Origin of the sequence: Lactobacillus sp. UMNPBX1, from assembly GCF_002554085.1 — a bacterium.
Taxonomy (GTDB): Bacteria; Bacillota; Bacilli; order Lactobacillales; family Lactobacillaceae; genus Lactobacillus; species Lactobacillus crispatus.
Window position 1 is genome coordinate 1 of sequence record NZ_PCZI01000001.1, and the last position, 230,686, is coordinate 230,686.

At 37.4% G+C, this 230,686-nt stretch carries 214 protein-coding genes, 11 tRNA genes, 5 pseudogenes, 1 riboswitch and 1 other annotated feature (1 of these 232 cut by a window edge); of the genes and pseudogenes, 176 read left to right on the top strand and 54 right to left on the bottom strand.

What is annotated here, in order from left to right; genetic code table 11:
* The first annotated feature begins 66 nt into the window (after window positions 1-66).
* From CP352_RS00005 to CP352_RS00025, 5 genes are all read left to right on the top strand, one after another.
* Window positions 67-139: transfer RNA gene (locus tag CP352_RS00005), tRNA-Asn, on the top strand.
* Between the two features lie 294 nt (window positions 140-433).
* Window positions 434-1,441, top strand: coding sequence for a PTS sugar transporter subunit IIB (locus tag CP352_RS00010; protein WP_057726878.1), 1,008 nt, complete (start codon window positions 434-436; stop codon window positions 1,439-1,441).
* Between the two features lie 21 nt (window positions 1,442-1,462).
* Window positions 1,463-2,272, top strand: coding sequence for a PTS mannose/fructose/sorbose transporter subunit IIC (locus CP352_RS00015; RefSeq protein ID WP_005720853.1), 810 nt, complete (start codon window positions 1,463-1,465; stop codon window positions 2,270-2,272).
* Window positions 2,273-2,300: 28 nt separating this feature from the next.
* Window positions 2,301-3,221 carry a PTS system mannose/fructose/sorbose family transporter subunit IID gene (locus CP352_RS00020; protein ID WP_005720854.1) on the top strand — a complete coding sequence of 307 codons (921 nt, stop codon included), beginning with the start codon at window positions 2,301-2,303 and terminating at the stop codon, window positions 3,219-3,221.
* A gap of 3 nt (window positions 3,222-3,224) precedes the next feature.
* Window positions 3,225-3,593 carry a DUF956 family protein gene (locus tag CP352_RS00025; RefSeq protein WP_013085899.1) on the top strand — a complete coding sequence of 123 codons (369 nt, stop codon included), beginning with the start codon at window positions 3,225-3,227 and terminating at the stop codon, window positions 3,591-3,593.
* A gap of 42 nt (window positions 3,594-3,635) precedes the next feature.
* Here the strand turns inward: CP352_RS00025 and CP352_RS00030 are convergent, their stop codons facing one another.
* Window positions 3,636-4,517 carry a LysR family transcriptional regulator gene (locus CP352_RS00030; RefSeq protein ID WP_089146795.1) on the bottom strand — a complete coding sequence of 294 codons (882 nt, stop codon included), beginning with the start codon at window positions 4,515-4,517 and terminating at the stop codon, window positions 3,636-3,638.
* Window positions 4,518-4,625: 108 nt separating this feature from the next.
* Here CP352_RS00030 and CP352_RS00035 point away from each other — a divergent pair, with 108 nt between their 5' ends.
* Window positions 4,626-5,156, top strand: a complete 531-nt coding sequence (locus tag CP352_RS00035) for a DapH/DapD/GlmU-related protein (protein WP_161986999.1) — start codon at window positions 4,626-4,628, stop codon at window positions 5,154-5,156.
* Between the two features lie 18 nt (window positions 5,157-5,174).
* Here CP352_RS00035 and CP352_RS00040 read toward each other — a convergent pair whose 3' ends face one another.
* On the bottom strand, window positions 5,175-6,548 hold the full coding sequence (locus CP352_RS00040; protein WP_057726876.1) for an amino acid permease: 1,374 nt from the start codon (window positions 6,546-6,548) through the stop codon (window positions 5,175-5,177).
* A 312-nt stretch (window positions 6,549-6,860) separates the two neighbouring features.
* Here CP352_RS00040 and adhE point away from each other — a divergent pair, with 312 nt between their 5' ends.
* From adhE to CP352_RS00090, 10 genes are all read left to right on the top strand, one after another.
* The gene (gene adhE, locus CP352_RS00045) at window positions 6,861-9,485 is read left to right on the top strand and encodes a bifunctional acetaldehyde-CoA/alcohol dehydrogenase (protein ID WP_098034844.1); all 2,625 of its coding nucleotides are present in this window, start codon (window positions 6,861-6,863) and stop codon (window positions 9,483-9,485) included.
* A 196-nt stretch (window positions 9,486-9,681) separates the two neighbouring features.
* A complete protein-coding gene (gene glmS / locus CP352_RS00050; RefSeq protein ID WP_089143373.1) occupies window positions 9,682-11,493 on the top strand; it encodes a glutamine--fructose-6-phosphate transaminase (isomerizing) in 1,812 nt (603 codons plus the stop codon).
* 100 nt (window positions 11,494-11,593) lie between these two features.
* Entirely contained in the window at window positions 11,594-13,648 is a 2,055-nt protein-coding gene (locus CP352_RS00055) for a BglG family transcription antiterminator (protein WP_089143372.1), read from the top strand.
* A gap of 134 nt (window positions 13,649-13,782) precedes the next feature.
* Window positions 13,783-15,564: a PTS mannitol transporter subunit IICBA gene (locus tag CP352_RS00060; RefSeq protein ID WP_089143371.1), complete on the top strand. Its 1,782-nt coding sequence runs from the start codon at window positions 13,783-13,785 to the stop codon at window positions 15,562-15,564.
* A 15-nt stretch (window positions 15,565-15,579) separates the two neighbouring features.
* The gene (locus CP352_RS00065; RefSeq protein WP_013085907.1) at window positions 15,580-16,032 is read left to right on the top strand and encodes a PTS sugar transporter subunit IIA; all 453 of its coding nucleotides are present in this window, start codon (window positions 15,580-15,582) and stop codon (window positions 16,030-16,032) included.
* A 2-nt stretch (window positions 16,033-16,034) separates the two neighbouring features.
* Window positions 16,035-17,204 carry a mannitol-1-phosphate 5-dehydrogenase gene (locus tag CP352_RS00070; protein WP_089143370.1) on the top strand — a complete coding sequence of 390 codons (1,170 nt, stop codon included), beginning with the start codon at window positions 16,035-16,037 and terminating at the stop codon, window positions 17,202-17,204.
* 159 nt (window positions 17,205-17,363) lie between these two features.
* Window positions 17,364-18,095 carry a carboxymuconolactone decarboxylase family protein gene (locus tag CP352_RS00075; RefSeq protein WP_089143369.1) on the top strand — a complete coding sequence of 244 codons (732 nt, stop codon included), beginning with the start codon at window positions 17,364-17,366 and terminating at the stop codon, window positions 18,093-18,095.
* Between the two features lie 86 nt (window positions 18,096-18,181).
* Complete coding sequence (locus CP352_RS00080) at window positions 18,182-18,409, top strand: hypothetical protein (protein ID WP_005724381.1); 228 nt, start codon at window positions 18,182-18,184, stop codon at window positions 18,407-18,409.
* Between the two features lie 233 nt (window positions 18,410-18,642).
* Complete coding sequence (locus tag CP352_RS00085; RefSeq protein ID WP_098034845.1) at window positions 18,643-19,974, top strand: RNA-guided endonuclease TnpB family protein; 1,332 nt, start codon at window positions 18,643-18,645, stop codon at window positions 19,972-19,974.
* Window positions 19,975-20,223: 249 nt separating this feature from the next.
* Window positions 20,224-20,637, top strand: a complete 414-nt coding sequence (locus tag CP352_RS00090; protein WP_061204481.1) for a bis(5'-nucleosyl)-tetraphosphatase — start codon at window positions 20,224-20,226, stop codon at window positions 20,635-20,637.
* A 145-nt stretch (window positions 20,638-20,782) separates the two neighbouring features.
* Here the strand turns inward: CP352_RS00090 and CP352_RS00095 are convergent, their stop codons facing one another.
* Window positions 20,783-21,637, bottom strand: a complete 855-nt coding sequence (locus CP352_RS00095; protein ID WP_005720873.1) for an Rgg/GadR/MutR family transcriptional regulator — start codon at window positions 21,635-21,637, stop codon at window positions 20,783-20,785.
* 152 nt (window positions 21,638-21,789) lie between these two features.
* On the opposite strand from CP352_RS00095, the gene CP352_RS00100 reads away from it, so the two are divergent.
* Both CP352_RS00100 and CP352_RS00105 read left to right on the top strand, forming a co-directional pair.
* Entirely contained in the window at window positions 21,790-22,356 is a 567-nt protein-coding gene (locus tag CP352_RS00100; RefSeq protein WP_013085912.1) for a protein kinase, read from the top strand.
* Window positions 22,353-23,972 (top strand): ABC transporter ATP-binding protein, encoded by a 1,620-nt coding sequence (locus CP352_RS00105; protein ID WP_065989396.1) that lies wholly within the window; start codon window positions 22,353-22,355, stop codon window positions 23,970-23,972. Before CP352_RS00100 ends, CP352_RS00105 begins: the two co-directional genes overlap by 4 nt.
* 90 nt (window positions 23,973-24,062) lie before the next feature.
* Here CP352_RS00105 and CP352_RS00110 read toward each other — a convergent pair whose 3' ends face one another.
* On the bottom strand, window positions 24,063-25,721 hold the full coding sequence (locus CP352_RS00110; protein ID WP_065989398.1) for a phosphoenolpyruvate carboxykinase (ATP): 1,659 nt from the start codon (window positions 25,719-25,721) through the stop codon (window positions 24,063-24,065).
* 212 nt (window positions 25,722-25,933) lie between these two features.
* Between CP352_RS00110 and CP352_RS00115 the strand changes: the two genes are divergently transcribed.
* The 6 genes from CP352_RS00115 to CP352_RS00140 all read left to right on the top strand — a co-directional run bounded on the left by CP352_RS00115 (window position 25,934) and on the right by CP352_RS00140 (window position 32,781).
* Complete coding sequence (locus CP352_RS00115; RefSeq protein WP_013085914.1) at window positions 25,934-27,754, top strand: TerB N-terminal domain-containing protein; 1,821 nt, start codon at window positions 25,934-25,936, stop codon at window positions 27,752-27,754.
* A gap of 4 nt (window positions 27,755-27,758) precedes the next feature.
* The gene (locus tag CP352_RS00120) at window positions 27,759-29,087 is read left to right on the top strand and encodes an ATP-binding protein (RefSeq protein ID WP_068812680.1); all 1,329 of its coding nucleotides are present in this window, start codon (window positions 27,759-27,761) and stop codon (window positions 29,085-29,087) included.
* Between the two features lie 9 nt (window positions 29,088-29,096).
* Complete coding sequence (locus CP352_RS00125) at window positions 29,097-31,334, top strand: DEAD/DEAH box helicase (protein ID WP_089143393.1); 2,238 nt, start codon at window positions 29,097-29,099, stop codon at window positions 31,332-31,334.
* Between the two features lie 45 nt (window positions 31,335-31,379).
* The gene (locus CP352_RS00130; RefSeq protein ID WP_089143392.1) at window positions 31,380-31,751 is read left to right on the top strand and encodes a hypothetical protein; all 372 of its coding nucleotides are present in this window, start codon (window positions 31,380-31,382) and stop codon (window positions 31,749-31,751) included.
* Between the two features lie 124 nt (window positions 31,752-31,875).
* Window positions 31,876-32,634, top strand: coding sequence for an NADPH-dependent oxidoreductase (locus tag CP352_RS00135; RefSeq protein ID WP_089143391.1), 759 nt, complete (start codon window positions 31,876-31,878; stop codon window positions 32,632-32,634).
* A gap of 74 nt (window positions 32,635-32,708) precedes the next feature.
* A tRNA-Thr gene (locus CP352_RS00140) sits at window positions 32,709-32,781 on the top strand.
* 221 nt (window positions 32,782-33,002) lie between these two features.
* Here CP352_RS00140 and psiE read toward each other — a convergent pair.
* Window positions 33,003-33,410 carry a phosphate-starvation-inducible protein PsiE gene (gene psiE / locus CP352_RS00145; RefSeq protein ID WP_013085919.1) on the bottom strand — a complete coding sequence of 136 codons (408 nt, stop codon included), beginning with the start codon at window positions 33,408-33,410 and terminating at the stop codon, window positions 33,003-33,005.
* Window positions 33,411-33,550: 140 nt separating this feature from the next.
* On the opposite strand from psiE, the gene CP352_RS00150 reads away from it, so the two are divergent.
* Window positions 33,551-34,153: a sugar O-acetyltransferase gene (locus tag CP352_RS00150; protein ID WP_089143390.1), complete on the top strand. Its 603-nt coding sequence runs from the start codon at window positions 33,551-33,553 to the stop codon at window positions 34,151-34,153.
* Window positions 34,154-34,204: 51 nt separating this feature from the next.
* Here the strand turns inward: CP352_RS00150 and CP352_RS00155 are convergent, their stop codons facing one another.
* Window positions 34,205-34,600 (bottom strand): iron-sulfur cluster biosynthesis family protein, encoded by a 396-nt coding sequence (locus CP352_RS00155; protein WP_013085921.1) that lies wholly within the window; start codon window positions 34,598-34,600, stop codon window positions 34,205-34,207.
* A 96-nt stretch (window positions 34,601-34,696) separates the two neighbouring features.
* On the opposite strand from CP352_RS00155, the gene CP352_RS00160 reads away from it, so the two are divergent.
* A complete protein-coding gene (locus CP352_RS00160; RefSeq protein ID WP_005720889.1) occupies window positions 34,697-34,927 on the top strand; it encodes a hypothetical protein in 231 nt (76 codons plus the stop codon).
* Window positions 34,928-34,973: 46 nt separating this feature from the next.
* Here the strand turns inward: CP352_RS00160 and CP352_RS00165 are convergent, their stop codons facing one another.
* Window positions 34,974-35,174 (bottom strand): hypothetical protein, encoded by a 201-nt coding sequence (locus tag CP352_RS00165; protein WP_013085922.1) that lies wholly within the window; start codon window positions 35,172-35,174, stop codon window positions 34,974-34,976.
* 181 nt (window positions 35,175-35,355) lie between these two features.
* Between CP352_RS00165 and CP352_RS00170 the strand changes: the two genes are divergently transcribed.
* From CP352_RS00170 to CP352_RS00230, 12 genes are all read left to right on the top strand, one after another.
* A complete protein-coding gene (locus CP352_RS00170; RefSeq protein ID WP_233186891.1) occupies window positions 35,356-36,189 on the top strand; it encodes a metallophosphoesterase family protein in 834 nt (277 codons plus the stop codon).
* 447 nt (window positions 36,190-36,636) lie between these two features.
* Entirely contained in the window at window positions 36,637-37,263 is a 627-nt protein-coding gene (locus CP352_RS00180) for an IS607 family transposase (RefSeq protein ID WP_013085924.1), read from the top strand.
* Window positions 37,264-37,267: 4 nt separating this feature from the next.
* The gene (locus CP352_RS00185; protein ID WP_089143388.1) at window positions 37,268-38,587 is read left to right on the top strand and encodes an RNA-guided endonuclease TnpB family protein; all 1,320 of its coding nucleotides are present in this window, start codon (window positions 37,268-37,270) and stop codon (window positions 38,585-38,587) included.
* 193 nt (window positions 38,588-38,780) lie between these two features.
* Window positions 38,781-40,118, top strand: a complete 1,338-nt coding sequence (locus CP352_RS00190; protein ID WP_089143387.1) for a PTS sugar transporter subunit IIC — start codon at window positions 38,781-38,783, stop codon at window positions 40,116-40,118.
* A 367-nt stretch (window positions 40,119-40,485) separates the two neighbouring features.
* The gene (locus CP352_RS00195) at window positions 40,486-41,157 is read left to right on the top strand and encodes an SLAP domain-containing protein (protein ID WP_065989411.1); all 672 of its coding nucleotides are present in this window, start codon (window positions 40,486-40,488) and stop codon (window positions 41,155-41,157) included.
* Between the two features lie 161 nt (window positions 41,158-41,318).
* A complete protein-coding gene (locus tag CP352_RS00200) occupies window positions 41,319-42,383 on the top strand; it encodes an SEC10/PgrA surface exclusion domain-containing protein (protein WP_089143386.1) in 1,065 nt (354 codons plus the stop codon).
* A 75-nt stretch (window positions 42,384-42,458) separates the two neighbouring features.
* Window positions 42,459-43,034, top strand: coding sequence for a histidine phosphatase family protein (locus CP352_RS00205; RefSeq protein WP_089143385.1), 576 nt, complete (start codon window positions 42,459-42,461; stop codon window positions 43,032-43,034).
* A gap of 6 nt (window positions 43,035-43,040) precedes the next feature.
* On the top strand, window positions 43,041-43,631 hold the full coding sequence (locus CP352_RS00210; RefSeq protein ID WP_081307105.1) for a histidine phosphatase family protein: 591 nt from the start codon (window positions 43,041-43,043) through the stop codon (window positions 43,629-43,631).
* Between the two features lie 68 nt (window positions 43,632-43,699).
* The gene (locus CP352_RS00215) at window positions 43,700-44,359 is read left to right on the top strand and encodes a putative quinol monooxygenase (protein WP_089143384.1); all 660 of its coding nucleotides are present in this window, start codon (window positions 43,700-43,702) and stop codon (window positions 44,357-44,359) included.
* 47 nt (window positions 44,360-44,406) lie between these two features.
* Window positions 44,407-45,093, top strand: coding sequence for a glycerophosphodiester phosphodiesterase family protein (locus CP352_RS00220; protein WP_089143383.1), 687 nt, complete (start codon window positions 44,407-44,409; stop codon window positions 45,091-45,093).
* A 252-nt stretch (window positions 45,094-45,345) separates the two neighbouring features.
* Window positions 45,346-45,417 (top strand) — tRNA-Gln (locus CP352_RS00225).
* Window positions 45,418-45,548: 131 nt separating this feature from the next.
* Window positions 45,549-46,721, top strand: coding sequence for an aminotransferase class I/II-fold pyridoxal phosphate-dependent enzyme (locus CP352_RS00230; RefSeq protein WP_089143502.1), 1,173 nt, complete (start codon window positions 45,549-45,551; stop codon window positions 46,719-46,721).
* Window positions 46,722-46,775: 54 nt separating this feature from the next.
* Here the strand turns inward: CP352_RS00230 and CP352_RS00235 are convergent, their stop codons facing one another.
* Together CP352_RS00235 and CP352_RS00240 are read right to left on the bottom strand one after the other, a co-directional pair.
* The gene (locus CP352_RS00235) at window positions 46,776-47,765 is read right to left on the bottom strand and encodes a Gfo/Idh/MocA family protein (RefSeq protein WP_089143503.1); all 990 of its coding nucleotides are present in this window, start codon (window positions 47,763-47,765) and stop codon (window positions 46,776-46,778) included.
* Complete coding sequence (locus CP352_RS00240) at window positions 47,752-48,435, bottom strand: ribose-5-phosphate isomerase A (RefSeq protein ID WP_089143504.1); 684 nt, start codon at window positions 48,433-48,435, stop codon at window positions 47,752-47,754. The genes CP352_RS00235 and CP352_RS00240 overlap by 14 nt, the downstream gene beginning before the upstream one ends.
* A gap of 152 nt (window positions 48,436-48,587) precedes the next feature.
* Between CP352_RS00240 and CP352_RS00245 the strand changes: the two genes are divergently transcribed.
* The 8 genes from CP352_RS00245 to CP352_RS00280 all read left to right on the top strand — a co-directional run bounded on the left by CP352_RS00245 (window position 48,588) and on the right by CP352_RS00280 (window position 54,652).
* Window positions 48,588-49,421 (top strand): MurR/RpiR family transcriptional regulator, encoded by an 834-nt coding sequence (locus tag CP352_RS00245; protein ID WP_098034846.1) that lies wholly within the window; start codon window positions 48,588-48,590, stop codon window positions 49,419-49,421.
* Window positions 49,422-49,748: 327 nt separating this feature from the next.
* A complete protein-coding gene (locus CP352_RS00250) occupies window positions 49,749-51,224 on the top strand; it encodes an SLAP domain-containing protein (protein WP_005727191.1) in 1,476 nt (491 codons plus the stop codon).
* 152 nt (window positions 51,225-51,376) lie between these two features.
* Window positions 51,377-51,697: an Rpn family recombination-promoting nuclease/putative transposase gene (locus CP352_RS00255; protein WP_005724328.1), complete on the top strand. Its 321-nt coding sequence runs from the start codon at window positions 51,377-51,379 to the stop codon at window positions 51,695-51,697.
* Window positions 51,694-51,942, top strand: coding sequence for a hypothetical protein (locus CP352_RS00260; protein ID WP_005720911.1), 249 nt, complete (start codon window positions 51,694-51,696; stop codon window positions 51,940-51,942). Before CP352_RS00255 ends, CP352_RS00260 begins: the two co-directional genes overlap by 4 nt.
* A gap of 207 nt (window positions 51,943-52,149) precedes the next feature.
* Window positions 52,150-53,517 (top strand): FAD-dependent oxidoreductase, encoded by a 1,368-nt coding sequence (locus tag CP352_RS00265; RefSeq protein WP_005720912.1) that lies wholly within the window; start codon window positions 52,150-52,152, stop codon window positions 53,515-53,517.
* A gap of 122 nt (window positions 53,518-53,639) precedes the next feature.
* Window positions 53,640-53,721 (top strand) — tRNA-Tyr (locus tag CP352_RS00270).
* Between the two features lie 34 nt (window positions 53,722-53,755).
* Window positions 53,756-53,827 (top strand) — tRNA-Gln (locus CP352_RS00275).
* Between the two features lie 453 nt (window positions 53,828-54,280).
* Window positions 54,281-54,652: a hypothetical protein gene (locus CP352_RS00280; RefSeq protein ID WP_089150532.1), complete on the top strand. Its 372-nt coding sequence runs from the start codon at window positions 54,281-54,283 to the stop codon at window positions 54,650-54,652.
* 1,113 nt (window positions 54,653-55,765) lie between these two features.
* Here the strand turns inward: CP352_RS00280 and CP352_RS00285 are convergent.
* The 6 genes from CP352_RS00285 to CP352_RS00310 all read right to left on the bottom strand — a co-directional run bounded on the left by CP352_RS00285 (window position 55,766) and on the right by CP352_RS00310 (window position 58,888).
* On the bottom strand, window positions 55,766-56,062 hold the full coding sequence (locus CP352_RS00285) for a hypothetical protein (RefSeq protein ID WP_089145233.1): 297 nt from the start codon (window positions 56,060-56,062) through the stop codon (window positions 55,766-55,768).
* 347 nt (window positions 56,063-56,409) lie between these two features.
* On the bottom strand, window positions 56,410-57,777 hold the full coding sequence (locus tag CP352_RS00290; RefSeq protein WP_089150533.1) for a VapE domain-containing protein: 1,368 nt from the start codon (window positions 57,775-57,777) through the stop codon (window positions 56,410-56,412).
* Between the two features lie 120 nt (window positions 57,778-57,897).
* Complete coding sequence (locus CP352_RS00295; protein ID WP_179210797.1) at window positions 57,898-58,206, bottom strand: DNA-binding protein; 309 nt, start codon at window positions 58,204-58,206, stop codon at window positions 57,898-57,900.
* Window positions 58,196-58,471 (bottom strand): hypothetical protein, encoded by a 276-nt coding sequence (locus tag CP352_RS00300; protein ID WP_089150534.1) that lies wholly within the window; start codon window positions 58,469-58,471, stop codon window positions 58,196-58,198. The genes CP352_RS00295 and CP352_RS00300 overlap by 11 nt, the downstream gene beginning before the upstream one ends.
* A 2-nt stretch (window positions 58,472-58,473) precedes the next feature.
* Entirely contained in the window at window positions 58,474-58,692 is a 219-nt protein-coding gene (locus CP352_RS00305) for a hypothetical protein (protein WP_089150535.1), read from the bottom strand.
* Window positions 58,685-58,888 (bottom strand): helix-turn-helix domain-containing protein, encoded by a 204-nt coding sequence (locus CP352_RS00310; protein WP_089150536.1) that lies wholly within the window; start codon window positions 58,886-58,888, stop codon window positions 58,685-58,687. Before CP352_RS00310 ends, CP352_RS00305 begins: the two co-directional genes overlap by 8 nt.
* A 124-nt stretch (window positions 58,889-59,012) precedes the next feature.
* On the opposite strand from CP352_RS00310, the gene CP352_RS00315 reads away from it, so the two are divergent.
* From CP352_RS00315 to CP352_RS00335, 5 genes are all read left to right on the top strand, one after another.
* Entirely contained in the window at window positions 59,013-59,570 is a 558-nt protein-coding gene (locus tag CP352_RS00315; RefSeq protein WP_089150537.1) for a helix-turn-helix domain-containing protein, read from the top strand.
* 323 nt (window positions 59,571-59,893) lie between these two features.
* Complete coding sequence (locus CP352_RS00320; protein WP_089150538.1) at window positions 59,894-61,045, top strand: tyrosine-type recombinase/integrase; 1,152 nt, start codon at window positions 59,894-59,896, stop codon at window positions 61,043-61,045.
* A gap of 356 nt (window positions 61,046-61,401) precedes the next feature.
* Window positions 61,402-62,985, top strand: coding sequence for a peptide ABC transporter substrate-binding protein (locus CP352_RS00325; protein WP_089143581.1), 1,584 nt, complete (start codon window positions 61,402-61,404; stop codon window positions 62,983-62,985).
* A 110-nt stretch (window positions 62,986-63,095) separates the two neighbouring features.
* Window positions 63,096-64,211, top strand: a complete 1,116-nt coding sequence (locus CP352_RS00330; protein ID WP_023488289.1) for a hypothetical protein — start codon at window positions 63,096-63,098, stop codon at window positions 64,209-64,211.
* A gap of 87 nt (window positions 64,212-64,298) precedes the next feature.
* The gene (locus tag CP352_RS00335) at window positions 64,299-65,000 is read left to right on the top strand and encodes a GntR family transcriptional regulator (RefSeq protein ID WP_005720917.1); all 702 of its coding nucleotides are present in this window, start codon (window positions 64,299-64,301) and stop codon (window positions 64,998-65,000) included.
* Window positions 65,001-65,047: 47 nt separating this feature from the next.
* Here CP352_RS00335 and tagD read toward each other — a convergent pair whose 3' ends face one another.
* Window positions 65,048-65,434 (bottom strand): glycerol-3-phosphate cytidylyltransferase, encoded by a 387-nt coding sequence (gene tagD, locus CP352_RS00340; protein WP_005720918.1) that lies wholly within the window; start codon window positions 65,432-65,434, stop codon window positions 65,048-65,050.
* Between the two features lie 126 nt (window positions 65,435-65,560).
* Here tagD and CP352_RS00345 point away from each other — a divergent pair, with 126 nt between their 5' ends.
* From CP352_RS00345 to CP352_RS00440, 19 genes are all read left to right on the top strand, one after another.
* On the top strand, window positions 65,561-66,292 hold the full coding sequence (locus CP352_RS00345; RefSeq protein WP_013085950.1) for a WecB/TagA/CpsF family glycosyltransferase: 732 nt from the start codon (window positions 65,561-65,563) through the stop codon (window positions 66,290-66,292).
* 10 nt (window positions 66,293-66,302) lie between these two features.
* Complete coding sequence (locus CP352_RS00350; RefSeq protein WP_089143573.1) at window positions 66,303-67,394, top strand: glycosyltransferase family 4 protein; 1,092 nt, start codon at window positions 66,303-66,305, stop codon at window positions 67,392-67,394.
* An 86-nt stretch (window positions 67,395-67,480) separates the two neighbouring features.
* A complete protein-coding gene (locus CP352_RS00355) occupies window positions 67,481-68,959 on the top strand; it encodes a nicotinate phosphoribosyltransferase (RefSeq protein WP_005722468.1) in 1,479 nt (492 codons plus the stop codon).
* Window positions 68,956-69,786, top strand: coding sequence for an ammonia-dependent NAD(+) synthetase (gene nadE / locus CP352_RS00360; RefSeq protein WP_005727201.1), 831 nt, complete (start codon window positions 68,956-68,958; stop codon window positions 69,784-69,786). Before CP352_RS00355 ends, nadE begins: the two co-directional genes overlap by 4 nt.
* A 186-nt stretch (window positions 69,787-69,972) precedes the next feature.
* On the top strand, window positions 69,973-72,642 hold the full coding sequence (locus CP352_RS00365) for a calcium-translocating P-type ATPase, PMCA-type (RefSeq protein WP_089143572.1): 2,670 nt from the start codon (window positions 69,973-69,975) through the stop codon (window positions 72,640-72,642).
* Window positions 72,643-72,731: 89 nt separating this feature from the next.
* Complete coding sequence (locus CP352_RS00370) at window positions 72,732-73,886, top strand: CDP-glycerol--glycerophosphate glycerophosphotransferase (RefSeq protein ID WP_005720925.1); 1,155 nt, start codon at window positions 72,732-72,734, stop codon at window positions 73,884-73,886.
* A 1-nt stretch (window position 73,887) separates the two neighbouring features.
* Complete coding sequence (locus CP352_RS00375) at window positions 73,888-75,318, top strand: oligosaccharide flippase family protein (protein WP_089143571.1); 1,431 nt, start codon at window positions 73,888-73,890, stop codon at window positions 75,316-75,318.
* A gap of 2 nt (window positions 75,319-75,320) precedes the next feature.
* A complete protein-coding gene (locus CP352_RS00380) occupies window positions 75,321-76,019 on the top strand; it encodes a glycosyltransferase family 32 protein (protein ID WP_089143570.1) in 699 nt (232 codons plus the stop codon).
* A 59-nt stretch (window positions 76,020-76,078) separates the two neighbouring features.
* Window positions 76,079-76,537: a SprT family protein gene (locus tag CP352_RS00385; protein ID WP_089143569.1), complete on the top strand. Its 459-nt coding sequence runs from the start codon at window positions 76,079-76,081 to the stop codon at window positions 76,535-76,537.
* Window positions 76,538-76,613: 76 nt separating this feature from the next.
* Window positions 76,614-76,698, top strand: a tRNA-Leu gene (locus CP352_RS00390).
* 85 nt (window positions 76,699-76,783) lie between these two features.
* Complete coding sequence (locus CP352_RS00395) at window positions 76,784-77,431, top strand: glycoside hydrolase family 73 protein (RefSeq protein ID WP_057726163.1); 648 nt, start codon at window positions 76,784-76,786, stop codon at window positions 77,429-77,431.
* Window positions 77,432-77,516: 85 nt separating this feature from the next.
* Window positions 77,517-79,763: a DNA helicase PcrA gene (gene pcrA / locus CP352_RS00400; protein ID WP_061204500.1), complete on the top strand. Its 2,247-nt coding sequence runs from the start codon at window positions 77,517-77,519 to the stop codon at window positions 79,761-79,763.
* Window positions 79,764-79,797: 34 nt separating this feature from the next.
* Entirely contained in the window at window positions 79,798-81,804 is a 2,007-nt protein-coding gene (gene ligA / locus CP352_RS00405; RefSeq protein ID WP_065989443.1) for an NAD-dependent DNA ligase LigA, read from the top strand.
* 12 nt (window positions 81,805-81,816) lie between these two features.
* Entirely contained in the window at window positions 81,817-82,965 is a 1,149-nt protein-coding gene (locus CP352_RS00410) for a CamS family sex pheromone protein (RefSeq protein WP_089143568.1), read from the top strand.
* Window positions 82,966-82,976: 11 nt separating this feature from the next.
* Entirely contained in the window at window positions 82,977-83,285 is a 309-nt protein-coding gene (gene gatC, locus CP352_RS00415) for an Asp-tRNA(Asn)/Glu-tRNA(Gln) amidotransferase subunit GatC (RefSeq protein ID WP_005720935.1), read from the top strand.
* Window positions 83,285-84,724: an Asp-tRNA(Asn)/Glu-tRNA(Gln) amidotransferase subunit GatA gene (gene gatA, locus CP352_RS00420; protein ID WP_005720936.1), complete on the top strand. Its 1,440-nt coding sequence runs from the start codon at window positions 83,285-83,287 to the stop codon at window positions 84,722-84,724. The genes gatC and gatA overlap by 1 nt, the downstream gene beginning before the upstream one ends.
* Window positions 84,725-84,728: 4 nt before the next feature.
* A complete protein-coding gene (gatB, locus tag CP352_RS00425; protein WP_089145647.1) occupies window positions 84,729-86,159 on the top strand; it encodes an Asp-tRNA(Asn)/Glu-tRNA(Gln) amidotransferase subunit GatB in 1,431 nt (476 codons plus the stop codon).
* Between the two features lie 24 nt (window positions 86,160-86,183).
* A complete protein-coding gene (locus CP352_RS00430) occupies window positions 86,184-87,104 on the top strand; it encodes a diacylglycerol kinase family lipid kinase (protein WP_005724311.1) in 921 nt (306 codons plus the stop codon).
* A 696-nt stretch (window positions 87,105-87,800) separates the two neighbouring features.
* Entirely contained in the window at window positions 87,801-88,466 is a 666-nt protein-coding gene (locus tag CP352_RS00440) for a TetR/AcrR family transcriptional regulator (RefSeq protein ID WP_089150539.1), read from the top strand.
* Between the two features lie 35 nt (window positions 88,467-88,501).
* On the opposite strand, the gene CP352_RS00445 is transcribed toward CP352_RS00440, so the two are convergent.
* Window positions 88,502-89,212 carry a Bax inhibitor-1/YccA family protein gene (locus CP352_RS00445; RefSeq protein WP_023488305.1) on the bottom strand — a complete coding sequence of 237 codons (711 nt, stop codon included), beginning with the start codon at window positions 89,210-89,212 and terminating at the stop codon, window positions 88,502-88,504.
* 161 nt (window positions 89,213-89,373) lie between these two features.
* On the opposite strand from CP352_RS00445, the gene CP352_RS00450 reads away from it, so the two are divergent.
* Window positions 89,374-89,721: a hypothetical protein gene (locus CP352_RS00450; protein ID WP_023488306.1), complete on the top strand. Its 348-nt coding sequence runs from the start codon at window positions 89,374-89,376 to the stop codon at window positions 89,719-89,721.
* Between the two features lie 113 nt (window positions 89,722-89,834).
* On the opposite strand, the gene CP352_RS00455 is transcribed toward CP352_RS00450, so the two are convergent.
* Together CP352_RS00455 and nhaC are read right to left on the bottom strand one after the other, a co-directional pair.
* Complete coding sequence (locus CP352_RS00455) at window positions 89,835-90,719, bottom strand: hypothetical protein (protein WP_233186892.1); 885 nt, start codon at window positions 90,717-90,719, stop codon at window positions 89,835-89,837.
* Between the two features lie 84 nt (window positions 90,720-90,803).
* Window positions 90,804-92,177, bottom strand: coding sequence for a Na+/H+ antiporter NhaC (gene nhaC, locus CP352_RS00460; RefSeq protein ID WP_005725243.1), 1,374 nt, complete (start codon window positions 92,175-92,177; stop codon window positions 90,804-90,806).
* Between the two features lie 400 nt (window positions 92,178-92,577).
* Here nhaC and CP352_RS00465 point away from each other — a divergent pair, with 400 nt between their 5' ends.
* The 8 genes from CP352_RS00465 to CP352_RS00500 all read left to right on the top strand — a co-directional run bounded on the left by CP352_RS00465 (window position 92,578) and on the right by CP352_RS00500 (window position 97,494).
* Window positions 92,578-93,612, top strand: a complete 1,035-nt coding sequence (locus CP352_RS00465) for a serine hydrolase (RefSeq protein WP_005725245.1) — start codon at window positions 92,578-92,580, stop codon at window positions 93,610-93,612.
* A gap of 83 nt (window positions 93,613-93,695) precedes the next feature.
* Entirely contained in the window at window positions 93,696-95,045 is a 1,350-nt protein-coding gene (gene rlmD / locus CP352_RS00470; protein ID WP_089150007.1) for a 23S rRNA (uracil(1939)-C(5))-methyltransferase RlmD, read from the top strand.
* A 2-nt stretch (window positions 95,046-95,047) separates the two neighbouring features.
* Entirely contained in the window at window positions 95,048-95,548 is a 501-nt protein-coding gene (locus tag CP352_RS00475; protein WP_005720949.1) for a GNAT family N-acetyltransferase, read from the top strand.
* A 90-nt stretch (window positions 95,549-95,638) separates the two neighbouring features.
* Window positions 95,639-95,725 (top strand) — tRNA-Ser (locus CP352_RS00480).
* Window positions 95,726-95,732: 7 nt separating this feature from the next.
* Window positions 95,733-95,806: transfer RNA gene (locus tag CP352_RS00485), tRNA-Asp, on the top strand.
* A 6-nt stretch (window positions 95,807-95,812) separates the two neighbouring features.
* Window positions 95,813-95,888 (top strand) — tRNA-His (locus CP352_RS00490).
* Between the two features lie 4 nt (window positions 95,889-95,892).
* Window positions 95,893-95,965 (top strand) — tRNA-Val (locus tag CP352_RS00495).
* Between the two features lie 62 nt (window positions 95,966-96,027).
* Window positions 96,028-97,494, top strand: a complete 1,467-nt coding sequence (locus CP352_RS00500; protein WP_087235687.1) for an MFS transporter — start codon at window positions 96,028-96,030, stop codon at window positions 97,492-97,494.
* A gap of 7 nt (window positions 97,495-97,501) precedes the next feature.
* On the opposite strand, the gene CP352_RS00505 is transcribed toward CP352_RS00500, so the two are convergent.
* Window positions 97,502-98,014, bottom strand: coding sequence for a TetR/AcrR family transcriptional regulator (locus CP352_RS00505; RefSeq protein WP_087235686.1), 513 nt, complete (start codon window positions 98,012-98,014; stop codon window positions 97,502-97,504).
* A gap of 109 nt (window positions 98,015-98,123) precedes the next feature.
* On the opposite strand from CP352_RS00505, the gene CP352_RS00510 reads away from it, so the two are divergent.
* From CP352_RS00510 to CP352_RS00520, 3 genes are all read left to right on the top strand, one after another.
* Complete coding sequence (locus tag CP352_RS00510) at window positions 98,124-99,896, top strand: oleate hydratase (RefSeq protein ID WP_089143564.1); 1,773 nt, start codon at window positions 98,124-98,126, stop codon at window positions 99,894-99,896.
* A gap of 189 nt (window positions 99,897-100,085) precedes the next feature.
* Window positions 100,086-100,562, top strand: a complete 477-nt coding sequence (locus CP352_RS00515; RefSeq protein WP_089143563.1) for a GNAT family N-acetyltransferase — start codon at window positions 100,086-100,088, stop codon at window positions 100,560-100,562.
* A gap of 89 nt (window positions 100,563-100,651) precedes the next feature.
* Complete coding sequence (locus tag CP352_RS00520) at window positions 100,652-101,125, top strand: DUF3955 domain-containing protein (protein ID WP_046433230.1); 474 nt, start codon at window positions 100,652-100,654, stop codon at window positions 101,123-101,125.
* 33 nt (window positions 101,126-101,158) lie between these two features.
* Here the strand turns inward: CP352_RS00520 and CP352_RS00525 are convergent, their stop codons facing one another.
* The 3 genes from CP352_RS00525 to CP352_RS00535 are packed head-to-tail and all read right to left on the bottom strand — an operon-like array spanning window position 101,159 to window position 103,683.
* A complete protein-coding gene (locus CP352_RS00525) occupies window positions 101,159-101,974 on the bottom strand; it encodes a PTS system mannose/fructose/sorbose family transporter subunit IID (protein ID WP_179210796.1) in 816 nt (271 codons plus the stop codon).
* Window positions 101,949-102,761, bottom strand: a complete 813-nt coding sequence (locus CP352_RS00530; protein ID WP_014565647.1) for a PTS sugar transporter subunit IIC — start codon at window positions 102,759-102,761, stop codon at window positions 101,949-101,951. The genes CP352_RS00525 and CP352_RS00530 overlap by 26 nt, the downstream gene beginning before the upstream one ends.
* Before the next feature lie 10 nt (window positions 102,762-102,771).
* Window positions 102,772-103,683, bottom strand: a complete 912-nt coding sequence (locus tag CP352_RS00535) for a PTS mannose/fructose/sorbose transporter subunit IIAB (protein WP_014565648.1) — start codon at window positions 103,681-103,683, stop codon at window positions 102,772-102,774.
* Between the two features lie 344 nt (window positions 103,684-104,027).
* On the opposite strand from CP352_RS00535, the gene CP352_RS00540 reads away from it, so the two are divergent.
* The 3 genes from CP352_RS00540 (at window position 104,028) to CP352_RS00555 (ending at window position 106,525) form a co-directional block, all read left to right on the top strand.
* Complete coding sequence (locus CP352_RS00540) at window positions 104,028-104,435, top strand: hypothetical protein (protein ID WP_014565649.1); 408 nt, start codon at window positions 104,028-104,030, stop codon at window positions 104,433-104,435.
* Window positions 104,432-105,901 (top strand): hypothetical protein, encoded by a 1,470-nt coding sequence (locus CP352_RS00545; protein WP_065991027.1) that lies wholly within the window; start codon window positions 104,432-104,434, stop codon window positions 105,899-105,901. Before CP352_RS00540 ends, CP352_RS00545 begins: the two co-directional genes overlap by 4 nt.
* A gap of 327 nt (window positions 105,902-106,228) precedes the next feature.
* Window positions 106,229-106,525, top strand: a complete 297-nt coding sequence (locus CP352_RS00555) for a hypothetical protein (RefSeq protein WP_089143561.1) — start codon at window positions 106,229-106,231, stop codon at window positions 106,523-106,525.
* Window positions 106,526-106,605: 80 nt separating this feature from the next.
* Here CP352_RS00555 and CP352_RS11505 read toward each other — a convergent pair.
* Window positions 106,606-106,960: pseudogene (locus tag CP352_RS11505) on the bottom strand (helix-turn-helix domain-containing protein).
* A gap of 165 nt (window positions 106,961-107,125) precedes the next feature.
* On the opposite strand from CP352_RS11505, the gene CP352_RS11510 reads away from it, so the two are divergent.
* The 7 genes and pseudogenes from CP352_RS11510 to CP352_RS00595 all read left to right on the top strand — a co-directional run bounded on the left by CP352_RS11510 (window position 107,126) and on the right by CP352_RS00595 (window position 111,520).
* Window positions 107,126-107,323 carry a helix-turn-helix domain-containing protein gene (locus tag CP352_RS11510; protein WP_009246557.1) on the top strand — a complete coding sequence of 66 codons (198 nt, stop codon included), beginning with the start codon at window positions 107,126-107,128 and terminating at the stop codon, window positions 107,321-107,323.
* Window positions 107,313-107,927, top strand: a complete 615-nt coding sequence (gene bcrR, locus CP352_RS00575; RefSeq protein WP_002576325.1) for a bacitracin resistance transcriptional activator BcrR — start codon at window positions 107,313-107,315, stop codon at window positions 107,925-107,927. Before CP352_RS11510 ends, bcrR begins: the two co-directional genes overlap by 11 nt.
* A gap of 180 nt (window positions 107,928-108,107) precedes the next feature.
* A complete protein-coding gene (gene bcrA / locus CP352_RS00580; RefSeq protein WP_002576324.1) occupies window positions 108,108-109,025 on the top strand; it encodes a bacitracin ABC transporter ATP-binding protein BcrA in 918 nt (305 codons plus the stop codon).
* Window positions 109,018-109,767, top strand: coding sequence for an ABC transporter permease (locus CP352_RS00585; protein ID WP_002576323.1), 750 nt, complete (start codon window positions 109,018-109,020; stop codon window positions 109,765-109,767). The genes bcrA and CP352_RS00585 overlap by 8 nt, the downstream gene beginning before the upstream one ends.
* A pseudogene (gene bcrD, locus CP352_RS11020) lies at window positions 109,767-110,201 on the top strand (bacitracin resistance undecaprenyl-diphosphatase BcrD); the annotation flags it as partial. The gene CP352_RS00585 and the pseudogene bcrD, both read left to right, overlap by 1 nt.
* Entirely contained in the window at window positions 110,175-110,516 is a 342-nt protein-coding gene (locus CP352_RS11515; protein ID WP_288145714.1) for an SLAP domain-containing protein, read from the top strand. The pseudogene bcrD and the gene CP352_RS11515, both read left to right, overlap by 27 nt.
* Before the next feature lie 167 nt (window positions 110,517-110,683).
* Window positions 110,684-111,520 (top strand): aldo/keto reductase, encoded by an 837-nt coding sequence (locus CP352_RS00595; RefSeq protein WP_046433865.1) that lies wholly within the window; start codon window positions 110,684-110,686, stop codon window positions 111,518-111,520.
* Window positions 111,521-111,586: 66 nt separating this feature from the next.
* On the opposite strand, the gene CP352_RS00600 is transcribed toward CP352_RS00595, so the two are convergent.
* A complete protein-coding gene (locus tag CP352_RS00600) occupies window positions 111,587-112,915 on the bottom strand; it encodes a solute carrier family 23 protein (RefSeq protein WP_089143558.1) in 1,329 nt (442 codons plus the stop codon).
* Between the two features lie 11 nt (window positions 112,916-112,926).
* Window positions 112,927-113,454 (bottom strand): bifunctional pyr operon transcriptional regulator/uracil phosphoribosyltransferase PyrR, encoded by a 528-nt coding sequence (gene pyrR / locus CP352_RS00605; protein WP_065990500.1) that lies wholly within the window; start codon window positions 113,452-113,454, stop codon window positions 112,927-112,929.
* A 285-nt stretch (window positions 113,455-113,739) separates the two neighbouring features.
* Here pyrR and CP352_RS00610 point away from each other — a divergent pair, with 285 nt between their 5' ends.
* Window positions 113,740-115,209 (top strand): MFS transporter, encoded by a 1,470-nt coding sequence (locus CP352_RS00610; RefSeq protein ID WP_005720843.1) that lies wholly within the window; start codon window positions 113,740-113,742, stop codon window positions 115,207-115,209.
* Window positions 115,210-115,244: 35 nt separating this feature from the next.
* On the opposite strand, the pseudogene CP352_RS00615 reads toward CP352_RS00610, so the two are convergent.
* The 3 genes and pseudogenes from CP352_RS00615 to CP352_RS11230 form a co-directional block, all read right to left on the bottom strand.
* A pseudogene (locus CP352_RS00615) lies at window positions 115,245-116,443 on the bottom strand (multidrug efflux MFS transporter).
* Window positions 116,436-117,572, bottom strand: a complete 1,137-nt coding sequence (locus CP352_RS00620) for a hypothetical protein (protein ID WP_223875837.1) — start codon at window positions 117,570-117,572, stop codon at window positions 116,436-116,438. Before CP352_RS00620 ends, CP352_RS00615 begins: the two are co-directional and overlap by 8 nt.
* Window positions 117,573-117,736: 164 nt before the next feature.
* Window positions 117,737-118,321 carry a hypothetical protein gene (locus tag CP352_RS11230; RefSeq protein ID WP_223845444.1) on the bottom strand — a complete coding sequence of 195 codons (585 nt, stop codon included), beginning with the start codon at window positions 118,319-118,321 and terminating at the stop codon, window positions 117,737-117,739.
* Between the two features lie 101 nt (window positions 118,322-118,422).
* Between CP352_RS11230 and CP352_RS00630 the strand changes: the two genes are divergently transcribed.
* The 4 genes from CP352_RS00630 to CP352_RS00645 all read left to right on the top strand — a co-directional run bounded on the left by CP352_RS00630 (window position 118,423) and on the right by CP352_RS00645 (window position 123,127).
* The gene (locus CP352_RS00630; protein ID WP_013085984.1) at window positions 118,423-119,505 is read left to right on the top strand and encodes a M42 family metallopeptidase; all 1,083 of its coding nucleotides are present in this window, start codon (window positions 118,423-118,425) and stop codon (window positions 119,503-119,505) included.
* Between the two features lie 93 nt (window positions 119,506-119,598).
* Complete coding sequence (locus tag CP352_RS00635) at window positions 119,599-121,221, top strand: ABC-F family ATP-binding cassette domain-containing protein (protein ID WP_057726750.1); 1,623 nt, start codon at window positions 119,599-119,601, stop codon at window positions 121,219-121,221.
* Between the two features lie 87 nt (window positions 121,222-121,308).
* Window positions 121,309-122,229 carry an aldo/keto reductase family oxidoreductase gene (locus CP352_RS00640; protein ID WP_005720836.1) on the top strand — a complete coding sequence of 307 codons (921 nt, stop codon included), beginning with the start codon at window positions 121,309-121,311 and terminating at the stop codon, window positions 122,227-122,229.
* 94 nt (window positions 122,230-122,323) lie between these two features.
* A complete protein-coding gene (locus CP352_RS00645) occupies window positions 122,324-123,127 on the top strand; it encodes a helix-turn-helix transcriptional regulator (RefSeq protein ID WP_061204514.1) in 804 nt (267 codons plus the stop codon).
* Here the strand turns inward: CP352_RS00645 and CP352_RS00650 are convergent.
* Together CP352_RS00650 and CP352_RS00655 are read right to left on the bottom strand one after the other, a co-directional pair.
* Window positions 123,124-124,443: an APC family permease gene (locus CP352_RS00650; protein ID WP_089143555.1), complete on the bottom strand. Its 1,320-nt coding sequence runs from the start codon at window positions 124,441-124,443 to the stop codon at window positions 123,124-123,126. The genes CP352_RS00645 and CP352_RS00650 overlap by 4 nt on opposite strands.
* 226 nt (window positions 124,444-124,669) lie before the next feature.
* Window positions 124,670-126,001: an APC family permease gene (locus CP352_RS00655; RefSeq protein WP_061204516.1), complete on the bottom strand. Its 1,332-nt coding sequence runs from the start codon at window positions 125,999-126,001 to the stop codon at window positions 124,670-124,672.
* Between the two features lie 160 nt (window positions 126,002-126,161).
* On the opposite strand from CP352_RS00655, the gene CP352_RS00660 reads away from it, so the two are divergent.
* Window positions 126,162-126,830: a type 1 glutamine amidotransferase gene (locus tag CP352_RS00660; protein ID WP_065990490.1), complete on the top strand. Its 669-nt coding sequence runs from the start codon at window positions 126,162-126,164 to the stop codon at window positions 126,828-126,830.
* A 41-nt stretch (window positions 126,831-126,871) separates the two neighbouring features.
* On the opposite strand, the gene CP352_RS00665 is transcribed toward CP352_RS00660, so the two are convergent.
* The gene (locus CP352_RS00665; RefSeq protein WP_005724289.1) at window positions 126,872-127,690 is read right to left on the bottom strand and encodes a transporter substrate-binding domain-containing protein; all 819 of its coding nucleotides are present in this window, start codon (window positions 127,688-127,690) and stop codon (window positions 126,872-126,874) included.
* Between the two features lie 177 nt (window positions 127,691-127,867).
* On the opposite strand from CP352_RS00665, the gene CP352_RS00670 reads away from it, so the two are divergent.
* From CP352_RS00670 to CP352_RS00690, 5 genes are all read left to right on the top strand, one after another.
* Window positions 127,868-128,320, top strand: a complete 453-nt coding sequence (locus CP352_RS00670) for a MarR family winged helix-turn-helix transcriptional regulator (protein WP_005720830.1) — start codon at window positions 127,868-127,870, stop codon at window positions 128,318-128,320.
* Window positions 128,307-130,040 carry an ABC transporter ATP-binding protein gene (locus tag CP352_RS00675; RefSeq protein WP_013085988.1) on the top strand — a complete coding sequence of 578 codons (1,734 nt, stop codon included), beginning with the start codon at window positions 128,307-128,309 and terminating at the stop codon, window positions 130,038-130,040. The genes CP352_RS00670 and CP352_RS00675 overlap by 14 nt, the downstream gene beginning before the upstream one ends.
* Complete coding sequence (locus CP352_RS00680) at window positions 130,041-131,810, top strand: ABC transporter ATP-binding protein (RefSeq protein ID WP_089143554.1); 1,770 nt, start codon at window positions 130,041-130,043, stop codon at window positions 131,808-131,810.
* A gap of 36 nt (window positions 131,811-131,846) precedes the next feature.
* A riboswitch (TPP riboswitch) is annotated at window positions 131,847-131,937 on the top strand.
* Window positions 131,938-131,990: 53 nt separating this feature from the next.
* Window positions 131,991-132,569 (top strand): ECF transporter S component, encoded by a 579-nt coding sequence (locus CP352_RS00685; RefSeq protein WP_057726755.1) that lies wholly within the window; start codon window positions 131,991-131,993, stop codon window positions 132,567-132,569.
* Window positions 132,570-132,675: 106 nt separating this feature from the next.
* Window positions 132,676-134,079 carry an MFS transporter gene (locus tag CP352_RS00690; protein ID WP_089143553.1) on the top strand — a complete coding sequence of 468 codons (1,404 nt, stop codon included), beginning with the start codon at window positions 132,676-132,678 and terminating at the stop codon, window positions 134,077-134,079.
* Window positions 134,080-134,143: 64 nt separating this feature from the next.
* On the opposite strand, the gene udk is transcribed toward CP352_RS00690, so the two are convergent.
* Entirely contained in the window at window positions 134,144-134,773 is a 630-nt protein-coding gene (gene udk / locus CP352_RS00695; RefSeq protein WP_013085991.1) for a uridine kinase, read from the bottom strand.
* A gap of 157 nt (window positions 134,774-134,930) precedes the next feature.
* Window positions 134,931-135,178 (top strand) — a binding site (T-box leader).
* A 233-nt stretch (window positions 135,179-135,411) separates the two neighbouring features.
* Here udk and CP352_RS00700 point away from each other — a divergent pair.
* The 5 genes from CP352_RS00700 (at window position 135,412) to CP352_RS00720 (ending at window position 139,290) form a co-directional block, all read left to right on the top strand.
* The gene (locus CP352_RS00700) at window positions 135,412-136,152 is read left to right on the top strand and encodes an amino acid ABC transporter ATP-binding protein (protein WP_089150540.1); all 741 of its coding nucleotides are present in this window, start codon (window positions 135,412-135,414) and stop codon (window positions 136,150-136,152) included.
* 11 nt (window positions 136,153-136,163) lie between these two features.
* Window positions 136,164-136,982, top strand: a complete 819-nt coding sequence (locus CP352_RS00705) for a transporter substrate-binding domain-containing protein (protein WP_013085992.1) — start codon at window positions 136,164-136,166, stop codon at window positions 136,980-136,982.
* Window positions 136,982-137,623 (top strand): amino acid ABC transporter permease, encoded by a 642-nt coding sequence (locus tag CP352_RS00710; RefSeq protein WP_005720819.1) that lies wholly within the window; start codon window positions 136,982-136,984, stop codon window positions 137,621-137,623. The genes CP352_RS00705 and CP352_RS00710 overlap by 1 nt, the downstream gene beginning before the upstream one ends.
* A 17-nt stretch (window positions 137,624-137,640) precedes the next feature.
* Window positions 137,641-138,294, top strand: coding sequence for an amino acid ABC transporter permease (locus CP352_RS00715; protein ID WP_005724282.1), 654 nt, complete (start codon window positions 137,641-137,643; stop codon window positions 138,292-138,294).
* A 75-nt stretch (window positions 138,295-138,369) separates the two neighbouring features.
* A complete protein-coding gene (locus CP352_RS00720; protein ID WP_089143552.1) occupies window positions 138,370-139,290 on the top strand; it encodes a DUF2974 domain-containing protein in 921 nt (306 codons plus the stop codon).
* Between the two features lie 61 nt (window positions 139,291-139,351).
* Here CP352_RS00720 and CP352_RS00725 read toward each other — a convergent pair whose 3' ends face one another.
* Window positions 139,352-139,849, bottom strand: coding sequence for a hypothetical protein (locus tag CP352_RS00725; protein WP_089143551.1), 498 nt, complete (start codon window positions 139,847-139,849; stop codon window positions 139,352-139,354).
* 149 nt (window positions 139,850-139,998) lie between these two features.
* Here CP352_RS00725 and CP352_RS00730 point away from each other — a divergent pair, with 149 nt between their 5' ends.
* Window positions 139,999-141,399, top strand: coding sequence for a hypothetical protein (locus CP352_RS00730; protein WP_060464296.1), 1,401 nt, complete (start codon window positions 139,999-140,001; stop codon window positions 141,397-141,399).
* A 63-nt stretch (window positions 141,400-141,462) separates the two neighbouring features.
* Here the strand turns inward: CP352_RS00730 and CP352_RS00735 are convergent, their stop codons facing one another.
* Window positions 141,463-142,767, bottom strand: a complete 1,305-nt coding sequence (locus CP352_RS00735; protein WP_005724281.1) for an extracellular solute-binding protein — start codon at window positions 142,765-142,767, stop codon at window positions 141,463-141,465.
* 163 nt (window positions 142,768-142,930) lie between these two features.
* Here CP352_RS00735 and CP352_RS00740 point away from each other — a divergent pair, with 163 nt between their 5' ends.
* The 6 genes from CP352_RS00740 to CP352_RS00765 all read left to right on the top strand — a co-directional run bounded on the left by CP352_RS00740 (window position 142,931) and on the right by CP352_RS00765 (window position 149,323).
* Window positions 142,931-143,734 (top strand): DUF4931 domain-containing protein, encoded by an 804-nt coding sequence (locus tag CP352_RS00740; protein ID WP_005728555.1) that lies wholly within the window; start codon window positions 142,931-142,933, stop codon window positions 143,732-143,734.
* An 89-nt stretch (window positions 143,735-143,823) separates the two neighbouring features.
* Window positions 143,824-144,750, top strand: a complete 927-nt coding sequence (rbsK, locus tag CP352_RS00745; RefSeq protein WP_065989024.1) for a ribokinase — start codon at window positions 143,824-143,826, stop codon at window positions 144,748-144,750.
* Window positions 144,750-145,442, top strand: coding sequence for a ribose-5-phosphate isomerase RpiA (rpiA, locus tag CP352_RS00750; protein WP_023487969.1), 693 nt, complete (start codon window positions 144,750-144,752; stop codon window positions 145,440-145,442). Before rbsK ends, rpiA begins: the two co-directional genes overlap by 1 nt.
* 138 nt (window positions 145,443-145,580) lie before the next feature.
* Window positions 145,581-147,590 (top strand): KUP/HAK/KT family potassium transporter, encoded by a 2,010-nt coding sequence (locus tag CP352_RS00755; RefSeq protein ID WP_023487970.1) that lies wholly within the window; start codon window positions 145,581-145,583, stop codon window positions 147,588-147,590.
* A gap of 81 nt (window positions 147,591-147,671) precedes the next feature.
* The gene (locus CP352_RS00760; protein WP_089143550.1) at window positions 147,672-148,598 is read left to right on the top strand and encodes a nucleoside hydrolase; all 927 of its coding nucleotides are present in this window, start codon (window positions 147,672-147,674) and stop codon (window positions 148,596-148,598) included.
* Complete coding sequence (locus CP352_RS00765; protein ID WP_089143549.1) at window positions 148,598-149,323, top strand: GntR family transcriptional regulator; 726 nt, start codon at window positions 148,598-148,600, stop codon at window positions 149,321-149,323. The genes CP352_RS00760 and CP352_RS00765 overlap by 1 nt, the downstream gene beginning before the upstream one ends.
* Window positions 149,324-149,416: 93 nt before the next feature.
* Here CP352_RS00765 and CP352_RS00770 read toward each other — a convergent pair whose 3' ends face one another.
* The 3 genes from CP352_RS00770 to CP352_RS00780 all read right to left on the bottom strand — a co-directional run bounded on the left by CP352_RS00770 (window position 149,417) and on the right by CP352_RS00780 (window position 151,495).
* Window positions 149,417-150,244, bottom strand: coding sequence for a Cof-type HAD-IIB family hydrolase (locus tag CP352_RS00770; protein ID WP_089143548.1), 828 nt, complete (start codon window positions 150,242-150,244; stop codon window positions 149,417-149,419).
* A gap of 121 nt (window positions 150,245-150,365) precedes the next feature.
* Window positions 150,366-150,725 (bottom strand): bacteriocin immunity protein, encoded by a 360-nt coding sequence (locus CP352_RS00775; RefSeq protein ID WP_089143547.1) that lies wholly within the window; start codon window positions 150,723-150,725, stop codon window positions 150,366-150,368.
* 5 nt (window positions 150,726-150,730) lie between these two features.
* On the bottom strand, window positions 150,731-151,495 hold the full coding sequence (locus CP352_RS00780; protein WP_023487972.1) for a DeoR/GlpR family DNA-binding transcription regulator: 765 nt from the start codon (window positions 151,493-151,495) through the stop codon (window positions 150,731-150,733).
* Between the two features lie 300 nt (window positions 151,496-151,795).
* Here CP352_RS00780 and CP352_RS00785 point away from each other — a divergent pair, with 300 nt between their 5' ends.
* On the top strand, window positions 151,796-154,195 hold the full coding sequence (locus CP352_RS00785; RefSeq protein ID WP_089143546.1) for a phosphoketolase family protein: 2,400 nt from the start codon (window positions 151,796-151,798) through the stop codon (window positions 154,193-154,195).
* Window positions 154,196-154,262: 67 nt separating this feature from the next.
* Window positions 154,263-155,111: a patatin family protein gene (locus tag CP352_RS00790; protein ID WP_089143545.1), complete on the top strand. Its 849-nt coding sequence runs from the start codon at window positions 154,263-154,265 to the stop codon at window positions 155,109-155,111.
* 55 nt (window positions 155,112-155,166) lie between these two features.
* Here the strand turns inward: CP352_RS00790 and CP352_RS00795 are convergent, their stop codons facing one another.
* Window positions 155,167-155,973 (bottom strand): Cof-type HAD-IIB family hydrolase, encoded by an 807-nt coding sequence (locus CP352_RS00795; RefSeq protein ID WP_057726555.1) that lies wholly within the window; start codon window positions 155,971-155,973, stop codon window positions 155,167-155,169.
* A 609-nt stretch (window positions 155,974-156,582) separates the two neighbouring features.
* Here CP352_RS00795 and CP352_RS00800 point away from each other — a divergent pair.
* The 9 genes from CP352_RS00800 to CP352_RS00840 all read left to right on the top strand — a co-directional run bounded on the left by CP352_RS00800 (window position 156,583) and on the right by CP352_RS00840 (window position 165,515).
* Entirely contained in the window at window positions 156,583-158,463 is a 1,881-nt protein-coding gene (locus CP352_RS00800; protein WP_005724271.1) for an alpha-glucoside-specific PTS transporter subunit IIBC, read from the top strand.
* Between the two features lie 61 nt (window positions 158,464-158,524).
* Window positions 158,525-159,334, top strand: coding sequence for a MurR/RpiR family transcriptional regulator (locus tag CP352_RS00805; protein ID WP_089143544.1), 810 nt, complete (start codon window positions 158,525-158,527; stop codon window positions 159,332-159,334).
* Window positions 159,321-159,818, top strand: a complete 498-nt coding sequence (locus CP352_RS00810) for a hypothetical protein (RefSeq protein ID WP_013086011.1) — start codon at window positions 159,321-159,323, stop codon at window positions 159,816-159,818. The genes CP352_RS00805 and CP352_RS00810 overlap by 14 nt, the downstream gene beginning before the upstream one ends.
* 20 nt (window positions 159,819-159,838) lie before the next feature.
* Window positions 159,839-160,324, top strand: a complete 486-nt coding sequence (locus tag CP352_RS00815; RefSeq protein ID WP_005718553.1) for a PTS glucose transporter subunit IIA — start codon at window positions 159,839-159,841, stop codon at window positions 160,322-160,324.
* Window positions 160,325-160,442: 118 nt separating this feature from the next.
* Window positions 160,443-160,709 carry a hypothetical protein gene (locus CP352_RS00820; protein WP_005718555.1) on the top strand — a complete coding sequence of 89 codons (267 nt, stop codon included), beginning with the start codon at window positions 160,443-160,445 and terminating at the stop codon, window positions 160,707-160,709.
* Between the two features lie 71 nt (window positions 160,710-160,780).
* On the top strand, window positions 160,781-161,437 hold the full coding sequence (locus CP352_RS00825) for a nitroreductase (RefSeq protein WP_013086012.1): 657 nt from the start codon (window positions 160,781-160,783) through the stop codon (window positions 161,435-161,437).
* 101 nt (window positions 161,438-161,538) lie between these two features.
* Window positions 161,539-162,897 (top strand): hemolysin family protein, encoded by a 1,359-nt coding sequence (locus CP352_RS00830; protein WP_089143543.1) that lies wholly within the window; start codon window positions 161,539-161,541, stop codon window positions 162,895-162,897.
* Between the two features lie 106 nt (window positions 162,898-163,003).
* Window positions 163,004-163,573, top strand: a complete 570-nt coding sequence (hpt, locus tag CP352_RS00835) for a hypoxanthine phosphoribosyltransferase (protein WP_089143542.1) — start codon at window positions 163,004-163,006, stop codon at window positions 163,571-163,573.
* Window positions 163,574-163,745: 172 nt separating this feature from the next.
* A complete protein-coding gene (locus CP352_RS00840; protein ID WP_089143541.1) occupies window positions 163,746-165,515 on the top strand; it encodes an FAD-dependent oxidoreductase in 1,770 nt (589 codons plus the stop codon).
* Between the two features lie 79 nt (window positions 165,516-165,594).
* Here CP352_RS00840 and CP352_RS00845 read toward each other — a convergent pair.
* Window positions 165,595-166,426: pseudogene (locus CP352_RS00845) on the bottom strand (transposase).
* 322 nt (window positions 166,427-166,748) lie between these two features.
* Between CP352_RS00845 and CP352_RS00850 the strand changes: the two are divergent.
* Window positions 166,749-168,629 (top strand): flavocytochrome c, encoded by a 1,881-nt coding sequence (locus tag CP352_RS00850; protein ID WP_089143540.1) that lies wholly within the window; start codon window positions 166,749-166,751, stop codon window positions 168,627-168,629.
* 51 nt (window positions 168,630-168,680) lie between these two features.
* On the opposite strand, the gene CP352_RS00855 is transcribed toward CP352_RS00850, so the two are convergent.
* Window positions 168,681-169,982, bottom strand: coding sequence for an APC family permease (locus CP352_RS00855; protein ID WP_089147224.1), 1,302 nt, complete (start codon window positions 169,980-169,982; stop codon window positions 168,681-168,683).
* A gap of 108 nt (window positions 169,983-170,090) precedes the next feature.
* Here CP352_RS00855 and CP352_RS00860 point away from each other — a divergent pair, with 108 nt between their 5' ends.
* The 4 genes from CP352_RS00860 to CP352_RS00875 all read left to right on the top strand — a co-directional run bounded on the left by CP352_RS00860 (window position 170,091) and on the right by CP352_RS00875 (window position 173,483).
* Window positions 170,091-170,798, top strand: a complete 708-nt coding sequence (locus CP352_RS00860; protein WP_005724267.1) for a GH25 family lysozyme — start codon at window positions 170,091-170,093, stop codon at window positions 170,796-170,798.
* 2 nt (window positions 170,799-170,800) lie between these two features.
* A complete protein-coding gene (locus CP352_RS00865) occupies window positions 170,801-172,036 on the top strand; it encodes a DEAD/DEAH box helicase (protein WP_005718576.1) in 1,236 nt (411 codons plus the stop codon).
* Window positions 172,033-173,361 (top strand): PTS sugar transporter subunit IIC, encoded by a 1,329-nt coding sequence (locus CP352_RS00870; RefSeq protein WP_065988994.1) that lies wholly within the window; start codon window positions 172,033-172,035, stop codon window positions 173,359-173,361. Before CP352_RS00865 ends, CP352_RS00870 begins: the two co-directional genes overlap by 4 nt.
* 49 nt (window positions 173,362-173,410) lie before the next feature.
* Window positions 173,411-173,483 (top strand) — tRNA-Arg (locus CP352_RS00875).
* Window positions 173,484-173,553: 70 nt separating this feature from the next.
* On the opposite strand, the gene CP352_RS00880 is transcribed toward CP352_RS00875, so the two are convergent.
* Window positions 173,554-173,742 carry a hypothetical protein gene (locus CP352_RS00880; RefSeq protein ID WP_005724266.1) on the bottom strand — a complete coding sequence of 63 codons (189 nt, stop codon included), beginning with the start codon at window positions 173,740-173,742 and terminating at the stop codon, window positions 173,554-173,556.
* Window positions 173,743-173,847: 105 nt separating this feature from the next.
* On the opposite strand from CP352_RS00880, the gene wecB reads away from it, so the two are divergent.
* Window positions 173,848-174,990, top strand: coding sequence for a non-hydrolyzing UDP-N-acetylglucosamine 2-epimerase (gene wecB, locus CP352_RS00885; protein WP_005724265.1), 1,143 nt, complete (start codon window positions 173,848-173,850; stop codon window positions 174,988-174,990).
* An 18-nt stretch (window positions 174,991-175,008) separates the two neighbouring features.
* Here the strand turns inward: wecB and CP352_RS00890 are convergent, their stop codons facing one another.
* Window positions 175,009-175,536, bottom strand: coding sequence for a GtrA family protein (locus CP352_RS00890; protein ID WP_005718582.1), 528 nt, complete (start codon window positions 175,534-175,536; stop codon window positions 175,009-175,011).
* Window positions 175,529-175,975, bottom strand: coding sequence for a flavodoxin domain-containing protein (locus CP352_RS00895; RefSeq protein ID WP_005718584.1), 447 nt, complete (start codon window positions 175,973-175,975; stop codon window positions 175,529-175,531). Before CP352_RS00895 ends, CP352_RS00890 begins: the two co-directional genes overlap by 8 nt.
* A gap of 212 nt (window positions 175,976-176,187) precedes the next feature.
* On the opposite strand from CP352_RS00895, the gene map reads away from it, so the two are divergent.
* The 6 genes from map to CP352_RS00925 all read left to right on the top strand — a co-directional run bounded on the left by map (window position 176,188) and on the right by CP352_RS00925 (window position 182,558).
* On the top strand, window positions 176,188-177,015 hold the full coding sequence (gene map, locus CP352_RS00900; RefSeq protein ID WP_005721525.1) for a type I methionyl aminopeptidase: 828 nt from the start codon (window positions 176,188-176,190) through the stop codon (window positions 177,013-177,015).
* Window positions 177,016-177,023: 8 nt separating this feature from the next.
* The gene (locus CP352_RS00905) at window positions 177,024-177,947 is read left to right on the top strand and encodes a YihY/virulence factor BrkB family protein (protein WP_089143539.1); all 924 of its coding nucleotides are present in this window, start codon (window positions 177,024-177,026) and stop codon (window positions 177,945-177,947) included.
* Between the two features lie 60 nt (window positions 177,948-178,007).
* Window positions 178,008-178,910 (top strand): UTP--glucose-1-phosphate uridylyltransferase GalU, encoded by a 903-nt coding sequence (galU, locus tag CP352_RS00910; protein WP_005718590.1) that lies wholly within the window; start codon window positions 178,008-178,010, stop codon window positions 178,908-178,910.
* A gap of 110 nt (window positions 178,911-179,020) precedes the next feature.
* Entirely contained in the window at window positions 179,021-180,184 is a 1,164-nt protein-coding gene (locus CP352_RS00915; protein ID WP_005724262.1) for a thiolase family protein, read from the top strand.
* Complete coding sequence (locus tag CP352_RS00920) at window positions 180,181-181,392, top strand: hydroxymethylglutaryl-CoA reductase (RefSeq protein WP_089143538.1); 1,212 nt, start codon at window positions 180,181-180,183, stop codon at window positions 181,390-181,392. Before CP352_RS00915 ends, CP352_RS00920 begins: the two co-directional genes overlap by 4 nt.
* Window positions 181,392-182,558, top strand: a complete 1,167-nt coding sequence (locus tag CP352_RS00925) for a hydroxymethylglutaryl-CoA synthase (protein WP_089143537.1) — start codon at window positions 181,392-181,394, stop codon at window positions 182,556-182,558. The genes CP352_RS00920 and CP352_RS00925 overlap by 1 nt, the downstream gene beginning before the upstream one ends.
* 27 nt (window positions 182,559-182,585) lie before the next feature.
* On the opposite strand, the gene CP352_RS11520 is transcribed toward CP352_RS00925, so the two are convergent.
* The gene (locus CP352_RS11520; protein WP_005722686.1) at window positions 182,586-182,870 is read right to left on the bottom strand and encodes a hypothetical protein; all 285 of its coding nucleotides are present in this window, start codon (window positions 182,868-182,870) and stop codon (window positions 182,586-182,588) included.
* 93 nt (window positions 182,871-182,963) lie between these two features.
* Between CP352_RS11520 and CP352_RS00935 the strand changes: the two genes are divergently transcribed.
* Window positions 182,964-183,884 (top strand): alpha/beta hydrolase, encoded by a 921-nt coding sequence (locus tag CP352_RS00935; RefSeq protein WP_179210795.1) that lies wholly within the window; start codon window positions 182,964-182,966, stop codon window positions 183,882-183,884.
* Window positions 183,885-184,323: 439 nt separating this feature from the next.
* Here CP352_RS00935 and rlmD (CP352_RS00940) read toward each other — a convergent pair whose 3' ends face one another.
* The gene (gene rlmD, locus CP352_RS00940) at window positions 184,324-185,712 is read right to left on the bottom strand and encodes a 23S rRNA (uracil(1939)-C(5))-methyltransferase RlmD (protein ID WP_089143536.1); all 1,389 of its coding nucleotides are present in this window, start codon (window positions 185,710-185,712) and stop codon (window positions 184,324-184,326) included.
* A 124-nt stretch (window positions 185,713-185,836) separates the two neighbouring features.
* On the opposite strand from rlmD (CP352_RS00940), the gene recX reads away from it, so the two are divergent.
* Entirely contained in the window at window positions 185,837-186,649 is an 813-nt protein-coding gene (recX, locus tag CP352_RS00945; protein ID WP_089143535.1) for a recombination regulator RecX, read from the top strand.
* Between the two features lie 8 nt (window positions 186,650-186,657).
* Entirely contained in the window at window positions 186,658-187,140 is a 483-nt protein-coding gene (locus CP352_RS00950) for a hypothetical protein (protein WP_065990303.1), read from the top strand.
* Here CP352_RS00950 and CP352_RS00955 read toward each other — a convergent pair whose 3' ends face one another.
* On the bottom strand, window positions 187,141-187,602 hold the full coding sequence (locus tag CP352_RS00955; RefSeq protein ID WP_005718600.1) for a hypothetical protein: 462 nt from the start codon (window positions 187,600-187,602) through the stop codon (window positions 187,141-187,143).
* A 102-nt stretch (window positions 187,603-187,704) separates the two neighbouring features.
* Here CP352_RS00955 and CP352_RS00960 point away from each other — a divergent pair, with 102 nt between their 5' ends.
* From CP352_RS00960 to CP352_RS00990, 7 genes and pseudogenes are all read left to right on the top strand, one after another.
* On the top strand, window positions 187,705-188,571 hold the full coding sequence (locus tag CP352_RS00960) for a hemolysin family protein (protein WP_005726242.1): 867 nt from the start codon (window positions 187,705-187,707) through the stop codon (window positions 188,569-188,571).
* Complete coding sequence (locus tag CP352_RS00965; RefSeq protein ID WP_089143534.1) at window positions 188,571-190,142, top strand: peptide chain release factor 3; 1,572 nt, start codon at window positions 188,571-188,573, stop codon at window positions 190,140-190,142. The genes CP352_RS00960 and CP352_RS00965 overlap by 1 nt, the downstream gene beginning before the upstream one ends.
* A 15-nt stretch (window positions 190,143-190,157) precedes the next feature.
* A complete protein-coding gene (locus CP352_RS00970; RefSeq protein ID WP_013086029.1) occupies window positions 190,158-190,967 on the top strand; it encodes a helix-turn-helix domain-containing protein in 810 nt (269 codons plus the stop codon).
* Between the two features lie 101 nt (window positions 190,968-191,068).
* On the top strand, window positions 191,069-192,637 hold the full coding sequence (locus tag CP352_RS00975; RefSeq protein WP_089143533.1) for an ABC transporter ATP-binding protein: 1,569 nt from the start codon (window positions 191,069-191,071) through the stop codon (window positions 192,635-192,637).
* A gap of 123 nt (window positions 192,638-192,760) precedes the next feature.
* The gene (locus CP352_RS00980) at window positions 192,761-193,504 is read left to right on the top strand and encodes a hypothetical protein (RefSeq protein ID WP_089143532.1); all 744 of its coding nucleotides are present in this window, start codon (window positions 192,761-192,763) and stop codon (window positions 193,502-193,504) included.
* A 366-nt stretch (window positions 193,505-193,870) separates the two neighbouring features.
* A complete protein-coding gene (locus CP352_RS00985; protein WP_013086033.1) occupies window positions 193,871-194,035 on the top strand; it encodes a transposase in 165 nt (54 codons plus the stop codon).
* A 51-nt stretch (window positions 194,036-194,086) separates the two neighbouring features.
* A pseudogene (locus CP352_RS00990) lies at window positions 194,087-194,604 on the top strand (IS5/IS1182 family transposase); the annotation flags it as partial.
* A gap of 263 nt (window positions 194,605-194,867) precedes the next feature.
* On the opposite strand, the gene CP352_RS00995 reads toward CP352_RS00990, so the two are convergent.
* Both CP352_RS00995 and CP352_RS01000 read right to left on the bottom strand, forming a co-directional pair.
* Window positions 194,868-195,149 (bottom strand): DUF1827 family protein, encoded by a 282-nt coding sequence (locus CP352_RS00995; protein WP_005728539.1) that lies wholly within the window; start codon window positions 195,147-195,149, stop codon window positions 194,868-194,870.
* 145 nt (window positions 195,150-195,294) lie between these two features.
* Window positions 195,295-197,487: an ATP-dependent Clp protease ATP-binding subunit gene (locus CP352_RS01000; protein WP_089150919.1), complete on the bottom strand. Its 2,193-nt coding sequence runs from the start codon at window positions 197,485-197,487 to the stop codon at window positions 195,295-195,297.
* 204 nt (window positions 197,488-197,691) lie between these two features.
* Here CP352_RS01000 and CP352_RS01005 point away from each other — a divergent pair, with 204 nt between their 5' ends.
* From CP352_RS01005 to CP352_RS01030, 6 genes are all read left to right on the top strand, one after another.
* Entirely contained in the window at window positions 197,692-197,874 is a 183-nt protein-coding gene (locus tag CP352_RS01005; protein ID WP_005721524.1) for a hypothetical protein, read from the top strand.
* 112 nt (window positions 197,875-197,986) lie between these two features.
* The gene (locus CP352_RS01010; RefSeq protein ID WP_005718606.1) at window positions 197,987-198,253 is read left to right on the top strand and encodes a phosphocarrier protein HPr; all 267 of its coding nucleotides are present in this window, start codon (window positions 197,987-197,989) and stop codon (window positions 198,251-198,253) included.
* A complete protein-coding gene (ptsP, locus tag CP352_RS01015) occupies window positions 198,253-199,986 on the top strand; it encodes a phosphoenolpyruvate--protein phosphotransferase (protein WP_005718607.1) in 1,734 nt (577 codons plus the stop codon). Before CP352_RS01010 ends, ptsP begins: the two co-directional genes overlap by 1 nt.
* 223 nt (window positions 199,987-200,209) lie before the next feature.
* A complete protein-coding gene (spxA, locus tag CP352_RS01020) occupies window positions 200,210-200,608 on the top strand; it encodes a transcriptional regulator SpxA (RefSeq protein WP_005718608.1) in 399 nt (132 codons plus the stop codon).
* 104 nt (window positions 200,609-200,712) lie between these two features.
* Window positions 200,713-201,459, top strand: coding sequence for an adaptor protein MecA (locus tag CP352_RS01025; protein WP_089143531.1), 747 nt, complete (start codon window positions 200,713-200,715; stop codon window positions 201,457-201,459).
* A 71-nt stretch (window positions 201,460-201,530) separates the two neighbouring features.
* The gene (locus tag CP352_RS01030) at window positions 201,531-202,379 is read left to right on the top strand and encodes a competence protein CoiA (protein WP_089143530.1); all 849 of its coding nucleotides are present in this window, start codon (window positions 201,531-201,533) and stop codon (window positions 202,377-202,379) included.
* Between the two features lie 7 nt (window positions 202,380-202,386).
* On the opposite strand, the gene CP352_RS01035 is transcribed toward CP352_RS01030, so the two are convergent.
* Together CP352_RS01035 and CP352_RS01040 are read right to left on the bottom strand one after the other, a co-directional pair.
* Window positions 202,387-203,004, bottom strand: coding sequence for a DsbA family protein (locus tag CP352_RS01035; protein ID WP_061204538.1), 618 nt, complete (start codon window positions 203,002-203,004; stop codon window positions 202,387-202,389).
* Window positions 203,005-203,090: 86 nt separating this feature from the next.
* Window positions 203,091-203,699: a CYTH domain-containing protein gene (locus tag CP352_RS01040; RefSeq protein ID WP_013086040.1), complete on the bottom strand. Its 609-nt coding sequence runs from the start codon at window positions 203,697-203,699 to the stop codon at window positions 203,091-203,093.
* 76 nt (window positions 203,700-203,775) lie between these two features.
* Between CP352_RS01040 and CP352_RS01045 the strand changes: the two genes are divergently transcribed.
* From CP352_RS01045 to CP352_RS01060, 4 genes are all read left to right on the top strand, one after another.
* Entirely contained in the window at window positions 203,776-204,408 is a 633-nt protein-coding gene (locus tag CP352_RS01045; protein WP_005718615.1) for a GTP pyrophosphokinase family protein, read from the top strand.
* Window positions 204,405-205,208, top strand: a complete 804-nt coding sequence (locus tag CP352_RS01050; protein ID WP_005718616.1) for an NAD kinase — start codon at window positions 204,405-204,407, stop codon at window positions 205,206-205,208. Before CP352_RS01045 ends, CP352_RS01050 begins: the two co-directional genes overlap by 4 nt.
* Window positions 205,201-206,106, top strand: coding sequence for an RluA family pseudouridine synthase (locus tag CP352_RS01055; RefSeq protein ID WP_089143529.1), 906 nt, complete (start codon window positions 205,201-205,203; stop codon window positions 206,104-206,106). Before CP352_RS01050 ends, CP352_RS01055 begins: the two co-directional genes overlap by 8 nt.
* A gap of 105 nt (window positions 206,107-206,211) precedes the next feature.
* Window positions 206,212-207,987 carry an oleate hydratase gene (locus CP352_RS01060; protein WP_089143528.1) on the top strand — a complete coding sequence of 592 codons (1,776 nt, stop codon included), beginning with the start codon at window positions 206,212-206,214 and terminating at the stop codon, window positions 207,985-207,987.
* A gap of 34 nt (window positions 207,988-208,021) precedes the next feature.
* On the opposite strand, the gene CP352_RS01065 is transcribed toward CP352_RS01060, so the two are convergent.
* Together CP352_RS01065 and CP352_RS01070 are read right to left on the bottom strand one after the other, a co-directional pair.
* Window positions 208,022-208,714 carry a TVP38/TMEM64 family protein gene (locus CP352_RS01065; protein ID WP_035443123.1) on the bottom strand — a complete coding sequence of 231 codons (693 nt, stop codon included), beginning with the start codon at window positions 208,712-208,714 and terminating at the stop codon, window positions 208,022-208,024.
* Between the two features lie 111 nt (window positions 208,715-208,825).
* A complete protein-coding gene (locus CP352_RS01070; RefSeq protein WP_089143527.1) occupies window positions 208,826-209,854 on the bottom strand; it encodes a lactonase family protein in 1,029 nt (342 codons plus the stop codon).
* Window positions 209,855-210,033: 179 nt separating this feature from the next.
* Here CP352_RS01070 and CP352_RS01075 point away from each other — a divergent pair, with 179 nt between their 5' ends.
* The 13 genes from CP352_RS01075 to CP352_RS01135 all read left to right on the top strand — a co-directional run bounded on the left by CP352_RS01075 (window position 210,034) and on the right by CP352_RS01135 (window position 224,287).
* Window positions 210,034-210,414 (top strand): PTS glucitol/sorbitol transporter subunit IIA, encoded by a 381-nt coding sequence (locus CP352_RS01075; RefSeq protein WP_005721518.1) that lies wholly within the window; start codon window positions 210,034-210,036, stop codon window positions 210,412-210,414.
* 16 nt (window positions 210,415-210,430) lie between these two features.
* A complete protein-coding gene (locus CP352_RS01080) occupies window positions 210,431-211,618 on the top strand; it encodes an AI-2E family transporter (RefSeq protein WP_005718622.1) in 1,188 nt (395 codons plus the stop codon).
* 62 nt (window positions 211,619-211,680) lie between these two features.
* Window positions 211,681-212,241, top strand: a complete 561-nt coding sequence (locus tag CP352_RS01085; RefSeq protein ID WP_005718623.1) for a tRNA (cytidine(34)-2'-O)-methyltransferase — start codon at window positions 211,681-211,683, stop codon at window positions 212,239-212,241.
* The gene (locus CP352_RS01090) at window positions 212,241-212,636 is read left to right on the top strand and encodes a DUF1149 family protein (protein WP_005718624.1); all 396 of its coding nucleotides are present in this window, start codon (window positions 212,241-212,243) and stop codon (window positions 212,634-212,636) included. The genes CP352_RS01085 and CP352_RS01090 overlap by 1 nt, the downstream gene beginning before the upstream one ends.
* Window positions 212,637-212,648: 12 nt before the next feature.
* Window positions 212,649-215,072, top strand: a complete 2,424-nt coding sequence (locus CP352_RS01095) for a DNA translocase FtsK (protein ID WP_005718625.1) — start codon at window positions 212,649-212,651, stop codon at window positions 215,070-215,072.
* The gene (locus CP352_RS01100; RefSeq protein WP_089143526.1) at window positions 215,059-216,273 is read left to right on the top strand and encodes a pitrilysin family protein; all 1,215 of its coding nucleotides are present in this window, start codon (window positions 215,059-215,061) and stop codon (window positions 216,271-216,273) included. The genes CP352_RS01095 and CP352_RS01100 overlap by 14 nt, the downstream gene beginning before the upstream one ends.
* Entirely contained in the window at window positions 216,270-217,514 is a 1,245-nt protein-coding gene (locus tag CP352_RS01105) for a pitrilysin family protein (RefSeq protein WP_013086046.1), read from the top strand. The genes CP352_RS01100 and CP352_RS01105 overlap by 4 nt, the downstream gene beginning before the upstream one ends.
* Before the next feature lie 13 nt (window positions 217,515-217,527).
* A complete protein-coding gene (gene ymfI, locus CP352_RS01110) occupies window positions 217,528-218,256 on the top strand; it encodes an elongation factor P 5-aminopentanone reductase (RefSeq protein ID WP_035443121.1) in 729 nt (242 codons plus the stop codon).
* Window positions 218,257-218,323: 67 nt separating this feature from the next.
* Window positions 218,324-219,403 (top strand): RodZ family helix-turn-helix domain-containing protein, encoded by a 1,080-nt coding sequence (locus CP352_RS01115; RefSeq protein ID WP_013086048.1) that lies wholly within the window; start codon window positions 218,324-218,326, stop codon window positions 219,401-219,403.
* A 17-nt stretch (window positions 219,404-219,420) separates the two neighbouring features.
* On the top strand, window positions 219,421-219,981 hold the full coding sequence (gene pgsA / locus CP352_RS01120) for a CDP-diacylglycerol--glycerol-3-phosphate 3-phosphatidyltransferase (protein ID WP_005718631.1): 561 nt from the start codon (window positions 219,421-219,423) through the stop codon (window positions 219,979-219,981).
* Window positions 219,982-220,171: 190 nt separating this feature from the next.
* Window positions 220,172-221,272 carry a recombinase RecA gene (gene recA / locus CP352_RS01125; protein ID WP_013086050.1) on the top strand — a complete coding sequence of 367 codons (1,101 nt, stop codon included), beginning with the start codon at window positions 220,172-220,174 and terminating at the stop codon, window positions 221,270-221,272.
* Window positions 221,273-221,387: 115 nt separating this feature from the next.
* On the top strand, window positions 221,388-223,025 hold the full coding sequence (gene rny / locus CP352_RS01130) for a ribonuclease Y (RefSeq protein WP_089143525.1): 1,638 nt from the start codon (window positions 221,388-221,390) through the stop codon (window positions 223,023-223,025).
* 104 nt (window positions 223,026-223,129) lie between these two features.
* Window positions 223,130-224,287: a glycosyltransferase family 4 protein gene (locus CP352_RS01135; RefSeq protein ID WP_005718634.1), complete on the top strand. Its 1,158-nt coding sequence runs from the start codon at window positions 223,130-223,132 to the stop codon at window positions 224,285-224,287.
* 34 nt (window positions 224,288-224,321) lie between these two features.
* Here CP352_RS01135 and CP352_RS01140 read toward each other — a convergent pair whose 3' ends face one another.
* Entirely contained in the window at window positions 224,322-224,984 is a 663-nt protein-coding gene (locus CP352_RS01140) for a YigZ family protein (protein WP_089143524.1), read from the bottom strand.
* Between the two features lie 45 nt (window positions 224,985-225,029).
* Here CP352_RS01140 and CP352_RS01145 point away from each other — a divergent pair, with 45 nt between their 5' ends.
* The 5 genes from CP352_RS01145 to prfB form a co-directional block, all read left to right on the top strand.
* Window positions 225,030-226,310: a DEAD/DEAH box helicase gene (locus CP352_RS01145; protein WP_089143523.1), complete on the top strand. Its 1,281-nt coding sequence runs from the start codon at window positions 225,030-225,032 to the stop codon at window positions 226,308-226,310.
* Entirely contained in the window at window positions 226,307-227,002 is a 696-nt protein-coding gene (locus CP352_RS01150) for a ComF family protein (protein ID WP_089143522.1), read from the top strand. The genes CP352_RS01145 and CP352_RS01150 overlap by 4 nt, the downstream gene beginning before the upstream one ends.
* A gap of 80 nt (window positions 227,003-227,082) precedes the next feature.
* On the top strand, window positions 227,083-227,628 hold the full coding sequence (gene hpf, locus CP352_RS01155; protein WP_005718638.1) for a ribosome hibernation-promoting factor, HPF/YfiA family: 546 nt from the start codon (window positions 227,083-227,085) through the stop codon (window positions 227,626-227,628).
* A 141-nt stretch (window positions 227,629-227,769) separates the two neighbouring features.
* Window positions 227,770-230,169, top strand: coding sequence for a preprotein translocase subunit SecA (gene secA, locus CP352_RS01160; RefSeq protein ID WP_061204544.1), 2,400 nt, complete (start codon window positions 227,770-227,772; stop codon window positions 230,167-230,169).
* 64 nt (window positions 230,170-230,233) lie between these two features.
* Window positions 230,234-230,686, top strand: a protein-coding gene (gene prfB, locus CP352_RS01165) for a peptide chain release factor 2 (protein WP_098034847.1) whose coding sequence is annotated in 2 segments (ribosomal slippage) — window positions 230,234-230,305 and window positions 230,307-230,686 — 1,116 coding nt in all; it runs 664 nt beyond the window's last position. Because the reading frame shifts where the segments join, the coding sequence is not laid out codon by codon here.

Below are 230,686 nucleotides of genomic sequence, written 5' to 3' on the forward strand. Positions count from 1 at the left end.
ACGCCGAAAGTAGTTGGTGGGCAACTGCCTGCGAGGAAAGGAAGCTGCCGTGCTCTTTTTTAATATTCCGGCTTAGCTCAGTTGGTAGAGCGCTTGACTGTTAATCAAGATGTCGTCAGTTCGAGTCTGACAGCCGGAGTAAAGGGAAGAAGGAAGCGAAGGCTTCCTTTTTTGTTATTTTATGAAAATGAAATTATCCAACCAGCATATATTTTAATAGGAAGCCAAATTTGTGAAAAACGACTCAAATCATGAAAACAGGCTTTCTTTTTTTATTAGACCAATTTCTTTATTTGCTTGTCAGGCAAGGCATTTGGGCTAGTTGAAACAAATTGTCACTTTATGAAATTATTTTCAAAAAACACTTTTTTAAAGTCTATATTTATCATATAATAAAAGCGGATTCATTTTTTGATCTAGAGGAGGAAATTACATGGTAGGAATTGTTTTAGCCAGCCATGGTGGCTTTGCTGATGGTATTGCACAATCTGCGCAAATGCTTTTCGGTGAACAAGATAATTTTGCACATGTTATCTTAAAGCCTGATGAAGGTCCAGATGACATTCGTGGCAAAATGGAAAAAGCAATTGCTTCATTTGATAACCAGGATGAAGTTTTGTTCTTGGTTGACTTATGGGGTGGTACTCCATTTAACCAAGCAAATGGACTTGCTGAAAAGCATGATAAATGGGCAATTGTTGCTGGTATGAATTTACCAATGGTTGTACAAGCATTAACTGAGAGAATGATGGATGCTAATGCAACTGCAAAGCACATCGCCACTGCGGTTGTTCAACCTGGTAGAGATGGAATTAAGACTAAGCCAGCTGACTTAATGCCTAAGACGGCTGCTGCAGCTCCAGCAGCTGACAAAGCTGCTGCTAAGGGCAGTAAGAAGAGCATTCCAGAAGGTACTGTTATTGGTGATGGTCATATCAAGTACGTTTTGGCAAGAATTGATTCACGTTTGCTTCACGGTCAAGTGGCAACTGGTTGGATTCCAGCTATGAAGCCTGATAGAGTAATTGTTGTTTCAGATAGTGTAGCTAAGGATGATTTACGTAAGAGTATGATTCGTGAAGCTGCACCAGCAGGTGTTAAGGCTCATACTGTTCCACTCAAGAAGATGGAAGAAATTGCTAAAGATCCAAGATTTGGAAACACTCATGCACTTCTTTTGTTTGAAAATCCAGAAGATGTATTGAGGGCTATCAAAGGCGGTATTGATCTTAAGAATATCAACGTTGGTTCAATGTCATATAAGGAAGGCGATGTTAACGCCAACAACGTATTATCAATGAATCAAAAAGACGTTGATACATTCCGTGAACTTGAAAAGATGGGCGTTAAGTTTGATGTAAGAAAAGTTCCTTCAGATGCTCCAAGTAATATGGATGCTATCTTGAAGAAGGCTCAAACTTTACTTGACGAAAAAAAGTAATAAATAATTAGGAGTAAATAAATGAACGCTATTCAAATGATTTTGGTTGTGTTTGTTGCCTTTCTTGCCGGTATGGAAGGTATCTTGGATGAATGGCAATTCCACCAACCATTAGTTGCTTGTACTTTGATCGGTTTAGTAACCGGTCACTTGGATTTAGGTGTTGCCTTAGGTGGTTCATTACAAATGATCGCTTTAGGTTGGGCTAACATTGGTGCCGCTGTTGCACCAGATGCTGCCTTAGCATCAGTAGCTTCAGCTATTATCTTGATCGAAGGTGGTCAGGGTATTAAGGGTATTGGTACTGCTACTGGTATCGCTATCCCATTAGCTGTTGCTGGTTTGTTCTTAACTATGATCGTACGTACTATTTCAACTGCTATCGTTCACATCATGGACGCAGAAGCTAAGAAGGGTAACTGGCGTATGATCAACTTATGGCAATGGATTGCCGTATGTTTACAAGGTTTGAGAATTGCTATCCCAGCTGCACTTCTTTTAGCAATCCCTTCAGGTACTGTTAGAAGTTGGCTTGCAATGATGCCACAATGGTTAAACGAAGGTATGACTATCGGTGGTGCGATGGTTGTAGCCGTAGGTTACGCTATGGTTATTAACATGATGGCAAGTAAGGAAGTATGGCCATTCTTCGCAATTGGTTTTGCCCTTGCTGCTATCAAAGACTTAACTTTGATCGCCCTTGGTGCTATTGGCCTTTCAATGGCTTTGATGTACTTAGCTCTTGAAGCTAAGGGTGGCAACGGTGGAAACAATAATTCTGGCGATGCCGGCACTGGCGATCCACTCGGCGATATCATTGATGACTATTAAAATGAACGCATAGAGGAGGATTTATATAATGGCTGATAAGAAAACTAAATTAACCAAGCGCGACCGTTTTAACGTTATGTGGCACTCACAATTCCTTCAGGGTTCATGGAACTATGAAAGAATGCAAAACGGTGGTTACGCTTATTCAATGATTCCAGCATTGAGAAAGTTATACCCAAACAAGAAAGATTTATCTGCTGCCTTACAAAGACACTTAGTATTCTTTAACACTCACCCATACTTAGCATCACCTGTTCTTGGTGTTACCTTGGCTTTGGAAGAAGATAAGGCTAACGGTGCAGAAGTTACTGATGACGCTATCCAAGGTGTTAAGGTTGGTATGATGGGACCTTTGGCCGGTGTTGGTGACCCTGTATTCTGGTACACTGTTCGTCCAATTGTTGGTGCATTAGGTGCATCAATGGCCATTGCAGGTAACGTAATGGGTCCTATCTTGTTCTTCGTTATCTGGAATATTATCAGAATCGCATTCTTATGGTACACACAAGAATTTGGTTACAAGGCTGGTTCAGCTATCACCAGTGATATGTCAGGTGGTATGCTTCAAAAGGTTACCCGTGGTGCTTCAATGATGGGTATGTTCGTCTTGGGTGCCTTAATTGAACGTTGGGTAAACATCAAGTTCACTCCAATTGTTTCTCAAACTCCTATTCAAAAGGGTGGTTACATCGAATGGGACAAGCTTCCATCAGGTGCTAAAGGTATCCAATCCGCTCTTCAACAATGGGATATGGGTAACGGTAAAGCTTTAAGCAGTACTAAAGTTACTACTTTACAAGACAACTTGAACCAATTAATTCCTGGTTTAGCTGGTTTGCTCTTAACTTTCTTCTGTATGTGGTTATTGAAGAAGAAAGTTTCACCAATCTGGATTATCATCGGTATCTTCGTTGTCGGTGTTCTCTTCCATGTATGGGGCATTCTTTAATAAATGGCTAAGTCAATTAATACAAAAGTCGATCTCACTGTTGATGCAACCTGGTTTAGAGGAATTGCATCATACGGCAAAATCATGATCGGCGATAGAGCTTTTGAATTTTATAACGAACGAAACGTTGAAGATTATGTTCAGATTCCTTGGAATGAAGTAACTTATGTGGTTGCAGATGTCCGCTTTGGTGGACGTTATATTCCGCGTTTTGAAATCAGAACTAAGTCAAATGGTAAATTTATTTTTGCGGCACGTGATCCTAAAAAGGTATTGCGAGCAATAAGAAAATATGTACCAGCTGATCATATGCGCAGGGCATTAAGCTTATGGCAACGATTGAAGCAACGTTTTAGTCGTAAAAAGAAATAAAGTAAAAAATAACCTAGATCAATTCGATCTAGGTTATTTTTGTTAATCGTCATCAATTGATGCTCGTAAACGATTTAGGAATAAATTAGCTACAGGTGATTTATTGGTTTCTCGCTTCCAAATTACTGTTACCGGCTGTTTTAACATTGGAGTAATTGGTCTAAAAGTTAGATTGGATTCATCTGATATATTGGCTAGCTTATCGAGTGTGAGCATAATAGCTGCTTTATTTTTAACTAAAAGTGTACCGTTGAAATTCAAGTTAACAGTACCGATGATATTAATTTGCTCTTTATAATTACCGAACCATGAATCAAAGTACTTTCGATTTTCGGCTTGTTGTGAATTTAAGACGTTTCGTCCAACTAAATCTTCAGCTGTAATAGCACTCTTTTTTGCTAGAGGATCATCCTTAGTCATTAAAACGCCCCATGTATCCTTCTCAGGGAGCTGCAGAGAAGCATAATTATCTAAAGGTAGATTACCAATGATTACGGCAAAATCAACTGCACCTGTATCTAAACGCCTTTCTGCAAATTCATAATCGCCACTTAGAATATGAATTTTAACTGTAGGATAATCCCGAATAATGTTGCTGACGATATTCATTAGACGTTGCATGGCAAAACTTTCGCCGGCAGCAATAGTTAGGTCACCACTGATGACAGCACTAGATTGTAGGTTACTCTTGGTTTTGGAAGCTAAAGTAAGAATTTCTTTTGCTTGTTCATATAAATACTGTCCTGCAGGGGTTAAGGTTAAGTGCCGCGGCTGGCGGTTGAATAACTTAACGCCTAATTCATCCTCTAAATCTGCTATCTGACGCGATAAAGCAGGTTGTGAGACTAATAGTTTTTGTGCAGCTCGCGTCATATTTAATTCTTGCGCTGTAGCAACAAAATAATTTAAAACACGTAATTCCATTTAAATCACCTATAAACAATTGTTATTATACTTCATACCTTATAAGCTTTGCACATTGATAAGCTTACCCTTTAAACTGAAGTAGAGCAAGAAAAAGGAGTGGTAATAATGGAAACAGAAGATCACGATTTACGTCGAAAACTAGCCCAACAGAATCAGCGATTATTGCAGAATTTAAATACACAACGGCATTGTAGCTGTGAAGTTAGACAATTGGTTAGTGAAATAATTGGTCAAAAAATAGCTGCTAGTATAGAGATTCGGTTACCATTTTATTCTGATTATGGGCACAACATCAAATTAGGCGAGCGCGTGTTTATTAATGCCAATGTGATGATGGTCGACTTAGGCGGGATTACAATTGAGAACGATGTGTTGATTGGGCCTGGAGCCTACCTGATTTCAGTTAATCACAAGCTGGATCCACAGCATAGAAAAGAACTGGAATTAAAGCCAGTTGTTATCAAACAAAACTCCTGGATTGGCGCTAAAGCAACAATATTGCCTGGCGTTACGGTAGGTAAAAACGCCGTTGTAGCGGCTAATGCCGTTGTAACCAAAGATGTGCCAGCTAATACGGTAGTTGCCGGAAATCCTGCTAAAATAATTAAAAAATTGCAAAATAAAAGGTCGAGCTAAAAAACTCGACTTTTTGCTTTAAACAGCTTTTTCATTACTCCAAATTTTGGAAATGATGTATAAAACAATAAAGATTGCAATTGCAGCGACCATTGGTACTCGGTAGCTTGGTAAAATCAATAGCAGGATAATCATTAAAACGAAGAATGACAAGATTACATAATCGATATAAGGGTAACCTGGCATTTGAAAATCGTTTAGCTGATTAGCTGGTGTTTTTCTCCTGTAAGCCATGTGAGTTAAAATCATCAAACTCCAGATGATTAAAAACATACTAGTTGAAGTTGATGAGATAAAATTAAAGGCCTGATCGCCAATAACCAAGGTGATTAGTGGTGCACATCCCATCAATAATGCGGATAAAATCAATGCATTTTGTGGAAGCTGCCTTCTTGATAAATGTCCAAAAGTTTTGTTCCATTTTCCTTTACCATCAAAAGTAACAGAGAAAAGTAATCGACCAGCACTATACAAAAAACTGTTAGTTGATGAGACGGCGGCTGAAATAACTACAAAGTTAATAATAGAACTAGCATTTTTAATGCCAGTAGCGCCTAAGGCCTCAACAAATGGACTAGCGTTAGTAGCAACTTTGGACCATGGAATTACTAACAAAATTCCTAAAATAGCCATGACATAGAACAAAATAATTCGAATTGGTAATTGATTGATTGCTCGCTTCAACGTTGTCTCTGGCTTTTGTGCTTCAGCCGCGGTTAAACCAATTAATTCAACTCCAATAAAGCTGAAGATTACCATTTGAAATCCTTGTAAGAATCCTTTACTGCCACGGGCGAAGAAGCCGCCATGATCGTCAAGGTTAGCAAAGCTAACAGGACCAAAGCTGGTTTTGCCACCAGTTACTAGTAAGTAAAGGATCAAGATGACGAAGGCAATAATCGTGACAATTTTGATAATGGCAAAACTGAATTCCAAGTTGCCAAAGACACGAGCTGAAATTAAATTGATTAACAGCAAGATCACAATGGTAATAATTCCTGGAATCCAAGGTTTCAGTGTTGGAAACCAATACTTGAAGTAAATTCCTAGGGCCGTGGTTTCGGCCATACCCAAGGTAATCCAACTTAACCAATACAAATAGCCTGTGATAAAGCCAATATTTTTACCCAAATATTGTTCAATAAAATCAATATATGTGTGCTTGTTCAAGTCGGACATAATTAGTTCTCCCAGTGCCCGCATTAGCAGGAAGAGGAAGATACCGACAATAATATATATCAGGATAACGCTAGGACCGGCGCGGTGAATACTGTCACCAACCCCCAGAAAAAGGCCGGTCCCAATTGTTCCACCTAAAGCAATTAACTGAATGTGTGCATTGCTTAGGGTTCGTTTATAACCAGAAGCGGTCTGTGTTTTTTTCTCACTCATATAAGCCCCCCAGTGTTCTCAATCTTTTCACATATAATTAATATTTTATCATTATCAATTAGTATGACCAGACTCTATAGTTAGATTTAAAAAAATATCAAAAATCTGTTTTTTTAAATAAGTTTGTTAATTCACAAACAAATAATTAAGGAATCGCTTTCATTTGCATTAGAGCAAAATTATGAGGGAATGTGAATCCTTGTTAATTCACTATTTTCATAAATTCATGCATTTACAAATAAAGTTATTGTGCTATAGTTGACATTGTAAATTAGTTCACAAGAATTAGTAGATCTTAGAGGTAATAATACAATGGCTAAGACACAACAAAAAGAGACTCTTACAGAGGACGAAAAGAAAAAGCAAATCTACGACATGGTCGATAACTTAGTAAAGAAATCACATGTCGCTTTAGATCAAATGGCTAACTTCACACAAGAACAAGTTGATAAGATCTGTGAAGCAGTTGCTACTGCAGGTGAACAAAATGCTTACCCACTAGCTAAAATGGCTGTTGAAGAAACTAAACGTGGTGTAGTTGAAGATAAAACTACCAAGAATATGTATGCTTCAGAAAATATCTGGAACAGTTTGCGTCACGAAAAGACCGTCGGCGTAATTGAAGAAGACAAGGAATTAGGTTTGACTAAGATTGCTGAACCTAAAGGTGTTATTGCAGGTGTTACTCCAGTAACTAACCCAACTTCAACTGTTATTTTCAAGGCAATGCTTGCGTTAAAGACGAGAAATACCATTATCTTTGGTTTCCACCCACAGGCTCAAAAATGTTGTGTAGAAACTGGTAAAATCATTCGTGCGGCTGCTGTTGCTGCAGGTGCTCCTGCGGATGCCGTTCAATGGATTGAAGAACCAAGCCTTGATGCAACGACCGATTTGATGAATAACCCAGGTGTTCAAACTATTTTGGCAACTGGTGGTCCAGGTATGGTTAAAGCTGCTTATTCATCAGGCAAGCCAGCTATTGGTGTTGGTCCTGGTAATGGTCCTTCTTACATTGAAAAGACTGCTAATATTGATCGTGCCGTTTATGACATCGTTTTGTCAAAGAACTTCGATAACGGGATGGTTTGTGCTTCTGAAAATTCAGTTGTCGTTGATGATGAAATTTATGACAAGGTCAAGGAAGAATTTAAGAAGTGGAACTGCTACTTCTTGAACAAGGAAGAAATTAAGAAATTTGAGGAACACTTTATCGATCCTCGTCGTGGCACTGTTGCTGGTCCTGTAGCTGGTAAATCAGCATATGACATTGCTAAGCTTTGTGGTGTTGATGTACCAAAGACAACTAAGGTAATCATTGCTGAATACAAGGGTGTTGGTAGAAACTTCCCACTATCAGCTGAAAAGCTTTCACCAGTCTTCACTTTGTACCGTGCTAAGAACCATGATGATGCATTTAAGATTTGTACTGACTTGTTAAACTATGGTGGTCGTGGTCATACCGCTGGTCTTCACTCAAATGATAAGAAGATTATTGATGAATTTGCCATGAAGATGGATGCTTGCCGTATCTTAGTTAACTCACCAGCTGCACTCGGTGGTATCGGTGATCTTTACAACAACATGTTGCCATCACTTACTTTGGGTACTGGTTCTTACGGTGCCAACACCTTCTCACACAACATTGGTGCTAAGGACTTGTTAAACATCAAAACAGTGGCTAGACGCCGTGATAACATGCAATGGGTAAAGGTCCCATCAAAGACTTACTTCGAACATAACGCTGCTAACTACCTTCGTCACATGCCAAACGTTAACCGTTTCTTCATCGTAACTGATGAAGGTGTAGCTGACCAAGGCTTTGCTGATGAAATTACTGATATCATTTCTAAGCGTTTAGGTCAAAAAGAATATGAAGTCTTTAAGGCTGTAACTCTTGATCCTAATACTGATGTGATCAAGGATGGTGTTCACAGAATGAACATCTTCAAGCCAGACGTTGTAATTGCTATCGGTGGTGGTTCAGTAATGGACGCTGCTAAAGCAATGCGCTTATTCTACGAAAACCCAGAAATGAGTTTTGAAGAGGCTTACCAAAAATTCTTAGACATTAGAAAAAGAGTAGTCCGTTTCCCAAAGATTAATGGTGTACAACTTGTATGTATCCCAACTACTTCAGGAACTGGCTCAGAAGTTTCCCCAATTGCTATTATTTCTGATGCTAAGACTGGTATTAAGCATACTTTATGTGATTATGCATTGACGCCGGACGTTTCAATCGTTGATGATCAATTTGTTCAAACTTTGCCCAAACGTTTAATTGCTTGGTCAGGTTTTGAAGCATTAGGTCACGCTATCGAAAGCTATGTTTCGACTATGGCTACAGACTTTACCCGCGGTTGGTCACTTGAAGCTATTAAGACAATCTTTGCTAACTTAAAGAAGTCTTATGACGGTGATCTTGACGCACGTAAGAGAATGCATGATGCTGCAACTTTGGCAGGGATGGCTTACTCAAATGCCTTCCTTGGTTTGGAACACTCAATTGCTCACACTGTTGGTTCAACCTTTGATATTCCAAGTGGTGTCAGCGATGCAATTGCATTGCCACAAGTTATTCGCTTTAATGCTAAGCGCCCAGAAAAGCTTGCTATGTGGCCTCATTACTCAGTTTACCGTGCTGATAAGGACTATGCTGAAATTGCTAGAGCAATCGGCTTAACTGGTTCAAGTGATGCTGAATTAATTGAAAAATTAGTTCAGAAGATTATTGATTTGGCTGAATCAGTTGGTATTAAGATGGCCTTCAAGGATTATGGTGTTGATAAGGCTGAGTTTGACAAGAAGGTGGACCAATTAGCTGTTGAAGCTTATGGCGACCAAAACACTGTTACTAACCCATCAGCTCCATTAATTAGTCAAATTGCTCAATTGATGAGAGACTGCTATGAAGGTAAGGATATCAAAAACAAGTAATAAAAGTTAAAATTGACTTAAGTAAAAATAGCTATCGGAGCAAATTCTGGTAGCCATTTTTTATGCTTAAAATTATCATACCAATTTTGAATATTTGTACTTGACCGATTTTTGTAAAAAGACTATTATACCTACTGTAACAGTAAAAACAAACTAGTCCATTAATAGAAAGTGAACTAGACCAAAGGAGAAAATTATGTGCGGAATTGTAGGAGTTGTAGGTAAGCCTGCAAAAGATATTATTTTAAATGGATTAACCAACTTGGAATATCGTGGTTACGATTCAGCTGGCATTTACTTAAATGATTTAAATGGTAACGAATACTTAACTAAGGCTGTTGGTCGTATTTCTAACTTGAAGGAAAAGTTGACTCCAGATGAACAAGGTTTAGTTGGTATTGGTCATACTCGTTGGGCAACCCACGGTAAGCCAACTGTAAATAACGCTCACCCTCATTTTGATGAAACCAAGCGTTTCTATCTAGTTCACAATGGTGTGATTGAAAACTACACAGAATTAAAGGAAAAGTACTTGCAAGGGGTTAAGTTCCACTCAGATACTGATACTGAAGTAGTTGTTCAATTGATCGGTAAAATTGCACGTGATAAGAACTTAGACGCCTTTTCAGCATTTAAGGAAGCTTTGAAGTTGGTTAAGGGTTCATATGCTTTCTTGCTTGTTGACAACACAGAACCAGACCACGTATTTATTGCTAAGAACAAGTCACCAATGATGCTGGGAATCGGTGATGGCTTTAACATCATTGCTTCAGATGCTATTTCTGTTCTTGACCAAACCAAGACTTTTGTTGACTTGCAAGATGGTGATGTTGGTGACATTACCAAGGATTCTTACACTATTGAAACTATTGATGGCAAAAAGGTAGACCGTGAACCTCACGTTTTGAACATCGACCCTAACGCAGCTTCAAAGGGTACTTACGAATTCTACATGTTAAAAGAAATCGATGAACAACCAGGCGTAATGCGTCACATGTCACAAAACTACCTTGACGAAAATGGTGAACCAAAGGTAGATCAAGATATTGTTGATGCTATTTCTAAGGCTGATCGCCTTTATATCTTTGCTGCAGGTACTAGTTATCATGCAGGTTTAGTTGGTAAAACTATTTTTGAACACTACACTGGTATTCCTACCGAAGTTGGTTACGCTTCAGAAGCTGGTTACCACTTCCCAATGATGAGCAAGCACCCATTCTTTATTTTCTTGACTCAGTCAGGTGAAACTGCTGACTCACGCGTGGTATTGAAGGAAGCTAACAAGCGTGGTATTCCAAGTTTGACTATGACTAACGTTGAAGGCTCAACTTTATCACGTGAAGCTAACTACACAATGCTTTTAGGTGCAGGTCCTGAAATTGCCGTTGCTTCAACTAAGGCTTACACTGCACAAGTTGCCTTACAAGCTATTTTAGCTAAGGCACTTGGTGAAAAACTTGGTAATCAAGATGCTAAGGATTGGGATTTACAACATGATTTAGCCATCGCTGCTGAAGGTATCCAACAAATTGTTGACGGTAAAGAAAAGCTTAAGGAATTAGCTGATCAATATCTTGTAAAATCAAGAAACGCATTCTACATTGGTCGTGGTATTGATCACGCTGTTGCACTTGAAGGTGCTTTGAAGTTGAAGGAAGTTTCATACATTCAAACTGAAGGCTTTGCTGCAGCTGAACTTAAGCACGGTACCATTTCCTTGATCGAAGATGGCACTCCAGTTATTGCCTTGATTAACGATCCAGTTACTGCAGATCTTACTCGTGGTAATATTCAAGAAGTTGCTTCACGTGGTGCTTCAGTAATTACTATTGTAGGCAAGGAATTCGCAAATAGTGATGACACGATCGTGTTGCCAGAAATTAATTACTACATGTCAGCACTTTTGACAGTAGTTCCAACTCAACTTCTTGCCTACTACGCTTCAAAGGATAAGGGTTTGGATGTTGACAAGCCACGTAACCTTGCTAAGAGTGTTACTGTTGAATAATTAATATGTGAATAAATATCCTCAAGAAGGCAGATTTGAGATCTGTCTTCTTTTTTTGCGTTCAAGTATAATAAACTTAAACGTAAGCGAGGATGATGGGATGTTTTTAACACAACGGCAAAAGCACATTCTTCAAATTTTGTTGGGAAATCCGAGTGGGGTAAGTATCAAACAAATTGAAGAGAGTCTAAAGATCAGCCGCCGGACGGTTTATCGCGAATTTGGCGATTTGAAGAAGAACGACTTTAAAATTGAAAATCAAAAAGGAAAATATTTTTTATCTGGCGATTCAAAGCAATTACAAGAAATTAAGCAATCTGTGCAACAATCTCACAGTCAAAATGTAATTTCGGTAGCTAAAAGAGAGAAGATAATTGCAGCTAAGTTGCTTTTAAGTACGGAGCCATGTAAAATTATTCAATTTGCGCTTGACCTGAATGTCAGTGAAGCAACGATTCAAAGTGATTTGAATACGGTTGAAAGGTCGCTAAAACGATATCATATTGACTTGATCCGCAAAAAGGGTGTGGGACTGTTAATTCAGGCGCCTGAAAAAATACGGCGTCAGGTTTTAGTTGATATTATGCTCAATCAGATCAATGAATATAACTTTTTTAAGTATCTGCATAATGAAACGACAAGCAAAGATATGTTTTTGACAATGATTGATAAGGCTTTGCTAGTAGAGGTTGCTGATTGTCTTAAAAAAAGCGTGTTTGGCAAAATTAAGCTAGACAGTGACCAAAAGCTGATTGAGTTAATTTTAACTTTTGCGGTAACGATAAAAAGAACTTTGGCGGGATGCAAGCTAGATTTTATCCACCCCAGTGCTGATTCACTTAAATATCAGGGTTATGTTTACCGTTTTATGGCCTTGTTTGCGCAAAAGCGGCAAGTTGAGGTTGACCAAAATGATGTCTCATACTTAGCTAATAAGTTATTATCATGTGATTATCACAACACTTACTTGACTTATAATGAGCATGAATTAGCAATCTCAGTCAAAGTAAAAGAATTCGTTCAACAGGTTTCTGAAGAAATGCATTGGGATTTTCAAAAAGATCCTAGTTTTATGACTAAAGTGACGAAACACGTTATTGGTTTAGTACAACATAAAGTAGCTCTTTTACCAGATACACCTATTGAAATTCTGGCAGGCCTTAGTCAAAAGTTTCCTGATTTATATCTAGCTATTCAAAAATATTGGCATTTAGCGTTTCCAGAAAATTATTTGACAGCGTCAGAGTTGCAGTTGATCCTGCTTTATTTTGCCAATGAATACACGAGTCGCAATCAGCAGCGTAATTTATCGGCTCTAGTAATTTGTGAAAATGGCATTGGAACGTCGGCAATCTTAGGTGCCAAACTAAAAAGAGAATTTTCTGAAATCAAAGAAGTCAAAACCAGCCGTGTTTCTGCCTTAAATCAAATAGACTTGTCAAATTACAATCTTATTTTTTCAACCTTGAGATTGAAGGGCTTCTCAAGAGATTATTTACTTGTTAGTCCATTACTGCTTGATGATGAATTAATAAAAATCCGCGCTTACTTAAAAGATTATGAACAAAAATATCCTCAACCAGTTCCAGCTAAACAGGTAGTTGAAGAAAAACATCCCCATTCAGTCGAACAACTTGCTAAGCTATCGATTAGTACATTATTTTGCTCGGAGCTAGTCAACGGAATCAAGATTCAACAACTGGAATACAATTCGCAAGACTTAATTGCAGTAATTCAAGAATGTTTAGCCCATTCGGATTCAACACTAATTCGTAAGCAAATGCCCGTTGCCAAAAATCTTCTCAAACGTGTACGAATGGCACCAGTTGGCATCCCTAACAGCCATATCGCATTGCTACACACACGTAGTCCAGAAATTACACGCTGTTCATTTACCATGTTTGACTTAGATAATGAAATCTCGCTCCAATCAATGGATCATGATACCATTCAAGTCAAAAGAGTTCTTTTGATGCTGGCACCAGACAATCTTACTGCACCCGAACAGCGGGTAATGAGTACTATTTCCAGCATGATTATCATGTCTAGTCAAAACTTAGATTTATTTACAAATGGCAGTCAAAAAGAAATTAAAGAAGCAATTGCGGCACTTTTTTTACAAGACCTCAAAGATCGGTTACTAGGTAACCAATAGTTCAAAAGCTTAATAGAATAGGTAAACTCAGACTCTGGCACAAAAGTGTGCCAGAGTTCTATTTTCGTTTCATTGTAAACGCTTACTGATTGACTTAGGATAAAAATGTAAGTTGATGAGAGAGGAAAAAGAAAATGGCTCAAGCAAAAAGTAAATCTTCTGTTAAAGTGAAGGTTCAAAAATTTGGTACAGCTTTATCCGGTATGATCATGCCGAATATCGGTGCCATTATCGCTTGGGGACTTACCGCTGCATTCTTTATGTATCCACACGGTTGGTTCCCTAACAAAGAAATTAATAACTTAGTTCAACCAATGCTTCATTACCTGTTGCCACTGTTAATTGGTTATACAGGTGGTCGCATGGTTTATGAAGAACGTGGTGCCGTTGCTGGTGCAATCGGTACATTAGGTGTAATTGTTGGTACTGATCAACCAATGTTCTTAGGTGCCATGATTATGGGTCCGCTTAGTGCATGGTTATTGAAAAAACTAGATCAAGTATTCCAGGACAAGATTAAATCTGGTTTTGAAATGATCTACAATAACTTTTCACTTGGTATTCTAGGCATGATTGCTGCAATTTTCGCCTTCTTTATCATTGGACCGATTATGGAAGTCGGCAGTCAATGGGCTAGTGCAGGAGTAAATGCAATTATTAGAGTTCACTTACTACCATTAGCCAACATCATTATTGAACCTGCCAAAGTTTTGTTCTTGAACAACGCTATTGGTAACGGGATCTTAGTTCCATTAGGTATCCAACAAGCTGCACAAGTTGGTAAGTCAGTTTTGTTCTTAATGGAATCAAACCCAGGTCCAGGACTTGGAATCTTGCTTGCCTTTACTTTATTTGGCAAGGGTAAGTCAAAGAGCTCAGCTCCTGGTGCTGCCATCATTGAATTCTTTGGTGGGGTTCATGAAATTTACTTCCCGTATGTATTAATGAAACCATCATTGATTTTAGCCGCTATTGGTGGTGGTGTTACTGGTACTTTCTTATTCACTACTCTTGGTGGTGGATTAAAAGCAGCTGCTTCACCTGGTTCAATTTTAGCTATCTTGCTTGTTTCCGCAAAGGATGCTTATTTCGGTAATATTGTTGGTGTTCTTGGCGCCGCAGTTGTTTCATTCATTATTGCCGCAATTATTCTTAAAAACGACAAGAGTACTGGTGATGAGTTAGAAGCAAAACAAGCCCAAATGCAAGCCATGAAGGCCCAATCTAAAGGTCAATCAATGCCGGAAGCTGAAGATGCACATGAATCAGTTAAGTCATATGCCAATGTTAAGAAAGTTATCTTTGCTTGTGACGCAGGTATGGGTTCATCTGCTATGGGTGCTTCACTTTTGCGTGATAAATTCAAGAAGGCTGGCATTAAGGTTTCAGTAACCAATACCGCTGTTAGAAACTTGAAAGATGAAGATGGTTTGTTGGTCATCACGCAAGAAGAATTAGCTGATCGCGCTTTACAAAAGACTCCACATGCAATGCACGTGGCGGTTGGCAACTTCTTGAGTAGTCCGAAATATGACACAATCGTAGCTAGCTTCAAAGCTTTAACTCAAGTAGAAGATAAGCCAAAGGCTGAAAAACCAGTTAAGAAGGTTGGTTCACTTGAAGGAATCGACTTCAGTAAAGTTAAAGAAGTGGACTTCATCCGTCACGATCAACACTTAGGTACCGCTACTATGGCAACTAGTTTATTCAATGACGCAATTAAGAAGGCTGGTAAGACTACTCCTGTTAAGGCAGTAAGAATCAACGAATTGACTGATGATCCAAGTCACTTAGTAATTGTTACTCCAGCTGCTAATAAGAACTTGGCTGTCAGATACAGTGATATTCAAACCCTAGTTGTTGATGATTTACTTAAAGATAAAAAGCTTGGCGAAGCTATTCAAAAGTTGAATTAGAAAGGGATGAGCTAAATGGCATTACAATTAGATCCAAAAATGATCAAACTTAATCAAGACGTACCAACGCGGGATCAAGCAATTAGAATGGCCGGTCAATTATTAGTTGATGGCGGCTGTGTCGAACCAGAGTATATTGATTCAATGCTTGCCCGTAATGAAGATGTGTCGACTTATATGGGTAATTTCATCGCCATCCCTCACGGAACTGACGAAGGTAAGAAGCACATTAAAAAAACTGGAATTTCGGTAGTCCAAATTCCAATGGGCGTTGATTTTAGTGACCCTAAGGATGATACCGAGCAATTGGTAACCGTTGTCTTTGGGATTGCTGGTTTGAACAATGAACACTTAAATATTTTGTCACAGATTGCTATTTTCTGTAGTGATGTTTCCAACGTTGCAAAGCTTGCAGACGCACAAACACCAGAAGAAATTATTGATTTATTAAGGAACGTAGGAGATTAAACATGAGAGCAGTACATTTTGGCGCAGGTAATATTGGTCGTGGATTTATTGGTGAAACTTTAGCAGATAATGGTTTTGGCATTGACTTCGTTGATGTTAATGAAACTATTATTGATGAATTAAACAAGCGTGGTGAATATGACATTGAATTAGCCGCACCTGGTAAGAAGAGAATTCATGTTTCAAATGTTGATGGAATTAACAATGCTAAGGATCCAGACAAGGTAGTTGAAGCAATTAAATCAACCGATATGATAACTACCGCCATTGGTCCAAAGATTTTGGCAATCATTGCTCCATTAATTGCCAAAGGATTAACTGCTAGAATTCAATCAGGCAACACTACTCCACTTGATGTGATTGCTTGTGAAAACATGATTGGCGGTTCAGAACACTTAAAAGAAGAAGTTTATAAGCACTTGGACGATGACGTTAAGCCTGAAATAGACAAGTACATTGGCTTCCCTAACGCAGCTGTAGACAGAATTGTTCCTATCCAACATAATGACGATCCATTGTTTGTCTCAGTTGAGGACTTCAAGGAATGGGTTATTGACGAAAGCCAAATGAAGAACAAGGATATCAAGTTAAAGGGCGTTGACTATGCACCAGACCTTGAACCTTACATCGAAAGAAAGTTATTCTCAGTTAACACGGGACACGCAACTGTTGCTTATACTGGCAAGAGCCTTGGCTATGACACTATTGGGGATGCTATTAAGGATCCATTTGTTTTAAAGCAAGTTAAGCGTGTCTTGAGTGAAACCCGTTCACTTCTTTACCACAAGTGGAACAAGGAGTTCACCGAAGAAAGTTTGGAAGAATACCACAACAAGATTTTGAGCAGATTCCAAAACCCATATATTTCAGATGATATTGCTCGTGTTGGTAGAACTCCAATCCGTAAGTTAGGCTACAATGAAAGATTTATCCGTCCAATCCGTGAATTGAAGGACAGAGGTTTGGACTACAGTGCATTGATGGAAACTGTTGGTAGAATTTATCACTTTGATGAACCTAACGACAAGGAAAGCGTTAAGTTGATGCAAATGCTTAAGGATGAAGACTTGAAGGATGTCATTGTTGAGACTACTGGTTTAAAGGATGACCCAGAATTAGTTGAAGAAATCGTTAAGTCATACCATGATGCTGAAGCAGACAAGAAAAACTAATTAAATAACCTAATAGAAATATCCTGAAGGCAAAAAGCCTTTAGGATATTTTTTTGATAAGAATAAGTTATATTGCAGAATAAAAAATAGATATTTTTCTTTTAGACTCAATCGTACTTAAATAAATAGTAGAGATAAGCGTTTAGAAAGGAATTTATTATGTCAATTAAAGAAGATGCTCAAAGAGCTCATGCAAACTTATTAAAGGTGACCGATCCTGAAGCTTTGGAAAGAATTAATCATTTTGCTTTTGACGAAGTGCAGGCAGACGTTGATTTACCTGATCGTACCAAGATGTTGTCAACTTTAGCTTACTTGTTGGGGATGCAAGGAAAAGAAGAATATGAAGTAATGCTTTCAGTCGCATTGGACAATGGTGTTAGCCCAGTTGAAGCTAAGGAAATTTTATATCAAGCGGTTGATTATTTAGGTTTGGGTAGAGTTTTCCCATTTTTCAAGATTACCAATGATATTTTGACTAAGCGCGGCGTTGAATTACCTCTTGCGGGTCAAGCAACTACTACACTAGACAATCGCCTTGAAAAAGGTGAAGAAACTCAAATGCGCTTGTTTGGTCCACAAATGAAGGACTTTTCTAAGAAGGGTACTATTAACAAGTGGCTTGTAGATAATTGTTTTGGCGATTACTACACCAGAAAAGGCTTAGATGACAATGATCGCGAAATGATTACTTTCTGTTATATTGCTGCACAAGGTGGTTGTGAACCTCAATTAATGGCTCATACTCAAGCAAATATCAAATTAGGCAATGACAAGGAATTCTTGATGAAGGTCATTGAACAAAACGTACCATTCATTGGTTATCCTCGTTCACTTAATGCGGTTAGTGTAGTGAATAAGGCTGATGAAGCAGTTAATGGCAAAAATTAGAATTTAAATAAAAAAGTACCTTTTTGTTAACAGTTGTAGCTAATAGAACTACAATAAAGTCGTTATCAGAAAGGAAGCATTTAATTATGGCAGATGCAAAAGAAATTGAAGAAACTGCATTAATTGATAGAAATATGGATCAAGTTTTTGACTGGGCTAAGGGTAATGAAATGCCTATTCGTGACGCTATTTGGGACCACGAAATGGAAGCAAATGGTCGTGACACGATGAAGACCGAAGCAGCAGTTGAATGGATTCTTAAGGCCGATGATGACAAGGTTAAGGACTACTGCGAAAAGAACTTGAAGAAGTAACTAAAATATTCTATCAATAGACTTAACAATTTCGTCTGCGAGTAAAATGACTAGATCGCCAAAGATCTGGCCATTTTTTTAATGAAAATGCCCGGAAATCCCCGTATTTTAATGCGGGGATGGATAGGGCCAAGCTGACCTAGCAGTCAGCTTTTTTTATTTTAAAAATAGAGACATATGTTCGGCTTTCCTGTAAAATATAAATATCTAATATACAGAAGGAGGTGAAACACATGAAAAGAATGAGCAGTTTAGCCTATCATTTTGGCATCAAGCTTCGCTTTTATCCTAGTTCTAAGCAAAAGAAGATCATCAAGCTAAACTATGATGCGCAACGCTTTGTCTACAACTCTTATGTAGGACGTAATCGAAGCAATTATCATGCTAAGCACTACTTAGCTGTTAGACAATATCAAGCAATGCCCTTTGCTTTTTCTGCTCTTAATAGCTATGAAGCTAGGTTGGCAGAAGAAGTAGTCACTAATAGCGAACTATTGGCTAAGCCTAAGAATATCCGCGATACTTATAGCTTTTTACGCGTTAAAGAAATTGATAGCCTCGCTATTGCCAATGCGATTCAGAACTACCAGAAGGCTTGGAGCAACTATCGCAAGATTGGTCATGGAATCCCAACTTTCCATAAAAAACGCAGCGACTGGTCATATCAGACCAACTGTCAATATCCTAAGCAAAAAGAAGCTTTTCTTGATAACGGGACAGCTAGATTTATTGATGCTAAACATATTAAACTGCCTAAACTGGGTATCGTCCGCATTGCTGGTTTTAGAAGGCTAATCAAAGAGCGTTTGCTTAATCATATCCCAACTCGTATTGGAACAGTCACGATTAAAAAGACCGCTGACGAGCAATTCTACTTATCAATGCAGTTAGGCAGTGATATTGCTTTTGTTAAAGAACTAGCCAAGACGCAGAATCAAATTGGCATTGACCTTAATTTAGATAATTTCCTGACGGAATCGAACGGATCAATGGTCGCTAATCCACGCTTTTACCGCAAAGCCAAAAAGAAGCTGGCTCGTGCTCAACGAGTATTATCTCGCAGGCAGCGCCGGGCTAAAAAAGAAGGACGCAATTTGCGGCTAGCAAAAAACTATCAAAAGCAGCGTTTAGTTGTAGCTAAACTGCACGATAAGATCAGAAGACAGCGTAATGACTTCTTGCAAGTTCTCTCAACTGCACTAATCAAAAACCACGATTTAGTAGTTGCCGAGGAACTAAGAAGCAGAAACCTGTTAAAGAATCATGCCTTGTCTCAAGCCATTTCTGATGTCGGTTGGCGCAGCTTCCTGAATATGCTGGCATATAAGGCAAACTTATATGGCAAAGAGTTCAAAACAATTGATCCTAAGTACACCACTCAAAGATGCCATCAATGTGGCAGTATTATGGGGCAAAACGGTTATAAGAAACTAACGCTTAAAGATCGAGAGTGGACTTGTCCAATCTGTCGAACGCACCATATCCGCGATTGGAATGCGGCAGTGAACATCTTAGAAAAAGGGTTAGGCAAGTGGCAGAATCCTAAAATAAAAAAAGCAGCCTAGGCTAGGCTGCAGTCCGCTGGCAACTCACGGACTCAAAAGGCTTTGGTAAATAGACGACCTCTATCGGCAATAGTCAAAAGACTATTGCTGGTAAGTCAAGTCCGTATCTAAGCAAGTTGGTGTTCTGGTTAGCGCAAGCTAACGAGCCACCAAGCCCCAGAATTTATTCTGGGGTAGTTGACTTTCAATCGCTTGACCTACATTAATAAATATTTAATAATTGTTCAATATAAAGGTTGGGTGACAAAAATGAAGATGGAACATTCTGCAGGTGCAGTTATTTACAGAAAACGTGCAAACGGCGAACTGGAATATTTGATCGTGCAGAGCGTCGTAAATTATAATTGGGGCTTTCCAAAAGGACATCTTGAAAATAATGAAGATGCTGAAGAAGCTGCTAAAAGAGAAGTCTTTGAAGAAGTTGGCTTAAAGCCGGAATTTGATTTTAACTTTAAGGAAAAGGTTAAATATCAATTAACAGAGAATAAAGAAAAAACGGTTGTCTACTTTATAGCCAAATATCTTGCAGGACAAGAAGTCAAAACGCAAAAAGAGGAAATCTTAGCTAGCAAGTGGGTGAGTCTGGTCGAGGCCCAAAAGTATTTGACTGAGCATGGAAAGATGGATGTTTTAACTAAGGCGCAAAATTACATTGAGCAATAAAAAAGACGCATAAAAGACCTATTAAATCAGGGTTTGTAAACACCTAGATTTAATAGGCTTTTTTATTCTTGCTAAAAATAATTTTGCATATTTGCAAAGAAAAATCAATTAGATAAAAATGAGGGTAATATAATAGGCAAATGAATTAGGAAAGAGGTGAACGATCATTTTTTATACGGTTAAAGAAGAAAGTTAAGTCTTTTGCAATATCTGTTAATCCTAACCACTTTAAATTTTCTAGCTTAATTGAGATAAGCTTTTCATCTGTTTTGCCTAAACGGTAATCTAAAAGATACTTGAGGACATTAGTTCTAATTTTTAAGTAAGAGATTGGTTTAGGAATTGAAACTTTCTCTATTTTAGTTAAAAGCTGTGATGCTAATTTGGGATTTTTGATAATTAGAGCGGTTAGGGCGTTGATGACAGAGGATAAAGCATAATAATATTCTTGAAAATCATTAAATGTATTAGAATTTAAATTTTTAAGAATTCTGATTGAAATACTATATAGTTCCTTGCTGTCATAGAGAAAAACAGTGTTACCAAAAACATTGATGTACATCTCTGTCCAATATTCAATGTTAGATAAAATGTAGAATAATTTCTTTTGATAGCTCACTGGGAAAACATTGTTATCAGTTAGATCGTAATAACAATTACATGCGATAGCTAGTAGAAGTAAATCAAATTGATTATGTGAATTTTGGTATTCTTTTTTCTTGCTTTGTATTAATTGCAAAATATGACGATCATCGTTGGCTTCATAGTACATAGCCACTTTCGCAACAAATGGATTACTATGATTAATTTTGCAGTAATTAGTAAACTCTTTTAGGTTTATATGAATATTGTCTAAAAGCTTAATAACTAAATTGAAGCGAATATCAATCTTATTATTCTCCCATCTGGATAAAGTCGATGGAGAGATAACTCTGTTAGCAGCTTGCTCTAGTGAAATATGTTGTTGAAGACGAAGTGCTTTAAATTTTTGACCGTACATAATGAATTCCTGGCTTTGAAATTAAAAAATAAGAGAATACTTACTGTTATTATTATAAGCATTTGGGGAATTATGGGAAGCATTGATATCAATCCCATACACAGTAAATTGCAAGTTGAAAATTATGCATTACTTAACGAGAGAAAAAAGGAATGAATAGAGAAGGATATAGTTTTATTCCAAAGTATATTAATGCTTTTTGGGTAAATAATTCACTATTTTTAGAAGAAAGCTATATACCGGGAAAAACATTAGATGAAATTATTCGAAATGATTTGAAGGAAAGAAAGCAAGTCATGAGTAATTTTAAAAATATATTGCTAATAATTCACAAGCTTCATAAATTTGATGATTATATTATTCATGATATAAGCCCAGCTAATATTATTTTTTATAATAAAAGATTTTATCTGATTGATTTTGAATCATTTTCTAAATCTGAAGTAAAAGTTTCTACGCTATATGGAACAAGGGGATTTTTTGACAACGATTATGATATGAATGATCAAACAATAGATTATTTTGCTCTTGCCAGAGTTTACTATTTTTTAAGAAATGCAAAAGAATATAGGCAATTGTCTGAGAAAAGGCAAAGTTTTCAACTTACGGATTCCGAGATACAGAAAAATCTTTGGTTTAAAAAGTGTATGAATCATTCTTATAAAAATGATGAAGATTGGCTTGTTGATTATGAGAAATATGTGGGTATTAAACAATGAACACACAACAAATAAATTTTAAATGGGTAGTAAAACATGTTCCAATATATTTACAAATAGTTTTTCTGGTTTTATCGGCCATTTCAGCATTTGAAGGGGTATTAAATGCTGTACTGTTTGGACAATTAACTAATATCAATTTTAGTAACATTGACCACGTTTATAAATTTATTGGCTTAGCCTTTGGCGCATATCTGATAGTCTACATAGCTATGCTCTTGTTTTATTTGGTTCAAAATAGAATTGTGATGCTATTAAATATTGCTTTAAAGCAAGAATATTTTTATTCTAAATTTGCTAATTCAGACATGAAGCAAGCAAGAGGAGCAGATGTAATCAATTCGATTAGTGGTACTGCTAAAGAAATTGAACAAAAATATTTCTTTGGGATAACTGACATAGTTCAGTTTGTATTTAATGTGATTGCATCGGCAATAGTTGTTGTAGAAACTAATCTGATTTTGGGAATTATTTATTTGCTTCTTTCAGCGCTAACCCTGATTCCAAGCTATATTGGCAAGAAGAGGATGAATGAGAAAACCGAAAAATGGAATAAATCTAACTCACAGTTGATTCAGGCAATGAAGGATATATTTGAAGGACGCTTAGAAATACTGAATTTTGGTGTCAGACATCTTTTCTTTAAACGATTTGATCGAATCTTGGTTAATGAGGAAGACAAATATCGTAAGATGAATAATTGTCAATTCCAGGTACAATTCATTGCATGGTTAATCTCTTTAGTTACACTATTGCTACCAATTTTTATTGGCTTGCTTTTTATGCAGAGAGGCTGGTTTAACGTAACGGTAGCGGCCATTATAACTTTAAGTTTGTCAGCTGATAGGGTTGTGGGATATCTAAGAACAATTGCTTTGTATCAGACTCAAATTCATAGCACCGATGCAATTAGAAAAATAAAAAGCTATAATTTTGAAGAAAGTGAAAGTGTTAAACAAGATAATCATGACTCTCAAGCTATTTTGAAAATAAAAGATTTGTCTTTTTCATATGGTGATAAGAAAATTTTAGATGGTATAAATTTAACTTTGCGTGATCATGACAAGATCATTGTTACTGGGGCTTCAGGCATTGGGAAAAGTACATTAATTAATTGTATTGCTAATAATCTGAAGTATAACGGTGAAATCACCTTTGCTGGTCATCAAATTAATCCTGCCGATTTCATCAAGATCTCGCAAAGAATCTGGTTATTCCAAGGTACAGTGAGGGAGAATCTATCACTTCTGCAAAACATACCTGATGATCTAATGCTTCATGAAGCAAAAAAGATGGGACTGATTCATGAGTTTGGCAATGATTTTTTAGATAAATTAATTTCAGATGACGCGAACAATTTATCAGGTGGTCAGGCACAACGACTTGCTTTAGTTAGAGGTCTAATTCGTTCTAAGAAGATATATTTGCTTGATGAGATTTGTTCAAGTTTAGACCCTAAAAATAGTGATGCCATTCATAAGATAATCTACCAATTGCCGGCTATTGTCATTGAAATAGCACATAACTATAATCCACAACTTGCACAAGAGAATAAAGTGCAAGTTTATAAACTGATAGATGCCAAACTACAGAAGCAAAATTACATTGAGCAATAAAAAAGACGGGAGCTGAATTTCAACTCTCGTCTTTTCGTCATTAAGAAATTAAATTTTAATTGAATGAGACACTAATTTATTTCCTTAATATTAGCTCAATTCCTTGATGATAGCTTCCAAGGTCTTCTTAGCTTCATCTTGGATTGGTGTTCCTGGGTGTTCTTCATCGTACTTGTTGAGCCAGTTCAAACGATCTTGCATTCTCTTAGCTAAGGTCTTTTGGTATTCTGGGTCTTCAAGGTGAACTTCATAACCATCAATAGGTAAGTATGATACACCCTTGAAGTTACCGAATGGCTTGAAGTCGCTGTCCTTGATGTTGCCGTTAGCCAAGTCTTCGATTAACTTCTTAGTAACTTCCTTAGGAATATCCTTGCCCATGAATGCGTCGGTGTTCAAGCTGTAGCAACTAGCACCACGCTTAGTGAACAATTCCTTGAAGTCTCTGTAGTCACCTGAAACTGGGTAAGCTCTGAATGGGTCTGCGAATGGTTCGATAACTAAAGTGTTCATGTCAAAGCCCTTAGGTAAGTTTTCAGCTGAAGTACGCTTGGTTGCTAAAGTACAACCCATAGTAGTTGCCAATACTGGGTCATCGATCTTGATGATTGGAGGTAATGAACCGTCCTTCATAATCCAGAACAATGCAGTAATTGGTGACTTTTCGAAGTCTACACGGTGAGGACTAGTGTAGCGGGTCTTGATAACACGACCGTTGTTGTTACGTAAGTCTTCGGTTACGATAACTTTCTTGCCGTCTTTGTCTAAAGTTACATCACAGTTCATAATAGTGGTGTAGTATTTAGTCTCGTGGTGGCCAGCTGGGTAGTCGTGAGTCTTGTCAAAGTATGAAGGCTCAAGAGCTACTGAAGAACCGTCTTCACGTGAAATAATGAAGGCATCATCGTGTAAAACAGTGATGTCATATTTACCATCGTACATTTCGTGAGTCAAAGTTGACTTACCTGAACCTGACAAGCCGTAGAAAGCAAAGGTCTTATCATCTTTATCGTCAAAGTGGAATGACTTTTCACCACCGTGACATGCAGTGTAGCCATGACGGTGAGCAATTGCCCAAGCTAAGGTTAAGGTACCCTTCTTCAATTCACCGAAGTAGCGAAGGTTAAAGACAGCGGCACAGTTATGTGGAGCGTCAAATACGCCTAAGCCCTTAGGGTAATCTTCATCTTGAACATTTGGATCAAAGTAGAAGTAAATGTCTGGTTCATCGTAGAACTTTGACTTTTCGTATAATTTTTCAGCTTCATCGTCAAAGAAATGGAAGTTGAGGATGTATGAAAGAAGGTTAAAGGCTTGATCTTCGGGCATCATGATGTGAGCTTTTACAGTGAATGATGGGTCAAGACCTACTAAAACAGTAGCCTTTAAGTATTTTTGTTCATGTCCCTTGTAAATATCTTCACGTAAGTTGCCGTCTAATGCTTCAGCATCTTCATTAGGATTGTCAACAAAGTGACGGGCGCTAGCAGTTCTACCTAAAATCTTGCCGTGGTTGTAAACCAATTGGGTTGCGCCATGTGGCAAACCTAATTCCTTAGTGTGTAAGATTGGCAAGTCAGTAACAATAACGCCTGATTGCTTCTTAGCTAAGTTATAAGCTTCTGCAACACTGGTTACTTCGTGGACATTGTTGCCGTAAAATGCACTTTCAATAGTGGCACGAGTGCGGCTAAACATTGGATTATCTTTTCTTAATTCATCTTGAGAATAACGTTCTTTTGTACTCATATTAAGTTTTGTCCTCTCTAGGAAGCTTTTATAAAAACGCTTTCAATAACTTACATAAACTATAGTAACATAATTGTTTGTTAATAACCACACAAATATAAAAATATAAACTTTATGAAACTTAAAAATATACATGAGGAGCTGACATGCGTGACTTTGGTAAAAAATAAATCGATGATATAATGAACGTACGTGCGAAAAAAGGAGACAAAATGGATTCAAATCAACTCTTCAAATATGTCTATGCCAAATATGGTTTGAAATTTAAGCCTGCTGTACCAGGTTCCACTAGCGTTTACGTTTTAATGTCACCAGTTGATAGTGGTTATTTTGCGATGTTATCACGTGGGCAAGGTCAGAGTATATTGGACCTGAAATGTGGTGCAATGGCTGCACTAATAAGAGATTTGCCTGGCTTCACTGATCCAATGAAGATCAAGTCGGCAGATTGGGTTGGGGCAATATTAGAGAAAGTTAGTGAAGATTCACTCAAAAAAGCACTTGATTTTGCTTTTAAACTGGCGATGAATGGTGATGAAGTAAATATCGCCCAGAATCAATATTTTTATATTGCACCAGATAAAGTAGATGACCGCTATCAAGCCCAAGCAATTAAACCAAGTGAAAATCTTCGCAAGAAGCATAACAATAGTCTGGTCCCAGATAGAATTAGAAAGATGCTAGAAATTTATGACTACAGCATTTTGCCCAGTCGTGGCCGAGCTAAGAATTTTTATCAACAGGCTAGGATGATGGCCGACTATGATGATGATTATCCTGAATTTTTTGCCTTTAAGCGTTTTTATCCAACTTATCACGATATGAATACTGGGCAGCTTAGAAGTTACTTTACTTGGCGTAGCAAGATTCGCCAGCATGTTTTTGAAAAAACGAGTACATCCTATGCCTTTGTTTATATTTATGAATTACTGAACAATATTGGTGTTGATGACGCACAAGATGGATATGAAAAGCTGTTAGAATTTGAAGGAAAATATGTGCAACAATTTGACATTAGTATTGATGTATATTTACAAGACTGGCTCAAAGATTATGTTCTTTATTATGATTTAGACGAAAAAATTATTAAGCAGCGCTTTGCATCTGAGATTAAGCGTGATCATGATTATGAGGTTTTACACCATCCAGAAAAATTTACTGCGCAAGAGTTAGCAGCAGTCTTTGCAAAGAAAACGACTTATTGGAATTCATCTAAAGTTATTAATAAGAATGAAAAGTTATTTGTTCAACTGTTGCGTTACGTGTGGCTGGAGCTGCTGGATGCTAAAAAATACGGCATTGCATATTACAGTGCGTTTGTGGGCAAGCCTGATATAATTGAAAAGCCAATCTTTGCAGGCAGTGTTTTTTATCTGCGAAAACAACAAGTAGCTGACCATCAGATTGATGCAGTAAGAAAGTATCATTTTTACCAAGGAAAATGGCAAATTCATTGTGATCAACAAATCAGCCGTCAGCGGGTTAATTTAAATAATTTTCTCCATGAATTAGATAGAGTGGCGCGAACAGAATTTAAACTAGGTCGGTCGATTAAGCCGCGATTTATTGATCAAGCTGTACTTAAGGCAATTAACGCGGGGGTTGCTGAATATCACATTCAAGAAAAAAAGGCGCAGATTGATCAGATTAAGATTGATTTTTCCGATTTGGATCAAATTCGGGCCAATGCTTCGAAGACGCGTGATAGTTTGTTAACGGATGAGGAAAAGCAGCTAGAGCAGGCAGAAGCGCAAGAAGAAGTAGAAAAACAAGCAGATGAAACTGTCAAAGTTGATAATGAATATGGCTTAGATGAAAATGAAATGTTTTTCTTAACTGCATTGTTGATGCAGCAGCCTTGGCAGACCTATTTGAAGCAGCACCACTTAATGGCATCAATTTTGATGGATAATATTAATGAAAAATTATTTGATGAATTCGGTGATGTGGTTTTAGAAAATAACGAACAGGACCAACCACAAGTAATTACCGATTATGTAGATGACTTAAAAGATATGTTTTTGAAGGGATGAAATCATGCCACAAAAAAGAAGAGTACCAAAAAGAATTGCGCAAACTGTCCTTAATTCATTAAAGGGTGGGGTAGTGCCAAGAATAGGGTTACCTTATATTACCGTGGGGAGAAAGGCCGAGATTGAGGCCCTATTACACGATGTGGATGTTATTCAAGAAGGCGGAGCAAGCTTTCGTTTTATCGTGGGTCGTTATGGCTCAGGAAAAAGCTTTTTACTTCAAACGATCCGTAACTATGTGATGGATAAAAATTTTGTTGTTGTAGATGGTGATTTATCACCTGAACGTCGGCTGCAAGGATCAAAAGGACAGGGTTTAGCAACATACCGTGAATTAATTCAGAACTTATCAACTAAGACTAGGCCTGAAGGCGGTGCCTTGACTTTGATTCTAGATCGCTGGATTAATTCAGTGCAGATGCAAGTTTCGCAAGAAACAGGCTTAAATAATGATGATCCTAAATTTGAGCAAGCAGTTGACCAGAAAATCTATGGCGTCATTTCTTCATTAAACGAATTAGTTCATGGTTTTGATTTTGCTAAATTGCTGAACATGTACTATCACGCTTATATGAGTGGTGATGATGAGACTAAGGCTAAAGTAGTCAAGTGGTTCAGAGGAGAATATAGCCATAAGACTGAGGCTAAAAAGGAATTAGGCGTTGATATCATTATTAGTGATAGTGATTGGTATGAATATTTAAAGTTATTTGCGACTTTCTTTAGACAAGCGGGCTATGCTGGTTTAATGATTATGATTGATGAATTGGTTAATATCTATAAAATTCCGAATGCAATTAGCCGCCAGTACAACTATGAAAAGATTTTGACGATGTATAACGATACCTTGCAGGGAAAGGCAAAATACCTGGGAATCATCATGTGTGGTACACCGCAAGCAATCGAGGATCGTCGCCGTGGCGTTTATTCATATGAAGCTTTGCGTAGTAGATTAGCAACTGGAAAATTTGCTCAAGCAGGTGCGCGTGATATGTATGCGCCAGTGATTAAGCTGGAACCACTAACCGTAGAAGAGATGTTGGTTTTAACGGAAAAATTGGCTGACATGCATGCGGGACTTTATGGCTATGAACGGACAATTACTGATGATGATTTAGCGCAATTTATCAAGATTGAATATGCGCGGGTTGGTGCGGATACTAATATTACGCCGCGTGAAATTATTCGTGACTTTATTGAATTGTTAGACATTGTTTGGCAAAATCCACAGACAGATATTCAGACTTTGCTTAATTCAGACCAATTTTCATATGCTAAGTCTGAAGCAGTATCTGATAATCAAGAAAAAGATTACACTGAATTTCAAATTTAAGGATTAATTATGGACGTTTTTTCACATTACGCGCCTTTTATTCAAGACTATATTTATGAACATGGATGGCGTACCTTGCGCCCGATTCAGGTGGCTGCAGCTGAGGAAATTTTTGAAACTGAGGATAATGTATTGCTCTCAGCTTCAACTGCATCAGGAAAAACAGAAGCGGCCTTTTTCCCAATTTTGTCGGATATTTATCAAGAGCCGGAAGATTCTGTTAAGGTGCTGTATATTGCACCATTAAAAGCTTTGATTAATGATCAATATGATCGGTTGATCGAATTGTGCCAGGATGTGGATATCCCTGTTTGGCGCTGGCACGGTGATGTGGCTCAAACGCAGAAGAGAAAGCTGCTCAAACATCCCTCGGGAATTTTGCAGATTACCCCAGAATCACTCGAGAGTTTTATGATTAATAAGCATATGGACATCCCGCATTTATTCGGTGGATTGAAATATATTGTAGTAGATGAACTACATTCATTTTTGCGAAGTGATCGTGGTGGACAGACTTTCTGTTTAATCGAGCGGCTAAGCAAGTTAGCTGGAGTCAATCCCAGAAGAATCGGACTTTCTGCAACGATTGGCAATTTGAAAGAGGCTAGTGCTTTTTTAGGTGCAGGTTCTAATCGGAAAACTGTCGCGCCCAAAGTGCAAAATCAACCTCAAATCTGGCATCTATCGATGGAACATTTTTATCAGACAGATCCCCAAGCTAGCAGCAAAGATTTTGATACAAGCCAGATTGAACCTAAAACTGATCGGGCCCCCGAATTGGCAGATCCAGGAATTGGCTATATTTTTGAACATACGCGTGGCAGAAAATGTTTAGTTTTTACCAATAGTCGAGAAGAGTGTGAGGCAGTTTGTCAGGAGTTGCGGGCTTATTGTGCATATAATCATGAACCCGATCGTTTTATGATTCATCATGGCAATTTGTCACCTGCATTGCGTGAAACGGCAGAAGCGGCGATGAAAGATGAAGATGTCTATATGACAACTTGTGCTACTGCTACGTTAGAGCTCGGAATCGATATTGGACAACTAGAAGCAGCCTTTCAAATTGATGCTCCGTTTACCGTATCCGGTTTTTTACAAAGAATGGGACGCACAGGTCGCCGTGGCAATCCCCCGGAAATGCACTTTGTTATGCGTGAAGAGCATCCTGAATCGCGGGCAATGTTACCGGAATTGATTCCATGGCCACTGTTGCAAGGGATTGCCTTAGTGCAGCTTTATGCAGAAGAAAAATGGGTTGAACCGCCTGCACCTAACCGACTTCCCTATAGTTTACTCTATCATCAAACTATGAGTACGCTGGCATCAGGCGGGGAAATGACACCAGCAGAATTAGCTTCAAGGGTATTAACTCTATCGTATTTTCATAATGTTTCGCAAGAAGACTATCGCGTCTTATTAAAGCATCTGCTTAAAACTGGTCACATTGAATGGACTGAAAATCATGGCTTAATTGTTGGTCTTGCCGGTGAAAAAGTTGTGAATAACTTTAAATTTTACGCTGTTTTTCAGGAAAATGAGGAATTCAGTGTACATGCCGGCAGTGAGGAATTAGGAACAATCGTGAAGCCACCTCCAGTTGGAGATAAGATTGCAATTGCTGGTCGCGTTTGGGTAGTTGAAGATGTTGATCGCAAGCGCCATCAAGTATATTGCCATGAGGTGAAGGGAAGAATTCCTGCTTTCTTTGGGGACGTGCCGGGGGATATTCAGCCGAAAATTTTGCAAAGAATGAAAAAGGTGCTGACTGAAAAGGGGATGTATCCGTATTTAATGCAGAATGCTCAAGCAAGATTAACCCAAGCACGTGACACTGCCGCCTTGGCTGAGTTGCCAAAGAAGAATCTGATCAAATTAGGTGGCAATATGTGGTGTCTTTTTCCTTGGACAGGGACTTACGCATTTTTAGCATTGGAACGGTTAATTAGAATTAAATGCGGTGAAAAACTAAATATTCGTGGCTTTAATTCTTCCCGTCCATATTTCATGTACTTTGCAATGGATGCCGATGAGGATGACTTCTGGCGGATCATTAATGAAGAAGCACAAAAAGACTTTGATCCCTTAGACCTGGTTTATCCTAAGGAAGTTCCTGGAATTGATAAGTATGATCAATATTTGCCAGATGAATTACTTAGAAAAGAATTTGCGCAGAGCGTTTTGGATATTCAAGAAATGAGACGGTGTGTTAAAGCAATGGCAGAGGACTATCAAGAGAATAAGTAGAATTCTGTTATAATAGAAAAAAACTGATTAGAAAAGAGAATAAAAATGGCTTTAAAAATTAATCAATTTGTTTCTAAAGATGCCCAGGCACGTGATTTGCTTAAGGAATTAATCAAGGTGCACCAAGTTCATCAAGCTTATAATGTGCGTGATTTGACTGATGCCGATGAACAGATTTTGGAGAAAGCATTTAACAAAACACGTCAATTAATGCCAAGAATTACTGCTAAGAAAATTAAGTTTGATGATAAGCAATGGGATTCATTGTTCAACTTATTGATGGCAGAACAAATTGCTTTTGCTCGAGTATTGAGTGAAGGCGATGAAAATTTGACGACTTATGCTCAAGCTAAAAATCAAGCTGAGCAAGCTGCAGCCTTAGTTAATGCACAAATGGTTAAATTGGATAAAAAGTAAAGAAATTCCTGCTCAATTTGGCGGGAATTTTTTGTTAGGCTCAATTTTAAATAGTAACTTTACAAAGGAGACCATAATTTTGTACACTACTTATTAAAAAGAAGTAAGTAGAAAGAGGAGCGCAATGCTACATAATTCAACAGTTGATGCACAAATCAATCATAGATCAATTAGAAAATTTAAAGATGAAGTGCTGAATAAGGAACAATTGGAAACTTTATACACAGTTTTTCAACATACTGCAACGAGCATGTTTATGCAAAATGCTAGTCTGCTTCATGTAACTGATCCTGAACAGAAAAAGAAAATCCAAGAGCTTTGCAATCAGAAATATGTTGGCGCAGAAGGTGACTTATTTATCTTTATTGTTGATTTGTACCGTAATCAACAAATTCGTCAACAACTTGGCAAAGATGATGGCCGTGTTCATACGACTGATATCTTTTTCCAAGCTATGGAAGATACACTGCTTGCTTTTCAGAATGTGGCTAATGCGGTAGAAAGCATGGGATTAGGCTATGTGCCACTTGGTACGGTGAATGATCATCCTTTGGAGATGCTTAAGACTTTAGATTTGCCAAAACTGACTTTTCCAGTGTTGGGGATGCAAGTTGGTGTGCCAGATCAAGAACCACAATTGAAGCCGCGCTTGCCACTTGAATTTACCTGTTTTGAGGGCAGTTATAAGAAGGATTTTGATGTGAAGGATCTTAAGGACTACGATGACGTGGTTACGACTTATTATGATTTGCGGGATGCTAATCGCCGGATTGATTCATTTACCAAGCAGATTACTGGCAAAAAGCTTGATAATCATGAGACCGATCGGGATCAATTGCCGGAAGAATTGCATAAACAAGGCCTTTGTTTAGATTGGAAATAGAATTGCAACAAGAATAATGCTGTGGTGATTGCACCCGGTGCGTTGTTTTGGTATAATTCATTTGTTGTGAGGTCGCTGAATTAGCTCAGTTGGTAGAGCATCTCCCTCGTAAAGAGAAGGTCGCCAGTTCGACTCTGGCATTCAGCATCAGAGTATTACTAAAAAGCATTATTTATTTTCAATATTGTTAATAAATGATGCTTTTTTTGGTTGTATGAATTACGTTCAATAATGAAAGGAAACGTAGTATGCAGATATGGCAATGTTTTTTCTAAGAAACAACTTAATGAGTTCATGGTGCAAAGTTAATTAGTAAAACAAAAAACTGTATCACTCCAATGACATTAGCCTAGAGTGATACAGTTTTTTTACATATTACGCAGATTTTTATTGAAAATAATCATTGCGATTACTAGTACTAAAATTGAAGCAGAAGTGGCAAGCGTACTCCAAATGTTACTATGAGAAGTAATCAGACTGCGAATTAGCGCAGTAACACCTAAGCCCAATAGAAAATTGATGCTAGTGTGACCGTGATGACGCAAGGCTGAAATAATCATTGCAGTAAATTCAAAGAAGAGGAAGAAAACGATAATTTCTGACATAATCTCGGAGTTGCTTTCTTCGATCTTAGTTGAAAATAATGATTGGCAAAGTGGAATTAGATCGCGGAATAAGAGTATGATCAGAATAATCCCGAGTAAACCAATTGCGACTACTAGTAGATTCTGTAAAAGGCGAGCAAATTTAGCGGTAAATTTGTTGAAGTTTTTCATGGCTTTAATCCTTTCTTTTTTACCATTATAGAATAAGCAATAAGATTAGGGCTAGTGTGCTAAATATTATGCGTCAAACATGCGAAAGCGCTTTTTCTTTTCTATAATAAAAATAGAAGAACTAATGAAAGGAAAGAATCATGTCGCTTAGAACAAAATTTAATTACATGGCAACTGGTCGTCCTTATAATGATGCGGATCCTCGCCTTGACACCTTGAGAGACCTTGCTACCTTGAAGACCAATAATATTAATAATGAGAATGATCACGCTAAAAAAGAAATATTAATCAAAGAACTCTTTGGTTCAACAGGTGAGCATCCCTTCGTAAATCCTAATTTTCGTTGCGAATTCGGACAAAATATTCATGTCGGGGATAACTTTTATGCCAACTATGACTGCACGATTTTAGATGATGCGCCTGTTTATATTGGAAACAATGTTTTATTTGGTCCTAAGGTTGGCTTGTATACCAGCAACCATTTATTTGATCCAGCCGAGCGAAAAGCCGGTGGCTGTGTTGCACATTCGATCGGCATTGGTGACAATGTCTGGCTAGGTGCCGGGGTTAGCGTAACTCCAGATACAATTATTGGACGTAATTCAATTATTGGTGCAGGCAGTGTAGTTGTGAATGACATCCCAGATAATGTAATTGCAGCGGGGAATCCATGCAAGGTAATTAGAAAGATTACCGCGACAGATCGTACTGGATTCGATCCTAATAGTGGTCAATTTCTATAGAAAAAAGACAGTAGTTGATTTCAAACTACTGTCTTTTCTGATCATCTTAATCTAGCAACGCCATTCAACGCCGGTCATTTTTACATTCTTTTGAGCTTTAATTAACTCGGCGCCATTGCCGATATCAACGCCGCCATCAAGCAATCCTTCGTCACTCTTTAAGTTGAGGGATGCATTGGCGTAGTCAACCACTAAATTTGGTCCCATCATTGTGGTGTCGTATTTAGAAGTGTAAATATTGATTCCTTGGTTATTTTCAAATTTGATTGGATAATCAGGATCAACTTTGTCTACATAAATAATGGAAAAGTGACTGCCAATTGCACAACCGCCGCCTTTGATAGAATATTTACCACCACCATCGTCGGCGATTAAAATTAGAATTTTATTCAAGATTTCGCGTCTTTTTAAGTAGTCAAGCGCCTTGTCAGTGAATGTAATTTTCATTTCGAACACTTCTTTCTTGTTTCATCTTGTTAACTCAATTATAGTCAAAAAGAATAGTAAATAAATTAATTTAAATCAAAAATGGAGGAAAAATAAATGACTGATAAGAGCCATGATCCAGATAATTTTGATTGGCTGGATTCCATTATTAATGAAGAAACTGACAAACGTGTAAAAAATGAAGGTCCTCAAAAGAAGGATCAAACAAGCGATGATTCTGATAATCATTGGTTTGATTCGATCATCGATGCAGCAGTTGAAAAACGTACTAAGGAAAATGAACGGATTCTGCACAAATTGAAGGAAAAAGAAAATCAAAATAAGTAAAAAGGTGGAAGAAACACACTAGGCTTGGAGTTCTTCCACTTTTTATTTATTCAGTGTAGATAATGATCATTTCCTGCCATTCATTGCTTTCGCCGATGTTGCGAAATTCAAGCTTGAATACCCTGGCGTTTGGATGTTTTTCTTCCCAGCTAGAATAAGCATCAGATGGCATGTCTTCAGTTGATTGATATTTGAAAGAATCAACGTGTAAGTTCTTGGCATCAATTGCATTTTCTTCATTAAACATTGCAATCACTTCTTTTCATATCTATTGTAGCCTGTTTTTTTGCCGGAGGTTAATTTTAGGATTGCATAGAAAAAGAACCAGTGTACATCTGCTATAATTAAGAAAAGAATGTTAGTTTAATTTAGCCCATGGGGTAGTATGAAATGAAAAAATTATCAATCGAACGCTGTTGGATGATCGAGTGAAGGAGAACTATATCTTCATTTCTGATATTCATGGCAACTTAGAAACCTTAGACTTAATCAAGCAGGCAACAGCAGATTTTCCAGAAGCACAATTAGTTGCGGGCGGTGACTATGTTGATGGCCGCGAGCATGTGAAGGAAGTATTGGATTATTTAATTGAACAAAAAAGCGAAGGAGCAATCGTACTACTGGGTAATCATGAGCAAATGTTACTCAATTTTGCGGAGAAGCAGGAACATCAAGATGGCATTTGGTTTTATAACGGTGGTGGCAAGAGCCTAGTTAGTCTGTTCGGCAGTACAGTTTTGCCTGATGAGTTGCGTGATAGTGAGTATTATCGCTTTCTAAAAGGCTGTCCTATTATGTATGAAACGCCACACTTGATTTTTGTTCATGCGGGTGTGCGGCCAGATGAACAGTATAATGATCCGGAAACTTACTCTGAGATAGAGTATGGCTTGAAATTTGACTATGATTTTTACCGTATTTGGGCACGAGATAAGTATTGGTATTTCGATTCCTTATTGAAAATGATGGCTCATAACAAAACGGGCAAAACAATTGTGACTGGTCATACGCCAACAGCTGCTTTAGAAGGAAAATATGATGATGGTCGACAAATGAGGCGGCTATCAATTGATGATTGTATCGTTAGAACAGTGCAATACCCAGGTGAGCCAGCAAGAATTTTTACTGACGGTGGTTCACATTCTGATCCATTGATTTATCCACATAATGATGGAAATGTTGTAGTGCTAGATGGCATGGGTAAAATAGTCCGTGTTTATAACTGGAAGCATCCTCACGGTACAAGATTTGAAAACCAATAAAAAAGGCATCCCTTGCGGACGCCTTTTTTCGATTTAGAGATCAAAATTTGCTTAATCTTCGACTTTCTTGGCTTCGTTCATAGCCTTCATGATTGAAGGGTTCTTTGAATGACAATCTTTGATCATTTGTAAATCTTCTTCGCTTAACTTTACTTCGTATTTAGCCATAACTTCATTTCCTCACTTTATTCTTATGATTACATGTAAACTATAGCACTTACAGACATAACTGCAATATTTTTCTTGGTAGATTAATATTTCTGTGAAAATAGTGGTAATAAAATTGCTTTCATTATATTATTGATTAGATAGGTATATACCAAAGAAACACGAGCTTATTTTTAGATTGAAGATAAATAACAAATCAAGGAAAATATATTATAAAATGTTACTATAGTGTTCTAATATGTGATATAATCTCATCGTAAGGCGGTGAGATTATTTTTTATGACTGACTATTCTAATCGAATTATGTATTTAAAAGAAGCTGCTGCTTATGTTGGCAAAGCTCCTTTTACCCTTCAAAGCTGGGATCGTGCTGGCAAGCTAAAAGCGCACAGAACCGAAAACAATAGACGTTTCTACTATCAATCAGAGCTTGACGCTTATTTAGGTATTAGACGTGACCAAGCTGATCATCGAAAAACTGTAGCCTATGCAAGAGTTTCTTCTAATGGTCAAAAAGATGATTTGCAGGATCAGATAGCCTTCTTAAGGCAGTTTATTAATGCCAAAGGTATTATTGCGGATGAATTTATTTCTGATATTGGTTCAGGTCTAAATTATAAGCGTCCTAAATGGCTTAAGCTGATCAAGGAAGTGGATCAAAACAGAATTAAAGAAATCTACGTTACTTATGAAGATCGGTTTATCAGATTTGGCTTTAAGTTCTTTCAAGAATTCTGCTCTTGGCATAATTGCAAGATAATTGTGCTTAACAACGAAGATACCTCGCCAGATAAAGAAATGGTTGACGATTTAATCAGTATTATCCATGTCTTTTCTTGTCGCTTGTACGGCTTAAGAAGATACAAGAAAAAAATACAGGACGACCCTGCTTTAAAGAATAAATAGGTCTATGAATAAAGAGAAAGGCGGTGAAATTATGTCTAATTATTATATTAAAACCCGCAGCTATGAGGTGTTTGCAAGCAAAGCAATGAAAAATATCTTAGACCGCAATTGCGACTACCGCAGATATTGTTGGAATCAAGCTTTGGCTTTATGGAATGATTTGTATTCAGCGCATCAAATCTATGACAAGATCTGCTATACTACTTTCACTCCTAAAAAGAATAAGAGAAGCAACAAGCTAAAGATCATCCAAAAAGATGTTCATTTAAATCCTAGTCCTAATTGGCGCTTAGTTCGTGACAGGCTGGTTGAAGAAAAAGAAGATTGGCAGTTTGCCTATTCTGCTCACTTGCTTCAACTAACAGTACAAGACTTGGGCAAAGCTTGGAAGAGCTTTTTCGATAAAGCTCAGCCTGATTGGGGCAAGCCTCACTTTAAATCTAAACGTGCCCCCAGACAAGGCTTTAAGAGCGATCAGGCCAAGCTGATTGATGGCCGGCTGTTCTTGGAAAAGCCACAAGGCTTAAAGAAAGATTGGGAGCCGCTTATTCTGTCAGAAAAGCCAATGAATTATCCTACTGGAGTCATGAGCTTTTATCGTGAAAATGGACGTTATTTTGTGTCTATCCCATATAAGATTCCAAAGCAAAAAATAGATAGGAAAGCTGATACCGGAAAGGCAACAGGAGTTGATCTTAATGTGGGTCATTTCAACTATCTTGGCGGAAATAAAAGCATCCTGCCTAAAAAACTTGAGCAAACTTATGAAAAAATAAAGCATTATCAAAGACTGTTAGCTAGAAAACGTGAAGTCAATGGAAAAGAACAGGCAATGCAAAGCAAAAAGTACTTGAAGACGAAAACCAAGCTTCAAGCGGCTTATCAGCGTGCTTCAAATATCCAAAATGACTTAATGCAAAAATTTACCACTATGCTGGTTGATAATTATGATTCGATTGTCATTGAAGACTTAGATGTCAAAAAGATGATGATGAGCCATGTTGCCTCAAAAGGAATGCACAGATCAATGTTTGGCAAGTTTAGGCAGGTTTTATCTTATAAATGTGAATGGTATGGCAAGAAACTAATCGTAGCCAATAAACTGTATCCTTCAACTCAAAGGTGTGCAGTTTGCGGATTAGTCAAAAAAGGCGATGAAAAGGTCACCCTTTATGGCAATAAAAAGCACGGCACTAAGCATAACGAATTTATTTGTTATAATCCAGCATGTTCAAACTATAACAAAAAAGTTGATCGTGACGAAAACGCCATGCTCAACTTAACAATTTTGATAAAACATCCCGAATTAAATAGAGCATTATAAATAAAGATTATGGGCGAGGCTACGTCCGATAAAGAAGCCAAAAGAGTTGGTCAATGCGATTACTCCCAAGTTGGAATATCGGAAAACCGATGAAGACGTTGGTAAGAAGAATAAAATGCACGAAAGTCCAAAATGTATTCAAATCTAAATCAAGGAATACATTTGCATATATTTTTCATAGCAGGGAATTATTATGGCTAATAGTAAATCGAGCGGAGGTTTGAATGCGTTTGTTAACAAACACATTATGCCTGTAGCCGCTAAAATAGGCAGTTTTAAACCTTTAATTGCTGTTCGTGACGGTATCGCCATGGCTATGCCGTTAATTATTGTAGGATCATTATTCATGATCATTAATTCATTTCCAGTTGCCGGTTGGTCTGATTGGCTATCAAAAACGGCTGTTCATGGTATAAGCCTGGCACAGATTTTAGCCAAGATTACTAATGGCTCCTTTGGGATCATGGGCTTAATTGCAGCTTTTGGAATTGCTTGGAGTTATGCTAATCAATATAAGACAGATGGTGTTTCTGCCGTAATTGTTTCTGCATCTGTATTCTTCATTTTGACGCCAAGTATTATGAGTGGAGATAAAGTTCCAGTTGAAGGCTTCCCTTACACTTACTTAGGTAGTAGAGGATTATTTGTAGCTATTATCTTTGGTCTCCTAAGTGCATGGATTTTCCAATGGTTTATTAATCATAATATCCAAATTAAAATGCCAGCTACTGTGCCACCTGCTGTAGCTAAGAGCTTTTCAGCTTTAATTCCAGGTGCCGCTGTAATTGCTATTGCTGGCTGTGTTTACTGGCTTTTTGCTTGGACTGGATGGGGCAATATTCACGATGTAATCATGAATATTTTGGCTAAGCCACTAGGTGCATTAGGCGATACCTTAATTGGTACATTAGTTTCAATTATTTTATTGAGCTTGTTCTGGTTCGTTGGTATTCATGGTGGTAACGTAGTTAATACTGCTATGCAACCAATCTGGTTGATGCAAACCGATGCTAACCGTGTATTGAATCAAGCAGGTAACTTAGATTTAGCTCATGGTGGTCATATCGTTACGCAACCATTCATCGATAACTTTGTTTACATGGGTGGTGGAGGTGCCACTATTGGGTTAGTGCTCTGCATTGGATATTTAGTATGGCGCAAGCGCGCAAGTAAACAAAATAAAGTTTTAGCACCACTGACCATCGTACCTGGCTTGTTCAATATTAATGAACCAACTATGTTTGGTCTGCCAGTTGTAATGAACTTGTTGTTAATTATTCCATTTATGATTGCGCCAATGGTAAATGCGATTACCACTTATTTTGCAATGAACCTAGGCTTAGTTCCATTATGTAATGGGACTGTAATTCCTTGGACAATGCCGCCAATTATTTCAGGTTTTTTGGCAACAGGCAGTATTGCGGGCTCAATTTTGCAAGTAATCAATATTATCTTAGACATTTTGATTTACCTGCCATTTATTGCGGCACTTAATAAACGTCAACTTATAGAAGAGGATAAGGCAGAATAATGGAATAAATTAATAAAAAATTTGTGAGAATTAAAAAAGAAAGAGGAAACTCTTTCTTTTTTCGTTTTGCAAAAGTGTTTCAATATATTAAATGCGAACAAGCTTTTGCACATAGCAAATAAAAATTAAAAATCGCGTTAAATGGCGATCTGATGCGGTTTTGTATCATCTGAATAAATTTACATAAATATTACAATTGTTACAATTTTGTCATACTTTGCAATAGTTTCTTAATCTGCAGGTGATATTCCTGTTATAGTTCTGCAATTTAAGCAAGGTAGTATATGCTGTGTCAATTGAATGGGACGGACGAATAAGGTGAAAATTCGTTACTTATGACTTTTAAAATTTTAAGGAGAGAATTTTTTTGAAAATTAAATCTATCTTAGTTAAGTCAATTGCAGTAACTGCTTTATCAGTTACAGGTTTAGTAGCAGCTAATAACAACACTAATACTGCTCAAGCTGCTATTGTAGAAAACGATACAGATGTTGTAACAGTTAAGAACGTTTCAGACAACGCAATCACTGTTTACAACAGCTACAAGAAGCCAGAGGCTACTGGCCAAACTTTGGCAAGCAACACCTCATGGAAAGTAATTAAGACTGCTTACGATGCCAAAGGTCACAAGTGGTATGACTTAGGCAAGAACCAATGGGTTCGTGCTAAGTATGTAACTCGCGGCTACCACACTCAAGCTGCTGTGACCCAAGCTCCAGTACAACACCAAACTCAAACTGAAAATACTAATTCTGCAGCAACTACTACTGTAGCAAATAACACCAACACTCAAACTACTACTTCAACTGTAAGTGGTTCAGAAGCTAGTGCTAAGGAATGGATTGCCGGTAGAGAATCTGGTGGCTCATACGGTGCTTCAAATGGTCAATACGTTGGTAAATACCAACTTTCAGCTTCATACTTGAATGGTGACTATTCAGCAGCTAACCAAGAGCGAGTAGCTGATAACTATGTCAAAGGTCGTTATGGCTCATGGACTGCTGCTAAGGCATTCTGGCAAGCAAACGGCTGGTACTAAAAATAAACCTCTTTTCAAAACTAAATAAGATCAAACTAACTTAAAGGAGGCATGCTGTCAAAATGATAGTGTGTCTCTTTTTGATTTTTTTAATTAAATAGATACGATATAATTTAAATAACAAATATTAATAATCAAAACATACAGAAAGTGGAACAGCTATGAAGCAAAAATTAATTGTGACTTTGTTGACTAGTGTTTGCCTGATGGGGACGGCTAGTGTAATACACGAAACGACACCACAAACGGTTCAAGCAGCAGTTAAGGGAAAAGTTCAGGTTAAAGGAACTAAGAAAGTTAGACTTTATACAAATAAGGGCAAGAAGTCTAAGTATTATGCTGTAGCTAAAAGAGAGTATTCTTATTCTGCTAAAAAGTATTTAAAGCTGGGCAAGAAAAAATATTTGGCTTATAAGATTGGAAATAACTCTCAATGGTTATTAGCTAAAAATGCCAAACTCGTTAAAAAGACTGCTGCAACGCAGAATTATGTAACAGCTACAATGAAGATGCCGAGCGGCTATACGAAAGCTAGTTTATTGCAAGCATATAAGGGGAAGCCAAGTGCTAGTTTTATTCAGGCTTGCATGAAAGGAATGGAGCAAAACAACTTTTCACGTGTTAGCTCAGGTGAAAGCAAAGCCGATCAAAAGATGATTAATCCTGCTGATCTTTCCGCTAGTGAGCAAAAAGAACTGGCAGAATTCTCTTTGCGCCTAATTAATAGTGCTCGTAGTCAATTAGGTTTGAAGCCGTGGGTTTATAGTTCTGGAGTAGAGTCCTTAGCTAATTCAATTGCGCAAGAATACGAGCAAAATGGCAAGAGTATCAAAGATGGCGATCACTATGTTGCCGGAATTGTACGGGCTTGCAAAAAACATGGCTTAGAATTAAACGATAATTATGTCGAAGATATGGCTGGTTTTTCTACTAATAAGAAGATTATGTCTATGGCTGAAATGAAGCGGAATATTTACTTTGGCTTGAAGCAAATGATCTTTGGCTTTGCAGGAGCTGGGGAAAATCAGCGTAATGATAAGAGCCTTTACCGCGAATGGGAGCATGCCGGTGATTTATTTAATACACAGGGCTCACGTCATGATGGGGACTACAATTATTATGGCTTTAGCATTTCCAAGACTGGCAATATTTACTCAATGCACTTCATTAGTGTGCCAAGTTTTGTTGTAAATTCGAGTGAATACAATAAGAACTTCAAAATTTAACGAAAAAAATATGAAAGCACGCACGACGCGTGCTTTTTTGATAAGATAAAGGAAAAACGATTTAGCGAGGAAAATATGACAAAAACTTTATATTTAGTCCGCCATGGACAAACTTATTTTAACTATTACCATAAAGTTCAGGGACGTTGTGATTCACCATTGAATGAAAGAGGCATCCGCCAGGTTGAAATGGCCCGCGATTATTTTAAAAAGCAGGGTATTCATTTTGACAAAGCTTTTTCATCAACCCAAGAGCGTGCTTGCGATACTTTGGAAATTATTACTGATCATCAAATGCCTTATACGCGTTTAAAAGACCTGCGAGAAAAATGTTATGGCATTTTTGAAGGTCGTGATGAGTTCTTATTGCCTTGGAATTATAATAATACTAACGTAGACCCAACTATGGAAAAAGACGAAGACGTTGTTGCTAGAATGCACCGTGCGGTAGTCGAGATTTTAAGCGGCTTAGAGGATGGTCAAACTGCTTTAGTTGTAGGACATGGTGATATTTTAGCTAAGTTTGTGCGCGATGCTACCGAGAATAAGAACTTTGGCGGTTTTGGCAATGCTTCAATCGTGAAGCTAACAGTTGATGGTAAAAAGATCCATTTTGATTCATACGTGTGGCCAGCAGAGGGTTTAAAGTAAGACGAAATGGCAATTAATTTATATTTAGTCAGACATGGTCAAACTTGGTTTAATAAAGGACACCGCATGCAGGGAAGCTGTGATTCAGCGCTAACACCATTAGGCATTAAGCAGGCGGAAGCCGTGCGGGATTATTTTCAAGATCAGGGAATTAATTTTGCTAGAGCATATTGCTCACCCCAAGAAAGGGCAAGTGATACTTTAGAGATTATTGCTGGGCCTGAGATGGAGTATGTTAGATTAAAGGAATTAAAAGAGAAAAGCTATGGCGCTTTTGAGGCACGCAATGTGCTACTTTGGCCGCTGCATCGTTTGGGCAAATTTCGCGTGGAAGATAATCATGAGGTAGTTGAGCGAATGGAGCGCGGGATTAACTTGATCATGCGGGATGCGCAGGATGGCGATAATATTTTGGTTGTCGGTCATGGCGATAGTTTGTCGCAGTATATTAATGAAAAAGCTAATCACCGTGAATTTCTGGGTTTGCCCAATTGCTCATTTGTGCAGTTAACTAGCAATGAAGGAAATGCTTTGGAATACGTTCGCACTGAATGGCCAGCCAAAGGTGCCAAAATTGATCAAATAACTGGTGAATAGGGGCTTTTATTTTTCTGCATTAGTTTATAATGATAGGTGTGGAAAGATTATAGTACGAGGCAAGAAAAATGGATGAAACACCAATTTTTAGAATTACTAAATTAAATATCAAGGAAAACGATCGCGGTGAATATATCCGTGAAGTTGAAAATAACATGCACAACTCAATTCCATCTGAAGAAGGAACTTTGTTAATTGGAAGCGCACATGACGATGCTCATGGTGAAGACAATTACGAAATCGAATTGTTCCGGAATAGCTTGGCAGAAGATTTGCACATTGCAGCAGATCATGCCGACAATTTTGCGGAAACTATTAACAAGATTTCCACTGACAAGGAAATTATTGAATTGAAGCCTGAGGTAATTACTACCAAGGCTCATGATGCTTTGAATGACCATGCCGACAACTTTGTTATGCGCTTGGTTAAGGTTGAAGTTAAGCCTGAAGACGCAGAAAAGTTTGCACATGAAGTTAAGAAAGAAATGACCACCAGCATGGCTGCTGAACCAGGCATGGAAATTATGATGTCTGGAGTCAATAAGAAGAACGAAAACGAATGGTACTTCGTTGAAGTTTACTTTGATGACAAGGCTTATGACGCTCATATCAAGTCACCACAATATGTTGAATACATTGAAAATACTGATGGAATGGTGGCTAGAAGAGATGTTAAGGATCTTGTACGTGATACTTTAGCAACTCAAGGTGCAATCGTATTAGATTAAGTTATAGAAGGGATGCCGCGAGAGCGGTATTTTTTTATAGGTGAAAAATGGGTCAGACAATTGTATTTGCTCATAGAGGACTGCCGGTGAAATTTGCGGAGAATTCTTTGCAAGGATTTAAATATGCGGTAGAGCATGGCGCAGAAGGCGTGGAATTTGATGTGCATTTAACTAAAGACAAGGTGCCAGTAGTAATGCATGATGAAAAAATTGACCGCACAACTAATGGCACGGGTTACATTAAGGACTATACCTTAAGTGAAATCAGGCGATTTCGTTTAGCTAACGGTGAACCGGTACCGATGTTAAGTGAATTATTTGAAATTCTTCAGGGACAGGATTTGTATGTTAACTTGGAATTTAAGACTAACAAGATTCATGATGAGGGGATTGAAGCCATCGTTTTAGCGTTAGCACAAGAATACCATTTTGTGCATCCCATTATTTTCTCTTCCTTCAATTATCAAACCTTAAAAAATTGCCAGCGAATTGATACCCACCAACAATATTGCTTTTTAACCAAATGGCCGGTGCCGTTTCCTGAACAGTTTGCGGCTAAGAATCATTTTGCAGCGATCCATCCGCATTGGTATTTACCTAGCAAAGTTACGCAAAGAATTTGGACAGTAGATAAAGTAAGCATAGCAAAAAGGTACTTTAAACTTGGTGTAGCTGGAATTTTTACCAACGACTTTGAATTAATGAATAAGGTTAAGAAGTCACAAAAGTTATAATCGTAAACATAATGGGCATGATTATTATAATCGTAATAATAATGTTTACGATTATAATGTAAAAAAACAAATTAATTTTATAATTCATAAAAGAAAGATTCAGTATCCTTCGAGCAAATGTAGGTATTTTAAAAAAAACAAAACTTTTTTGAATTTTTTCTTGCTATTTTTTCTTCATTCCCCTATACTAATATCTGTTGGGTGATCGAGAGGTCATTCAAATAGAACCAATCAAGTAAAAGGTTTGAAGATTGGGTTATAGCCAAGTGGTAAGGCAATGGTTTTTGGTACCATCATGCGCTGGTTCGAATCCAGCTAACCCAATAGGTGAGATCAAGCGGTGAGCTTGATCTTTTTTGTATTTAAAATTGAAAATGCTTTGACAAGAAACGAATAAGTGCTTATATTTAAGCTAACTTTGATTTTGCTCTTATTTACATTATGAGGTGACTAGTATGGTTGACTTAACAAAGCATATGAAAAAGGGATTAGTTGAACAAAAGCCAGGCCAGATTTTAGCTTTTGCTGCTTATACCAGTAAGATACCAAATATTGTCAAGTTTACGGTGGGTGAGCCAGATTTTAATACGCCTGAGCATATTAAAAAAGCTGCCCAAGAAAGCATCGCTAACAATCATTCCCACTATGCACCGTCTAATGGTACACCGGGATTGCGTCAAGCTGCAGCAAAGTTTTTAGCGGAAAAATATGATCAAAAATATGCTGCTGATGAAATTTTGATTACGAACGGGGTTACGGAATCTATATATGATTTTTTAACTGCAGTCATTAATCCGGGCGATGTAGTTTTAGTACCAACGCCGATTTTCCCACTGTACATTGGGGATGCACAATCGATGGGAGCTGAAGTGGTACAGCTTGATACTTCAGCTGATGATTTCAAATTAACGCCGCAAAAATTGCAGGCAGCATTGGACAAGTATGGTGATCGCGTTAAGGCGCTTGTCATGAATTATCCTACCAATCCAACAGGTGTGATGTATTCACAAGATGAACTTGATGCCTTAGCAGATGTTGTTCGAGATAAGCCGGTTTTTGTTCTTTGTGATGAAATTTATAGTGAGCTTAATTATGATCAGCCACATGCTTCGATGGAAAAGACTTTACATGATCAAGTTGTTTTAATGAATGGCGTGTCAAAAGCTTGGGCAATGACTGGCTATAGAATCGGTGTGGTAGCTGCGCCTAAGCCGATTTTGGATCAACTGGCTAAGATTCACCAAGCAATCACAACGACGGAACCAACGCCAATGCAGGATGCAGCTGAAGAAGCACTAGGCAATGGAATGAACGATGCACAGCCGATGAAGAAAGAATTCCAAAAGCGGCGTGATGTGCTTTATGAAGGATTAACCAAGTTAGGCTTTGAATGCGTTAAGCCTAAAGGTGCCTTCTACATTTTTGCCAAAATTCCAGCAGGCTTGGAACAAGATGATACCAAGTTTATTTATGACCTGGCTGAAAAGGGGCATGTTGCTGTAATTGCGGGCTCATTTTTTGCTAAAGGTGGAGCAGGATATATTCGTTTGTCTTACGCAACGTCGATGGATCAGATCAAAGAAGGCTTGAAACGACTAGAAAAATATGTCGCAGAAAATAAGCAATAAGTGCAAATAAAAGGGACCGATGTTATGTATCGATCCCTTTTGAAATCCAACTAATTATTCCTCGTTATCAAATGGATAAGTCATGCCCCAGGCAGTTCTAATGCTGGTTAAAATGTGAGCGATCATCCGCGATTTTTCCAATTCGCCTTCGTCATGGCCTTGTTCAATATACTTTTGAAAATCAGTGACTTCATATTCAAGCGCCTGATCAGCATCCCCGGCAGTAACCTTATCATAGCTTTCCTCATGAGCACTATGGGTGTAAGTAATATCAGCTTCAGTGCCGCGAGGATATTGATTGATTTCGAAATAACCTTTGGTGCCCGAAACCAGTCCGCGCTTAGGTTGCTTGGCCCGCATCGATAATGACATCACTGCCATTTGGCCTTTCGAATTTTTTAAAATAATGCCGCTTTCTTCGTCAACACCAGTTTCAAAGAATTTTACCGTGGTATTGATACTTTCAGGATATTCATCCATGAAACTAATGGCAAAAGCAGTTGCGTAGCCGCCGATATCCAGCAATGCACCACCAGCGAGATCTTTATTAAAGAAACGATTTTGCGGGTCATAGTCCTTCAGTGAACCAAAATTAATTTGGATCATTTTAATATCGCCAAATTTGCCGGTCTTAATCATATCTTGCATCTTTTGGTAGATTGGCATGTGATAAAGGGTAAAGCCTTCCATTAAGATTAGTTGTTTCTCTTTGGCTAATTGAGCCACTTCATCAAATTGCCGCGCATTGACAGTAATTGCCTTTTCGCAAAAGACGTGCTTGCCAGCATTGAGGGCCTTTTTGATGTAGTCGTAGTGGAAAGTGTGTGGGGTAGCAATATAGATGATATCAATGCTAGGATCCTTAATCATTTCATCAGGATTAGTGAAAGCATGCTGTACATGTTTTTCTTGGACAAAGGCACGGAGTGCTTCTTCATTTGGATTTGCGGCAGCATAAATTTCGCCGTTGACTTTGTTCAAAGCATCAGCCATATCATGTGCAATCCAGCCAGTACCAATAATTCCCCAATTAAATTTTTTCATGATTATTACCTCTCTTGAGTTCAATAATTTTTCCATCTTTTTCAGTAATTAATGAAGTAGCTAAGTCTTCAAATAGCGAAGAGCTGACTACGCCATTTTGTAAACAAATTTGGTGATTAAGTTCAGAAATATTGTGCCAATCTTCGTTAAATACATCAATTAAGTAGTTGCCCAAAGGCGTACGAGTGAAAATTGCTACTGATTTATCTTGGCGAATCTTGCTAGTCAAATGCAAATTGCTTAAATACTTCTGCACTTGATTAACACATGGTGGTGACACTTCAAGACAAAGCGGAATCTTCGGATTCAAAACAGGTTGTATCCTTTCACTAGGCAAGAGGAGGATAAACTGCTTGGCAATTTGGGCTGCTTGCTTTTCAAAAAGATGAATTCCACCTAAACTTTTTAAAACGTTAAAATTCTTATCGATACTGTCGCAGCCGTCGAAGGCTATATCGATCTTGGTTGCGGCAGTAGAAGGAAGGAGTTCTAATCCGAGTTCTTTGCACTTAAAGCAAGTAAGTTCGGATGGAGAATATAATGTGATGTTCAAGTTATGCTGCGCAATAGCTTGAGCTAGTTTAAATACAGTGCTTCCGCCACCAAGAGAAATAGTCATTTTCGACTTGATTTTACTTAAAGCGAGGTCACTTATCGAATTAATTTTCATTTTATTTTCTCCTGTGAAAATTATTTACAAATACATACTACCTTGGTAAATGATTTTCGTCAATCAAAATATAAATTTATTTTCTTTAAAAATAAAATTGTGAAAATTAATTACATTGATGATATAATTTTGGCACAGAAAAGGTGAGAATAATGACTAAAATTATCGATACAATCTATAGTAAATTAGCGACAATGTCAGCCAATGATCAAAAGATTGCTCAAGTGATCTTAAAACAGCCCGAACAGGTGGTAAATTATACAATTTCAAAATTAGCAACTGAAGCTGAGGTGAGTGATGCTTCGGTGACGCGCTTTTGTCATAATTTGAATTTAACGGGGTTTCACGATTTGAAAATTCAATTAGCCCAGAATGCGACTGAAAGTGTTTCACTTCAAAATATGTCACGTGATGATGCTAGTGCTAACTTGGAATTAATTGAAAAAAATAAAGTCGCAGAGATTAAGGCGACTTTGGAGAATGTGACTGAAGCCAAATTAGATCGGGTATTGCGGCTTTTGACTGAAAGCAGAATTGTGCAGGTTAGTGCAGAAGGTGATACTTATCCAGTGGCTGCTGATGCAGTGTATAAATTTAATCAGATTGGCTTGTTAGCGATTGATTCGGGCGGTACGATTGAAACGGCGATTGCACAGACAATGAACCTGAGTAAAAAGGATTGCTTGTTGGTGATTTCGAATTCAGGTGAAGCAGCGGGAATCATTAAGCAAATTAAGGTAGCCAAACAAAAAGGGATGCCGGTGATTGCGATCACCAATCGCGATGATTCACCGATTGCGCTATTAGCTGATGTGCATTTAAAGACAGCAGTGCGGCAGACGGTGATGCAATCGCAGTATTATTTCTCACGCGTGGCAAGTATGACAATGATTGAGGCATTATATTTGTTACTTATTGCGGGGGATGCAGGGCGAGTTGAGCATATTAAAGAACATGAAGCAATTATTTCTAATCAAAAAATCTAAGAGCTTTAATTTTTTTAGCGAACAAGTGTTAAAATTACCTTTTCTTAACACACATAAGTTCTGTCATAAATCAATAACTTGTTTAAAACTTCACAAAAATGTAATGTTTTGAATCTTAATTGTAAAAGTCCGGTAACTACAGTTTAACAAATAAAGGGTAGGGTATTACTGGTGATTTTAGGAGGTATTCTTAAAATCACACACACGAGTCGATCCTGTTTTTAGTAATCGGGTTCGTAACATGCTATAATTATTTCACAAGCAGAAGAAGATATAACTTACTGCTTAGGATGAATTTCTGTTTCAGAAAGGAAAGGCCACATAATTATGAGAAAGAATACAAGAATTGTAAGTATGGCTGCTGCCGCTTTGTTGGCAGTTGCTCCTGTAGCAGCTTCAGCTGTTCCAGTTAACGCTGCTATTAGTTTAGGTACAGTAACTAACACTACTGGTACTACAAGTACTACTACAGCAACAACAGCAAAGCCAACAGATAGATCATACTTTACATATGGCAATCAAGTAATTGATGCTGCAAGTACTACCGATAAAACAGCTAATGTTGTACCAACTACTATTTCTATTAAGGCTAAAGATACTGTAGCTAGTGTTACTAAGGCAATTAATGATTTAGGATTAGTTTTCTTTAGTACGAATAATGCCAGTGGAGAAAAAGTTAACCTTAAAGATAGTGAAGTTGCTGCTATTCTTAAGAATGCAGGTGTAACTCTTGATAAAGATAACAAGAATATTACTGCGGTACCAACTAGTGATTTCAATCTTACTTTAACTGGTACAGGTTCTACTTCTACGCAAACAGCTACTGTTCAAATCCCAGTTGTAGTTTCAGGTTCAAGTTCAACTACAGATACTACTCAAAATCCAGTGATCAATTGGTCATTGAATGGTCAAAGCAAGGGGAGTGTTAATGGTCAAATATTCCAAGTAGCTGTTGGTTCACAATTTAATCCAACTAATTTTGTAAATAGTAATGGTGAGCCAGTTATTATTTCAGCTGTACAAAACAGCAATAATAATACAGCTGCTTCACTAGAAGCAACTTCAAATCCTGTTAATACTTCAGAAGCAGGACGTTACTATAATGTAACTTTAACTGCTACTGGTTTAACTGGTAAGAAGACTACTGCAACATACACTGTTTTAATTACTTCAAGCCACAAACAAGCTCTATATGCTAATGGCGCAAGCTCAATCGCAACTTACCACATTTATGGCATTAATGTAAGACCAGCTTCAACTACTTTCAAAGATGGTGACACTGTTTACGTTGCTGATCAAACTAGAACCCTTAACAATGTATCATACTCACAAGTTTCAACTAAGTCTAAGTCAGATGCTAACTCAAGCAACATTTGGGTTAAGACTTCATCACTTGTTAAGCCAGCTGGTGACACTAACACCAAGACTTTGCCAGTAATGGTTGATTCAAGAGCTTATGACAAGAACGGTAACTACTTAGGTCACATGTACTACGCTTACAACGACATTGAAATCGTTCCAACTGTTGTAACTATCAACGGTAAGACTTACTACAAGGTGGCTAACAAGGACGAATACGTTCGTGTAACCAACATTACTGGTAACCAACGTACTTTGAAGCACAATGCCTACATTTATTGGTCATCATACCGTCGTACTCCAGGTACTGGTAAGATGTACAGAGGTCAAACTGTAACTACTTACGGTGGTCAAATGAGATTTAAGAACGGTAAGAAGTACTACAGAATTGAAGGCTGCAGAAACAACAACAAGCGTTACATCAAGGCTGTAAACTTCTATTAAAAAGTAGAATAATTTAACTGAAAGAGTCGATGCATTTGCATCGGCTTTTTTCGTGTCTAAATTTTTAAATTTCTGAAAAAAATTTGCACTTTTTTGCGTAATAAATAGTGGAGGGTAATTTTCCTACTTAAGAAAAAGAAAAGAGGTAAAATATGAGGAGAAGAATTAATCGATATCCTCGAATTACTAACGACTTGGTATTCGGTCATGTTATGAGCAATAAAAAGAATTGTCTGGAACTGCTACGTCGGATGTTTCCTGAATTAAAATTGACAAAAGTTAATGTCATTACCCAGTATGACGGCAATATTGGACTAGAATCCAAAAACATTCGTTTAGATATCTGGGCACAAGATGATCAAAGTCGAGTGTATGATATTGAGATGCAAACAACACGTAAAAATGATCTAGAAAAACGGATGATGTACTACGCAGGGATATCAGCCTGCAGAAGGATATCGACTACTACGTGAATAGCGGAAAATGGGTCGAAGACATGAATAAGCTAGAATATGAGATGAATGAAGTTGCTAAAAGAGCTGCAGAAAAAGCGATTAAAGAAGCTAAAATAGTAGATGCAAAAAAGTTTATTGGCTATGCCAAAAATCATGGTACTAATTTAGAAAATACAATCCAGGAAACAATGGATATGTATGATGAAGTTCTTAATCGTAATGAAATCACTAAATTAGTGAACGAAATCTATCAGCAGAATTAGCTAAACTAAGATAATTTTGGAAAATTTCCCTCTAGAGTACTACTATCAGTAGTGCTCTTTTTTATATAAAAAATATATTGCTGCTTCGCACTAATCAAAAGCAAATTAATTGAAATATCTTATTAAAAGATAAATAATGTAACCAGTTACAATAACTGCTATTACTTAAAAACGACAATTATTGCTGCATTATTAGGAGGTCAGGCTATGTCAAAAAAGAAAATCATTATTGTAGGTGCATCCCACGGCGGCCAAGAGGCAGCTTATGAAATTTTAGATCGTTATGATGATGTAGACGTTACGATTTATGAAGCAGGCGACTTCGTTTCCTTTATGTCTTGCGGAATGAAGCTATTCCTTGAAGGAAAAACTACAGGCCAAGACAACGTTAGAAACTTTACTCCTGAAGATCTAGCTGAACGGGGTGGTAAAGTTGTTAATAACACAGCAGTAACAGCTCTTGATCCAGCTAAAAAGACGGTTACTGTCAAAAACGTAAAAGATGGTACAACCAAAGAAGTTAGTTATGATAAGCTAATTATTTCTTCAGGTGTTAACCCCGCAAGTTTGCCTCTTCCTGGAGCAGACCTGAAAAATATTATGTTGATGAGAGGCTATGATTGCGCTACAGAGATCAATGCAGCTGCTCAAGATGAAGCTATTAAAAATGTTGCAGTTATTGGTGCTGGTAACGGAATTGCAGCTGCCGAGGTTTTCGCTAAAGCAGGCAAGAATGTTACTTTAATTGACGGTGGGCAAAAACCACTAGAAAATTATTTGAATGATACTTATACTAGCTTATTTGAAAAAGAATTGACTGATCATGGTGTTAACCTGGCTATGAACACTAAAGTTACTGGCTTTGTTGGCAATGGAAAGGTCAATGCAGTTCAGACTGATAAGGGTGATATTACTGCTGATTGTGTCATTATTACAGTTGGTATTAAGCCAAATACTGATTGGTTGAAAAACACGATCGATCTTTATGACAATGGCTACATTAAGGTAGACAATTACTTTAGAACCAATGTAAAGGATGTCTATGCAATTGGGGATGCAATCTTCCCATTTAGCATTCCAGCTAACAGAAGAGTACCGATGCCATCTGCCATTGCTGCACGGCATGAGGCTCAATATGTTGTTGAGCACTTATTTGAAGACAAGCCAGAACGTGTCTTTAAGGGCTTAGTTGGTGCACAATTGCTTGAAGCCTTTGATTTACATGCAGTAACAACAGGACTCAGTGAAAAGAATGCCAAGCGAGCAGGAATTAATGCAAAAGAAACAGTCTTAAAGAGTTATCTTCGTCCAGACTATATTCCTGAAAAAGATAATCCTACTTGCTATATTGCTGTTGTTTATAATGAAGACAGCCACCAAATCTTAGGCGGTAGCGTACTTTCATCATATGACATTAGTGGCCAAGCCAATGTTTTGAGCTTAGCTATTAGAAATAAGTTGACACTGGAAGATTTAGCAGAAGCAGATTTCTTCTTTTCACCAACTTATGACAAGCAATGGAGTCTGGTAAATCAAGTAGCACAAAAGGCATTAGGCTTAAAATTAACTGTTTAGATATAAATCAATTTTTAAATTTTGAGAAGAGGTCGTCATGGCTTCTTCTTTTTTTTGAAAAAAGTTTCAAAAAAGTCTTGCATTTGATTTGGATTTTCGTTATTATAATTAAGTCAGCTAACGGAGGAGTAGCGAAGTGGCTAAACGCGGCGGTCTGTAAAACCGCTCTCTCTGAGTTCGGCGGTTCGAATCCACCCTCCTCCATTGTTGAACGACAAGTAAAAAGTTCAGCTGGTATTGGGTTATAGCCAAGTGGTAAGGCAATGGTTTTTGGTACCATCATGCGCTGGTTCGAATCCAGCTAACCCAATAGTTCTAAAAGAACACCCAACCCGAATTAAAAAAGCGCTAATGTATCTAAGTGGTGTGAACACTTGATATAATGCGCTTTTTTGTTTTTCTAAATTAAATGAAATTGCTGGAAAATGAATTAAAAGAGCAATATTAGAAGTGATATCTTGAAAATTTAACCGCAAAAATGGATAAAAAGTGAATTGGTCTAGGAGCAATATTTAGACCCGAGAATTATTGGAGATGAAACAGCAAAAAACATTAATATATAGGGCTATACAGTGAATTCACTAACCTAAATAGTTAGGAACAATATTTTTAACGTGTAAGTGGGTTAATCTTAAATATTTAACCATGGTATAATTAAGTCAATATCATTGTTCATGTTAACCAGCGTTTTGGGACGTTGGTTTTCTTTTTGAGTAAAATATAACTAAAAGGTATTGAATTAAGGCAAGGATGAATATTAATTATGATTAAGCACAACAAGGGAGTAAGGGACTTCTTTAAAAATGATTATCCTAAATTATATTTGTTGTCTGGTAGCCAGATACCCACCGATATTAATTTAGATGATAAAAGCCGTATTGGCTATTATTGGAATGTTCTAGCTATAACATGGTTAACTATCAATAGACTTGAAGACACGCCACAGCATCCCTATAGAACGATTATTGTAGAACATTGTATTAACCATGTAACTATAAAAGACATAGTAAATACGTATAAACACAGTGGATTTTGGGGATCGAATAGGAAAAATGAAGCATTAAAAAAGTTTGCTGAAATATTTAAGCAAGAACAGATTAAGAATAAGGTCTATCCGCTGTTAGAATTTGAGTAAAAAATAAGCACCAGTAATTAGGTTTACTAGTGCTTTTAGTATGCTGTCAGATTGATTTTAAGAGGGGCTAGAGCGGTTTTATTAGCGGTTTAGTATGACTATACTTAATAGCGCAAAAACGGTTCAGTCTTGCAATTTAATAGACAAGGTTAAAAGCCACGCCACACAAGGGATGCAATGGTTTTATTTAATCTGAAAAAAGCCCCGAAACCTGAACTTTTCTGCACCTGATTGTTTCATAATGTTTCATTAAAAAGCCCATGAAATTACGTTTTTTTTACGGTTTAAGCATGACACATTAAGTTAGGATTGGTCAGGTTTTGTCAGGTCGTAAAAGCCTGAATTTTGCCCAATTTTGCCCAATAAATACGGCTAAATAAAAAGCCCCTAAAATCTGCCTTTTTCTGCAATAGAATCAGTTCAGCAAAAAACCCGTAAATGTTAGATTTTGTTAACCGTGATTGTGATAATATCAACGATTAGCCACCGTTTTGGATGCAACATTTAAGGGCGAAAACCTGAATAAACCTGAATATTTCCACAGTTGGTATTTATTAAATCTGTTCCAGTACGTGCAGCTCAAATATTTGTACTACATACCTAGTATTAAAAAAAGTCCCATATTAGGAAAAATGCGGAAATAATCTGACTCAAAAGCCAAGATCTTAACAATTTCTCCCAATCAAAAAGCCCCTAAATGTCTACTTTTGTCTACCCTAAATTGTGCGAATTCGCCATCAATTAAAATTGCCCTAACCATTGATATGACTTAATTTACATGAGGTTTTCTAAGTAAGTAAAAAGCCCCCAAAACGGTCATTTTAAGGGTAGAGAATTATATTAGTATTTATTTGTATAAGTAGAGCTAAGGTCCCAAATTGGGACTGGTTGAGTAAATCCGCTCTTGTTCAAAACAATAATGTAGTAGTTTGTAGTATTTATTTTAGTCAGTTCCATAAATAAATTTTAATCAATTTAATTTTGAAAAGCCCCTAAATGCGTCAGACGCATTTAAAAGATCAACGATGTCAATTCCATCTTTAGCTAGTCACCGTCTTCTTACTATCATGATAACAAAATAGGCGCATCCCTGAAACGGGACACACCATATTATTAATAAACTATAGCTGTTCTAGTAACTTTGTCATTGATAACCGTATAACGGTAACCTTTCATTTCATCGTTGATTGTCTCCACAATTAGCCGACCAGTGAGGGGATGCAACTTAAATCTAGCCACGAATCTAGGTGAATTTAGTTCGTCTAGATAATCGTTGGTTTGGGCTATAGTGGCTAGCCGTGTAAGGTCACTTGCCACTTTACTAGCCAATTCATAACCGTAACGTTTTTCAATTCCTTTGATAAACTTCATAGAGTTAAACTCTGAAGCATTAATTTTTTTGTAAGGCATTAATAAAATTCCTCCATTATACCACCGCTATTGGCGTAACGGTGGTTTATTTTGGCGGGTTGGTTAGTTCAAATACATTGTTAAAAATAGGACACCATGGGACACCTTATAGGACGGGGCTTAATCTTACAGCCACAAGGGATTAGGGCACATAAGACGACAAGACACCACTTTTCTAACTTTCCCCTGTATCTCCTTTATACGTTCCACGTTGTTTCACGCCATATTATTTATATACTTTTTATATAAAATAGGTGTCTTATTGCCTTGTAAAGTGATGTAAACGCTGGTATATCAACGTTTATTAACAAGACACTTTATATAAAAAAGCCGTCTTATACCATCTCTTAGTGTCTCTTTCTAAAACCTCTTACTTGTTTACCTTTGTAATATCCGCGTTTGCTACCATCATAATTAAAAACGTTGGTCATTAAATTGCGAATTTTACCATCTTTGTATTGATTAAGTAACAACATAAGTGGTTTAGTAGGGATGAAATCAGCGTTATTAAAATCATTTTCTAAAACATCAAATAATTCATCTTCTGCACTGTCAACATATTCAAATTTTTTACGGTGGTCTGCTAACATTTTTTCTTGATTAGGTGAAAGTAAAAACGGGTCTTTAGCTTGTTTGTAAAGCCATACCGCTTCGCCCCATAACTGTTCAACATATTTAGGGGTTAAATCAGTAACAGGATTCTTTTTTTGTTTGCTTTTATGAGACATTAACGGTAAAAAGCGCCTAGTACCTGTTTTGTCTTTTAAATAGGTTCTATTATTGGTAGTTCTAGCAAAGATAAATTTTTTAGTAAATTGTTTTGGGTGTTTAGCATATGGAGGGCGATATTTAAAATTATTATCAGTTAAAAAACGTTTCATTTCTTCGAATGAACTTTTACTAGAGGCGGTCATTTCATCATCATTAATAATGAACATACCTATTAAGTTGCTTAAATCGTCCTTATCAGTAAATGAATTAAATTGGTCTGTATATAAACCGTATGGAGCTAAATTTTGAAGTATTGATGTTTTACCTACACCTTGACTACCAACTAAATCTAATGACTGATCTACTTTAGTTAAGGGATGATAAACTTTAGCCACGCCGCCCATAAACCATAGCCTTGTAATTAAAATAGATGCGTCGCTTTTGGTTACGCCTAAGAAATCAGGGAAAAAGTCGTCTAGCCTACGTTTTTTATCATAATTCTTATAAGCTTCATTCATATAATCAAGCATGGGATTAAAGGCGTGGCGATGAGACACTACATTTATAGCACTCTCAATTCTTGCTTTATTAAAAATGGTATTATCATAAACAGCTTTATTTTCAATATAATTAGCAATTTCATCATCATAAGTATCAATAAAAGCGCCTTTTTTAATATGAAGTAAAGGTATATCCTTAGTAATTTCGTTTTCTTCAGAAAATTCATTATATTGAAATGCGCCTTTGAATATTGGGTCATTATCTAAAATAGCCACAACATTTTTAATACTGTCTTTCTTAATATTGCCAGTAGAATTTAGGTTAAAAACAGAACGCAATAGAGTATATTTTTTAGCCCGTCTTTCATTATCTTTTCTTACACTTTCTACCGATTTTTCAGGCAAAGAAAATGGTAAATCTTCACTATGTTTCTTAAACTCTTTATCAATCTTTACCATGTTTTTTGCTTGCTTTAGCGGTTTATTTTTCTTACTATTAGTCATAAGGAAAAATCATCCTTTCTAAATATTTATGATTATTCATATAGATTAATTACCTCATTTCTATTTTTTAGGTTAAATACCTAAAATTAACTCACTTGCACGCTGTAATAATATTTCTTGTTAGTCCTTAACTACGCCCATGGTTACGGGCTTTTTATTTTGCCTTTGTGAGGGCATCTCATGGGATTTTAGCCAGTTAGTTATAGATTGCTTGCCATAGAGTTTGCGCCCGTCTATGACAGCGACAGGCATCCCTAAAGAAGCCCAATATGTAATAGTCGATTCAGCCACGCCAAAATACTTAGCAATTTCTTTGCGGTTCAAGTATGGTTTGCTGGTGGTAGTGGCTTGCTTAATTGCATCTTTGACCACATCAAATACATAAGTTTTAATCTCGGTTTCTTGTGATTCATCTAATTTAAATTCCATTTTTGATGTCCTCCATTGCACAGGTGGTTAGAATGTCCCACGTTTCAATAAATTTACGATAGGTAGCAAAACCTAATTTTCCTTTAGTCCAAACGTTAAATCCTTTGTCGTGTGGCAATTTAACGACTAGAGCAAACGCATCATTTAACACATGCTTTCTATCATCTAAATAAAAATTGCTTTCTGGTTTTAATTCAGCGTTAGCTTTATAGCCTAGAACACCATAATCTAACGACTTATCTTTATTAATCATTAATGCTTTCATGTTTAACATTCCTCTGGTTCATAATCATCAAAATCATATCTACCGTTCTTAAGGTCTTGAATGGTCTCTGTTAAATCTGACCGCCAAACCTCTATAAATCGTTCTTCAATTTGATTAGAGCCGTACTCTACAATAGTTCCATCAACAAACGCACAGTAAAGCGTATTATCGTGATACCAGCGTTCAACTACGCCAGTACCATAGGGGCTATAGTTATTCATTGTTTACCACCTCCTTTGTGGGATGCGCCTGTACCGTGTGAGCTTGCATAAACTCATCGATAGCGGTTTTACTAATTCGTTTTGAGTTGCCAGCGATAACCACAGGTAAACCTAATTTAATGTAGTAATTAAGTGTTTTATGTGATTTAACACCTAGATACTTCATAGCTTCTTTAAATGAAAAATATTCTGTCATAGCGTTTCTCCTTTTCCTACATTTGTTTACAAGTAATATAATATTCTACATTTGTAGGAAAGTAAAGAAAATAATAAACTTTTGTAGGAATATTTGCTATTATGTAATAAAGAGGTGAAAAACAATGACACAGAATAGAATTAAAGAATTGCGTAAAAAGGTTGGATTAAGTCAAGCACAACTAGCTAATGAAATTGGAATAAGTAATCAAATAATTAGCTTTTATGAAAATAATAAGCGTGAACCAAAAATAGAAACGTGGCAAGCATTAGCAAACTTCTTTGATGTAACAGTTCCATATTTACAAGGAATTGATGACAAACCGAATACAGGTTATTCAAAGGATTACATCTATAAACAGTTAGATGATGCTTACAAAGAAGATTATCTATTGACGTTTGAACTTGAACCACCGTTCACAAGTCCTTTCATATCTGCTAGGGATGAAATTAAAAATTATTGTGAGCAAAATAAAATCAGCATCCCTAAAGATACTGACTTAGATTTTTGGAAAACTAATTTCAATTTTATTTTTAAAGATAAATCAGTTAAACGACTGTTAACCACTAAAGATAGATATAGCGATGATGATATAAAAGAAATAATCATTAATGCTATTTACTGGTATGGTTTAAGCCCAGAAACTAAGCGAGCATTAAATTTAATGAAACACAATTCTTAATGCTGACATCGCAATTCTAAATACTTCCGAAGTATTTTAAATTCTAAGTTCAGTAGATAAACTTAAAGAATGGGGTACCGTTTCGTTACTGAATAAACAGGTCGTTCCGAACGACCTTAAATATTCCTAAATGCTCCAGACGCATTAAGAAACCGTGGTCATTCAATTAAACTAATGCTGACATCGCAATTCTAAGACCAAGTTCATTCTGATTGACTGATAATTAACAATCTTGCATCCCACACGCCACACAATCACACATGTTAAATACTTAAGATTAGCCCACTTGCACGCTTTATTAAACTAATCGAGGTAAGAACAACATGAATAATGATATTAAGGAATATACAACACCAAGTGGCAAGAAACGTTATATGTTTTCAATCTATGTTTGTAAGGATGATTCAACAGGGCAATCAATCCAAATTAGAAAACGGGGCTACAAGAGCTTACAAGATGCACAAAAAGCATATTTGAATTATCAGCAAGACATTTTGAATGGTGAATATAATCCGAATGTTAACGCTCATATTAAGTTAAATAAGCTTATTGATGATTGGTTACCAGTCTATGAACCAACGGTGAAAGAAAGCACCTACGCAACCACATTGCGGATTATTGATAATCACATTAGAAAAGAGCTTGGTAGTTACTACCTTGATAAATTGAATGTAAGGCTATGCGATAAAGCCGTTAAGAAATGGTTCAAGAACTCACCTAAAGTATTTAAGCGCTATGCAATGTACACATCTAAGATTCTTGATTATGCGATTAGCCTAGAACTGATTAAAACTAATCCAATGAAAAAAGTAATTTTACCCAAACCTAAAAAGGATAAGAAAGAATTTGATGCTTTTTACAGTAAGCAAGAATTAGAAGATTTTTTATTTTGGGCTAAAGATTACTCATTTAAAGCATATGCGGTGTTTAGGCTGCTTGCATATAGTGGCATGCGTATTGGTGAATTAATAGCTTTACGGTGGAGCGATGTAGATTTATCAAAAGACACAATCACCATCGAGCGGACTTATTCAAAGGGGCTAAACAATAGACGTTTCATTACTACACCTAAGACTGTTAACGGTTTTCGTACAATTCATGTAGAGCATCAAACATTAAAGGTGTTAACAGAATGGAGAAAACAACAAACAGGGAACTTGATTAGATTAGGTGAAAATGTCTTTAATGCTGACCAATTGGTTTTTAGCAATCTAAATAATGAACCGCTTGAAAGTTATACAGTGGAAAAATGGAATAAGGCTATATGTAATAAGCACCATTTGAGACATATCAAACTACACGGCTTTAGACATACCCACGCTTCATTGTGTTTTGAAGCTGGTTTAGCTATTGGAGATGTTAAAAACCGTTTGGGACATGCTTCAATAAGAACAACTATGGATGTTTACACCCATGTTACTAAGACAAAAGAGAAAGAAAGTGCCGATAAATTTAGTAGATTCATGGAGATGTAAGAACAATATTACTTTATTAGGAGCAATATTTTAATTTCAAGAGCAATATTTTTCTAGTGTGTTGGCATGCTAGGAGCAATATTCGGAGCAACATTTTAAATAAGGTTAGCTAAACACTTGATATAATGCGCTTTTCGAGGGATGCAATATGATTACACCCAACCCGAAAAAAGAAACGTCCTATGTGACGTTTCTTTTTTTGCCATTTTTGTATACGTATTGATTATAGCTATTATACGGAAAAAGTATTTGAAATTTCTTCCGTATTAGATATACTTGTAAAATGTAAGTATTAAACAAAAAGTAAGTAAAGGGTGAGAAGATTGAGACGTAAAAAATGGATTTTTTCAGGAGTGATGACAGCAGCTGCCGCATTGGTGCTGGCAGCTTGCTCTAACAATGGCAGTAATGCTGCACCGACTAAGACAATGAATACCTCTGTCACAAATGAAATTTCAACTTTAGATTCGAGCAAGTATGGAGATACGACTAGTTCAGAAGTTTTGCAGAATTCCATGGAAGGTCTTTACCGTTTTAATAAGAAAAATCAGCCAGAATTAGCTGGTGCGACAAAAGTTGAACGTTCTAAAGACCAGAAGGTCTATACTTTTACCTTACGCAATAATGCTAAGTGGTCTAACGGTGATCCAGTTACTGCCCTGGATTATGTAACGGCTTGGCGCAGAACCGTTGACCCAAAAAATTCATCTTTAGATGCCGATTCTTATGCCATTATCAAAAACTGTGAGGCAATTTCTCAAGGTAAAGCACCGGTAAATTCATTGGGAATCAAAGCACTCGGCAAGTATAAGATGCAAGTTACATTAGCTAATCCAATTCCATATTTGTCACAAATCTTAGAGGGTGCACAATTCTATCCTCAGAATTCTAAATTGGTTAAAAAGTTAGGCTCTAAGTATGGGACTAGCAGTAAGAATCTAGTTTACAATGGTCCATTTACTGTATCTGGTTGGACAGGTTCAAATTTGAAGTGGACTTACAAGAAAAATCCAACTTACTGGAACAAGAAAATTGTTGATTTGAATAAAGTTAACGTACAAGTGGTTCAAACTCCTTCAACTGGGGTTAACTTGTTCAGAAGTGGTGAACTTGATTACACGACATTGACTTCTGATTTTGTTAAGCAGTATCAAAATAATTCTAGCTATCATACCAAAGTTACGCCAACTAATGGTTATCTTTCTTTCAACTTGAAGCGTAAGAGTACAGGCAATGTTCATATTCGTCGGGCCATTAGCCGGGCAATTAATAAGCAACAGTTAGTCAAGACCGTTTTGCATCAAGGCAAGGTGTCAAATGGAATTGTTGCCGCAAACTTTATTACCGATCAGGCAACTGGCAACGATTACCGCAAGGATGCTGGCGACTTGGTTACCTATAATGCCAAGGAAGCTAAAAAGGAATGGCAACTTGGTTTGAAGCAATTGGGTAAGAAGAAGCTAACCTTAGAATTGCTTACTTCAGATATTGACGATGCTAAGCGCGTGGGTGAATTTATTCAAAGCAATTTGATGAAAAATTTACCTGGTCTAACTCTACGGGTACGGTCAATTCCTTTGAAGTCACGGCTATCTAACACAACTAATCACAATTACGACTTTGTTTACGGAACTTGGCAGCCAAGTTATGAAGATCCAATTGATTTCTTGACAGTTGGTGGTTTGTTTAATTTAGCGCCAGATTATCACAACGCCAATTTCTGGAAGCAAATTGACTTGGCTCGTTCAACTTATGCCACTGATCCGCAGAAGAGATTGAATGCCTTAGTTAACGCTGAAAAACAATTAATTCAAAAGGATGCCTTTGCGGCACCACTATTCCAACAAGGTACGTCATACTTATTGAATAAGAGAGTGAAAGGTTTTCAACTTTCTCCTTATGGTAATGTGGCTTATTACTGGAATGTTAAAATGAAATAGTATAAGAAGCTAGGAATCGAACCTAGCTTTTTTGATGAGCAAAAATACAACATAAATTGAAGAAAATTAGTACAATAGTAATCGGTTTTTACGAGATGAAAGGATAATGGATGGCTAGGATAATTAGAGTAGGGGGATCTAGCAGTTCAGTCAGTTGGCACGAGGCTTTAAAGGATTTGCGTGCCGATGATGTGTTGATGCTGGGCCCCGGATATTATTATTTGCCGCAGGGCATCACACTAACAGATATCACAATTAAGGGAACAGGCTCTTTGCCAGAAGACACGACTATTTATGGCTATATTAGTGTTTCAGAAGATAGTCGTTATGTAACTTTAGAAAATTTATGCATTGATACAACTACCGAACATAATAGCCTATCTGTACCAGTAGGCGTTGATGGCTATTTAACTTTGCGTAATTGCTTTATTAAGGGCACGGGAACTGATACAGCAGCTATCGCGGTTAATGGTAAGATCACGTTGGAACTTTATTCAACCAAAATTGTTAACGGTTCAGTTTCCATGTATGACCATGCCAATTTCCGTTTGGAAATGAATGATTCAGAAATTGATTATTTCTCGGACAAATATTGTGCTTTGGCAATTGAAGGCGAAGGAACAGCAATTGTAAATAATTCAAAGATTCACGGCAGTATTAATACTTTTGCCAAAACGAATGCGGAGTTGGATCTTAATAATTCGGAAGTAGATTATGTATTACTGCATGGGCAAACTTGGATGAATATGCTTAATTCAAAAGTTAAGTCTGCTAGCGATTCCTGCCTTTATTTAAGTGATGACTGCTGGAGCAATATTATGAATTCTACTTTTTTGGGTGGGGTTTATATTGATAAAAAGACACGGACAATCATTCAAAATTCAACCATCAATCGAATGATAGTAGTTGATGAAGCAAAAGTTACAATGAACAATGCCGTAATTTTAGCTCATGCAGATTTTCAAGATCAGGCGAAATGTGATGCTACACGTGTTACCTTCACTGGGAATATGAACTATGAGTACTTTTTAGCTTTGAGCGGTGAAGCTAATATGAAGGGCCACAATATTGTGCTGAATCCTAATCAGGCTAACTTAGCTGTTAAAGATGAAGCAAAATTTAGTGCCAGTGTAGTTGCTAATGATAATGAACAAGTTGAAGTGGAATATAACAAGCGTCCAAATGTTTATATTCTTGGAGTAAAGTGGACCGCTAAGAAAAAATAGTCTGTAAAATTGAAGCAGTGTTATTAATGCAAGCTAGACCAATTTAGATTATAATAATAGCAGTACTAAACTTTGGGGGTGGCGACTATGGAAGAACCGATGTATATCAAGATTCACAATCAGATTAAGCGTGATATTGAGAATCACGTTTATCAAGTAGGGGATCGTATTCCAGCAGAACGTCAATTGGCAGTTAAGTTTGGCGTTTCGAGAATGACTTTACGCCAAGCGATTAAAACATTAGAAGATGAAGGAATTTTAGAACGGCGCTTGGGTAGCGGAACCTATGTAGCTAGTCAAAAGGTTCAAGAAAAAATGTCAGGAATTATGTCCTTTACTGAGATTACTAAGGCTAATGGTCAAGTTCCTTCAAGTAAGTTAATTTCTTATCAGATTGGCAATCCATCTTTATCTGAAAAAGAGCGTCTTGCGCTAAAAGATAATGAGAACGTTTTGCGGATGGAGCGGATTCGCTACGCTGATAAGACACCAATTTGTTATGAAGTCGTAACGGTGCCATACTACTTAGTAAAGAATTTTTCTAAAGAAGATGTTTCAACGCACTTATATAAAACCTTAGAAAAGCGCGGTGGTTTTGCCATTGGACGAGTGACGGAACATATTTCTGCATCAATTGCCAACGAGCAAGATGCGCGTCTTCTTAAAGCTAAAAAAGGTGAACCGTTAATTACTAGACGACAGGTAACTGAACTAGCAGATGGGCAACCATTCGAATACACCCGCGCACGTTACGTTGCAGAACGATTTGAATTCACTTTTTCTAAGTAAACAAAAACTCCAATCTCATTCAAATTGAATGGAATTGGAGTATTTTTTTATTTAAGATCTTCTTTAATTTTAGTAGTGGAAATTCCTGGCGTTCTTGGCAGGTAAACCACATCACAATAAGGCTTAAGGAAGTCGAATTTTCCTTTCCAATCATCGCCCATGACAAAAGTGTCGATATGGTATTTTTGTACATCGGTGATTTTTTGATCCCAATCCTTTTCGGGGATGACTTGGTCGACATAACGGATAGCTTCCAAAATGTATTTACGTTCAGGGTAGGTATTGTAGGCTTCCTTGTGTTTTTTGAATTCGTTAAATTCATCGGTAGATAAACCTACTATTAAATAGTCGCCCAATTCTTTAGCTCTTTTAAGCAGTCGCACGTGACCGTAGTGAAGTAGGTCAAAGGTGCCATAGGTAATAACTCTTTTCATTTTTTCTCCTTTATTAAAACAATCTTATCATGTTTGAATAAAATATAAAACTTGAACATGTTTCTCGTACTTGCGTGTCGGAATGGTAGAATAGAAACTAGATAAGAAAACGCATGAGGTGTGAAAATGAGCAAAGTTAATATTTTAGGTGTTGATTTTGATAATAAAACTTTTAACCAATTCCAAAATGAATTTATTAATCGACTAAATAATCACCTGTCGACCTTTATTGTGACCGCTAATCCGGAGATTGTGATGGCGGCAAACGAGAATCCTGAATTTATGAAAATTCTAAAAAATGATCCCGATTATATTACTGCTGACGGGATTGGCATTGTAAAAGCAGCTAAAATGCTTAAGCAGCCGTTACCTGAGCGGGTGACTGGATATGATTTGTTTACTTGGCTGATGGATGTTGCTAACGATCGTGGTAGCCGAGTTTACTTAATTGGAGCTAAGCCACAAGTAATTCATGCAGTACAAAGCAAAATTGCTAAGGAATACTCAAATATTAATCTAGTTGGTGCAGAAGACGGCTACTTTACTGAAGATTTGGAACTAGTGGCACGGCGCATTCAGAAGGCACAACCCGATATGGTTTTTGCAGCATTAGGTTTCCCTAAGCAAGAAAAACTACTATCAATCTTACGTAAGAACGAAACACCAGCTTTGATGATGGGTGTGGGTGGCAGTTTTGATGTCTTTTCAGGTATCGTTAAAAGAGCACCAGAAGCTTTTCAAAAGACGCATTTAGAGTGGTTTTATCGCTTGATTACTAATCCTAGCAGATTTAAGCGGATGTTAGTTTTGCCACAGTTTGTTGTGCGAGTTAAACAGTCAAAAAAGAAGGGAAAATAATTTTACTAAGATGAAGGTTTTGCATGTAAATGCTGGTTTAGAAAATGGCGGCGGTTTATCACATATTGTTAATTTGTTAACTGAAGCCAAAAATGAAGGCAAAGATTTTGAATTATTAACGCTGGCAGAAGGACCAGTAGCACAAGCAGCAAGAGCGGCTGGGATTACTACACATGTGTTAGGAGCTAATAGTCGTTATGACTTAGGCAGTTTAGGTAGACTGACTAAGTTTATCAATGAGGGGCACTATGATATTGTGCATACTCATGGTGCGCGTGCCAACTTATTTTTATCTTTGATTCACAAGCGAATTCGTGCAACTTGGTGTATTACTGTACATTCAGATCCTTATCTAGACTTTGAAGGTAGGAGAATCATTGGCAATATTTTTACTAAACTTAATTTACGTGCGTTGAGAAAAGCTGATTGTATTTTCGTAGTAACTCAGCGTTTTGCCAAGCTACTAATTAATCGCGCACATGTGAATAAAAACAAGGTACATGTCATCTATAATGGCATCTTTTTCCACAGTGATAGTGAAATTCCAGCTAAATATGAACATACCTATTTTAATATTATTAACGTTGCTCGTACGGAAAAGGTTAAAGGACAAGAATTGCTCTTAAAAGCTGTGAAAAAATTAGATGATCAGCATATTCGTCTGCATATCGCGGGTGATGGTAGTCAGCTTGAAGCATTGAAGGCCTTGACGCGGCAATTGGACATGGCACCACAAGTAACTTTTCACGGTTTTATGACTCAACACCAATTGAGCGGATTATATAAGCGAATTGATCTAGCCGTCCTAACTTCATATTCAGAGAGTTTTCCACTTGTGCTTTTAGAGGCAACAGACAATTTAATCCCTATTTTGTCCACAGATGTAGGTGATATTCATAAAATGATTCCAGGACCCGAATATGGTTTCATTGCTAAAACGGGAGACATTGATTCAATTGCTAAAGAGATTAATCTGGCCGTTAATAAAACCCATGAAGAGTTACGCCAGATGGCTAATACAGAAAAGCGGTATGCGGAGGAGCATTTTTCTATTAAAAATCAATTGGACTCAATTGAAAAAGTGTATTTAACTTTGAGGTAAAAATAGTTTTGAGAATAGCCAATGGACTGTAATGGCTGTATAATGAAAAACGAAATTGTTAATTTTTAATGACAGAAAGAGAAGCAATGTTTTATCCAGAATTAGCCAAAGACGATTCGTTGGCTTTACACACTGATTTATACGAAATTAATATGATGTATACCTATTTCAAGAAAGGGATTGCTGATCGCAATGCCGTTTTTGAAAGTTTTTACCGCAGGGAACCATTCGGCAACGGTTATGCTGTTTATGCTGGTTTGGAACACATCATTAACTATTTAAAGAATTTAAAGTTTACCGAAAGTGACCTGCAATATTTGAAAGAAAATGAAGGTTACGATGATGACTTTATTGATTATTTACGCAATCTAAAATTAAAGCTCACTATTCGTTCAATGAAGGAAGGCGAGCTGGTTTTTGCTAACGAACCAATTTTGCAAGTTGAAGGTCCACTTGCCCAGTGTCAGTTAGTTGAAACTGCTATTTTAAATATTATTAACTTCCAAACTTTATTGGCAACTAAAGCTGCTAGAATCAAGTTAGCTGTTAAAGATGATGGTCTAATGGAGTTTGGCTCTCGTCGTGCGCAAGAAACCGATGCGGCCATTTGGGGTGCTCGAGCTGCTTATATTGGCGGCTTTGATTCAACTAGTAATGTTCGTGCTGGTAAATTGTTTGGTATTCCTATTTCAGGGACTCATGCTCATGCTTTAGTTGAAGCATTTGGCAGTGAATATGACGCATTTAAGGCATATGCGGAAACACATAAGAATTGTGTTTTCTTGGTTGACACTTACGATACTGTCCGTAGTGGTGTGCCTAATGCTATCAAGGTGGCTAATGAAATGGGCGACAAGATTAACTTCTTGGGCGTACGAATTGACTCTGGGGATATGGCTTACATTTCTAAGCAAGTTCGTAAGGAGTTAGACGATGCTGGCTATCCAGATGCCAAGATTTTTGCTTCAAATGACCTTGATGAAAACACCATTACTAACTTAAAAATGCAAGGCGCTAAAATTGATGTCTGGGGCATTGGGACCAAGTATATCACTGCTTATGATCAACCAGCCCTTGGTGCTGTTTACAAGTTGGTTGCCATGGAAGATGAATTAGGCGCCATGCGGGATACATTGAAGATTTCTTCAAATGCCATCAAAGTTTCCACCCCAGGTAAAAAACAAGTATGGCGGATTAGCGCAAACACTGCTAAGAAAAATGAAGGTGACTGGGTATCTCGGTATAATGAAGATCCACGCAAATTTGACGCGCTCTTCATGTTCCACCCACAATATAACTATATTAATAAGGTGGTAACTGATTACACTGCTATTCCACTTTTACATGATATTTTTAAAGATGGAAAATTAGTTTATGATCAACCTAGTCTTGATGAAATTAAAAAATTCTGTGCTGACAACCTTGATGGTTTATGGGATGAATATAAGCGTAGCCTGAATCCGCAGGAATATCCAGTGGATTTATCACAAAACTTATACGAATCCAAGATGGATTTGATTCAAGACATTCGGCGTAAAATTAGAGAAAGAAGCATTGGTCGATGAGAGAATTACAAAAAGAAATTATCGCTTATGAACATGTTTTACCAGAAATTGACCCTAAAAAAGAAATTAGACGTTCAATTGATTTTTTGAAAGATTATTTAAAGGCTAATCCATTTCTTAAGTCATACGTCTTAGGTATTTCTGGTGGTCAAGATTCCACTTTGACTGGTAAATTGTGTCAAATGGCAATTGAAGAAATGCGTGAGGAAACTGGCGATGATTCTTATCAATTTATCGCTGTTCGTTTGCCTTATGGCGTTCAAGCAGATGCCCAAGATGCCGCAGATGCAGTCGCTTTTCAAAAGCCAGATCAGGATTTAATTGTTAATATTAAGGAACCAGTTGATGCTATGGTGAAGGTTGTAGAAGCAACTGGTCAAAAGATTACTGACTTTAACAAAGGCAATATTAAGGCGCGGCAAAGAATGGTAGTTCAATATGCCATCGCTGGTGCTAATAAGGGTGCCGTTGTTGGTACCGACCATGCTGCAGAAAACTTTAGTGGCTTTTATACTAAGTTTGGTGATGGTGCCGCTGATTTGACGCCATTGTTCCGTTTGGACAAGCGTCAAGGCAAGGCTTTGCTTAAGGAATTGGGTTGTCCTAAGCATTTATATGAAAAGGCTCCAACCGCAGACCTTGAAGAAGAAAAGCCAGATTTGCCAGATGAAGTTGCCCTCGGTGTAACTTACCAAGAGATTGATGATTACCTTGAGGGTAAGGAAGTATCAGATAAGGCAGCTGATCAAATTGAAAAATTATGGAATAAGAGTAAACACAAGCGTCATTTGCCGGTTACTGTCTTTGATGACTTTTATAAAAAGTAAAAGCAATTCGCTAAAACTTGTAGATAGCTAAAATTTTGCTTATAATTAGCTTGTCATAAGGGAGTAACAGCAATTGCTTGCGATGAATCCAACAGCCGAAGTAAGATACTTCTGGATTTATCTTAATTCGTGAGACTTATGTGCTACAAGCATGTAAGTCTCTTTTTTATTTTTGAGGAGAGGAAAATGGCGAAAAAATATTATGTCGAGTCAATTCCCGACACTGAAAAAGACCTGAACACGTCTGTCAAAGATGGGTTAAGTGCTAGCGATGCTAAAGTTAGGTTAGAAAAGTATGGACCTAATGCACTTGCTTCCAAGAAAAAGCAGAGCATGTTCATGCGTTTTATTGATCAATTCAAAGATTTTATGATCATTGTTTTGATCATTGCCGCGATTTTGTCTGGGGTATTAGCTCATGAGTGGACTGATGCCGCAATTATTATGATTGTGGTCATTTTGAACGCAATTTTGGGCGTCTTTCAAGAAGCACGTTCCGAAGCTGCGATTGATGCTTTGAAGGAAATGGCTACGCCGGATGCGCATGTGCGCCGTGATGATACAATCGTTACTATTCCAAGCACAGAGTTAGTTCCTGGAGATGTAGTTTTACTAGAAGCTGGGGATGTGGTTCCTGCTGACTTACGCTTGAATCAAGCCCACAGCTTGAAGATTGAGGAATCAGCGTTAACCGGTGAATCAGTTCCAGTTGAAAAGCATGCAGAAACTTTAGAAGGTGAAGACATTGCTTTAGCTGACCGCGTAAATATGGCTTATTCCAATACTAATGTGACCTATGGTCGTGGTGAAGGAATCGTAACTAGTACGGGAATGCACACCGAAGTTGGTAAAATCGCTACAATGTTGAACAATGCTGATGAAACTGATACACCGTTAAAGCGAAACTTGAATCAACTGGGAAAGACCCTAACCATCATGATTTTGGCAATCTGCGTGATTGTCTTTATCGTAGGAGTGCTCAAGGCTGATCCAGCAGAGCGTAACTCTACTTTAATGATTAACATGTTCTTGGTTGCCGTTTCCTTGGCTGTAGCTGCAATTCCGGAAGGCTTGCCAGCAATTGTAACGATTATTTTGGCACTAGGTACGCAAACGATGGCCAAACATAAGGCGATTGTCCGTAAATTGCCTGCTGTTGAGACATTGGGTGCTACAGACATTATTTGTTCTGATAAGACTGGTACGTTGACCCAGAACCGGATGACAGTTGAAAAGGTCTTCTATGATAAAAAGTTACATGATAATAGTGAAAGTATTAGCGAAAATAACCCAGCTTTATTGGCAATGACTTTGGCTAATGATACTAAGATTGAAAATGGCGGAGACTTATTGGGTGACCCAACAGAGACCGCCCTGATTCAATTTGCTTTTGATCAAAACATTGATGTAACTGACTTGCTTGAAAAATACAAACGAATTCAAGAAGTGCCTTTTGATTCAGAACGGAAATTGATGAGTACTGTTAATAAAGATGGCGAGCAATACTTTGTAGCGGTCAAAGGCGCACCAGATATGTTGTTACAGCGAGTAACTAGGATTGAAAATGGTGGTCAAGTAGAGCCGATCACAGATAAGCAGAAGCAAAATATTTTAGCGCAAAACAAGCAGATGGCGCAACAAGCTTTACGTGTCTTAGGGCTTGCTTATAAGAAAGTCGACCAATTGTACACCGATCCAACAACTGATAATGTTGAACAAGATTTAATTTTTGCTGGGTTAGTCGGAATGATTGATCCAGAACGTGGTGAAGCTAAAGCGGCCGTGGCTGAAGCAAAGAGTGCTGGTATTAGAACAGTAATGATTACTGGTGATCACCAAACAACTGCTCAAGCAATTGCGGAACGCCTAGGTATTATTGAAAAAGGTCAGGATAGCCGCGTTTTAACTGGGGCTGAACTTGATAAACTAGATAATGAATATTTCAAACAGCATGTTGGTGACTACAGCGTTTATGCTCGTGTTTCACCAGAGCACAAGGTTAGAATTGTCAAGGCTTGGCAGGCTAATGATAAGATTGTTGCAATGACTGGTGATGGGGTAAACGATGCTCCAAGTTTGAAGCAAGCTGATATCGGAATTGGCATGGGAATTACTGGGACCGAAGTTTCTAAAGGAGCCAGCGATATGGTTTTGGCTGATGATAACTTTGCCACGATCGTTGAAGCAGTAAAGCAAGGACGCAAGGTCTTCAGTAATATCCAAAAGGCCATTCTATATTTAATGAGTTGTAACGTGGGTGAAGTATTAACAGTTTTCATGATGACAATGCTAGGTTGGGATATCTTAGCTCCTGTGCAGCTCTTGTGGATCAACTTGGTAACGGATACTTTGCCAGCTATTGCTTTAGGTGTTGAACCAGTGGAAGCTGGAATTATGAAGCGCAAGCCGCGTGGTAAGAAGTCTAACTTCTTTAGCGGTGGTGTTGCCAGTTCAATTATTTACCAAGGAATTTTGGAAGGAATTTTAGTTTTAGGTGCATACCAAATTGGTTTGCATGTCGGTCCACATGTGGGTGATCCATCGTTGCAACATGGGGATGCATTGACAATGGCCTTCTTAACCTTGGGCTTGATTCAGCTGTTCCATGCAATTAATTCCAAGTATGTACATCAGTCGATTTTTAGACCGCATACTTTTTCTAACAAGTGGTTCAATGGTGCAATTATCATTGCCGCTGTAATTATGGCAGCTGTAGAATTGCCATTTATGACTAAGTTCTTTGATGTGACTGAACTTGATGGACCACAGTGGTTAGTCATTTTAATTGCCGGAATTTTGATGGTTTTGATTGTTGAAATTGTTAAATTCTGCCAGAGAAAAATGGGTAAAGAATAAAGTTTAACAAAAATAAAGAAAAAAGCTTGAGTTTGCTCAAGCTTTTTTTATATGCTTTAGGTATTAGACTATTTTAAGGAAGTATTTTAATGAAAAGCTTTTTATTCCGTCTTTATTTGGCTTGGATGAGTTTTTTGGCTAGATTTACCACGATGGAAAACAATAATGTGGTTATCCTGAATGGTTCAGGTAGGTCTGGATCTAACGGCTATGCTTTTTACAAGTGGCTGCAATTGAATCATCCTGAATATAACGTTACATTAGTTGAGCCGTGGCCATCGTCACACTTGAAGTGGAAAACCTGGCAGAAAATCGGAGCAGCGCGATATGTAATTACAACGCACCAACCATTTAAGGTGCGCAAGCATCAAATTAATGTCCAGTTGTGGCATGGCGTTCCACTCAAGCGCATGGGGATTATGGCTAATAATACTAAGCGACGCGACAATCGCCGTAACGAAAAATTGTGGCACAAGAATGCGGATATTGTTGCTTCTAGCTCTGATCTATATGAATCACTAATGAGTGCTTGTATGGCAATTGAGACAAAAAAATACCGCAAGCTGGGCTTTCCGCGTTTGGATTTATTGGCTAAGCCGGTAATTTCGAAGAAACAATTGTTGGCTGACTTATTTAAAACTGAGGACGATCAGGCACAGATCGGGATCTATATGCCAACTTTTCGTTATGAATTGGAAGATAAATCCATTATGGAGAAAATCAAAGAGAGAAACTTTTTTGCCTTTCGGGATTTTGATGTTGAAAAATTAAATACAGAATTAAAGAAGCGGCATCAATATCTGATTGTAAAATTGCATCCCTATGAAATGCGCTTATTTGCCAATTTCAAGAGCAGTTATTCTAACATTGCTTTCATGAACAATGATTACTTGTTTGACCACAATTATGATTTGTACGAATTGCTCGGTGATACTGATTTCTTGATGACAGACTTTTCGTCAATCTACTTTGATTACTTGCACTTGAACAAACCGATTGTGTTTGTGACTAACTTTTTAGAGCAATATGAAAAAACGCGCGGATTACTAATGGGACCATATGCTGAGATTACTCCCGGAATCTGTGTTAATTCAGAGGATGAACTAATTCGCAATCTGGATCAACTTGATAACCAGCAGATTGCTAATCGCCGTCTTTACTGGCTACATTTGACTAACCAGGTGCATGGTGATTCATATTGTGAGAACGTCTTTAAGTATATGACGCAGGAATATCGAGGTTAAAATGCGTAAAACATTTTTAAACATCTTATATAATGCGGTTTATCAGATTTTTATTGTATTGGTGCCACTGATTACTGTACCGTATTTATCGCGTGTCTTAGGTCCTAAGACTTATGGGATTTATAGCAGTGTGAACAATACGGTGCAATTCTTGATGATTTTTTGTATTCTGTCTGTGTCGTATGTAGGGATGCGAACAATTTCACGGACGCGCACTTATGGTACACCGCAGGAGCTAACCAATGCTTTCTGGGGGTTATGGTATTTCCAAGGAATCGCCGGTATTATCACCATTTTAGTCACGGTTTTTGTAGCGACTGTATTTCACGTTCAATATTGGTTTTATATCTTGTTGATGGTGCCATACTTGATCTCAGCACAGGTTGATATTTCATGGTTCTTTCAAGGACTAGCTGACTTTGGTCGTGTTGTTTTGAAAAACACGGTGGTAAAGTTAGTTAGTGTGGTTCTAATTTTATTATGGGTAAAATCACCTGCTGACTTGTGGAAATATTTACTGATCATGTCAGTGTCGACAATGCTAGGTTCCTTTGTCTTTTGGTTTGATATTCGGCGCTATGTAGGAAAACCCGTTGCTCATTTTTACAAATTTAAACAGACGGCAATTGCAATTGGTACTTTGATGATTCCACAGATTGCGACTCAAATTTATACTTCGCTGGATAAACCAATTTTGGGTTGGTTTTCTAATTCGACTCAGGTTTCTTTTTATGACAATTCACAACGAATTTCAAATATGATTCTGGGTGTAATTACCAGTATTTCGCTAGTCATTATGCCTAAGATGGCGAGCGAAGGAAAAAAGGCACAAAAGATAGTGATGAAAAAATCACTGGAAGCTACTGTAATGCTGGGTACCTTGTTCGCCGTAATTATTATGGCAAATACCAAACAGTTTGTACCATTTTTCTTTGGGAATAAATACGTTCCGATGACTCCATTAATGTTTTGGTTTACCTTAACAATTATCATGATTCCGACTGGCGGGGTATTTGCTAACCAATTTGCTTTGGCTAACCAGCGAGACAAGGATTATGCTGTGCCAGTAGTTATTGGGGCAATTTTAGAAATTGCCTTGAGTTATCTCTTAGATAGGCCATATGGCGCAGTTGGGGCTATGATTGCAATATTAATTACTGAAGCAGTAGTTTTAATTTTGCGGCTCTGGGTTGTACGTGATGGCTATGAATTTAGTTATGTTTTCCATGACGTGCCCAAGTATTTGTTAATTGCGGTGCTAACCTTGGCTATTGGAATGTTTATGCCTAATATAATTCCGTCTGCCTTTTTCAATATGGCTTTTAAATCAATTGTCATGTTAATTATTTATCTGACATTGATGTTCTTGTTCAAGCTTAATTTTAATGATGATATTGTGAAGCTAATTAAGAACTTTTTGAAGCGAGGTTAAAAATGATTCCTAAAAAAATTCATTATGTTTGGGTAGGACACAATTCTAAATCCCCGATAATTGAAGAATGTATTGCAACCTGGAAGAAAAAATTGCCTGATTATCAAATTATTGAGTGGAATGAAGATAATTTTGATATGCATGAGAACCGTTATATTGAACAAGCTTATGCTGCAAAAAAATGGGCCTTCGTGTCAGACTATGTTCGAGCACGGGCTATTTATGAACAAGGTGGGATATATTTAGATACTGATGTTAGAGTCGTGGATAAGTTAGATAGTCTTTTGAATGATTCTGCCTTTATTGGTTTTGAAAACCATGATTATCTGTCAGCTGCAATTTTTGGTGCAGAAAAAGGCCACCCATTTATGCAGGATATTTTGGATTATTATCAAGATCGTGATTTTGAATATGACACTAAGAATCAGATGGCGGGAGTAAATAGTATTTCCGTTACTGAAATGCTGGTAAATAAGTATGGCTTAAAGCTAGGTAATCAGGAGCAAGTGTTAAAAGATGGCATTCATGTCTATTCAGATGGAGTTCTGTGTAATCCTTCTAAGGACTCCAAATCGATTCACTTATTCACTGGAACCTGGATGGATGGTAAAAAGTCATTCAAACATGACTTAGTAACTTTCTTGAAACGACACATTAGTACGCCTAAGCAGGCGGGGATGTATGCCAAGATATTTAGGTAGCAAAAAATCAGCGAGATTAAATTCTTGCTGATTTTTATTTTTGGAATAAAATTTTATCCATGAATGAGAATGAATTACAAAATTTAGTTGAAGAAATTTCGTTAAAATATTTTGATCGCCCTTTTAAGCACCGTGTAAAAATTAATCGGCGAATGACCACAACAGGTGGGCGTTATCATTTGGATGATCACCATCTTGAAATCAACGCGCATTTTTTAGTACCACAATATCATGATTATCTAGTAGGAATCATTAAGCATGAATTAACCCACTATCATTTGCATTTATTGGGCTTGGGTTACCGACACCGTGATCGCAATTTTAAAATCTTGCTGAAAAAAGTTGGAGGCAGTCGTTATGCACCTGATATTGGCTTACGTAAAAAGAAAAAATATCGTTACCTATATCTTTGTGAAAACTGTGGGGTGAGATACCCAAGAATGCGCAGGATTAATACACAAAAGTATCGTTGTGGTAAATGTAGGGGACACCTGCGTTTAGCGCAAACTTTTGCGTAAAATGATCAGAAATTTAAAATAATTTATATTTTTTCTTGCATCTCAACTGTATTTAGGCTATTATAGTTGATGTGCCGCGGGCGTGGCGGAATGGCAGACGCGCAAGACTAAGGATCTTGTGATCGCTTTAGATCGTGGAAGTTCGAGTCTTCTCGCCCGCACTGATTGAGGAGTCGCAGTGAGCGACTTCTTTTTTTTACTCAAAAATCGGTTATACTTTAATTAGTAATTAAAGGGAATAAAACTATGGCAAGAAAACGTAAATCAAGAGTACCAAAAAGTGTCAAAACCGTTGTGCGTGTATTCGTAATTCTATTTATTCTGATGGTTACTTTTGTCGGCTTTAGATATTATAGGCGTTACGCGATTCAATCAGAGCAGATTCGACAAGCACAGCTGCAAAAAGAACAGGAAGCAGCAAAACTATTAAAACAGAAAAAAGACTTTATCAAAAAAATTGGTCCGATTGCGCGCGAAGTGGACAAGTCGTATGACTTATTGCCAAGCATCACGATTGCTCAAGCCTGCCTAGAAAGTAATTATGGACAAAGTGATTTGTCGCAAAAATACAACAATCTTTTTGGTGTTAAAGGATCCAACCCGAACACTTCGGCAGTGATGACAACTAAGGAATATGTAAAGAATAAGTGGGTTACCGTGAAGGCGCGTTTCCAAATATATGACTCATATGAGGCTTCTATTCGGGCTCACGCTAGATTATTCCAGAATGGGACAACGTGGAACCACGATCAGTATAAGCATGTTCTAGCATCCAAAGATTATAAGACACAAGCTAAAGCTTTGGTTACCGACGGCTATGCGACTGATCCGGACTATGCCGATAAGCTGATTAATTTGATTGAACAGTTTGATCTTGAAAAATATGATAAGTAAATCTAAAGCAGCGAATTAGTCGCTGCTTTTTTGGTATAATATTCAAGTTGCATTAATGAAATAATTTTTAGTGAAGGGGAAAATAATGAGCGAAAAATCTATCTTAGCTGGTCTAAATCCGCAACAAAAAGAAGCGGTAGAAACCACTGAAGGACCTTTATTAGTCGTTGCTGGTGCGGGTTCAGGTAAGACTTCTGTTTTAACGAGACGAATTGCCTACTTAGTTGAAGAAAATCATGTTGCACCTTGGAATATTTTAGCCATTACCTTCACCAATAAGGCGGCTAGTGAAATGCGTGAGCGTGAGCAAAAGTTGCTGGGGCCAGCAGCTAACGACATTTGGATGTCGACTTTCCACGCTTTATGTGTGCGGATCTTGCGTCGGGATGCAGATAAGATTGGTTATGGTCATAATTTTTCAATTGCTGATTCGGCCGAGCAATTAACTTTGGTTAAGCATATTGAAAAAGACCTGAATATCAATCCTAAGATGTATGATCCACGCGGTATTTTAGCCGCAATTTCTAATGGCAAGAATGACTTGCTGGATCCTGAAGCTTTTATGCAGAGTGCATCGTCACCATTTGAGAAGATGGCGGCTAAGGTGTATGAAGAATATCAACGTAGATTGCGCCGTGATCAAATTATGGACTTTGATGATTTGATTATGCAGACCCTAGTTTTGTTTAAAAAAGATAGCGAAGTTTTGCACTATTATCAAAACAAGTTCCGTTATCTTTTAGTTGACGAGTATCAGGATACTAACCAGGCTCAATATGAACTCTGTCATGCTTTGGCTGCACAATACAAGAATATTTGTGTAGTTGGGGATGCCGATCAGTCAATCTATGGCTGGCGCGGTGCTAATATGGAAAACATCATGAATTTTGAGCAGGATTACAAGAAATATGATGTTAAGACTGTGAAGCTAGAACAAAATTACCGGTCTACTGGTCACATTTTGTCCGCAGCTAACTCGGTCATCAAAAATAATCAGAACCGGAAGGCTAAGAACTTGTGGACTGATCAAGGTGATGGGCAAAAGGTAACCTACTATCAAGCCCAAAGCGGTGATGATGAAGCTCACTACATCATTTCAAAGATCCAAGAAGAAGTTAAAGATAAAAAACGGGCTTATAAAGATTTCGCAATTCTTTATCGGACTAATGCTCAGTCTAGAACAGTCGAAGAAGCTTTCGTTAAAAGCAATATTCCTTATCAAATCGTTGGTGGACATAAATTCTATGACCGCAAAGAAATTAAAGATGTGATGGCTTACTTGAAGTTAGTTGCTAATCCAGCTGATACGATGAGTATGAACCGAATTATTAATACTCCAAAGCGGGGAATCGGTGCCGCTACTGTGGATAAGTTGATAACATTTGCGGATGAAAATCACTACAACATTTTAGATGCGATGGGACATGTGGCTGAAAGTTCAATTAATACTAGAGCAGCCAAGAAATTAAGCGATTTTGGTACTAAATTACGTGATGCAATTACTTATGCTCAAAATGGTACAGTAACTGGTTTAACTGAAAAAATCTTAACTGATTTTGATTATACCGATGCCTTGCGAGCTGAAAATACAATTGAATCAGAAACGCGTTTAGAAAACTTGGATGAATTCTTGTCAGTTACTAAGCGTTTTGATGATCATTATGAGCCCGAAGAAGATGAGTCTAATCCATTAAGCGACTTCTTGGCTGAAGTATCTCTACTTAGCGATCAAGATGATCTTGATGAAGATGACAATCAAGTAGCTTTAATGACTTTACATGCAGCTAAGGGACTAGAATTCCCAGTGGTTTTCTTAATTGGCATGGAAGATGGGCTTTTCCCGTTGCAACGTGCAATGATGGATGACAATGAATTAGAAGAAGAGCGGCGCCTAGCTTACGTGGGAATTACTCGGGCTAAGCAAGAACTGTTTTTAACTAATGCTTACTCACGGATGATGTATGGCAGAATGCAAAATAATCCGCCTTCAAGATTCTTGGACGAAATTGATGAACAGGATCTGCACAAAGAAGAAAATGAAAAATTACAAAGCAGCTTTATCCAATCTAGCTTTGAGAAACAGACGGCACCATTTGCTCGCAAAGCCGAACGAGCTCGCGCTGAAGTTTATACTGCTAAGAAAGCTTCAGGCGCTGTCGGTGCTGAAAAGAAGGGCTGGAATGTAGGCGACCAAGTCGAGCATAAAGCTTGGGGACATGGTGTTGTAACTAAAGTTAATGGCACTGGTGAAGATATGGAGCTGGATATTGCTTTCCCTGGTAAAGGAATCAAACGGCTTTTGGCTGCCTTTGCGCCAATTAAGAAGGTATAATTAAAGAAAGATTGATTTGGATCAGGAGGGAAAAATGGCAGAAATTACTCTTGATGAAGCTAAAAAAGAAGCGGCTTCACTTAGAAAACAGCTTAATGAATGGGCTGAGGCCTATTACTCTAAGGACGCGCCTGAGGTTGAAGACAATGTTTACGACCAAAGCTACAACCGCTTGCTTGAATTAGAAAAAGAATTTCCAGAGATTGTGACACCCGACTCCATTACCCAAAGAGTTGGGGGACAGATTGATAGTGATTTTACCAAGGTAGAGCACCCGATTCCAATGCTGTCAATGGGGGACGTCTTTTCCAAAGCTGAACTGAAGGATTTTGATCAACGGATGCAAAAATTAGTTGGTCATCCAGTTGAATATAACGTGGAATTAAAGATCGATGGCTTATCACTATCGCTTGAATATGAAAATGGTAAGTTGGTTCGTGCCTCAACGCGGGGTAACGGTTATGTTGGTGAAGATGTAACAGCTAATGCTAAGTATATTAGTGATATTCCACAGACTTTGTCTGAACCGTTAACAACTGAAGTGCGCGGTGAATGTTACATGGGCAAGGAAGCCTTTGCCAAGTTGAATGCAGAAAGAGAAGAGCAAGGTCTAGCAGTTTTTGCTAATCCACGTAATGCTGCAGCGGGTTCTTTGCGTCAACTTGATCCTAAAGTTACCAAGAAGCGTCAACTTAGTACCTTTATTTATACTTGGGTTAATCCGCCTGAAGAAATTACTAGTCAGCACCAAGCAATTCAAAAAATGCATGATTTAGGCTTTCATACCAATGAAACCGGTCGTAAGTTAAAAACATTAGATGAAGTTTTTGCCTTTATCGATGAATACACAGCTAAACGAAACAGCCTAACATATGGTATTGATGGCATTGTGTTAAAAATTGATGATCTAGGAATTGAACAAGAGCTCGGCAACACTGTTAAGGTGCCTCGCTGGGAAATTGCTTATAAATTTCCACCTGAAGAACAAGAAACTGTAGTGCGGGATATCGTTTGGACTGTCGGCCGTACCGGAGTAGTTACTCCAACTGCGGTCATGGATCCGGTGCAACTAGCTGGTACAACTGTAGCTAGGGCTTCATTGCACAACCCAGATTATTTGAATGAAAAAGGCATCAGGATTGGTGATACCGTTAAACTGCATAAAGCAGGCGATATTATTCCAGAAATCTCTGAAGTCGTCATGGCTAAAAGACCGGCAGATTCTGTAGCTTATCAGATTCCAACGACTTGTCCATCCTGTGGGCAAAAATTAGTTCACCTAGAAGATGAAGTAGCTTTGCGCTGCATCAATCCATCTTGTCCAGCTCAAGTTGAGGAGGGCATTACGCACTTTGCTTCTCGACCAGCTATGAACATTGCCGGTTTGGGGCCAAAGATCGTTAAACAATTGATTGCTAAAGATTTAGTGCATAATGTGGCTGATCTTTATCACTTAACTGCAGATGATTTAGCACAACTCGATCATTTTAAGGAAAAATCGATCAATAATTTGTTAACTGCCTTAGACAATTCAAAGCAAAACTCAGTTGAATTATTGATTACTGGATTGGGAATTGACCATGTTGGGGCCAAAGCAGCACGCTTAATTGCTCAAAAGTTTAAAAATCTGGCAAAGATTATGTCTCTAGACGTGCAAGAAATAGCTTCTATCGATACAATAGGCATGACGATCGCGGAATCAATGACAACATATTTTGCTCAACCAGAAGCACAGAAGGTAATTGATGAGCTGCGTGAGAGCGGCCTGAATATGGATTACCTAGGTGCAGATGAGCCTGCAGAAATTGAAGATAATCCATTTAAGGATAAGACTGTAGTGCTAACAGGTAAATTAGAGCATTATACTAGAAGTGAGTTTACGAAAAAATTACAAGCTTTAGGTGCCAAAGTTACGGGTTCAGTTTCGCATAAGACCGATTACGTGATTTATGGCAAAGATGCTGGTTCTAAGTATACTAAAGCGCAGACTTTAGGCGTACCACTTTTGACTGAAGAAGAAGCAATTGCACAAATTGAATAAAGGACAATTATTGTGAAAAAATATTTGCAAGTAATGGCTTTAGCTGGAATCGCGCTTACTCTAAGTGGTTGTGGTAAGTTGAAGGATTCTAGTTTAGCAAATAATGCGACAACCACTTCAACCACTAAGAAAAAAAGCTATCAAACTACTAACACGGGAACGAATGGCTATACCGTTTTAATGAAAAATGGTCGCTATAATATTAGTCCGATTGCAGGATTAACAGCTACTGATAATGATAATTCTGTTGATACGCGTGAATTAGAGCGAGGGCTGATTCAAATTTCTAAGAATCAATTTTCGCCTAATCAATACGTCTTCCAAGAAGGACAATATTTGGATACCTCAACTGTAACTGATTGGTTAATGCGTAAATCCAAATCAAATCCTGATGGTTTAAACCCAGTAAATAATGGTAAGACCGGAACCGATACGCGTAATCCAATTTATTTGGAAGAAATTATCGAACAAGATTATTTGACTGGATCTGGTTCCAAGTATAATTTAGGTGGTATAAGCTTGGGCTTAGCAATGAATTCGGTTGATTATTATCAGAAAAAGCGTAACGGTGCAGAATTTCAAACTACTATTTCACGTGCTGAGCAAAAAGCTCAAGGTGAAAAAATAGCTAATGAAATTGTTGCTCGCTTGCGTAAGAAGAAAGCTTTAAAGAATATTCCGATTACGATTGGTTTATTCTCCAAGACTGGAAAAGATTCATTAGTTGGTGGAACTTACTTCGCTTACGGGACAGCGGCCGCTAATAGTAGTAAAATATCTAAATGGAAATCCATGTCGGAAAAAATGCAAGTTTTACCGACAACTGGTAGTGAAAAAGCAATTAACAGTGATGATGCATCGCACTTCAATGATTTCAAGACGGCTATTCAAAACTACTTCCCTAATATTAGTGGGGTAACGGCAACTTTGCGTTATACAAACGGTAAGCTTTCACAAGAAAACATTTCCGTAACAACGCAATTTTATGGCTATGAACAAATTCAAAGTTTTACCCGTTTGGTTTTGTCGTCAGCTAAAAAGTACTTGTCTGGCAATATCCCAATTGAAATCAAAATTGGTTCAGTAGATGATGTACAAGCTTTAGTTGCAAAAGAAACCGGTGATAGTGATTATCAAGTCCATGTTTATGGCGGCGAATAGGAGGTATTTGCGTGGAAATCACAAAAGATACCATTAAACACGTTGCGACTCTTTCGCGACTTGCGTTTAATGAAGAAGAATTAGATAAATTTACTGATCAAATGGGATCAATTATCAATATGGCTGATCAACTTAGTGAAGTTGATACTGAGGGTGTTGATGAAACAGTTCAAGTTGTTGATCGTGATACTGTCTTCAGAGAAGATAAACCTGAACACTGGCAAGGACAAGACAGAGAAACATTGATGGCTAACGTTCCTGAAAAGGCAAACGGCTACATTAAGGTTCCTGTAATTATTAATAAGGATGAGGACGAGTAATGAATTACTTAAACGAAAATATTGATTCATTAAACAAAAAGCTTGCCAGCGGTGACTTGTCAGCAGATAAGTTAGCTAAAGACACTGTGGCAAACATTAAGGATACAGATAAGAAGTTAAATGCTTGGATCACTGTTTTAGATGATGCTAAGCCTGCAGATAACCTTGACTACTCCAAGAGTAAGTTAGCAGGTATTCCAATCGCAATTAAGGATAACATCATCACTAACGGGATTAAGACAACTGCTGCTAGTCACATTTTGTACAACTACATGCCAATGTATGATGCAACAGTTATTTCTAAGCTTAAGAAGGCTGGCGTAACCTTTGTAGGTAAGACCAACATGGATGAATTTGCCATGGGTTCATCAACTGAACACTCATATTATGGTGCTACTCACAACCCATGGAATTTAGATAAAGTTCCTGGTGGTTCATCTGGTGGTTCAGCAGCTGCAGTTGCTAGTGGTCAAGTTGTAGCAGCACTTGGTTCAGATACTGGTGGTTCAATTCGTCAACCAGCCGCATTTAACGGTATTTTTGGTATTAAGCCAACTTACGGTCGTGTATCACGTTGGGGTCTTATCGCATTTGGTTCTTCACTTGATCAAATTGGTGTAATGACTAAGCGCGTTAAGGATTCAGCTGAAGTATTAAACGTAATTGCTGGTGCAGATGAGCATGACTCAACTGTTTCAACCCGTGAAGTACCTGACTTTACCAAGTTTATCGGTCAAGATGTTAAGGGCCTTCGCGTAGCTGTTCCTAAGGAATACATGGAAGCAGTTGACGGTAAGATGCGTGAAGTTATTCAAAAGCAAATCGATGCTTTGAAGGATGCTGGTGCAGTGATCAATGAGGTTTCATTGCCACATACTAAATACGTTGTTCCTGACTACTACATCATTGCTTCAAGTGAAGCTTCTTCAAACTTGCAAAGATACGATGGTATTCGTTACGGCTACCGTGCTAAGGACACTAAGAACTTACTTGATGTTTACGTTAAATCACGTTCTGAAGGCTTTGGTGCTGAAGTTAAGCGTAGAATTATGCTTGGTTCATTTGCCCTTTCAGCTGGTTCATATGACCGTTTCTTTAGACAAGCTGCTAAGGTTAGAACCTTGATCTGTGATGACTTTGACAAGATCTTTGCAGAAAATGATGTAATTGTTGGACCAACTACTACTGAGCCAGCATTTGGTATTGGCGAAGAAGTTTCAGACCCAATTAAGATGTACAACAATGATATTTTAACTATTTCTGCCAACTTAGCAGGTATTCCTGCAGCTAGTGTTCCAGCTGGTTTAGTTGATGGGATGCCTGTCGGTTTACAAGTTATGGCTAAGCGTTTTGATGAAGGTAATGTCTTCAAGACTGCTGACTTTATCGAACGCACTAACAAGTTTTATGAAAAAACACCAACTGGAATGGAGGACTAATTGAATGAATTTTAAATCGACTATCGGACTTGAAGTCCACTTCGAATTAAAGACAAAGAGTAAGATTTTCTCTCCTTCACCAGTAACATATGGTGCTGAACAAAACACGGAGACTAATGTAATTGACTGGGCTATGCCTGGTACCTTGCCAATGGTTAACAAGAACGTTTACCGTTTAGGTATTATGGTTGCCATCGCAACCCACGCTCACATTTTGCCAACTACTCATTTTGATCGTAAGAACTATTTCTACCCTGATAACCCAAAGGCTTACCAGATTACTCAGTTCTTCCAACCACTTGCTCGTGATGGTTACATCGAAGTTGAAGTTCGTGGTAAGAAGAAGAGAATCGGTATTCACGAAATGCACATTGAAGAAGATGCCGGTAAGAACACTCACGGAACTAACGGTTATTCATACGTTGACTTAAACCGTCAGGGTGTGCCACTTCTTGAAGTTGTTTCTGAACCAGATATGGAAGATCCAGAAGAAGCTTACGCTTACCTTGAAAAGTTACGTAAGATTGTTCAGTTTACTGGTGCTTCAGACGTTAAGATGGAAGAAGGTTCAATGCGTGTTGATACTAACATTTCCATCCGTCCAGCAGGTCAAAAGGAACTTGGTACTAAGGTCGAAATGAAGAACTTGAACTCATTCGATCACGTACGTCGTTCACTTGCATATGAAGAAAAGCGTCAAGAACAAGTTCTATTAGCTGGTGGTCATATTCAACTTTCAACTCGTCGTTTTGACGAAGCAACTGGTAAGACTGTTTTGGAACGTGTTAAGGAAGGCGCATCGGATTACCGTTACTTCCCAGAACCAGATATTGCTCCTGACCATATTAGCCAAGAATGGATCGATCAAATTGCTAAGGAACTTCCAAAAAGCCCATTTGATCGTTACGATGATTATGTAAACAAGTACGGTTTGAAGCCATACGATGCAAATGTTTTGCTTCAAACTAAGGAAAGCTCAGACTTCTTTGACGCAGCAGTCGAAGCTGGTGCTGATCCAACTCTTGCTGCTAACTGGATGAACACTCAAGTAAATGGTTACTTGAACGATCACCGTGTAAGTTTGAATGACATTAAGCTTACTCCAGAACACTTAGCAGAAATGATCAAGTTGATCAAAGATGGTACTATTTCATCTAAGATCGCTAAGAAGGTCTTTGCCGAAACTATTGAAAATGGTACTGATCCTAAGAAGTATGTTGAAGATAATGGTATGGTTCAATTGTCAGATACTTCTGTTTTAGCTCCAATGGTTAAGAAGGTTGTTGATGATAACCCTCAATCTGTTGAAGACTTTAAGAATGGTAAGGATCGTGCAATCGGCTTCTTAGTTGGTCAAATCATGAAGCAAACTCGTGGTAAGGCTAACCCTAAGATGGTTAACAAGTTACTTAACCAAGAATTGCAAAGTCGTTAATTTTTAGAACGTTAGGTAGTAATTATGACTAGAAAAGCAAGATTAATTTATAATCCTGTATCAGGTCACGAACAGATGCCAAAGAATGTGGCCGATATTTTAGATGTATTAGAACAAGCAGGCTACGAAGCTAGTGCTTTTAGAACTACACCTGAAGAAAATAGTGCTCGCAATGAAGCTACTCGTGCTGCTAAGGAAGGCTTTGATTTAATCGTAGCAGCTGGTGGGGACGGTACAATCAATGAAGTAGTTAACGGGATTGCCTTTTTAGAAAACAGGCCTAAAATGGCAATTATTCCTGCTGGGACTACTAATGATTATGCTCGTGCATTAGCCATTCCACGTGATAATATTCCAGATGCTGCTAAAGTAATCTTAAAGAATAAAACTCGTAAAATGGATATCGGTAAAGCTGTTTTTGGTGACCAAATTCAATATTTCGTTAATATTGCTGCCAGCGGTTCTTTAACTGAGTTAACATATGGCGTACCATCTGAGGTTAAGTCAGCTTTGGGTTATGCCGCATACTTAATCAAGGGGGCAGAAATGTTGCCACACTTGACTGAAAATGAGATGCGGCTGACTTATGATGACGGTGTTTATGAAGGTAAGTTATCAATGTTCCTATTGGGAATGACCAATTCAATTGGTGGTTTTGAGCAAGTTATGCCTGATGCACAGCTTAGTGATGGATTATTCCAATTGATCGTGGTCAAGCCTTCTGACCCTGTTAGCATGATGAAGTTGATGGCATTGGCTTTGAATGGTAAACATGTTGATGATCCCAATATCATTTATACCAAGACACGTAGCCTGAAGGCCGAGTTGATTGGTAAAAGTGAAGGGCAAGACTTACCAGTTAATCTTGATGGTGAGATCGGTGGTTATTGTCCAGTTGAATTTAACAATTTGCAACAGCATATTGAATTTTATGTTGGTGGCTAAGCTAACTAAAAGACAATAATAAATTGAAGCAAAAGAAACGAAAAGAGTTCAAGCAATCTAAACTTGAACTCTTTTTATTTTTGGTTAATAAGATGTGGAAGTTAAAGGAATAATTACATCTTGTTAGCTTCATCTATTTTGTTTAATAAAGCTTCCTTGTTGAACTTAATATCGTTGGTACAGAAAATACATTTACCCAATTCTTTCTTAGATCAGAGTAAGCAATATTAGCTTTATTCCTGACCAGGTACTTATAACTAATTAAGATTAAGTCATTCAAAATTAATTCACGAGTTTGCAAATGATAGACAAAATCGTTGAATAAAGGCTTGCCTGAAGTACTGATGAATCTAACAAAAGTCTTATTTATATGTCTAAGAGGATGAAAAGGATAATATGTTATGTCATCTAGAGACTTGATTGAAATTGCTTTAGCAGTTTTTGATCATGCATAGGTAAAGTATAGTTCTTAGAGCAATTATTTTTTCTATTATTAAAAATAATAATTTTATTTTGATTAAACATCTTATATCACCTACTAATTACATTTTTCAATTACTATTTTATGAATGCATCTTGCTTAAAACAATGAAATTACAGTTAGGTTGAAAAAGTAAAAAAGATTTGGACGATAGTAAAATGTTATTTTCACCGGATGTTATGTTTGAATAATGAGATGAAAGGATTGGGTGCTATTTGGATATTAGAGTAACTGATACTAAGAATCGCTTAGTAGAAGCTCTGCTAACATGCTTAGAAGAAAAAAGTGTTTATGAGTTAAAAGTCAAAGACATTATTGAAGTATCAGGTGTAAGTACCAGAACTTTTTATCAATATTATGCAGACATTAATAGCTTAGTGGCAGACGTTGAAAATGATTTTATTGAAGGATATAAAGATAGTATTAGACGTGATCGCGAATCTCTAGCTAATATTGATATGACTCTTCCTACACAAGATCAATTAAAAGCAGTATTATCAGCAACCAAAAATACTATTTCTTATTGTTTTGATCATAAACGTGAAATTCAATTGCTACTTTCAGATAATGGTGATATTCGTTTTTATAATTTGATTTTTGATACGAGTTGTGATGAGTTTTTTGAGAGAATTAATAGTATGGATGATAGCCAAGGGATTAAATTGACCGGTAAAGAAAGAATAGCAATGCTTATTGATGTTCAAGTATTTATTAATAGTATGATTGATTTAGTTCGGGTTTTATTAAACTACAGTGATCGTCTTTCACCTTATGATATGAGAGAAAATATTATGGCATTTTTGCATAAGACGCCGCTAGATGAACTGACTAGTTTTCTTAAAAAGGATAAGAAATCATCAAATAAAAATAGCGTTGATTAGTGTAAGCCAATCAACGCTATTTTTATAATTATAGATTAATCGCGATTTCCGCCCATGCCAAAAATTTGAAGCAAGAACATAAAAATGTTGATGAAATCAAGGTACATATTTAATGCACCCATTACAGCTAAACCGGTGTCTGAAACTTGACCACCGTAAGTCATATAAATTTTCTTAGCATTATGTGCATCATAAGCTGTTAAGCCAGTGAAAAGTAATACACCAATGCAAGAGAATATAAAGGTGGCAGCACCACTTCTGATAAAGAAGGCGTTTACTAGCCATGCAACTAAGAAACCAATTAAAGCAGCACCAAGATATGAACCCCAATTACTTAAATCGCGCTTAGTTACAGTACCAAAAACTGCCATTGCTGCAAATACCCCAGCTGCAGATAAAAAGGCACCCGCAATTGAGGCAGTGGTGAAGGCACCTGCAATAAAGGCAAATTCAAAGCCATAGACTGCTGAAAGAATTAACAAAAGGACTAAACCTAGTGTCGGATTCTTAGCTGCCTTAAAGCTGATAGTCATACATAAAACAATTGGAACAAAAATAATGATCCAGTAAACGGCTTGTGACATGTTAGCAATTGCTGAAGCAAATACAGTTGTCGTCAAGAAAGCAGTTGCGGCAGAAACTAAAACAGCTAAAATCATTAGACTGTACATCTTAGTTAAGAAACTGTTAACCGCAGAAATATCTTGGACTTGACGCCGTCCTGGAGTATTAGAAAAGTTATCCATAGATTACTACACTCCTTTTATTTAATTGTCCTATCTATTTTACCGTATTTAGGACATAAATGATAAATAGTAAGTTTTTCTTATGAAAAAACTAAACCAAGCAGAAAAACATCTAATAGAAATGATCTCCTGTATAGTAAAAATAGAGGAAGTGATTTTTGATGAAAAAAAGATATATTGATGATGATGTGCGCGGTCAAAGAAGTGAGCATCCGGATAAAATAGGTGAGTTTAATCGTAAAATGATTCTGTCGTTTACTAAAGCTGCTGCAGATAAATATCATCAGCTAACCAGCTCGCAAAAAACATTTATTGATCGGGAGCTTGATGATTTGAAATTTAATCAAAATTCCACTATCAATAAAAAAGTAAATGCGGAATTAGATCAGGCAATTGTCTTTGAACGAAATGATCATGAAATAATAGTTACAGACATAATTGCTCAACCTACGCGTGACAGTCAGGAATATCGACGTGCGCAAATTAGGATGAATCGACAGAATCACTAATTTTAAGCCAAAGTTGGTGAATTACATAAACAGATAAATATGAAGCACACCATGTGCAAATCCAGAGTAGTAAGACAGCTAGATAAATATTTTGTAAAGCTAGCTGTTTAAAATTAAAATATTGCCAAAAGATCCGATCCCAAAAAACATTGGCTAAAAATGCTCGATAAGCATAAAAAGCTAGAAAATGAATTGATTTTAGCCATAAAGACTTTTTGTGCAATACAGATTAGGTAAATCAAGAAGATAACAGCTAAAGCATAAATTGCCATTGAAGGTAGGTAATAACTGTCGTTGGTTAGATCTGTTAATTTGGAAGTGGCTAAAAATAAGTCTCTGGTCCAAAAGTAAGTTAAAAGATAAATCCCAACAATTAGCCACCAATATTTAAATAGAAAAGTCTGAATTTCATGATGAAAGTTCCAGCTTAAACCACCGTAGAGCCCAAAAATTAGAAAGCTGATGAAGATACGATCTAATAAATACCAATGAGTTGCTTCAGGGCCACTTAAAACAAAGTGATCATAAAAGCTTAACCAAGTAAAGTAAATAATACCAGAACTAATAACTGCAACTGCTAGGCGGCAATAAGAATGCTTGACCCAGTTACAGACTGATTTGATTCCAGGCATGATAAGCAAAAATTGCAGCATCATGACGCTGTACCAAAGATGAGGTGTGGCATTATCACTGAAGAATTGCCGGATGAATGTGGCAATATTGTGAAAATGCCCGTGTTGCTGCAGATTAGGCATAGCAATGAGATAAAATAAAGTCCAAGCAAAAGTAGGAAAGAAGTTATTATCCCACTGGTCGGAAAAATATGATTTTAAAGGTAATTTTGCCTGCTGGTCATTTTTCCTAATTACGGTAAAGACAATCCCAAAAATGAAGGCTGGTGAAGTGAATTTGACGAGGTTATAAAGTGATACCAAAAAGAGCTGCTGTGAATGATCGAATGGTAATGTCAAGAAAAGAGTAATAATTGGTTGCAACATGACACAACCGTTAGCTAGTAGATTGCGTAAAAAAGTTCCTAAAGACGATGGTCTTAGGAACTTTTTTACTGATATGATTATTTTCTACTTTTCTTTAGCCCACTTCAAGCCGATTCCGGTGATTCCGCTCAAAATAGAGAAGATTGGTGAAAGAAGACTGAAGAAGACGAATGGTAAGAAATGTAAAACTGGCACACCTAAAGTTGAAGCGGCGAATGAACCGGCAACACCCCAGGGAATTAAGTAGTTAATTACGCTACCGCCGTCTTCAAGTACGCGGCTAAGGGCTAATGGTGAAAGCTTAATTTTATCAAAAGCCGGCTTAAATGCACGACCAGGTAAGATAACTGATAGGTATTGTTCACCAACAAAAAGGTTGATACAGATACCAGATAAAATGGTGACCGTAATTAAACGACCAGGCTTGGTTAAATGTTTAACGAGTGGTTCCATTGCACTTTGAACAATGTTGAACTTCATGAGCATCCCACCCAAAGATAAGGTAGAAATGATCAAAGCTACTGTAGCCATCATGTTGGAAATACCACCACGGGTTAATAAGGCATTAACAGAAGCATCACTAGTTTTAGCCACAAAGCCGTTCATAACTAAATTGTTAAGCGATTGAATAGATTCGTGGGGACTTTGAATAAAAATCATGATTACAGTAATCGCAATGTTTAAAAAGAGCGTAGGGATTGCGGAAATTTTGCGCCAAGCACAAAAGATCATCAAGATAATTGGGACAATTGCCCACCAGCTGATACTGAAGTTAGTTTGTAAAATATGTGAAGTACGTTCAATCTTAGTTGGATCCATGTTGCCACTGTTGCCTAAGATCCAGAATAAAATTAATGAAACTACAAAAGCAGGAATGGTTGACCACATCATATTTTTAATGTGGGCGAATAATTCACTTTCGGCAACTGCTGAAGAAAGGTTGGTTGAATCGGATAAAGGAGACATCTTATCGCCAAAAACAGCTCCAGAGATAATTGCCCCAGCAACTAAGGCAGGATTAAGGTTCATACTAGTTCCGATCCCAAAAAGCGCAATCCCAACAGTTGAGATTGTGGTAAAACCACTACCGATTGCCATCCCAATAATTGAACAAACAATAAAAACAGATGGAACGAAGAAACTACCACTGATTAAGTGGAAACCCAGGACCATGATGGAAGGGATGATTCCCGCTTTAATCCAGATCCCGATCAAAGCGCCGATTAAAATAAAGATAAAAATCGGAATAATGGCTACACTAATTCCTTCTTTGATGCCATCTTGAACATCTTGCCAGGAAAAGCCACGCAGTCTAGCCCAAAAGGTAAGTAAAAGGACAATGAATAAAACTGGCACTTCTGGAGAAAGGGCAAGCTTGATAACTGCCAATCCCAGAATAGTGAGGAGTGCAATTAAGATAATAATTGATTCAGTAAAGGAAACTTTCTTTTTCTTCATTTTTATATTCCTCCAAATAAAAAATCCCGTTGACTTATTAGTCAACGGGACGACAATAGCCGTGGTACCACCCACTCTTTCAAGCATAAGAACTTGAATCTCTATCAGATGGTAACGGTTCTGAATTTTTCCGAACAACATTATAACGACGTATTTCGTCAAACTTTGCCTGTCTGGTTTGCAGCTACCACCAGTTCTCTGAACGCTGAGCAAAGTTGCTACTTTTCGTTTCTTGTTGAGCAATATGATAGCAAGATTAAAAAAGTATGTCAATAGATTTAAGTAAAATATTTTTAGATGCAAAAATTAACCAAATAGTTGAGTCTTCCTAGATACTAGATTTACAATTGAAGAAATATAGTTATTACATTGCTTGGGATAGTAATTAAGAGGAATCTTTATGCATAAAAAACGAGCTTTATCCATCTTTTTGGCACTTTGTGCCTTTGCAATATTTTTATTCATTGTGCAGCCAGGGGATAAGCTGGATAATGGCATTAAGAATCAGAAAGAACAGCTGCATGATTATATGAAGTTTCATCATATCAACGGTGTAATGTTAATTAATGATAAAAAGGGGCAACCGATTGTTGTCCAAAATAAGGAGACCACTGATTCAAGCCAAATAGTTAACGCTAATCAATTGTTTCCGATTGCTTCGCTACAAAAAATTATGACAGGAACTGCAATTTATCAGCTGCAACAAGAAAAGTTATTAGGTTGGAATACCTCTTTATCTAACTATTATCCTCAAGTTTCAGGTAGTAAAGATATTACAATTCGTGAGCTGATGAATCATACTAGTGGCTTGGTTAACAATGCTCGACCATCTTCTCCGCTTAAAAATCAGAAAGAGCAAATAGCTTATATGCTTAATCACATGGAGAATGATCATCTTCATACTTGGGATTACCAAGATGTTGATTATGAATTGCTAGCAGCTATTATTAGCAAGCAGACTAATTTAAGTTATAATGCTTATATTCAGACCGATTTTGCTAAGCCACTTAAGCTCCAGAAAGTTAAGGATTTTTCTGAGGTTAACCAAAACGAGATCCCTCAGCCAATGAGTAAAAATGTTGACTGGCACCAAGTGACAGTGACGACGTCGTCGGACTTTGGAGCAGGGAACTTATTCATGTCACCAATTGATTATTGGAAGTTTGTATATAACGATGTGCTGAAAAATCCTAAAATGGTAAACGAGTATTACCACCAAGCCCAGCATCAGACGGTAGCTTATTTTGGTGGAGTGTATTTTAATGGTGACATCATTCGCGCTAATGGCAGTATCCCTGGTTATAATTGCTGCTTTGTTGCGAATTACAAGACCAAGCGTATGATTATGCTATTTTCTAATAATATTAATTATTTGAGGTTGAAAGTAGCGGCTAACCACATTTTGCATGCGTATATGGGTGATAGTTGGTTCTAAAAAGCAGTCGATTATTTTTTGAAGCACAAAGATTGGTCAAGTATTATAATAATAGAGAGCTATTTTTTTAAGGTTGAGTGAGTATGAAAAAGAATCAAATTATAGATTTAGAAATTACCGATCTTTCGTATGAAGCAATGGGTGTGGCCCATTACGAGGGAATGACCGTATTTGTTACTAATGCACTTCCAGGTGAAGTGGTTAGTGCAAAGATTTTAAAGGTTAAGAAGAACTTTGCTTTTGCTAAAATTGAAGAAATAAAAAAAGAAAGTCCTGATCGAGTTAAGATCAAGTTGAATCAATGGGTTCAAACGGGACTCGCTTCTTTAGCTCATATCAAGTATGATAAGCAACTTGAATTCAAGCGTAATCAAGTTGTTAACTTACTTAAGAAGGCACATTTAGATGAGATTGAAGTAGGACAAACTTTGCCTAGTCCTGAGCAAACAGGGTATCGCAACAAGGCCCAAGTTCCTGTGCGAGAATATAATGGACAGCTTGAGATTGGCTTTTTTAGACGACATTCACATGATTTAGTGCCTTTGACAAATTTCTTTACCACTGATCCGGAAATTGATCGTGTATTGGTTGCAGTACGTGATGTGTTGCGCAAGTACAAGATTGCGCCTTATGACGAGGTAAACAATACGGGAATTATACGCTATCTTGATGTGCGTCGTAGTAAGGCTAATGGCGAGATAATGGTTATTTTGGTCAGCCGGGTTAAGGATTTCCCACAAATGATGGGTGTTGCAGCTGAGATTAGCCAGATTCCTAAGGTTTCAGGTTTAGTCTTGAACTATAATCCTAAGAAGACCAATGTGATTTTGGGTAAAAAGGATTACCTAGTTTTCGGTAATGACCAGATTACTGATCAAATTGGTGATTTAAAGTTTAGAATCTCACCTCAAAGTTTCTTCCAGATTAATTCGCTGCAAACACCGCGCTTGTATGATTTAGCGATTAAGCAAGCAGATTTAGGTTCGGATGATGTAGTAATTGATGCATATTCGGGAATTGGAACGATTGGTTTGAGTGTAGCTAAGCATGTGAAGGCCGTGCGTGGAATCGAAGTTGTCCGGGATGCGATCAAGGATGCCAAGGACAATGCCGCGCTAAATGGTATTGAAAACGCAAAGTATTACTTAGGCAAGGCTGAAGAAATAATGCCGCGTTGGGCTAAAAAGGGTATGAAGACCGATGTGGTTTTTGTTGATCCACCGAGAAAAGGGTTGACACCTGAATTTATTAATGCGACAGTTAAGACTGGACCTAAGAAGGTCGTTTATATTTCGTGCAATCCTGCAACAATGATTCGCGACTTGCTTTTGTTCCAAGAACAAGGTTATGAATTTAAGCGAATCGATCCTGTTGATATGTTCCCACAAACGCCACATGTAGAGGCTGTGACTGTTTTGACAAAGAAGAAGTAAATATGATTATTAAACCATTAATTAGTGAAGACGAAGCAAAACAAACAAGTAAGCTTTTCCAAACAACTTGGCAAGAGACGTATAAAGGCGTGCTACCAGATGTATTTTTGGATAATATTCCGGCTACTGCTTGGGTAAAACGACTCAATGAGAGTGGTCGTCATAATTTAGTTTTTAAAGACGATAATAACGAGGTTCAAGCAGCCGTTAGCTATGGTCGTCCACGTGACACTAGAATGCTTGGCTGCGGTGAGTTGATGGCATTATATGTTAAACCTGATTTTCAAGGCTACAATGTAGGTAAGACCTTGCTAAATGCCGCAGAAAATGAACTGAAGAAGATGGGCTATGGCAAGATTTACTTGTGGTGTCTGGCTGAAGATAAAGATGCACAAGAATTCTTTAAGCACTTTGGCTGGCGTAATATTGCTACCCAACGTTTTATTGAAATTGCTGGCAAAGAATATAAGTATTTGCTGTTCCAGAAAAATTTACATAGTTAATGAAGCCGAAAGGCTTTATTTTTTTGCTTTTTTTTAAAAAAGGTCTTGCGTTATCTTCTCACTTTGGTATACTAGTATCTGTTCGGCTATGGAGGATTACCCAAGTGGCTTAAGGGGACGGTTTTGAAAACCGTTAGGCGGTTATGCCGCGCGTGGGTTCAAATCCCACATCCTCCTCTAGTTTGGTCCATTGGAGCAGTGGTTTATCTCGCCTCCCTGTCACGGAGGAGATCATGGGTTCAAATCCCATATGGACCGTTGATGGCGGAATTGGTGAAGGGGTTAACACACTGGTTTGTGGATCCAGCATGCGTGGGTTCGATTCCCACATTCCGCCCCATAATGGAGGATTAGCTCAGCTGGGAGAGCATCTGCCTTACAAGCAGGAGGTCACAGGTTCGAGCCCTGTATCCTCCATATTTTTTTACTCTTATTATCGCTGATAATAGGAGTTTTTGTTTTTTAAAGGGGAAATTTGAATGAATAAAAAACAAATTACGATGGTCACCATTGCCTTGATGTTAGGTAATGTGATGTCAGGACTTGATGGGACGATTATTAATACCGCAATTCCAGCGATTGTTGCAGCTTTGCATGGAATTCAGTTTATGGGATGGATTGTTGCTATTTTCTTATTAGGGATGTCTATTTCAATTCCGATTTGGACTAAGATAGGCGAGAAAATCACTAATAAAAAGGCCTTTGAAATTTCACTGATTTTGTTTGTTTTAGGTTCTGCTTTACAAGGTATGGCACCTAATATCATCTTTTTCTTATGCTCTAGATTCATCATGGGGATCGGTGCTGGTGGTATGGGGTCTCTTCCTTATATCATTGCCGGTTATGTTTTTAAAAATATTAAAACCAGAACTAAGGTATTAGGCTACTTAACAGCAAGCTGGAATGGAGCTGCTATTTTAGGACCATTGGTTGGTGGTTGGTTAATCGATGCCTTTTCATGGCACTGGGTTTTCTATATTAATATTCCAATTGGTTTGATAGCATTAATCATCTGTCTTGTTTACTACAAGCCTGTTACACCAGAAAAAACACCAGTCTTCGATATTCCTGGTGCTGGATTATTAGTTATTGGATTGCTTTTATTCTTAATGGGCGTTCAACTAGTTGGGTTAACAGCTAACTGGATTGTCATTAGCTTGATTATTGTTAGTCTAGTGTTTATTGTTCTCTTCTTTATTCGTGAGAATCATGCGGCTAATCCAATCATTCCGGTATCTTTATTTAAAAATAAAGATTTAGACGGTGATTTTCTTTTATTTGCCTTCACTTGGGGTGCATTTATTGCTGTTAATACTTATATGCCGATGTGGGCTCAAGCATTACTCGGTTTATCTGCACTTTTAGGTGGGATGACTCTGATTCCTAACTCAATCGTAGAAATCATTGCTTCCCAAAGCGTAGCGGCTATTCAAGAACATATGACAACATTTAAATTGGCTTTAATTGGAATCATTGCGATGATGATTTCGTCCGTCGGTTTGTTTTTGGCTGATATTCATACGCCAGTACAGATATTGACGTTTATTGGTGCGTTTTCAGGAATTGGTGTTGGCTTTATCTTCGTTGCTATGCAGTTAAAAGTGCAGCTAGATGCTGGATTAAAGAATATGGCTACAGCTACTTCAACGTCATATTTGATTAGAATTTTGGCACAAACTGTGATGGCAGCTGTGTACGGCGTAATTATGAACTTGAACTTAGCAAGTGGAGTTCATACGCATAAAGGTATTACGATGGCCATGATGAATAAATTGAGTGACGCCAAAAGTGCAAAATTATTGCCGCAGAATTTAGTACCAACTATGAGAACTATTTTCCATGCCGGAATCAAAGAAATTATGTTGGTATCGTTAATTTTGTTAATCATTGCCTTTGTGCTGAATTTCTACTTTAACTTTGGTAAAAAGCGCAAGAAATTGCAATAATAAGACATTAAAGCATAATGTGTTTTTCCGCATAATTAATTAAATCTTCGAGTGGAGTTTGATAATCCTGCTTAACCCACCAAATTAAGAGCATATAAATTCCGCCTGATTGGTAGGCGACTGCATAATCTGGTAAATTTAAGTCTGGGTGGTAGACACCAAGCAGTTTTTTCAAATAGCGAGTTTGAAAGTTTAATAGACTGCCTTCAAAACCAGCGTCTAACAAGATTTTCATGACTTTAGGATTTTCTTTAAAAAATGTCAGATAAACAATTAGCTGTTTGGTCAATGTCTTTAATTTATGTTCATTAATATCAACAATAAATTTTTTATATTGATTAGCTAAAAATAGCGTTAGTACGTCATTTTTTTGACTATAGTTACGATAAAAAGAAGTACGAGAAACATGAGCTTTACGCGTAATTTCTGCAATGGAAATTTCGGTGTAAGGCTTTTTTTGTAATAAAGAAAATAAGGCTTCTTCTATCTGTTGCTGCGTGTGCAGACTTTTCATATTCATAAAAAATCATCCTTTGATTAGTTTTAATTTGACAAATGATATCGCTTACACTATTATTATAGCTGTAAATAGTTACAGGTGTAACGATTATTTGAAAGAAGTGTAAATTATGCATTATAGCAATGGTAATTATGAAGCATTTGTAAAGGCTGAAAAGCCAAAAGACGTTGATCAAAAATCAGCATATATTGTTGGATCAGGATTAGCTGCTCTTGCCAGCGCTGTATTCTTGATTCGTGATGGACAAATGAAGGGCAATAGAATTCACATTTTTGAAGAATTAGCCCTTCCTGGTGGGTCAATGGATGGTATTTACAATAAAGAAAAAGAAAGTTATATCATCCGTGGTGGTCGTGAAATGGAACCACACTTTGAATGCTTATGGGACTTATTCAGATCAATTCCTTCAACCGAACATGAAGGTGAATCAATTTTGGATGAATTCTATCGCTTGAATAGAAAAGATCCAAGCTATGCTAAAACCCGTGTCATCATCAATCGCGGTGAAGCTTTACCAACTGACGGTCAACTTTTGTTAACACCTAAGGCAGTAAAGGAAATCATCGACCTTTGCTTAACACCTGAAAAAGATTTGCAAAATAAGAAGATTAACGAAGTCTTTACCAAAGAATTCTTCCAATCCAACTTCTGGCTTTACTGGTCAACTATGTTTGCCTTTGAACCATGGGCAAGTGCAATGGAAATGCGTCGCTACTTGATGCGTTTCGTTCAACACGTTGCTACATTGAAGAATTTATCATCACTTCGCTTTACTAAGTATAACCAATATGAATCATTAATTCTGCCAATGGTTAAATATTTGAAAGGACATGGCGTTCAATTCCATTACGACACTGTAGTAGATAACATCTTTGTTAACCGTTCAGATGGTAAAAAAGTTGCCAAGCAAATTGTTTTAACTGAAAAAGGTGAAAGAAAGACAATTGATTTAACTGAAAACGATCTTGTCTTTGTCACTAACGGTTCTATCACTGAAAGCACTACTTATGGTGATAACTTCCACCCAGCTCCAGCAGAGCATGAATTAGGTGCTAGCTGGCAATTATGGAAGAACTTGGCTGCTCAAGATGAAGACTTTGGTCATCCAGAGGTCTTCTGCAGGGATATTCCAAAGGCTAACTGGAGAATGTCAGCTACAATTACCTTTAAGAATGATGATATTGTGCCATTTATTGAAGCAGTTAATAAGAAAGATCCACACAGTGGTTCAATTGTTACTAGTGGACCAACTACAATTAAGGATTCTAACTGGTTATTAGGTTACTCAATTAGTCGTCAGCCACACTTTAAGGCACAAAAGCCAAATGAATTGATTGTTTGGCTCTATGGCTTGTTCTCAGACACTAAGGGTAATTATGTTGAAAAGACTATGCCTGACTGTAATGGTATCGAATTGTGTGAAGAATGGCTTTACCACATGGGTGTCCCTGAAGAAAGAATTCCTGAAATGGCTGCAGCTGCAACTACTATTCCAGCACATATGCCATACATTACTTCATACTTTATGCCAAGAGCATTAGGCGATAGACCAAAGGTAGTGCCAGATCATTCAAAGAACTTAGCCTTCATTGGTAACTTTGCGGAAACTCCAAGAGACACTGTCTTTACTACTGAATATTCAGTTAGAACCGCGATGGAAGCTGTCTACACATTGCTTGATATCGACCGTGGCGTACCTGAAGTATTCGCTTCTGCCTTTGATGTCAGAATGTTGATGAATGCGATGTACTACTTGAACGATCAAAAGAAGCTTGAAGACCTTGATTTACCAATGCCTGAGAAGTTGGTAATTAAGGGGATGCTCAAGAAGGTTAAGGGCACTTATGTTGAAGAATTGATGAAGAAGTACAAGTTGATTTAAATGAAAATTATATAACATAGATAAAAAGAACAGGTCGAATGATCTGTTCTTTTTGCTTGTTATCGTATTTTTTTGATAAAATATGTGTGTAAAAATATTATATTTTTTAGTTTAATAGAAAAGAAGGATACTATTTTAGATTCTAAGCCCGCCCGATGGGGTACAAAAGCATATCGTGACGCTAAGCAGTTGTACATGAAGGCATTCCCTGAATGGGAAAGATTCTCAATGTTTTCACTATTAGCAATGTCACTTCACCGTAATGTAAAGTTTCACGCAATTTATGATGATGGCAAGTTCTGCGGCATTACCTATTATGCTGAAAATGACAACACCGTCTACCTGACTTATTTAGCAGTCAGTGAAAAGTTGCGCGGACAAGGATATGGTTCCAAGATTTTGACTATGCTGGAAGATAACTTCACAGATAAGCAAATCGTGATCGATATTGAACCGGTAACTAAGAAGGTAAAAAATTACAAGCAACGTGTTAGTCGGCTGAAGTTCTACGAGAGAAATGGTTTCCATAGAACAGACCAGAAGTTGAAGGATCCAGATGGAGAATTTGAAGCTTTGACGACTGGTGAAAGATTAGATAAAAATAGTTTCATTAAAATTTTACGTCAAATGAGCTTTGGCTTTTATCAAGCTAGGGTCGAGAAATAAAAAGGAAAGCACTGCTGTCGTTTATGCAAGCAGTGCTTTCTTGTTAGGTTTATATAGTTCTGCCAAAATTAATTTATGAGGTGAAAGAGATGGAATTTAGTGATCAAATTAAGCAGCTAAGAAAGGAAAATAATCTGTCGCAGGTGCAGTATGCAAAAAAATTGCACGTTACAAGACAGGCGGTGTCCAACTGGAAAAATAACCGCAATTTGCTCGACTTAGAAATGTTGATCGAGATCAATCGTGTCTTTCACATCTCACTAGATCAGTTAATTTTAGGAGACGATAATATGAACAAGATGACACAAAAATTGATTAAAGATACTGATGAAAACCGCAAAGCTAAGTACAATATGATTACGACCTTGATTGGTGGATTCTTGATGATTCTTGGATTTGTTTGTTTCTTTATCAAGGCTAATTCGGTAGAATACGTTGATAAGCAAGGCTTTTTACACGAAAACTTCTATTTGATTCTGGTCGGCTATTTATTTCTCTTTGCGGGAATTATTGTTCTTATTGCCGGGGGAATAGTTTACTTGAGAAATAAACATAAGCATTAAAAAAGAGCTCCGTAAGGAGCTTCTTTTTTGTCTTTAACCCAAAATGTGGAAGTATGATAAGATGATACCGAGGATCAAGACGAACCAGATCATCTTAGTTGATGTAACGCCTTTCTTACCAAGTAGCCAGTAAACAAGTGTTACGAGTAGTACTGGTAACAAGGATGGCATGATTTGGTTTAAAATTGTTTGCATCTTCAGCGTGATTTTACCGGTATGGAAAACGTATGGTACTTTCGCCTTAATAACGGTAGGGATCAACGCACCAACCACCGTTACACCAAGCAAAATAGCTGAGTCAGTGATAGCATTCAACTTACCAGAAGCTGAATCGATCAACTTAGTACCTTGGTAGTAACCCATTGGCAAGAATGAAAAACGAAGGAACAAGATGATAAGATCAACAAGGATCCAAAGGATAGAACCAAGTGGATTGCCTCTAAGTCCCATGTAAGCACCAATTGAACCACAGATAGTTGGAATAATCGCACTAAAGATCGTGTCACCAATACCGGCAAGTGGTCCCATTAAACCAGTCTTAATACCAGCAACAGTATCTTTAGACTTTATACCTTGACTTTCTTCAAGGGCTAAGTCAACACCAATGATGAAGTTACCAACATAAGCGTTAACGTTGAAAAATTGAGTTTGCATCTGCATCATTTCGACTAATTCGTCGTCTTTGTACCAGCGCTTAAGAAAAGGCAAGACAGCGTAGAAGTAACCAGGTGCCATCATTCTTTCGTAGTTCCAAGATAATTGACTGCCCCAAAGCCAACGCCAGTTAGCTCTGAATAAATCTCTCTTGGTTAACTTACCTGAATTAGTTTTCGTATTCGCCTTCGTCATTTTCATATTCCTCACTTTCTGTATTATTTGTGTTTGTAGTAGCAGGTTTTTCTTCTAATTTAGCAACTTCGCGTTGGTAGTGAATGTAGGCAAGAGCTGCACCTAGTAAGGCAACACCAAGCATCGGAATCTTCATGTAGGAAGCTGCGATAAAACCAATTGCTAAATATGAAATGAAACGCTTAGTTGGTAAGTATCTAAGCAAGATAGCGATACCAACAACAGGTAAGATACCACCGGAAACTTTAAGACCGTTAGTTAACCAAGTAGGGATGATGTGTAAGATCATTCTGACAACATCGTTACCAACAATTAAAAGAATGAAGACAGGGATCGCACGTGAAAGTCCCCATGAGAAAGTTCCCCAAAGGGCGTTTCTTGCGGCTGCATCTGGATTGTTTTCCTTAATAAATTTGTCCATTCTGTGTTGGAAGATGGTGTTGATGAATCGAGCAAGCACATCGAGTTGCACCATTAATAACCCAACTGGAACGGCTAAACCGATCGCAAATTGAATACCTTTACCAGATAAAACGGCATAAACGGTACCAACGATCGCACCAGTCATAAAGTCAGGCATTGAAGCACCACCATAGGTTGATACCCCAAGGACCATCAATTGCAGGGTGGATCCTACGGCAAGACCTGTAGTGATGTCACCCATAATAATTCCTGAAACCATACCAATGGCTAAAGGATTGTTCAAAATCGATACAGTTAATTGATCGATAATTACCCAAAAAGCTAGGCAAGTTAATAGTAAAATTTGCCACCAAGCTATTGTCATTTTTAACTCCTTACTTAATCATTTCCATAAAATCTTCTTTAGGTTCACTAGGTACCATTTGATGGTAGATGTGGCATCCCTTTTGATCCAAATATTCAAAGTCTTCTACATCTTTATCAAGCACTGCGACACTCTTAGCGACTTGGCGTGAGTGAGGCTTAGTTGACATGTTGCCGACGTTGATTTCAGGTAGTTTTACATCAAAGTCGACAAGTTGACGCAATACGCCGGGGTTCTTAACCAGTAATAAAACGGTTTGACCAACGTATTTGCCAGAGTTAATTCTGCGAGCTGCACCGTGAGCAGTAAGAATACTGAGGTGAACGCCGTGTGGACAGGCAGTCTTAAGGCCGGTCTTGAGCACGTCATTTTTAACGATGTCATCACCGACAACCATGATGCGAGTTAATTTCAAGGCGTTGGTCCACATAGTTGCAACTTGACCGTGAATTAACCGTTCGTCGATACGCACGTTTTGCATCGTGTGAGGAGTTAGGGTCACGTTCTTGTTAGGCGTTTCTTCCTTCTTAATTGTCTTCTTTGGTTCTTCCTTTTTCTTGGTTAAACCAACAGGTGCCATGTTGTCGATTGCTTGCTTAATTGCTTCATCGATTGGCGTGCCCATAACGACAGCGAGCAGTAGCGGCATTGATAAACCGCTGTAAACCGCAACGTCGGGATGCTTTTGTTGGTAGCGTTGCGCCGTGTTGGCTGGCGTACCACCTGCAATATCGACGAGGATAGTTGGTGCTTCATCGAACTCGCTGGCTGCTTTAGTAATCTCTTCAAGTAAGTCATCTTGATTCATGGTTTGTTTGAACGCGATTGCCTTGACGTTTTTGTGTTCGCCGGCAATCATTTCTACGCTGGCTTTGGTTGCCTTAGCGTATTCGCCATGACTGACAAGTAAAAAATTTGCCATTCTTTCTTCTCCTTTTGTACATAACAAATAGATATTATACACCAATTGGTCTAATTAACAAAAAGGCAGTATCACACATTTGTATTGAATTAATTATTATTGGTCTAGTCTATTTATTATGTAAGTGATTACATTGGTGGTAGAATGGGAAAGTTGATAGAAATGAGATTTATACACTGAGATTATTAAACGCCTATATTAATAACTACTTGTTAATGGATTTCAATTAAAAGATGTTCTTAGCTTTTCTTAAACCAAAGTTTATTGAAATTAATATACTAAAGAAATAAAATAAAGACGTAATTTTAGAAGAACGAGTAAAAGAAAGTTAAAGGTTGTAATATATGGGAATAAAGAAGGTAGAAGTAACTAGTGCCATAGCACTAGCTTTATCTGCAGTAGCTTTAGTAGGGACACAAACTAATAATAAAGTTCAAGCTGCGAGTTCTAATGTCGAGAATAGCTCTGTCGTTAAAGAAAGTAGCAATGCAGACATAGCTACTATTCAAAAAAATTATCAAGTAGCACAAGATCAATATAAAAAAGCAAATGATGCTTGGAATCAAATTCAACAAAGTGAAAATAGTAAGCTAAATCAAGCTGAGACTAATGCTGAACAAGCTAAGGCAAATTATGATTCTCAAGTTAAATTAAATGAACAAGCCAAAGCTGAAAATGAAACAGCTCAAAATAATCTCGATCAAGCTCAAAAGGTAAAGGAACAAGCTGAGAAAATGCTCAAGAGGCTGTGAATGGTGGCCTGGATAAAGCCAATTCTGCTCGGGATGCTAAACAAAAAGAAGTAGATTCAGCTCAATCCGATTTAAATAAAACTCAAAGTGATGCAAAGAAAAAACAGGAAGAAGTAAATAAAGATCAACAAGATTTTGATAATAAATCTAAAGCAGTCTCCGATGATACTCAAAAGTTAAATCAGGCTAATTCCGAGCTACAAACAAAAACTGATGCGAAAAATGCCGCTGATACTGCTGTAGATCAAGCCAATGAGGAAGCAAAAAAGAATCCGGACTATAAATCAGCTAGTGATCAGTATGAATCTGCTACAGATAAATTAAATGAAGCTCAAAAGAATAAGGACGCGGCAGATAAGGCGTTAAGTGAAGCAAATGAAGCAGTTAACACAGCTACTTCAAACCAGAAAGAAAAGCAAGACGCAGCCGATGGTGCAAAAAATGGTTTAACCCAAGCTCAAAAGAATAAAGATGCAGCAGATAAGGCCTTAAACGATGCAAATGATGGAGTAAAAACGACTACTGCAACCCAGAAGGAAAAACAAACGGCAGTCGATGAAGCTCAAGATGCTTTAACCCAAGCTCAAAAGGGTAAAGAAACAGCAGATAAGGCCTTAAGCGAAGCAAATAATGGAGTAAAAACGACTACCGCAACTAAGAAGGAAAAACAAACAGCAGTCGATGAAGCTCAAAAATCATTAACTCAAGCACAAAAGAATAAGGACGTGGCCGATAAGGCCTTAAGTGAAGCAAATGAAGCAGTCAACACCGCTACTGCAACCCAGAAAGAAAAACAGACAGCAGTTGACAATGCCCAAAAATCATTAACTCAAGCACAAAATAGCAAGGATGCAGCAGATAAGGCCTTAAGTGATGCAAATGAAGCAGTCAACACCGCTACTGCAACTCAGAAGGAAAAGCAAACCGCAATCGATGAAGCTCAAGATGCTTTAACCCAAGCTCAAAAGGGTAAAGAAACAGCAGATAAGGCATTAAGTGAAGCAAATGAAGCAGTCAACACCGCTACTGCAACTCAGAAAGAAAAGCAAACCGCAGCTGATAAAGCTAAAAATGAATTTGATGGTATAACTTCTCAATATAATGCTGCTAAGAATATTTTTAAAAAAGCTCAAATAAGTGAAAAGAATGTTGAAGCAGCATTAAATAAACAGAAACAAGCTACTCAAGAATTAGCAAATGCTGTTAAAGCTCAAAAACAAGCAACTGATAATTTAAGAAAAGATACTATTGCACAGCAAGTTCTCGCTACTGCTAAAACGCAACAACAAACTTTGGATTTTGCAGTTAAACAAAAGTCTGATAAGCTTAATAATTTACAAACAGAATTAGATCAACTTAAACAAACTGCCACAGCTTTACAAAAGAAGGTTGATGATTTCACTAACGCTACTAATGCTTTAATCATTGCTAACCAAGAAGCCGAAACTGCTGCTGAAAATGGATGAGGAACAGAAAAAAGAACAAGAAAAAGACCACGGCCAGCGGTAAGCCGGTCATGGTCATAAGCGTCCATCGGACGCGTAGCCGCAGAATGAAATTCTGCGTTCAAAGGGGCTTGGGGGCGCTGCCCTCAACAAGCAAAGCAGAGGGGGAAATCACGTCAGGATTTTTCCCTCTGTGGGCCGAGTGTATTAACACCGGCATTGCTTGCCACTTTTGTTCGCAAACAATATCCGTATCCTTTACACGATGATTTACTTTTATTATCATAGTCGTAATAAGTATATAAACTACTTACATATAAGCACCTAAAATATGAAAGGGCTGATAAAATGATGACCTTTGAAAAGGTTTTAGAAGTATTCAACGATTACCTAAATAAAGATAGTGTTTTGGAGGTGGTGAACACTAAGCGAGGATACACCGTTATGATTTGGGATGAAAAAGATGAGCAATGGTTTGGTGTGGAACATTGCAAAGCCCCCGAGCTTTTACGGGATGCCTTACTTGATGGCTATCGTGATTTTTTAGAGCAACAACTTACTCATAACCGCAGGAGTTTAACCAAAACAGAAATCTTAGATATTCAAAACCGATGTGAACAGCTTTATGATTTGTGTGGAGAATAAAAAAATAACCTAAAAAGTGCGATAGCCTGTGTAGGTGTCGCACTTTTTTCAGTTGGCTTGGCTTACGAAAACAGCGTTAATTATTCCGCAGTTTCTCTTGCCTTTTTCAAGCCTTGAGCCGTAGCTTCCATCACGATAAGCTCCTTTTCTTCCATATCATTCAACAGTACATCAACTTGTTTGCGGCGATTGTTGTCGCCATCTTCATTGCATGGAAAAAAGAACTGGTCTACAGAGATGTCAAGCAAGGTAGTAATGAGATAAAATTTGTTAAGCCTTGGGTGCTGCCCCCCTGTTCTCTATATACATAATAGAGCGTGGCGTAAGGTCTACCAGTTGGGCAAGATATTCCTGTGTCCACCCTTTTGCTTCCCGAGCTTTTTTTATCGCTATACCTAACGGCTTAAAATCAAGTTTTCTTTCATCTTGGTACATTTTAATATCATCCTATATCATTGTACATTTCGGGTGATGATATTTGAACGAAGTATGATTTTATGTTTAGTAGTGTATAATTTCGTATTAGTGGAGAGAAACTTGCTATTATTCGTCATTCCGTATGTAATAATTATATACTCTTTGCGAAAGGAAGTTGATATTATGAATTACATTTCTGTGAAAGCCGCTTCTGAAAAATGGGGCATATCGGAAAGACGGATACAAAAATTATGTGAGGAAAATCGCATTGACGGAACTGAAAAATTTGGTCGTGCATGGATGATACCAAAAGATGCAGAAAAACCCGTTGATGGACGTATGAAAACAAGGAACAAACAGGAGGAGAATCATGGAATTTAATGAAAAGCTACAACAGCTTAGGACTGGAAAGAACTTAACGCAGGAACAACTTGCGGAGCAATTATATGTATCAAGAACAGCCATTTCAAAATGGGAAAGCGGCAAGGGTTACCCTAACATTGAGTCGCTCAAGTGTATTTCTAAATTCTTTTCTGTGACCATAGATGAACTGCTATCGGGCGAAGAACTGATTACACTTGCCGAAACTGAAAATCGTTCCAACTTGAAAAAAATTTACAGTTTCATTTATGGAATATTAGATATGATGGCGGTTACTTTTATACTTTTGCCGTTGTATGGTAACCTTGTTGACGGATATATTTATTCTGTCAATCTACTTTCATTTACAGACACTACCCCAATATATCTTGCAATCTATTGGATTGTTTTTATTGTTTTGATTGCACTTGGGATAGCGAAACTGATGTGTGTTTGTTTTGAAAAGGAATCATGGAGCAACATAATCACAAAATGCTCTCTCGTGCTGAGTACGCTTTTTATCTGCTTCTTCGCTGCGGCAAGACAACCCTATGTAACCGCCCTTATGTTTCTGCTATTTGTTGCTAAAATATTTGTCTGGATAAAGCAAACCCAAACAAAGTAAAATGCCATAAACCCTTTAAAATAGGCTCTGACACGATAAGTGTCGGAGCTTTTTTCGTGCTGACATCTATTGTGTCGGCATTGTGACGGTAGATTTCTTGGCTTCTATGCAATACTCGTGGATAATAAGATTGTGGTCAGCGAAAACAAGAACAGCAACCCACGGAAAGGAGAATCAAATATGGATTATATCATTGAAACAGAAAATCTTACGAAGCGATACGGAACAGCCACCGTTGTCGATAAGGTAAATCTTCATGTGCCAAAGGGCAAAATTTATGGTTTGCTCGGCAGAAACGGAGCAGGCAAAACCACAGCAATGAAAATGATGTTGCAGCTTGCTTTCCCAACGGAGGGAACGGTACGCTTGTTTGGCACAAACTATAAGGAAAATATCCATACCCTTTATAGCAAAGTAGGCTCTATTATCGAAACACCGGGATTTTACAGTAATTTAACAGGGTATGAGAATTTGCAAATTCTCGCTAAACTGCGAGGGGGAGTATCTAAAAGTGGAGTAGAAAAAGCTCTTGAAGTTGTGGGGCTGCATAAGGAGAAAAGAAAAGTCTTTTCCGATTATTCCCTCGGAATGAAGCAACGGCTTGGTATTGCCGCCGCCATTATGCACGAGCCGGAGCTTTTAATACTTGACGAACCGATTAACGGACTTGACCCCATTGGAATAGTTGAAATACGCTCATTTTTATCTGAACTTAGTCACAATCATGGCATTACCATTTTTATCTCAAGCCATGTTTTAAGCGAGATTGAACAGATAGCAGATATTATCGGCGTTATGCACGAGGGGCATTTAGTAGAGGAAGTGAATATATCCGAGCTTCACAAAAGGAATCGAAAATACATTCAATTTGATTTATCTGACAGTGAGATAGCCGGAAAGATTTTAGAAAACCACTACCACATGACGGATTTTACAGTGCAGGACGGTACGGTGAGAATTTATGACTTTAGCCAAAGTGTTGGAGAAATCAATCGAGAATTTGCACGAAATGGACTGCTCGTGACAAGGATAAATGATAGTGAGGAAAACTTAGAGGACTACTTTTCTAAACTGATTGGAGGTGGCGGTATTGCTTAATCTTATTTCTTGTGAATTATTAAAACTAAAGCGTTCAAAAATGGTGCTAATTAGTGTGGCAGGGGTATTATCTACCCCACTTTTGATGTTAATAGAAGCCTTGCAAACACATTTTGATAAGCCGGAGATTATCTTTACCTTGTCTGACATATACAGCGACAGTGTACTGTATATCATGCTGCTGGTAAACATTATGATATATGTGGCAATTGCAGCTTACTTGTTTAGCAGAGAGTACACAGAAAGCACCCTCAAAACCATATTGCCCATACCCATTTCAAGGACAAAACTATTAATTGGAAAATTTTGCACCCTGCTTCTTTGGATTGTTATGCTAACCCTTGTAACATGGGCAGGTATATTTATCGTTTGTGGGCTATATGACGCTGTCTTTACATTGGAGGGATATAGCTTACTAGTGGCAATAGTATGGCTCCCCAAGTTTTTGTTTGGCAGTATCCTGATGTTTTTAACAGTTTCTCCTTTTGTGTTTGTTGCTATGAAAACAAAAGGATTTGTCGCCCCGATGATTGGCTCTGCCGTGATTGTCATGGGAAGTGCCGCACTTTCAAATCAAGAATGGGGAGCGTTGTATCCGTGGACAGCCACCTATTTCTTGGTGCAGGGTAAACTTCAGAGTACCGGCTATCCTACACTGCTGTCTGTATCTATTATTATTCTTGTATCAGCAGTTGGTTTTCTTATGACCTTTCATCATTTTAAAAAGGAGGATTTGAAATAATGGTACTTGATTTTATAGAAATTTTAAAAGTTATTTTTCTTGGAATTGTTGAGGGTATTACTGAGTGGCTACCTATCAGCAGCACAGGACATATGATTCTTGTGGACGAATTTATCACACTTAATATGAGCGAAGCATTTAAAGAAATGTTTTTTGTTGTTATTCAACTTGGAGCTATACTCGCAGTGGTTGTAATGTTTTGGAACAAGATGTTTCCCTTTCAATTTAAGAACAAAGCACAGTCAATTGTTAAAAAGGATACTTTCTCGTAGTGGTTCAAGGTTGCGGTAGCTTGTGTACCGTCAGCTATTATGGGGATTCTATTTGATTATTATTTGGATGCTTACCTCCAAACCCCCATTGTGATTTCAATCATGTTAATCTTTTATGGTTTGTTATTCATTCTCATAGAAAATTGGAATAAAAAGCGTAGTTTAATTAAAGTGTTAGATAATGCTAAAGTATATAGAATTAAGGGCGGAAGATTTTATCGTATTGGTAAAAATAGATTTGTAAAAGTTGGAAACGTTGAAAAATTCACAATCCAAATTAACATGCATGCTACTATTGCAGGTCGTAAGAATCGTAAAGTTCATGTTTCAAACTCTAATGGTAAGCATATAAATAAGTATGTAATTGCTGGTCATAATTATAGATTTGATCGTAAAAAGGTTATTAAAGGTGAAGTTTATTACCGAATCGCTAATAAAGATCAGTGGATTAAAGAAAATAAGTTGATTTTTAAATAAAATAAATAGTATTTATTAATAAAGTTTAGATTGGTATGCAAAAAGAGGAGAGATTTTTTATATCTCTCCTCTTTTTGTAATTATTCTGTGAAAATGATCGTCTTTTTTCTTTTCCCAGGAAATAGATGCTAAAATAAGTTAAAAATTATCTTTCAGAGGAAAACAACATGGAAAATTTCGTCACATTAAACAATGGAGTAAAAATGCCACGCCTTGGCTTCGGCGTCTATCAAATCGATGATCTCGCACAAACGCAACAAGTCGTCGAAGATGGTCTAGAAATCGGCTATCGTCTGGTTGATACAGCACAAATTTACGGTAATGAACAGGCAGTCGGGGATGCAATCAAGCGTAGCAACGTCCCACGTGAAGACATCTTCATTACTTCAAAAATCTGGGTCAATGATTACGGCTACGACAACACGCTCAAGGCCTTCGATGATTCAATGAAGAAACTGCAACTCGATTACATCGATCTTTATCTGATCCACAAGCCATACAACGATTATTACGGCACCTGGCGCGCACTTGAACGCTTATACAAAGAAGGTCGCATTCGTGCGATCGGCGTCAGCAGCTTTTGGAATGAACGCCTTGCCGATCTGATTACTTTTAATGATGTGAAACCAGCCGTGAACCAGATTGAAACTAACGTCTGGAACCAAGAGTGGAAGTCACAAAAGTACATGGAAAAAGAGGGCGTGCAGCCTGAAGCCTGGGCACCATTTGCGGAAGGAGCCAACCATATCTTTACCAATCCAGTTCTAGAAGAAATTGCTGCAAAGCATCATAAAACTACTGCTCAAGTAATGCTGAGATGGTTCTTGCAAAGAAACTATGTAGTGATTCCAAAGTCAGTTCATAAGAAGAGATTGGCAGAAAACTTCGATGTTTTCGATTTTGAATTAGATGCTGAAGATATGAAGAAGATCAAGACCTTGGATCAAGGTCACAGTATTTTAGAGGATGAAATGGATCCAGAAATTGTTGAGAGTTTTAGATAAAAGACTATAAAAAACAGGAGTCCAAATTTAGGACTCCTGTTTTTTATAGTCAGTTAAATTCTACATTTATTGGTAAATCTTACCGTCTTGTTTTTGCTTATTCTTTTCTTCAAGTGCCTTTTCACTAGCAGCCTTCTTAGGTAATAACCAGTTCAAAAGCATCCCGATAATAGTGGAAAGAGCAACTGAAGTTAATTGGAAGTTACCCAATTGGAGGTAAGCACCACCAATACCGATAACCAAGATAACTGAAGCAATCAACATGTTACGCTTTTCGCCAAAGTCGATTTGGTCATCAACCAAAATTTTCAAACCGTTTGAAGCGATAGTACCAAAGAGCAAGAATGAAATACCACCGATAACTGGCATTGGAATTGATTCAATCAAGGCAGCAAGCTTACCAACAAAACTGAAGATGATGGCACAAACTGCGGCACCAGCAAGGACCCAAACTGAGTGAACCTTAGTCATGGCTAACACACCGATATTTTCACCGTAAGAAGTGGTAGGAGGACCACCGATGAAACCGGCAATAATTGTGGAAATACCGTCACCCATCATGGTTCTGTGAAGACCAGGGTTCTTGAAGAAGTTACGCTTAGTCAATGAGTTAAGCACCATAATGTGGCCCATGTGTTCAGTCATCGTAACGAAGGCAATTGGTGCCATCGCAAGGATGGCTGCTGGGTACCATTTGAAGTGGTAGCTGATGCCCATTACGTCAAGGGCTGGCACTGAGAACCAGGCAGCTTTTTCAACGCCTGAGAAGTCAACGATGCCCAAGAAACAAGAGAGAACATAGCCACAAATGATTCCAAGCATGATGGAAACCAAACTAGTGAAGCCCTTGAAGCACATTTGGAAGATCAAAGTCATTACCAAAGTGAAGATGGCAACACCGAAGTAAGTTAAGTCATACTTTTGGTGGTTCATCATGGCGTCGTTTGCGGCAGTAGTAGCAAGTGACAAACCAATAACGATAATGATTGGTCCAACCACGATTGGTGGCAAAACCTTGTTAACCCAACCAGAACCAACCTTGGCAATGATCAAAGCCACGATTACGTAAACTAAACCAGAAGCAATCGCACCTTGAGCAACTGCAGGATAGCCGTCAGTCTTCATCAATGCTTGCATAGTCGCAACGAAGGCAAAACTTGAACCTAAGTATGCTGGGATCTTAAAGTGGGTCAAGATCATGTGGACTAAAGTACCGACACCTGATGAAAGCAGGGCGATACTTGGGTTGATTCCGATTAAGATTGGAACCAAAACGGTAGAACCGAACATGGCAAACATATGCTGCAAGGAGAGCAGTACGCCTTGGCCGAATTCCGGCTTTTCATAGACGTCTAAAACGGCCTCCGGATTTCTGTACTTTTCTTTTTTATTCATTCAAAAAACTCCTATTTAACGATTTCGATACTATCTTTATCATCGACTTCAGTCATTGCAACTTTGACCTTCTCGTTCATTGCCGTTGGGATATTCTTTCCAATAAAGTCAGGACGAACTGGCAATTCACGGTGACCGCGGTCAACTAGGACAGCTAAATTAATCTTAGCTGGACGGCCTTGATCCATTAATGCATCAAGTGCAGCTCTAATTGTCCGACCTGTGAAAAGAACGTCGTCAACTAAGATAACGTTTTTATCGGTGATATCGAAGTCAAGTTGTTGGCTGTGGATCATCTTTTCCTTCTCAGCCTCTGGTAAATCATCGCGGTATTGAGAAATGTCAATTGCCCCTACAGGGACTTCAACATCTTCCAAGTTTTTCAAATTTTTGGCGATTCGCTCAGCCAAGTACCAGCCGCGAGTTTTAATTCCGACTAATACAAGGTTTTCAGTACCTTTATTGCGTTCGACAATTTCATAGGTCATCCGCATCAAGGCACGTTTCATGCCTAAAGCATCGATTATTTCTTTTGCCATATATTTTCCTTTCTGGATGACCAATAAGAAAAAGACCACCAAGAGCGCATGGCTCAAGATGGTCCTTCTGTATTAGCTAACGACAAAAAGTATTAGCTTGTGCAGATTTCCTTCTTAGCCTCACGGGACTAACTTTAAAGGTCATCACTATTATTTTCTTTATATTTAACTCGGAAAAACACAGATTGTCAAGATTTAGTGGAAAAATATTGTGCTTTATTTTGCTAGTTAAATCTTGCATACTATGAGTAATAGTAGTTTTTAGAGTTAAAAAGGTGGGATTAAATGACTAAGAAGCAAATATCAATGGTTACTTTGTCTTTGTTGCTGGCTAATATTATGTCAGGGCTAGATGCGACAATTATTAATACGGCGATTCCAGCAATTGTGTCCGATCTACACGGAATTCAGTATATGGGTTGGATTGTTGCCTGTTTTTTACTGGGAATGTCGGTCTCAGTGCCAATTTGGAGTAAAATTGGTGAAAGAATGGGTAACAAATTTGCCTTCGAATTGTCACTAGCCTTATTTATTTTAGGTTCAGTTTTAGAAGGGGTTGCTCCTGATATTTACTTTTTCCTTATTTCTCGAGTGCTGATGGGCGTTGGTGCTGGTGGAATGGGTTCTCTTCCTTATGTGATTGTTGGCTATATTTATCCGAATATCAAACGCAGGACGGTCATCTTGAGTTATATTGCAGCTAGTTTTTCGGCCGCTTGTATTGCTGGTCCACTAGTTGGTGGCTGGATTGTTGATGCTTTGTCCTGGCACTGGGTCTTTTATATCAATGTTCCATTAGGATTGATATCAATTATCTTGAGTTTTCTTTTTTATCGTGGCATTCGTAAGCCAAACATCAATACTGTCTTTGACCGACTAGGTGCTTTTACCCTAATTGGCGGTTTGACTTGCTTTTTGATTGGAATTCAGATGTTAGGACTAGCTAGTAATTTTCTAGTGGCTATTTTCGTGATTATCGGGATCGTAATGCTTGTCTGGTTCATCTTAGTTGAGAAAAAAGCTGCTAGTCCTATCGTGCCGTTATCGGTTTTTACTAATAAAGCTTTAGTTGGTGACTTCATTCTTTTTGCCTTTGCCTGGGGTGCATATATTGCAGTTAACACTTATTTGCCAATGTGGTCGCAGGCAATCTTAGGGACAACGGCCTTAATCGGTGGGATGACGTTGATTCCTAACTCAATCTTTGATATTGCTGGTTCACAAAGTACGCCGCATTTACTCAGACATTTTAATAATTATCATTTGTTAATTTTCGATTTTACATTGATTGCAATAACAGTAATCGGTTTAATTATTGTACCGATTAGTACGCCATATCAGATTTTGATGTCGATTGCAGCGTTATCTGGTTTAGGTGTAGGCTCAATCTTCGTTATTCTTCAAATAAAAGTGCAGATTGACGCTGGTGAAAAGGATATGGCACCTGCTACATCGCTTAGTTTTTTGATTAGAATTTTAGCGCAAACTATTATGGCTGCCGTTTATGGGGTGATTATGAATTTAGCTCTAGCACGTGGAATTGCTGGACACCACAATATTACGATGACCATGATGAATAAGTTGAGTGACGCAGAATCTGCGAAGAGTTTGCCTAAGGCGTTAATGCCAACAATGCGAACTATTTTTCATACTGGAATCAGAGAAATTATGATTGTATCGTTGTTGCTAATTATTTGTGGGTATGTTGCAAACTTTATTTATAATCATCATGAAGCAAAGAAAGCTGCGGAATAGAGAAAAAGTGTTTGAGAGAAACTCAAACACTTTTTTTACTGCAAATTTTTAATCACATTAAATCTAAACAAAATCAAGTTAAAGACGACAATTCCAGCAGTAACAATAAAAACGGTACTGTAATTAGTTAATCCAGAGATAGTTGAACCTAGTAGCGGTCCAAAAATATTACCGATATACATAGCTGACTGATTCCAAGAAAAGATTCGACCTGTAATTTTTGCTGGCGTATTTTTGGTAAGCAAGGTTTGCACTTGTGGGAATAAACAAGCATCAGTAAAGCCAACCAGAAAGCGTAAAATTCCAAGTTCGACTGTATTTTGCACGAAAGCAGTTAAAAAGAAAAGAATAGTCGCACCGATGAATCCGGCAATAATGATTTTGTGTGTCCCAATTCTGTCTCCTAATGCGCCAAAGCGAGATGCGGCAAGGAAAGTAGCAATCCCAGGCAAAGCAGCTATTACCCCGGAAATAAATACTACATTGCCATGGCTAGCCATCAGTTGCTTAACATACAGCGACACAATGGGATTGATCGAATTATTAGCCGCCTGAATAATCAAGGTAGTTAAAAGCAAGCCAAAGATTAATTGCGGTGAGCGTAATTCTTTAATTACTCCGCTTGCTTTATCAAGTTTCTTTTCAGTTACTGGCTTGAAGTCTGTTTCATGGACAAAGAACAATGACAAAAGAAATGCAATTAATAATAGACCACCTGTAATAAAGAAGGTAACGCGATAGGAGAAAATAGACGCTAAGGCTCCACCAATAAATGGCCCGAGTAAGTTGCCAGCAGTAAAGCTAGACGCCATAGTGCCAAGTGCTTGTCCAGATTTTTCCTTCGGAGTTTCAGTCGCAACTAGAGCATTGGAATTAGAAACAAAGCCTGCAAAAATACCTTGTAACATTCTTAAAATAAATAATTGATAAACGTTGGTAACTAGCCCCATACAGCCAAGGACGATAGCCATTCCCAATGAAGCTCGTAATGTCATCGGCTTTCTGCCTTTTTTGTCTGCTAGTTTTCCCCACCAGGGAGAAAACTAGCAGACAAAAAATAAGTACCGGAGTAGATAAAGCCAGACCAAAAGTTTAACTGCTTATGGGTAAAATTGCCTAGTGTATCAATATATAATGGCAGAAACGGCATTACTTCAGAGAAGGCGATACCAGCGATAAAGACCGCAATAGATAAGACAAGTAAATTCTTTTTCCAAATAGGTTTTTCATTCATTTTTATTCCCTTTGTTAAGTTTTAAAGTATAAATTGTAAAGCTGATTATGAATAGCACCAAGATTAAGTGAGTTAAAAATAAGGGCTGACTAGAATTCATAACGCTTTTATTAATATGGTAGTTAAAGATTTGCTCAAAGATGTGCGGTCCATTGAATAAAAGCAAGCCACCCCACAGAATTAATTGAGTTAAGAAGCCTCCAGCAGTGCGAAAACGATAGTTGATCATATAAATATTTGTATCGACATGATCACGGATAAGATCTAAGGTGTCAGTATTTTGTAAACTGTAGAAAATTCGAATCAAAAAAATCCCTGCAAAGTATGTTGGCCTAAAGAGCGTAATAACTAGACCGAGAACAATGCCCCAACTTTGAATGGTGAAGTCATCAAATGGTAAATATTCACGTAGCGTTTTTAATAATGGACGTTTGATAAAGCTGGCGATTAAGATAATGACAAATAACCAGTAGTAATTTTTTGCACCAAATAAAACAGAAATATAAACGGCTGAAAAGATAGTGGTAAAGTCTTGGCAGAGGCCTGCGATTGTCAGGCGATACTGCATTTTGCGAGATAATTTACCATGTTTTTGGCTTAAAGCTAATTTGATCAGATAGCTAATAACGACTACGGCTGAAACGATAATACCAAAAATAGAGAAGATGTCTTTTCCCGAGTTCCAACCTTCTCGAATTAAGAGAATAGCCAGTAGCAAACCAAGAGTTAACCAGACATTTTGCCACTGCAATACAATTTCCCGTGAATGTGCTCTAAATGGAGAATATTTAAAGCCGAGTATAGCAATTAGCGTATAAATGAGCATTGCGATAAATGAAATTGTTGGCAGATGTGGTTCAACAAAGACAACTATTGCTAGTAAAATTAAAATTGCGCCAAAATAAGCAAAAAGATCATTCTTGCTTGGATGATAGTCGCTTTCAATGGCGATTTGTTTTTGAACGCTAGGGAAACATGCGGCGCCTATTCCGGCAAGGGATGCGCTAATGCAGTAAAGGGCTGGTAAAAAGATGCCGAAAATCCCTAAGAAATAGCCAAATAATGCTGCCAATGAACCGAACCAGCCAATAACATTATCTTCATTTTCGCCGCCTTTAAATAAAAACAATGTTGTGCGCCGAAAGGCATAGAAGAGTGCAAAAGGCAGCACGCTGATTGCAGTATTTTGTTTAATAATTAAGCTGAATACTAAATAAGGGAATAGGTTTAAGGGTAACGAGCTAATTTTTAAGAGTAAGTTACTTTTTTGTTGTAGTAGATTGTTAATATCTTTCATGATTTAATTTTAGAAAAGTCATAGTTTTTATACTTAATTGCTAGCGCTTTGTTTTTAAAAAGTGCATTGTGGATATCTCCAGAGGAATATGCAAGATATAAACAAGGATGTCCTTTAAATTGACCAGTAATATAAATAATATCTACAGGTGTCAAAAACTCACGAACGCGCATCCAAGTTTGCCCTTGATGCTGTTCGATGGCAATCATGGAGTCACCGCCAGAATAGGTCTTGTTCTTTTGCTCAGAGTTATGATCCAGCTTAATGGACTTATCCACTTGTCGATAAACTACTGAGTCACCAATTGTATGCTTGTTGATAATTAATTTGCGAGCTGATTTGCTCAGTGGATCGCTACGATACCAGGTACCGCGAAATTGTTCGGGGATGCTGGTTAACTTAAAGCCAGGATATTTCTTTTTTAAATTAGGCTTAAACTCATTTGCCTGTTTGGATGCTTTATGTGTCGCAGAACTGCTTACTGTTTCGTTAACCGTAGCGGGACGACTAGAACGGTTGGAACAGGCTGATAGGCTAAAAAACAGGGGGAAAAGAATTATCATTGAAAATTTATTTTTCATATTTTATTTTTCCTTTGCAATAATTATTTTTAATTATAGTCTACTTTGACTGTTTTTCTAGGTAAAATTAAATTAAGCGTTTTTTATAGAAAGGAAAAATTATGCAAAAAGAACAAGAAATCCAAATGTTGAAAGAATTCTCAGATGCCAATTCAACTTCGGGCTTTGAGGAAGAATTCGTTAAGCTGTTTACTAGTTATGCGGAAAAAACGGCAGATATTGAGGTAGATGGGATGCTCAATGTTTATGCCGCCAAGAAAGAAAATAAGGGAAATCGACCGGTAATTCAACTTGATGCGCACTCAGATGCTGTAGGCTTCATTACGCAAGCTGTTCGCCCTAATGGTTTAATTAAGTTTGTTCCACTTGGTGGTTGGGTAAAATATAATATTCCAGCCTTGCGCGTTAAAGTGCGCAATCGTGATGGAGAATATATCCCTGGCGTTGTAGCAACTAAGCCGCCTCACTTCATGACAGCAGCTGAGCGCAATAATGTACCTGATGTGGCAGATATGTCAATTGATGTTGGTTCTTCTAGCCGTGAGGAGACAATCAAGGACTACAAGATTGATACAGGTTGCCCTATCTTTGTTGATGTTAAGTGTGAATATCATGAAAAGTCCGGTTTATTCTTCGGTAAAGACTTTGATGATCGTTTTGGTGCTGGTGCGATGGTTGATGTGCTTGATAATTTGAAGGGTGAAGAAACTAACTTTGACGTGGTGGCTGCACTTTCTAGTCAAGAAGAAGTTGGCTTGCGTGGCGCCTATGTAACGGCTAGAAAAGTTAAGCCAGATCTTTGTCTGGTACTCGAAAGCTGTCCAGCTGATGATACTTTTACGCCTGACTGGCTTTCTCAAACTGGTCTAAAACGTGGCCCAATGTTGCGCGATATGGATACGACATTTTTACCAAATCCTAAGTTCCAACAATATGCATGTGATTTAGCTGATAAAAATAATATTCCATATACTCGTTCAGTTAGAACCGGTGGCGGTCAGGATGGCGCTGCAATTTACTACGAAAATGGTGCGCCAACAATTGTCATCGGTATTCCGGTGCGCTATGAACACTCACCATATTGTTTCAGTAGTTATAAGGACTTTAAGGCTTCAGTTGATTTAGCTACTGCAATTATTCGTGATATTACCCAGGAAAAGCTAGATAGCTTCAAAAAGTTTTAATAAATTGCTTAAAAAGATGGATTCTCTATTATAAGGGACCATCTTTTTTGATATACTTAAACATAATTTTATATTTTAAGCGAGGTAAAGAGATTGATTACAGTATCCGACGTTAGTTTACGATTTGGTGGCCGCACACTCTATGAAGACGTTAACTTAAAATTTACTCCAGGCAACTGCTACGGCGTAATTGGTGCCAATGGTGCCGGTAAGTCAACTTTTCTTAAATTGTTAGAGGGGAAACTGGAACCAACAACAGGTTCAATTTCAATTGATCCCAATGAGCGCATGTCCAGCTTGAACCAGGACCACTTTGCTTTCGAAGACTTCTCTGTCATGGACACAGTAATTCAAGGGCACAAGGAACTGTATCAAGTAATGAAAGAAAAAGATGCTCTTTATGCCAAACCTGACTTTGGTGATGAAGATGGGGTTAAGGCAGCTGAATTAGAGAGCAAGTTCGCAGAACTTGATGGTTGGAATGCGGAAGCGGATGCGGCTAAGCTGCTGCAATCATTAGGGATTCCTGAAGAAGAACATCAAATGATGATGAAGGATTTACCTGAAAGCGAAAAAGTTAAGGTCTTATTGGCCCAAGCTTTGTTTGGTAATCCTGATATTTTGCTATTGGACGAACCGACTAACGGTTTGGATGTTCATACCGTTGAATGGTTAGAAGACTTTTTGGCTGATTACCCTAACATTGTGATTGTTGTTTCCCACGACCGACACTTTTTAAATCAAGTATGTACTGAAATGTGTGACGTTGATCGTGGTAAGATTCAACTTTATGTTGGGAACTATGACTTTTGGTATGAATCAAGCAAGCTAGCTAATGAATTAGCTGCTAACCAAAATGCTAAAAAAGAAGAAAAGATGAAGCAATTGCAAGAATTTATTGCCCGCTTTTCTGCCAATGCATCTAAATCACGTCAGGCAACTTCTCGTAAGAAACAACTTGATAAGATTACTTTAGATGATATTAAGCCATCGAGTCGTAAATATCCATTTGTAAAATTTGAAATGCACCGTGATTTAGGTAATGACCTAGTTAAGGTGGAAAATGTTTCTTATTCAGTTGATGGTGAAAAAATTCTAGATAATGTTTCCTTTATTGTTCGTCCTGGTGATAAGGTAGCATTTTTATCACGTAACGCTTTAGCAACGACTGCGCTGCTTGATATCGTTGCTGGTAAGCTTAAGCCAGATACTGGTACCGTTACATGGGGTCAAACAACGGCCTTTAACTACATGTCACGCGATTTGAACGCTAACTTTAATAATGATGACTTAACAATTTTGGACTGGCTGCGTCAATATGCTACTAAGGAACAAGACGATAACACTTTCTTACGTGGATTCTTGGGTCGAATGCTCTTTAGTGGGGAAGAAATTGAAAAGAAGATCAAAGTACTTTCCGGTGGGGAAAAGGTTCGTTGTCAATTGTCCCGAATGATGCTTGAACCGGCTAATGTATTGATCATGGATGATCCTACTAATCATTTAGATCTTGAGTCAATCACTGCATTAAATGATGCCCTTGTTTCATATCCAGGTTCAATTTTATTCACCTCACATGATCATGAATTTATTCAGACTATTGCTAACCACATTATCGAAGTTGGACCTAAAGGTATTGTTAGTCGCCAAGATACAAGTTATGACGAATTCTTAGATAAAGAATCAATTCAATCGGCAGTAGCTAAGATATATTAATAAAAGATTATTGAATTTCTTGTGGTTGAAACTTAGCTATTTTTGGTTCATGATGTGAGGTAAATAAAGAATGAAAGGACTTACATTATGAAACGAATTAAAATGGGATGTACTACTTTAAGCATTCCAGCGATGGCACTTGGCATTATGCGAATGAATCAAAAATCAGTTCCAGAGGCTCAAGTGGCAATTCAAGCCGCCTATGATGCTGGGATCAACTTCATTGATTCTGCTGATATTTATGGCGGTGGAAAATCAGAAGAGATTTTTGGTCAAGCTTTTAGCCAAATGCAGATCAAGCGTGAAGAGATGTTTATTCAATCTAAAACAGGAATTGTTCCAGGAAAACGTTATGATTTTTCTAAAGAACATATTTTGCATAGTGTTGATGAAATTTTGGAAAGAATGCAACTAGATTATCTTGATTCATTAGTACTTCACCGACCAGATGCATTGATGGATCCAGAAGAAGTAGCTGAGGCTTTTGATCAACTACAGGCAGCAGGTAAGGTGCGCTTTTTCGGCGTATCTAATTTTGATACGGCTCAATTTAAATTGTTACAAAGTTGCTTGAGCCAGCGCTTGATGTTCAATCAATTACAATTTAGCCTGAAACATACAGGAATGATTGACTTTGGGATGCATATGAATATGGTAGATAAACCATCAGTTGATCGTGATAGCCAATTTCTTGATTATGCCCGTCTACACAAAGTTACTGTGCAGGCTTGGTCACCATTCCAGTATGGCATGTTTGAAGGGACCTTCATTGATAATGATGGCTTCCCCAAGTTGAATCAAGAGTTGCAAAAACTGGCCGATAAGTATGAGGTAGGTAAAAATGCGATCGCTGCAGCTTGGATTTTACGTCATCCTGCAAATATTCAAATGCTAGTTGGATCAATGAATCCGCAACACATTAGGGATTCTGCTAAAGGTGCCAAGATTCGATTGACTAGACAGGAGTGGTACGATTTATACTTAGCTGCTGGTAATTATTTGCCCTAAACCGAATATTTTCTAATAAAAACAAAAACTAGCTTTTAAAAGCTAGTTTTTTGCTTATAATGGATAATAGGACTATATAAAAGGGGATTAAGAAATGAAAAAAAAATATGGAAAAAATCTTATTTTTGAAGATTTTATTCATGATCGGGAAGTGAAAATGTATCGTAGTGATGCAGAAGATTCCGTTCATTCAGATTATACTTTAAATGTACAAGTTTTTACGTTAGATAATTTACCATTTTCACCATTAACTGGTGATCAACAACACATCTTTTTTGACTATGAGAAAGCTGGAACTGATGCAGTTAAGATCACAGGGGTTGAAGGCCATTTTTACAATGCAATTACTAGAAGGTATGAAGTGACTGATCATACTTTCGTTGTAGGAGAATTGCTTGATGACAAGGTAAGTGAGACAGTAGCCACTCAGCAAATGAGGGAAGCTGCTGAAAAAGTAATCGCAGAGTTAAGCAAACGTATTCCGATGCTTCCTCACATTAAGCATCCGAAAATTTTAACCGATGTACAAAGAGCAGAAAAATTGGTAACTGATCGCAATGTGAAGATTACTAGTTTAAGTAAGGCAACAGGAATTTCAACCTATACTTTATATAACTATCGTAAGAATCCGGCTTCTTTGCATAAGGCCTCGCAAGCAACGGTTGATTGCTTAACCAGCAAGTATTTTGAAACTTACTTTAGCCGAAATGAGATTGAACGCTTTCGGATGATGTTAATCAACATTGTTGGAGCTTATTTGAAGGAAACAGAAGGTAATCCAATTGCCTATGATCCTGCACATGCTTTATATACAATGTGTCAAAAAGGGGATTGGCATCGTTTAGCTAAAATGGAAGAGTTGTGGCGAGCAAGCTACAGTGTAGAAAGGTCGCTTTAATGCAAACGATGTTTGCTCATGCGCTTAACGGCGTAAAAAATTGGTAATCCAATAATGACAATTCCAGCAAAAAGTAAAACACCAGCTGGATCATTAATTAATTCACTGATTAAGACAAACAAACCGCCTAAAATAGCAATTATAGGCACAAAAGGATAAAGTGGAGTACTGAAAGGACGCTCTGCTTTATTCTTTTTTCTTAGGATAAAAATTCCAAAGAAGGCTAAAAGATAGAAGCAATAAACTGTAAAGACGCAAAGATCTGATAAGTGGTCTGGATCAAAGAAAATCATCATTAAAAGGGCTAAAAGGACGATAAACAAAGTAGCAACAACGGGAGATTTTCCTTTAGGAGTAACATAGGCTAAGTATTTAGAAAAAGGTAGATCTCCTCGTTTAGCCATGGCATAAACGATTCTAGGAAAGGTCAGCATTTTTCCATTTAATGTTCCCATCATTGAAATGATGATGCCAATGGAAAGAATTTTACCTCCGATTGCACCGAAAACCGCGTTAGCTAGATAAGTAGTAGTGTTTTCGCCTAGTTGGTGAATTTGATTAGCGGGGATGAAGCGGAAAATCCCAATTGTAATTAGGGTATAAATAGCCAAAACAGCTGTAATTCCTGCAATGATTGCTCGAGGTAATAATTTTTGGGGATTTTTCATTTCGCTGCCTAAATTAGCGATTAAAATCCAGCCATCGTAGCCGAATAAAGTGGCTAAAACAGCAACACCGAAGTTACTAGTGTGTTGACTAACCTCTGCTACAGTCTGGTTAATCGCATCTTGTTGACCCCAACAGATTCCACAAATGGTGATTACAGCGATCGGAATCATTTTGGCAATCGTGGTTATGACCGAAAAGATTGCACCTACCTTATTTTCAAAGAAATTCATGATTCCAATTGCTAAAACTGTGATTAAAGCCAAAGGAATGCGCCATGAATGATTCAAACCAAAAAAGTTAGTCATCATGATGCTCATAAAACCAGCAACGGCGGCAATAATTGCAGGACCATACACGATGATCTGCATCCAACCAGCCATAAAGCCTAAAATGCGGCCATAGAGATTTTCAATGTAGACATAAAGACCACCAGTGTAGGGCATTTGCGCCCCTATCTCGGCAATGGTGAGACCTGCAGCCAAGGTAATTAGACCACCAAAAATCCAAGCTAGTAAGGCCATTGTAGTTGAACCTGCACTGTCAAGAACAGAAGCCTGCTTAAAAAAGATACCAGAGCCGATGATAGTTCCGATTACAATTGAAAAAGCTGAGCCAAAACCAATACTGCGTTTAAGCTTGTTGTCCATTTTTTCTCCTTTATACAAAAATAGCCGGATTCACCTTATCGTCTAGAAACGATTGAGTGAATCCGGCTGCTGATTTACGTACACCAAAATCACTCAAGTTCAGTTGGAACTTGAGCTAGATGAGTATGCCAATGTGGTGTCTTGATAAATCATAATTGAATCTCCTAAATTAATTTTAATTAGAATATCATAATTATTAAAAATGAACAAGAAAAATTTGAGATTTTTAGTCTTCGATAATCGTATTCTGTGCTTTGCTCATCTTTTTAACTAAAAAGAAAATTGGCCAGCCGACAGCGGTAATTCCAGTAAAAAGCAAAACGCCAGCGGGATCATTGAAGAATTGGCTGACTAAAACGAAGAGCCCGCCTGCAATTGCTACTAAAGGAATTAGGGGATAAAATGGCACGCTGAAAGGACGTTGGTCCTTATTTTTGTATCTTAAAATGAATAAGCCAAAGAATGCTAAAACATAGAAACTATAAATTGTGAAGACGCAGAGATTTGATAGGTAATCAGGATCGAAGAAAGTCATCATAATTCCAGTTAAGGTAATTAAGAGCATAGTAGCCATAACTGGTGCTTTTCCCTTAGGTGTAACGTATGATAAAAATCTTGAGAAAGGCAAATCCCCGCGCTTAGCCATAGCGTAAATAATACGAGGAAAGGTGAGCATTTCTCCATTGAGAGTGCCTAGCATTGAGATAATAATGCCGACAGATAGAACTTTACCGCCAATTGGACCAAGAATAGCGTCAGCCAAATAAGTGGTTGAATTTTGACCTAATGCATGAATTTTATCGGCAGGGATGAAACTAAAAATACCAATAGTAATTAACGCGTAAATTACTAATACTGTAGTGATTCCAATGATGATTGCTTTGGGTAATAATTTTTGTGGATTCTTAATTTCACCACCTAAATTTGCAATAAAGATCCAACCGTCATAGGCAAAAAGGGCAGCGAGAACGGCTACGCCAAGACCACCTGTTGATCGATTCAGCTCAGTCACAGTTTGGGCGACAGCGTTTTGCTCACCCCAGCAGATGCCGCAGAAGATAATTGCAAAAATAGGGATCATCTTAGCAATTGTAGTGATTATAGCAAAGGCTGCACCGACTTTATTTTCTAAAAAGTTTAAACCGCCGATAGCGATGATAGTGATCAAACCAATGGGAATACGCCATTCGGTGCCGATGCCAAAGAGATTAGTCACCATAATACTTAAAAAACCGGTAACTGCAGCTATCATAGCAGGACCGTACACAATAGCCTGCATCCAACCAGCCATAAAACCTAAAACGCGGCCGTAAATTTTTTCAATATAGACGTAAAGTCCACCAGTATAAGGCATCTGGGCACCGATTTCCGCAATCGTTAAGCCAGCGGTTAATGTGATAATCCCAGCTAAAATCCATGCTAAAAGTGCCATAAAGGTTGAGCCTGCGCTATCTAAAACTGAAGCTTGTTTAAAGAAAATTCCAGAACCGATAATGGTTCCAACGATAATTGAAAGTGCAGAACCTAAGCCAATACTGCGTTTAAGGTGATTGTCCATGAAAGTCCTCCAGATGTAAAAATATGTATAACATTATATCATATAAGGTGACATATAGTTTCTAAAAATACGATAAAAGATTAATTGACTCTTCTTGTTTACCACTAGAATTGAGTATAAAATGAAAAACAAAAATATTGTTGAGTGAGAAAGGGATTTCATGCGCGTTAATGTATTACAGCATGCACCTAATGAGGGACCTGGTTCTATTCAAGCCTGGTGCCATGCTAGAGATAACGAAATGTTCGTTTACCATCCAGGGAATTTTGGTATTTTGCCAACTGTTGATGAAACAGATCTATTAGTAGTCCTAGGCAGTCCAAACAGTCCTAATGATGATCTTGATTGGGTCAAAAATGAACGTGTGTTGATTAGAAAAATGTTAGATCAACACAAGCCGATCTTGGGAATTTGTTTTGGTAGCCAGCAGATTGCTAAAACTTTGGGCTATAAGGTACTTGATGCACCCGCTAAGGAAGTAGGTTGGGCACCAGTTTATTTGCAAGATCAGACTATTACAGGAATTCCGGATAAGTTAACAGCTCTTCATTGGCATGAACAAATGAGTGAAATTCCAACCGAAGCTAAGTTATTATTCTCTAGTGATCTAGTTAAGAATCAAGGCTTTTTACTGGGAGATAATGTAATTGGGTTGCAGTTCCACTTTGAACCGCAAATTGATAATGTGCGTGAGATTGCTATTAATGATGGAGCATATGCTTTAGAAAATAATGATTTACATCAAACGCCTACAGAGATTATTAATCATGGTGTGCCTGAGAAAAATAAAGATGTAATGTTTACTTTACTTGATTTCATTGCTAAATAAGCGAAAAGGCTAGGATCAAAATTTTGATCTTAGCCTTTTTCTTACTTCTTTTCTAGTTCTTTAATGTTCATACCAGGAATGTTGCCAAACCATTTTTTAACTAGGTGATTATATGTGCCATTCTTTTCTAGTTTTGCTAATGCAGTGTTGATATGCTTGAGCATGTCATTTTGCCCCTTATTAACTGCAATACCATATGGCTGGTTGGTAAAGGTGCCACCAACTAATTTATAGCCGGAACTATCACGCAAAATCCCAGCTAAAATTCCGTTATCAGTTACAAAGGCATCTCCTTGTCCAGCTTTTAATGCGGCAAAAGCTTGGCCGTAATCATCGAATTGTAAAATTTCCGCTTTAGGAGCAACTTGATGGATAGCATCGGCGGCAGTAGTTCCTTTAACTACAAGCACTTTCTTGTTATTCAAATTTTTAGCATTTTTAATGGCGCTACTGTCAGCAACCATAATTGACTGTCCAGCAGGAAAGTAAGGGTGACTGAATTCGACTTGTTTTTTACGTTCAGGCGTAATGGTCATTGCTGCAATGACGGCGTCGACATTCGTGTTTTTTAGAAGCTGAATCTTGGTGTTGGCCGTTGTTGTTATGAAATTGGCTTTGGCATTTTTGCCTAGCATTTCATGGGTTAATGCATTAGCTAAATCAATTTCAAAGCCATTAAGTTTGCCTGTTTTAATATTTATTGAGCCGAATAATGGCGTGTCGGCTTTGACGCCCCAGTTAATGGTTTTACTAGTTTTAACTGCTTGATAAACGTTTTGCTTTTTGTTTTGCTTACAGCCACTTAATGGCAAAGCAAATAGGACCACTATTGAAATTATTAATAAAAACTTTTTACGCATATAATCCCTGCCTTGTTTTACTTGATGATTTTTTTATTATACCAATTTGAAATTTAGATGCAAAAATTGTTTCTTTACTTTAATTATAGTCTTATTTTTGACAAAATGATTTGACAATAGTCCATGTGCATACTAATATATTTGGTATGCATGTAGACTAAATATGGTGGTGAAGTAATGAAAATTAGTGAGACAGAAAAATTAAATCTATCAATTATCCATGGCAGCCGTGCTTATAGCCAATGGGAGCAGGATCATGACTTGCCGGACTATTTAGTGGTAATCATGTATGAATTACTGATTCGGGGAAAATTGACGCAAAGAGAATTAGTAAATCTGAGTGATTTACCCAAGCAGTCGATTAACAAAGGAATTAAGATTCTGCGTGATCATGATCATATCACGATGACTGTTGATCCTAGCGATAAGCGAGTTCGATTTTGCCAGCTTACCGAAGCAGGGCGGAAATATGCTTATGACAGGTTGCGTCCTCTATTTGAGTTAGAGGAAAAAACGGCTCAAGCCATGGGAACTGACAAAATGAAATTGTTAGCTAAGCTTTCAGAAGAATGGAGCACTACTTTTTGGCATTTTTTAAGTGAAGAAAGGAGTAAAAATGGAAAACTTTAAAATAATTCTTCCATACTTAAAGCGTTATAAAAAAGATGTTGTTTGTGCAATTATTGCTATCTTAGTTTCAGCGTTTTCTGGATTATATCAGCCTAAATTATTGGAAAATATTCAAAAGGCATTGATGGCGAATCAGAAGCAAGCAGTCTTGTCTGATGGAATCTGGCTAGTAGTCCTAGGTATAATTGCAATTATTTCGGGTATTTTTAACGTTTATTTTGCAGCGAAAATTGCACAAGGAGTAGTTAGTGATCTACGTGAAGATACCTATGCTAAGATTCAAACGTTCTCTTTTGGTAATATTAAGAAATTTTCAGCAGGTTCTCTAACTACGCGGTTGATCAACGATATGAACCAGGTAATGAACATGATGATGCAGCTATTTATGCAGATGTTGCGGTTGCCGATTTTAATTGTCGGTTCATTTATCTTCTGTATCGTGATTATTCCGCGCTTCTGGTGGGCACCAGTGGTCATGGTTGCACTTATTTTTGGTTTTGGCGCTTACGTTTTAAGACAAATGAATAGTTTGTTTACCAAATTCCAAGAAATGATGGACCGAATTTCTAATCAAGCACAAGAAACATTGCAAGGTGTGAGAGTGGTTAAGTCATTTAATCAAGGTCCACAAGAAATTAAAAAGTTTGATCAAACTTCGGACCAATTGAATGACTACAACATTGTGATTGGTTACTGGTTCTCTGCAATTATGCCAGCTTTTCAGATGATCGCTTATACCGTAATTGCTTTAATTGTTTATTTAATTGGTAAAAATATTACGGCACATCCAAGTGATATTGCGGTAGTCAGTCCATTCGTGAACTATGTTTTAACCCTGCTATTTACGATCATGATTGCCGGAATGACCTTAATGCAATTTTCAAGAGCTAATATTTCTCTTGGACGTATTCGTGAGGTATTGGAGACTGAACCAGATGTCAAGTTTGTGGAAAGTGGTTCGGTTGCACCTCTTAGCGGTAGCGTAGAGTTTGATCATGTTTCCTTTACTTATCCTGATGGGGATGATCCTACTTTAAAGGATATTTCGTTTAAGATTAAGCCAGGTCAAATGGTTGGTATCGTTGGGGCAACAGGTGCTGGTAAATCAACTTTGGCCCAATTAATTGCTCGTTTATATGATCCAACTAAGGGTGAAGTAAAAATTGGCGGTCAAAATATTAAGGATGTAACTGAAGCTGCATTACGCAAAACTGTTTCTTTTGTGCTGCAGCGAGCGGTTCTTTTCTCAGGTACAATAGCATCTAATTTGCGTCAAGGTAATGCTCAGGCTAAATTACATGAATTGCAGCGTGCTGCCAATATGGCGCAAGCATCAGAATTTATTGAGCGTTATAACGATTCTTTCGATCATGAAGTAGAGGAGCGTTCTGCTAACTTTTCCGGTGGGCAAAAGCAACGTCTATCTATTGCACGTGGCTTGATTGCTAAAGCACCAATTTTGATTTTGGACGATTCAACTTCGGCTCTGGATGCGGAAAGTGAGAAGAAAGTACAGCAAGCTTTAGAGCATGAGCTGCCTGATACTACTACTTTTATCATTGCGGAAAAGATTGTTTCAGTGATTAATGCCGATACAATTTTAGTGTTAGATGACGGTAAATTAGTGGCACAAGGTACGCATGAAGAATTGCTTAAGACTTCGCCGGTTTACCAAGAAATCTTCAAGACACAAAAAGGTAAGAAAGGAGGAAATGAATAAATGAGTAATACGAAAAAGGCATTGCGCTATTTTGCTAAGTATTTGAAGCCTTATTGGAAGGGAATCACTATTGTGGTTATCCTTTCTTTGATTTCGAGTGGTGCACAGGTTATGGCACCCACATATTTAGGCCGTTCAGTTACCGCTTTAACTACTTATTTGGTTGATTTAAAAAAGGGTACAGCATCCATGAACACGTTCTATAGCGCGTTATGGTCGATGTTCTTGTTTTACTTATTGAGCCAGATAGCGATTTTTATTGCTTGGATGGTAATGTCCAAGTTCAATGCGGATTTAACTAATGACATGCGTGAGAATCTATTTGCCAAGTTTCAACGGATGTTAGTGCGCTACTTTGATACTCATCAGGATGGTAAACTTTTATCGCTATTTACTTCCGATTTGGATAATATTTTCAACGCAATGAACAATGCGATTTTTGAAATTATTTCCCAGGGAATTATGTTCGTGGGAACAATTATTGTGATGTTCACGATTAATAGTACTTTGGCTTGGACTACGATTGCGACAACACCATTCATTTTGATTATTAGTGTCCTTTTAATGAAAAAAGCTCGCGTTTATATCGATAAGCAGCAAGATGAAATTGGCGATTTAAATGGTTATATTACCGAACAGATCAATGGTGAAAAGGTGATTATTACCAATGGTTTGCGTCAAGAATCGGTTGATGGCTTCAAGGTCTACAACAATAAAGTAAGAACCGCTTTGTTTAAGGGGCAATTTTATTCGGGAATCCTATTCCCATTGATGAACGGATTGAACTTACTTAATTTGGCAATTGTCATCGCTATGGGGTCTTGGATGATTATTTCCGGTCAAATTTCTCAGGCTATTGGATTGGGCTTGATTGTAACTTTCGTTGAATATTCACAAGTTTATTTCCAACCTTTGACACAAATTACTTCAATTTATTCCATGATTCAATTAGCTTTAACTGGGGCAAGAAGATTAGCTACAGTTGAAGAACAAAAAGATGAAAACGAAGTGCCAAATGGTAAGGTCATTAGTGGTTTGAATCATGGTGTCAAGCTAGAAAATGTTCATTTTGGCTACAATAAAGATAAAGAAATTTTGCACGGAGTAAATATTTCGGTTGATAAGGGCCAATCAGTGGCTCTGGTCGGACCAACCGGTTCAGGTAAAACTACGATTATAAACCTGTTAAATCGCTTCTATGATGTTAATTCAGGTAAAGTAACCTTTGACGGGACAGATGTACGTGATATTCAACTAACATCATTGCGAAATAATGTTGGGATCGTCCTGCAGGACTCTGTCTTATTTACTGGTACTGTAGCGGACAATATTCGTTATGGTAAGCCGAATGCTTCAATGGATGAAGTGATTTCAGCGGCTAAGCAGGCTAATATCCATGATTTTATTGAGACTTTGCCTGATGGTTACGATACTCAAGTTAGCGATGCTAACTCAATCTTTTCAACTGGGCAAAAGCAATTAATGTCAATTGCTCGGACAATTTTAACGAATCCACCATTCCTAATCTTGGATGAAGCAACTTCTAACGTAGATACGGTAACAGAAGAAAAGATTCAAAAGGCAATGGATACTGTGATTGCTGGACGAACAAGCTTTGTGATTGCTCACCGGTTAAAGACGATCTTGAATTCTAATAAGATTGTTGTGTTAAAAGATGGTAATGTGATCGAAGAAGGCAGCCACGAGGCACTGCTTAAAGAAAAGGGATTTTATTACAAACTTTACACAGATCAAATGGCATTTGATTAACAATGTGCTATACTTGACTTAATTGATAAATAAATGAAATGTCACTAGGGGTGCGTAATGCTGAGATAATACCCTTCGAACCTGAACAAGATAATACTTGCGCAAGGGAAAGTGCTAACAAGAGAATTAACTTTTATTTGTGTGCTCCTACTGACAGTATGTTAGTAAGGAGCATTTTTTATGTTTACTAGATCGTCAAAATGGAATGTAAAATCAGTTATTTTAGTTGCCTTAATCGGGATCATCATGGGTGTGATTTACACTTATGGCTTTAACAATGTGTATAACCTAGTAAAATTAAGCTTTTTACCCACCGGTTATGCACCGGTTGTTGACAACGTTTTTACTGGCTTATGGTATATGGCTGCTCCTTTAGCGATGTATTTTGTACCAACTAAGGGAGCTGGAACTATTGGTGAATTGCTGGCTGCCACGGTTGAGATGGCGATCGGTGGCCAGTGGGGAGCCTTGACTATTTTTGAGGGGTTAATTCAAGGAGCAATGAACGAGATCGGCTTTTTCCCTAAAAAAGAACGCTATGAAAAGTTCTCATGGAAGAGCGTTTTGACTGGTGCTTTCTTTGCCAATTTAGGTGGTTTTATACCAAGTTACTTTTTGTTTGGTTGGAGTCATTATCAGGTTAATGTACAAATTTTGATGTTTATTGTAAGTATGATTTCATCATTACTGTTTGATGGTGTCCTAGTGAAATTGATTACCAATCTTTTCGATAAAGCATTAAAACCTAAAGTTGCCTAGAAACTATAAACCATACCTTTTCGTATACACACACTTTATTAATACCATTTGAGTGATAGAATAAAATTAGATGTATTGTATACGTTTTCAAAAAAAGGGGATTTATATGGCTCGACGAAGTAATGCAGAAAAGGAAGCTGAGGCAGAAGCAATTAAGAACTGGAATCCGCGTTACAAACATAATGTTATTATTTATTTATTTATTTATTTATGGATCTACGGCATTTTGGGTGCAGTAACTGGGATTACGAATGATGCGGCTCTATCTTATTACAAAATTGTAGCGCCACACCTGATTTCTGGATTAAACATTTTTAATGCGGCAACTGCTATTTTGATGTCAGTAATGATCGCTACAGTTCACAAGTGGGGTTATCGCAAGATTTTATTGATTTTGCCGCCAATGACTGCGATTTTTATGGCTTTAACTTGTATCACGACTAACCAGCTCGTTATCATGATTGCTTATACTATTTCTTGGACAGCAATTGGGGTTTATGATTTGATGTATCCATTAATGTGGACCTCATATGTTCCGGGAAAAATTAGAACTAAGATGTTCTCAACAGTAATGATTGTTAATTTGATTACACAAACGATCTGTACGTTTTTAGGTGGGAAAGCTGTCGTTTGGTTCTTTGGTTTGATTAGAGGCATTCCTTATCATGAGGCATCTGTTCTTTCTGGTAAGTCAGAGATGTTAACTGGTCAAACTTTAGCAGATTATACAAATTCATACAGAATCCTGCTTTACATTACGGCTGCCGTAACCATGTTAGCCTTTGTTTTGGCTTTGTTTATTCATGATGTGCCACGTGATTATCGTTCTACTGCAGATGACAAGGAGCCTAGCAGAGCAGAGAAGATGGCTATGTATAAAAAGCTTTTGAGCAAGAAGACATTGATGTGGATTGTCTATATTGCCGGTATTCAACTTGGTGCTCGTTTAGTTGCTGTTTATGTGCCGATTTATTTGAATAGTTATTTGCACATTCCACGTGATGTTACTTCTACCATTAACACCTTTATTCAAGCAGCGATGCTAATTGGATATTTCTTTGCGCCATTCTTGGAAAAGAAGATGGGGGCGATTGTTTCTGTTGCTGCAGGTACATTGACCTGTGTGCCAGTTATGTTGTTGCTAGCTAACGGTCGTCGCTTAGGTAGCGGGACAGTTTTGTTTGTAATTGTCGGTCTTTTGCTCTTCTTAAGAACAGGATTAGCCAATGCCACAATGCCAATTCAACAAGAAGTTCAGATGGTTATTGTTGATAAGGACTTGCGTCCAGCCTTTACCGGTGTGGTTCAGATTGCTTATGCTGTTGTCGGTGTCATTGATGGACTCTTCACCGAATTTTACTTATTTACTACCCAAGATGGTTATGCAAATGCCTATTACATTGCAGCGGTAATTTATGTTATTGCTAGTGTCTTGCTTTTGGTCTTCTTTGCCAAGAAGTATAACCGAATTTTGGACACAGCTAATGCACAAGATGATAATCAAAATTAAGATAATTTAGAATAAAGAAAAGACCTGATAATCTTCGCTTTGTGATTATCAGGTCTTTTGCTGCTTATTTCAAAACAGATTGTAACTTAGTAGTTAACATGTCAATTGCAACATCATTTTCCCCACCTTCAGGTACGATGATATCGGCATAGCGCTTGGTTGGTTCAATAAATTGGTTGTACATTGGCTTAACTGTACCCAAATATTGATTAATAACAGAGTCAAGTGAACGACCACGTTCCTTCATATCGCGCTCAAGTCGGCGAATAAAACGGATATCATCATCGGTATCAACATAAACTTTAATATCCATCAAATTGCGAATATCTTCATTGAAGAGGACTAAAATTCCTTCTAAGATAATAATATCGGCCGGCTCAACATGAATAGTTTCATCGCTTCTAGTATGAGCGGTAAAATCATAAGTTGGCATTTCAATCGGTTTTCTGTGCATTAACTGACTTAATTGTGCCTCAAGTAGCGGCATATCAAAAGCATCAGGATGATCATAATTAATTTTCATTCTTTCTTCCATTGATACACCAGTATTATCTTTATAATAAGAATCCTGGGTCATGATCATAATGCGATCTTGATCATTAATATTATCCGCAATTTCATGAGCGATGGTAGTTTTGCCGCTTCCAGAACCACCAGCAATTCCAATGATAACGGGTTTTTCAAGTTTTCCCATTTCAAACTCCTTTGTTTTTCAATATATCACTAAATATTTTAAGCTATTTTCCGAATATTAACAGCATTTATTTGTATTAAAAACGGATTCATTTTGAAGTATAAGAAATTTTGCTTGCTTTTTATCCCAAAATAAGGTTAAATACATATAAATAAATTAAAAGGCTATGAAAAAGACAAGTAGATAGTTTATTTCTAACAGTGAGTTGGTGCTAGTGAAAAGCCAATAGACCCTGAACTATTGAAAAACACTTTTAGCAGCTCACCGAAATAACAATTCTTAGAGTAGGTTGAGACGTCTCCGGTACGTTACCACACCGGTGAAGCATGATAGTGCTTCATGAGTAGGTCTATATCTAATAGGCAATGTGGGTGGTACCGCGGAAAGAAGTCTTTCGTCCCAGTTTAGGGATGAGGGACTTTTTCTTTATCCTAAAAGTTAGTAGTTAATAAATTCGTAAGTAGCGTTAATATGATTATTTTAATCTAGCTAAATACAAATATATTTTGCTAAAACCGAATAAATTTATAAGATTAGCAGGCTATTATACTATTTTGAATTGCTAAAATATTTAGTTTTAGCTTTAAGAAGAGTAAAATAATTATATTGTGTAGACAAAGGAAAGAAAGGTAGAAGCCATGACAGCAATTATTGAATTTAAGCATGTTGATAAGTACTACGGAAAGCTCCATGCATTGAAAGATATTAACTTAAAGATTGATGATGGTCAAGTGGTTTCAATTATTGGTCCATCTGGTTCAGGTAAGAGTACTTTAATTAGAACTATGAATGGCTTGGAACCAATTAATAGCGGTCAATTAATTGTAACTGGGTATGATTTGGCTGATAAAAAGACCGATATTAATAAGATTCGTAAAAATGTTGGGATGGTATTCCAACACTTTAATCTCTACAATAATCACACTGTGTTAGAGAACGTTATGCTGGCGCCTAAGATTGTGCTAAAGCGTCCTGATGATGAGAACCGTAAAGTAGCGATGCAATATCTTGAAAAAGTAGGTATGGCCGATAAAATTGACTCTTATCCTCGTCAATTATCTGGTGGACAAAAACAAAGAGTAGCGATTGCTAGATCATTAGCAATGCACCCTAAGGTGATTTTATTTGATGAACCAACTAGTGCCCTTGACCCAGAAATGATTGAAGATGTTTTAGAAGTTATGAGATATGTTGCTGAACAAGGCATTACTATGGTTGTGGTTACCCACGAGATGGGTTTTGCTAGAGAAGTAAGCAATCGCTTAATTTTCTTTGATAATGGTCATATTTTAGAAGATCGCAAGCCAGAAGAATTCTTTGCTCATCCAGATACTGAACGTGCTCGGCAATTTTTAAGCAAAGTTATTTCTAAAGATTAAGGTGACACGCCATGAAAAAGATAAAAAGATTTCTTTTCTTGCCTTTGCTGATTCTATTAGCGTTTACCTTAACAGCTTGTGGTCAGCATGCTAGTAGCAATGTTTATCAAAAAGTAAAAGAGAGCAAGACGATTGTTTGGGGCGTTAGAGCAGATACTAGATTGTTTGGCTTAACGAACATTAAGACAGGACATATTGAAGGGTTTGAAATCGATTTGGCTAAGGCTTTAACTAAGCAAATGCTAGGTAAAGATGCTAAAACCGATTTTGTTACTACTACTGCCAACACTAGAATCCCACTTTTAAAAAATGGAAATGTTGATGCTGTTTTAGCCACAATGACTATTACACCAGAACGTGCCAAGCAAGTAACCTTCTCTAAGCCATACTTTCCAGCCGGTTCATCTTTGTTAGTGCCTAATAATAGTAAGATCAAGAATGTTAAGGATCTGGAAGGCAAAACTGTTTTGGCCGTTAAAGGAACTACCGCAGTTGATGATGTACATAAGTATGCCCCTAAAGCGCGGATTTTGCAATATGATGACTATGGTCAAGCAATGTCTGCATTGAAGGCTAACCAAGGTGTGGCATTAACTACTGACAACGGTTTGCTTGCCGGTATCGCTCAAGAAAATCCTGGTTATAAGTTAGTCGGCGGCGTCTATAGTAATGCTCCTTACGGAATTGCTGTTAATAAGGGACAAAAACAAATGGCTGATCATATCGACCAAGCTTTGAATGAATTACAAAAGAATGGTACTTATGACCGTTTGATTAAAAAGTGGTTTGCTGGAATTCCTGGTTTTAGTCTAAAGGGGGTTTTGAAATAATGTGGCAAATTATTACTAACAACTGGGGCAGCTTCCTAACAGGTTTTTGGAATACTATTTTAAGTAGTATTATTGCTCTAGTTTTCAGTTTGATTTTAGGCGTGATTTTTGCCTTGCTTGAGGTAGCACCATCTAAATTTGGCCAAGTGATCGCGAAGATCTATATTGCGATTTTTAGAAATATACCTTTGCTGGTAATTGTCATGATCTTTTATTTGATCGTTCCACGTTATATTGTGAAATTGTCAGGATTTCAAGCGGGGACAATTGGGTTAACGCTTTATACATCAGCGTTTATTGCAGAGACCGTTCGTGCGGGAATTAATTCAATTGGAACTGGTCAAATGGAAGGTGCTCGCTCCAACGGTATGACCTATGTGCAAGCCATGCGTTATGTCATTTTACCTCAAGCGATGAAGATAGTGATTCCACCACTAGGCAACCAGTTTGTCAACTTGGTTAAAAACTCTTCAGTTTTGGCCTTTGTTGCCGGTTTTGACTTGATGTATCAAGCACAATTGATTGCGTTCTCAACGTTCCAAACAATTGATACTTATATTATTGTTGGATTGTTCTACTTGATCTTGACTTTGCCGCTTAGTTACTACATGCGTCATTTAGAGAAAAAATTAGTCAACTAATAGGAAGGGGATAGAGAATGGAAACTTTTATTCATGCATATTCATGGGTCGATATCCGCTTCTTATTACAAGGACTTTGGGTAACGATTTATGTTTCATTAATTTCAATTGCATTAAGCTTCGTAGTAGGATTAATCTTAGGATTAGTTCGCTACATGAAAATTAAGTATGTGTCTGCAATTGTAGGCTTTATCATTGATATTATTCGAAACTTGCCGCTATTGTTGATCATCTTCTTTACCTATTTTGGTTTACCTCAATTAGGTATTGTAACGAATCCAACGACAGCTTCAATTGCAGCGTTAGTCATCTTTGAAGGTGCAATGCTAGCAGAAATTGTTCGTTCAGGAATTGGCTCAGTTGATTCGGGTCAAATGGAAGGTGCCCGTTCCAACGGGATGTCGTATGGTCAGGCTATGTATCATGTAATTATGCCACAAGCTTTGCACAATATGATTCCGGCATTATTATCACAATTTGTATCATTGGTTAAGGATACTTCATTGGCAACTATCATTGTTTTGCCAGAGCTTTTATACCACGCACAAATTATTTACAGTCAGAACACGACTTACTTAATTCCAATGTATGTGATTATTGCAATCATGTACTTTATTGTCTGTTTCTGCTTGTCAACGATTGCAAATTACTTGCAGAAAAAATATGATTAAAGGCTCAAATTATCCAAAAAAACTAACTCATGCTAACATAATAGTAAGAGTTAGTTTTTTATTTTAGGAAAAATTATGAGTGTAAATGCACAGTTAACAGATCGTGAACGAGTTGAATTAACTAAAAAGGCATATGATGAATTGCAGCTGGGTGATACTATCAAAATAGATCAACATTATCTTGGAACTGTTTGTCGTAATGTTTATGCTAAGGATGGGATGCGAGCCTTCGTCATTTCAAGTCCGAATGAAATAACAATCTTATTTAAAGGATCATATGGTTTTAAAAAGGGGACTCCACAAACTTGGCGTGATGAATGGATTAAAACTAATCTACCAATTTTAAAAGCCCTGCTTGCACGAAAACGGACGATTCCTAGCCAATTAAAGTCAGCTGCTCACTTATTGAATCAGACAATTAATCAATTTAAAGGTAGTAGAATTTATATTTATGGTCATTCGTTAGGTTCAATTAATGCTCAGTTTGCTTTAGCTAATTGTCGTCATCCAGAAGCAATTGCAGCTGCTTATCTGTATGAAGGAACCAATATTTGGCTTTTACTGACGCCAGCTGAACGACGTCAGGTGGCTAAAATGCGGGAGAAAATTTTAAACTATGTCGATATTTATGACCCGGTTACGTTAGGAATTACTGAGACGCACCATATGGTAGGAAAATTGTGTTATGTGGATAGCGAACCGATGCAACCAATTAAGCAGCATATGTGGGGAGGATATCACTTTAATGCAGATGGTAGTTTGAAGTTACGTAAGGTTGATCAAGCTTTTCTGGCAGAAAGTCGTAGTGAGCGTAAGTTACTTGCTCGTTCAGGTGATTTGGCAGATTTTTTAGAGAAAATGGGCTCAGCCGAAGAAGTAAAAAAATTAGCTACCGATAAAATTGAGCAATTAGTTCAACGCTATCCTGATCATAAGAGTTTGGCAAAATTGACCGCTCTTTTTGAAGGAGAAATACGGAAAAGTAAAAATCGGTAAAAGAAAAATCGGTAAAAGAAAAAAGCAAATTATGCTAATTTGCTTTTTCGTTAGACAATGATTATTTAACCAATGCCTTAGTTTTGTATGCATATGCAGCAGTATAAGGACCAGCACCAGTAGCTATTCTTAATGCCTTAACCTTTTTGCCGTTAACAGTTCTAGTAACAGGGATGTAGTATTCACCATCACCAGCTAAGTTAACCCAATTGTTGACATTGAAGCCCTTTTTATAGTTAGCTGCAGCATAAATATTTTCAGTTTTTTTGATGAACTGATTACGCTTCTTAGCTGAAACGTTGTAAACATTTTTCTCGAAGAACTTTTGTGAAGGTACGTAAAGCTTTTTACCATCTACGCTATGAGCAGTGATCTTTACCTTAGAAATTGTTTTATCACCCTTTTCGCGATAATACCAGGTGCCACGGGTTGCTTTTGGTGTGGTAAAGGTTTTAGCAATACCATAGCCTTTAGGAAGCTTGCTAGCATAAGTTGGTGTAGATACCAAGAACAATAAACCGGCTAAAAAGGGTACGAAAAGTAATAGTTTCTTTTTCATAGTAGTTTCCTCCGTTTAATAAAGGATATTTTAACTACTTTTATTATAATGGTTTTACAGGAAAAATAATATAAAAATCTATAAAGAATTAGATTAGCATTAAAAATTTTTGTATAATATTCATATTTAAGAAATAAGAAGGTAAATATATGACGATTGATTATAGAAAAGATATTATTGATTTAATGCAGGCGACGGGGAGCGATCCCCAATCACTGAAGCAGTCAATGATTGCGTTGAAAATTATTAGTAAAATATATAACCAGGCAGTACTAGGCAATCCACCTGAGAATAAGAATGAAGTCGTTAAAATTGCGGAAAAAGCTGATCAGGCTGTAAAAAATGAGCCAGAAATAAAAACTGAGAATAAGCTAGAAAATAAAACTGAAATAGAAACTAAAAAAGAAAATGATGAAAATACTGTAGAAAAAATAAAGCCGAAAAAAACGAAGGAAGAGCTTGAAAAAGAAAAAGCTAAAAAAGAAGAAGCTGCTAAAGCTCTGAGTCCTACGGTTTTAAAGAATAAAAACAAATATGCGACCATAACTCCTATTCCTAAGCCTGTGGTTAAGAAAATAATTCCTGTGGCTAAACCAAAGGAAAAACAATATGAGATTAGACGTAAGCTGCTAGGTGCAGAAGCAGTGGATGAGAATGGTCATTCAGTACAATATTTTAATGAACACTTGACTAGAATTGAAAAGCTGGAAAACGGTGATACAGTTACTTTGCTAGATCACTTAAATGACAGTGGCAATCGTCCAATTATTAAAGTTGAGCATCATGCAAAGTCTTTTGCGCCAGATGAGGAAATTATCGAATTTGGTCCAGCGGTAGTTCACCGTGATTCTTTTGGTTTATACATCAAGCAGGACTCTAATGGCAAAAAACTAAGTCAAGTAAATCCTGAAAAAGCTATTTTATACTTAGACATGAATACTGTAAGTCACTTTAACTTACACGAAAATGACCTGATTAGTATTGTTTGGCGAGTCAGTGATCCATCCTTCATTAGGGTTAGATGGCGTTATGCCGAAGCTGAAGTTACTATTCCAGAAAAGAAGGAAAAGCCGGATAAAAATAAAGAAACGGAAAAGCACAAGACTAAAGGTAGACACAAGTCTTTATTGCATCAATTAGAAAAAAAGGAGAAGCAGTCGTCTGAAAAGCAAAATGAAGACTATGCTTCCCGAATTGATTTTGACCTCGATAAAAAACGAGTTACCGTTGTAGTAGGAGACAAGAGCTTAACCTCTAACTTGGCTAAGGTGATTGAAGCACACAATGGAGTAGCTCGAATTATCGAGATGAAACAGGCTTCTAATGTTTTACGTGCATGTAAGGAATCGAATTATGTCATTCTAATCCAGTCATACATTAAGCATTCTATCAGTCAAATCCTGATCAATTCACCACACAAGTCATATTCGATTGCAATGGCCACAACTGCAGGGCAATTAGCGGTAGAAAAGGCTTTATATCGTGCTCGTTACAAGTTGAATGTAACTGATAATGATCAAATTCAATATCCATTTTTAGTAAATAATTAGGTAAAAAAAAGAAGTTCAATTAATACTGAACTTCTTTTTTTGATAGATATTTTATTTGAAAAATTATTGCTTCCAAGCAGCATCAAGCTTATCTTTACCAGTCTTGATATCGCTATTCCATGATTGCTTTTTACTTGCCTTAGCTAAAATGGTTTGCATGTTAGCATTAACTTGATCATATGCGGCAGTAGCATTCTTAGTTACTGGTAAGAAGTAAAGGTTCTTAGAGGTCTTGGCAATAATTGCTGGTATCTTACTGTTCTTGGCAGATTGGTAAACCTTGTCGTTGATAGCAGCAGTATTAACTGGCATGTAGCCTGTTTGTTTAGCCCAGTAAAGTTGTGATGACTTAGAAGTTAAGAACTTAAGGTACTTAAACGCAGCTGACTTTTGCATTGCGGTTGCTTTTTTGAACATATAAATGTCAGTACCTTGTTGTACGTTCATCGTGCTTGGACGAGCAGCTACACCATAAGTGTAACCCTTCTTAAGTCCTTGCTTAAGGTAAGCTTCATTGGCAGTTGAACCGATGAACATAGCAACGCGACCATTGTTGAATGGAGTTGACATGTACTTTTCAGTACCAGCTTGCATGAAGTAGCCGGCTCTTACTCCATTAGCGTAGTAATTGATGGCTTTAACGGAATCCTTGGCAGCAAAGTTTAAGTTCTTATTGAAGTCTTTGCCGTAAGTTTCCTTCATTTGCATCATGTAGTAATTGTTTAAAGCATCAAATCCAACACCGCGTACTTTGTGGTGACTTTCACGGTAAATTTTTGCGGATGCAGAAGCCAATTCACTCATGTTAGTTGGGACTTTAACATCATACTTATCAAGTAAGGTCTTATTGTAGAAAAGTACTTCAACTGACTTGTTGAAAGGAACACCATATTGTGTACCGTTGATGTTTGCACCATCCCAAAGAGCTTTCTTAATGCCACTCTTAGCATATGAGCCCCAGCCAATTTCAGAATTGTTAATGTATGGGGTTAGGTTAACAAGCATATTGTTCTTGGCAGCATTGTAAAGCCAGCCAGGATAAGCTTGAGTAATTGTCGGTAAATCCTTTGGCGATTGCAAACCTGAAACCAACTTAGATTGTAAATCAGAGTAGTTGCCACCTTGGCTTTGCAACTTGATAGTAATGTTAGGATTTTTCTTTTCAAAATCTTTAGTCAATTTTTGCAAACTGCTTTGCGCATTACCAGTTAGTGAATACCAAAAGGTAACGGTAGTCTTCTTGTTAATCTTAGTTGGAATCTTCTTATTAGATGAAGATGAACTAGAATTATTATTTGAACATGCACTCAAGCCTAGAACAGCTAAAGCTGCGGCACCAGTAAGTACCAATTTTTTATAGAATTTCATGATTCTTCCTCTCATGTATATCATGTATTTCTTTTACAAAGGTAGTTTATCATAGATAGACGTACTATTCCTAGCTTTATTAATAAAAATGTTCACAATTAACCGATAAAATTGTTAAAATGATGTTAAATGTATGATATCTTTGGTTTAGCAGGTGAAAAATATGGACAAGAATCCTTTAGTGTATGAATATTCAATTGGTAAGCGTAAGCCATATGATTATGATTATGGTAATCGGCAAGGAAATCAGAATGCTGGCTGTCCTTTTTGTGATGTGCAGCATCTAATTAATATTTATGAAAAAGATGGCGATAAGATTTGGTTGAAGAATAAGTACCCTACGTTAAAGGATACTAATCAAACAATTTTAATTGAATCAAGTGATCACCAGGGAGATATTTCAACTTATACGCGTGAAGATAATCAAGAGTTGATGAAGTTTGGCTTGAAGTGTTTTCAAAAAATGAATAATTCAGGCCGTTATCAGAGTGTGCTTTGGTATAAAAATTTTGGTCCCAAGTCTGATGGTTCTTTAACTCATCCACATATGCAGATCGTGGGCTTATATCATAAAGATGGCTATCACGATATTGGCGCTGATAACTTTAAAGGATTTGAAGTCGGGCGTTCGGGTTCAGTTGAAATGAACTTATCAGCGCGTCCAGTTCAAGGCTACCAAGAAGTAAATATTTTGACACATGATAATACTAATTTGGATACTTGGGCCGATTTGATTCAAAAGGGCACACAATATGTGCGTTCAGTCTTGTCACATGGTGTTGATTCTTATAACTTATTTTTCTATCCAATTAATGATGGTCAAGGTACTTGTTGCAAGATTATTCCACGATTCTATGCTTCACCATATTTCGTTGGGTATAAGATCTCGCAAGTTGACGATTCAGATACATTGAAGTGGGAAGCTGAGCGCTTAAAAGGCTTCGTTAATGGTGGTATTTTACAGTAAGATTTCAAAAATGTGTGTTCAATATTTTGAATACGTTTTTTGTTATAATTGAGGTTGAATAAATCCATTTTTAGAAGAGGATGCTCATAATGAAGAAGATTGTAGTTATTGGTTCAAGTAATGTTGATACAACATTACATGTAAAAGACTTTCCTAAGCCTGGTGAAACAATTAATGCGCTAGACATTACTACTGCTGGTGGCGGTAAGGGTGCTAATCAGGCAATTGCAGCTGCTAAAAGTGGAGCTGAAACTTACCTTATTAACCGTGTAGGTGAAGATAGTGAAGGAAATTTTATCACGCATCAGCTCAAGAGTTATGGCGTGGACACAACTTATGTGCAAACCACAATGGGGGCAAAGACAGGCCATGCTTATATCACGTTGAATGAAGCTGGGCAAAATGACATCATTATTGATCACGGCGCAAATTATGAACTGACAGTGGAAGATATCCGTGCAGCTGGTGATTTGATTAAGAGTTGGGATTGTGTAATTGCTCAATTCGAAATCCCACTAGATGTGACGCTTGAAGCATTTAAGATTGCTAAAAAGGCCAAAAAAATCACTATTTTAAATCCAGCTCCTGCAGTTGATGAGATTCCTAAAGAATTACTGCAATATACTGATATCATTACACCGAATGAAACTGAAAGTGCCAAGATCACTGGCATTGCAATTAAAGATAATTCAACGCTGGCCACTAATGCAGAAAAACTACACATGCTTGGTGTAAAAAACGTGGTTATTACCTATGGTGATAAGGGTGCGTATATTTCAACTCCCGATGTTGAAGAATTAATACCAGCTTATAAAGTTGAAGCAGCCGATACTACTGGTGCAGGAGATACCTTTATTGGATATTTGGTAAGCAATTTGAATTCTGACCTATCTAACTTTGAAGAAGCAGCTAAAATTGCAAGTCGTGCATCTTCAATTGCCGTACAACGTTTAGGTGCTCAGCCTTCAATTCCAACTGAACAGGAAGTTAAACAGGCGATGGAGGATGATGAATAATGAACAAGCAAGAACAAGATCGTTTGAAAAAAGAAGCAGCAGAAAAAGCAGCTGCCATGGTTAAATCAGGTATGGTATTGGGCGTTGGTACAGGTTCAACCGTTGCCTTTTTCATTGATGCTTTAGGTAAGCGCAAAGATGAAGACGGCTTAAAACTGAAGGCTATCGTAACTACTAGTAACCGTAGTAAAAAACAACTTGAGGGCTTAGGCTTTAAAGTTAGTGAATTGGCCGATATTGATCAAGCTGATTTAACTGTAGATGGTGCTGATCGGGTTGCCAATAACTTGGATGGAATCAAAGGCGGCGGTGGTGCATTAACTTTAGAAAAAAATGTAGCAATCAATTCTAAGAAGATCATTTGGATCGTTGATGAATCAAAATTAGTGCATCGTTTAAGCGGCTTCCCATTACCAGTTGAAGTTTTACCAATTTCTTGTGAACAAAACTTTAAACGTTTTGAACAAGAAGGATTAAAGCCTCGGTGGCGTATGGAAGGCAATCAACGTTATGTGACTCACTATGGAAATTATATTATTGATTTGGCTGCAGATCCTGTTCCAGCACCTCATGGTTTAGCTGATTACCTTGATCATACTGTTGGCGTAGTTGAACATGGCTTGTTCCTGGATATGTGTGACGAAGTAATTATTGCTCATAGTGATGGCACCATCGAAGATAAGAAAAAGTAAATTAAGTGTCTGAAGGAGATTTCATCTCCTTTTTTATTTTTTCAAAAAGATATATTTTTATTGCAAAAAATCTAGACTTTTTCTATACTAGTAAAAATTTTAATTTTTAAGTGAAATGGAAATAGAGGATAAAAACTTATGAATAAAATATCTGGTAAGCAAAAGGTGTCTTTTGCTGGCCTTTTAATTGCTATCGGCATTGTCTATGGTGATATTGGTACTAGTCCTTTGTATGTTATGAAGTCGATTGTGACTGAAAATGGTGGAATTAGTAATGTTAACCGTGAACTAATTGTTGGCTCCATTTCGTTGATTTTTTGGACTGTTACATTATTGACAACGGTCAAATATGTGATAATTGCCTTGAAGGCGACTAATCATGGTGAAGGAGGGATCTTCTCTCTTTATGCATTGGTTAGAAAGAGGGCTAAATGGCTAGTTATCCCAGCTTTAATTGGTGGAGCAGCATTGTTAGCTGATGGGACATTAACTCCAGCTGTGACTGTTACAACTTCAATTGAAGGATTGAAAAATATGCGCTTTGGTGATGTAATTCCAGTTTCGTCGCAAGATATGGTTATCTTGATTACTATTGTTATCCTGGTTTTACTATTTTCAATTCAAAGAATGGGAACGAGTGTGATTGGTAAGGCCTTTGGTCCAATCATGCTCCTGTGGTTTACTTTTTTAGGGCTTATTGGACTTATGAACTTAAGCCATGATTGGAGTTTGCTTGATGCAATTAATCCAATTCATGCTTTGCGTATTTTATTTAGTCCTGCTAATAAAGTGGGTATTTTGATTTTAGGTTCAATTTTCTTGGCAACTACTGGTGCTGAGGCTCTTTATTCAGATGTCGGACATGTCGGGAAAAGTAATATTATGGGCTCTTGGCCTTATGTGTTTGTTTGCTTGATTTTAAACTATTTAGGGCAAGGCGTCTGGATTTTACAAAATGCTAATTATCATGCTGGTAATGGTGATTTCAATCCATTTTTTGAAGCAGTACCAAGTAGTCTAAGATTGTTTGCTATTGCTTTGGCTACGATTGCCGCTATTATTGCTTCTCAGGCTTTGATTACGGGTTCATTCACTTTAGTAGCTGAAGCAAGTAGTTTAAAATTTTTACCAAGAATGAATATTATCTATCCTTCAAATGAGAAGGGACAGATTTATATTCCTTCAATTAATAAGATGATCTGTGTCATTACAGTTGCAATTGTTTTCTTATTTAGAACTTCACATCATATGGAAGCAGCATATGGTCTGGCCATCACGGTTACCATGTTGATGACAACTATCTTATTATTTGAATATCTGGGTAAAAAAGGTACCGCGCTATCAATACGATGCATTTTCTTAGTAGTCTTTGCCTTTATTGAAGGGATGTTCTTATTCTCAAGCTTAACTAAGTTTTTGCATGGCGGTTACGTCACTGTTTTAATTGCTGGTTTTATTTTGGCAATCATGTACGTGTGGTTCTATGGCAATAAGATCCGTGATAAGCGTGAGGAGCAGAATGCTTATGTTCGCTTAGATGAATATACAGATATGTTGACTGAGTTGAGCCACTGTGATGATTATCCAGTTTACGCTACGAATGTAGTTTATATGGCTAAGGTTAAGTATAATAAATTCATTAAGCGCGAAATGCTTTATTCAATTTTGGATAAGAGACCTAAACGGGCTAAGGCTTACTGGTTTGTAACTGTTAATGTTACTAACGAGCCATATACTGCAGAATACGCGGTCAATACTTATGGTACTAAGAATGTAATTAACGTTCAGTTGTATTTAGGTTTTAGAAAACAAACCAGTGTAAATGTTTATTTGCGGCAAATTGTTCATGATTTGATCGCTGATGGAACGATTGAAGCTCAACCACAACAATTCACTACTACACCGGGTCGTGATGTAGGGGACTTCGCCTTTGTAATTGTTAACGACGTAATTAGTCCATTAACTAAATTGACAGGCTATGAAAAGTTCATGGTTGAAGCAAGAGTATGGCTGCAGAATTTATCTTCTAACCCTGCATCTTGGTTCGGACTGGAGTATGCCGATACTGTGGTTGAGCGTGTGCCATTAGTATTAGGTGACCATGAAGAAGAACACATTCAACGTATTAAACCCAAAAAAGAAAAATAATTATTAGAATAAAACCAACCACTTTCTTAATTGGTTGGTTTTTTGCTATTATAAAAGTACTTAATACGAGAGGATAATTTTATGAACAAGAGACCTTTAATTATCAGTACTGATCCTGGCATTGATGACATTGCTGCCATGACGATTAGTCTTTTTGCACAAGAACTTGATGTGCGCATGATTGTGCCTACTTGGGGTAACGTGGCACTGAAATATACCTTGCAAAATACCTTAAATTTAGAAAAGTTTTTGCATACTAAGGTTCCTGTCGTAGTGGGTGCTAATCAACCACTGGTGGCACCAATGATTAGTGCTGCTTCGGTTCATGGTAAAACAGGGATTGCCGGCTTTGAATTTGAACAAGCTGATGATTCTTTAATTGAACCTGGTCTTGCTGCAACGTTGATGGCTAAGGAAATTAAAAGTAGTCCAGAAAAAATAACTCTGATGGGCATTGGACCATTAACTGACTTTGCCTTACTTTTTAAGCAATATCCTGAAGTTAAAGAAAATATTGCGGAAATTGTAATTATGGGTGGTAATATTGGTCACGGAAATCATAGCCCATTTGCGGAATATAATATTGCGGGAGATCCGGAAGCAGCGCAGGTAGTTTTTCATAGTGGATTGCTAGTTAAGGTTGCTCCACTTGAAATTGGAAATAAGGCCCATTTAACACCAGAGCAAATGGATAAAGTTAAGACATGTGGTGAAGTGGGTAATATGTTGTATTCACTTTTCTCTAACATTCATGAACCAGACGGTGATCCGCGAATTAAGATTTATGATCCGACTGCAGTTGGAATTATGCTTCATCCGGAAATGTTTACAATGAAAAAGGCAAACGTGAATATTGAATTGCGCGGGCAATATACTTATGGTGCCAGCGTAATGGATTTTATGGACCAAGAACATGCCAATGCGGAGATTGCGACAGATGTGGACTTGGATAAGTTTGCAACTTGGTTTATTGATAGTATTAAAAAGGCAAATCAAGGACGAGAATAATGGCAGATTATGTTTATCGGACAGTTATGCATGACATTAAACAGAATATTTTGAATAATCAGTATGAGGGGATGCGACTGCCTGATGAACGCAGTCTAGCCGAACACTATCAGGTAAGTCGATCATCAATGAAGCGTGCGCTGGAGCTGTTGGCTCAACAAGGGATCGTTTTTAAAAAGCGAGGTAGTGGAACTTTTATTAATCCACTATATTTGCGCAAACAGGCAATGTTTCGTTATGATGGATCGAATCTTGGAATCACTGATTCTTTTAAAGTCCCTGGTAAAAAACAACAAATTAAGTTGCTTGATTTTCATGTGATTAAGGCAACTAAAGAAATTGCGGAAGACTTATTTTTAAATGAAAATGATTTTGTTTATGAATTCAAGCGTCTGCGACTGTTAGATGAACAACCATTTTTAATTGAGACTGGATATTTGCCGATTAAAATTGTGCCGGAATTAAAGCCAGAAACTTTACAAAAGTCTTTGTTTAACTATTTGGAAGATGAACAGGGAAAGACCGTTACTAAGTCATTCTTGAATATCACTGTTGAACCATCGAATGAAGAAGATCAGCAGAAGCTAAATTTGAAGCCGACTGAACCTGTTGGTGTAATGGAAGGGATCTTCTTCTTGGATGATGGGACGCCGTTTGAAGTATCAAATATGCGCGTGCATTATCATTATATGAACTTTAATACCTTTGTTAATTTGGGTAAATAAAAAGTAGCTGTGTTTTCTTAAGTCAATTAGTTTAAGAAAACTTGGCTACTTTTTTATTTTGCTCATTCAGACGGTTTTAGTTTACAGTAATTATTATTTCTCTACTTTAGCTAAATATGAATCAAGCACCTCTAAAACCCCATCATCATTGTTATTCGGGGCCTCATACTTGGCGATTTTCTTAACTTGATCTTCTGCATTAGCCATCGCATAACTGTAACCGGCTAGTTTTAACATCTCAGCATCATTCATTCCGTCGCCAAAGGCAATTAATTCATTGGGTTTAGCACCAAAATAGCGTAAGAAGTATTTTAGAGCGCTCCCTTTATTAACGCTGTAAGGCACAATATCAAGCAAACCGAAACCACTAGAAGTACAGTGAATCTTCTCGGCATGGGTTTGGTTGAATTCTTTTTCTAATTCCGCGGAAAAATCATATTGATAACTTAAGGTGATTTTAGTAATCATATCCTGCGGATTGATAGCCGCTGCTAAATCAGTAACTTCAATTCGATCGGGGTAATAGAAGTTCATCGTCTGCTTAAAACTAGGAGAAGCATTAATAGTTGTATATGAATTGTTGATCCCAGTGACAATAATTGAACTCTTGGAATAATGCTCTTTGATAAAACTTATTAGATCTAAGGTTGTTTTATGAGTGAGCAAATGAGTGCTAATAATTTGATTATCTTGAAGCAAAAGCGAGCCATTGTCAGCAATCATGTCGATTCGGTTTAAAAAGCCAGCAAAATCTTTGCGTAATCTGGTATAAGGGCGCCCACTTGAAACGATAAAGTGAATCCCCTTTTTGTGTAATTCTGTTAAGATGCGGTCAAAGCGCTTGTGATCGAAAGTTTGATCATCATGCATGAAAGTGCCATCCATATCGACAGCAACAACTTTGAATGGTAATTTTGTCATAATTATTTCCTTTGAAAAAATCTATATCTTTTAACAATATTATTGCATAAAAAGGCCGAGCAGATCAGCTACTCGGTCTTTTTGGATTCATTTTTTCATCTAGAGCAGGTTCTAGATACACTTAAATATTAACAAATTGTTCTACCGAAGTGAGCGGACTCAGATAAACATAAGAAATATTTACATATTTGGTAGCGTCACTTAGCTTTTTCATTAGGTCTTGCTGTTCATGAGTTAGATGCAGGTGATTCATGGCAACTCGAGCCTGAATATACATGACCAATTTGCTAGTGTATTCAAGAGGATGATCACCACTGTCGAACTTATTAAGAACAAGCCCAATTGCATCGCGAATCTGCCGATAGCGACCAATATTCATTTCATTGTAGATATTGCTAAAAAAACTATTATAAAAATTCTTCAAATCTTGGTATACTTCACGACTTTCGCTTTGTTTCTTTTGGTTAAAGAGACTGAACATAACTATCACTCCTTTAAAACAGGTATAATTTGCGTTTTTGGATTAAAATGATGCTTTAATTCCTCAGGCAATGGGGTGTCGGTAATAAGGACATCGATCTGATTGAGGGGGACAGACATGTATGGCGAAGAGGATTGATTAGTAAATTTATATTTTTCGGCAACTAATACAACTTGATTAGCGCGACTAGCGGCGGTTTCGACAATTTTGGAATCAGCCATGCTTGGTGTATATACGCCGTCATCTCTGATTCGAGATCCACCAATAAATGCAGTATTGAAATGGATTTGACGCAATGTTTCTAATGCTGTTTCAGAATAAATGAAACGCTGCTTTTTGTTGATAACGCCGCCCAACAATCTGACTGATGGGATTTCTGTTGCTAATAAGCTTAATGCGTTGTCGATTGAATTCGTGACGATCTGCATGTCAATACCATTAAGCATTGGACAGAGCTGCTTTAACGTAGTTGATGAACCGATGAAATCACATTGACCTGGATGAACAAATCTCTTTGCCATTCTAGCCATTTTCATCTTAACCGGTGATTGTACTTGATTTCTTGCTAAAAAATCAGGTACGCTGTTGCAATTAATTTCCATCAAACCACCATGAACTCTAATTGCTTGACCAGTTTCAGTTAGATGAATTACATCTCGTCTTGCCGTATCAAATGATACATTGAAGTGAGCTGCAATCTGTCTAGTTGATAATTGGTGCTTTTTTTCAAGTAACTGTTTAATTTGTATTAATCTTTCTTCTTGGGTCATCTCATGCCCTCCATTTAGTAATCTAACATGAATGAATAATTTTGCACTGATTATGTCAGTATTTGATATTTGTTTATCTGTACTTATAAGTATTTAAGCAGCTAAATACTTATATCAAAGCATTAAAAGGTTGATATAGCAACAAAAAAGGGATGCAATTTTAAATTAAATACTTATTTTTTAAATTGGTAGGATCCAATTATAAAAATAGTTGAACTTTTTAGATAATTTGGTATGATATAAGTGTAAACAAAAGAACAAATGAACAAGAGCACTCTTAAATGCTCAAAGGAGAATAAGATGGCAGTTGATTATGACTCAAAAGACTATTTAAAGAGCGTTGATGCATATTGGCGCGCAGCCAACTACTTGTCAGTTGGTCAATTGTTCTTGATGAAGAATCCGCTTCTCAAGACTCCGTTGGTGGCAGAAGACGTTAAGCCTAAGCCAATTGGTCACTGGGGCACGATTGCACCACAAAACTTTATTTATGCTCACTTGAATCGTGTGCTTAAGAAGTATGACTTGAACATGTTTTATATTGAGGGTTCAGGTCACGGTGGTCAGGTAATGGTTTCTAACTCATATCTTGATGGTTCATATACTGAACGTTACCCAGAGATTACCCAGGACGAAAAGGGGATGGCTAAGCTATTCAAGCGCTTTAGTTTCCCAGGTGGTGTTGCTTCTCACGCTGCTCCTGAAACTCCAGGTTCAATTCATGAAGGTGGGGAATTAGGCTACTCACTTTCACACGGTACTGGTGCTGTTTTGGATAATCCAGATGTTATTGCCGCTGTTGAAATTGGTGATGGTGAAGCTGAAACTGGTCCCTTAGCTGCTTCATGGTTTAGTGACAAGTTCATTAACCCAATTAAAGATGGTGCAGTTCTGCCAATCTTGCAAATCAACGGCTTTAAGATTTCTAACCCAACCATTGTTTCTCGCATGAGCGATCAAGAATTAACCGAATACTTCCGCGGCATGGGCTGGGATCCTCACTTTGTTTCAGTCTTTAAGGGTGGCCGTTTTGACGGTGAAAAGGACCCAATGCAGGTTCACGAAGAAATGGCTAAGACCATGGATGAAGTCATTGAAGAAATCAAGGCTATTCAAAAGCATGCCCGTGAAAACAATGATGCTACCTTGCCACATTGGCCAATGATTATTTTCCAATGCCCTAAGGGCTGGACTGGTCCAAAGAAGGACTTGGATGGCAACCCAATTGAAAATTCATTCCGGGCTCACCAAATTCCAATTCCAGTTGCTCAAGGCGATATGGAACACGCTGATATGCTTACTGATTGGCTGGAAAGCTACAAGCCAGAAGAATTGTTTAATGAAGACGGTTCACCTAAGGAAATCGTAACTGAAAACACTGCCAAGGGCGACCATAGAATGGCAATGAACCCAATTACTAACGGTGGTCTTGATCCTAAGCGGCTTAACTTGCCAGACTACCGCAAATTTGCTTTGAAGTTTGACAAGCCAGGTTCAGTTGAAGCCCAAGACATGGTTGAATGGGCTAAGTACTTGGATGAAGTTGCTAAGCTCAACCCAACTACTTTCCGCGGATTTGGTCCAGATGAATCTAAATCAAACCGCTTGTTCCAATTACTTGATGATCAAAAGCGCCAATGGGAACCAGAAGTTCATGAACCAAATGATGAAAACCTGGCTCCAAGTGGCCGTGTGATTGACTCACAATTGTCAGAACACCAAGATGAGGGCTTCCTTGAAGGCTATGTTTTGACTGGTCGTCATGGCTTCTTCGCTACTTATGAAGCCTTTGGCCGAGTAGTTGACTCCATGCTCACGCAACACATGAAGTGGTTAAGAAAAGCTAAGGAACAATACTGGCGTCATGATTATCCATCACTTAACTTTGTCGCAACTTCAACTGTATTCCAACAAGACCACAATGGTTACACTCACCAAGATCCAGGTATCTTGACTCACTTGTATGAAAAGAACCGTCCAGATCTTGTTCATGAATACTTGCCATCAGACACTAATACGCTTTTGGCAGTGGGCGACAAGGCACTGCAAGACAGAGAATGCATCAATGTCTTGGTAACTTCTAAGCAGCCTCGTCCACAATGGTTCTCAATTGAAGAAGCCAAGAAGTTGGTAGACAAGGGCTTAGGCTACATTGATTGGGCTTCAACTGACAAGGGCGTTAAGCCAGACGTTGTCTTTGCTTCAACTGAAACTGAACCAACTATTGAAACTTTAGCCGCAATCGATATCTTGCACAAGAAGTTCCCAGATTTGAAGATTCGCTACATTAACGTAGTTGACGTCATGAAGCTCATGGATCCTAAGGACAACAAGAATGGTCTTTCAACTGAAGAATTTGACAGATTATTCCCTAAGGATGTGCCAGTAATCTTTGCATGGCATGGCTACAAGAGCATGATGGAATCCATCTGGTTTGCTCGCAAGCGCTACAATGTTCATATTCACTGCTATGAAGAAAATGGTGATATTACTACCCCATTTGACATGCGGGTATTGAATCATCTTGATCGCTTTGACCTAGCTAAGGATGCCGTAGAAAGCATCCCAGCTTTGAAGGGCAAGAATGCGGACTTCATCAGTCACATGGATGACTTGCTTGAAAAGCACCATCAATACATTCGTGACAATGGTAAGGATATGCCAGAAGTAACTGAATGGCAATGGTCGGGCTTGAAGTAAAATTAAAATAAGAATAAATTAGACCTATGCGAAAAGCGTAGGTCTTTTTTTGATAAAGAGGGAAAATATGAAAAGTGGGTTAGTACTTGAAGGTGGAGCAATGCGTGGGTTGTTTACAGCTGGCGTAATTGATGTGTTTTTAGAAAATGACATAACCTTTGATTTAGCAATTGGCGTTTCAGCCGGTGCTGCCTTTGGCGTAAACTTGAAGTCGGAGCAAAAGGGAAGAGTATTGCGCTACAACATGCGCTTTGCGGGGAAATCATATTATGCTAGTTGGAAGTCATGGCGGCGGTCAGGCAATTTGTATGCGGCTAACTTTTGTTACCATATTTTGCCTGATAAGTTGGATGTTTTTGATAAAGAAAAATTTATGACTAATCCAATGGACTTTTGGTGTGTTGCAACTGATGCTGCAACAGGTGAGTCGGTTTATCATCAATTACATGATGCAGGTTATGTTGACTTAGAGTGGATTAGAGCCTCGTCGTCGATTCCATTTTTTGCTCATCCAGTTGCAATTCATGGGCATTATTACTTTGATGGCGGTGTATCTGATTCAATTCCGTATGATTTTTTAGAGCAGCAAAACTGTGATAAAAAGGTAGTCATTGCTACACAGCCGAAGTCTTATCGCAAAAAGCAGAGTAAGCTCTATCCACTGGAAAAAGTAATTTTAAGGAAATACCCTGCAGTAGTAAAAAAATTGGCTACTAGAGCTGAGGATTATAACGCAGTGCTTGACCAAATGGAAAAGGATGAAGAAGCTGGCAAGGCGTTTATTATTCGTCCACCGTTTCCGCTTGAAATTGGCACTTTAGAAACAGATAAAAAAGAGATGCGACGAGTGTATGAGGGCGGACGAGTTGAGGCGGAGAAAATTTTGCCAACTTTGCGTGAATATTTGAACAAATAATAAAACAAGTATCTAGGAAAGATTAATCACTTCTCAGATACTTGTTTTAGGTTGATTATAAAAATTTTTCAAAAGCATTGCTGATGCCATCTTCGTCATTTGAAGTGGTAACATAATCAGCATGCTTTTTCGCTTCTTCGGAGCCATTACCCATGCAAACAGCTGTTCCAGCAAAGTCAAACATGGTAATATCATTTCTTTCGTCTCCAATTGCCATGACCTCTTCTGGAGTAATGCCAAGTTTTTCAGTTAATTCTTTTAATCCGGTTCCTTTATTAACATTAGGGTGAAGTAGCTCTAAGAAGCAATCGTCGGCACGAACAATATACAGCTCTTGCCCAAATTCTTGGCGAATTTTATCCTCCCATTGGTCTAACAACTTAGCTTTAGTGGCAAAACAACCTTTAGCAATTTCAAAATCACTAGGCAATTCATCTGGCTCTCTAATGTATAAAGTCGCACTATTTTCGTAAGCTTGAGTATAAACCATTAAATCAACATCATGATCTCCTGTAATTATTTTTGAATCAGGGGAAACAACGTTAAAAGGTAAATGATGCTCGTTAGCAAAAGCATACATTTTACGATAAAGTCGATTAGAAACTAGATCTTTAGTCATTATCTTGCCATCTGCTGTGCGGGTAATTGCGCCATTAAGAGTGATAGCATATTGATCAGGTCCAATAATTCCTAATTCGTCCATAAAATGTTTTAATCCTGCGATTGGCCGACCAGAACATAAAGCAACTTTTATTCCTTGGTCTAAAGCTGTTTTAACTGCCTTTTTTGTACTGGGCAAAATCTTACCTGTTGAATTAAGCAAGGTACCGTCGGTATCAAGTGCAATAAATTTGATTGTCATAATAATTCCTCCTGTGCATTTAACTTACCGTTAATTATGCCAGACTTTGTGTTATTTCAGTAAGCAAAGTAGTTCATCTTGGAAAGGAAAAAGGTTTTATCACTTGTTTCGTTTCATGAAATGAAATATATTGCAGAGGATTTTATGTGTATAAATAGAGAATGTCTATAGCATATTTATTGACATGTTATTTTTGTATGTAAAGTAAATGATTAAACATAGGCGCGACAAGCAAAATAAAGGGGTATAAATATTGGTATATACATCATTGAAGGGCTGAAATAAATTTCATGAAATGAAATATCATCTTAACTTTATGAAACAATAAGTCATAGTTTTAAAAAGCGCTTACATTAGCTTAAAACTATGGTATAAATAAAAATGTAAGCTAGCTACTAAGATAGAGTTAAGTTCAGAATTTGATATCAACTGGACGTTTTATCTTAAAACATTTTTGAGGAGTAAATATTTGTGTGAAGCACAAATGGCAAAAGTCAATTGTATGAGCACCTTGCGGTTGACTTAATCTGATGAAATAAAGATGTAGATGCAGGTGTAAGCAAGAATCAGTTAATTTATTTAATTTCTTTCTTTGAGAGGTAAATTATTATGATGCAAAAGATTCAGCGGTTTGGGGCCGCTATGTTCGTCCCAGTTATGCTGTTCTCGTTTGCGGGTATTGTCGTAGCTTTAGGTAGTTTGTTCAATAACCCGACTCTGTTTGGTTCAATTGCCAACCCGGGAACTACATGGAACTCAGTTTGGGACACAATTTCAGCTGGTGGTTGGACAGTGTTCAACCAAGAAGGTATTTTGTTTACTGTAGGTTTGCCAATCGGTTTAGCCAACAAGGCTAGAGGTAGAGCAGCCATGGAAGCAGTTATTGCTTACTTGACTTACAACTACTTCATCGGTGCAATGCTTACCCACTGGGGTGCAGCATTTGGTATTCCTAACTTTGACAAGATTCAAATTGTTGCTAACGCTACTAACCACGGTTTAACTAACATTGCTGGTATCAAGACTCTTGACACTAGTATCTTAGGTGCCTTGGTTGTTGCTTTGATTGTTGTATGGCTACACAACAAGTACTTTGACAAGAAGTTGCCAGACTGGCTTGGTACTTTCCAAGGTTCAACTTATGTCTACGCTTTAGCATTCTTCGTAATGATTCCTTTAGCACTCATTACCTGCTGGGGCTGGCCAAAAGTTCAAATGGGTATCACCAGCATGCAACACTTCATCGTAGATAGTGGATTTATCGGTGTTTGGATTTACCAATTCTTGAACCGTGTATTGATTCCTACTGGTCTTCACCACTTGGTATACATTCCATTCCAATTCGGTCCAGCCGTTGTTGCCGGCGGTTTGCAACCATATTGGTTGAAACACCTTGCTGAATACGCTGCAAGTACTAAACCACTTTCACAAATCGCTTCAGTTGAAGGATTCCAACTTTACGGTAACGAAAAGGTATTCTTAGTACCATTTATCTGTCTTGCCTTCTACGCAACTGCTAAGAAGAACAAGAAGAAGCAAACTTCAGCTTTGCTTATCCCAGCTGCTTTAACCTCAGTATTAGCTGGTATTACTGAACCTATCGACTTTACTTATTTGTTTGCTGCTCCAGTTCTTTGGGTAGTTTACTCAGTATTGTCAGCCACGATGAACACAGTTATGTGGGCCTTTGGTTTAAGAGGATTCATGTCAGATGGTGCGATCGGTATCGCTTCAATGAACTGGATTCCACTTTGGCAAAACCACTGGAAGACCTACGTCATGGAATTTATCGTTGGTATTATTTTCGGTATTATCACTTACTTCGTCTTCAAGATCATGATCGAGAAGTTCAACTACATTACTCCAGGTCGTGAAGCCGATGATCAAGATGTTCACCTTCTTTCAAAGAAAGAATACAAGGCTAAGAAAGCTGCAGAAGCTGCTGGTAAGGACGCTAATGACCCTTACATTGAAAGAGCAACTGCTTACCTTGAATTATTAGGTGGTCCTTCAAACATTACAGAATTGAGTTCATGTGCTACTAGATTACGTGTATCTGTTGCCGATCCAAATAAAGTTGCTTCAGATGCCGCATTTAAAGCAAACAAGGCTGTCAATGTCGTACACCACGGTAAGGCTATCCAAGTTATCGTAGGTTTGGACGTACCTCAAGTTCTTGATGAAATGAACACTTTAATGCAACAACAAGGTGGCGACGCTAAGGTATCAACTGAACAAGATAATCCTTATATTGAAAGAGCTACTGGTATCGTTGACTTGCTTGGTGGTGACTCCAACATTCAAGATGTCATTGCTTGCTCAACTAGAGTAAGAACTCATGTCGTTGATCCTAAGAAGGTCGCTCCAGATTCAGAATTCAAGAAGATCGCAGATTCTTACGAAGTACAACATAAAGATAACAACGAGGTTGACATCGTTGTCGGATTGGATGCCGATCAAGTTGTTGATCAAATGAAACAATTGCTATAATATGAAAGCGCTTGTGTTATCATTAATATATAAATTATATATTGATAAGGGCACAGGTATTATGGCAAATTTGAGATCAATGGTCTATGACAATAGTCATAAATTGAACGATTCTGAAAAACAGATAGTTCAATATGTTCTAAATAATCCGAGAGACTGTAGCAAATTAAGCTTAGCCAAATTAGCTAAAAAGCTTTATGTATCCGAATCCGCAATTTTCCGGTTATGTAAAAAGCTAGGACTAAGTGGCTACAGTGAGCTTAAATTTGATTTGGTTGAATTAGCCGAATCGAAGCAAAAACCAATCAAAATTGAAAATAATTTTGCGCGGGAACTTAGTAAAGTAAATTCAGACGTGTTGAAGTATTTCAAACAACGTGATTTCAATAGCTTGTATCGCGATTTAGATAATGCAGAGACAATTTACATTTACTCTACTGGTTGGCAACAAGAGTTAATCGCACAATATTTGGCTCATGAATTGTTTGTAGTTGGCAAGCATGCAACTGTTTTGCCATCAGCATTAGAGGAGTTAAAAGCTGCGGGACGCTTTGCTCAAAAAGGCGATGTTTTGTTTATTATCTCGTTTACGGGTGATAATAAAACGATCAATGAGGAAATCACTAAGTTGGAACTAGTGAATGATAAATTCAAATATGTTTCGTTCACTAACCTGAAGCAAAATAAATTAGCTTCATTAGTGCAGCACAACATTTATTTTCCAACGATTGCCTTTACTGATGATGCCGACTTTAAGAGCGGGAAGGTTGCCTTTACCCCAGCGTACTTCTTAATTGATTTGGTAATTAGTGAATATGTAGCTTGGCAACAGAGTCAAGGAGAGGATGTAGAGATCAATGTGGGCAATTAGTAAACGAAAAGTTGGCAACTTTATCGATCGAATAACCGAAAGCATGCACTTGGATACTAAGAAGATTTTGACTTGGTATTCATACGTACTTTTCATTGCTCCACTATTGTTTTGGGCGATGATTGCACTACGAAGCGGTGCTTCTGGTCAATCGATTCGGATGATGATTATGAAGCAGCCGATGATTGCGATTAGTACAATCGTTGCTATCGTTGACTTCATACTAGGCTACTATATGTTGTTAAACCACAAGCAGTTTTTAATCAATCGACAGACTTATCGCTTCTTGATGGGAAGTCAGATGATTGCTCAGCTCTTTGTTGGCAACTTGCTTTGCGTAGTATTAGCTATCTTAGGTTTTTATCGAGCAAAAGCTTTGAAGAAAACGCAAGATGGTGTTAGTCGAGTAATAATCGCAATTTCACTTACTGCAGCTGGTTTATTACTCGCAAGCTTTATGTTGATATTATTACTTGAATTTTAGAAATCCAGAGGTTATTAATTATGTTTAATTTCTTTAAGAAAAAGAATAAGGGTATTGAAGTAGATGCGGTAGTTGATGGCGACATTATGCCAATTACTGATGTAAAAGACGATGTCTTCTCAACTAAGATGTTAGGTGATGGCTATGCTATCAAGCCTAAGGATAATCATATCTATGCACCAGTTGATGGTAGTATTTCCACACTTTTCCCAACTAAACATGCTATTGGTATCACGAATGACCAAGGTATTGAGTTTTTGATTCACTTGGGTCTTGATACTGTTGAACTAAAAGGTGCTCCGTTTACAGTGAATGTTAGTCAAGGCGATAAAGTTAAGAAAGGTCAACCCTTAGCCACAATGGATTTCCAAATGATTACAGACAAGGGATACGATGACAGCTGCATCGTTGTCTACACCAACATGGACCTGATTAAGTCAGTTACTCCGATTGAAAAAGGCAGTGTTGAACATTCCCAAAAAGTACAAACTATCGAACTTAAATAGTCAACTTTCCCCTCTCTCATGTAAAAATTTAACGACTATTTCTCTAGTTTTCGGCTTAGCTTCTACGTTGAAGCTAAGCTTTTTCTGTTAGAATGTTAATTAAGAAAGAAGGGCATTTATGAAAAGATATCGACCGAACACTAAGGCAGTCATTGTGGGTATAGTTTTGATGTTAATTGGTATAGCATGCTGGGTAATTAAGGCATCATTTATTCCTAAGGGAGCAGACTTCTTGTTTCCGATTGGCTTACTTGTGATTTGTCTTGGTGGATTAACTTTAACCATTACTGCGTTTATTGCTATGCGAAAAAATGATCTTGCAATGAGTGCTTATTTAAAAAAACAGGCAGCAGAAAAGAAAAAGCAAGAAAAGAGCAATAATTAAGCTTTTTAACAGTTTTTTACTATAATAAAATATAGATTGTTATTATATAAGCAAAAAGGAATTGAGGAAAAATGAATTTTAAGGATGTTTATGAAAAGGAACATGTAACGCGGAAGTTTACTAATAGAAAATTACAAGAAAAAACAATTGCTGGAATCGTTAAAATGGCACAGCAATCACCTTCATTGCTTAATTCTCAGCCATGGCGTGCATATGTTTTGATGGGGGATGCTTTAAGCAAGTTTAAGGCTGCTTCAGCTAAAAAGATTGATGATAAAGAAGCTGCACATGAAGATTTTGCTTCAATGCTATCACTAGACTGGGATACTTATCCAAGTCGTAATATGGCTACGATGGGTGCATCCCAAAGTTTCTTTTTCAGAAATAAGCTTCAATTATTTAATGATGCGAATAAAACAATGTTCAATGCACCAGCAATTATCTTTTTAACGGTTCCGAAGAAATCTCCAGCTTGGTCCGTTTTTGACTTAGGAATTTTTGCACAAAGTATCATGCTTTTAGCCATTAACCGTGGCTTAGGTGTGATGCCAGCTCATTCAATGGTTTCATACCCAGAATTGGTTAGAGAATATGCCCAAATTCCAGATGATGAAGCTGTCGGAATGGCAATTGCAGTTGGCTATATCGACAAGAATGCTGAAATTAATGATCCTAAATTTATTCCAAAGCGTGTACCGTTTAATGAAATTTACAAGGTGGTCGAATAAATTACAAAAACCGTTATCCCTTGTGTAAAACTGCACTATTTTAGGCAAGAAATGGTAAAATAGGTTTTAGTAATATATTTGTAAAAAAAGGTGATAATACTTTGAGTCCAGCTCAAATAGTAACTAATTTAGTTGCAACATTATTAATATTTATCGTTGCATCATTCTTTGTTGCTGCGGAATTTGCGTTAGTTCAAACTAGACCAAGTCAGCTCGAAGATATGCTTGCTAAGGGTCAAGGAAATAAGAAAAAGTTGCGTCGTGCTTTGCATATGACGCACAACTTGAATGAGTATTTGTCAACTACTCAGGTTGGTACCACTTTGGTTGGTGTAGTCTTGGGTTGGTTCTCGGCTGATACATTCGCAACCATCTTGGAAGATCTTTTCCATTTGACGCCAATGAATGAATCACTCATCAAGTCAGTTAGTGCAATCTTAGGCGTAGTTTTATTAACTTATTTGGAAGTTGTCTTAACTGAAGTTGTGCCTAAGAATATTGCGATTGACAAGCCAGTACCGATGATGATGGGGATCGTTACGCCACTTCATATTTTCCATACGCTTGTTTATCCATTCGTTTGGCTATTAAATACTAGCTCCAATGGAATCTTAAAATTGATGGGCTTTACTCCAGCTGATGAAGAAAATGAAGTTTATTCACAATCTGAAATCATCAAGTTGTCGCGTAATGCGGTTCATGGTGGTTCGCTTGATAAAGAAGACTTAACTTATATGGAAAGAGCCTTCGAATTAAACGATAAGGTTGCTAAGGACATCATGACTGACAGAACAAGATTGTCAGTACTTGATTCAACTGATACAATTGCCTATGCCTTGAAAAAATACTTGGAAGAAGGCTACAGTCGTTTTCCAGTTGTGCGTGATAATGATAAAGATGACGTTGTGGGTTATGTTTATGCGTACGACATTGTGCAACAAAGCCAAATTGATGGCAACGTACCAGTAACAAGAATTATTAGAACTATTATCACGGTACCTGAATCAATGCCAATTCAAGATATCTTGCACTTGATGATTTCTAAGCACACACCAATTGTCTTAGTAGTTGACGAATATGGTGGTACTAGTGGGATCGTTACTGATAAGGATATTTATGAAGAGCTTTTCGGTTCTGTTAAGGATGAAATTGATGATGTTTCAGATGATTACATTATCAAGGACAAGGATGGTCAAGTTCATGTTTCAGGTAAGACGACTTTATATGACTTTGAGCGTTTCTTCCATATAGATCTGAAGGCCTTTCAAGATAGCGATATTATTACCATTGGTGGTTACATGATGGAACATTATCCTAACTTGAAAAAGGGTGAATCAATTGAACTTGAAGGATATAAGTTTACCTTAGACAGTATCGAACAAGGCTTTATGCGCTGGTTTATCGTTGAACCGATTAAGGATAAAGATCAAAAAGGCGATCAATCAAAGGATGAAAATTAGAAATTATTCAGAGGAAGCGTTGAAAATGACGCTTTTTTTGTTTAAAGATGTTATAATTCTTTTTATTAGGAATAATATATGTAAATTGAATTGAAGGGTAGATTAAATGGCAAAAGGCGACAATATTGACCAAATTATAGATCACAAATTATTCACAGAAGATGACATTCATGAGATGTGCGTCCGTTTAGGTAAGCAATTAACTGAGGACTATGCTGGTAAAAAGCCGGTAGTTGTTGGGGCTTTGAAGGGTGCAATTTACTTCTTGACTGACTTAACTCGACAAATGGACGTAGCACAACAACTGGATTTTCTCGATGTTTCTAGTTATGGTGATGGCTTTGAGTCAACTGGTAAGGTCAAGATAGTATCAGATTTGGTAACTGACGTGAAGGATCGCGATGTTTTAATTGTCGAAGATATCGTTGATACGGGTTTAACTTTGAAATTCATGAAAGAACACATTATGGCACGTGGCGCTAAGAGCGTTAAGTGTTGTGCAATGCTAAATAAGGAAGCCAGAAGAACTACCGATGTTGAATTAGAATATTATGGTTCAAAGGTTGGCAATGAATTCGTAGTGGGTTATGGTTTGGACTTTTTAAATATGTATCGTAACCTTCCTTATGTTGGGGTATTGAAGCCAGAAGTTATTCAACATTACGCTAATAAATAAGGATGAAAATTAGATAAAGAATCAAGCGAGTGAGAATGATCACTCGCTTTTATTTACTGCTTTTGATAAAAAAATTCTATTAAAATATCAAATTAAATTTATTTTTTAGATTTAATATTGTGGTTATAATGTAGGCGGTTTAGTAAAAAGAACAAGTAAAGGAGTAGTTTTTATGACCAAACAAACTATTAAAGCTCAAGCAGATGGTCGCAATGGTCAAATTGATTTTGAGATTGATTTAGAAAACAATAAAATTAGCGATGTCAAAGTAACCAAGAATTCGGAAACTCCTGCAATTTTTAATCAAGCTTTTGGTAAATTAAAGAAAAATATTATTGATAATCAAAGTTTTGACGTGGACGCTGTTTCTGGGGCATCATTGATGACTCAAGCAATGCTAGATTCTGGTAAAAAAGCATTAGCCGAAAATAACATTGCTCTTGACGGAAAAAAGCCAGAAGTCGTACATGAAGAAAGGCAACTAAATGTTGATGTGGCTGTAATTGGCTCCGGTATGGCCGGGTTAATGGCGGCAAGTCGTGCTCTTTCGATGGGTAAAAAAGTAGTTGTACTTGAAAAAAATGGCTATTTAGGTGGAGCAACTATTTTAAATGGCTCAAATGTTGTAGGAACTGGCTCTAAAGTTTCTGCAGAATTATTTGGTGAAACGGCAAAGAAGGATTCGCCAAATAGACTAGTTCAAGATATTACTCGTGAATGCCGCGGTACCAATTATCCAATGTTGTCAAAGTTATTAGCTAACAATATTGGTAGGGCCGTAGACTTTATTACTGAATTTGCAAATTTGACTTATCAAAAAGCGGAAACCCAAACAGTTGAACATAGTGTAAATCGTCAAATTGAAATGCCTAGTGAAAGCTCATATGAATTAGTGACTAAGGTGGCTGAGGCATTTGAAAAAAAAGGCGGACAAATTATCTTAGATACCCGTGTTGAAAAGTTGAATAAAGATAAGGCTGGCAAACTGGTATCTTTAACCGCTGAAGGCAAGCACCAGACAATTAATGTCAATTTCAAGTCACTTGTTTTAGCTGCTGGTGGTTGGGGTGCACGTGATTATCAGGCTCATAAGACTGATATTCCATATTATGGTCCAATGACTTCAACTGGTGATTATTTTGATTTTGCCAAAAATATGAATTTGGTTACTCGTAACTTAGACTGGTATAAGGTATATCCACATGGATTGGAAGTTGAACCTGGTATTGCTAAGCTAACAACTTATTCAACTAAAGAAGCGACCGATATGGGGGCTATTTTTGTTAATACTGATGGTAAGAGAATAGTTAACGAATCTGCACCTTATACGCATTTTAGGGATGCGATTGCCGAACAAAAGGGTAAGGTAGCTTACATTGTCATGGATCAAAGAACCTGGGACCGTTTCTATGAATTAATGCTTAAGTATGGCTTTACCAAAGAAGAAGTTCAATCATTCTTTGATTTGGTTGGCGAGAAGAGTCCAGTTCTGGTCAAAGGCGACTTGAAGACCGTGGCAGAAAAAGCAGGCATCGATTATCAAACGCTAAAGGAAACTGTTGATAACTATACTGAAGATGTTAAAGCAGATTATGATCCTGAGTTTGGTAGAGACAAGAAGTTTATGCATGAGTTCGAAGGCGATACATATTATATAATTGAACAAAAACTTCTGTTCTGCACAACTTTGGGTGGATATGAAACTACTGATCAAATGCAGCTTCTTGACAATGATATGAATCCCGTAAGTAACTTCTATGCTGCAGGAGAAATTGTTGGTGGTGCTAATGGTCATGATTCAATGCCAAGTATGATGAATTCCTGGAGCTATGCTTCTGGTTTTGTTGCAGGTACGACTGCTGCGGATAATACCAATTATAATTATTCTACTGTTTCAAATGAACAAGAAGCAGATGCTGTATCAGGCGCCTCTGAAGCTTAATTTAAATACTGAAACTTGAAAGCACCAAAATCAAGCTCAAGTCCTGTCACTATTGAGCTTTTCTAGACGTAATTAGTTTTTATATGATCTGTTTCAGTGCAATTTGTATGAATCGTGGCAGTTGGTTAATAAAGTCATTGATTACTTCATCTATCTTTTCAAAACTATTCTGTTTAAGCTCTTTTAATTCTGAAATTAAGTAGACCAATGCATCTACGAATCTAATATCAGGTAAGGATTCGTTCATTAGATAGAATAAATCTCCGATTGTCTTATCATCTGTATTTTGTCTTTCCTGCCAGGCCAATAGATCATAAGTTATTGCTGTAACTGCGATATAGCCACATTGGCCGTCATAGCTTTGAGCTTGAGATTTATCTAGAGTAAGATATTGCTTAGACGTCTTAAAATATGTTTTAATTTGCCATCTACGACCATAGAGCTGGATGATTTCTTCAGGTCTAAGCTTTGTCTGAGTAGTAGCTAAAACCAAATACTTGTTCTTGTTTTCACGGTTGGAGACAAAGACGAGCTTTAATAAAAAGCTATGTCCATGATATTGAGCCTCAACTATGCTTGAATAAAGATAATGTTTCTTTTTACGGATGTTTGAAGCAGCCAATGAGCCGAGCTGCAATCAAGCATAATAGTTTTTGCCAGTTGATTCTTCCATCGTTAAGTACATTGCGAGCAGTTCTAACGGAAAAACGCTTGTCACTCTTAGCTCTGAATAAGGAAAGCCGAGCAAAGTGTACTGACATCAACCAAGAGATGATCATGGTTAATGAAACGGTAGATTTACGCTTAAAGTTGACTTGTTTAGTCAACTTAGCTAGACCAATTAGATTAATAAATGAAGAAATTAAGGATTTGGTATCGTTTTCTGTGTCGATTTGTTCTATACTGTTCATTGCGTAGGATTTTCAGGTTGACATTTAAAGTATAACGCAGAGAGATCCTGCGTTTTTATTTTTGATAAGAAAAAGCCAAGAGGCGCGGGGAAGGAGCGTTAATCTTAGCTTTCAAGTTTCAGTTTATTAATTAAAGCATGCAATTAAAAAGTTTAATGTGGATAACTATTTGCATTAAGCTTTTTTTATTTGGAGAACGAAACATAGTTATTTCATAACAATTTTGTTATGAAAGTATAGTGAAATTGATATTTGATACATCAACAGATGACGCACTAATATTAACTTGTGGATAAAATTAAACTTATTAGAGGTGTAAGCAATGAAGTCAGGAAAATATCAAGTAAAAGCTAAAGGTCATGGTTCCGAATCAATGCCAATGGAAGTTGACATTGATGGCGATAAAGTTACTTCAATCAAAGTAGATTCATCAGGTGAAACTAAGGGAGTAGCCGATGAAGTATTTAGACGTTTGCCTAAAACAATTGTGGAAAATCAAACTTTAAACGTTGATGCGGTCAGTGGCGCGACTATTTCCAGTCATGGTGTGATTGATGGCGTAGCCGAAGCAATTGATGAAGCAGGCGGCGATTCAACCGAATGGAAAAACCGTGAAAAGCCCGCTGCTACAAAGGTAGAAGATGAAGAAATTACTGTTGATGTAGCTGTAGTTGGTGCAGGTGGCGCTGGTCTAGCAGCTGCAGTTCGCTCAATTCAACATGGTGAAAGGGTGGCTGTTCTCGAAAAGTATCCACAGATCGGTGGTAATACTAGCCGTGCTGGTGGTCCAATGAATGCGGCTGAACCAGAATGGCAAAGTAAATTTAAGGCTCTTCCTGGTGAAAAACAGACTTTAGAAGACTTGGCTAATACGCCAATTGAACAAATTGATTTAGAATACCGCTTTGATTTTGAAAGATTACAAAGACAAATCAAAGAATATATTGATTCTGGTACAGATTATTTATTTGATTCGACTTTACTCCATGAAATTCAAACTTATTTAGGTGGTAAAAGAACAGATTTAAAGGGTAACGAAATTCATGGTAAATATGCTTTGGTACATGAACTGGTAACGAATGCTTTGAATTCTGTTAAATGGCTCCAAGATTTAGGTGTTAAATTTGATAATTCTCAAGTTACAGAACCAGTTGGTGGTCTGTGGCGTAGAGGCCATAAGCCAGTAGAACCATTAGGTTATGCATTCATTCATGTTTTGGGTGATTGGATAAGAGAGCATGGTGTCGACCCATATCTTGAAACTCGTGTTGAAAAACTAATTATTGAAGATGGCAAAGTACGCGGTGTAATTGCGACACGCGCTGATGGTAGTACTTTGACTGTGCATGCTAAGGCAGTAATTTTAACGGCAGGTGGCTTTGGTGCCAATACTAAGATGGTTCAAAAATACAATACCTATTGGCCAAACATTGCAGACGATAGTACAACAACTAATTCACCTGCAATTACTGGCGATGGGATTAACTTAGGTCTTGAAGCTGGTGCAGACTTATTCGGTATGGGCTTTATCCAATTAATGCCAGTAGCTGATCCAAAGACCGGTGAGCTTTTCACTGGTGTTGTAACTCCGCCTGCTAACTATATTATGGTTAACAAAAAGGGTAAGAGGTTTGTTAATGAATTTGCGGAACGGGATGTTTTGGCTAAGGCAGTTATCGAAAATGGTGGTTTGATTTATCAAATTGCGGACGATAAGATTAAGGACACTGCTTACAATACAACCCAAGAGTCACTTGATGCGCAAGTTAAGGCTGGAACCTTGTTTAGAGCTGATACGCTTGAAGATTTGGCAAAACAAATTGGAATGAATCCAGCAGTTTTGGTTAAAACTATCCAGGATTATAATTCTTACGTTGATCGTGGCGAGGATCCAGACTTCCATAAGAATGTATTAGGCCTCAAATGTGAAGTTGCACCATTCTATGCTACTCCGAGAAAGCCTGCTATTCACCACACTATGGGCGGCTTAGTAATTGATGCTAAGGCACATGTTTTGAATAAAGATGGTCAAATTATTGATGGCCTATATTCTGCTGGTGAAAATGCTGGTGGCATTCATGCTGGTAATCGTTTGGGTGGTAACTCCTTGGCAGATATTTTCACTTTTGGTCGAATTGCTGCCAATACTGCCTATGAAGATCATCAAGAAAATGATGCAACTAGCGGTGCTTCACAACATTAATAAATATATTTACTTAAACAAAAAGTCGCCCAAAATCGGCGGCTTTTTTCGTTAATTATTTTTCTTTTGCATGTAATAGTAAATTGGCAGTCCTAACAATGTTAAACCAATACCAATAATTGAAAGAACAAATTGATTGATAATTGTTGAGACAACGATGAAGATACCACTGATCACGGAAATAATTGGAATGATCGGATACCATGGAACCTTAAATGGACGTTTTAATTCTGGCTCACGCTTTCTCAAAATTATTACGGCAACTGACAACATTGTGTTGAAAGTCCACATAACGAAGACTAGCATGTCAGTTAAAACAGTAAAATTACCTAGTAGAATCATGACAATTGCAATAGCATCAACAATAAACGCGCCAACTACTGGAACACCGGTATGGATATTAGCCTTGCCAATTTTATTGGAGAATGGCAATAAATTGTCTTGAGCCAAGATATAAGGCGTGCGCATCCCTGTCAGCATGAATGCGTTAACCGCACCGTAAACAGAAATTAAAATTCCCACAGTGACTAGTTTTCCACCAAATTGACCAAACAATTTCATTGAAGCTTGAAACGCGGCATTATTGTTATTAGTTAATTGATCAATAGGTAAAACGGTCATGAAAGTATAATTGATTAAAACATAAATCAATGTAATTGCTGAAAGACCTAAAATAATTGCCCGTGAAAGGTCTTTTTCTGGATTTTTGACTTCGTTAGCCAAATTAGTCACTACAATCCAGCCTTCGAAGGCGAATAACGCAGAAAGTAACCCTTGACTAATGGCGGTTGGAAATGAATGTCCAGTGCCGACTGTTAACGGAATAATTGGTGCAGGTATTTTGGCAGGATTAAATAATCCCCAAATAATAATTAAAGCAATTGGAATGATTTTTAGGATAGTGATGACCGACTGCATTTTGCTAGAAAATTTAGTTCCGATTAGATTAATTCCTAAGAGAAAAAGCACTAGCAAGATAGCTATTAGGTTAGAATACCTCGCCTTAATTCCAAATAAGGAGACAAACTGAACGCCAAAAATTGAGCTTAGGGCACCAATTTGAGCTGGAAAATAAACAATCATTTGCGCCCAGCCAAAAAGAAAACCCCACACGCGGCCGTAAGTGTAATCAAGATACTTAATGGCACCATTAATTTTTAAGCTGGCGGCAATTTCTGAAATGGTCAAACCTGATGCAATTGAAATAATCCCAGCTAAAATCCATACAAACAGGGTCATTGAAGTGCTGCCAGTTTGTGCAGTAATTGTTCCGATCTTGAAAAATACGCCAGCTCCGATGACAGAACCGACTACGGTAGCCAATGCTTGGCCGAATGAGATTTGTCGTTTCATATTTATTTGTTGCCTTTCGTTTACATTATTTAAATTTTAGCACATCGACTAGAAATTTTTGTATTGATAGGCTTTTCGGTTAAAATAATTAAGGGAGGAATTTAGCCGATGAAAAGATTTCAGCATAAGTATACTTTGCCAGCGATTTTGACTTTATTAATTCTGGCGATTGCATTTCTTTTGATTGGCTTTTTCAATTTTAAGCGGCAAACAACTTTACCGCCAGATGCTAATTCAAGTGCGATTGGGATTGAGTTAAATCAAGATATTGACTATGTTGATTTACATAAATTGCAATCTAATGGCGTTTCCTTTATATATTTGAAAGCAACCCAAGGCAGATCATATTTTGATGAAAACTATCTGTCTTATCGCGACCAAATTTTAGGAACGAACTTGGCATTTGGTAGTGAGATTTCCTATAGCAATGAATCGACTCCGATGCAGCATTACCGCTACTTTTTTAAGCAAGTAGGACAAAATACGGGCTCGCTGCCAATTCTAATTGTACCGGCAGTGACTACTCGTTCAGCGAGATATTTGCGGTCAATGGGGCAGTTTGCGGCTTTATTGCAAGCAGCTGGCAAAAGAGTCATGGTAAAAGTTGATCATAAATATCAACATTACTTTAATCCGCAAACGTTATTTATGTCATCAGACAGTAAGGCACCGAATAAATTAAAGTATTCATTTTGGTGCTACACTACTAACGGACGCGTAAGGAATGTTTCAGGCTTAGAAAGCCAGGTAACGATGTACGCGTATAACGGGACCGTTGGTCAATATAAGCAAAAGTATGGGCAATTAACACAGTAATAATGTATCAAGAAAAAATCAAACAAGTTTTAATTAGAGAACACAAGGACCAGCCAACTTTAATTCAAAAAGAAAGCTATGATGCCATTCGCAATGGCGCGAGCCTGGTTGGATTGGCTAAGACAGGTACGGGTAAGACATTGGCTTATGCACTTCCTAGTTTGGAAAAAGCACAGCCAGGTAATGCTAACAGCGTGGTAATTATTGCGCCAACGACTGAATTAGCTGTACAAATTCGTCATGCAATTAATCCTTACATCCACGCTTTAGGATTAAAAGGCGTCAGCTTGGTTGGTGCTGGCAATAGAAAGAGACAAGAAGACAATCTGAAGAAAAAGCATCCTGAAGTGGTCGTAGCTACACCAGGCCGTTTTTTTGACTTCTTCTCAAGTGGTCGAATTAAAGTAAACCAGATCAAGACTTTGATTATTGATGAAGCCGATGATATTTTAGAATTTACTAAAATGGAATTGTTATCAGCATTAGGGCAAAATCTGGGTCCAGACAGTCAAATCTTATTATTTGGAGCAACAGATTCTGAGATTACACGGGATGCGGAGCAAGTTTTTAACCGTCATTTCTTGTTAGTAGATGTCAGAAATGAACAAGCTTCAGCGACTAAACATTATTTTTTGCAAGTAGACAATCAACACAAGATTGAATTTTTGCAGCGAATGACTAAGTTGGATCACTTTAAGGGAATTTTGTTCTTTGATTCAAATAAAACGATGATGCGCTTTGCTGGTATTTTTGGGCATACTAAGACTAAGTTCGAATTATTAGCTAATGAATTTGGTAAAGAACGCCGTGAAAAAGCCTTAAATGACCTAGCTACTGGTAAGACGAAATTGCTGCTAGCAACGGATTTGGCTGCGCGTGGGTTGGACATTCCAGGCCTTACCTATGTGATTAATTTTGATATTCCGAGCGAGACTAATACTTACATGCACCGGGCAGGAAGAACAGGTCGAATGAACGCTGAAGGTTATGTGGTTACCTTAGGCGATGATCACGATTTTCGTGATTTGAAGAAATTATTGGCAGATCAATTACAAATAGAGCGTGTCTACTTTGCAGGCTATCATTTAACAACTGAAAAGCCTAAACTCAAGAAGGAAAAGAAGCAGGCTAAAGAGCAGCCCATTAAGACTTCGACTAAGAAAAATAAAACTAAAAAACGCAAGAAACGTAATAAGAACAAGGGATATCATCCACATTACTTGAAAGGAAAGAAATGATTCGTTTAGTTAGATGGCTAGAGGACTATGTTTTGCCGCTAGCTAGTAGATGGGGTCAGATAAGATGGCTAGTTGCTTTACGGGATGCATTTGTCTCATTAATGCCAATTACAATGGCAGGATCATTAGCAGTTTTAATTAAGAGCTTAATTGAAGCAGCTCATGATCATCTAGGCTGGTATGCCTTTGCTTTTGCGATGCAGCCATTGGTAGCAATCAGTAATTTAGTTTGGCGAGGGACATTTTCATTATTTGCCTTTTTCTTAGCATTGGCTTTAGGCTATCAACTAGCAAAAGCTTTTGAAGGAAATAGACTTGCTGCTTCAATTGTGGCATTATCTTCTTTTGCACTAAGCATTGCCAATATAGCTAAGATTAAATTTCATGGTGATAATGTTACACTGCATAATGCATTTGACATTAGTCAGTTCTCAACTACTGGCCTCTTTACTGCTATTTTGTTTGGCTCATTAGGCTTTTTTATTTATTATGCTTGCTATAAAGCAAGGATTATGTTGCATGTGACATCGAACTTGCCCCATGCTGAACAAGCTGCTTTTGATTCTTTATTACCTGCAATGATTGCAATATTTGGTGTAGGTGGAATTAATTATTTGTTCCAAATTCTTACCGGTAAATATTTTGGAAATTGGTTGCTTACCACAATTCAAACTCCATTAGTAAAGTGGGGACAAGGCTTTGGTACGGTAATTGTCATTACTTTATTAGTGCAGTTATTTTGGTTTTTTGGAATTAATGGTATAGGGGTTCTATCACCAATTTTGGATTCAATTTGGATGACTGCTCAAAATGATAACATCACAGCGATTAGTAATGGAAATATTCCACCATATGTATGGGTACGTGGCTCATTTGATGTCTTTGCCTGGTTTGGCGGTGCTGGTGGAACCTTAATGCTAATTGTGGCGATTTTAATGTTTTCTAAACGCAGTGATTATCGCACAATTGCCAAAATCTCACTAGCTCCAGGAATTTTTAACATTGGCGAACCAATTCTCTTGGGCCTGCCTGTAGTGCTAAATCCAGTGTATCTAATTCCATTTGTATTAGCGCCACTAGTTAATGTTGCCTTTTCTTATTGGGTTAGCATTATGGGATTGGTTAATCCAGTTCAAGTGGCAGTACCTAGCATCATGCCACCAGTTATTGGCCCATTTCTGGCTTGCAATTATGATTGGCGTGCAATTGTTTTAAGCATTTTAAATATGATTGTTGCTTTGCTAATTTGGATGCCTTTTGTTAAAGCAGCTGATAAGATTGCTGATACCAACCATCCGAAAACATTTTTTAATCCACAATTCTAAAAAAAGGTTAACTATTACCACTTTTTTTGGTAAAGTTAATCTTAGGTTTGACCCCGTAGTTCATCTGGATAGAACAATGGTCTCCTAAACCGTAGAGGTGAGTTCGAATCTCACCGGGGTCATAGAAAAAAGCCTGCAAGTATTTAACTTGCAGGCTTTTTACATGCTTTGGTTATCCAAAAGATATCTTTATTATCCTAAGGGTTGAAGCATAATTGCAGTAATTAAGCCCCAAACTAGGAAAACACAGATTAGTGCAGTATAAAGTAAATATTTTCTAGTTTTAGCGGGTCTGTTTTTGTCCATACCAAAAACAAGGCAAAACGTTCCAATCAAAATAATTAAACCAGTTGTAATTAATAATAGTAATGATGAATTCATGCATCGACCAACTTTCAATTTAATACTTCCATTAAAACACAGAAAGCGGGTGCAAGATAGTCTAAAATCAGGTATAGTAAAATAGTTAAGCGGAGGAATTTTTTAATGAGGAAAATTAAGGTAATGACTGTTTTTGGAACGCGTCCAGAGGCAATCAAGATGGCACCACTTGTTTTGAAACTAAAAAAAGATGATCGTTTTGAAGAAGTAACGGTCGTTAGCGCACAACACCGCGAAATGTTGGACCAAGTGCTAGATATTTTTAAAATTAAACCGGATTATGACTTTAATATTATGCACCAAAATCAAACTCTAGAAGAAATTACTTCTAAAGTGATGATTGATTTATCTAAGGTGATCAAAGAAGAGAAACCAGATATTGTCTTGGTTCACGGCGATACGACGACTAGTTTTGCGGCTTCTTTAGCTACTTTTTATCAGCAAACTACATTGGGACATGTGGAGGCAGGTCTGAGAACTTGGAATAAGTATTCACCATATCCTGAAGAAATGAATCGGCAGATGACGGATGATTTAGCCGATTTATATTTTGCACCAACCGAATTGAGTAAGGCTAATTTACTGAAGGAAAATCACCATTCTGATTTTATTTTCGTTACTGGAAATACGGCAATCGATGCTTTAGCACAGACTGTACAACAAGATTATCATCATGAGGTAATGGACGCAATTACTCCTGGTAATAAGGTAATTTTGGTTACTATGCACCGTCGAGAAAATCAAGGTGAGCCAATGCGCCGAGTATTTAAAGTAATGCGGCAAGTAATTGATTCGCATCCTGATGTAGAAATTATTTATCCAGTTCACTTATCTCCACGAGTACAAAAAGTGGCTAATGAAGTGCTTGGTGGTGATCCAAGGATTCATTTGATTGAGCCGCTTGATGTAGTAGATTTCCATAACTTAGCTAAACGTTCATACTTTATCATGACTGATTCAGGTGGCGTACAAGAAGAAGCTCCTAGTTTAGGTAAACCAGTTTTGGTTTTACGTGATACGACGGAACGTCCTGAAGGCGTAAAGGCCGGTACCTTGAAGTTAGTTGGAACTGAAGTCGACAAGGTGCGTGAAGAAATGCTAGCTTTGTTAGAAAACAAAAACGAATATGATCGGATGGCTAATGCCAAAAATCCATATGGAGATGGACATGCAGCTGATCGAATTATGGATGATATTTATTATTACTTTAATCAAGATAGTGAAAGTAAACCAAAAGATTTTGAGTAAAAAAATAAAGAGACAGTTTTAATTTTTGCTATCTCTTTTATTTTTTTGTTCTTGAATGCGCATTTTTGCACGTTCAATCATAGTATGTTCTTGCTTTTGAAAGACTGATCTAGTAGTTAAGTAATTAAATACACCGACTAAAATTTGGTCGATAATTTTGACTAGTAATGCGTTTAAATGCAGCCAGGATAAGCCGACTAACATAATTAATGTATCAGGGATTAAACTGATGACGCGATAAGTGAAAAAGACGATTAGTTTATGCCACGTGCTGTGTTCATGATCGACATTATTGATAAAAACAGCCTTTTGGTTAAACCAGAAAGATGCCAGGTTGGAGACGATGAAGGCGATGGTGTTAGAAATTACCATCACATTATGCCACCATGAGTGTAAGACCATGAAGACTAAGGTATTGATTAATGCAGCGACAAAGCCGAAAACCATGTAAACCCAAAGATTACGGTGTCGCTTGATTAATTTTTGACCTAGACGGCGTATTTGTGCCTGATCAACAGCTGTGACGTCTTTTTTGTTATTAGCCATTTAACTTATCGGCCATTTCCTTTGCAGCTTGATCGATTGCAGCGACTGCATCATCATCTGGCGCATTTTCAATTGTTACGGGTTTAGTAATTTCAGTTGCGCCGCAATCCTTGAATGCTTTTTCATAGTCAAAAACATTTTCACAAAAGTGTTCACCGTAGGTCTTATCGCCAGAACCCATCACAGCAAAATGTTTGCCTGTTAGATCCAAGTCTTTTAACTCCCCATAAAAGTCTGCCAATTCATCAGTCATTACGCCTTCACCATAGGTGTAGGTGATAAAAATGCAAAGATCACTATCTAAGTAGTCATTGGCATCAGTGAAGCCGACATCACTTGTTTCAACGTCAAAGCCATAATCTTGAAGATCTTCTTCTAAAATATCAGCCATGTCTTCATCGTTACCAGTCATGCTGGCATAAACAATTCTTGCTTTCATGATTTTTCATACCTTTCACTGCATTATACGACATCTTATTATACATGAAACTATTGCAAAAACGTTTAGTTTTAGCAAACTTTAAAAATATTTCAGGTATTTCTAGAGTTTTGTTTTAATTCTACAAAAACCCGACCTTTTAAAAGTATTTTGGAAAACGGTATAATAGAAATATCTGAAACTAAATAAAAATTTATAAAGGAGAAATTATTTTGATTACAATTAAATCAATTCGTGAACTTAAAGGCATGCAAGCTTCAGGACATCTTCTTGCAACTATGTTTGAAGGCTTACGTGATGTGATTAAGCCAGGCATTTCTACCTGGGAAATTGAAGAGTTTTGTCAAGACTTCGTATCAAGTCGTGGCGGCCGCCTTTCAGAACAAGGTTTTGAAGGTTATAAGTATGGTACTTGTATTTCGGTTAACGATGAAATTGCCCACCAAACTCCAAGAAAAGATCGCATCTTAAAGGAAGGCGATATCGTTAAGGTTGATGTAACTTGCAACTTGAACGGTTATGAATCAGATTCATGTACTACTTATCCAGTTGGCGAAATTTCCGAAGCTGATAAGAAATTAATTGAAGTAACCAAAAAAGCAATGTATCTCGGAATTGACCAAGCTGTTTTAGGTAACAGAATTGGTGATATCGGTGCTGCTATCCAACATTATGTTGAAGATGAAAATCATTACGGTGATGTACGTGAATTAATTGGCCACGGTATTCAACCATCAATTCATGAAGATCCAGAAGTTCCTCACTGGGGCAAGGCAGGTCATGGTCTTCGCTTGCGTGAAGGCATGACTATTACTTGTGAACCTATGGTAGAAGCTGGTGGCGACTGGCACATCGACCAACGTACTGTTGACGATCCTAACGATGATTGGGTTTACTACGCAACTCCAGATGGTTCTAATGCTGCTCAATTTGAACACACCTTTGCAATTACAAAAGATGGTCCTAAGATCTTGACCCTGCAGCATCCTTACGATGGCTTAGAAAAGTACATCCCTCACTTTGATGAGATGGATGATTAGGATAATGGATGAAAAATGATAAAAACCATTTTGGTTTAAAAATTGGGCAATTTATTTCTACATTACGAACCACCTTATCTCAAGGAGAGATATTTGCTAGTTCAATTATTATTGCCTACTACATTTTGTTTTCTATTTTTCCGATTATTATTATCATTGGTAACGTGTTACCGTTGTTTCACATTGATACTGCGCCTATTGCTGAATATTTGAACTTGGTTTTTCCAGACCAAGTGTCAAAATTCATTATGCCAATTATAAATTCTTTATTGAAAACTACATCAACAGGCTATATTTCTTTTGGTATTGTGTTTGCAGTTTGGTCATTATCAAATATGGTTAATGCAATTCGTCTTGGAGAAAATAGACTTTATGGGGTTCATCAAGTTGAATTAAAATTATCAATGCTTAATTTTCTTTGGACTAGAACTATTACTTTTGTTTTTACAGGATTGATGATTCTAGTATTTACAATTGCTACATTGGCCTTGGTTTTTGGGCAACAAGTACTCAACTTTTTAGGACCGATTTTTCAGCTACCACTTAATGAAATTAGCAAGATCTTTAGTTATCGCTATCCAGTATTAATATTGGTTATGATGCTAGCATTATGGTATTTGAACTATGTTTTGCCTAATATAAAACTCAAAAAGAGAGTAATTTGGCCAGGAGTTTTTGTAACTGTTGTAGGCTGGTTAGCCCTATCATTTCTTTTTAGTTTCTATTTACACCATTTCCCGATTACTTGGGAGAATTATGGCATTGTTGGTACGTTTATCATCTTTATGCTCTGGTTGAATATTGCAGCAGTATTATTTTTATTTGGCGTTGGTGTTAACGCTGCTATTGTGCGAAACCGTGTTGGACAAGTTGAATATTCTGCTGGTCGTATTGCCAGTTATATTCAAAAGAAAAGACGAAAAACTAAGTAGCTGAAAAATGCATATTTTGTTATGATGAACTTATAAAATTGAAATAGAAAGTGTGCTTTTATGAAAGTAAGAAAAGCCGTTATCCCATCAGCTGGTTTGGGTACTAGATTTTTACCTGCAACTAAGGCTTTACCTAAGGAAATGTTACCTATCGTTGATAAACCAACAATTCAGTTTATCGTTGAAGAGGCTAAAAAGTCAGGAATCGAAGATATTTTAATTGTAATTGGCAAGAACAAACGCCCAATTGAAGATCACTTTGATTCTAATCCAGAACTAGAACAAGATTTGGAAGAAAAGGGTAAAAAAGAATTGCTTCGCCTAACCGAAGGAATTACTGATTTAGGCGTTAACTTGTATTACACTCGTCAACCGCATCCAGCAGGTTTAGGAGACGCCATCTTCCGTGCTCGCAGTTTTGTTGGGGATGAACCATTTGTAGTTATGTTGGGCGACGACTTAATGGAAGATAAGGTGCCATTGACCAAGCAATTGATCGATCGCTATAACAAGACGCATGCTTCTACAATTGCAGTTATGCCTGTGCCACATGAAGAAGTTTCTAAGTATGGTGTCATCGAACCGGAAAATGAGATCATGCCAGGACTGATCAATGTTAAGTCATTCGTTGAAAAGCCTGATATTGATAAAGCACCTAGTGATTATGCCATTATTGGTCGTTACTTATTAACACCTGAAATTTTTGATATTTTGGCTAACCAAAAACCAGGTCGTGGCGGTGAAATTCAATTGACTGATGCGATTGATACAATGAACAAGACTCAACGTGTCTTTGCTCATGTCTTTAAAGGCGAACGTCATGATGTTGGTAACAAAGAAGGCTACCTTGAAACTTCAATTGAATATGGTTTGAAGCACCCAGAAATTAAGGAACAATTGCGGGCATATATCATGCAATTGAGCAAGAAGTTTGAAGCCGAAGGTAAGCAAAATAAAAAATAAGCTTAATTATTAGGGAGACTACGCTGCGGCGTAGTCTTTTTATGTTTTTCTTAATATTTTTTTGCTATTATCATATTTGTTAAAAAATACACATTATGGAGAGAAAATATATGAAGGACATTTATATTGTTGCAGCTAAAAGAACACCTTTTGGCAAGTACCGAGGATTTTTTAAGGATGCTTCTGCAATTGATTTGGGTGTAATGGCCTTGAAAGGAACAATGAAGGCGGGCAATATTAAGCCAGCTGATGTTCAAGCACTGTTTATGGGGAATGTTTTGGATACCGGCTTAGGTGAGAACATGGCTCGCCAAGTTGCCTTACATTCAGGGATGAGTGAAGCTTCTGCAGCCGTTACAATTAATGAAGTCTGCGGCTCAAGTCTGAAAGCTTTACGTCTAGCTCAAGGACAGATGGAACTAGGCGATTTGGATCTAGTAGCTGTCGGCGGTAGTGAGAGCATGACTAATGCGCCTTATTTTGTTAAAAAAGAAAACAAAAATGATCCAGCAGATCACCTAGTAAGTACTATGCTTAACGATGGTTTGATGGATGCTTTTTCTGGCAAGCATATGGGAATTACTGCCGAAAACGTAGCAGAGAAATATCATGTTAGTCGTCAGGATATGGATGAATTTGCATTGCAGTCGCATAAAAAGGCAGCTGCAGCAGTTAAATCCGGATTTTTTGATAATGAGATCCTGGATGTGGAGATTGATGGTCAAAGTTTAGATCATGATGAACCAATTCGTCCGGATACAACGCTTGAGGCATTGAGTAACTTAAAGCCTGTTTTTAAGGCGGATGGTGAAGTGACTGCCGGAAACTCGTCTCCTTTGACTGATGGTGCAAGTATGTTAGTTCTGGCAACTAAGGAGAAAATGAAAGAGTTAGGCTTAACGCCAATTGCCAAGTTAGGTGAATTTGCGGAAGCTGGCTTTGATCCTGCACTGATGGGTTATACTCCATATTATGCGGTTAAAAAACTGCTTAAGAAGACGGGACGTAATTTTGATGACTATGATATTATCGAATTAAATGAAGCTTTTGCGGCCCAAAGCGTAGCGGTAGCTCGCGACTTACAAATTCCAACTGATAAATTGAATATTATGGGTGGCGCAATCGCGTTAGGTCATCCTTTAGGTGCAACGGGTACACGCTTAGTTGCTAGTGCAATTAGTGGATTAAAGAAGAGAAAAGGCAGACGTGCCCTGGTTACTTTGTGTATCGGTGGCGGTCAGGCGATTGCTTATGAAATCGAGAATGCAGAATGAAATTTTATCAATTAGAGCCTGAAGCTAGACGTAAATTATTGCAGGATGAAGGTATTGCATTAGGGCAAATCGATGATGCGGTTCTGAGACGTCTAGATGAATTGAGTGAAAATGTTGTAGGGCAGTTGCGTTTGCCTTTAGGTGTAGTACAAAACTTAATAGTCAATGGACAAAAATATTGGGTGCCAATGGCTGTTGAAGAACCCTCAGTAGTTGCTGCCGCCAATCATGGAGCTAGTATCTTTGCTAGAAATGGTGGTGTGACAGCTAGCAGCGACCGACAAGGGATTTATGGTCAAATCGTTTTGAAGGTCAACAATTCTTTTTCATTAATTGAATTAGAAAAAGAATTTCCGCACTTAGTCGAATTAGCTAATCAAAAGTTTTCCAGCTTAGTCCGTCATGGTGGTGGTACTAGAAAAATAACTGCTGTGCAGAAAGAGGATTTGCTTTACTTAAAAGTATTGGTTGATCCAGCTGAGGCGATGGGCGCGAATAAAACCAACTCGATTTTGGAATTTTTAGCGGCTAAATTAGAAAATTATGCTGGTGTTGATGAAAAATTATTTGCGATTTTATCAAATTATCCTAGTCAATTGACCACAGTTAAGGTAAAAATTGATCCTGAGACGATTGGTGGGATGCAAGTTGCACAACGTGTTGCTCTATTAGGAAAAATTGGAATTGACGATCCTTATCGTGCGGTAACTAACAATAAGGGAATCATGAATGGAGCCGACGCCGTCTTAATCGCCACAGGCAATGATTATCGGGCAATTGAAGCAGCCACTGCAGTTTTAGCCAATCATGATGGCCAATATCGCAGTTTATCAAAGTGGACGATGCAGGGTAGTTATTTAGTTGGCGAATTGACTTTGCCAATGGCGATTGGAGTAGTTGGCGGTTCAATTAAAGCTCGGCATGATGTCCAGCAAAGTTTTGCTATTTTAGGACAAAAAATCACGAGTAAAACTCTAGCTGAGATTATTGTTAGCGTGGCTTTAGCCAACAACCTAGCAGCTTTGCTGGCAATTTCTACTGTCGGCATTCAAGCAGGGCATATGAAGTTGCAGGCTAGAAACGTAGTCACTGAATTAACCGATGACGAACATGAGCGCAAGCAGCTACTAGCTGCGATGATTAGTGAAAAAAATTATTCTGAAAGTCATGCTAAGGAGCTTTTAGCAAAAATAAGAAAGGAAAAATAATGCAAGTAGGTATTGATCAAATTGGACTTTTTACGCCAGACAAGTACGTTGATATGGTCGATTTGGCGAACGCAAGAAAGCAAGATCCAAATAAGTTTTTAGTTGGCATTGGTCAAAGAGAGATGAGTGTTGCGGATATTACGCAAGATGCAGTTTCAATGGGAATTAATGCGACTTTAAAGTTTATTGAAAAGATTGATAAGAACAAAGTTGGTCTATTAATTTTTGGGACTGAAAGCAGTATTGATCAATCAAAGTCAGCTTCTTTATTTGTAAAAACAGCCTTAAAGTTGAAGCCAGAAGTAAGAACTTTTGAAGTAAAGGAAGCTTGCTTTGGTTTAACGGCAGCCTTAATGATGGCACGTGATTTTGTTCGGGTACATCCTGAACAAACCGCAATTGTCATCGGTAGTGATATTGCTCGCTATGGTGTTAATACTGCTGGTGAGGTAACACAAGGAGCCGGTAGCGTGGCAATGCTCATCAAAGCTGACCCAAGCATTTTAGCCCTAAATAATGGTCATTCAGCTTACAGCGAAGATATTAACGACTTCTGGAGACCAAATTATTCTCGCACCGCTTTAGTTGACGGCAAGTATTCGACTCAAGTTTACTTGGATTTCTTCAAGAAGACCTTTACTGATTATAAGAAGCAAAAAGGATTGAAGACTAGTGATTTTGATGCAATTACTTATCATTTACCTTTTACTAAGATGGGCTTAAAAGCTAATAATATTGCTATTGAGGGGCAAGATCAAGCAACAATGATCAAGTTGGAGCGTAGTTTTGCGGCTGCTAAACAATTATCAAGCCGAGTAGGTAATATCTACACCGCTTCACTTTATATGAGTTTACTTAGTTTGCTAGAGAATGGTGAATTACCCGCTGGCTCATTAATTGGCCTGTTTTCATATGGTTCAGGTGCAATGGCTGAGTTTTATAGTGGCAAGTTGGTTGAAGGATATGAAAAACAAATTGATCCTACAGCTGATCAAGCAATGCTTGATCGGCGGAAGAAGCTGACAGTTAAGCAATATGAAGACGTCTTCAATACGGCTTTGTTAGATCCTGAGGATGGTTTAGAATTAACTAGCGACGATGAAGTAGGTACTTGGTATTTTGCTGGTACTAAGGATCATATTCGTCAATACCGCGTAAAAGAATAAGAAAAAGAGCACATTTGTGCTCTTTTTTTACATTAAAATTGCTTGTCCAGTATCTTCGCGAATCTGTAGGCCGAAAATGGAATATTCTTTTTGGTCAATGACCATTAACAAGGGGATGCCGCGACCACGCATGCGGCCAACTAATTTAATCAATTTTTGTTTGGTCATTGCTGTTTGCCCGGGTAGCAGCAGACATTTTCCTTCGGCAATAGTGAGTTTTCCCCACTTAAGTAGTTTGTCATCATGCTTTAGATAAAATTTAGTATTCAGGTTCAGGTCATCGATTAATTGAAGTAAGTCTGTTAAGCGCATTTTTCAGTATAATTAAGTCATAAGGATTGTAAATTTTCAGCAATTTAATTATAAAATGAAAAGTGAAATAATTGAATTTGGAAGTGTTAAAAGATGAAAAAGAAACTATTATTGTCTTCCGCATTAATTGCTGGAGCTGGCTTGTTTGCGGCAAGCGAGTACTTTTTCAAGATGGCGATGACACCGTTTAATAAAAAAGCTGACTCCAAAGAATTATCAGGCAAGGATCCACTTTATCGTGATAAGGTTTGGTTTAGAGATTTTTCTAAGAAAAAATGGACTTTAAAAACTGATAGCGGCATAACTTTGTTCGCCCAGTACCTTGATCAACATGCCAAAAAAACCGCAATTTTATTACATGGCTTTATGAGTGATGGAGATAGTATGGCTGGTTTTGCCAAAATGTTTTATGATTTTGGTTATAATGTTCTCGTTCCAGACGCACGTGCCCAAGGGCGCAGCGAAGGTAAGTATATCGGCTATGGCTGGGTTGAAAAAGATGATATTTTGCGTTGGATCTATCAAGTAATTGATCAAACTGGTACAAATGCCAAAATTGTAATTATGGGTCAAAGCATGGGTGGTGCAACGGCAATGATGGTAAGCGGTATGCTTTTGCCACCACAAGTGAAAGCTTTTATTGAAGATTGTGGTTATTCAACCGTGAAAGGTGAAATTAACTATCAAGCTCAAAATTTATTTCATATGAAGGCTTTTCCACGGTTTCCAATAGTTGATTTGGTTAGTGGAATTAATAGAGTGAAAAATGGCTTTTATTTAAAAGATGCTTCTGCGGTTGCTCAGTTAAATAAAAATACGCGACCATTTTTATTTATTCATGGCGGCAAGGATCACTTTGTGCCAACTAAGATGGTCTGGCAAAATTATGCGGCAACAGCTGCTCCAAAGCAAATTTGGCTTGCGTCACTTGCAGGGCATGCTTTGTCTTATCCAATGTATCCAAAGCAATATCGACAACAAGTAGAAAGATTTTTGCAAAAATATGTGGGTTAGTTCTTGTAAACGGTTTCACAACTAGATATAATGAATAGTGTGGAAGAGGTAGAAATAAAAGTTAACAACTATAAAAAAATATAAGTAAGTTTTTATCTCCAGAATTGTATTATTATTGGAAACTTGAAAGATTCTCTATACGTAGAGGTGTCAGCCATAAATAGCTTAATTAAAAATTATTTGATTAATTATCATTGGCTGTTCGCAAAAACTCCAATTTATTAAAAGTTACATTTTATGTAAAGACCCGAACAAGTGAATGTTAATATTGGTTGCGATAATGCCATTGTTTAAATACATACCAAACAACTAAAAATCGTGACTATCAATTGATGAGCTACCTCATCCACTTGAAACTGCGGCTACTAAGGGACAGGATTGTCCAGTAGCCGCTTTTTTATATACAAAAACAACCTAGCCCAAGACTAGGTTGTTGGATTTATCTATCTTTTCTGAGCACCAACTTAGCAATTGCCTCACAGCGTGGGGTTTGTGGTAACATGTCTACATTTTGGATGACCCGAACATCATATGCCTCGCTAAGTAAAACTAAGTCTTGAGCTAAGGTTGAGGGATTACATGAGATGTAGACAAAAGTTTCAGGTTTAACCCGCAAGAGGGTTTTGATCAAGCTTTTAGCTAAGCCCGTTCTTGGTGGGTCTACGATTAAAGCATTGATTGCAACACCACTATTTTGTAATTCTGGCAAAACCTTTTCAACACTGCCTTGAATATAATCAGCGTTTTTGATGTGGTTAAGCTCGACATTATGTTGTGCGTCTTTGACGGCCTCTGGAATGGTTTCGATTCCAACAACTTGCTTAACGCGGTCAGCTGCCAAAATACCTAAGGTACCAACACCACTATAGGCATCAATCAAGGTTTGATCGGGGGTTAGGTCTAAGTATTTCAATGCTTCTGAGTAAAGATTGATGGTTTGAACTGGGTTCAATTGGAAGAAGGCACGTGGTGATAAGGCGAATTTTTTACCTAAGATTTCTTCGGTGATTTGATTCTTGCCCAAAAGCTTTTCGGTTTTATTTCCCCAAACTTGTGGATTCTGCCATTCGGTTTCATTCTGATAGACAGAAACTACATGATCAAGTTTAATAATTTCTTTAGCAAGAGGGATTAAGTTCTTAATCTTGTGGCCGATCGTAATCAAGGTTACCTGGATTTCCTTAGTTGCTTCTGATTGACGGACAACTACGGTCTTAATGCCAGGTAAATGACGACGATAGTTGGCAACAGGAACATGCAATTTTTCAATTAAAACCTTGATTTTACGTTCCGTTTTTTGTGTATCTTCACTTTGAGTTGGCATCTTTGGTAAGTCAATCAAGCGGTGGGAATTTGGAGCAAAAAGTCCAAGCTTAAGTTGACCATGATCTTTTTCAATTTGATATTGAGCCTTGTTGCGATAATGCCATGGGTCAGGAGCAGCGATAGTATTTTTAACTTTATACTTATTGTAATTACGAGGATGGTACTTGCGTAATGATTCAAGCATATTGTTCTTCTTGAATTCAAGTTGTTTGTCGTAAGACAAGTGTACTAATTCTAAGCCACCAATCTCGGGATCAACACCTTCAGGGAAGTCTACGCGATCTGGACTTTTTTCTTTAATTCTAACCAGTTCGCCTTGGATGTAGTGTGGATATGATTTAACAATCTTGGCAACTACTACTTCGTCTGGCAAGGCACCAGGAATGAAGATAATCTTTTTCTTGTAGTAACCAATTCCTTCACCATTAATTCCTAAACTTTTAATAGTGATGATGACGTCTTTTTCATGTTTTGGTTTATTATGGGTAAATTTTCTGTTCATCGTTAATTCTTTCTACTAAAAACTAAATTGTGTTCAATTAATTGTACTACCTGGAAAAAGTTCTTAGCAAGCTTTAGCAAAATTTGCTAGCATGGATGTAGAAAAATATGCGAGGTGAAACAAGTTGATCATAACCAAAGTAAGTGCACAAAAACGGCCAGGTCGCTATAATATTTTTATTGATGGAAAATATGCTTTTTCTGCCGGAGAGAAAACGTTGGCAGAATTTGTGCTGCTTAAGGGTAAAGAATTAAATGATGAGCAGGTTGAAAAGATTAGGCAATTTGATGCTGATGCTAAGGCTAGTGATTTAGCGGCTCATTTTTTGAGTTACGAGCCTCGGACCATCTTTGAGGTGCTGCAATATTTAAAAAAACACGAAATCTCTGATGAAGCAGCCAATAGTGCTGTTAGTCAATTGAATGAATTAGGCTATCTTGATGATCGTCAATATGCCAAGCTGTTTATCAAAAATGATTTGCGTGTTGGCTCTGATGGCCCTAAAAGTTTATTACGAAAGTTGACGCAAAAAGGCGTTGATCCTGAAATTAGTCAGGATAAGTTAGATGAAATTGATGAAGAAGATTGGCTCGAAGTGGGCCAACGCGTGATTAAGTCGATGAGCCATCAAGTTGGCAAGATTTCACAGCGTGAATTAGAGCGTAAGATGCGTACTAAATTATTAACGCATGGCTTTGATAGCGGGATTAGTAACGTTATTATTGATGCAATGGATCTTAAAGAAGATGAGAATGCACAAACAGAAGCTTTGAAGAAACAAGGAATTAAGGCTTACAAGCGTTTTAGAAATCTTCCAGAAATTGAACGCAATTTTAAAATAAAAAAATATTTGTTTAGTCACGGTTTTTCATCAGGTGAGATTGATACCTTTTTAAACGGTGAAATAATTGATTTAGACGAATTAGTAGAATATTAGGAGAAAAAATGAAGAAAAATATTGAATCAAGATTATTTATTGGTCGTCCATTTCCAGCTGGTTTGATGAATGCTCAAAAGAGCTTTATGGAAGCTAATCAGCAAATGGAAAATGATGAAACTTTTCAAAAATTTTTAGCTGATCATAATTTAGAAAATAAGCGTTCTGTCCTAGTGGTATCAGGTGAGGACAGCTTTATGTATTGGTATGGCGTTTTAGCAGATGTAGCAAAAGATGAAGTGCCAACGGGTTTAATGAAGTTTGAATTACCAGCTGCAGAGGTAGCGGAGGAAGTAGAAGAGAATCAAACTTTAGTCTTTTTCAACTTACCGTTGACTAGTACCGTGCCAAATTTTGCCAAAAAAGTAGTTGCTAGCGGAATTGAAGTACATGAAAATTTGGGTGACAGTGACACGCCATATATTACTTGGGATCTTGACATAGATACAAAAAAACTGGCCCAAGTAATGTACTTGAAGGCCAGCAAGTAATTAATGCTGCTCAGGGTCGATTGACAGGTTATCGTATTCAACATAAGCGCCAAGACAAGTTGAAACAAACATGATTAACAAAACAAAGCCGATGGAGCTGCCTACGATTTGATCAAGTGTTAAAAGAGCACGTATTATGTAGGTAGCAGCAAAGCAAAGAACAAAGTCTAAGATAATATTAGCTGCTAAAAGCCAGTAGCGTCGTCTGATACTGAAGAAACGTAAAAGCTGCTTCAGTAAGCCATCGTTGGTTTGAACAGCTAATAAATCAACAGGCCGTTGAATAGTAGCCTTGACAGCAAACATAATGATTGCGCCAACTAATGAGCCGATTAATGTGCGATAAAGTTCAGCTGAATGTAAAACTAATGCATTATAGCCGATTCCAATAATAGCTAAGCTACAGATATAGGGAATTAGCAAAAGAAATGTAAAAACGAGTAAGACATGACTTTTTTTCATGACGAACCTCCTAGTCTTATGTGCTATTTTAACATAATTGTTATTGGCTCTATGCTATAATAGCTATATTTAGATAACTTTTTTAAGAAAGAGAGTACGAAAATGAATAGTGATCCTGGAGCGGGAACTCTGTTTGGTCGCTTAAAAAATAGATTATCCGGCGATAAAAAAGTGGGGACTAAAGATCATTTAGAAAAAGAAATTGTTACTTTACATGAAAGTCATAAAATTGATGATACAGAATTTTCAATGCTAGAAGGTATTTTGGACTTTCAGGGTAAGACAGCCCGTGAAGTAATGGTACCTAGAACGGATGCTTTCATGGTTGATCGAGAAGTCAGTTTTCAAGACAATCTAGATGAAATCCTTCGTGAGCCATATTCTAGAATTCCCGTTTATCAACGTGATAAGGATAAGATTGTAGGGATTATTCATATCAGAACGGTTTTACGAAAGGCTAAACAAAAGGGTTTTGATAATCTTGACTATAAAGATGTCATGACTGAGCCGCTGTTTGCACCAGAAACTGCCGAGCTGGGCGATTTGTTGATGGAAATGCAGCAAACGCAACGACAATTAGCAATTTTGACAGATGAATATGGCGGTGTAACTGGTTTAGCTACAATTGAAGATTTGGTTGAAGAGATTGTGGGCGATATTGATGATGAAGTTGATCACACTGAGATTCTTTTTAACCAAATAGCTCCAAATAAGTACATTATTTACGGTAAGATGCCATTAGATGATTTTAATGAGCAATTTGGTACTAATCTTCAAATGGAAGATGTTGATACGATAGCAGGCTATGTGATCAATACTTTAAAAGTGATTCCAGCTAAGGAAGAAAAGTTAACAGTTGATATTGGTGATGGGATGACTTTGACCACTAGAAGGATGAAGGGGTCACGCTTGTTGACGGTATTATTAACGATTGATGAATCAAAAAAGGAAGAAGATAGCGAGGACTAATGGACAAAGAGTTAGCAGATAAAGTAAAAAAGAGAAGAACATTTGCAATTATTTCTCACCCCGATGCAGGTAAGACAACGATTACTGAACAAATGCTTTTGTTTGGTGGGGTAATTCGTAAAGCAGGTACGGTTAAGGCACGTAAAACTGGCAATTTTGCTACTAGTGACTGGATGGAAATCGAAAAGAAGCGTGGGATTTCTGTTACTAGTTCGGTTATGCAGTTTGAATATCAAGGCAAACGTATCAATATTTTGGATACGCCAGGACACCAGGACTTCTCAGAAGATACTTACCGTACATTAATGGCCGTTGACTCAGCTGTCATGGTAATTGACTCTGCTAAAGGTATCGAGCCACAGACAAAGAAGTTGTTTAAGGTTGTTAAGCAACGTGGTATTCCAATTTTCACGTTTATGAACAAGCTTGATCGTGATGGACGTCCACCATTAGATTTAATTGCGGAATTGGAAGATTTGCTTGGTATCGAGGGTGTAGCAATGGACTGGCCAATTGGTTCAGGTCAAACTTTAAAGGGTCTATATGACATCGCTAATAATCGTGTTGAGCTTTACCGCAAAAATGATCAAGATCGCTTTTTACCATTAGATCAAGATGGTAAGTTGCCTGATAGTGAGCCACTTAGTCAAGATCCTCAATTCCAGGATACTCTGGATGAAATTGATTTGATTAAAGAAGCTGGGAACAAGTTTGACCGCGAGAAGATTGCTATGGGTGATCAAACTCCTGTCTTCTTTGGCTCAGCTTTGACCAATTTTGGGGTTGAGACATTCTTGAACAGCTTTGTTGATTTGGCTCCAGCACCAGAGAGTCACACAGTCAATGGGGATGAGGAGCTAAGTCCAGAAAATCCAGAATTTTCAGGCTTTGTCTTCAAGATTCAGGCTAATATGAATCCTCATCACCGTGACCGAATCGCCTTTGTTAGAGTCGGTTCTGGTGAATTCAAGAAAGGCTTGGATGTAACTTTAGCTAGAACTGATAAGCCAATTCGTTTAAATAATGCGACTGAATTCATGTCAAGCGAGCGAGTACAAGTTTCTGATGCGGTAGCTGGCGATATAGTTGGCTTATACGATACTGGTAATTTTCAAATTGGTGACAGTATTTATGCTGGTAAGCGCAAGATTGTTTATCCACCATTACCAGAATTTACACCTGAATTATTTATGCGAGTAACTGCTAAGAACGTGATGAAGCAAAAATCATTCCATAAGGGGATGAACCAGCTAGTCCAAGAAGGTGCAATTCAGCTTTACCGCAATTATCAAACGGATGAGTATATTCTTGGTGCTGTTGGTCAATTGCAGTTTGAAGTGTTCCAATTCAGAATGAAGAATGAATATAATTCTGAAGTTGAAATGAACAGTATTGGTCATCGTGTTGCGCGCTGGATTGATCCGGAACAGCTTGACCCACGCATGTCTAATACTCGTAACTTATTAGTTAAGGACCGTTATGGTAATCCATTATTCTTATTTGAAAATGAATTTGCGGAACGTTTCTTCCATGACAAGTATCCGGATGTTAAATTAACTGAAAAACTTTAAAGCAAAATAAAAGCTATGGGAATTAATGCGGCACTAAAAAAAGCACGTCAATCGCGGGGACTGACACAAGAACAATTTGTAGCAGGAATTTTATCACCAGCTCATTATTCTAAAATTGAGCGTGGCTTGCATGACATATCAGCTAAGGACTTGATGGCAATTTTGCAGAAAAATAAAATTTCATTTGCTGAATTCTTTAAGCAAAATATGATCTCACAAGCTGACGATGAAAACAGTTTAGGTGATCAATTACAGATTGCTTATTATAATCAAGATCTTAACCAAGTTAGAAAATTGGTAACAAAAATTCAACAACTGCCGCATCATGATCTTCTAAAAATCAAAGCTAAGTTGATTTTTACCTTACTTGAAGGAAAACGTAAATTTGATGTCAAAGATAAAAATATAATATTGCAGCGTTTATTTGCAGGCGATAATTGGCTTCAAGATGAATTTAGTTTAGATTTGTTAGCAAATTTTGGTGCTTCTATCTTTACTCATGATGATTTTACTTTTTTCTTTCAAAAAATTTTCACTACTTATAATGATAAAATGTCTGAGCAGACAGAAAAAATGCAAACAACAATTGCCACTATTTGTGTGAATTATTTATATACTTGTGCTGAAAATAAATTTGTAAAAGATAATAAAGAGCCTATTTATTTACTTGGGCAATTAAGTCAAACGCCATCTTTAGTCTTATATAAAATCATTGGTCATTTTTATCAATGCTATTTTGCTGGAGATACAGAGCAGGTATTAGCTATTAAGAAATTGATCAAGGCAAGTAATTTAGAAAATATTCTGTCTATTCTTCCAGAATAATTTGCATATATGCAGATTGAAGATCATTTTTGCAGAAAGCTATTTTTATCGTGAACTAAAGCAGATAATGAATCCAACTTAATTGAAAGGGAGATTCATTTATGAAAAAGTTTATTGACCTCAAATGGTTTTCGCTCAGTATTATTCTGTCATGTTTAAGCGGATTATCTTTGCCTTTTAGCACATGGTCATACTCCGAAATTTTTGCGTTAATTACAGGTAAAAGTATTCCAAATACGGTGAGAATGATTATCGTAATTACAGTATTGCAAATCTTACTTGTAATTGTAGAATACTTAAATAATCGAGTAATTAATCGTAATGTAGCACTATTTAATCAAGAAGTTCGTGAGTATCTGATGCAGACGGATTTTGTAAAAACAGGAGAAAAAGAAATTTCTAATCGAATTTCTTTCATTAATAATGATCTTAACCTGATTGAAGAAAAGTACTTTAGACAGTTATTTTCACTAGTATCTACTGTGGTTAAAATTGTTGGTATCGTTACTGTTGCGCTGATAAATAGTGTAGTCCTGACATTAGTCTTTGTTGCTTTTGCCAGTCTTTCAAGCCTTATTCCTAGTTTGTTTAGCAAGAAAACAGCCAAGCAGTCATCCAATTGGAGTAAATCAACAGGTAGCTATGTAACGTTTATGTCGGATTTACTCAAAAATATCAATACGGTTTTAAATTACAATGTATTATCTCTATTTGTAAAGAAGGGTAGTAAAGTAATTAAAAATTCTGTTGAGAATAAACGTGAACGTGACGATACAATTGCTAAAAGTGATTTTTACGTTGATTTATTAGCTTACTCACTAGACTTCTTACCAATTGGAATCGGCATTATTATGGTAATTCAAGGACACATTGCTTTGGCTTCTTTTGTTGCCGTTCAATACTCTAGCGCTTGGATTGTAAATAGTTTCTTTAGTATTAATAGTATTCGTAATCAGATTGCTGCTACTAAACCAATGACCGCTAAGTTGTTGTCTTTCAAGCCTTTAACGACTAAGCAAGATGAAGCTCCAGTCAAATTTAAGCAATTAAATATGGACAATGTAACTTTCGGCTATCAAGCTGATAGTCCAGTGCTTAATAATGTGAGTTTATGTGTTAATAAAGGAGATAAAATTCTGTTAACTGGAAAGTCTGGTGAAGGTAAATCTACTTTACTTAAGGTGTTAATGGGTAAATTATCTCCGCAGAAGGGAAGAGTTTTGGTTAATGATCAGGCTGTTGAAACGCAAATTTTTAGTGAAGTTCAACAATCTTCGCAAATTTTTAATGAGACTTTACGCTTTAATTTAACTCTTGGTAAACAATTTGATCAAAAGCAAATCGTGGCTGCGGCTCAACAAGCAGGATTAACTAATTACCTTCAAAAACATGGCTTAGATACCGTAATTGAAGAAAATGGGCATAATCTTTCAGGTGGGGAAAGAAAGAGAATTGAATTAGCGCGTGCTTTTCTCTTCCAAAGAGAAATTTTAGTAGTTGATGAAGGAACTGCTTCACTTGATCCGCAAACTGCTGAGCAAATTCATAATGTCTTTTTGAATTCGCCATTAACAGTAATTGAAATTGACCACCATATTTCACCAACGGCGATGAAGAAATTTACACATCATTTTGACTTAGAAAATGGAAAATTGGTAAATATTTTTTAACGTAAATTGCAATAATAAATTGAACATTTAGGCTATCCTTCTGCACGTTCATTTTATACAATTAAAATTTTTGTTGGAATATCTAATAGAGAGTTAGTAGGATTAATTTCAGGAACTTCAAATGTGGGTCATTATGTAAGTAATAGTTTAGAGTTTGAAAAATATAGAATTTACATAGTAAAAGAACGTGAAATAGCACTAAGTACTTATAGTTCTATTCATAATTCACTGCAATTACTTGAAAGTGGGCATGTTTTAGGATGTTATAATTATATTAGTACTTTATTTGATTGTAGTTTTGTTTTTAAAGACTATGATGATTATAATACTGTTACATTTACAAATATTTCAAAATTAGCTAATATTTATGATAAATTTGGGTTCGTAATAGATAAATTTAAGCATCGCTCTAGTGGTAGATACTATGGGATGCTTTCAAATTGGAATTTAAATCGTAATAACTATAAGTTTAATGAAATTTCTAATTTGGATATAGCTAGAATTTCAAAATTAACAGATGAAAATGTTCAAAGTGTAATTCCTATTTCTTATACGAATCATAAAGATTCAAAGAATTATTTAACCGATGAATTTATTCAAAAGGAATATCCATTTTTGCATCCCACTTTCGAATCTGTAATTACAGTTTTAGCATTAAACTTAAGTGTATGTAATACTCACAATTTGGAAATTTACCTTGAAAAAATAGGTGCTCTTGCACAGACTATATGTATGAATAATTCTAGTAATCATGTTGTAAATAGACCGGTTAAGCAAGTTATACCAAAAAATTGGGAAAAGATAGACAAATTTAAACGTAATAAAAATTTATTACCATTTTATGCAGTAATAACTACCGTAGTGTAAGATTTCTTAATTAGATTTTAGTAATACTCAAATCGATAATAACGGACCGCAAGTAACTGTTATATCAAGTACTGCAATCCACTTTGCTTGAAATAGAAACTTTATTCAGTACGACTTCAGGCTATAATTACTGGAAAATAATCGAGTACTGTCCTCACTGCAATTTAGTGCGGCAAACAGAAGAAGAGAATCTTGTTAACTGGCTATTAGATTTAAAGGGCTTTGGTACAAGATATGCACGAAATACTGCTGCTAAGCTAAAGAAATGTTAGAGGCTTACCCTGTGGCTGCCAGTTATAGCGTAGAAATCTTGCAGGTAAATATTATGTAACAAGATTGATCAAGCTCAGTCAAAAAAGAGAAAGCTTGGAAAGCATACCTGTTTTTGCCCAAAACATGGCAGTCAGAGTCCTGGCTGAACTAGGCGATGTACGCAGATTTTCTAATCTAAATAAGATCAGTGTCTTTATTGGGATCGATCGTGAGCGGTATCAATCTGGAGAGATGAACTCTAAGTTTAAGCATTACTAAACATGGCAGTACAATCGCGTGTAAGATACTTTACCGGCTAATTGGACAAATAAATCAAGCAATCATGCCAATGAACTGATTAAAAAGAGCTTCATCTACTTTACCAACCTTTTGGAAGATGAAGGCTTAATCAATGAAGGTGCTGTCTTTATCGATGGTACGAAAATCGAAGCTGATGCCAACCGCTATACTTTTGTTTGGCGCAAAGCGGTTGAAAAGTATCATGAAAAGCTGAAAGGTCAAGCAGTTGAGCTTTACGATGAATTGATTACTAAAGAAAAAGAAGTAGTCAAAAAAATGGAAAAAGAAAAGGTTCAAACTAGTCAAGGCTTGGAGAAATTGGCTCGAGAAACTGAAGAAGAAATTAACCAGCTGACTGAAGAATTTCTGCTAGGCGTAACAGCTACTCTAAGACCGATCATGACGCTACCTTTATGCATATGAAGGAAGACCACATGAAAAACGGTCAGTTGAAGCCAGGCTACAATATTCAAGCAGCGACTACTGATCAATATGTAGTAGATTATGCCATTTTTCCTAACCCAACAGATTTTAAAACCTTAGAGCCAGTTTTCGGGCATTTGAAGAACGTATTTGGCATGCGCAGAACGCATCTGCGAGGCAAAAAGAGGTCGAAACCGATATTGGCATAGCCTTTATGATGGTTTTGAACAAATATGGGCAAAGAAGATGGATGAAGGACCATCTTTTATTGTTAAAAATTTAAAGAGACCGAAAAAACGATCAAGATTCTTGAAAAAGAAAATCTTGATCGTTTTCATTCATCTGGAAGTTATTTTTTCCAGACACTTTTGATACAACAATATTTGGATTACTTGTCAACGTGAATTTCGATTACATGACGACTCTTGTCTACAGTCAAAGTGTATGAAGAATCATAATCTTTAATTAAACGCTTGATTACGAATTCAATCTCATCTTCGCGAACACGACGGTCATGGTTTTCAAGTGCAATACCGATAGAATCCTTACTTTCAGTATAAATAACTGAAGTATTACCAAGAGAATAAACTTTAACATAGTTTGCATCGGTAGTGTTGAGCTGACTGTGAACCAAATCAGAGTAATTATTGGTTACATCAATTAAATGCATGGAATTCACCTGTTTCTGTTAGCTTTACTTCTTCAAATTTAGTATACCTCAAATTGAGTAGCATATTTTTATTTTTAAGAAAAAAGATTTCTAATATTGCTTCGAAATCTTTTGGTATAACTTGGACTTTGTCTTTTATTAAATCCTATTCATTATTTGCTTCATCACTGATTACAATTTTACCATCAACAACATCGGCTTTTAAATTCTTAGCCTGTGCATGATCAAGTTTGAAATCAGCCACATTATCTTCAATCTCTTCTTGGATGGTACGACGAAGAGGACGAGCACCTAAGGCAGGATTAAAGCCATCTTCAACTAATTTATCTTTTGCAGCAGCAGTTACATCAATGTGTAGGCCTTGATCCTTAACCATATTGTTGGTATTTTGCAACATTAAGTCAACAATCTTAAGCAAGTCTGGCTTAGTCAATTCATTAAATTCGATTACATCATCAAGACGGTTCAAGAATTCTGGCTTAAAGAATTGGCTCATATTATTTCTAGCAGATTCATTAGCTTCATCTTCGTTTTCTGCTGTAAAGCCAACGCTAGCGTTCTTAATGCCTTGTCCTGCATTAGAAGTCATAATAATGATGGTATCCTTGAATGAAACTGTTCTACCTTGTGAGTCAGTTAAACGACCATCGTCAAGAATTTGCAAGAAGAGGTTCAAAACATCTGGGTGAGCTTTTTCAATTTCATCAAGCAAGATCAAACTATATGGGTTGTGTCTAACTTGTTCAGTTAATTGACCAGCTTCTTCGTAGCCTACGTAACCTGGAGCAGAACCAATTAATTTGGAAACTGAGTATTGTTCCATGTATTCAGACATATCGAAACGAATCATTGCATCTTCTGAGCCAAACATTTGCTTAGCCAGTTGCTTAGCTAACTCAGTTTTACCGACACCAGTTGGACCAACGAAGAGGAATGAACCAATTGGACGGCCTGACTTGTTGAAACCGATTCGGTTACGACGAATGGCACGAGCTACTTTTTCAACAGCCTTGTCTTGGCCGATAACGTGAGCCTTTAAATCAGCAGCTAGATTTTGAAGTTGGTTTTCTTCTTGCTTTTGAATATCACCAACAGGAATGCCTGTTTTTTCTTCTACGATCTTGTCCATGATCTTATCAGTAATAACAGGGGACTTGTCAGGATCTACCTTTTGATCTTTAACCTTTTCATATTTTTCAATTTGATCACGGTAGTAGGCTGCTTTTTCGTAATCTTCGTTTTTTAAGGCTTCTTCCTTCAATTGCTCTGCGGCATTAATTCTTTCTTGCATTTTATCCTTATCAATATAAGGAATGGTTAAGTTCATTCTAGAACCTGCTTCATCAAGAAGGTCAATAGCCTTGTCTGGTAAAAATCTATCTTGAATATAACGTGCTGAAAGTTTTGCGGCAGCTTCAATGGCTTCATCAGTGTAGTGAACATGGTGATAGTCTTCGTAGCGTTTTTGAATACCTTTTAAGATGCGAATTGTTTCGTCAATTGAAGGTTCTTTAACTTCAACTGGTTGAAAACGTCTAGCTAAAGCAGAGTCTTTTTCAATATCGCGGTATTCTTTGATGGTAGTAGCACCAACTAATTGCAATTCGCCACGAGCCAAAGCTGGCTTAATAATGTTACCGGCATCCATGCCACCTTCAGCATTACCGGCACCAACGATTTCGTGAATTTCATCAATAAAAAGAATGATATCGTCGTTTTGTTGTAATTCTTTAATTAATTGTTCCATTCTTTGTTCAAATTGACCACGAATACCGGTACCTTGAACAAGTGAAACAACATTTAATGAAATAATTCGTTTGTTCTGCAATTTTGCTGGTACTGATCCATCTACGATTTCTTGAGCTAAGCCTTCGACAACGGCAGTCTTACCAACACCTGCTTCACCGATTAAAACAGGGTTGTTCTTAGTTCTTCTATTTAAAATTTCGATAACCCGAGCAATCTCTTTATCACGACCGATTACTGGGTCAATTTTGCCTTTTTTAGCAAGGGCAGTTAAGTCTGTTCCGTATTTGTCAAGTAGGCTTCTGCCGTTTTGACCACCATTACCAGCGCCTCCCCCCATTTGCATTCTAGGGTCGTTATTTCTCATTTCATTATTATTGTTTGCGGCATTGTTGTTATTTCCGTTTAATGCGTTGAATAAATCATCAAAGTCGCCAAAAAATTCATTATTATTCATTTTTCCTTGATTTCCTTGTTGATTTTTTAATTCTTGATAACAGTGTTGACATAAATCTATTTCGCGGCTTTGGCCATTAACCTTAGTGAAAAGGTGAATAGAAGCGGGCCGCTCATGACAATTTTGGCAAAGCAAAATATAGTACCGCCTTTCTTTTCAACTGTACCAAAATTATATTATTAGCACTCTTGGTAGTCAAGTGCTAAGACTCAAACACTTATTTTTTGTAAGAAATGCTTTTGTTACCGCAAACAAAATATTAATATTTTTGAAAATTGAATATAAATAGTAGAATTAATAGTGGAAAAATTATAAAATTTTAAAAGAGTGGTGATATTTTTGGATTATCAGAAAATTCTAGATCAATTAGTCTCAGGTGAGATAAAAGAGTATAAAGTTGAGCCAAAAGATGCGTTTGATCTTCAAAAGACTATTAGAAATTATGGAAAAAGACAATATATTACCGGTAGGGCAGAAAGAGGCGGCGCGATTGTGTATACCGCTACGAATACCGATGAATAAATAATGTAAACTGTTACATTGCAGTTGTCTAATCTGTAAAAACATGATAATCTAATACTCGAATGGGTATTTATTACCAGTTTAATTTTTCAATTTAAAGGAGATATTTATAATGGAAAAACGCGATTTTCATATCATTGCAGAAACAGGTATTCATGCACGTCCAGCTACTCTTTTAGTACAAGCTGCTTCAAAGTTTGGCTCAGATGTTAACTTGGAATACAACGGTAAGTCAGTAAACTTGAAGTCAATCATGGGTGTTATGTCACTTGGTGTTGGTCAAAATGCTGATGTTACTATCACTGCTGAAGGTGATGACGAAAAGGACGCATTGGACGCAATTGCCGACACTATGAAAAAAGAAGGTTTAGCTGAATAATGACCAAGACTTTAAAAGGAATTGCTGCAAGTGATGGTATCGCTATTGCTCCAGCATATCTTCTTGTGGAGCCTGATCTTTCATTCTCTAAATCTTCAATTGCTGATGTTGAAGCTGAAGTAGCTCGTTACAACGATGCAATTAAGACTTCAACTGCTGAAGTTGAAAAGATTCATGATATTGCTAAAGAAAGCTTGGGCGATGAAGAAGCTCAAGTTTTTGAAGCACACTTAATGATTTTAAATGACCCAGAATTTACTGGTGCCATTGAGAATGAAATTAAGGATTCAAAGATCAACGCAGAAGCTGCTCTTGATGAGACTGCTAAGAAGTTTATTGCTATTTTTGAAGGGATGACAGATAATCCTTACATGCAAGAACGTGCTGCTGACGTACGTGATGTTTCAAAGCGTATTATGGCTCACCTTCTTGGTAAGGAATTACCAAATCCTGCTTCAATCGATCATGAAGTAATTGTTGTAGCTCACGACTTAACTCCAAGTGACACTGCTCAACTTAACAAAAAGTATGTTAAGGGTTTTGTTACTGATATTGGTGGTCGTACAGCACACTCAGCAATTATGGCTCGTTCACTTGAATTGCCAGCTGTTGTTGGTACTGACTCAATTACTAAGGATGTTAAGAACGGCGATATGTTAATTGCTGATGGTCTTGACGGGGATGCAATTATTGATCCAAGTGACGCTCAAGTAGCTGATTACAAGCAAAAGAGTGAAGCATTCCTTAAGCAAAAGGCAGAATGGGCTAAGCTTAAGAATGAACCATCAGTTACTGCAGATGGCAAGAAATTTATCATTGCTGCTAACATTGGTACACCTAATGATATGCCAGGTGTAAAGGATAATGGTGCGGAAGCCATTGGTTTGTACAGAACAGAGTTCTTGTACATGGACTCTAGTGACTTTCCAACTGAAGAAGCTCAATTTGATGCCTACAAGGAAGTTATTGAAGGTATGAATGGTAAACAAACCATTATCAGAACCTGTGATATCGGTGGTGACAAGCACCTTGATTACTGGGATCTTCCAGAAGAAATGAACCCATTCTTAGGTGTTCGTGCTATCCGTCTTTCTATGCAATACAAGGATATCTTTAGAACTCAATTAAGAGCTTTACTTCGTGCATCTGCATACGGTCCATTAGGAATTATGTTCCCAATGATCGGTACTTTAGCAGAATTACGTGAAGCTAAGCAAATTTTAGCTGAAGAAAAAGATAAGCTCGCTAAAGAAGGCGTTAAGATTGGTGATGACTTGCAAGTCGGTATGATGATTGAAGTACCTGCTGCAGCCGTTTTAGCTGATCAATTTGCAAAGGAAGTTGACTTCTTCTCAATTGGTACTAATGACTTAATTCAATATACTATGGCTGCTGACCGTGGTAATGATAATGTGTCATACTTGTACCAACCATATAACCCATCAGTACTTCGTTTGATTAAGCACACTATTGATGGTGCTCATGAAAACGGTATTTGGTGTGGTATGTGTGGTGAAGCTGCTGGTGATAACACTATGTTCCCAATCTTACTTTCAATGGGACTTGATGAATACTCAATGAGTGCAACTTCAATTTTGCGTATCAGAAGCTTAATGAAGAAATTGAACACTGCTGACATTAAGGAATTAGCTAACGAAGCTTGTTATGTATCAGAAACTGCTGAAGACAACGAAAAATTAGTTAATAATTTAATGAAAAAATTGAACAAGTAGTTTTAATTTGCAAAAAGAGACTGTGATGTCTCTTTTTTTATTTTTAATAATTTTAAACAAAACGAACGAAATCTTCACAAATAATTCACGTTTTATCTTTAGTATTAAGTATATAGCAGAGGTAAACGATAAATTAAGCACTTACGAAAAAGAAGCTTATATGGTATACTAGCTATGAGTAAAGAAACGTATACAAATATTTGTTCTGAGGAGCGTGATTTTTATGGTAGATTTATATGTCTCTCCTAGTTGTACTTCATGTCGCAAGGCAAGAGCGTGGCTTGAAAAACATAATATTCCATTCAAGGAAAGAAACATTTTTTCTGAACCATTGACTAAAAAAGAATTATTAAAGATCTTGCGGATGACTGAAAATGGTACTGAGGAAATCATTTCTACCCGCTCAAGAGCTTTTCAACAATTGCGAATCAATTTAGACGATTTATCAATTGATCAGTTACTTGATTTAGTAGAAAAGAATCCTAGCTTGTTAAGAAGACCAATCATTATGGATGATCGTCGACTTCAAGTTGGTTACAATGAAGATGAAATTCGTCGATTCTTGCCACGAAAAGTTCGTCGGTTGGAATTGGCTGAAGCACAAAAGATTGCAGATTTATAAAATGATTGAAAAGTGTTAGTTAAGGCTTTTGTTGAGACTAACACTTTTATTTTAAACGAAAAATACGCTACAATAGATATATTAATTCATGGAGGTGAGATCCTGTGCAGGTAGATCATATTGATAAGAATACTATCAGAGTTCGAATTGATAAAGCTGAATTGGCTCGTCGTGGGATGGGAATGCTTGATTTATTAGGTAATAGACAAAAGATTCAAGACTTCTTCTATAAAATTCTTGATGAGGTCGATGAAGACCATGAATTTGCCAATGGTGATCCAGTATCATTTCAAGTAATGCCTAATAATGGGGGATTAGATTTGATGATCACCAAAGTTAAGCCGGACGATGCACAGAATTTAAGGAAACTAATGGGTGATAGCTTTCCTAAGGATGAGCAATCATCAACGAATTCGGATGATTCAAAAAGTTTCTTTGATTTAGATGAGGAGAGTACGAATTCAAATTCGGCTCCTCAAGGACTAGCTACTCACAACTTTTTTAACCAAGATGATAAAAACAATGAGCCAACTGATTGGAGATCGCGCAAGACTCAGGCTTACTATTTTGATGATTTAGGTAGTCTAATTGAATTAGCTGATAACCTTAAGGCAAATGATTTAGCTTCTAGCTTGTATTACTTGCATGGACAATATTTCTTAAATTTGGCATTTCTTGATGAAGAATATGAGGAGCTTAAACCAGCAGATGCGTGGACAATAGCCAACGAATTTGGTTTTAAGGTCGATAGTGATAAGATGCGTGTAGTTGAAGAAACAGGCAAATGCTTATTGATGCAAAATGCTTTAGGCCAGATTCGACATTACTTTTTAAAAGCAGCTAATTATTAAGATTCTTTAAAGAAAAAGAGACGGGACAAAATTCCGTCTCTTTTTTACGTAATAAAACATGGGTGAGAAAAATGTATGCAGCCATGTTAAATAAGAAATTAGTCCTTGCAGTTGACGAAGCATGTTTAGTTAATGCAAGGCAAAAGAAATTGAATCGTGATAATTATCACTGTCCACATTGCAATAAAAAAGTAATTTTGGTTATGTCGGAGCAAAAAGCAGCCTTTTTTAAGCATCTTGTGAAGTACAGTAACTTAATGGGTGAAAAAGAGGAGCATCACCAATCGAAAATGCTGTTGAAGTCAGCTTTGACGGCAGCTGGTTTTCCGGCAGAAGTTGAGATTCCATTAGCTGAAGGACAATTGCGTGCAGATGTCTTAGCAACTGCTAAGTTAGCGTTTGAAGTTCAATGTGCGCCGTTGAGTCAACAAGAATTTAACCATCGGCATCAGCTTTATCAAAAAATTGGTGTAAAAGATATTTGGATTGTGGGACAGCGACACTATTTGAAACGGCGATTGAAACGCACACAGTTGATTTTCTTTCGACAAAATAAAGCTTGGGGGAATTACTATTTAGAAATTAATCCACAGAGAAATCGTTTTTGCTTAAAATATAATGTTTTAGAAGAACCGGTAGCTAATAAATTGGTTTATCAAAGTAAATCATTTATCCTTGATGAATTGGGGATAAAAGATTTTTGGCGCTTTAAGCCATTCAAAAAAGAATATTCTTTGAACATTGCAACTCAAAGAAAATATTTACGCCAGCAAATTATGCAAAAAACAAAGTTAGGATTGAAAATAGGAGAGATGCTTTATGAACGCAAATTAACTCTTGATGATTTACCTGATAAAGTTTTTGCTACTTGGCGTAACCCAGGTGAAAGAGATCGGGTTAGTGATTTTTTGCAAAAATAAAACGCCTTTAGATAAGGCGTAAATGATGCTCCGCAGGTAAATAGTCTGAAAAACACTTTTGACAATCTGGAAGCATTAGATTAACTAAATCCTGTTGATTGATTGGTCCCTCTAGCAATACTCCATTTTGCTCGTTGTCTTCGTTAAAGATAACGGTGGTAGGAGTAGCTTTAATATTCCATTGGTTGGCTAGTTTTTGATCTTCTTCAATAGAAGTACGCAGGTAATCAGTTTGTTTGATTGCCTGAATATCCGCATCCTTGATATGTAATTTGTTTGCGATCCGCTTAAGCAGCTCAGGTGTATAAGCTGAAGCATCTTTGCTCAAGTTTTTTTGTAATTCATACAGGTATTGACGGGCTTTTTTGTTGCCATAGGCCAGCCTAATCGCGTGGTAATTTTCTAATGCTTCATAAGTTGCTCTAGAAAAATTACTAATATCAGGCAACTTCTGGTCATCTTTGCGTCGGCGAATCGCATCATCATTGATTAAACAAACATTTGCAATGGGAATATAGTGATAACAAACGTCGACCCCTAATTCATCAACGGTTTTACGAATCTGTTTTTCAGTGTTATAACAATAAATCCCTATTGGATTGATGAATAGAAAAATCTCAAACATAATCTCGACCTCTTTGGTGATTTACTATTAGTTACTTTAGCAAGAAAAAAAATAAGTGACAAAAAATATGCCTTATTTTCTATATACTATTTTTGGTGAGCGCTTGCACGAGCTATTTTGCTTTGATTAGTGTTAGCAGCCGTTTGTTCAAAGTCATATTCTTGTTCAAGTTTAGTTAATACTGTTTGAATTAAAGCAGGATTAGTATTTTCGATTTCTAATTCAAAATCTTGATAGTTATCTGGATAAGACGTAGCATCTAGAGTTAATTCACAGTTTTGTGGCCCGTTCATCAAAATTCTGCGGGTTTTGCTCCAGGTGAAAAGACGTAGCTTTTTTTGGTCATTGGCAAAATGATTATCTAGATATGCGCCAATATTACCAGTGAATTTAAAATGCTTTTTTGCTACTAATTTTTTAGCTTGAGCGTGAGTTAATTCATCATTAATTTCAATTACTTCATGGAAATTCTTTTGTACAGGATTAGGATCCGGTACCTTCATTGTTTGCTCTGCGTGAGTAGCATAGATTCGAATACGCAAGCTAATTTGATGATTTTTTAATAAATCATCTGCTGTATCAAAATAATAATTTTCTTGGGTAAAGTCACTTTTGATTGGAAAAGCGGCAGTGATCTGATCATAAACGCTTTTATTTAAAAGAATTTTTGCTTCAATTTCTCGATTTTTACTCATCTGTTTTTCCTCCGAACTGTTTAACTTAATTATATGGTAAAATGAGTTTGTTTGCTTAAGAAAGGAATGTTTTCTCATGGAATTAGATTGGGATAACTTCTTGTGGCCTTATAACGAAGCTGTTCGCGAGTTAAAGGTTAAATTTCGTTCCCTTAGACAAGGCTTTTTAACTAAGGGAGAACATTCACCTATTGAATTTGTAATTGGCCGGGTAAAGACAGTTGATTCTATCAAGGAAAAAATGAAACGGCGAGTAATTAGTCCTGATGTCATTGAGACTGATATGCAAGATATTGCAGGGATTAGGATTGTTACTCAATTTGTAGACGATATTTATAAGGTAGTAGATTTGATTCATGCTCGGGATGATATGGAAGTTGTTGAGGAGCGTGATTATATTCAAAATGCTAAGCCGAGTGGATATCGGTCATACCACATGGTGATTAACTATACGGTTTACTTACCAGAAGGTCCGAAAAAATTAATTGCGGAAGTTCAGATTAGAACTATGGCAATGAACTTTTGGGCTACTGTCGAGCATACTTTAAATTACAAATATCAAGGTGTCTATCCTGATGACATTTCGGCTAGATTAAAATCAACGGCTGAAGCCGCTTATAGACTAGACGAAGAAATGTCGTCAATTAAGGATGAGGTCCAAGAAGCTCAGAAAATTTTTACCAAAAATAAGGGCAAAGAAAAATTATGAAAGTAACAATAGCGCATAATAACTATGATGAAACGTTAAAGACAGTTGCGCAGCTTAAGAAGCTGCTTCAGGAAAAGGGCTTTATCTTTGATGCTAGATATCCTGATGTAGTGATCACTGTTGGCGGTGATGGCACCCTCATCAATGCCTTCCACCGTTATGAAAATCAAGTAGATTCTGTGCGCTTTATTGGGATTCATACTGGCCACTTAGGTTTTTATACTGATTGGCGTAACTATGATATTGAAAAAATGGTTGATGCTTTAGCAGTAACCAAGGGTGAACCAGCGAAGTATCCTTTACTAGAAATAAAGATGCTTACTGAATCAGGTGAAACTCATTACCATTTAGCCGTCAATGAATCAGCGGTTAAAAGAGTTTCACATACATTAGAGGCCGATGTGTACATTAATGATCAATTATTTGAAAACTTTCGAGGCGATGGTCTTTGCGTTTCAACACCAACAGGTTCGACTGCTTATGGCAAATCACTAGGTGGTGCAGTAATTCATCCCCGGCTAAAAGCGTTGCAAATGACTGAAATTGCCTCAATTAATAATCGAGTTTTTAGAACTTTGTCATCACCAATTGTGATTGCGCCTGATCAATGGATTTCAATTGTTCCTAATGCAGATCATTTTGTGATGACAGTTGATGGAGCAAGAATTGATGTACGTAATGCTAAGAAGATTGAATATCGAATTTCGCGGCATTCGATTCAGTTTGATCAATTTGGCCACCATCATTTTTGGTCACGCGTACAAAATGCGTTTATTGGAGATAATGAAAAAAATGACTAGTTTATTTAAACTAATTGTGCAAGAAAGAGACCCCAAAAAGCTGGGTCCTTTTTTGTTAAAAAATGGTTTTTCGCATCAAGCGTTAAACAATGCTAAACACCATCATGGCATGATTTTAGTAAATCATAAAAGAAGATATACTAGCTTTAATTTGCGTGCTGGGGATGAAGTGATTTTTATCAGTGGTGAAGAAAAGAAAAATGATTTTTTAAAGCCATCGAATAATCCAGTATCAATTGTGTTGGAGAATAAAAATTATCTTGTAGTTAACAAACCTGCAGGTGTGTTGTCAATTCCCTCACGCTATGAAGATGATGATGCGGTGGTCAATCGATTGTTGGGTTATTTTGTCCAAAAAGGACAGAAAAATTTGAAGCCGCATGTTATTACTAGATTAGATCGAGATACATCTGGTTTAGTATTGGTGGGGAAAAATGCAATTTCCCATGCTCGTTTTAGTAAAATTGGCAAGGAGAAATTTGTCAAAAAATATCATGCAATTGTACATGGCAATTTTGCTCCGAATGAGTTAACTGGTTTAATTGATCAACCGATTGGCAAAAAGGGTAGTGGAGTTAAACGTGCGGTAGTGGCAGATGGAAAGGACGCTCAAACCGCGTATCGCGTCCTAGATCAGGTTACAGGTGCTAGCTTGGTAGAGTTACGCTTGCTTACCGGTAGAACCCATCAGATCCGTGTTCACATGGCTTATCTGGGACACCCCTTATATGGTGATCCTTTATATGGAATTCAAGATGGGTTTTCACGCCAAGCCTTAAATTGCTTTTATTTAAATTTTCCGGATCCATTTAGCCAGCAAAAATGTAAAACAATTGAGTTGAATGATCCAAAAGATATGCAAGAACTGTGGCAGAAACTAATTAATAAAGAATTCTAAAGTTATTAGCTAAAACTTCTAAAAAACTTGCATCCAGTAACCGCTTTCTTTAGAATTAAAGCGTAATGTTAAAAACTATACTTATACAGAAAAGAGGATATCTTTATGTACTATTCCAATGGTAATTATGAGGCTTTTGCGGATGCCAAAAAGCCCGCAGGCGTAGATAAAAAATCTGCTTATATTATTGGTAGTGGTTTAGCCGGTCTTTCTGCAGCTGTCTTTTTAGTTCGTGATGCACAAATGAAGGGTGAAAATATTCATATCTTAGAAGAGCTACCCGTAGCTGGTGGTTCACTTGATGGTGCTAAGCGTCCTAATGCAGGTTTCGTGGTTCGGGGCGGCCGCGAAATGGAGAACCACTTTGAATGTTTGTGGGATATGTACAGATCGATTCCAAGTTTGGAAATCCCTGGCGCATCATACTTAGATGAATATTATTGGCTTGATAAAGAAGATCCTAACTCATCCAATTGCCGTCTAATTTATAATCGCGGTGATCGCTTACCAAGTGATGGTCAATATGGTCTAGGTAAGTGCGCTAATGAAATCGTGAAGTTAATCATGACACCGGAAAAGGAACTCCAAGGTGAAACAATTGAAGAATTCTTCAGTGATGACTTCTTTAAGACTAATTTCTGGACATACTGGGCAACAATGTTTGCCTTTGAAAAATGGCACTCAGCAGCCGAAATGCGGCGTTATGCAATGCGTTTTATTCACCATATTGATGGCTTGCCTGACTTTACCGCATTGAAGTTTAACAAGTATAACCAATATGAGTCCATGGTTAAGCCACTTTTGGCATATTTAAAAGATCACGGTGTTCAATTTGAATATGATTGTCACGTTGATAACGTGGTTGTTGATCATGAGGGCAAGCGAAAGGTTGCCAAGAAGATCGTGATGACCAAGAATGGTGAGCAAAGTGATATTGATTTAACCCCAGATGATATTGTCTTTGTGACTAACGGTTCAATCACTGAAAGCTCTACTTATGGTGATCAAAATACCCCAGCACCAATTACTCACGACAAGGGCTCTTCATGGAAATTATGGGAAAATTTGGCTAAACAAGATCCTGACTTTGGTCATCCAGATGTCTTCTGTGAAAACTTGCCAGAGCGTAGTTGGTTCGTATCAGCTACAGCTACCTTGGAAAACAAGAAAATAGCTCCATACTTTGAACGCTTGACTAAGCGCAGCCTTTACGATGGTAAAGTTAATACTGGTGGAATTATCACTGTTGTTGACTCAAATTGGGAACTTAGCTTTACCATTCACCGTCAACCTCACTTTAAGAGCCAGAATCCAGATCAAATCGTTGTTTGGATTTATGCTTTGTATTCTGATACTGAGGGTAATTACATCAAGAAGAGAGTCGTTGACTGTACTGGTAAAGAAATTGCCGAGGAAATGCTCTATCACTTAGGCGTGCCAGAGAGTCAAATCAGCGAATTGGCTAGTGAAGAAAATATGAATACCGTACCAGTTTACATGCCATATATCACTAGTTACTTTATGCCTCGTCATGATGGGGACCGTCCAGATGTTGTTCCAGAAGGATCAGTTAATATTGCCTTTATTGGCAATTTTGCCGAATCACCAACTAGAGACACTGTCTTTACCACCGAATATTCTGTTAGAACTGCCATGGAAGCTGTTTATACATTGCTTAACGTTGACCGTGGTGTACCTGAAGTATTTGACTCAATTTATGATATTCGTCAATTGCTTCGTGCGATGTACTACATGTCTGACAAGAAGAAATTAGTTGATCAAGAGATGCCATTACCTGAGAAGTTAGCTCTCAAAACAGGGATGAAGAAAATCAAGAGAACTTGGGTCGAAGAACTGTTAGAAGAAGCTAACTTAGTTTAAATATGCTAGGCATAATAAAAAAGCTTGAGTAAATTCAAGCTTTTTTTGTACGCTTTTTGATTGCTCTCAGACTAAGCAAAATAGCTACTGCAATTAAAGCAATGACAACGAATGAGATTACAACTTTAATCAATCGTGGTCCGTCTAAGTGCAAGATTGAATCGCCACCATAAGCATATAAGTAAGCGAAGGGGATGACACCGATAATGATTGGTATTAGCTGTTTTTTACGTTGCCCCTTATTAATCATAATGTTGACATAGCTAACTGTCGCACTCGGAATAAATGGAATCATATATCCAATAATTAATCCAAGCATTGGTGATTTTAATCCAGTCAATAACTTATAAACTTTACTGTTAGACATCTTTTTCATGTCATAGAGCTTTTGCAAAAGTTCCATTAAAATTATTTGGCCTAAAATGTCACTGATCCAATTAACAATAAATCCCCAGGCAGGGCCATAAAGGATTCCGTTGAGAACACAAAAGATTCCGTTGGATAAGCCAGGAATTGCTACACAGATCGCATTAAGTAAAAATAAAAAGGCTAAGTCTTCAATACCATGGCTACGGACCATGTTAACGAGTACTTCTTCATTATGGTGATCAAAATGAAGTAATAAATTCAATTCAGGACGGTAATTTAAATAGAGTTTATACAGAAGTAGTAACCCTAATATCCCGCCAAGAATGAAAAGTAATATTCGAATTATTTTTCTTTTCACTTTGTCACCTTCTTATATTTTGTTTCATTTATTTCTATTTTACTTTAAGTTGTAGGAATAAAAAAGCCATGACGTTCTATTGCGCCATGACTTTGGTACTAATGTTAATTACTATTTGGTGAAAAGAACGCGAGTGCCTTCTGGTACGGAAATTTCTTTTTGAATAGGAGTTAGGCTACCAGTACCAGCGTTTCTTGTGTAAAGAGTAGCATTATCTGTATTTTGATTAGCGACAACGACGTAGCGCTGATCTTTATCCCAATTAAAATCACGAGGGAAGTCACCAAAAGTGGATACACGTTGAACCAGGCTCAAAGTATGATCGTCGTTAACTTTGAAGACAGCAATTGAATTATGTCCCCTGTTGGAAGTGTAAACATATTTGCCATCTTGACTAATATATAAGGCAGCAGCTCCGTTATGGTCAGTAAAATCAGCAGGAATTGTCTTATAAGTAGCAATATTTTCAAAGTCCCAAGTGTCTTCGTTAAATTTAACGACATTGATTTGACTAGAAAGTTCACCGACAACGTAGAAGTAATTGCCATCTTTACTGAAGACGATATGACGTGTACCAAAGCCAGTTTCGCACTTATATTGAGCAATGTGTTTTAATTGATCATTTTCTAATCTATAAAAATCAACGGTATCATTGCCTAGATCACAACTAACCAAGTTACCAGCTGGGGTTTCATCAAAGAAGTGAGGGTGAGGACCGTCAACTTGTTCAGGACGCGGACCCAACGTTTCAGCTTTGTGAGTTATAGTATCAACTAGATCGAGCTTGCCACTGTCGTTGTAGCGGAAAACGGACAAGACAGCAGTATGATAGTTAGCAGTGTAAATCAACTTTTTGGTGCGGTTAATTCCTACATAAGCTGGCGAAGAGCCTAGAGTTAAATAGTGGTCAACTTCGTTTGCGCCTTGATCACTTAATTGAAAGACGCTGATTCCACCTTTATCGCCAGCGTTATTAACAGTAAAAATTAAATTACCATCTTTTCGGAAATAAGTTGGACCACCAACGCTAATAATATTCTCAGCTTTGCCTAAACGGGCATCATTTGCTGCACCGGTAATAGGTAATTCATAAATCCCTTTGGAAGTTTTTTTGGTGTAACCTCCGATTAAAACCTTCATATATGTGGGCCTCCATCTCTAAATAAAAATAAGTCTAAAATAAAGTATAGCATGAAAGCGGATTAGACGCTTAAAAACACGATTTCCTGTTGAGCAAAAAATAATCGCCGATTTTGGGCTGCTTAAGTTTTTAAGCAGCTTTTCTTATGCTAAAATTATTTTTAAGGAGAGATTATATTATGAAATGGATTGCAAATATTAAAAAAATTGGTAAAAAGGCCGTCGATAATAAAGATGGCATGGTAATTTTATTTGGCGAGGGTGCTAATAAGGATTTGGAAGACGTTTCTGTCATTCAAAAATTCAGTACTGAGACGCCAGTTAGTGGTTTTGTTTTTAAAAAAGGCGATACAATCACTGTTGATGGTCAAACCTATGTTGCAAACTATGTTGGTCCGATGGTAGAGAGCAACATGAAGGCATTGGGACACGCAACCTTGTTCTTTAACCGTCCCGTTTCTAAGACGCCACTTGCTAATGCGATCTACTTTGATCCGGATATTGATCAACCATTACCTAATTTTAAGGTTGATGATGATATTGTTTATGAACACATTTAAAAATTAGGATGAATAGATGGAAAATAACCAACATAGGGGTGGAACTGTTTTTAAAAAATGGTTCTTAGATAATCGTTTTAGTATTGTTTTATTAAACGTCCTGCTATTCTTTTTAATTATTTGGGTCTTTAATAAAGTATCTTTTGTATTGAATCCTGCCTGGATCTTCTTTAGTGCAATTTTACCGCCATTATTATTAGCGGTAATTCAGTACTATATCATGAATCCGGTTGTTGATTGGTGTGAAAGAAAATTTAAGATTCCGCGAGTGGTGACAATTATAGTTTTATTCTTACTAGTAGTTGTCGCATTAATTTGGATTATTAATATCTTGGTTCCAATTGCACAGAATCAGATTAATTCATTGATAAAGAACTGGCCTCATATTTGGAATGATGCGGTTAATGCAACACAAAATGCGTTGCAAGATCCGCGTTTACATTCATTTAAAGGCAGTATCAAAGGCATGATTGATAATACGCAGAAGACCTTATTTAAGTCTGGACAAAGTACCATCAATGCAACTATCGGCAATATTTCATCTGCCGTCAGCATTATTACAATGGTGGCTATGACTTTGTTAACTGCACCGTTTATTTTATTCTTCATGTTAAAAGATGGTCATCAACTGCGGCCATATATTACCAAGTTTGCACCTGAAAAGTGGCAACCTAGTTTTAGCAAATTATTATATGATATTAACTATGCTGTTGCTTCATATGTCCGTGGTCAAATTACTGTTGCCTTTTGGGTAGGTGTGATGTTCTCATTGGGTTACATTCTAATTGGTTTACCATATGGCGTGGCTTTGGCAATTTTAGCTGGGTTTATGAACTTAATCCCATACTTTGGTACACCATTAGCAATGATTCCTGTAATTGTAATTTCAATTATGACTTCAGGTTCAATGTTAATTAAGGTCTTAATTGTTTTTGCTATTGAACAAACAATTGAATCAAGAATTCTTAGCCCATGGGTAATGGGGAATAAAATGGAAATGCACCCAATTACAACAATTTTACTCTTGATTGGTGCTAGTGCCGTCTGGGGATTATGGGGTGTAGTTTTCGGTATTCCAATTTATGCGATCTTGAAGATTATTGTGTCTCGCGTGTACAATTATTATCGAAGAGAGTCTAAACTCTTTGAAGAGAATGCTGTTTCTTCGACCACGGGGGATGCAGATCATGACGAAAGCGAATAAATACTAGATAGTTTTAAAGCGTGGCTTAAAAGCTACGCTTTTTTTGATAAGGAGTTTTTTGAATGACTAATCATGTAGTTTTGTATGAACCATTGATGCCAGCTAATACTGGTAATATTGCTCGTACTTGTGCGGGGACTAACACTGTCCTTGATTTGATTGAACCACTTGGTTTTCAAATCGATAATAAAAAAATGAAGCGAGCAGGTCTTGATTATTGGGACAAGGTCGATGTACGCAGACATGATGACTTGAATGCCTTTTTGAAGACCTTAGGGCCTAATGATGAGATGTATTTAATTTCTAAATTCTCATCAAAAAATTATGCACAAGTCGATTATACTGATCCTAACAAGAATTATTACTTTGTTTTTGGTAAAGAAACAACTGGTTTGCCAGAAACTTTTATGCGTGAATACTATGACCGTAATTTACGTATCCCAATGTCTGATAACATTCGGTGCTATAACTTGTCTAATTCTGTAGCAATGGTTTTGCTAGAAGCTTTACGCCAGCAAGGTTTTCCTAATATGGAAACAACCCATCATTATGAAAATGACAAGTTAAAAGATGACTATGATCGTCCTGAAAGATATGAACGTAATCTAGGGGAGAATAAATAATGGATTTTGAAAAACAGACAGATATTATCGTACAGGCATTTCATTATGATTTAGTTGATGAAGATACCAAACCAATTAGTGACGTTAGACCAGGAATTAGAAAATTAGATGTTAGCGGTGACGATGAGCATTCAGAAGAAAATGGTAGTTACTATGATGTTGCTATTCAATATGATGTAATTCCTGCACCAGCTATGTTTGAAGCAAGCGGCTTGATTCATCAAATCGTGCAATTAAAAGATTACCATGGTGATGGCTCTGACATTAGTAATTCAGATTGGCAGTTACTAACTCGACCATTAGTTGAGCAACTTGAGACCTTGATCTATGAAACAACCCAATTAACTTTGGGTCAGCCGGTTAACTTGAACTTCAAGGCTGAATTCGATAATTAATCAGGTGAGTACATGCCTGCAAAAAAGAAACAAAGAAAGGCCAAAAAGAGCTACAATAAGCGAAAAGCAAACAAAAAGCAAAATCTTAATTGGAGTATTTGTGGTTTAGTCTTGATTTTAATAGCGGGGCTAGCTTTTGTCCGTTTCGGTATTTTGGGTAAGCAAATTGCAAATTTGATTCGAATGTTCTTCGGGGATTCCTATTTGTTTGCGGCAGGTTTACTGGGACTTTTTGGCCTAGTAAATTTAATCTATAATCAACCGATTCACTTAACAATTAAGCGTAGCTTGGGGTTAGCAATCGCTTTTTTGGGAATTCTGTTAATTCAATGTAACTTGTATTTTGAACATGAATTAGTTAACAGTAATTTCCTGAATTCTTTTTGGCATGCAATGGCTGCGGAGTTTGGTCGTGCTGGAGTCACTGAGAGCATTGGTGGTGGATTAATTGGTTCATTAGCTTATCAACTTTTTTATCCACTACTAGGGCAAATCGGTGTCCGTGTTTTTGCTATTTTATTGCTGCCAATTGGAATTTTGATGTTTTTTGATGTTAAATTTAGAACAATTATCGAAAAATTCCAGACAGTTAGTCAATTATTCATCAAAAAGAATAAAGAAGCTGGGGTAAAGGTCAAAGATAAATATAATGACGTTTTGGAAAAGCGGCGTCAGAAAAAAGAGGAACAAGACGAAGATTTAGTTGATGACGATAAACCGATTTTTCCTAATGTAGCAGACTTTGACCCTGCCGATCCAACTGATGACGATGTAACGCCGACGGCTGAAGACGTAGAAGTTGAGCCAGAGACCACACCTGATCCAGAACCGCAAATTCAAATTGCACCACAACATGATGACGGGGTAAAGGAACTACCTAAGTCACATTCTTTTGCGGAAGATGATCAAAAGTTAAAGCAGGAATTAGCCGATGTCGATCATGGTGAACTAAAAACTGATGCGCCAGTCAATAAAGCTTATAAGATGCCACCTTTAAGCTTACTTGATCCAATTAAATCGACTGATCAGAGTACTGACCGTGATTTAATTAAGAAAAATACCCAAGTTTTGCAATCAACGTTTAAGAGTTTTGGCGTTAAGGTGATTATTAAAAAAGCTATTTTAGGACCAACTATTACGCGTTATGAAGTCCAGCCAGCTGTTGGCGTTAAGGTAAGTCGAATTGTAAACTTAGCGGATGATTTGGCTTTGGCGCTTGCGGCTAAAGATATTCGAATTGAAGCACCAATTCCTGGTAAGCCCTTTATCGGAATTGAGGTACCTAACCGAGCAACGTCTGTTGTTTCATTCAAAGACGTGATGGAACATCAAGATAATAAAGCCAAAAGCGATCCGATGGATGTACCATTGGGTAAAGATGTAACTGGAAGCATTATTTCTGCCAACTTAGCTAAGATGCCACACCTATTGATTGCTGGTTCAACTGGTTCTGGTAAGTCCGTAGCGATTAATACAATTTTAGCCAGTATTTTAATGAAGGCGCGGCCTGAAGAAGTTAAATTAGTTTTAATTGACCCAAAGATGGTCGAACTTTCAGTTTATAATGGTGTGCCGCATTTATTGATCCCTGTGGTGACCGATGCTAAGCTAGCCGCAAATGCACTGCGCAAAGTTGTTAAAGAAATGGAGCGCAGATATAAGCTATTTGCGGCTGGTGGCGTGCGAAACATGAGTGAATATAATCAAAAAGTTGCTGAAAACAATCGTGATAAAACTAAACCAGTGATGAAGCCGTTACCTTATATTCTAGTTGTAGTTGATGAACTTAGTGATTTGATGATGGTTGGTGGTCACGATGTTGAAGGCGCGATTGTTCGTTTAGGACAAATGGCACGTGCTGCCGGAATTCATATGATTTTGGCAACTCAGCGTCCAAGTGTTGATGTTATTACCGGTTTGATTAAAGCAAATGTACCATCGAGAATTTCCTTTGCTGTATCAAGTGGAGTGGATTCAAGGACTATTTTGGATCAAACAGGTGCAGAAAAATTACTTGGTCGTGGTGATATGCTTTATATGCCAATTGGGGCATCTAAACCTGAACGTGTTCAAGGTGCTTATATTGCTAGTGATGAAGTTGAACGCGTAATTGAATGGGTTAAGAAGCAACAAGAGGTTAGTTATGATGAGACAATGATTCCTAAAAAAGGTGAAAATTCATCAAATGCTGATAGTAAAGATGATGAGCCAGCAGATGAATTCTATGAGCAAGCTGTTGATTTAGTACGACGTCAACAGACGGCCAGCGTGTCAATGTTGCAGCGTAGGTTTAGAATTGGTTATAATCGTGCTGCTAGAATTGTTGATGAAATGGAAGCTAAAGGGATTGTTGGTCCATCTGAAGGCTCTAAGCCACGACAAGTTTTAGTGCCACCAATAAAGAATGAAGGTAATTCAAACAATGCTCACAACTAATATTGCAATTAGAAAAAATAAAAAGTTTACAACAGCCGCTATTGGCTGTTTTTTGCGTTTGCCGCTGACTAAACATAATTTAGCTTATGCTAGTTTGCTAGCGCGAATACAGATGAATAGCAGCTTAAGTTATCCGTCACTTGCTTTACAACAAAAAAGATTGGCAGAATTATATGATTTACAGCTGGAGATTATGCCACAAGTTTTTGGTAAAGAAATACTTTTGACTTATTATGCCAATTTTGTTGAGCCGATTGAGATTTTGGATCCACATTATACGTATGAAGAAATTCTTAATGTGATTGCACAAATAGTTAATCAACCTAATTTTGCGGAACCTTTGGTGGAATATGCTAAACGTCAATTAGCAGAAGAATATCAAGAACTGATTGAACAACCATCTAATTATGCGTTGGAGCAGTTTTTTAAATTGTGGTATCAGGATCAACCTGATTATGCGGAGACATTTATTGGCTCACTAGATGAAATCAAAGCTGCGACTAGCACGACTATGATACATTATTGGCGTAATTTAGCTAATGTACCAATGCAAATTTTAGGAATGACCAGGGATAATAATCTGGTTTCTAAATTAGCTCAGGCTATGTTTCAACAAACTGGTTTAACTAAATCATTTCAAACAGCTAGTCTAACTATTCCAGCTAAAAGAAAGTTGATTGAAAAAGAGGATGATCAAGGAAATGTGCAAGCTCAATTGTTAATGGGCTTTGGTTTAGAACAAAGTATTGATTATCGCGGTCAAGTAATGGGAATATTATTATCGCAATATTTGGCAGGTGATCAATCATCTAAATTATTTACGCAAATTCGGGAGCAATTGGGAGCAGCTTATAATGTTGAAGCAAGCTGCTTTGCCAATAATTCTTTGTTTTTAGTCAGTGCAGGACTTGATCCTAGTAAGATTGCAGCGGCTCGAAAAATTATTTTATCCGAAATGGGTAAACTAGTTCAGGGCGAAGTAGAAGATGATTTATTTAAAAAGGCTAAAAAGGCAATTTTGCGTAATATGAAGATTGGTCTAGACGGTCAAAACTGGCAGATGGGTCAAATGTTGCGTGATGAATTGTTCTCGGGATATTTAGACTTTGATCGTGAAAATGCAATTAGGAGAGCTACACCTAAGCAGTTAGTAGCTTTCGTACAAAATTTATTCTTTAATGAAAGTTATGTTTTAAAATGATGACACCAAAAATTATCAAAAAAGAATATCAGTCAGGCTTTAAAGCCGAAATTATTTTAAAGCCACATTTTTATCAACGATTTTTCGGTATAATTGTTGACTTTGGTAGTAGTGATCCACAAAAGGTTGCCGGTTCGGCTCATTTCTTAGAGCATAAGCTATTTGCCAAAAAAGATGGTGATCTGTCAACGCAATTTGAAGATATTGGTGCTGACGTTAATGCATTCACGTCTTTTAATGAAACAATGTTTTATTGTAGTGGAATTGAGCATACGCCTAAAATGATCGATCTCTTGTTTGAATTGGTAGGGCAGCCGTATTTTACTAAGGAAAATATCGCGCAAGAGGCTCCGATTATTGAACAAGAATTGGCCATGTATCAGGATGACCCAACTTGGAGCGTAAATAATGCGATTATGCATGATATGTTTGGTGATTCTAATCTAGGGATCGAAGTTGTAGGTACGAAAGAATCAATTAATCAAGTTACAGTGAAAAACTTGACCCAAGTTTATGAGGCTAATTATGTGCCAGAAAAGATGCAATTTGTTGCTTGCGGTGATTTTTCTGATAATCAAGTGCAAACGATTTTGCGGCAAGTAGGAAAGCTGCAGCAAAAATATTTGCACGGGAAAGGTAAAAGCACAGCTGAAAAACAAGTTAGTTTTCGCATGTTACATGATCAAGTCTTGCCAGCCAGAGGTAATTCTAATTCCTTTGGTTTAGGAATTCGCTTTAAAAACTTTAAGAAAGTATTATTAAGCTTTGATTTGACTCAAATTCTGTTAGAAATAATGTTAGAATCAAAACTAAGTGCAATGGGACCATGGTTTGAAGAAATGAGAAAAAAGCAGTTGTTAATGGATTCGCTGCAGATTTCTGTTAATTACACCAGGCAGGGCGATTTTGCTACTATTTTTGGTGTAAGTCCTCAAGCTCAAGAAGTAATTGCAGAAATAAAGAGGGTATTGACGGAACCAATTAAGAAAAATTCAGCGGAATACCGTTTTATTAGACAAAACTTCATTTTGCAAAAGAAAGAATGGTTAGCACGCACTGCTAGGACAAGTAATGATCTGTCTTATTTGGCAATTGAATTAATTGAAGAAAATTTAGATCATGAAAATTTAACACAAAATATAGCTAAATTGCAGGCGATGAATTTTGATCAGTTTTATGACTACTGCCAAAAGATTATGAAAGACAGTGAACTTTGTTCTGCTTACTTAGAAAACAAGTAAGGGGTTGATAAAGTTGAAGCGAGCAATTGTCTTTGGTGCAACTGGCGGTATTGGTCAAGATATTTGTCGAGATTTGGCAGATGCCGGTTGGTCATTATACTTGCATTATCATTCTAATTCTCAAAAAGCTGAAAATTTAGTTCAAGAGCTGTTTGCTAAGCATCCTGACCAGGATTTTATGTCGCTACAGTTGGATTTTGCGACAGGGGATGCACAGTTAACAGATTTTGTTAAAAACTTGTTGCCAGTTAATGCAGTAGTTTTTGCTCAAGGAATTACTAAGTATGGTTTTTTAGGTGATGAAAAATTAGCAAATATCACTGATCTGATTAATATTAATCTTACTGTGCCAATTAAGTTAACTAAATTGTTAGAGCCACAACTGATGAAACGAGATTTTAGTCGTATAGTTTATTTAGGCTCAGTCTATGGTGGTGCAGGTAGTGCATTAGAAAGCGTCTATAGTGCAACTAAAGGTGGTTTAACCAGGTTCGCTCAGGCTTATGCGCGTGAAGTTGCTTCCAATAACTTAACGGTTAATGTAATTGCGCCTGGTGCGGTTAAAACCAAAATGAATGCATTCTTTTCTGAGGATACGATTCAAGAGGTAAAAGATGAAATCCCAGTTGGTCGTTGGGCCAATGGCAGTGATATTTCATACTGGGTTAGAACACTGCTAGATCGACGTAGTAGTTATTTAACAGGACAGACAATTTATGTTACAGGTGGATGGCTTTTATAACTAAGACGTTGTAATAAGAATTTTATGGTATACTCAACATGATAAATTAAAATTTGAAGAGGTAAATATGGCAGATATCGGAGATAAATTAAAGAGCGCCAGAGAGGCTAAGGGACTTTCAATTGCAGATATTGAAAAAGCTACTAAAATTCAGAGCAGATATCTTGAAGCGATTGAGAAGAATGAATTTGATAAACTTCCAGGCGATTTTTATGTTAGAGCATTTATTCGTCAATATGCACAAGTTGTTGGCTTGGATGGTAAGGAGTTATTAAGTGATTACCACGATGATGTACCAGAAGCTAAGCCAGATGAGTACGTAGAAAACTCGATTGATAATAAGAGTGAAGAAGTACGAGAAACCACCGACAATAAGAAAAATTTGTGGAAGAATTACTTGCCACGAATTGCGATCGGACTTGGTGTAATTATCGTAATTCTTGTAGTGTACGTTTTGTATGCTCGTCTTTCTTCAGGTGGTCAAAAGAACCAAGCTGATAATAATGATGTAACTGTTTCATCACAAAAGTCATCATCGTCATCTTCTAAGAAAGCTAAAAAAGTAGTAGTCAATAAAGTTAAGGTTACTAAGGTTAGTGACAATGAGTACCGAGTTACTGGCTTGAATAAAAACCGTCGCCTAGTTGTGCGTGCTGGTGAAAACCAAAATATTTCAGCAGGTGTACAAGTCAATGGTAATGCTAATAGCTGGCAATCAACTTTACTTGCTAATCAAAAGCACACTATGACTTTGCCAAGCAATGCAGAGAGAGTAGTGATTACTTTAGGCAACGATAATGGTACTTCAATCACTATTGCAGGTAAGAAAATCCCATATACAGCAAACAATGCGTACAGGACAATTACTTTGTTGATTGGTAAGGCTAAGGGAACTACTAGTCAAAATAATAGTAGTTCTAATAATACGGGCTCTACTAATAACAATACAACCAATAGTAGTTCTACCCAAAGCCGTACAACTACTCAAAGCAGTGCTACTCATCAAAGCAGTCGTCAACAATCATCTACTACTACTCAAAGTAGCCAACAAACCCAACAAAGTAGTCAAACTCAACAATCATCTACTACTCAATCATCAGCAGACACTAACAATGGCAATGATGGTGGAAATAATAACAACAATTAAAATCTAGGAGTGTTAGAATGAATTTACCTAATAAACTTACTGTTTTTAGAATCTTTTTGATTCCAGTATTTATGTTAATCATCATTTTTGGTGGGAATGCTAGTGTTCAAGCAGCAGGCTCAACTGTTGTTTGGAGTCGTGTTATTGCTGCTATCGTTTTTGCTGTTGCTTCGGCTACTGATTGGTTTGACGGTCACATTGCGCGTTCACGTAATATGGTAACCAATTTTGGTAAGTTTGCTGATCCATTAGCTGATAAGATGTTAACTATGACTGCTTTCATTTTCTTAGTTGAATTGAAACTTGCTCCAGCATGGGTAGTAGCTATCATCGTTTGTCGTGAATTGGCTGTTACTGGTTTGCGTTTGATCTTAGCAGAAAATGAAGGACAAGTTTTAGCAGCAAAGATGCCTGGTAAAATTAAGACTACTTGCCAAATGTTATCAATCATTTTCTTATTGATTGGTGACTTCTTCCACATTGGTACTATCTTACTTTACCTTGCGTTGATCTTTACTATTTACTCAGGTTACGATTACTTCCACCAATCATGGGGCGTATTCAAGGGCTCAATGTAAAATAGTATTAAGTCAAGAATGATTAAAAGAAGCATTTGCTTCTTTTTTATTTTGTAAAAAAATAATGGCGATTTTTTGCGTAATAAATAATAGAGGGTAAAAAATCCTTTGAACGTTCGTTTGCATTTCTCTTGCAAATTGGACGGCGGTCAAAGTATAATTATTAGGTACGAAAAATAGGAGGACATTAATGGCCAAAGACGAAAAACAGGCTGCTTTAGATGCAGCGCTTAAAAAAATCGAAAAGAATTTCGGTAAGGGTGCTGTAATGCGGATGGGCGAAAAAGCTGATACGCAAATTTCAACAGTGCCAACAGGTTCATTAGCTTTAGATGCTGCTATCGGTGTAGGTGGATATCCTCGTGGTCGTATTATTGAAGTTTATGGCCCAGAATCATCTGGTAAGACTACTGTAGCCCTTCATGCTGTAGCTGAGGTACAAAAGCGTGGTGGTACTGCAGCTTATATTGATGCAGAGAATGCGATGGACCCTGCTTATGCTGAAGCTTTAGGTGTAGATATTGATTCATTAATTTTGTCACAACCTAATACTGGTGAAGAAGGTTTGCAAATCGCTGATACTTTGATTTCCAGTGGGGCAATTGACATTGTAGTAGTCGACTCTGTTGCTGCCTTAGTACCACGAGCAGAAATTGAAGGCGAGATGGGGGATGCCCATGTTGGTTTACAAGCGAGATTAATGAGTCAAGCTTTGCGTAAGCTATCAGGTAATATTTCTAAAACCAAAACTATTGCCATCTTTATTAACCAGATTCGTGAAAAAGTTGGGGTAATGTTTGGTAATCCTGAAACTACCCCAGGTGGTCGTGCTCTTAAGTTTTACTCAACTATTAGATTGGAAGTAAGAAGAGCTGAACAGATTAAGCAATCAGGAGATGTTCTTGGTAACAGAGTTAAAATTAAAGTTGTTAAGAACAAGGTTGCTCCACCATTTAAGGTGGCAGAAGTAGACATTATGTACGGTAAGGGAATTTCACAAAGTGGTGAATTACTGGACATGGCTGCTGATAAGGACATTATCGATAAAGCAGGTTCTTGGTACTCTTACAAGAGTGATCGAATTGGTCAGGGACGTGAGAATGCTAAGAAGTATCTAGAAGAGCATCCAGATATTTATCAAGATATCCAAAAGCAAGTGCGTCAAGCTTACGGGATTGATGAAAAGTCAATTGCTGATCGTGAAGATCCAGAAAAGATCAAGGAGAAGCGCGAAGAAGCCAAGACAGAAAAAGAAGCTGCTACAGATAAAAAGTCTGATCAAGCTAAATAATTATGTCAAAAACCCTGGATTTATTTTCCAAGGTTTTTTGATTTAATTGACATGAACAGATAGGTTCTTTATCATAAAAGTTGTGTGAATAATTCTAAAAAAGGCGATAGTAATCATGAATAATATGTTAACAATTATGATTCCCGTCGCAACTGCCATTGTTTCACTCTTGGTGGGTTCAGTGGTTGGTTATGCAATTCGCAAGCATTCTTGGGAACAAAAAGCTCAAAATGCCCAGAATGATGCTGACCACATTTTAGCTGATGCTAAGGCACAGGTTGCTGCAGCACAAGCTGAAGTTAATGCACAAAAGCAAGCAGCAGCGGCTGTTAAGCAAAGTGCAGAAAATACTAAAAAAGAAAAAATTCTTGAAGCTCAAGAACAAATTCGTGATTTTAGGCAAAAGACCGAGGATGAGTTAAATTCCAAGAAAGATAATTTAGCTCGGGAGAAAAATCGTTTACAACAACGTGAAGATACCTTAGATCATAAGAATTCTTTATTAGATGAACGTGAAAGTGGACTCACGCAAAAGGAAGACCAATTAAAGCAGCAGTATGCTAGCTTAAAGGCAAAATTAACTGAGGCTGAAGAATTAGTAGAAACTAGACGGCAAAAGCTTTATGACGTAGCTAAGTTGGATGAGGAAGAAGCCAAGAAGATTGTGCTTAGTCAATTATCTGATGAACTAGTCAAAGAACGAGCCGAGATGATCAGAAATAGTAACGAAGAAGTAAAAGCTAAAGCTGATCATTATGCTAATCAGGTCATTGTGGATGCTATTCAAAGTAGCGCGGCAGATACAGTTGCCGAAACAACTGTATCTGTTGTTGATCTGCCAAATGAAGAGATGAAGGGACGGATTATTGGTCGTGAAGGACGCAATATCCGTTCATTTGAAGCTTTGACTGGAATAGATCTAATTATTGATGATACGCCAAAGGTTGTTACCTTGAGTGGTTTTGATCCAATTAGACGTGAAATTGCCAAAAGAGCGATGGAACGCTTAATCAAGGATGGCCGCATTCACCCAGCTAGAATTGAAGAAATGGTCGATAAGGCCAGAAAAGAAGTTAACGATGACATCTATGAAGCAGGTGAAAGTGCTTTGATGGAGCTGGGAATTCACCGGATGAATCCTGAATTAGTTAAGACGCTAGGTCGTCTTAAATATCGTACTTCTTATGGACAAAATGTTTTGTCACATTCAATTGAAGTTGGTAAGCTAGCAGGCACGATGGCTGCAGAATTAGGCTTGGATGAAAAATTAGCAGTTCGCGCGGGGTTATTACACGATATTGGTAAAGCCATCGATCATGATATTGAAGGTTCCCATGTAGAAATTGGGGTTGAACTAACTCGGAAATATCATGAACCAGATGTTGTAGTAAATGCGATTGCTGCACACCACGGCGATGTGCCTAAGTTGTCGTTTATTGCTGAACTTGTTGTTGCAGCAGATACGATTTCTAGTGCTCGTCCTGGTGCAAGAAGCGAGAGTTTGGAAAATTATATTAGACGTTTGACCGAATTGGAAAAGATTGCTAAGAGCTACCAAGGCGTTAAGCAGGCTTATGCAATTCAAGCGGGACGTGAAGTTCGTGTGATGGTTGAACCTGACGAAATTTCAGATGATCGGACAGTTATTTTGGCACGTGATATTCGTAATCAGGTTGAAAAAGAACTTGATTATCCAGGTAATATTAAGGTTACCGTTATCCGTGAAAAAAGAGTTGTGGCGATCGCTAAATAAATTAAAAAGTTTGGAAGATAATTTTTCCAAACTTTTTTTGCTATTTGTGCAAAATACTGACTACTTGTATAATTAGAACAAGTAAATAAGGAAAGTAGCCAAATATGTTTAAAATTATTGTTGAATTATTCTTATTAGTAATTATTTCAGCGGCAATTACACCGTTTATTCGACGGCTTGCCTTTGTCTTAGGAGCTGTTGATAATCCTAATGCCCGGCGAGTTAATAAGAAACCAATGCCAACGATTGGTGGACTGGGGATTTTTGTTACTTTTAATATCGGTACTTTTGTTCTGTTGCGTGAGCAATTTCCGACTCATGAAATTTTTTCGATTTTACTCGCTTCAAGCGTAATTGTTTTGACGGGATTGATCGACGATATTTTGGAGTTAAAACCTAGACAAAAAATGTTTGGGATTTTTATCGCTTCATTGATTATCTACTTTTTAGCTGGAATCAGAATGAATGTGTTAAAGGTGCCATTCATCGCACATGAAGTAAATCTAGGTTGGTGGAGTTTCCCAATTACTATTTTTTGGATCTTAGCTTTAACTAATGCAGTTAACTTGATTGATGGACTTGATGGGCTAGCTGATGGGGTTTCAATGATTTCTCTGACTACCATGGGGATCGTAGGTTATTTCTTCTTGCACACTCATCAGCTATATGTCCCAATTGCTTGTTTTATGTTAGCTGCCTGTTTATTGGGCTTTTTACCATATAATTTCCATCCAGCAAAAATTTTCTTGGGTGATACGGGTGCACTTTATATTGGTTTTATGATCGCCGTTTTATCTCTGAAGGGGTTAAAGAATGTAACTTTTATTTCATTGTTGGTCCCAATTATCATTTTGGGAGTGCCTATTACTGACACCGTTTATGCAATGATTCGGAGAAAGCTAAACAAAAAGCCAATTTCAGAAGCAGACAAGCATCATTTACATCACCAGCTGATGCGAATGGGGTTAACGCACCGACAGACGGTATTGACTATTTATGCATTATCATTGGTTTTCTCATTTATTTCTTTATTATTCCTGCTTTCGCCAACTTGGGGCACTTGGCTTCTGATCTTAGGCTTGCTGATTGCCTTAGAGTATTTTGTGGAATCAATTGGTTTATTGGGTGAAAAATACCATCCTTTGATGCATGTAATTCAGAAAATTATTAATCAAAAGAGTAAGACTGATCCAACAATTGAAGTTTGGCACTTAGGAGACGAAAAACCAGATCAATTGAAGAGTAAAAAAAATAATAAGTAGCAAAAAAGCATTTGGAAATATCCAAATGCTCTTTTTATTGTTCATGATAATTATTAGCTTCAACAGGAATTTCATTATAGCGTTTTTCACCATTAGTAAAGGTAACCTGTCCGGCCAATAAATTAGTTAGGTCTTCCTTAGGTTTAGCTTGTTGGTCATCGTTAACAAAAATATGAATTTTAACATCTACAGCGTATTCGGTATTGGCAATAAAAATTTTTTGCTGTTTTAGGTAATGATCAATTTCATCGAAGCGGTTATAGGGTACGCTAAAAATTAATTCTTGTTGTAAAACGCGTTTAATGACGCCAACTTTTTCAACAACATTGGTGACACTATTGGAATAGGCACGAATTAAACCGCCTGCTCCTAATTTGATTCCACCAAAATAACGGGTTACTACGACTGTAACGTTTTTTAAATTCATTAATTGCAATGCTTTTAATTCAGGAACACCAGCCGTACCTGATGGCTCACCATTATCGCTTTCTTTGACCTGGTCGTCATTTAAGCCGATCGTGTAGGCAAAGGTATTGTGCGAAGCATCGCGATATTTTTTAGAGATTTTTTGAATAAAATCATTTGCCGCATCAGTAGTAGTGGTGCGGGCAATATTGGCAATGAATCTGCTCTTTTTGATAATTAATTCACCGGTGCCGTTTTCTTTAATAGTTAAAAAATTTTCCTTTTCTGACAAAATAATCGCCTCTTTTTGCGTAATAGATAATAGGGAGGTAAAAATATGGAAGATTTGACTCTATTATCAGGTCGTCAATGGATTGTTAGTCAAGAGGATTCTAGCACATTTGAGGGATGCCGCAAAATTCCAGTAATTGAAAAAGGTAAATGCAATCGCTGTGGCAGCCAAGTTAATAGTCGACTGCCTAATGGTAAATATTATTGTCGTGGTTGTATTGGCTTGGGACGTGCAAATGAGGGCGATTGGCTTATTAGAAAAGACAGTAATAATACTTTTTCTCATGTTAAAAACGGGGGATTAAGCTGGCAAGGTAAACTAACCCCATTGCAGCAGAATATTTCGGATAAATTAGTACAAAATTTTGAACAAAGAAAAAATACATTGGTTCATGCTGTAACTGGGGCGGGTAAAACTGAGATGTTGTTTCAGTTGATTGCTCGATGTATGAAAAAAGGACAGCGCGCTTGTATTGCTACACCAAGAATTGATGTGGTAAATGAGCTGTTTCCAAGATTTTCGGCAGCGTTTGCCCAAGTTGAGATCGGTAAGTATCATGGCCGTGAATTTAAGGAAATAGGGCTAGAGCAGTTGACAATTTGTACTACACACCAATTGATGAAGTTTTATCGTGCCTTTGATTTATTGGTAATTGATGAGGTAGACTCTTTTCCTTATGTAAGTAATCCGCAACTACATTTTGCGGCCAAAAATGCGGTTAAAACAACTGGGACTCGAATGTATTTAACCGCAACGCCAACGAACGATTTGCTTTTGGAAGCTAAAACAGGGAAGTTAGAAATTTTGCGCTTAAATCGGCGTTTTCATGGTGGATTATTGCCTGTACCAAGAGAAAGGCTTTTTATCAGGCCGTTTTTGCGGAAGGGACAAATTCATCCTAAATTAATGCAGGAGATTAAAAAAGTCATTCAAAGTGGTCATCCTTTGCTTTTGTTTGTACCACGGATTGAAGAAATTCCGCTTTATCAAGAAGCTTTGCGAAAAAAGTTGCAAAATAAAATTAAATTGGCCGGTGTTCATGCACAAGATCCGCAACGATTAGAAAAAGTACAGGCTTTTCGTGATCGTAAATATGACTTATTGTTGACAACCACAATTTTAGAGCGTGGTGTAACTTTTAAAAATGTTTGGGTAATTATTATTGCAGCAGATGATGCAATTTATACTGCTGCTAGTTTGGTGCAAATTGCAGGTCGAGTTGGTCGGGCTCACGATGACCAAACGGGCTTAGTTTTGTATTGTTATCATCGTTATACCAAGAATATTCGACAGAGTATTAAGCAGATCAAGGGGATGAATAGATGAGAACTTGTTTATTATGTGAGCAGGAGTTTACTCCACCAGTACAATTTGCACAGCTTTTTTCTTTTAAACCAGCGCGAAAAAATAAGATTTGTTTACAGTGTTTAAAACAATTTGAAAAGCTAGCAGACAATCGCTGCTCTGGCTGTGATAAGGAACTAAGTCAAGGCTTTATGTGTAGCGATTGTCGAAACTGGCAAGCCATTTATGGCAAAAATATTCTGCATAATCATGCTTTATATCGTTATAATTCTGCTTTTCATGATTTGATGGTTGCTTATAAGCGGCGTGGAGATTATGTTTTGCGGGAAGTATTGCAAGATTTGTGTTATGACTATTTGGGTAAAACTAACTATGACTTTTATGTGCCCGTGCCCACTTCACCTGAACATCAATCAAGACGACAGTTTGATACAATTTCCGCTATTTATGCTGATATTTTGCCACTGACGCCGTTTTTAATTAAAAAGTCGGGTAGTCATGCCCAAGGTGAGAAAAACAAAGAGGAGCGGCTTAAAACGCCTCAAAGCTTTTTGATTGATAAAAATATCAAAATCAAGGAAAATATAGTTTCAGGAAAAGTATTAATTTTGGATGATATTTACACGACCGGGCGCACGCTATATCACGCGCGAGACTGTTTACAGCAGGGTTTTCCCGAAATGAAAATTGAAAGCTTTTCAATTTGTCATTAGATTTGTTATGAAACGCTTTCATTTTTTGGTATAATAAATTTGTAAAGAAAAACCGTATAGCGGTGAAAGGAGAATCTTATATGTTAAAGTACAATGTTCGTGGAGAAAATATTGAAGTAACTGATGCTTTGAGAAGCTATGTAGAAAAGCGGTTAAACAAGTTAGAGAAGTACTTCGAATTGAATCAAGATGTGATTGCACACGTAAACTTGAGAGTATACCGTGATCACTCAGCTAAAGTTGAAGTTACTATTCCTTTACCATACTTAGTTTTGAGAGCCGAAGAAACCACGGATGACATGTATCGTAGCATTGACTTCGTTTCTGAAAAACTCGAACGTCAAATTAGAAAGTACAAGACTCGTGTAAATAGAAAGAGTCGTGAAAAGGGATTACAAGATTTCTTTGTAGAACAACCTGAAGAAGAAGAAAAGAAGCCTAGCGAATTTGATATTGTTCGTAACAAGCGTGTAAGCTTAAAGCCAATGGATCCAGAAGAAGCTATTTTACAAATGGACATGTTGGAACATGACTTCTTCGTATTTGAAGATGCAGAAACTAACGGCACTAGCGTTGTTTACCGTAGAAACGATGGTCGTTACGGTTTGATTGAAACTAACGAATAATTGAGTTAAAATACTTTTACACATTGGAACCTCGCGTGAGTTTTGCGTGGGGTTTTTTGTGTGAGATATTTTTCTTTTGATAGCAATCATGTTAAAATTAATCTGTATTTTTAGACTTTACGACATATAAGGACCGATTTAATGGCAAATATTTTAAAGAAACTATATAACGATGATAAACGAGAACTTAAAAAGTTTGAAAAAATAGCAGATAAGGTGGAAGCTCATGCAGATGAGATGAGCAAATTATCTGATGAGCAATTGCAAGCAAAGACACCAGAATTTCGTGATCGTTTAAAGAAAGGTGAAAGTTTAGACGATATTTTACCAGAAGCTTTTGCGGTTGCCCGTGAAGGTGCTAAGCGTGTATTAGGACTTTACCCATTCCACGTACAAATTTTGGGTGGTATTGCACTTCACTACGGTAACATCGCCGAAATGATGACTGGTGAAGGTAAGACTTTGACAGCAACCATGCCAGTATACTTGAACGCACTTGAAGGCAAGGGTGTACACGTTGTTACTGTTAACGAATACCTTTCAAGTCGTGACGAAGAAGAAATGGGTCAACTTTACAAGTGGCTTGGCTTAACTGTTGGTTTGAACTTGAACTCAATGTCACCAGACGAAAAGCGTGCAGCTTACAACTGTGATGTTACTTACTCAACTAACTCAGAACTTGGCTTTGACTATTTGCGTGACAACATGGTTGTTTACAAGGAACAAATGGTACAACGTCCATTGAACTACGCTATCATCGACGAAGTTGACTCTATCTTAATCGATGAAGCTAGAACTCCTTTGATTATTTCTGGTGAAGCTGAACAAGCAAACAGTGATTACATCCGTGCTGACCGCTTTGTTAAGACTTTGACTGAAGACAAGAGCGATGATGATGCCGACGATGATGAAGATCACGGCGATTACAAGATTGACTGGCCAACTAAGACTATTTCACTTACCAGAACTGGTATTGAAAAGGCTTGTCAACACTTTGGCCTAAAGAACTTGTACGATGTTGAAAACCAAAAGTTGGTTCACCACATTGACCAAGCTCTTCGTGCCAACTACATCATGCTTAAGGATATCGACTACGTTGTTCAAGATGGCGAAGTTTTGATCGTTGACTCATTCACTGGTCGTGTAATGGAAGGCCGTCGTTACTCAGATGGCTTGCACCAAGCTATTGAAGCTAAGGAAGGCGTTAAGATTCAAGAAGAATCAAGAACGCAAGCTACTATTACCTACCAGAACTTCTTCAGAATGTACAAGAAGTTGTCAGGTATGACTGGTACTGCTAAGACTGAAGAGGAAGAATTCCGTGAAATTTACAACATGCAGGTAATCACGATTCCTACTAACCGTCCAATTGCCAGAAAAGACATGCCAGACATTTTGTATCCAACTTTGGACTCTAAGTTCCACGCTGTAGTTGAAGAAATTAAGAAGCGTCACGCTAATGGTCAACCTGTTTTGGTGGGTACTGTTGCCATTGAAAGTTCAGAACGTTTGAGTAAGATGCTTGATAAAGCAGGTATTCCTCACGCAGTTTTGAACGCTAAGAACCACGCTAAGGAAGCTCAAATCATCATGAACGCTGGTCAACGTGGTGCGGTAACTATCGCTACTAACATGGCTGGTCGTGGTACTGATATTAAGTTGGGGCCTGGTGTTAAGGAACTTGGTGGACTGGCAGTTATTGGTACTGAACGTCACGAATCACGTCGTATTGATAACCAGCTTCGTGGTCGTTCTGGTCGTCAGGGTGACCCAGGTTACACCAGATTCTACTTGTCGCTTGAAGATGATTTGATGAAGCGTTTTGGTGGTGATCGAGTTAAGGACTTCTTGGATCGTTTATCAGATAATGATGATGATAAGGTTATCGAAAGTCGCTTGATTACTCGCCAAGTTGAATCTGCTCAAAAACGTGTTGAAGGTAATAACTATGATACTCGTAAGCAAACTTTGCAATACGATGATGTTATGCGTATTCAACGTGAAATTATCTACGGCGAAAGAATGCAGGTCATTGAAGCTGATAAGTCATTGAAGAATGTTTTAATTCCAATGATTCACAGAACAATTGATCACCAAGTAGCAATGTTTACTCAAGGTGAACGCAAGGAATGGCGTCTTGACTCATTACGCGATTTCATTTCCTCAAGTTTGACTTCAGACAAGGTAACTGACTCAATTGACTTCAAGACTATTAGTGTTGAAGATTTGAAGAAGAAGCTTTATGACATTGTTGAGCAAAACTTCGAAGATAAGGAAAAGGCCTTAGGCGATCCTAGCCAAATGCTTGAATTTGAAAAGGTAGTTATCTTGCGTGTGGTTGATGATCGTTGGACTGATCATATTGATGCAATGGATCAGTTGCGTCAATCAATTGGTCTTCGTGGATACGGTCAATTGAACCCATTAGTTGAATATCAAGATTCTGGTTACAGAATGTTTGAAGAAATGATTTCAAATATTGAATTTGATGTAACTCGTTTGTTCATGAAGGCTGAAATTAGACAAAATCTTAGTCGTTAATAAAGAAAAAGGGGAGTTAAGAGCTTCCCTTTTTTTGCAATAAAATAAAAGATGGTAGGTAAAAATGGAAATTAGTGAAATTCAAAGTGTGTTAGATGAACTAAAAAAACGTCTAAATCACTTTAGGGGGTCTCTTTGACTTAGATGCGATTGATGAAAGCATCGAAATTAATGAAAACAAGATGGCGCAGCCTGATTTTTGGAATAACCAGGAAAAAGCGCAAAAATTAATTAGTGAAACCAACCGATTAAAGGAAAAACGTGATTCATTTTTAAAATTGCAAACTAGCTACGAAGACGAAACTACTGCGGTTGAACTTTTGCGTGAAGAACCAGATCCTGACTTGCAAAAAGAAGTTGAAGCGGATCTAGCTACGCTGCAAGAAGATTTTCATAATTATGAGTTAGACCTGCTCTTGTCGGGTAAGTATGATAGCCATAATGCTTTGATGGAAATTCACCCTGGTGCTGGCGGTACAGAAGCGATGGACTGGGGACAGATGCTTCTAAGAATGTA

What these genes read in the sequence shown, in the direction of transcription:
- CP352_RS00010 (WP_057726878.1), top strand. Translation starts at nt 434, where the DNA reads ATGGTAGGAATTGTTTTAGCCAGCCATGGTGGCTTTGCTGATGGTATT.
- CP352_RS00015 (WP_005720853.1), top strand. Translation starts at nt 1,463, where the DNA reads ATGAACGCTATTCAAATGATTTTGGTTGTGTTTGTTGCCTTTCTTGCC.
- CP352_RS00020 (WP_005720854.1), top strand. Translation starts at nt 2,301, where the DNA reads ATGGCTGATAAGAAAACTAAATTAACCAAGCGCGACCGTTTTAACGTT.
- CP352_RS00025 (WP_013085899.1), top strand. Translation starts at nt 3,225, where the DNA reads ATGGCTAAGTCAATTAATACAAAAGTCGATCTCACTGTTGATGCAACC.
- CP352_RS00030 (WP_089146795.1), bottom strand. Translation starts at nt 4,517, where the DNA reads ATGGAATTACGTGTTTTAAATTATTTTGTTGCTACAGCGCAAGAATTA.
- CP352_RS00035 (WP_161986999.1), top strand. Translation starts at nt 4,626, where the DNA reads ATGGAAACAGAAGATCACGATTTACGTCGAAAACTAGCCCAACAGAAT.
- CP352_RS00040 (WP_057726876.1), bottom strand. Translation starts at nt 6,548, where the DNA reads ATGAGTGAGAAAAAAACACAGACCGCTTCTGGTTATAAACGAACCCTA.
- adhE (WP_098034844.1), top strand. Translation starts at nt 6,861, where the DNA reads ATGGCTAAGACACAACAAAAAGAGACTCTTACAGAGGACGAAAAGAAA.
- glmS (WP_089143373.1), top strand. Translation starts at nt 9,682, where the DNA reads ATGTGCGGAATTGTAGGAGTTGTAGGTAAGCCTGCAAAAGATATTATT.
- CP352_RS00055 (WP_089143372.1), top strand. Translation starts at nt 11,594, where the DNA reads ATGTTTTTAACACAACGGCAAAAGCACATTCTTCAAATTTTGTTGGGA.
- CP352_RS00060 (WP_089143371.1), top strand. Translation starts at nt 13,783, where the DNA reads ATGGCTCAAGCAAAAAGTAAATCTTCTGTTAAAGTGAAGGTTCAAAAA.
- CP352_RS00065 (WP_013085907.1), top strand. Translation starts at nt 15,580, where the DNA reads ATGGCATTACAATTAGATCCAAAAATGATCAAACTTAATCAAGACGTA.
- CP352_RS00070 (WP_089143370.1), top strand. Translation starts at nt 16,035, where the DNA reads ATGAGAGCAGTACATTTTGGCGCAGGTAATATTGGTCGTGGATTTATT.
- CP352_RS00075 (WP_089143369.1), top strand. Translation starts at nt 17,364, where the DNA reads ATGTCAATTAAAGAAGATGCTCAAAGAGCTCATGCAAACTTATTAAAG.
- CP352_RS00080 (WP_005724381.1), top strand. Translation starts at nt 18,182, where the DNA reads ATGGCAGATGCAAAAGAAATTGAAGAAACTGCATTAATTGATAGAAAT.
- CP352_RS00085 (WP_098034845.1), top strand. Translation starts at nt 18,643, where the DNA reads ATGAAAAGAATGAGCAGTTTAGCCTATCATTTTGGCATCAAGCTTCGC.
- CP352_RS00090 (WP_061204481.1), top strand. Translation starts at nt 20,224, where the DNA reads ATGAAGATGGAACATTCTGCAGGTGCAGTTATTTACAGAAAACGTGCA.
- CP352_RS00095 (WP_005720873.1), bottom strand. Translation starts at nt 21,637, where the DNA reads ATGTACGGTCAAAAATTTAAAGCACTTCGTCTTCAACAACATATTTCA.
- CP352_RS00100 (WP_013085912.1), top strand. Translation starts at nt 21,790, where the DNA reads ATGAATAGAGAAGGATATAGTTTTATTCCAAAGTATATTAATGCTTTT.
- CP352_RS00105 (WP_065989396.1), top strand. Translation starts at nt 22,353, where the DNA reads ATGAACACACAACAAATAAATTTTAAATGGGTAGTAAAACATGTTCCA.
- CP352_RS00110 (WP_065989398.1), bottom strand. Translation starts at nt 25,721, where the DNA reads ATGAGTACAAAAGAACGTTATTCTCAAGATGAATTAAGAAAAGATAAT.
- CP352_RS00115 (WP_013085914.1), top strand. Translation starts at nt 25,934, where the DNA reads ATGGATTCAAATCAACTCTTCAAATATGTCTATGCCAAATATGGTTTG.
- CP352_RS00120 (WP_068812680.1), top strand. Translation starts at nt 27,759, where the DNA reads ATGCCACAAAAAAGAAGAGTACCAAAAAGAATTGCGCAAACTGTCCTT.
- CP352_RS00125 (WP_089143393.1), top strand. Translation starts at nt 29,097, where the DNA reads ATGGACGTTTTTTCACATTACGCGCCTTTTATTCAAGACTATATTTAT.
- CP352_RS00130 (WP_089143392.1), top strand. Translation starts at nt 31,380, where the DNA reads ATGGCTTTAAAAATTAATCAATTTGTTTCTAAAGATGCCCAGGCACGT.
- CP352_RS00135 (WP_089143391.1), top strand. Translation starts at nt 31,876, where the DNA reads ATGCTACATAATTCAACAGTTGATGCACAAATCAATCATAGATCAATT.
- psiE (WP_013085919.1), bottom strand. Translation starts at nt 33,410, where the DNA reads ATGAAAAACTTCAACAAATTTACCGCTAAATTTGCTCGCCTTTTACAG.
- CP352_RS00150 (WP_089143390.1), top strand. Translation starts at nt 33,551, where the DNA reads ATGTCGCTTAGAACAAAATTTAATTACATGGCAACTGGTCGTCCTTAT.
- CP352_RS00155 (WP_013085921.1), bottom strand. Translation starts at nt 34,600, where the DNA reads ATGAAAATTACATTCACTGACAAGGCGCTTGACTACTTAAAAAGACGC.
- CP352_RS00160 (WP_005720889.1), top strand. Translation starts at nt 34,697, where the DNA reads ATGACTGATAAGAGCCATGATCCAGATAATTTTGATTGGCTGGATTCC.
- CP352_RS00165 (WP_013085922.1), bottom strand. Translation starts at nt 35,174, where the DNA reads ATGTTTAATGAAGAAAATGCAATTGATGCCAAGAACTTACACGTTGAT.
- CP352_RS00180 (WP_013085924.1), top strand. Translation starts at nt 36,637, where the DNA reads ATGACTGACTATTCTAATCGAATTATGTATTTAAAAGAAGCTGCTGCT.
- CP352_RS00185 (WP_089143388.1), top strand. Translation starts at nt 37,268, where the DNA reads ATGAATAAAGAGAAAGGCGGTGAAATTATGTCTAATTATTATATTAAA.
- CP352_RS00190 (WP_089143387.1), top strand. Translation starts at nt 38,781, where the DNA reads ATGGCTAATAGTAAATCGAGCGGAGGTTTGAATGCGTTTGTTAACAAA.
- CP352_RS00200 (WP_089143386.1), top strand. Translation starts at nt 41,319, where the DNA reads ATGAAGCAAAAATTAATTGTGACTTTGTTGACTAGTGTTTGCCTGATG.
- CP352_RS00205 (WP_089143385.1), top strand. Translation starts at nt 42,459, where the DNA reads ATGACAAAAACTTTATATTTAGTCCGCCATGGACAAACTTATTTTAAC.
- CP352_RS00210 (WP_081307105.1), top strand. Translation starts at nt 43,041, where the DNA reads ATGGCAATTAATTTATATTTAGTCAGACATGGTCAAACTTGGTTTAAT.
- CP352_RS00215 (WP_089143384.1), top strand. Translation starts at nt 43,700, where the DNA reads ATGGATGAAACACCAATTTTTAGAATTACTAAATTAAATATCAAGGAA.
- CP352_RS00220 (WP_089143383.1), top strand. Translation starts at nt 44,407, where the DNA reads ATGGGTCAGACAATTGTATTTGCTCATAGAGGACTGCCGGTGAAATTT.
- CP352_RS00230 (WP_089143502.1), top strand. Translation starts at nt 45,549, where the DNA reads ATGGTTGACTTAACAAAGCATATGAAAAAGGGATTAGTTGAACAAAAG.
- CP352_RS00235 (WP_089143503.1), bottom strand. Translation starts at nt 47,765, where the DNA reads ATGAAAAAATTTAATTGGGGAATTATTGGTACTGGCTGGATTGCACAT.
- CP352_RS00240 (WP_089143504.1), bottom strand. Translation starts at nt 48,435, where the DNA reads ATGAAAATTAATTCGATAAGTGACCTCGCTTTAAGTAAAATCAAGTCG.
- CP352_RS00245 (WP_098034846.1), top strand. Translation starts at nt 48,588, where the DNA reads ATGACTAAAATTATCGATACAATCTATAGTAAATTAGCGACAATGTCA.
- CP352_RS00250 (WP_005727191.1), top strand. Translation starts at nt 49,749, where the DNA reads ATGAGAAAGAATACAAGAATTGTAAGTATGGCTGCTGCCGCTTTGTTG.
- CP352_RS00255 (WP_005724328.1), top strand. Translation starts at nt 51,377, where the DNA reads ATGAGGAGAAGAATTAATCGATATCCTCGAATTACTAACGACTTGGTA.
- CP352_RS00265 (WP_005720912.1), top strand. Translation starts at nt 52,150, where the DNA reads ATGTCAAAAAAGAAAATCATTATTGTAGGTGCATCCCACGGCGGCCAA.
- CP352_RS00280 (WP_089150532.1), top strand. Translation starts at nt 54,281, where the DNA reads ATGATTAAGCACAACAAGGGAGTAAGGGACTTCTTTAAAAATGATTAT.
- CP352_RS00285 (WP_089145233.1), bottom strand. Translation starts at nt 56,062, where the DNA reads ATGCCTTACAAAAAAATTAATGCTTCAGAGTTTAACTCTATGAAGTTT.
- CP352_RS00290 (WP_089150533.1), bottom strand. Translation starts at nt 57,777, where the DNA reads ATGACTAATAGTAAGAAAAATAAACCGCTAAAGCAAGCAAAAAACATG.
- CP352_RS00295 (WP_179210797.1), bottom strand. Translation starts at nt 58,206, where the DNA reads ATGGAATTTAAATTAGATGAATCACAAGAAACCGAGATTAAAACTTAT.
- CP352_RS00300 (WP_089150534.1), bottom strand. Translation starts at nt 58,471, where the DNA reads ATGAAAGCATTAATGATTAATAAAGATAAGTCGTTAGATTATGGTGTT.
- CP352_RS00305 (WP_089150535.1), bottom strand. Translation starts at nt 58,692, where the DNA reads ATGAATAACTATAGCCCCTATGGTACTGGCGTAGTTGAACGCTGGTAT.
- CP352_RS00310 (WP_089150536.1), bottom strand. Translation starts at nt 58,888, where the DNA reads ATGACAGAATATTTTTCATTTAAAGAAGCTATGAAGTATCTAGGTGTT.
- CP352_RS00315 (WP_089150537.1), top strand. Translation starts at nt 59,013, where the DNA reads ATGACACAGAATAGAATTAAAGAATTGCGTAAAAAGGTTGGATTAAGT.
- CP352_RS00320 (WP_089150538.1), top strand. Translation starts at nt 59,894, where the DNA reads ATGAATAATGATATTAAGGAATATACAACACCAAGTGGCAAGAAACGT.
- CP352_RS00325 (WP_089143581.1), top strand. Translation starts at nt 61,402, where the DNA reads ATGACAGCAGCTGCCGCATTGGTGCTGGCAGCTTGCTCTAACAATGGC.
- CP352_RS00330 (WP_023488289.1), top strand. Translation starts at nt 63,096, where the DNA reads ATGGCTAGGATAATTAGAGTAGGGGGATCTAGCAGTTCAGTCAGTTGG.
- CP352_RS00335 (WP_005720917.1), top strand. Translation starts at nt 64,299, where the DNA reads ATGGAAGAACCGATGTATATCAAGATTCACAATCAGATTAAGCGTGAT.
- tagD (WP_005720918.1), bottom strand. Translation starts at nt 65,434, where the DNA reads ATGAAAAGAGTTATTACCTATGGCACCTTTGACCTACTTCACTACGGT.
- CP352_RS00345 (WP_013085950.1), top strand. Translation starts at nt 65,561, where the DNA reads ATGAGCAAAGTTAATATTTTAGGTGTTGATTTTGATAATAAAACTTTT.
- CP352_RS00350 (WP_089143573.1), top strand. Translation starts at nt 66,303, where the DNA reads ATGAAGGTTTTGCATGTAAATGCTGGTTTAGAAAATGGCGGCGGTTTA.
- CP352_RS00355 (WP_005722468.1), top strand. Translation starts at nt 67,481, where the DNA reads ATGTTTTATCCAGAATTAGCCAAAGACGATTCGTTGGCTTTACACACT.
- nadE (WP_005727201.1), top strand. Translation starts at nt 68,956, where the DNA reads ATGAGAGAATTACAAAAAGAAATTATCGCTTATGAACATGTTTTACCA.
- CP352_RS00365 (WP_089143572.1), top strand. Translation starts at nt 69,973, where the DNA reads ATGGCGAAAAAATATTATGTCGAGTCAATTCCCGACACTGAAAAAGAC.
- CP352_RS00370 (WP_005720925.1), top strand. Translation starts at nt 72,732, where the DNA reads ATGAAAAGCTTTTTATTCCGTCTTTATTTGGCTTGGATGAGTTTTTTG.
- CP352_RS00375 (WP_089143571.1), top strand. Translation starts at nt 73,888, where the DNA reads ATGCGTAAAACATTTTTAAACATCTTATATAATGCGGTTTATCAGATT.
- CP352_RS00380 (WP_089143570.1), top strand. Translation starts at nt 75,321, where the DNA reads ATGATTCCTAAAAAAATTCATTATGTTTGGGTAGGACACAATTCTAAA.
- CP352_RS00385 (WP_089143569.1), top strand. Translation starts at nt 76,079, where the DNA reads ATGAATGAGAATGAATTACAAAATTTAGTTGAAGAAATTTCGTTAAAA.
- CP352_RS00395 (WP_057726163.1), top strand. Translation starts at nt 76,784, where the DNA reads ATGGCAAGAAAACGTAAATCAAGAGTACCAAAAAGTGTCAAAACCGTT.
- pcrA (WP_061204500.1), top strand. Translation starts at nt 77,517, where the DNA reads ATGAGCGAAAAATCTATCTTAGCTGGTCTAAATCCGCAACAAAAAGAA.
- ligA (WP_065989443.1), top strand. Translation starts at nt 79,798, where the DNA reads ATGGCAGAAATTACTCTTGATGAAGCTAAAAAAGAAGCGGCTTCACTT.
- gatA (WP_005720936.1), top strand. Translation starts at nt 83,285, where the DNA reads ATGAATTACTTAAACGAAAATATTGATTCATTAAACAAAAAGCTTGCC.
- gatB (WP_089145647.1), top strand. Translation starts at nt 84,729, where the DNA reads ATGAATTTTAAATCGACTATCGGACTTGAAGTCCACTTCGAATTAAAG.
- CP352_RS00430 (WP_005724311.1), top strand. Translation starts at nt 86,184, where the DNA reads ATGACTAGAAAAGCAAGATTAATTTATAATCCTGTATCAGGTCACGAA.
- CP352_RS00445 (WP_023488305.1), bottom strand. Translation starts at nt 89,212, where the DNA reads ATGGATAACTTTTCTAATACTCCAGGACGGCGTCAAGTCCAAGATATT.
- CP352_RS00450 (WP_023488306.1), top strand. Translation starts at nt 89,374, where the DNA reads ATGAAAAAAAGATATATTGATGATGATGTGCGCGGTCAAAGAAGTGAG.
- CP352_RS00455 (WP_233186892.1), bottom strand. Translation starts at nt 90,719, where the DNA reads ATGTTGCAACCAATTATTACTCTTTTCTTGACATTACCATTCGATCAT.
- nhaC (WP_005725243.1), bottom strand. Translation starts at nt 92,177, where the DNA reads ATGAAGAAAAAGAAAGTTTCCTTTACTGAATCAATTATTATCTTAATT.
- CP352_RS00465 (WP_005725245.1), top strand. Translation starts at nt 92,578, where the DNA reads ATGCATAAAAAACGAGCTTTATCCATCTTTTTGGCACTTTGTGCCTTT.
- rlmD (WP_089150007.1), top strand. Translation starts at nt 93,696, where the DNA reads ATGAAAAAGAATCAAATTATAGATTTAGAAATTACCGATCTTTCGTAT.
- CP352_RS00475 (WP_005720949.1), top strand. Translation starts at nt 95,048, where the DNA reads ATGATTATTAAACCATTAATTAGTGAAGACGAAGCAAAACAAACAAGT.
- CP352_RS00500 (WP_087235687.1), top strand. Translation starts at nt 96,028, where the DNA reads ATGAATAAAAAACAAATTACGATGGTCACCATTGCCTTGATGTTAGGT.
- CP352_RS00505 (WP_087235686.1), bottom strand. Translation starts at nt 98,014, where the DNA reads ATGAATATGAAAAGTCTGCACACGCAGCAACAGATAGAAGAAGCCTTA.
- CP352_RS00510 (WP_089143564.1), top strand. Translation starts at nt 98,124, where the DNA reads ATGCATTATAGCAATGGTAATTATGAAGCATTTGTAAAGGCTGAAAAG.
- CP352_RS00520 (WP_046433230.1), top strand. Translation starts at nt 100,652, where the DNA reads ATGGAATTTAGTGATCAAATTAAGCAGCTAAGAAAGGAAAATAATCTG.
- CP352_RS00525 (WP_179210796.1), bottom strand. Translation starts at nt 101,974, where the DNA reads ATGACGAAGGCGAATACGAAAACTAATTCAGGTAAGTTAACCAAGAGA.
- CP352_RS00530 (WP_014565647.1), bottom strand. Translation starts at nt 102,761, where the DNA reads ATGACAATAGCTTGGTGGCAAATTTTACTATTAACTTGCCTAGCTTTT.
- CP352_RS00535 (WP_014565648.1), bottom strand. Translation starts at nt 103,683, where the DNA reads ATGGCAAATTTTTTACTTGTCAGTCATGGCGAATACGCTAAGGCAACC.
- CP352_RS00540 (WP_014565649.1), top strand. Translation starts at nt 104,028, where the DNA reads ATGGGAATAAAGAAGGTAGAAGTAACTAGTGCCATAGCACTAGCTTTA.
- CP352_RS00555 (WP_089143561.1), top strand. Translation starts at nt 106,229, where the DNA reads ATGATGACCTTTGAAAAGGTTTTAGAAGTATTCAACGATTACCTAAAT.
- CP352_RS11510 (WP_009246557.1), top strand. Translation starts at nt 107,126, where the DNA reads ATGAATTACATTTCTGTGAAAGCCGCTTCTGAAAAATGGGGCATATCG.
- bcrR (WP_002576325.1), top strand. Translation starts at nt 107,313, where the DNA reads ATGGAATTTAATGAAAAGCTACAACAGCTTAGGACTGGAAAGAACTTA.
- bcrA (WP_002576324.1), top strand. Translation starts at nt 108,108, where the DNA reads ATGGATTATATCATTGAAACAGAAAATCTTACGAAGCGATACGGAACA.
- CP352_RS00595 (WP_046433865.1), top strand. Translation starts at nt 110,684, where the DNA reads ATGGAAAATTTCGTCACATTAAACAATGGAGTAAAAATGCCACGCCTT.
- CP352_RS00600 (WP_089143558.1), bottom strand. Translation starts at nt 112,915, where the DNA reads ATGAATAAAAAAGAAAAGTACAGAAATCCGGAGGCCGTTTTAGACGTC.
- pyrR (WP_065990500.1), bottom strand. Translation starts at nt 113,454, where the DNA reads ATGGCAAAAGAAATAATCGATGCTTTAGGCATGAAACGTGCCTTGATG.
- CP352_RS00610 (WP_005720843.1), top strand. Translation starts at nt 113,740, where the DNA reads ATGACTAAGAAGCAAATATCAATGGTTACTTTGTCTTTGTTGCTGGCT.
- CP352_RS11230 (WP_223845444.1), bottom strand. Translation starts at nt 118,321, where the DNA reads ATGAAAAATAAATTTTCAATGATAATTCTTTTCCCCCTGTTTTTTAGC.
- CP352_RS00630 (WP_013085984.1), top strand. Translation starts at nt 118,423, where the DNA reads ATGCAAAAAGAACAAGAAATCCAAATGTTGAAAGAATTCTCAGATGCC.
- CP352_RS00640 (WP_005720836.1), top strand. Translation starts at nt 121,309, where the DNA reads ATGAAACGAATTAAAATGGGATGTACTACTTTAAGCATTCCAGCGATG.
- CP352_RS00645 (WP_061204514.1), top strand. Translation starts at nt 122,324, where the DNA reads ATGAAAAAAAAATATGGAAAAAATCTTATTTTTGAAGATTTTATTCAT.
- CP352_RS00650 (WP_089143555.1), bottom strand. Translation starts at nt 124,443, where the DNA reads ATGGACAACAAGCTTAAACGCAGTATTGGTTTTGGCTCAGCTTTTTCA.
- CP352_RS00655 (WP_061204516.1), bottom strand. Translation starts at nt 126,001, where the DNA reads ATGGACAATCACCTTAAACGCAGTATTGGCTTAGGTTCTGCACTTTCA.
- CP352_RS00660 (WP_065990490.1), top strand. Translation starts at nt 126,162, where the DNA reads ATGCGCGTTAATGTATTACAGCATGCACCTAATGAGGGACCTGGTTCT.
- CP352_RS00665 (WP_005724289.1), bottom strand. Translation starts at nt 127,690, where the DNA reads ATGCGTAAAAAGTTTTTATTAATAATTTCAATAGTGGTCCTATTTGCT.
- CP352_RS00670 (WP_005720830.1), top strand. Translation starts at nt 127,868, where the DNA reads ATGAAAATTAGTGAGACAGAAAAATTAAATCTATCAATTATCCATGGC.
- CP352_RS00675 (WP_013085988.1), top strand. Translation starts at nt 128,307, where the DNA reads ATGGAAAACTTTAAAATAATTCTTCCATACTTAAAGCGTTATAAAAAA.
- CP352_RS00680 (WP_089143554.1), top strand. Translation starts at nt 130,041, where the DNA reads ATGAGTAATACGAAAAAGGCATTGCGCTATTTTGCTAAGTATTTGAAG.
- CP352_RS00685 (WP_057726755.1), top strand. Translation starts at nt 131,991, where the DNA reads ATGTTTACTAGATCGTCAAAATGGAATGTAAAATCAGTTATTTTAGTT.
- CP352_RS00690 (WP_089143553.1), top strand. Translation starts at nt 132,676, where the DNA reads ATGGCTCGACGAAGTAATGCAGAAAAGGAAGCTGAGGCAGAAGCAATT.
- udk (WP_013085991.1), bottom strand. Translation starts at nt 134,773, where the DNA reads ATGGGAAAACTTGAAAAACCCGTTATCATTGGAATTGCTGGTGGTTCT.
- CP352_RS00700 (WP_089150540.1), top strand. Translation starts at nt 135,412, where the DNA reads ATGACAGCAATTATTGAATTTAAGCATGTTGATAAGTACTACGGAAAG.
- CP352_RS00705 (WP_013085992.1), top strand. Translation starts at nt 136,164, where the DNA reads ATGAAAAAGATAAAAAGATTTCTTTTCTTGCCTTTGCTGATTCTATTA.
- CP352_RS00710 (WP_005720819.1), top strand. Translation starts at nt 136,982, where the DNA reads ATGTGGCAAATTATTACTAACAACTGGGGCAGCTTCCTAACAGGTTTT.
- CP352_RS00715 (WP_005724282.1), top strand. Translation starts at nt 137,641, where the DNA reads ATGGAAACTTTTATTCATGCATATTCATGGGTCGATATCCGCTTCTTA.
- CP352_RS00720 (WP_089143552.1), top strand. Translation starts at nt 138,370, where the DNA reads ATGAGTGTAAATGCACAGTTAACAGATCGTGAACGAGTTGAATTAACT.
- CP352_RS00725 (WP_089143551.1), bottom strand. Translation starts at nt 139,849, where the DNA reads ATGAAAAAGAAACTATTACTTTTCGTACCCTTTTTAGCCGGTTTATTG.
- CP352_RS00730 (WP_060464296.1), top strand. Translation starts at nt 139,999, where the DNA reads ATGACGATTGATTATAGAAAAGATATTATTGATTTAATGCAGGCGACG.
- CP352_RS00735 (WP_005724281.1), bottom strand. Translation starts at nt 142,767, where the DNA reads ATGAAATTCTATAAAAAATTGGTACTTACTGGTGCCGCAGCTTTAGCT.
- CP352_RS00740 (WP_005728555.1), top strand. Translation starts at nt 142,931, where the DNA reads ATGGACAAGAATCCTTTAGTGTATGAATATTCAATTGGTAAGCGTAAG.
- rbsK (WP_065989024.1), top strand. Translation starts at nt 143,824, where the DNA reads ATGAAGAAGATTGTAGTTATTGGTTCAAGTAATGTTGATACAACATTA.
- rpiA (WP_023487969.1), top strand. Translation starts at nt 144,750, where the DNA reads ATGAACAAGCAAGAACAAGATCGTTTGAAAAAAGAAGCAGCAGAAAAA.
- CP352_RS00755 (WP_023487970.1), top strand. Translation starts at nt 145,581, where the DNA reads ATGAATAAAATATCTGGTAAGCAAAAGGTGTCTTTTGCTGGCCTTTTA.
- CP352_RS00760 (WP_089143550.1), top strand. Translation starts at nt 147,672, where the DNA reads ATGAACAAGAGACCTTTAATTATCAGTACTGATCCTGGCATTGATGAC.
- CP352_RS00765 (WP_089143549.1), top strand. Translation starts at nt 148,598, where the DNA reads ATGGCAGATTATGTTTATCGGACAGTTATGCATGACATTAAACAGAAT.
- CP352_RS00770 (WP_089143548.1), bottom strand. Translation starts at nt 150,244, where the DNA reads ATGACAAAATTACCATTCAAAGTTGTTGCTGTCGATATGGATGGCACT.
- CP352_RS00775 (WP_089143547.1), bottom strand. Translation starts at nt 150,725, where the DNA reads ATGTTCAGTCTCTTTAACCAAAAGAAACAAAGCGAAAGTCGTGAAGTA.
- CP352_RS00780 (WP_023487972.1), bottom strand. Translation starts at nt 151,495, where the DNA reads ATGACCCAAGAAGAAAGATTAATACAAATTAAACAGTTACTTGAAAAA.
- CP352_RS00785 (WP_089143546.1), top strand. Translation starts at nt 151,796, where the DNA reads ATGGCAGTTGATTATGACTCAAAAGACTATTTAAAGAGCGTTGATGCA.
- CP352_RS00790 (WP_089143545.1), top strand. Translation starts at nt 154,263, where the DNA reads ATGAAAAGTGGGTTAGTACTTGAAGGTGGAGCAATGCGTGGGTTGTTT.
- CP352_RS00795 (WP_057726555.1), bottom strand. Translation starts at nt 155,973, where the DNA reads ATGACAATCAAATTTATTGCACTTGATACCGACGGTACCTTGCTTAAT.
- CP352_RS00800 (WP_005724271.1), top strand. Translation starts at nt 156,583, where the DNA reads ATGATGCAAAAGATTCAGCGGTTTGGGGCCGCTATGTTCGTCCCAGTT.
- CP352_RS00805 (WP_089143544.1), top strand. Translation starts at nt 158,525, where the DNA reads ATGGCAAATTTGAGATCAATGGTCTATGACAATAGTCATAAATTGAAC.
- CP352_RS00810 (WP_013086011.1), top strand. Translation starts at nt 159,321, where the DNA reads ATGTGGGCAATTAGTAAACGAAAAGTTGGCAACTTTATCGATCGAATA.
- CP352_RS00815 (WP_005718553.1), top strand. Translation starts at nt 159,839, where the DNA reads ATGTTTAATTTCTTTAAGAAAAAGAATAAGGGTATTGAAGTAGATGCG.
- CP352_RS00820 (WP_005718555.1), top strand. Translation starts at nt 160,443, where the DNA reads ATGAAAAGATATCGACCGAACACTAAGGCAGTCATTGTGGGTATAGTT.
- CP352_RS00825 (WP_013086012.1), top strand. Translation starts at nt 160,781, where the DNA reads ATGAATTTTAAGGATGTTTATGAAAAGGAACATGTAACGCGGAAGTTT.
- hpt (WP_089143542.1), top strand. Translation starts at nt 163,004, where the DNA reads ATGGCAAAAGGCGACAATATTGACCAAATTATAGATCACAAATTATTC.
- CP352_RS00840 (WP_089143541.1), top strand. Translation starts at nt 163,746, where the DNA reads ATGACCAAACAAACTATTAAAGCTCAAGCAGATGGTCGCAATGGTCAA.
- CP352_RS00850 (WP_089143540.1), top strand. Translation starts at nt 166,749, where the DNA reads ATGAAGTCAGGAAAATATCAAGTAAAAGCTAAAGGTCATGGTTCCGAA.
- CP352_RS00855 (WP_089147224.1), bottom strand. Translation starts at nt 169,982, where the DNA reads ATGAAACGACAAATCTCATTCGGCCAAGCATTGGCTACCGTAGTCGGT.
- CP352_RS00860 (WP_005724267.1), top strand. Translation starts at nt 170,091, where the DNA reads ATGAAAAGATTTCAGCATAAGTATACTTTGCCAGCGATTTTGACTTTA.
- CP352_RS00865 (WP_005718576.1), top strand. Translation starts at nt 170,801, where the DNA reads ATGTATCAAGAAAAAATCAAACAAGTTTTAATTAGAGAACACAAGGAC.
- CP352_RS00870 (WP_065988994.1), top strand. Translation starts at nt 172,033, where the DNA reads ATGATTCGTTTAGTTAGATGGCTAGAGGACTATGTTTTGCCGCTAGCT.
- CP352_RS00880 (WP_005724266.1), bottom strand. Translation starts at nt 173,742, where the DNA reads ATGAATTCATCATTACTATTATTAATTACAACTGGTTTAATTATTTTG.
- wecB (WP_005724265.1), top strand. Translation starts at nt 173,848, where the DNA reads ATGAGGAAAATTAAGGTAATGACTGTTTTTGGAACGCGTCCAGAGGCA.
- CP352_RS00890 (WP_005718582.1), bottom strand. Translation starts at nt 175,536, where the DNA reads ATGGCTAATAACAAAAAAGACGTCACAGCTGTTGATCAGGCACAAATA.
- CP352_RS00895 (WP_005718584.1), bottom strand. Translation starts at nt 175,975, where the DNA reads ATGAAAGCAAGAATTGTTTATGCCAGCATGACTGGTAACGATGAAGAC.
- CP352_RS00905 (WP_089143539.1), top strand. Translation starts at nt 177,024, where the DNA reads ATGAAAAATGATAAAAACCATTTTGGTTTAAAAATTGGGCAATTTATT.
- galU (WP_005718590.1), top strand. Translation starts at nt 178,008, where the DNA reads ATGAAAGTAAGAAAAGCCGTTATCCCATCAGCTGGTTTGGGTACTAGA.
- CP352_RS00915 (WP_005724262.1), top strand. Translation starts at nt 179,021, where the DNA reads ATGAAGGACATTTATATTGTTGCAGCTAAAAGAACACCTTTTGGCAAG.
- CP352_RS00920 (WP_089143538.1), top strand. Translation starts at nt 180,181, where the DNA reads ATGAAATTTTATCAATTAGAGCCTGAAGCTAGACGTAAATTATTGCAG.
- CP352_RS00925 (WP_089143537.1), top strand. Translation starts at nt 181,392, where the DNA reads ATGCAAGTAGGTATTGATCAAATTGGACTTTTTACGCCAGACAAGTAC.
- CP352_RS11520 (WP_005722686.1), bottom strand. Translation starts at nt 182,870, where the DNA reads ATGCGCTTAACAGACTTACTTCAATTAATCGATGACCTGAACCTGAAT.
- CP352_RS00935 (WP_179210795.1), top strand. Translation starts at nt 182,964, where the DNA reads ATGAAAAAGAAACTATTATTGTCTTCCGCATTAATTGCTGGAGCTGGC.
- rlmD (WP_089143536.1), bottom strand. Translation starts at nt 185,712, where the DNA reads ATGAACAGAAAATTTACCCATAATAAACCAAAACATGAAAAAGACGTC.
- CP352_RS00950 (WP_065990303.1), top strand. Translation starts at nt 186,658, where the DNA reads ATGAAGAAAAATATTGAATCAAGATTATTTATTGGTCGTCCATTTCCA.
- CP352_RS00955 (WP_005718600.1), bottom strand. Translation starts at nt 187,602, where the DNA reads ATGAAAAAAAGTCATGTCTTACTCGTTTTTACATTTCTTTTGCTAATT.
- CP352_RS00960 (WP_005726242.1), top strand. Translation starts at nt 187,705, where the DNA reads ATGAATAGTGATCCTGGAGCGGGAACTCTGTTTGGTCGCTTAAAAAAT.
- CP352_RS00965 (WP_089143534.1), top strand. Translation starts at nt 188,571, where the DNA reads ATGGACAAAGAGTTAGCAGATAAAGTAAAAAAGAGAAGAACATTTGCA.
- CP352_RS00970 (WP_013086029.1), top strand. Translation starts at nt 190,158, where the DNA reads ATGGGAATTAATGCGGCACTAAAAAAAGCACGTCAATCGCGGGGACTG.
- CP352_RS00975 (WP_089143533.1), top strand. Translation starts at nt 191,069, where the DNA reads ATGAAAAAGTTTATTGACCTCAAATGGTTTTCGCTCAGTATTATTCTG.
- CP352_RS00995 (WP_005728539.1), bottom strand. Translation starts at nt 195,149, where the DNA reads ATGCATTTAATTGATGTAACCAATAATTACTCTGATTTGGTTCACAGT.
- CP352_RS01010 (WP_005718606.1), top strand. Translation starts at nt 197,987, where the DNA reads ATGGAAAAACGCGATTTTCATATCATTGCAGAAACAGGTATTCATGCA.
- ptsP (WP_005718607.1), top strand. Translation starts at nt 198,253, where the DNA reads ATGACCAAGACTTTAAAAGGAATTGCTGCAAGTGATGGTATCGCTATT.
- spxA (WP_005718608.1), top strand. Translation starts at nt 200,210, where the DNA reads ATGGTAGATTTATATGTCTCTCCTAGTTGTACTTCATGTCGCAAGGCA.
- CP352_RS01030 (WP_089143530.1), top strand. Translation starts at nt 201,531, where the DNA reads ATGTATGCAGCCATGTTAAATAAGAAATTAGTCCTTGCAGTTGACGAA.
- CP352_RS01035 (WP_061204538.1), bottom strand. Translation starts at nt 203,004, where the DNA reads ATGTTTGAGATTTTTCTATTCATCAATCCAATAGGGATTTATTGTTAT.
- CP352_RS01040 (WP_013086040.1), bottom strand. Translation starts at nt 203,699, where the DNA reads ATGAGTAAAAATCGAGAAATTGAAGCAAAAATTCTTTTAAATAAAAGC.
- CP352_RS01045 (WP_005718615.1), top strand. Translation starts at nt 203,776, where the DNA reads ATGGAATTAGATTGGGATAACTTCTTGTGGCCTTATAACGAAGCTGTT.
- CP352_RS01050 (WP_005718616.1), top strand. Translation starts at nt 204,405, where the DNA reads ATGAAAGTAACAATAGCGCATAATAACTATGATGAAACGTTAAAGACA.
- CP352_RS01055 (WP_089143529.1), top strand. Translation starts at nt 205,201, where the DNA reads ATGACTAGTTTATTTAAACTAATTGTGCAAGAAAGAGACCCCAAAAAG.
- CP352_RS01060 (WP_089143528.1), top strand. Translation starts at nt 206,212, where the DNA reads ATGTACTATTCCAATGGTAATTATGAGGCTTTTGCGGATGCCAAAAAG.
- CP352_RS01070 (WP_089143527.1), bottom strand. Translation starts at nt 209,854, where the DNA reads ATGAAGGTTTTAATCGGAGGTTACACCAAAAAAACTTCCAAAGGGATT.
- CP352_RS01075 (WP_005721518.1), top strand. Translation starts at nt 210,034, where the DNA reads ATGAAATGGATTGCAAATATTAAAAAAATTGGTAAAAAGGCCGTCGAT.
- CP352_RS01080 (WP_005718622.1), top strand. Translation starts at nt 210,431, where the DNA reads ATGGAAAATAACCAACATAGGGGTGGAACTGTTTTTAAAAAATGGTTC.
- CP352_RS01085 (WP_005718623.1), top strand. Translation starts at nt 211,681, where the DNA reads ATGACTAATCATGTAGTTTTGTATGAACCATTGATGCCAGCTAATACT.
- CP352_RS01090 (WP_005718624.1), top strand. Translation starts at nt 212,241, where the DNA reads ATGGATTTTGAAAAACAGACAGATATTATCGTACAGGCATTTCATTAT.
- CP352_RS01095 (WP_005718625.1), top strand. Translation starts at nt 212,649, where the DNA reads ATGCCTGCAAAAAAGAAACAAAGAAAGGCCAAAAAGAGCTACAATAAG.
- CP352_RS01100 (WP_089143526.1), top strand. Translation starts at nt 215,059, where the DNA reads ATGCTCACAACTAATATTGCAATTAGAAAAAATAAAAAGTTTACAACA.
- CP352_RS01105 (WP_013086046.1), top strand. Translation starts at nt 216,270, where the DNA reads ATGATGACACCAAAAATTATCAAAAAAGAATATCAGTCAGGCTTTAAA.
- CP352_RS01115 (WP_013086048.1), top strand. Translation starts at nt 218,324, where the DNA reads ATGGCAGATATCGGAGATAAATTAAAGAGCGCCAGAGAGGCTAAGGGA.
- pgsA (WP_005718631.1), top strand. Translation starts at nt 219,421, where the DNA reads ATGAATTTACCTAATAAACTTACTGTTTTTAGAATCTTTTTGATTCCA.
- recA (WP_013086050.1), top strand. Translation starts at nt 220,172, where the DNA reads ATGGCCAAAGACGAAAAACAGGCTGCTTTAGATGCAGCGCTTAAAAAA.
- rny (WP_089143525.1), top strand. Translation starts at nt 221,388, where the DNA reads ATGAATAATATGTTAACAATTATGATTCCCGTCGCAACTGCCATTGTT.
- CP352_RS01135 (WP_005718634.1), top strand. Translation starts at nt 223,130, where the DNA reads ATGTTTAAAATTATTGTTGAATTATTCTTATTAGTAATTATTTCAGCG.
- CP352_RS01145 (WP_089143523.1), top strand. Translation starts at nt 225,030, where the DNA reads ATGGAAGATTTGACTCTATTATCAGGTCGTCAATGGATTGTTAGTCAA.
- CP352_RS01150 (WP_089143522.1), top strand. Translation starts at nt 226,307, where the DNA reads ATGAGAACTTGTTTATTATGTGAGCAGGAGTTTACTCCACCAGTACAA.
- hpf (WP_005718638.1), top strand. Translation starts at nt 227,083, where the DNA reads ATGTTAAAGTACAATGTTCGTGGAGAAAATATTGAAGTAACTGATGCT.
- secA (WP_061204544.1), top strand. Translation starts at nt 227,770, where the DNA reads ATGGCAAATATTTTAAAGAAACTATATAACGATGATAAACGAGAACTT.